Genomic DNA, 229,215 nt, shown 5'->3' with positions numbered 1-229,215 from the left:
ATTTTCCTCGCCATCGCTACGGCGGTGTTGTCTCTGCAGGGCAGCCTTTACCGCAGTGCGTATCTGGGAACGTTCGGCATCGATCCGCTCCAGTTCCCCATCGACAGCGGCGGACTTGAACTGATGATTGCCCATGGATGGGTTGGTTTCAGCGCTACCGTGCTGGAGAACATCGGCCCCGGCTTGTACTCAATGGCTCGTGAAACCTGGTGGGTGCTGCTGCTCGTTGCAGCAACGGCGTTGTCTTCGCCCTTATGGGGCCCCCTGTTCAGAAAATCACCGGTGGGTGCCGCAAGTGGGCCGGCAAGCAGGGTGGGGGCGCTGGCCGAGCAGATCCGTGCGACTCTGCGCCGTCCTCCAATGACCTGGCCCTGGTATGGCCGGCTGCTGGGCGCGGTGTTCATGTGGATCGCAGGTCCCGTGACCGTTGCGTTGGCCCTGGTGATGATTGCAGTGGTGGCATTGTTCGGTCTGATGATGGTCGCAGTGCCCTTTGAATCTGTGGGCGAGCGGAGTGCGCTGCAGTTCTGCGCGAAGGATCCCGGATCAATTGCCTGGGCGGAGTACCAATCTGTAGGCGGGGGCGAACCGATCCAGGCGCCCCTTATCGAGTGCGGCGGAACCTATTGCGCCGTCATTCCGGAGCGGCATGTAGAAGTCCTGCTTGCCAGCCGATTGATCCGGGTCATACCAGGGGCGGTGATCGACGCGACCAAGGTGGATGCAGCGAGGGCCGGGGCGAGTTTTTGTCCCGCAAGCCTGGACAAGCGATTGAAACGCGTTTCTCGTGATGAGAAACCTTGATGGCAGCATGAACGAGAATCAGCTGGTCGCTGGGTTCTGCATCAGGAAAGATGCTCGCATGTCCCCGAAGAGCCCGCCCATGCACGCCCGTCGCCGATTCCTGCAGTTCAGTGGTGCCGCCCTCGCATCTTCCCTGCTTGCGCCCGCAATGGCGCGGGCCGCTGGCCCCGCGCCCGGTGCGCCTGCCGCGATTGCCAGCGCCGCCGATTTCGCCGCGCTGGAAAAAGCCAGTGGTGGCCGCCTGGGCGTGACCGTGCTCGACACCGGCAGTGGCCGTCGCATCGGCGGGCATCGCCAGGACGAGCGCTTCCCGATGTGCAGCACGTTCAAATCGATGCTGGTGGCCCACGTGCTGAGCCTGGCCGACGCCGGCCGCGTCTCGCTGGACACCCGCGTGCCGATCGCGGAAAAAGACCTGCTGTCCTACGCCCCGGTGGCCCGCCGCCACGTCGGCAAGGACCTGAGCGTGCGCGACCTGTGCCGCGGAACGCTGACCACCAGCGACAACACCGCTGCCAACCTGCTGCTGGGCGTGAATGGTGGCCCGTCGGCGCTGACCGCCTTCCTGCGCGCGCAGGGTGACACGGTCACCCGCAACGACCGTTACGAGCCGGACATGAACCGGTTCGCCAAGGATGATCCGCGCGACACCACCAGCCCCGCGGCGATGGCGACCAGCCTGGCCCGCTTCGCAGTGGGGGATGGTCTGTCGGAAAAATCCCGGCTGCAGCTCGCCGACTGGCTGATCGACAACCAGACCGGCGATGCCTGCCTGCGTGCCGGCCTCGGCAAACGCTGGCGGGTGGGTGACAAGACCGGCAGCAATGGCGAGGACACCCGCAACGACATCGCCGTGCTGTGGCCGCGTGCCGGCGGTACGCCGTGGGTGGTGACGGCGTATCTGCAGGGGGCCTCGGTGGACGATGACCAGCGCGCGGCGGTGCTGGCGCGGGTCGGTGCGCTGGCCGACGCGATGATTGCCTGAGACCCCCGCAGCAGGGCGCTGCGGTTTGCGCCTGCCGGGCATGGCCGTTAGGGTTGGGGCATGAATGTACGTGCCCCTCTGCTTTCCGTTGCCGCGCTGTGCACCCTGGCCGCCTGTTCGCAGCAGCCGCCTGCGATCAACCACGACCTGTCCACGGCCCCGGCCGATGCGTTCATGGCGGCCATCGCCGCCCACTGCGGGCAGGCCTACGCCGGCAAAGTGGTGGAAGACACCCCCGCACCGACCGGCGAGGATCCCTTCGCCGGCAAGCGCCTGGTGATGCATGTGCGTGGCTGTGCCGACCCGGGGCACGAACTGCGCATCCCCTTCCACGTCGGCGATGACCATTCGCGGACCTGGATCGTTACCCGCACTGAGAACGGGCTGAAGCTCAAGCACGACCACCGCCATGCCGATGGCAGCCCGGATGCGATCACCCTGTATGGCGGCGACAGCAAGCCGCCGGGCACCGCCGAGCGCCAGCAGTTCCCGGCCGATGGCGAATCGGTGGCGATGTTCCGCCGCGCCGACATGCTGGCCTCGACCCACAACACCTGGGCGATGGAGATCGAGCCGGACCAGCGCTTCGTCTATGAGCTGACCCGGCCGGAGGGGCGCCGCTTCCGCGTCGAATTCGACCTCAGCAAGCCGGTGCCGCTGCCGCCGGCCCCGTGGGGCGACCAGGCCCCGGCCGCGCCCTGACCGCTCTATCCGGTAGCGCCGGGCCATGCCCGGCGGCTTTTCTGTGCTTGACCGCGCTGCTGCGCTCGCCGGGCATGGCCCGGCGCTACCGCTCAACGGGTACCGAAGCGCGCCCGGCAGCCGTTGCTCACCCACACCTGCCCACGCGAATAGCCCCAGCTGCGGCCTTCCTGGCAGGCGCTGCCGGACAGCTGCTGCTGCAGCACCGGGCGACCCTGGCGTTCATCCCAGTCGCAGTTCTGGGTGCGATTGTTGTTGCTGCTGCAGGTGACGGAGTAGTTGCTGTTGCCGCCGCCCCAGTTGCCGCCATTGCCGCCGCCCCAGCCGCCACGCGATTCGGCGAACTCGCCGCGGCAGCCGCGGTTGACCCAGATGCTGCCGCGGCGCACGCCCCAGGTCTGGCCCTCCACGCAGGCCGAGCCGGAAATCTGCCGGACCAGGGTCGCGCCGCGCCAGTTGGTCGGGCAGGTGCGCTCGCGGTTGTCCTGGCTCTCGCAGCGGATGGTGCCGCCGCTGCCGCCGCCCCAATTGCCGCCATTGCCACCGCCCCAGCCGCCGCGGCCCTCGACGAACTCGGCCCGGCAGCCATTGGTGACCCAGATGCTACCGTTGCGGCTGCCCCAGGTGCGGCCCTCCACGCAGGATGAGCCGGACAGCTGGCGCACCATCTGCGCGCTGCGCCAGCCGGTGTTGCAGACCCGCTCGCGGTTGTTCTGGCTCTCGCAGCGGACGACGCCGTTCTGCGCAGCGGCGGGGGCGACGGGCAGGGCGAAGCCGGCAAGGCCGCCCACGGACAAGGTCAGGGCCAGGCTGGCCAGGGACAGCGGTTTCATGGCGAATCCCCATACGGTGTGTGGTGCGCGACTATAAGGACGGGGCGGATAAAGCCCGTGTGACTGTCCGCATTTGCCCCGGCCGGGGCCTCGGCCGCAGAATACGGGGCTTTCCGGTCCCCGTCGGGCGCCGGCGTTCTCCAGCGGAGCTTCCCCCCATGCGTACCCACTTCTGCGGCCTGGTCGATGAGACCCTGATTGGCCAGACTGTCACCCTCGCCGGCTGGACCGACGTGGCCCGTAACCAGGGCGGCGTCTGCTTCATCGATCTCCGCGATCATGAAGGCATCGTGCAGGTGACCGTCGAGGTCGACAACGCCGAAGTGTTCGCCGTGGCCGCCTCGCTGGGCTACGAGGACGTGCTGCAGGTCGAAGGCGTGGTGCGCGCCCGCCACGCGGTGAACGACAAGATCGCCACCGGCAAGGTGGAAGTGATCGCCACCGCCATCACCGTGCTGAACAAGGCCGCCCCGCTGCCGTTCCACGCGCATGAGAACCCGGGCGAAGACACCCGCCTGAAGTACCGCTACCTGGACCTGCGCCGCCCGGAAATGCAGCGCATGCAGCGCACCCGCATCAAGCTGGTGCAGGCCCTGCGCCGCCACCTGGACGAGCGCGGCTTCCAGGACATCGAAACCCCGATCCTGACCAAGGCCACCCCGGAAGGCGCCCGCGACTTCCTGGTGCCGGCGCGCATGCACCCGGGCGAGTTCTACGCCCTGCCGCAGAGCCCGCAGCTGTTCAAGCAGATCCTGATGGTGGCCGGCTTCGACCGTTACTACCAGATCGCGCGCTGCTTCCGCGACGAGGCCCTGCGTGCCGACCGCCAGCTGGAATTCACCCAGCTGGACATGGAATTCGCCTTCGTCCGCGAGCAGGACGTGCAGGACTTCGTCGAGTCGATGATCCGCGCCATCTTCAAGGAAGTGGTCGACGTCGAGCTGGCCGCCACCTTCCCGCGCATGACCTGGGCCGAGGCGATGCGTCGCTACGGTTCGGACAAGCCGGACCTGCGCATCGCGCTGGAACTGGTGGACGTGGCCGAGCTGGTCAAGGACAGCGAGTTCGCCGTGTTCACCGGCCCGGCCAATGACGCCGAAGGCCGCGTGGCCGCGCTGCGCATCCCGGGTGGCGCCACCCTGTCGCGCAAGCAGATCGACGAGTACGCCGCGCACGCCGCCAAGTACGGCGCCAAGGGCCTGGCCTACATCAAGATCGCCGACAACGGCGAAGTCAGCTCGCCGATCCAGAAGTTCTTCAGCGAAGCATCGTTCGCCGCCCTGGTCGCCCACGTCGGCGCCGGCAACGGCGACATCGTGTTCTTCGGTGCCGGTGGCTACAACAAGGTGTCCGACTTCATGGGCGCCCTGCGCCTGAAGGCCGGCAAGGACTTCGGCCTGGTCGCCGACGGCTGGGCCCCGCTGTGGGTCACCGACTTCCCGATGTTCGAATGGGACGACGAAGACCAGCGCTACGTCGCCCTGCATCACCCCTTCACCGCGCCGGCCGTGGATGACATCGCCGACCTGCGCGCCAACGCCCGTACCGCCGTGTCGCGCGGCTACGACATGGTGCTCAACGGCAATGAAATCGGCGGCGGCTCGATCCGTATCCACCGCCCGGACATGCAGAGCGCAGTGTTCGAGCTGCTGGGCATCGGTGCCGAAGAGGCCCGTGCCAAGTTCGGCTTCCTGCTCGACGCGTTGAACTACGGCGCACCGCCGCACGGCGGCATCGCCTTCGGCATCGACCGCATCGCCGCCCTGATGGCCGGCACCGAGTCGATCCGCGACGTCATCCCGTTCCCGAAGACCACCGGTGCGCAGGACCTGATGACCGATGCGCCGTCGCCGATCGTCGATACGCAGCTGGCCGAAGTGCACATCCAGGTTCGCCCCAAGACCAACTGATCAGGAGATCCAGGCAATGACCGAGTTTGCGTTTTCGCTGGAGTGGGAAAAGCTGGGCAATGAAGGCTCCGAGGCCAACCTGGTCACCGAGCGTGCACGCGTCTTCGGTGGTTGGCTGGTCCGTGTCGGAAACAACCCGGCGGCGATGGCCCTGACCTTCGTCGCCGACGGCGAAGGCCGTTGGGACGGTGAAGACTTCGGCGTCGAGGATTACGAGGACGACGAAGAGGAAGAGTTCGACGAGGACGAGGAAGAAGAAGGCGAGGACGAGGACGAAGAGGAATACGAGGAAGAGGACGAGGAAGAAGAGGACGAAACCGAGTCGTCGGAACGGGCTTGACCCCGACCGTCGCCCTGGCGTCCACTCGACCCATGTATTCCATCCGCCGCGCCACCGTGGACGACGCGCCGACCCTGTCGGCGCTGGCTGCCCGCACGTTCACCGAGACCTTCGGCCATCTGTACCCGCCGCAGCACCTGCAGGACTTCCTCGAGGAGTCCTACACGGTGGAACGGCAGCGCACCATCCTGGGCCACCCCGATTACGCGGTGTGGCTGCTGGAGATGGACGGGGAGGCGGTCGGCCATGCCGCCGCCGGCCCCTGCGGGCTGCCGCACCCGGACGTGAAGCCCGGTGACGGTGAGCTCAAGCGCCTGTACCTGATCAAGTCCCAGCAGAGTTGTGGCTGGGGCAGCCGCCTGCTGGAAACCGCACTGGCCTGGCTGGAGCAGGACGGCCCGCGCACCCTGTGGCTGGGGGTGTGGTCGGAAAACTTCGGCGCCCAGCGCTTCTATGCCCGCTACGGCTTCGAGAAAGCCGGCGAATACCTGTTCCCGGTCGGCGAAACCAACGACCTGGAATTCATCCTGCGCCGGGTTCCGCGTCCGGCGTGAGATGTTCACCGGCGCTTGCCGGTCGATTCTGTTCAATCACCGTACGTCCCGCCCCGCCGAACGCCAGGCTGTAACGCATGACTCCCCCCGTACTGCTGCTGCACGGCATCTGGAACGCCCGCGCCTGGGTCGGGCCACTGGCCTGGCGCCTGCGCGCCCGTGGTTTCCAGGTGCATACCTTCGGTTACCCCTCCATCTTCGGTGGCCCCGATGTGGCCGTGCCGCAGCTGCTGGAGCGGCTGGCCGACGCCGGCCCGCTGTCGCTGGTCGGCCACAGCCTGGGCGGCCTGCTGGCGCTGGAGGCCCTGCGCCGCCAGCCGCAGCTGGACGTGCAGCGCGTGGTCTGCCTGGGCTCGCCGCTGCGCGGCAGCGGCACGGCGCGCTCGCTGTCCGACCATGGCTGGGGCCTGGCCCTGGGGCGCAGCAGCGAACTGCTGCTCGATGGCCTGCCCGACTGGCAGGGCAGGGCGAAGGTCGGCCTGATCGCCGGCTCGGTGCCGCACGGGCTGGGCAGCCTGCTGGGGGCGCTGGATGACGTATCCGACGGCACCGTGGCCCTGGCCGAGACCCAGCTCCCGGGCCTGGCCGACCACTGCGTGGTGCGCACCAGCCACAGCGGCCTGGTGGTATCGCCCGATGCCGCGCGGCAGACCGCGCATTTCCTGCGCCACGGCCAGTTCGACCACAGCCGCGACGCCGCGGCCGCGTAGGTTGGTGGGTGCGACCGACCTGCACTGGTGGGTGCGAACCGTTGGTTCGCACGCCTTTCGCCGGGCATGGCCCGGCGCTACCGTGGGGCATCGTTCCCGGCGGCATCTGCCCGCCCTAGACACGGTTGCCGCCGCCGATCAGGTAGAATCCGCGCCTTGATCCTGAAGCAGCCAGACGGTAACACCCATGGGAAGAGGTCCCTCGATCGAAAACCGCAAAAACGCGTCTGACGCGAAGCGCGGCAAGATTTTCACCAAGATCATCCGCGAGATCGGCGTTGCCGCGCGCGGCGGTGGAGGCGACCCCAACAACAACCCGCGCCTGCGCGTTGCCATGGACAAGGGTCTGAGCGTGAACATGTCCAAGGACGTGATCGAACGCGCCATCAAGAAGGCCACCGGTGAACTGGAAGGCGTCGATTACGAGGAAATCCGCTACGAGGGCTACGCCCCGGGCGGCGTCGCCGTCATCGTCGACTGCCTGACCGACAACCGCGTGCGTACCGTGGCCGATGTCCGCCACGCGTTCAGCAAGTGCGGCGGCAACATGGGCACCGAAGGCTCGGTCGCCTTCATGTTCAAGCGCCTGGGCGTGCTGCATTTCGCCGCCGGTGCCGATGAAGAAGCGATCACCGAAGCGGCCATCGAGGCCGGCGCCGACGACATCGTGGTCTACCCGGAAGACGGTGCGATCGACGTGGTCACCAGCCCGGACGCGTTCAACGCGGTCAAGGACGGAATGGCCGCGGCCGGCCATGTCGCCGACCACGCCGAGATCACCTTCCGCGCGGACAACGACATCAAGGTCGAGGGCGACGTCGCCCTGCAGGTCAAGAAGCTGCTGGACATGCTGGAAGATCTGGACGACGTGCAGGACGTGTACTCCAACGCCGAACTCGGCGCCGACGCCTACGCCTGAGCCGTCCCAGACGGTCTGGGCGCGGGCCGTTGAACGGTCACCGCGGACAGTCATGAGCCCATACGCCTGCCAGCGTTTCCCGTTCCACCCGGCCAGGAGTGCCGCATGACCCGCATCCTCGGCATCGACCCCGGTTCCCAGCGGACCGGGGTCGGCATCATTGATGTCGACGCCGCCGGCAAGGTCAGCCACGTGCATCACCAGCCGCTGGTGCTGCTGGGCGCCGACGATTTCCCCCAGCGCATGAAGCTGCTGGTGCTGGGCCTGGCCGATCTGTGCCAGACGTACCAGCCGGACGAAGTGGCCATTGAAAAGGTCTTCATGGCCCGCAACCCCGATTCGGCTCTGAAGCTGGGCCAGGCCCGTGGCGCGGCCATCTCGGCGGTGGTCCTGCGCGACCTGCCGGTGCACGAATACGCCGCCAGCGAGATCAAGCTGGCCGTGGTCGGCCGCGGTGGCGCCGAAAAGCAACAGGTTCAACACATGGTCGGGCTCATGCTCAACCTGAAAACCAAGCTGCAGGCCGACGCGGCCGACGCGTTGGCGGTGGCAATCACCCATGCCCACGTAAGGGCGACGGCCAACCGCCTGGGGCTCAGTGCCCGCCAGGCCTGGGGCCGCAAATGAGGAGCTGCACGCAATGATCGGTCGACTGCGCGGCATCGTCGCCTACAAGGCACCGCCGTGGCTGGTGGTGGACGTGAACGGGGTGGGCTACGAACTGGAGGCGCCGATGAGCACCTTCTACGACCTGCCCGAACTCGGCCGCGAGGTCACCCTGTACACCCATTACTCGCAGAAGGAAGACAGCGTCTCGCTGTACGGCTTCCTGCGCGAGGGCGAGCGCCGGCTGTTCCGCGACGTGCAGAAGGTCAGTGGCATCGGCGCGAAGATCGCGCTGGCCGTGCTGTCCGGCGTCACCGTCGAGGAATTCGCGCGCATGGTCCAGGCCGGTGACATCACCGCACTGACCCGCATCCCGGGCATCGGCAAGAAGACCGCCGAGCGCATGGTGCTGGAGCTGCGCGACCGCGCCGCCCAGTTCGGTGCCGGCGGCGCACTGCCCACCGGCAGCGGCCCGGCCCCGGCCGATCCGCTGTCCGACGCCACCGTGGCCCTGCAGCAGCTGGGCTACAAGCCGACCGAAGCGGCGCGCATGGCCCGCGAAGCCTTCAATGAAGGCGACGAAGTGGCCACCGTCATCCGCAAGGCCCTGCAGTCGGCGCTGCGCTGAAGCGCGCGCTGGTCTTTTCCCATTCCCCCATCGCCTGAGCTTCGCCAGGAGTCCCATGTCCAGCAGTCAAACCCCGCACGCAGCCGCCCCCGGCGGCCATGGTCACGCCCCCCCGGCCGGGGGATTGGCGCTGATCATCGGTGCGATCGGCGTGGTCTTCGGCGATATCGGTACCAGCCCGCTGTACACCCTGAAAGAGGCGTTCTCGCCGCACTACGGGCTCAACAGCGACCACGACACCGTGCTGGGCGTGCTGTCGCTGGCGTTCTGGGCGCTCAACATCGTGGTCACCCTGAAGTACGTGACCATCATCATGCGCGCCGACAATGACGGCGAGGGCGGCATCATGGCGCTGATGGCGCTGACCCAGCGCACCCTGCGCAACGGGTCGCGCTCGGCGTACGTGGTCGGCATCCTCGGTATCTTCGGTGCCTCGCTGTTCTTCGGCGATGGTGTGATCACCCCGGCGATTTCCGTGCTCGGCGCGGTGGAAGGCCTGGAGGTGGCGGCCCCGGGCCTGCATGGCTTCATCGTGCCCATCACGGTCGTGGTGCTGCTGGCTGTGTTCGCGGTGCAGCGCTTTGGTACCGAGAAGATCGGCAAGCTGTTCGGGCCGATCACCTCGATCTGGTTCATTTCGCTGGCCGCCATCGGCATCTACAACATCGTCGATTCACCGGAAGTGCTAAAGGCCTTCAACCCGTGGTGGGCCATCCGCTTCTTCATGGACCACAGCTGGCACGGCATCTTCATCCTCGGCGCGGTGGTACTGGCGGTGACCGGTGGCGAAGCGCTGTACGCCGACATGGGCCACTTCGGCGCCAAGCCCATCCGTCATGCGTGGTATTTCTTCGTGCTGCCATGCCTGGTGCTGAACTACCTGGGGCAGGGCGCGCTGGTACTCAACCATCCGGAGGCGGTGAAGAACCCGTTCTTCGAGGCCGTGCCGGACTGGGCGCTGTACCCGATGATCATCCTGGCCACCATGGCCGCGGTCATCGCCTCGCAGTCGGTCATCACCGGTGCGTTCTCGGTGTCGCGCCAGGCGATGCAGCTGGGCTACATCCCGCGCATGCGCATCAAGCACACCTCGCACGACACCATCGGCCAGATCTACATCCCCGGCATCAACTGGGGCATCGCGGTGATGGTCATCGGCCTGGTGCTGGCGTTCCGCAGCTCGTCCAACCTGGCCGTGGCCTACGGCATCTCGGTGTCGGCCACCATGCTCATCGACACCCTGCTGCTGGCCCTGGTGGCCCGCTCGCTGTGGCCGAAGGCACGCAACTGGATCCTGCCGCTGTGCGTGGTGTTCTTCATCATCGACCTGGGCTTCGTCATCGCCAACGGCGCCAAGCTGCTGCAGGGCGCGTGGTTCCCGGTGGTGCTGGGCATTTTCCTGTTCACCATGATGCGCACCTGGCGCCGTGGCCGCGAGCTGCTGCGCGATGAGATCCGCAAGGACGGCATCCGCATCGACACCTTCCTGCCGGGCCTGATGCTGGCGCCGCCGGTGCGCGTACCGGGCACCGCGGTGTTCCTCACCGCCGACCCGACCGTGGCCCCGCACGCGCTGATGCACAACCTCAAGCACAACAAGGTGCTGCACGAGCGCAACGTGTTCCTGCACGTGGAAACCCTGCCCATTCCCTATGCGATGGAAGGGCAGCGGCTGAAGATCGAATCGGTGGGCGACGAGTTCTACCGGGTCTACGTGCGCTTCGGCTTCATGGAGACCCCGGACGTGCCGCTGGCGCTGATGCGCTCGTGCGACCACGGCGGCATCTACTTCGACCCGATGGACACCACGTTCTTCGCCAGCCGCGAAACCATCGTCGCCACCGCCAACCGCGGCATGCCGATCTGGCGCGACAAGCTGTTCGCGCTGATGCATCGCAACGCCGCCCCGGCGACGGGCTTCTTCCGCATCCCGGGCAATCGCCTGGTAGAACTGGGTGCCCAGGTCGAGATCTGACCGCGCGGGGTCGGATCCTTTTTCCGCAGGAAAAAGGCTCTGACCCCATCAGCCCGGTTCCAATGCCTGAAGGGGTCAGAGCCGTTTTCCGTTGGAAAACGGATCCGACCCCGTGCCGACCAACGGTCGGCACCCACCAAAGCAGCAGGCCAGCAGTTCGCAGCAAACTGTCGAAGGCGGGGTGGGTCCGGTTGCGGGGGCGTGAGCCGCATGGATGCGGCGACCGAGCTTACATGGACGTACTTGCAGCGTCCCCCGTAACCGGACCCACCCCGCCATTCCCCAGGAAGTCCGCTCCGGCTGTTGCTCTGGATGTTGCCGTTGCCTCTGCGGGTGCCGGGCGCAGCCCGGCCGAAACCCGTACTTTTGCCGCATAATCAGCACATGACCGACGATCGCATCATCGGCGCCGGCGCCACCCGCGAGGATGACGCCGCCGACGCCAGCATCCGACCCAAGCGACTGGCCGATTACCTCGGCCAGGCGCCGGTGCGCGAGCAGCTGGAAATCTACATCGAAGCGGCCAAGGCCCGTGGCGACGCGCTCGACCACGTGCTGATCTTCGGCCCACCGGGCCTCGGCAAGACCACCCTCAGCCATGTCATCGCCAACGAACTGGGCGTGGCGCTGCGGGTGACCTCCGGCCCGGTCATCGAAAAGGCCGGCGACCTCGCCGCGCTGCTGACCAACCTGCAGCCGCACGACGTGCTCTTCATCGATGAAATCCACCGCCTGTCGCCGGTGGTCGAGGAAGTGCTGTACCCGGCAATGGAAGATTTCCAGATCGACATCATGATCGGCGAGGGCCCCGCGGCCCGCTCGATCAAGATCGACCTGCCGCCGTTCACCCTGATCGGCGCCACCACGCGTGCCGGCCTGCTGACCGCGCCGCTGCGCGACCGCTTCGGCATCGTCCAGCGCCTGGAGTTCTACAGCGTCGAGGAATTGACCCGCATCGTGCGCCGTTCGGCGGCCATCCTGGCCATCGACTGCACCGCCGACGGGGCAGGGGAGATCGCCCGTCGCGCGCGTGGCACCCCGCGTATCGCCAACCGACTGCTGCGCCGCGTGCGCGACTACGCCCAGGTCAAGGCCGGTGGCCACATCGACGAAGCCGTCGCCCAGGCCGCCATGAAGATGCTCAAGGTCGACCCGGAAGGCTTCGACGAACTCGACCGCCGCCTGCTGAAGACCATGGTCGACTACTTCGACGGCGGCCCGGTGGGCATCGAATCGCTGGCCGCGGCCCTGTCCGAAGAGCGCGGCACCCTGGAGGACGTGGTCGAACCCTACCTGATCCAGCAGGGCTTCCTGGTGCGCACCGCGCGCGGCCGCATGGCCACCCACAAGGCCTACCGGCACATGGGATTGAAGCCGAAAAACCCGCCGCAGGACCTGTTTGCGGAGGTTCCCGATGTCGGTTGAGCCCCGATTCAGTTGGCCGACACGCATTTACTGGGAAGATACGGACGCTGGCGGGGTGGTCTACCACGCCCGCTACGTGGCCTTCATGGAACGGGCCCGGACCGAATGGATGCGCGCGCTGGGCTACGGCCAGGAGCGCATGCGCAGCGAGCACGGCATGGTGTTCGCGGTGCGTTCGATGCAGATGGACTTCATCAAGCCGGCCCGGCTGGATGACGCCCTGCAGGTGAGCGCCACCCTGGTCCAGCTGAAGAAGGCCAGCATGGTCTTCGACCAGCGGGTCGAGCGCGACGGCGAGCTTCTGCTGTCGGCCCAGGTCCGCATCGCCGCACTGGACGCGGCCAGTTTCCGCCCGCGTGGCATGGACGAACCCGTCCTTGCCGCGCTGCAACCCTACCTCCACCCCGAATCCGAACTTTGAGGAACAACGGATGATCGCAACGCTCCTGGCCCTGCAGGCCACGGTCACCGAGGCACTGCCGGCCGATGTCAGCAACGCCGCGACCCAGACCCTTGCCCAGGCCACCACCGGCGGCGGCATCAACTACCTCGAACTGATGGCCAAGGCCAGCCTGCCGGTGAAGCTCATCGTGCTGCTGCTGCTGATCGGCTCGTTCGTCAGCTGGGTGATCATTTTCCGCAAGGCCCGCGTGTTCAAGCAGGCCACCCGCGAAGCCGACGAGTTCGAGAACCGCTTCTGGTCCGGCGCCGACCTGGGCAAGCTGTACAGCTCGGCCACCGACCGCAGCCGCAATGTCGGCGGCCTGGAAGCCATCTTCGAATCCGGTTTCCGCGAGTACAGCCGCCTGCGCGACAAGCGTCGCCTGGACGGCCGCGCGCAGCTGGAAGGTGCCCAGCGCGCCATGCGCACCACCTACACCCGTGAAGTGGACCAGCTCGAGCGCAACCTCGAACTGCTGGCCAACATCGGCTCCACCGCCCCGTACGTGGGCCTGGTCGGCACCGTGTTCGGCATCATGGTGACCATGCACGACATGATCAGCAGCGGTGCCCAGGCCGGTATCGCCGCCGTCGCCCCGGGTATCTCCGAAGCGCTGTTCGCCACCGCCATCGGCCTGTTCGTGGCGATCCCGGCGGTGTGGGCCTACAACCGCTTCACCACCCGCGTGGAACGCATGTCGGTGCGGTTCGAAACCTTCGCCGAAGAGTTCAGCTCCATCCTGCAGCGCCAGAGCGCTGGCGACGAGTAAGCGACTGACCCGGGAGTCCAAGCCATGTCCGCTGCCATCGGTCGCCGCAAGCGCCGCAAGCTGAAATCGGAAATCAACGTCGTTCCCTACATCGACGTCATGCTGGTGCTGTTGATCATCTTCATGGTCACCGCGCCGCTGCTTACCCTGAGCTTTGATGTTGACCTGCCGCAGTCCAACGCCAAGGCGCTGGAAAGCAAGCAGGACCCGGTGGTCGTCTCGGTCCGCCAGGACGGCCAGCTGAGCCTGAAGCTGCCCGACGCCAAGGAGCCGACCGCGGTCAGCGCCGAGGAGCTGCTGGGCCGCCTGTCCGGCATCGCCGCACAGGACAAGGACGTGCGCGTGATCGTCGCCGCCGACCGTGCCGTGGCCTATGAAAAGGTCGTCGACGCGATGGATGTCATCAAGCGCGCCAAGATCGACAAGGTAGGCCTGGCCACCGATGCACGCTGACACCCTGCCACCGCCGCACAAGCAGGAACCGGGCTGGGGCCTGCCCCTGGCGCTGGCCGTGCTGGTGCACGTGCTGGTCGCGCTGGTCTTCATCGTGGCCTGGCTGTGGTCGCCGGAGCGCAACACCGAAGCCGCCGCCGGCGACCCGTCGGTCGAGGCCAGCCTGGCGCTGTCCTCCTCCGAGGCAGCCGCCGCGCGCCAGGCCCTGCGCCAGTCGGAAAAGCTGGAAGACCTGCCCGAACCGGTCGCCGAGCCGGTGCCCGTGCCGGAAGACACCATCCCGCCGCCGCAGCCGATCGAGGAGCCGCGCCCGCAGGACGCGCCCACGCCGCAGCAGCAACAGGCGCAGGAGCGCGTGGCGCAGCCGGATACCAAGGACCAGGAAGCCGCCAATGCCCTGGCCATCTCGCAGGAGAAGGCCAAGCAGGAGCAGGAAGCCAAGCGCCGCCAGGAACAGATCGACCTGACCGAACGCAAGCGCCAGGAAGAAGCCGAGCAGAAGGCACGCCTGGCCAAGCAGCAGGAAGAGGACGCCAAGAAGAAGATCGCTGACCAGCAGAAGGTGGCGGCTGACAAGGCCGAGGCCGAGCGGCAGAAGAAGATCGCCGACATCCGGGCCAAGCGCGAGCAGGCCGAGAAGGAAGCCAAGCTGGCCGAGCAGAAGCTGCGCCAGGTGGCCGCCGCGCGCAACGCCGCAGGCACGACCCCGGCCGGCAGCACCGGCGCGGCCCAGCCGGCCAACGGCGGTGGCGGTACCAGCGATGATCTTTCGGCGAAGTACGCTGCGGCGCTGGTGAACAAGATCCGTGGCTCGTGGACGCGTCCGGACAGCGTGCCGATCGGCCAGCGCTGCCAGATCACCATCACCCAGATTCCGGGTGGCCAGGTGCTGCAGGCCAAGGTGGGCGCCAACTGCCCCTACGACGAGGCCGGCAAGCGCTCGATCGAGGCCGCGGTGCTCAATGCGCAGCCGCTGCCGTATCGCGGTTTTGAATCGGTGTTCGCGCGTACGCTCAACCTGACATTTACGCCGCAGGACTGATCGCGGCGCTTCGGACAGCCCCGTCCGCGTTACGCGGCGAGGTGCTGAAGTTAACGGTGCGTGAGAGCGCACCCTGGCACTGACCCGGAATTCACGTACCCTTGGTTCATGATTGCGAAGCGGTTCACCCGCCGTTTGCTATCCCTCGTACCGGTTTCCCCCTACTGAGCGCTCCATGAAGAAGATGCCTCGCTGGCTTGCCGTGTTTGCGGCCCTGTTGCTGCCCTTCGCTGCCTTCGCGCAGCAGAGGAGCCTTGACCTTGAAATCATCGGCGGCAATGCCTCCGCGCTGCCGATTACCATCGTGCCGATGCCCTACCAGGGTTCGGCGGGCGCCCCGCAGACCGATGTGGCCGGCGTCGTCCGCGCCGACCTGGAGCGTTCGGGCCAGTTCCGCACGCTGCCCGAAGCGCAGATCGTGGAAAAGCCGACCCGTGGCGGCGAGATCCAGTTCCCGACCTGGCGCGCACTGAAGCAGAACTACATCGTCGTCGGCCGCGTCATCGACGCCGGTGCCGGCGCCTACCGCGTCGAGTACGAACTGTTTGACGTGCCCAAGGGCGAGCGCCTGCTGGGTCTGGCCATGACCGCACGTGGCAACGCCATGCGCGACGTGGCCCACCAGATGGCCGATGCCATCTACGAGAAGATCACCGGTGTGCGCGGCGCCTTCTGGACCCGCATCGCCTATGTCACCGCCAGCGGCAAGGGCGATGCCATGCGCTACGCGCTGATGGTCGCCGACTCGGATGGCTACAACCCGCAGACCATCGTCCGCTCGGCCGAGCCGCTGCTGTCGCCGTCGTGGAGCCCGGATGGCGGCAAGCTCGCCTACGTCAGCTTCGAGCGTGGCAACTCGGCCATCTACATCCAGAACATCTCCACCGGCGCCCGTGAGCTGGTCACCAGCTTCCGCGGCATCAACAGCGCCCCGGCCTTCTCGCCGGACGGCCGCAAGCTGGCCCTTACCCTGTCGCGTTCGGGCAACCCGGAGATCTACGTGATGGACCTGGGCAGCAAGCAGCTGACCCAGCTGACCAACCACTTCGCCATCGACACCGAGCCGACCTGGGCCCCGGACGGCAGCGCGGTGTACTTCACCTCCGACCGCGGCGGCCGTCCGCAGGTCTACAAGGTGGGCGCCGGCGGCGGCAGTGCCGAGCGCGTGACCTTCCAGGGCAACTACAACGCCAAGCCCTCGGTGTCCTATGACGGCAAGAAGATCGCCGTGGCACAGGGCTCGGGCAACAGCTACAAGATCGCGGTGATGGACAGCTCGCTGGGCTCCCCGCGCTGGAACACCCTGTCGGTCGGCTCGCTGGACGAGTCGCCGAGCTTCGCCCCGAACGCGAGCATGGTGCTGTACGCCGCACGCGAAGGTGGCCGTGGTGTGCTGTATGCCGTGTCGGCCGATGGGCGCGTCCGCCAGCGCCTGGTGCTGGCCGATGGTGACGTGCGCGAACCGGCATGGTCGCCATACCGTACCCAACGCTAAAAGAGTGTTAATATTTTCCTGTATTGACCCCTCATCGGCCTAGGAGCCACAAAGGTATTGCCATGAACAAGTCCACCCGCGTTCTGCTTGTTTCCCTGCTGTCTGTGGCCGTCCTGGCCGGTTGCTCGAAGAAGGTGAAGGAAGAGCCGGCAGCCCCGGTCGACACCGGTTCGACCACCGCTCCGACCGCTCCGGCCACCTCCGGCCTGTACGGCCCGGGTGACCTGGACACCGACGCTTGCCTGCGCCAGCGCGTTGTCTACTTCGACCTGGACAAGGAAGAAGTGAAGCCGGAATTCCAGGCCATCATGGCTTGCCACGCCAAGTACCTGCGTGACCGTCCGTCCTCGCGCATCACCCTGCAGGGCCACACCGACGAGCGCGGTTCGCGCGCGTACAACCAGGCCCTGGGCGAGCGTCGTGGCAACGGCGTCAACTCGGCCCTGCAGGCCAACGGTGGCTCGGCTTCGCAGCTGACCGTCGTGTCCTACGGTGAAGAGCGTCCGGTCTGCACCGAGTCGAACGAGTCCTGCTGGTCGCAGAACCGTCGCGTCGAAATCGTCTACACCGCGCAGTAATCCATGCGCATTGGCATCAAACTGATGCTGGTCGTTGCGGCAGCCCTCGTGGCTGCCGCACCGGCGCATGCACAGCGGCAGAGCCTGGCCGACCGTGTCGGTTCCCTCGAGCAGCAGATGTACAACAACAGTGCCAACCAGGACCTGTTGAACCAGATCAATCAGCTGCGGCAGCAGGTCACCAGCCTGCAGTCGACCCTCGAGCAGATCCAGCACGAAAACGCCCAGCTCAAGCAGTCCGCCCAGGACCAGTACCTGGATCTGGACAGCCGCCTGAACCGGTTGGAAGGGGGCAATGCAGCGCCGGCCCTGCCGCCTGTTCCGGCCACCTCGTCGACGGCCCCTGCGGCCCCGGCGCAGCCCACTGCAGCGGCCACTTCCGAGCGGCCGCCTTCGGTGCATGGCGACCCGGGCAGCCTCGCGGCGACCGGTGATGAGCGCACCTCGTACAACGTCGCCTTCGATGCCCTCAAGGCTGGCAAGTACGACGATTCGGCACAGCTGTTCCTGAGCTTCCTGGAGCTGTACCCCAACGGCGTCTACACCCCCAATGCGCTGTACTGGCTGGGTGAGAGCTACTACGCCACCCGCAATTTCCCGATGGCCGAGACCCAGTTCCGCGAACTGATCTCGCGTTATCCCACCCACGACAAGGCCTCCGGCGGCCTGCTCAAGGTTGGCCTCTCGCTGTATGGCGAAGGCAAGGTCGACCAGGCCCAGCAGACCCTGGAAACCGTCGTGGCGCAGTACCCGGGCTCGGACGCCGCGCGCACCGCGCAGGACCGCCTGCAGTCGATCCGCCTGGGCAAGCAGATCCGCTGATTCGCTGACCCGGCGTACAATACGTAACCTGTAGAGCCGAGCCCATGCTCGGCTGCTTTCGTTTCCGGCGCCTGCTGATCCGGCCGCCCGCCCCATGAAGAATTGCCCGCCATGACCGCCGTTTCCCCGTCCGCCGCCGTCGCTACCCCCAGCGAAATCGTGCAGTCGCCGCTGCCCCGGCTGAAGATCACCGAGATCTTCACCTCGCTGCAGGGCGAAGCCGATACCGCCGGCTGGCCGACCGTGTTCGTGCGCCTGACCGGCTGCCCGCTGCGCTGCAACTACTGCGACACGGCCTACGCCTTCCACGGCGGCACCTGGTGGGATATCGACGACATCGTGGCCGAGGTGCTGGCCCAGGGCGTGCGCCATGTCTGCGTGACCGGCGGCGAGCCGCTGGCGCAGAAGCGCTGCCTGGTGCTGCTGCAGAAGCTCTGCGACGCCGGCATGGACGTCTCGCTGGAAACCTCCGGCGCGCTGGACGTCAGCGCGGTCGACCCGCGCGTGTCGCGCGTCGTGGACATCAAGACCCCGGGCTCGGCCGAGGCCGCGCGCAACCGTCTGGAAAACCTGCCGCTGCTGACCGCGCGCGACCAGATCAAGTTCGTCATCTGCAGCCGCGAAGATTACGACTGGGCCAAGGGCATGCTCGCCGAGCACGACCTGGTGAAGCGCTGCACCGTGTTCTTCTCGCCCAGCAAGGGCGAGATCACCGCGCGCCAGCTGGCCGACTGGATCGTCGAAGACCGGCTGCCGGTGCGCTTCCAGATGCAGCTGCACAAGATTCTGTGGAACGACGAGCCGGGCCGATGAGCCCGGGCGTGGTGCCCTGATGTAGTTCCGGCGCGGGACAGCGTGCTGGCTTTCCCCTCCCAACCGGATGTTTTACCCATGAAGAAGGCAGTCGTGCTTCTCTCCGGCGGCATGGATTCAGCCGCCGTCATCGCCATGGCCCAGGAACAGGGCTTCGCCGTGCATGCCCTGAGCGTGCGCTATGGCCAGCGCCACACCTCCGAGCTGGACGCCGCCGTTCGCGTGGCCAAGGCCCAGGGCGTGATCGCCCACAAGACCGTGGACGTGGACCTGCGCAGCATCGGCGGCTCGGCCCTGACCGATGACATCGACGTGCCCGAAGCGGGCGGCGAGGGCATCCCGGTCACCTACGTGCCGGCGCGCAACACCATCATGCTGTCGCTGGCCCTGGGCTGGGCCGAAGTGCTCGGCGCCAACGACATCTTCTGCGGCGTCAACGCCGTGGACTATTCGGGCTACCCGGATTGCCGCCCCGAGTTCATCGCCGCCTTCCAGGCGCTGGCCAACCTGGCCACCAAGTCGGGCGTGGAAGGGGCGGGCATCACCGTGCACGCACCGCTGCAGTTCCTCAGCAAGGCGCAGATCGTCAGCGAAGGCGTGCGCCTGGGCGTGGATTTCGGCCTGACCGTGTCCTGCTACAACGCCGACGCCAACGGCGCCGCCTGCGGCCACTGCGATGCCTGCCGCCTGCGCGCGCAGGGCTTCGCCGATGCCGGCGTAGCCGACCCGACGCTGTACGCGTAATGGTAGTGCCGGCCGCTGGCCGGCATTCGAACCAGCCCCCGGTGGGTGCGAACCCGCTCTTGGTGGGTGCGAACTGCTCCCCTGGTGGGTGCGAACCGTTGGTTCGCACACTTCTGCCCTCCCACCCAGCCATCAAAGTAGGTTAAAATGCCGACCCCGTCGAGAGGCAGGGCATGCATGGGCCGTTAGCTCAGTCGGTAGAGCAGAAGACTTTTAATCTTTTGGTCGATGGTTCGAATCCATCACGGCCCACCAATGCATTCAACGACTTAGGTCGTCAAAAAGGCACCGCTCTGCGGTGCCTTTTTCGTTTGGTGCCTGGATGGTGCCTACATTCCGGGTGCTTGATCAGGCCGGTGCCTGCGGGCGCCATTCGTTTCGCACCCACTGCTGCACTTCGGACTACAACCAGCGCACGCTGCGGCCGGCGCGTTTGGCAGGCTTCGGGAATTCGCCGCGCGCCATCATCCGGTAGATGCTGGCCTTGGAGAAACCGCAGTCCTCTTCGACCTTGCGCAGGGCGATCAGCGCGTCGTCGGTCGTGGTGGCGTTGTCGCTGTCGACGGTGCTGGTCATGTGTACCTCTGCTTTGCTGATTGCCACTGCGGCCAGGCCGTAGTGTGGTTGGCTGCTGTCTCTGGAAACGAGAAAGCTCCAACTGCTGCCGATAGATGTGAGCAGCGGCACGCCGAGCGCCCTCCGCGCGGCCCCCAACTCGGTTGGCGATCTGCATTAGGTCCATCGCCGGATCATTGAACAGCGCCTGGCCAATCTAGGCCGTCAACCTCTGGCTCGCAGTTGCTGCCAGCGTCACGGGCGCATCGATCGTGGCGTATGCGTGCGCACGCCACGCATCGCGTGCGGTCTGCAGATGCGCCTCACCGGCGAAGGTGAAGGTCATCGACAACCCACCCGCGGGGGTACTGGTCTGTGCGGTTTAATGTGTCGCTGACCACCGGCTCCCCTGCCTTCATGCTCGTGTCGCTGGTGCTCAAACATCCCCCTGCAGCAGCATCGATGGGTCGATCTGCCGCCTAGGAAAACTCCGACACGGGTGAGAACGTCCCGGGCTATATTCGCCGGAGGCACGGTCGAACGCCCACGCCCTTCATGCACGGTGCCTCGCTTCGAACGAATGACCGCCGACGCGGTCCGGCCGCCGGTTCAGTACAGCGACCCCAGTCCACGGTACGGACGAACACCTCGCAAGGAGAAAGTGATATGCAACGAACTTTGGTTTTCCTGGCGCTGTTGAGCGGCGCCGCCGTCTCGCTCCCGGCCGCCGTCTCGGCCGCGCCGGCTAACGAACTTGCGCAAGCGCAGTCGCACCAGCAAAAACGCATACAAGCCCTGTCCCGGCGCGATCGCCAAGGTGCGTACGAGGCCTTGGTCGCGACGGGCGACGCGCGACCGCCGGCGCCATTGCGCGACGCCACCGGCCACGTCATCGACTTGAGTGTCGAGCAGCGGCAGGCCGCGACGCGCGAGGCCGCGATCGATCTGGCGGCGCTGGGCTTCACGGCCGCTGATGTATCGGCCTATCGCAAACGCGATGTGGATCTGTTCGAGCTCGTGCGCAAATTTTTCTCGGGCACGGCCTCGCCCGGCGAGCAAATGGCGATGGCCGACACGGTCGTGATCGCCACCGCCGGGCCGGCCGTGCAAGGGCGAACCCGTTTGGACGGTTTCCTGTCGGCGATTCCGCTGACCGTCGTCGACTCGTTGAAGGGTTCGCGCACGCCGGGAGACACGGTGTACCTCGCGCGCAAATCCGGGCTCATGCCGGACGGCCTGCTGATGGAGGTGTCGTCCGAAGTCGCTCTCGTTCCCGGCAAGCGTTACCTGCTCGCGCTGTCGAAGAATCTTTACGAGCAGTGGACGGCCGAGGCGCGCAAGCAACCGGAGGCGGCGTTCAGCGCGCTGCCGTTTCTGATCTATGAAGTGTCCGACGGCGGCGCCCTGCTCGCCGGCCCGCAACCGGCGCGTTCGGGCGCGAACCCGAAGGACATCAAGACGGCCGAGCGGCAGCTCCGCACGTTCTCCCTGGACCAGCACTGAGGCAGAGCGTAGCCCAGATGCAATGCGGGCGCTGTCCTGCCTTTGCGCAGCGTGATCAAGCCTCGCTGCGAAGTTGAAGGGCAACCTATTCAGGCAAGAGTGGAAATCGAGGCTCGGTCGAACGGCATACTCTCTCCCCCCATGTCGTAGCAAGGAGCAGTAATTACATGACGTTTGTTGAATTGAAGCGCGTTGGCGCCATTCTTCTCGCCACTGTGGCTCTGGGCAGTACTTCGGTCCAGGCGGCCGAAAAAGCGGGGGCGACGCAGGGGAATGCAGGCACGCTGGCATCAGCACGAGCAGACGGGGTCAAGTCGCCAGAACGCTGGTACTACCTGGGCAGCAGTGCGTCATCCAAGACCTATATCGACAGGCAGCAGAAGCTGCGTCGTGAAGGTGACACCGTCACGCTGTCGATCCGTCAGGTGCTTGATACCGTTCCCGACGATCTCAAGGTTCATCCCCGGACCCGATATATGGATGTGCGATCGCGCTATGACTGCAAGAAGCACACCGTGGCCCATCTCTCGAGTATTGAACTCAGCGCAGACAACGAGTATCTCGGCGGCGAGCCCAAGCCGCTCGATCCTGTGCCGGTGCATGCGGCCACATTGAATGCCGCGGTGATGGACGTCGCCTGCTCGGCGGGCTGAGCCCGCGCCAGGCTTCAGCGTTGCGCGGCAATCCGCTGCGCAACGCCGCTCACAATCAGATCAGCTCCCGCCGTGATGTCCGCATGGCCACCATGGCGCGGACCACTCCGGCCCGATTGATCACCGAGGTAACGTGGCCTACTTCGCGTCGGCACCCTTGGCTCGTTCCGCCTCACGATCTGCTGCGGCCTGCGCGGCAATCGCCGCTGCATTCGCGGCAGCATTGGCAGAACGCTCTGCTGCAGCACGCTCCGCATCGATCTGTGCCCGCCGCTGGTTGCCGAACTGGCGCTCCATTTCCATTGCGGCAACGAAGCTGTCGGGGTGTTTCGCGGCGCAGGCCTGCTGCACCAGCTGCAGGGTACGATCCGTCAGGCCGGGCTGGATGTTGCCCAGCAGGCAATCGGCATAGGGCGCGGATGCGGCCGGGCCTGCGGCCAGTGCTGCGATGATCAGTGCATTCAACATGCGAACCTCCTTGTAAGTGCCACGTGACTTTACATCGGTCCGGCCCAGGGATGGGCCGGTACTCGATGACGATGCAGTTACTCCGGCCGCACTTCCCGGCATACCAGTTCGGCCAGCCCACGGCAGGCCATGAACAGGCCATCGACCACGCCTTCGTCCAGATGCCGATCGGGTGTGGCCATCAACCGGCAGCGTTCGGCGGCGTGCAGCATTTCCGCCACGGTGAGCATGCCAACGGCTGCGCGTTCTACGCGGGCCATGGCCTGTTCGCGGCCCGGCGGCAGGGTGGTTTCCGGCCAGAGCAGGCCATCCGCACCGTCGCCGTCGCGGATGCGTTTGAGGCATCCCCAGAACGTGCTCAGGTCGGGCGTGGGGTTGTCGCCATCATCGTTGCCGCTGTTGCTGGTGGGGTAGGGAGCATGGGGCGGACGTCGGTTCATCTCGATTTCCTCGGATCCAGGGCGGTAACGCCACCGCGCGGATGCGGGTGGCGGACGGTGCATGGCTGCAAGTCCGGATGACATCACGCTATTAACCGGCGGGCCCGAAGACCCCCACGCACCGCCCGCCATAAAGGCCGACGGATCACCCGTCGGCACCATTCGAGAACGGTGCCGACGGGCGAGCGTAAACAACAGCGTGAATGTCACTACGGGCTTGCAGGCCCGGTGCCATCCGTTGTCGGTGGCGCGGCATGTTGGTTACGCCCGCGCCTGGAATTCAATCGGAGTTTTCCGAAAGACCTGCGAGGTCCAGGCGCACGGAGAGAGTGTCGCAGGCAGGTGTGACGCCGCAAACGACAGCATGCGACGTATCTGCTGCAGTGTTTGGTGGATCACGGCGAGGAGTGTCGTGAATTGCACTGCGTGAGCCATCTGTTGTGAGGCGACGCTTGTAAAGCTGGCTTCACTTTTTCTTTGGATGGCGGCCGGGCGGGCGAGCTTGAGGCCTGATTTTCTGTGCGTATGCGACAGGGTCGAGGAGAGTTGTGCTTGGGCCGCCCACTCGCGCAAAGAGCAGCCGAGCGTGGGCTCGGCTCTACAGAAGTCATCGCGTCGTCAGACCGTCCACGCATGGCATGCGTCAACAGACGTCATTGCGCGGTCAGACCGTGCGCGCATGGCATGGGTCAACATAAATCATCGCGCGGTCGGTCATCCACGCATGGCGTGGATCTACTTTTTGCGGGCAATCGCGACGATCGCGGCCACGATGCCGACGGGGATCAGGACAACCGCCAGAAGGATGATCCAATGCCAGATGCTGAATGCGCCCATGTACCAACTCCTTGTAAGGGGCCATGCAGGGTAGCACCCGTGCGCGCGGTCATTCCCCGATGCAGTTCAAGCATCACGCAGCGCCAACGCACGCGACATGGCGCTATGCTCGGCATCTTTCCCAGGATGGGTCGCTCCATGCGCTTGATCGTGCTGTCGCTGTTGTTGTCCGCCGTCTCCGCTACACCGCTGATGGCTGCCGAACCGGCGCCGAACACGCAGGCTGCACCCGCCAGCCCGCTGGTGATCGGCGAGACCTTCACCATCGAATCGAAGGCATTGGGCGAAACCCGCCGCATCAACGTGTACCGCCCGCAGCCCTGGGGCCTGGACCCGAAGACGCCGCTGCCGGTGCTGTACATGCCCGACGGTGGCATCGGCGAGGATTTCCTGCACGTGGCCGGCCTGGTGCAGGTGCTGAGCGGCAACGACAGCATGCGTCCGTTCCTGTTGGTGGGCATCGAGAACACCGAGCGCCGCCGCGACATGACCGGCCCCAGCGGCGACCCGGAGGACCAGAAGATCGCACCGCGCATTGGTGGTTCGGCCGCCTACCGCGCGTTCCTGCGTGACGAACTGATGCCGCAGGTGCGCCAGCGCTACCCGACCACCGACGAGCGCGCGCTGATTGGCGAATCGCTGGCGGGCCTGTTCGTGGTCGAAACCCTGCTGCAGGAACCGACGCTGTTCAACAGCTATATCGCGCTGGACCCGAGCCTGTGGTGGAACAAGGGCGCGCTGCTGGCTGCGGCTCCCAAGCTGCTGCCGGCGGTGGCCAAGGCCAAGCCGCGCGTGTTCCTGGCCAGCAGCGGGCAGCCGGAGCTGGCGCAGACCGCGCAGCAACTGAGCGCGCTGCTGCAGGGCGCGTCGCCGTCGCTGCTGGCCGGCTATCAGCCGTTCCCGCAGGAAACCCACAGCACGGTCTACCACCCGGCGGCGCTGCAGGCGCTGCGCACGCTGTTCCCGGCGCACCCGCCGGCCCAGCCTTGATAGCGCCGATGGCCACAGGAGAAGCGCGGATGAAGCACGGACGTGGATGGAGTGCGGTGATGTGCCTGGCACTGGCCGGGTGCGCGATGTCGGTGGCACCACCGGCGGCGCAGAACACGCCGAAGCAGGGCACGGCAGCAGCCACCGCCACGCCCGGCGTGGTGCTGCCCGATACCGAGGCGCTGCGCGTGCACGATCCGGTCGGCCGCGATTACCCGATCTGGGTTGCTTTGCCGGCCGACTATGCGGCCCACCCTGAAAAGCGCTATCCGGTGCTGTACGTGACTGACGCGCTGTACAGCTTTCCGCTGGTGCGCAGCGTGCGTAACCTGGTGGGCCAGCAGGGCGTCAACATCGAGAACTTCATCCTGGTCGGGCTGCCGCCGCAGGAAGGGCTGACCTCCAAGCAGAGCCGTTCGCGCGATTACACGCCCAGCAATCCCGTGCGGAAGCCTGATGGTTACTACAGTGATGACGTCACCTACGGCGGGGCCGCGCATTACCGCGACTTCCTGGCCGCAGAGGTACTGCCGATGATTGACGCGCGTTACCGCACCGATCCGGCACGACGAGCGTTCGCAGGCCATTCCTATGGCGCACTGTTTGGCGCCTACGTGCTGACCACCCAGCCGGACCTGTTCAGCACCTACATTCTGTCCAGCCCTTCGCTGTGGTTCGACCAGCTGTTGCTGCCGCGCCTGCAGGACAGTGCCGTTATCCCGGCACAGCCGACCCGCGTGCTGTTGTCGGTGGGCAGCTACGAAACCGTCAAGCCGGGGCCGCGCTATTCAACCGGCAACGACATGCTGCGGCAGGCCGCGGACTTCACCGCGCAGCTGCAGCGCAATGGCCGCAAGCTGCAGGTGGACAACGTGGTGATCGAGGGTGAGGACCATCTGACGGTCTACCCGCGGGTGATCACCCGCGCGTTGCTTGAGGTGATGCCGGGTGAGGGGCCGTACACCGGTGGTTGATTGCAGGTTTCATCCACGCATGGCGTGGATCTACTGGGCAATGAGGTAGATCCACGCCAGGCGTGGAACAATGGGCCTTACGCCGCTTGCGCGTCCGGGCCGGTCAGCACGCCGGCATCGGCGTGGCGGAAGCACAGCCGGATGGCATCCAGCAGCTCGCTCATGTTGTACGGCTTGGGCAGGAAGTGGATGCCATCACGAAGCTGCGGCAGCACGGCGTGCTGGTCCATGCCCGAGGTCACCAGGATCGGCAGCTGCGGGTACAGGCCACGCACGTGGTTGGCGGCCTCGATGCCGCTGACCGGGCCCAGGTTGACGTCGGTGAACAGCAGGTCGAAGCGCTCACCGGCGGCGAGCAGCCCCAGCGCGGCTTCGGCCGAGCTCACGCCCACCACGTGGCAGGCCTGGCTCTCCAGCGCCATGCGGCTCAGCTCGCGGGTTTCCTCGGCGTCCTCGATCAGCAGGACGCGGGGCTCAACGTGGCGCTTGGACAGCAACATGACGCGACAACTCCGGACAGCAAAGGTGAAAAGGCGCGCAAGTATGCTCGACCGTGGGGTGATACCCGCGTGCAGGGTGGGCTAAGGCGGCGTTACAGCACGCTTTCGGCGCACATGCAGGCCTAATACGACAACAGCGAGTACCGCCGTGCCGATGCGAAGGCTGGTGGCCTGCCAGCCCAGGGCGACCGCATCGTCGAGGCTGAACACGTTCCAGGCCAGGTTCATCGACACGTGCAGGGCCAGGCCGCACCAGAGGGTGTTGCCGTCCAGATGGTCGAGCCAGGCGAAGATGAATCCGCCCAGGGCGATGACCGCGCCGACGAACAGGGCTATGCCGCCGCCCTCGAAGCCGCCGAAGCCGAGCCAGTGCACCATGCCGAACAGCAGCGCCTGCGGCAGCGCCAGCAGGGGCCAGGGGCCGCGCACGATCTTCAGCAGCAGCACGAAGCCGAGGCCACGGAACAGCACTTCCTCGGCCAGCGGGAACAGGACGGCCAGCATGCTGGCGTCCAGCGTGGTCAGTGCGGTGTTGGGCGACCCCAGCATGGCCAGGCCCAGCCAGCACGGCAGGCTGGCCAGCAGCACCCAGGCCGGTCCGCTGGCGCCGTTCCAGCGCAGGCCGAGGCTGGCCGCCAGACCCACGCCGCGGGGGCGCAGCAGGGCGGCAAGCAGCACTGCCACCAGTACGGCCAAGGCGTTATCGAGCAGGCTGCCGCCGTAGGGCATGGGCAACGCCGGGATGGGCAGGCCCACGGCGGCAGTGAGGTCACGCAGGTTCAGGCCGAGGCCGACGCTGAGCAGCACCAGCAGCACGCGGGCGGCGGTGGGTAGGCGGGAGGGCGAGGACATGTACACATTCCCTGCGGGATGAAGCCGCAGTGTGTGCGGCCGGCCTCGCGCGGGCACGCGCCGTTAGTCCCTGTGCCATCGGTCATGTTGCCGGACAGTCATCGATGGACAGGTACAGTCGAAGGCTGACCAACAGGAGCGACGCCCATGCAGTGCCCCGTGTGTACCACCCAGACCCTGCAGATGGCCGAGCGCCATGGCATCGAGATCGACTACTGCCCGGGCTGCCGCGGCGTGTGGCTGGACCGCGGTGAACTGGACAAGATCATCGAGCGCGCCGGGGCTGCCGTGCCGCCGCCGGCACCGGTGCAGGCCGCACCGCAGGTGGCACCGCCGCCGGTGATGCATCGCGATACCCGCCATCTTGGCCAGCGCCAGGATGAAAACCGTGGGCAGCACGGGCAGGGTTACAAGAAAAAGAAGAAGGAAAGCTTCCTGTCGGAGCTGTTCGACTTCTGACGCTGTTTGTAGAGTCGAGCCCATGCTCGACTGGCTGTTGCCGGCAGCAGTCGAGCATGGCTCGACTCTACAGAACAGCAAGGGCCAGTCGAGCAAGCTCGACTCTACGGGTTTACCGCCGGCGCAGGATGAACTCGCGGTCGCGCGTGCTGCCGACGATGAAATCGTACTCGCCGGCTTTTTCACAACCGTAGCGCGCATAGAAGCGCTGCGCGGCGAAGTTCTCCTCCCACACGCCCACCCACAGGGTGCGGCGCTGTGGCTGGTCCAACCAGGCGATGAACGCCTCCATCAGTCGTGCGCCATGCCCGCCGTTCTGGTGAGCAGCCAGGATGTACAGCCGCTTCAGTTCGATGTCGCCCTCGCGTGCCTCGGCATGCGGCAGGGTGTTGGCACCGGCGGCCAGGTAACCCACCACTTCCGCGCCATCCAGCAGCAGCCAGACCGCGCTGCGCTCGTCGGACAGTTCCTCGCGCTGCGGCACGATGCCGTAGTGCTCCTGCAGGAACACGTCTAGCTCCTGCGGCGGATACGAGTCGCCCCAGGTTTCGGTGTAGGTGGCAATGGCGATGGCCGAAAGCGCTTCGGCGTCGGCCAGGGTGGCGCGGCGGATCTGCAGGGACATGGCGGTGTGCGGAATGGAACGCGGCGCAGTGTAGCGGGCCCCGGCGCTTGCCGGGGCCCTGTCGTGCTTCAGAACCACATGCGCACACCGGCCACCCAGCGCGTGTCGCGCGCGTGGTCACCGGTAGCGTCGGCGGCATCGCCGAAACTGCGCTCGTGGCTGATGCCGATGTACGGCGCGAAGCGGCGGCTGAACTCGTAGCGCAGGCGCAGGCCGGTCTCGACCTTGTTCAGGCCGCGGCCGATGCCGTATTCCGGTTCGTCCTTGGCTGCGAACGTGGCCTCCACCACCGGCTGCAGGATCAGCCGATTGGTCAGCAGCACCTCGTATTCCACTTCGGCCTTGGCCAGCACCTGCCCGCCGGAGCCCAGGTAAAGCGTCGCCGAGCTTTCGAACTTGTACGGTGCCAGGCCCTGGATGCCGATGGCGGCCCAGGTGCGCGAATCGGCGGGGCGGAAATCCTGGCGCACACCCACCAGCAAGTCCCACCACGGCGACACGCTGCGGCCGTACAGCGCTTCCAGCGAAGACGACCCGGTGCGGCTGCCACTGCGCTCGCCATCGCTGCGCAGCCACAGGCGGTTGATGTTGCCGCCGATCCAGCCGGTGGCTTCCCAGGCCTGGCCATTTCCGTTCCGGCCATCCCAGTGTTCCAGCCGATCGATCAGCAGCAGGCTGTTGATCTCCGGCGCGTGCTGCATGGCGCCGTGGTCGATGGGCGGGAAGGCGGCGGCGCGGTCGGCGTCGGTGGGCACCGGGATCGGGTCGCGCGGTTCACTCGGCGCGGGCAAGGGCATCTCGTGGCCCATTGCCGAATGGTCCATCGTGGAATGGTCCATCTGTGAGTGATCCATCGCGCCGTGGTCCATGCTCGAATGATCCATCTTCGAGTGGTCCACCTTCGAATGATCCATCTTCGAATGATCGACCGGCGCCTTTGCGGGCGCGGCGATGTCATGGCCGGCATGCGCGTCATGCGACTGCGCGAACGCGGGCACGGCAGTGGCCAGGCCCAGGGCCAGCAGGCTGCGGGAGAGGTGACGGCTCATTCTTCGATCCTCACTTCGCGCATCATCCCCGCTTCCATGTGGTACAGCAGATGGCAGTGGTAGGCCCAGCGGCCGAGCGCATCGGCGCGCACGCGGTAGCTGCGGCGGGTGCCCGGCGGCATGTCCACGGTGTGCTTGCGCACCTGGAATTCGCCCTGGGCGTTTTCCACGTCGCTCCACACGCCGTGCAGGTGGATCGGGTGCTGCATCATCGTGTCGTTGACCAGCACGATGCGCATGCGCTCGCCGTAGTTCAGCCGCAGCGGTTCGGCGCTGGCGAAGGGAATGCCGTCGAACGACCAGGCGAATTTCTCCATGTGCCCGGTCAGGTGCAGCTCGATCTCGCGGCTGGGTTCGCGGCCATCGGGGTCTTCGAACAGGCTGTGCATGGCGCCGTAGGTCAGCACCTGGCGGCCGTTTTCGCGCAGGCCGATGCCGGGGTCATCCAGCTTCGGTTCGCTGGCCGAACTCTGCATGTCCACCAGCGGGTTGTTGCGTTCGCTGGCGGGGTGCTTCGGTGCCTTGCTGGCGCTGGCATCACCGTGGGCGCCGTGGCCCATGCTGGCACCGCAGCCGCCTTCCATGCTCTTCATCGATGCCATGTCGTGGCCACCGTGGCCACCCATTTCATGGCCCATGTCTGACATCGTCAGCAGCGGGCGCGGATCGCGCTGCGGAACCGGGGCCTGCAGACCATGGCGCACGGCGAGGGTGCCGGCGGCGAAGCCGGTGCGGCCCATGTCCTGGCAGAAAATGGTAAACGCATCCTGGCCGGTCGGCTCCACCAGCACGTCATAGGTCTCGGCCGGCGCGATGCGGAACTCATCGATGCTGACCGGGTGGATGTACTGGCCGTCGGCGGCGACCACGGTCATCTTCAGGCCGGGAATGCGCACATCGAAGTAGGTCATCGAGGCGCCGTTGATGAAGCGCAGCAGTACCTTCTCGCCGCTGCGGAACAGCCCGGTCCAGTTGCCGGCCGGCGCCGTGCCATTCATCAGGTAGGTGTAGGTGTGCGCGTTGACGTCGGAGATGTCGGTGGGCGTCATCCGCATCCGGCCCCACATGCCGCGGTCGGCCACGGCGGCCGACCAGCCATCGCGGCGCACGTCGCGCACGAAGTCGGGCAGGGTGCGCTTGTAGTAGTTGTCGTGCTCGGCGAGCTTCTTCATGCGCCGGAACAGCGCGCCCGGGTCCATGTCGGTCCAGTCCGAAAGCAGGATCACGTGCTCGCGGTCGTGGTGGTACGGGGCCGGTTCGGCCGGGTCGATGATGAGCGCGCCGTACAGGCCGGCCTGCTCCTGGAACATCGAATGGCTGTGGTACCAGTAGGTGCCCGACTGCTTCAGCTGGAAGTGGTAGTGGTAGGTCTCGCCGGGGCCGATGCCGTTGAAGCTGAGGCCGGGCACGCCGTCCATGTTGGCCGGCAACAGGATGCCGTGCCAGTGGATGGAGGTGGGGTGGCGCTCGAGCGTATTGCGCACGAACAGGTCCACGGTCTGGCCTTCGCGCCAGCGCAGGATGGGCGCGGGCAGCGAGCCGTTGACGGTGATCGCCGGGCGGGTGCGGCCGGTGAAGTTGGCCAGCGACTCGCCGATGGCCAGTTCGACGCGGGTATCGGTGAGCACGGCCGGTGAGCCGGCCAGGCGCGGGGTGGCGCTGGCCGCAGCGAGCGCGCGCTGCGGCACGCCGATGGCGGTGGCGCCGGCGACCACGCCGCCGGCGGCCAGGCCCTGTACGAACAGGCGGCGCGACGGCATGGGCAGGCCGCCCGGGCCGGGGGGAATGCGGGTATTCATGGGTGACTCCAGACACGGGAAGGCGCCGGCAGCTGGCCGACGGCGGTACGCGTGGAATCAGCCGATGGGAGGGCGTGAGATGGGCGGCAGCGGCGGTGCCGGGCGGCCAGCGCCGGGCATCGGCTGCGGGGCCAGCGACAGTGCCGGGCCGGCCAGGAAGGGCTGCGGCTGCACGGCCAGGAGCGGGTGCTGGGCGCAGCTGCGCACGCAGTCCTTGATCTGGCAGTGGGCGTCGTGGGCCGGGGCTTCGGCCTGCGGGGCGGGCTCGGCCTTCATGCCGGCGTGGTGGTGGCAATCGCCCTCGGCCGCCTCGGCGGTGGCCATGGCATGCGCCATCTGGCCCATCTGCTCGTGCCCGCTGGCCATGGCCGCGCTCAACCCGTTGAGCAACAGGCTGAGCATGAGCACGACGCGGAGCAGGGTCGAGGCGAGGGACATGGACGTCAATTTAGCGGCAAGCGGCGCGGGATGCACTTCTGCCTGAATGGATGGTTCAAGGTTGGACCCGCACCAAAGGCATGCACCGCATGCGGTAGCGCTGGGCCATGCCCGGCGAGCGCGCAGCGCGGCACCGCAGAACGGTCAGCCTTCCTCGCGCACGATCTCCACCAGGCGCGGGCCGTAGCGGCTCAGCTTGGTGCCACCGATGCCACCCACCCGGGCCAGTTCGTCCAGGCTGGTCGGCCGCTGTTCGGCGATGTTGCGCAGGGTGCTGTCATGGAAGATCACGAACGCCGGCACGTTCTGTTCGCGGGCCAGCTCGGCACGCAGGCCGCGCAGGGCGTTGAACAGGGCCAGGTCCTGCGGCAGCACCGACAGGCCGGTGCGCTGCGCGCTGCGCTCGCGCCCGCCGGTGGTGCTGGCGGCATCGCGGCGCATGCTGACTTGGCGGCGGCCGGTCAGCACGTCGCGGCTGGCGTCGGTCAGGCGCAGGCCGCCGTGGCCCTCGCTGTCCACTTCCAGCATGCTGGCGGCCACCAGCTGGCGGAACACGCTGCGCCAGGTGCGCGCATCGAGGTCGCGGCCGATGGCGTAGGTGCTTAGCTTGTCGTGGCCCTGCTGCTTGATCTTCTCGTTCTCGCTGCCGCGCAGGATGTCGATCAGGTGGCCGACGCCGAAGCGCTGGCCGCTGCGGTAGACGCAGCTCAGCGCCTTCTGCGCGGGGATGGTGGCATCCCAGGCGGCGGGTGGGGTCAGGCAGTTGTCGCAGTTTCCGCAGGGCTGCGGATAGGTCTCGCCGAAGCCGGCCAGCAGCACCTGGCGGCGGCACTGCATGGATTCGCAGTAGCCCAGCAGGTGGTCCAGCTTGGACCGCTCCAGCTGCTTGCGCTCCTCGCTGGCCTCGGACTGCTCGATCATCTGCTTGAGCAGCACCACGTCACCCAGGCCGTAGCACAGCCAGGCCTCGGCGGCCTCGCCATCACGGCCGGCGCGGCCGGTTTCCTGGTAGTAGCCTTCCATCGACTTGGGCAGGTCGGTATGCGCCACGAAGCGCACGTCCGGCTTGTCGATGCCCATGCCGAAGGCGATGGTCGCGCACATGACGATGCCGTCCTCGCGCAGGAAGCGGCGCTGGTTGTTGGCGCGCACTTCCGGCGGCAGGCCGGCGTGGTAGGGCAGGGCATTGAAGCCCTGGCCGCAGAGGAATTCGGCGGTTTCCTCGACCTTGCGTCGCGACATGCAGTAGACGATGCCGGCCTCGCTGCGGTGGCCGCGCAGGAAGTCGGTCAGCTGCTTGCGGGCATTGTCCTTCTGCACCACGGTGTAGCGGATGTTGGGGCGGTCGAACGAGCTGACGAAGTGGCGGGCCTCGGCCAGGTCCAGGCGCTCGGCGATCTCGCGCTGGGTGGGCGGGTCGGCGGTGGCGGTCAGCGCGATGCGCGGAATATCCGGCCAGCGCTCGTGCAGGACGGTCAGCTGGCGGTATTCGGGGCGGAAATCGTGGCCCCACTGCGACACGCAGTGCGCTTCGTCGATGGCGAACAGGGCGATGTGGCTGCGCGAGAGCAGCGACAGGAAGCGGCCGGTCAACAGGCGCTCGGGGGCGACATAGAGCATGTCCAGCTCGCCGGCCAGCAGCTCGCGCTCGACGCGGGCGGCGGTTTCGCCATCCAGGGTCGAGTTCAGGTATTCGGCGCGCACGCCGAGCTGGCGCAGGGCTTCGACCTGGTCCTGCATGAGGGCGATGAGCGGGGAGATGACGATGCCGACGCCATCGCGCAGCAGGGCCGGGACCTGGTAGCACAGCGACTTGCCGCCGCCGGTGGGCATGAGGACAAGTGCGTCATGTCCGGCAGCCACGTGCTCCACGATGTCCTGCTGGGGACCACGGAAATCGTCGTAACCAAAGACGCGTTGGAGCAGATCGTGCGCGGGACGGGAAGCCATCCAGCTAGTTTACCCCGGCGGGGGTGTCTCGGCAGGGCTGCGCCCTGCACCTGCAGAAGCCACGGCAAGGTCAAAGGCAACAGCCGGCTCTGGGGTGATCCGTGGTTTGGCGGGGCGGTGTGGGCTTGCAGGACACGCCGTAAACCCGTCCATGGGGGCTCGTAGGCGCCATCCATGGCGCCTGCGGTCCTGCAAGCCCACACCGCCCCACCCCCGACAGTTTCCCGCGGCTGTTGGTGGGTGCCGACCGTTGGTCGGCACATCTGTCAGATATCGACAAACAAAGAGAGGTCAGAGCCCGTTGCGTAGCAACGGGATCCGACCCCAGGGTTTGCCGGCAGATCGCTGGAAACTGTCGAAGGCGGGGTGGGTCCGGTTGAGGGGGTGTGAGCCGCATGGATGCGGCGACCAAGCCCCCATGGGTGAGGGCGCTTTGCTTGCGAAGCACTGCTTCGCAAGCGCCCGAACGCACAGCCGCCAGCGGCTGGGCCGGACCCCGGAGGGGGGTTCACGGCGTCCCCCTCAACCGGACCCACCCCGCCAACCCTCAGGAAACCAGCCTTTGACGTTGAAGTTGCCGGCCAGCGGCCGGCACTACCGCTTCGGCAGGTGCAGGGCTGCAAGCCCTGCCGAACCCCCCTCAATCCTTACTGGAGCAGGGAACGCAGCATCCACGCGTACTTTTCGTGGGTCTGCAGGCGCTGGGTCATCAGATCCTCGGTCGGGGCGTCGTCGGCATCGTCCGCCACATCCAGCACTTCACGCGCCGTACGGCAGACCGCTTCGTTGGCGACCACCAACTGGCGTACCATTTCCCGCCAGTCCGCACTGTCGGTCAGGCCCGGCTCCTCGGCGATCGAGGTCAGCGCAGCAAATTCCCGGTAGGAGCCCGGGGCATTGAAACCCAGCGCACGGATACGTTCGGCCACATCGTCCAGCGCCGCCCACTGCTCGGTGTACTGCGTCTCGAACATGGTGTGCAGCGAGTTGAACATCGACCCGGTCACGTTCCAGTGGAAGTTGTGGGTCTTCAGGTAGAGCGTGAACGCGTCCGCCTGGAACCGCGACAGACCGTCGGCGATCTTCTTGCGGTTGCCCTGGGTGATCCCGATATCGATGTTGGGTGCCGACGGTGCCGCCGCTGCAAGCTTCTGCTTGGCGGTCTTGGGCTTGGTCGTGCTCTTGGTCTTCGCCATGGGGTTCCTCCTTGTGGAATCGTTGGCCTTCACAGTAAATCAGTCTCGATGACTGGTCGCTTTCAAAGTTTTGAACGAACCGATTGATGAACGCTATCGATAAAAATCCGTCACCCCGCCTGCGCCAACAGCGTGCCGCCATCGACGGCGCCATGAGCCGCGACCGGGGCCGTTTGCTGGGAATGCTCTCGCGTTGCGAGGCCAAGCCGCAGGATGCGGCGCTGGCCGCCACCTTCGAGCAGGCCTTGCAGGCGTCGGTGCAGCGCCGGCAGGTGCGGGCGCAACAGCAGCCGGCCATTACTCTGGACCCGCAGCTGCCGATTGCGCGTGAAGCCGAGGCGATCATCGGCCTGATCCGCGACCACCAGGTGGTGGTGATCGCCGGTGAAACCGGCTCGGGCAAGACCACCCAGCTGCCGAAGCTGTGCCTGGCCGCGGGCCGTGGCCAGGCCGGCATGATCGGCTGCACCCAGCCGCGACGGATTGCCGCACGTGCGGTGGCCAGCCGCGTGGCGCAGGAACTGCAGAGCGAACTGGGCCAGCTGGTCGGCTACCAGGTGCGCTTCAACGACAAGGTCAGCGAAGAGAGCCGCATCAAGTTCATGACCGACGGCATCCTGCTGGCGGAGATCGCCAGTGACCGCTGGCTGTCGAACTACGACACGATCATCGTCGACGAGGCGCACGAACGCAGCCTCAACATCGACTTCCTGCTGGGCTACCTGAAGCAGCTGCTGCGCAAGCGCCCGGACCTGAAGCTGATCGTGACTTCGGCCACCATCGATACCGAACGCTTCGCCCAGCATTTCGACAATGCGCCGGTGATCAGCGTGGAAGGCCGCACCTACCCGGTGGAAGTGCGTTACCGCGCGCTGGAAGGCGAGGGCGAAGAACAGGGCGAGCGCACCGTCAACGACGCCATCGTGTCGGCCATCGACGAGATCACCCGCCTGGATTCGCGCGGCGACGTGCTGATCTTCCTGCCCGGCGAACGCGAGATCCGCGATGCGCACCAGTCGCTGGAGCGCCGCAAGTACCGCAATACCGAGGTGCTGCCGCTGTATGCGCGGCTGTCCAACCAGGACCAGGACCGGGTGTTCAATCCGGGCCCGAACCGGCGCATCGTGCTGGCCACCAACGTGGCCGAAACCTCGCTGACGGTGCCGCGCATCCGCTACGTGGTCGATCCGGGTTTCGCCCGCGTCAAGCGCTACAGCCCGCGCAACAAGCTGGACCGCCTGCATATCGAGCCGATTTCGCAGGCCAGCGCCAACCAGCGCAAGGGCCGCTGCGGCCGCATCGCCGAGGGCATCTGCTACCGGCTGTATGCCGAAGCGGATTTCCAGGCGCGGCCGGAGTTCACCGATCCGGAAATCCGCCGCTCCAGTCTTGCCGGGGTGATCCTGCGCATGCTGCAGCTGGGCCTGGGCCGCATCGAGGAGTTTCCGTTCCTGGAAGCGCCGGATGAGCGTGCCGTGGCCGATGGCTGGCAGCAGCTGACCGAGCTGGGCGCGATCGATGCCGAGCGGCGAATGACCACCATCGGCAAGCAGATGGCCCGCCTGCCGGTGGACGTGAAACTGGCGCGCATGCTGGTGGCTGCGCAGGCTGCTGGCTGTCTGCGGCCGATGCTGGTGATCGCCTCGTTCCTGGGCATCCAGGACCCGCGCGAACGCCCGCCCGAAGCGCGCGGCGCGGCCGACAGCGCGCATGCGCAGTTTGCCGATGGACGCTCCGAGTTCGTCGGCGTGCTGCGCCTGTGGGATGGCTACCGGCAGGCCCACGAAGACCTGACCCAATCCAAGCTGCGCGACTGGTGCGGTCGCCACTTCCTCGGCTTCCTGCGCATGCGCGAGTGGCGCGAGCTGCACCGCCAGCTGCGCCTGCTGTGCGAGGAACTGGGCTGGAAGGAAGAAGCCACCGAGGCCTCGATGGCACCGCTGCTGGCCGGCAGCAGTGCGCCGGCCCCGGCGCGTGATGATGCAGCGGCAGTGAAGGCCACCCGTGGCCAGCTGCACCGCGCCGCGCGCCTGGCCCGCGAAGGCAAGGCCGAAGCCGCACCGGCCCCCGTGGCCGTGCGCGCGCAGAAGGAACAAGCGCCGGCCGGTGGTGGCTTCAGCGAGCGCGTGCGCGCGGCCGCCTACCAGACCCTGCACCGTGCACTGGTGGCGGGCCTGCCGACGCAGATCGGCCATCGCACCGAGAAGGGTGATTTCCAGGCGCCGCGCCAGCGCCGCTTCCTGCCGTTCCCGGGCTCGGCGCTGTCCAAGCGTCCGCCGCCGTGGCTGCTGGTGGCCAACCTGCTGGACACGCAGAAGGTCTGGGGCATGACCCTGGCCGCGATCGAACCGGACTGGGTGATTGCCGAGCTGCCGCACCTGCTGCTGCGCAAGCACTTCGACCCGCACTGGTCGCGCGCGCAGGGCCAGGTGTTGGCCTCCGAGCAGATCAGCCTTTTCGGCCTGGTGCTGGCACCGAAGAAGCCGGTGCACTACGGCCGCATCGAGCCGGGCGAGGCGCATGACATCTTCGTGCGGCAGGCCCTGGTGACCGGCGAGATCAATACCCGCGCCAGCTTCGTCGCCGACAACCAGAAGGTGCTGGAACTGGCCCGCGAGGAAGAGGCCAAGCTGCGCCGGGCCGGCATCGTCGCCGACGAGGACTGGCAGGCGCGCTGGTACCTGGACCGCGTGCCGCCGCAGATCCATTCGGCCGCTGGCCTGGATACCTGGTGGAAGGCGCTGCCGCCGGAACAGCGCAGGACCCTGCACTGGTCGCTGGTCGACCTGCTGCCGGGCGAGGGCAGCGAGCAGGAGCGTTACCCCAAGTACCTGCCGCTGGGCCAGGCGCGGCTGCCGCTGCATTACCGCTTCGAGCCGGGTGCCGACGATGACGGCGTGACCCTGGACGTGCCGCTGCACCTGCTGAACGCATTGGACCCGGTGCAGCTGGGCTGGCTGGCGCCGGGCTTCGTGGCCGACAAGGCTTCGGCGCTGATCCGCAGCCTGCCCAAGGCGATGCGCCGCAACTACGTGCCGGCGCCGGACTTCGGCCGCGCCTTCTTCGAGGCGTTCCCGCAGCCCAGCGCCGATGCCATCACCGGTGAGCTGGCGCGCTTCCTGTCACGCGCGACCGGTGCGACGGTGACCGCGCTCGATTTCGAAACGGGTTCGATCGAGCCGCACCTGCACATGAACCTGCGCCTGCGCGACGAGCACGGCAAGGTGCTGGCCACCTCGCGTGATCTCGATGCGCTGCGTGCGAAGTTTGGTGGCCGTGCCGGCGATGCCTTCGCTGCGCGTGCCGGTCGCGAAATGGCGGCCGACGGGCTGCGTACGTTCCCGGCGACGCCGATTCCGCTGCAGGTGCCCGGCGAAGCCGGCGTGCCCGCGTACCCGGCGCTGCTGGACGAGGGTGACAGCGTGGCGCTGCGCATCTTCGCCGACCGCCAGCAGGCGCAGGAGGCCCATCCGCTGGGCGTGCGCCGCTTGCTGGAGATCGCCCTCGCGGAGAAGGTGAAGCAGGCACGCAAGCAGCTGCCGGTGGCCCCCAAGACCGGCCTGCTGTACGCGGCCATCGAATCGCAGGAACGCCTGCGTGGCGATCTGGTCGATGCGGCGATGAACGCGGTGCTGGCCGAGGGCCTGGAAGACATCCGCGATGCAGCGGCCTTCGAACAGCGTCGCGACCATGCGGCCAAGTCGCTGTTCGGCGAAGCGATGTCGCGGCTGAAGCTGGCCGAGACCATCCTGGCGCTGGTGGCCGAACTGAAGCCGCTGCTGGAAGCGCCCCTGATGGGCTGGGCGCGCGGCAACCTGGATGACATGGAAGCGCAGCTGGTCGGCCTGATCCATCCGGGGTTCCTGCGCGATACCCCGGCCGATGCGCTGGCGCAGTATCCGCGCTATCTGAAGGCGATGATCCTGCGTACCGAACGCGCCAAGCGCGATCCGCCGCGCGACCAGGCGCGCATGCTGGAACTGACGCCGTTCCTGGATGCGCTGCGCGAAGGGGATGCGCAGGGCTTGCGCGAGCGTCCGCAGTGGCAGGCGCTGCGTTGGGACCTGGAGGAACTGCGGGTCTCGCTGTTCGCACAGGAGCTGGGTGCGCGCACCGGCATCTCGGCGAAGAAACTGGCACAGCGGGTGACCGCGCTGCGCCAGCTGTAACGCGATGGCGCCGGGCGATGCCCGGCGTCATCGGGTGGGTCGAAACGTTATTTGGTGCGGCGGACCTTCGCCTGGGTGTTCACGCCTTCCACCTTCATGTACCAGACGCCCAGCAGACCGGGGTTCATGCTGACCTTCGGCGACGTCTTGCGGACGCCGGCCAGGGTGGTGGCATCGGTCTGTTCCCAGGTCTGGCCATTGTCCAGGGTATAGATGCGGCCCTTGCCGAAGCCGCGGAACTCGCCCTCCAGCACGCCGGTGATCGGCTCCTTGCTGCCGAAATCGAAGAAGCCGCGGTTCTTGACGATCACTTCCTGGCGGCCTTCCTCGCGCGCTTCTTCGCGCACGGCGGCCACGGCCTCGGTGGTGGCTGCTTCGACCTTGCCCTGCAGCCAGCGGTTGAGCGTGGCCAGTTCGGTGGCGCTGAGTTTGTCCAGTCCGGCGGCCTTGAACTCCTGCGGGCTCATCTGCTGCTGCAGATCACCATCGACAACGCGCTGGGCCAGGGCCGGCAACGCAACGGTGCACAGAACGAGGGCGACACACAGCGGGCGCAGCAGACGCAGGGGCATGGCGTTTCTCCTGGATGTGGCCCGAGTGTAGAGCAGCGCAGGCGACGCGGCACCTGCCCTAGGGCGTGCGCTGCGACCGCCAGGCGCTGACCGGCCGGGCCTGCTCATCCATGCGCACGGTCACCACCCGGTGCCGGCGCAGGGTGTGCATGACCTGCGGCGGCGCCTGCAGCCGGACCTGCACCGCGGCATCCGCCACGTCCGAGCGACGCAGGCGGCGGTCGGCATCGGCAAACCGGGCGCGGTTGTACTCGGCCCAGCCGATCAGCAGCAGCCCGCACAGCAGGGCGATGATCGGCAGCGACGCCAGGATGAAGGGGTCGACGGCGTTGCGCTGCAGGAACAGGCGTTCCCAGCCGGCGTGGATGCCGAGCACCCAGGTAACCAGGGTGACCAGCGGGACCCACAGCCAGGCGTAGGCCGACCAGGCCAGCAGGGTGGCTGCGCGCTGCAGGAAACGTTTCTGCCGTCCCAGGCGCTCGGGACGGACGATGACAGGTGGTGGCGTCATGAAACCCCTCGGTCCGGGCTGATCCAGCGTGCGCGGCGTTGTTGCCGCCAGGAAAGCAGCGTGCGCGGCAGGGCCACCACCGCGGCGGCCATGCCGATGGTCCAGAAGGCGAGCGGGTACCAGATGACCCAGTAGAACTGGCGCGCCAGGCCGCGTTCGTAGCGGCGTTCGATCAGCAGGCTGGTACCGAACTGCAGCAGGCACACCAGGGCCAGTACCACGCCATGCCAGCGCGGCAGCAGGGTATCCACGTACAGGGCGCGCGGCAGCGGCATCACTTTGCCCAGCAGCCACAGCAGCACGATGACCAGCATGGTGTAGGCCCACGCCAGGCTCAGCGCGTATTCCAGCAGTACGCCCCACATCCGCCGCCGGCGCCAGGACAGCACCTTGCGGCCATGCTGCAGCAGCACCTCCACGCCGCCGCGGGCCCAGCGCAGGCGCTGCCGCCAGAGGCCGCGCGGGGTCTCGGGCATCAGCACCCAGCTCAGCGCATTGGGTTCATAGCGGATATCCCAGCCATCCAGCTGCAGGCGCCAGGAGATGTCGATGTCTTCGGTGACCATGCGGTCGTTCCAGAAGCCGACCCGGTGCAGCGCAGTGCGGCGGAACGCGCAGATGGCGCCGGACAGGGTGAACAACCGGCCATACACGCGCTGGGCACGCTTGATCAGGCCGATGATGGCGGAGAACTCGCCCACTTGCATGCGTGCCAGCAGGGTGGTGCGGTTGCGCACGCGCGGGTTGCCGGTGACCGCGCCCACGCGCGGCCCGTCGATCAGGTGGCCGACCATCCAGCGCGTGGCATGCGGGTCCAGCAGCACATCGGCATCGACGCAGACCAGGTATTCCGAGCGCGCCGCCAGTGTGCCGATGCGCAGTGCGTTGGCCTTGCCCTGGTTTTCTTCCAGGTGCACCACGCGCAGGTTCGGGTACTGCGGCAGCAGGCCCTCCAGCACCGCACCGCTGGCGTCGCTGCTGCCATCGTTGATGGCGATGATCTCCAGCCGCGGGTACACCTGGGCGGCGATCGCGTGGATCGTGTCGGCGATGTGGGTGGCTTCGTTGAAGCAGGGCACCAGCACGCTGACCGGCGGCTGGCTGCGCAGTGGGGGCGGTGCGTCAGGGCGCGGCGCACCGCGTTCGCGGCGCAGGTAGTAGTAGATGCCGCCGACCATCCAGAAGAAGGCCATCACCACCGGATAGAAGAAGGCGAAATTGAACAGCAGCGTGACGAGTGAAACGTTTTCCATCCACGACATCGGCACTCCCCGCAGGCATGCTGCGGATCACCACCGCAGCGGCCTCGACCATGCCGCGCCGTTTGTAAACCCGATGTGGTTCCCTGAACCATCCAGTCAGGAAGCAGGTGCCGCGCCTGCCGCCACCGTCAGGTGCCGGCATGAACACATGAGCGCCGATGGTGGCCTTGGCGATTGTTCCTGAACGGGCGGAGCGTTACCGTAGAGCCCTCTGTCTTTGATGTCCGACTGCTGTGAACCGCGCGTCTGTCCCCGGCCTGGAAGCCTTGTTGAACCGCCCTGCGGCGGCGGTGCTGCCCGCGCCGCTGCGCGAAGCCCTGCTGCAGCTGTGGGAAGCTGCCGATACCTCGCACGAGATGCGCGGCAGCAGCTGGTCGGTGCTGGCCGATACGCTGGATGCGCTGGCCCTGCTGTCGGCCGACGAAGGCGCGGTGCTTGCTGCGCTGCTGTTCGACCTGCCGGGCCTGCGCGCGCACCTGGACACATTGCCGATGGGCGGCCACAAGAGGGCGGTGATCGGCCTGCTCGACGGCCAGGACGCTGCCGACCCGGTCTGGGCGCTGCATGCCGGCCGCGAGGCGGGGCGCAACAGCGAAGGCCTGCGCCGCCTGCTGCTGGCCATCATCCACGACCTGCGGGTGGTGCCGATCCTGCTGGCCCGCCAGCTGGCACGCATGCGTGCAGCCGACAAGCTCGACGAAGAGCAGCGTCGCGCACTGGCCCAGCTGACCCGTGACATCCATGCCCCGCTGGCCAACCGCCTGGGCATCTGGCAGTTGAAGTGGGAGCTGGAAGACCTGGCGTTCCGCCACCTGGAGCCGGACACCTACCGCCGCATCGCACGCGAGGTGGACGAGACGCGCATCGCCCGCGAGCGCTACGTCGAGCACGTCAAGAAGACGCTGTCGCGCGAGCTGGCCGCACAGGGCATCCATGCCGAAGTGAGCGGGCGGCCGAAGCACATCTACAGCATCTGGCGGAAGATGCAGAAGAAGCGGCTGGCCTTCGACCAGCTGTATGACATCCGCGCGGTGCGGGTGATGGTCGACGACGTGGCCGCCTGCTACGCCGCGCTGGGCGTGGTGCATGCGCTGTGGGCACCGGTGCCCAGCGAGTTCGACGATTACATCGCCCGCCCCAAGGCCAACGATTACCGTTCGCTGCACACCGCCGTGGTCGGCCCGGAAGGGCGCACCATCGAAGTGCAGATCCGTACGCACGACATGCATGCGCAGGCCGAGCTTGGCGTGGCCGCGCACTGGAAGTACAAGGAAGGCAGCAAGGGCGCCGAGAAGGCCTTCGATCGCAAGATCACCTGGATGCGCCAGCTGCTGGAACAGGCGCAGGAAGGGCAGGGCAACGAACTGGCCGGCGCGCTCGATGCCGAGCTGACCGAAGACCGGGTCTACGCACTGAGCCCGAAGGACGAGGTGCTGGACCTGCCGCAGGGCGCCACCCCGCTCGATTTCGCCTACCAGGTGCACACCATGGTCGGCCACCGCTGCCGTGGCGCCAAGGTCAACGGCCGCATCGTGCCGCTCACCTACCGGCTGCGCAGCGGCGACCGGGTGGAGATCCTGACCGGCAAGGAGGCCGACCCGCGCCGCGACTGGCTGATGCCGGCACTGGGCTTCCTGGCCAGCAACCGTTCGCGCGAAAAGGTGCGCAGCTGGTTCCACAAGCTGGACCGTGCGCGCAACGTGCAGGCCGGCCGCGAGCTGCTGGAGCGCGAACTGAAGCGGCTGGGCCTGCAGCATTCGGACCTGGCCGCGGCCGCGAAGAAATTCCATGCCGACAGCGTCGACGACCTGTACATCCAGGTGGCGCTGGGCGATACCGGGCCCAACCAGGTCAGTCGTGCGCTGCTGGAAGCCGAGCGTGCGGCGAGCCAGCCGGCGCCCGCGCCGACCCTGCCGCGGCCGACCGCGCGCCGCGAGAACCTGGGCAAATCCAAGTTCACCGTGCAGGGCGTCGGCAACCTGCTGGTGCAGCTGGCGCGCTGCTGCCAGCCGGTGGCCGGCGAGCCCATCGTCGGTTACCTGACCCGTAGCCGCGGTGTCACCGTGCATCGTGCAGACTGCGCGTCGCTGGCGCGCCTGTCCGCCGCCAGCCCGCAGCGCATCCTGCCGGTGGAATGGGGCCAGGCCGGCAACGGTTACGAAGTGGACGTGGTGGTCGACGCGGTCGACCGCCGCTGGCTGCTGAAGGACATCACCAACCTGATCGCACAGGAAGACGCGTACGTGCTCGATATCCACAGTGACAACGTGCGCAACAGCGGCCGCGCGCACCTGCGCCTGCGCCTGAAGGTGAGCGATTACGGCCAGCTGTCGAACCTGCTGGGCAAGCTGGATGCACTGCCGGGCGTGAGCGAGGCGCGTCGTCTGGGCTGAGCTTCACGCTGCCCCGGCTACCCTGCACGCATGAAACGCGAGCCCCCGCATCGCCGCCCCGGCGCCGACCACCCCGCGCTGGACCGCGTTCGCCGCGAGGGCCGCTGGTGGTGGCTGCAGGCACGCCACGCGCGCCGGGTCTGGCGCTGGGCACTGCTGGCGGCGGTGGTGGTGTTCGTGGCGCTGGTGCTGCTGCGCAAGCCGCTGGCCGACTGGTTCTGGGACGAACCGCAGATTGAACAGCTGCTGGCCGAGGGTGATCGCGCGCTGGCCGCGGGGCGGCTGACCGCGGCCGATGGCAGCGGCGCGCGCGAACGCTACCAGGCCGCGCTGGCCCTCGACAACGATCGCCTGCAGGCGCGACAGGGGCTGGCAAGCACCGGCGTGGCGGCGTTGCGGCAGGCGCATGAGCGGCTGCAGGCCGATGATCTCGACGGCAGTGCGCAGGCACTGGCGCTGGCCCGCGAACTGCAGGTGCCGCAGGGCCAGGCCGATGCCGTCGCGCGGCAGCTGCAGGCACGGCGCAGTGCGGGCGCGGGGATCGGCGCATTGCTGGCGCAGGCGCGCAATGCCTTCGCGGCCGGCCGCCTGGATGAGGGCGACAGCAGCGCCCTGCCGCTGTTCCAGCGCATCCTGGCCCTGCAGCCGGACAACCTGCCGGCGCTGGAAGGGCGCGAGGATGCCCTGAGCGACCTGCTGCAGCGCGCCCGCGCGCTGGCTGCGCGCGGCGAGCTGGCGCAGACCGCGGCCCTGCTGCAGCGTGCGCGCCAGTTCGATGCCGGTCACAGCGATCTGCCGGCCAGCAAGGAAGCGCTGGCGCGCGCGGTCGACCAGCGCCTGCGGCAGGGCCAGCGTGCACTGAAGCAGCAGACGCTGGACGCCGCGGCCAACGCCTTCGACGCCGTGCTGGCAGTGGCGCCCGATGATCCCAATGCGTTGCGTGGCCGTGAACAGACGGCGCAGGCGCTGCTGGCACGCAGCCAGCGCCAGGCCGCCGATTTCCAGTTCGAAGCGGCCGAGACCGACCGTGCGCGTGCCGCTGCACTCGGCGCATCGCAGGCGGCATTGCAGCAGGCTGCGCAACGCATCCAGCGCGCCCAGCACGCGCGGCAGGCACAGCAGCAGCCGGTATTGAGCACGGCCCAGCGCGAGCGGAAACTGCGTGATCACCTGCGCCAGATCGATCGCGCCGAACGCGAAGGACGCTGGATCAGCCCGCCCGGGCACAGCGCGTTCGACGCGCTGCGTGAGGCACAGGCGCTGGCGCCGCGCGATGCACGGGTGAGGGCGGCTGCGGCGCGCCTGCTGCCGGCCAGCCGGCAGTGTTTCGATGACAACCTGCGGCAGAACCGGGTGCAGGCCGCGGGCGCCTGCCTGCAGGCCTGGCAGACCCTGGCGCCGACCGCGGCGGGCCTGCCGTCGGCACGGGTGCGGCTGGCACAGCGCTGGCTGGCCATCGGCAGCGAGCGGTTGGGCCGCGGCGACGTGGCCTTCGCCGCGGCCGCCGTCGACCAGGTGCGCCAGCTGCAGCCGGACCTGCCGGAGCTGGCTGCGTTCGAGCAGCGCCTGCGGCAGGCCGGCGGGCGGCTGGATTAGTCGAAGAACACCCGCTGCACGGTGGCCCGCGCCGCATCCAGCGAGAAGTGCTGGGCGACGTTGGCCAGGCCCGCATCGGACAGCTGCTGCCACAGCTGCGGGTCCTGGTAGAGGCGCACGACCTCGGCCGCGAACGTGGCGGCGTCATCGGCCACCAGCACGTCCTGGCCCGGCTGCAGGTGCATGCCTTCCACCGCGCACGTGGTGCCGACCACCGGCTGGCCATGGGCCATGCTCAGGTTGATCTTGCCCTTCACCCCGGCGCCGAAGCGCAGCGGGGCAATGGCGATGCGCGCACCGTCCATGTACGGCACGATGTCCTCGACGAAGCCGTGCATCTCCACCCCGGGCTGGCCGGCGGCCAGCGCCAGCAGGCTGTCCGGCGCGGCCGCGCCGATGCAGTGCAGGCGCACCTGCGGCAGCTGCGCGCGGATGCCGGCGAAGACCTCGCCGATGAACCATTCCATCGCATCCAGGTTCGGCGGGTGGCGGAAGCCGCCGACGAATACCAGGTCGTGGCGCTGTGCATACGGTGCGCCTGCGCCGGCCACTTCATGCAGGTTGGAGATCAGTTCCACCCGTACGCGCGGTGCATCGGCCTGCAGCTGTTCGCGCTCGGCGGCACTGACCAGCACGGTGACATCGCACTGCTCCATCACCGCCAGTTCGCTGCTGCGGGTGCGTTCGGCCGCACGCAGCAGGCCGGCATCACCGGCCACTTCGGCGCCGCGGCGCTCGCGCAGGTAGTGCAGGTCCACGGTGTCGAACACGGTGCGTGCCTGCGGCGCGTAGCGCTTGAGCAGGGGCAGGCATTCGTTGGCCACGTGGTGGCGTACCAGCAGGGCCACGTCGAAGCGTGCAGCGTGGCTGCGCAGCCAGCCGGCCACGCCCTCGATGAACGGTGCGTACCAGACTTCCACGCCCATCCGCTGCAGGGCTTCGGTGGCCGCGCCGCCGTGCTCGCGCCGGGTCGGCACGAACACCACGTGGGCCCCGGCCTGCAGCAGCAGGCGGATCAGGTTGACCTGGCGCAGCGAGCCGGAATCGCGCTCCGGGCGCGGCACTTCCTCGTCCAGGATCAGCACCTGGCGGCGGCCGCGGTACAGCAGGGCGGGCGAGGGCACTTCGCCCACGGCCGGGTGGCGCGCCAGTTCGGTGGCCCACTTGGCGGCAAAGATGCCCTGGTTGCGCACCTGGTAGGCCTTCACCCCGCTGCCGGTATCGGTGCCGTTGCTGGTGCCTTCATCGTGGATGACCCGGCTCGCCGGCTGCACCAGCACGCGGCGGCCCAGCGCCCGCACGCTGAAGGCCAGGTCGGTGTCTTCGTAATAGGCCGGGCGGTAGCGGGTATCGAAGCCGCCCAGCTGCTGCCACAGCCCCCGCGGCAGCATCAGCGCCGCGCCGGAGCAGTAGTCCACGTCGCGCAGACTGGCATAGCGCGGGTCGTCGGCGGCCTCGAAGCGGCCATAGCTCCAGCCACTGCCGTCGGCGAAGATCACCCCGCCCGATTCCTGCAGGCGGCCATCGGGATAGAGCAGCTGGCTGCCGACCAGGCCGGCCTCCGGCACCGCAGTGAAGGTGTCCAGCAGGGCGTCCAGCCAGCCCGGCTGCGGCACCGTATCGTTGTTCAGCAGCACCACGTACTGGCCGCGCGCGCGCTCCACGCCGTCATTGCAGGCGTCGATGAAACCGCCGTTGCGCTCACGCACCTCGTAACGCAGGCCGGCGATCTGCGGCATCCACTGCACGGTGGCGTCGCTGCTGCCGTCGTCGACCACCAGGATCTCGCAGGCGGCCGCCGGCGGATACGCGGCCAGCGCCCGCAGGCAGGCCACGGTGTGATCGGCGTGGTTGTAGACCGGGATGATGATGCTCACCACCGGCGATTCGCTGAAAGGCACGCTGAACGGCGCAAACGCCTGTGCGGCCGGCAGGTACAGCGGGGCACGCGGGGCCGGCACGGCACGCTGGCTGTGCACCCGGATGCGCTGCCAGGTGGCCCGCCAGCCGCGGGTCCGCAGGCTGGCCAGGCTGCGCCGGGCCAGGCCCGTCAGGCGATTGATCAGGTAGCGGATTTCGGCCAAGGACATCGCCATCCGGTTGCAACTCCAGCTTAAGCGGGGGAACACAGGGGAATCCGCCAGCCACGGTGGCTGGGGTAGACTCGCCTGACCCTACATTCTCGCATTCCCGTGCCCCGACGCTACGATTCCGACGACATCGACGATTTCGACGACGACGACCAGCAGGACTCCGGTCCCCTGTGGCGCCGCCGGTTGATCACCTGGACCATGGCGGCAGTCGCGTTGGGACTGGGTTTCCTCATTCCCTATACGCTGTACCTGAACCAACAGGTCACCCAGCGTTTTGGCGAACTGCGCTGGCAGATTCCGACACGTGTCTACGCGCGCCCGCTGGTGCTGGTGCCCGGCAAGGCCATGGACGCGGCCACGCTGAAGACCGAACTGGCGGCCTCGGCCTACCGCGATGATGGCCAGGGCAAGGACCCGGCCACCTACGCGGTGCAGGGTGGGCGCTTCACCATTTCCAGCCGCGGCTACAACGATGTCGATGGCCACGTCGCTGCCAAGCGCGTGGAGCTGTCGCTGTCCGGCGGCAGCATCGCGTCGCTGCGTGATCCTGATTCGCGCAAGGCACTGAAGGCCGCCCGCCTGGATCCGGCGCGCATCGCCACGCTGTACGGGCAGAAGCAGGAAGAGCGCCGCCTGATCCGCATGAACGAAGCGCCGGACCTGCTGGTGACCGGCCTGCAGGCGGTGGAGGACAAGGACTTCAACCGCCACCACGGCATCGACCTGTCCGGCATCGCGCGTGCGGTGTGGGTGACCATCCGTTCCGGTGGCCAGAGCCGCCAGGGCGCGTCCACGCTGACCCAGCAGCTGGCCCGCAGCGGCCTGCTCGGCATCGGCAAGGAACAGACCCTCACCCGCAAGTTCAATGAAGTGCTGTACGCGCTGATCATGGAAGCGCGCTACGACAAGCGCACCATTTTCGAGGCCTACCTCAACCAGGTGTACCTGGGCCAGCGCGGCAGCCAGGCGATCCACGGCATGTCCTCCGGCGCCGAGTTCTGGTTCGGTCGCGACCTGTCCTCGCTGGATACCGAGCACATCGCGCTGCTGATCGGCCTGGTCAAGGGCCCGTCCTACTACGACCCGCGTCGCAACCCGGAGCGCGCGACCGACCGCCGCAACTTCGTGCTGGGCAAGCTGCACGAAGCAACCCTGATCGACGACGCCGAGTACCAGCGTGCGCTGAAGGCGCCGCTGGGCGTGCCCAAGAGCCCGGGCCTGGTGGCGGCCAACCGCTTCCCCGCCTATGTGGACCTGGTGCGTCGCCAGCTCGGCCATGACTACCCCGAATCGGCCCTGCAGGGCGCCGGCCTGAGCGTGATGAGCGGCATGTCGCCCTCCGCGCAGGCCTACGCCGAAGGCGCGGTCACCCGCACCATCAAGTCGCTGGAGAGCAAGCGTCGTCCCGAGCTGCAGGCGGGCATGGTGATGACCGACGTGCACAACGGCGACGTGGTGGCGGTGATCGGCAGCCGCGAAGTGTCCGAGGTCGGCTTCAACCGCGCCATCGAGGCACAGCGCCCGGTCGGTTCGCTGCTGAAGCCGTTCGTGTACCTGCTGGCCCTGGCCCAGCCGGACCGCTATTCGCTGGCCAGCTGGGTGGATGATTCACCGGTGACGGTGCAGCTCGGCCGTGGCCGCAACTGGAGCCCGGGCAACGCGGACAACCGCAGCCACGGCACGGTGCGGCTGATCGACGCGCTGGCCCATTCCTACAACCAGGCCACCGTGCGCGTGGGCATGCAGGTCGGTCCTGAGCGGGTTACCCAGCTGATCCACGTGCTGGCTGGCATCAAGGCGGACCCCAATCCGGCGGTGATCCTCGGCTCGACCGACCAGAGCCCGTACGCGATGGCCCAGCTGTACCAGTTCCTGGCCTCCGGCGGCGAGATCCAGCCGCTGCATGCGGTGCGTGGCGTGCTCGATCCGCAGGGCAAGCTGCTCAAGCGTTACGACAAGACCCCGGCCCCGGCCCAGGAAGGCGATTCGATTGCCGCCAACCTGATCAGCATCGGCCTGCAGCAGGTGGTTGCCAGCGGCACCGCGCAGCGCCTGAACGCCGATGGCCTGGGCCGCCTGCAGCCGGCCGGCAAGACCGGTACCACCAACGATGGCCGCGACAGCTGGTATGCCGGTTACACCGGCGACCACCTGGCGGTGATCTGGATGGGCAACGACCAGAACGAACAGGCTGGCCTGTACGGCGCCACCGGTGCGATGCGGGTGTGGTCGGGCATCTTCCAGCGCCTGCCGAGTGCGCCGCTGAAGGTCAGCAACAAGGGCCTGGACTGGCAGTCGGTGGCCGCCACCGGTACCAACAGCACCGATGAAGGCTGCCCGGACGCCCGTCGCTTCCCGTTCGTGGTCGGCTACGCGCCGGCCTACGCCCCCTGCGCTCCGGCCGCGTTGCCGGACGAGCAGGGCGGTGAAAGCGAAGGCGGTGGCTGGCGCAGCTGGTTCGGCCTGGACCGCAAGCAGGAACCGCCTGCCGCCGCACCTGCCGCAGCGCCCGCTGCCGCCACTCCTCCTCCCAGCCGGTGATGCCGATGACCCTTCGATCCCTGTATCCGCTGCTGGCCGTGACCGGCCTGAGCCTGGCCCTGGCCGCCTGCGTGAGCAGCCCGCCGCCGGCAGCCAAGCCGGTGGACACCACCACGCCGGCACAGCGCCTGGCCAACGTGGAAGCCGCCGCTGGCCCGGACGACAAGGAGCTGTCGGTGCAGCCGCTGCGTGATTCGCAGGTGGAAGACCTGCGCCAGACCGCGCTGGCCCAGCGCCAGGGCAATGACCTGGCCGCGGCCGCTGGCAGCCTGGACCAGGCGCTGCAGATCGTGGCGGGCGACCCGGCGGTGCTGCAGGAACGCGCGGAGATCGCGCTGCTGCAGGGGCAGTGGGCCGAGGCGGAGACGTTCGCGCGCAAGGCGGTGGACCTGGGTTCGAAGACGGGGCCACTGTGCCGCCGGCACTGGGCGACGATCGAGCAGTCGCGCCTGGCGCGGGGCGAGAAGGAGAATGCGGTGTCGGCGCATGCGCAGATTGAAGGGTGCACGGTGCCGGGGATCAAGCGGTACTGAGTTTCCAGCCAACGGCGCAGCCCCTCGTGGCTGGCCGGTCGGTAGAGTCGACTGTCAGTCGACTGGCCTTGCGAGGTGGGCCGGGCGGATGGTCTGCGCAGGGGACGCTGCAAGTACGTCCATGTAAGCTCGGTCGCCGCATCCATGCGGCTCACGCCCCTGCGCAGCCCACCCGCCCGGCCCCTGACAGTTTCCGTGTGCGTCCAGCCACGGAAAAGAAAAAATCAAAGCAAAAGCGGGTCGCGCGCTGCGCGCACTCGCCGAGGGGTCGGAGCCGTTTTCCGCAGGAAAACGGCTCCGACCCCTTCTTGTTTCCGTTCGACCAACCGCTTCTGAATCCAGTCGAGCAAACGCGACGCCACGAAGCACGTCCATCCGCCACCAGGAAACTGTCGAGGGTGGGGCGGGAGGGGCAGGCAGGACCGTTGGCGCCATGGATGGCGCCATCGAGCCCCCATGGACGGGTTTACGGCGTGTCCTGCCTGCCCCTCCCGCCCCGCCCAGCACGCAGCAACCCAGAGCCATGAACCACGCTGTTGCTGTTGCCTTTGCCTGCGCTCTGGCTTGAAACGGGTGCCGGGCAGCGCCCGGCCGGGTATCCTTCCTGTCTGATGTCCGACCTCGTTCATGCCAGCCGCGAAGCCCTCAGCGAAGGCGGCGCGCTCGCCTCGCACCTGGATGCCTTCAACCCGCGTCCCGCACAGCTGCGCCTGACCGAGGCCATCGCCGACGCGCTGCAGCAGCGCGACCTGCTGCTGGCCGAGGCCGGTACCGGCACCGGCAAGACGTTCGCGTACCTGGTGCCGGTCCTGCTGTCCGGCCTGCGCACCATCATCTCCACCGGCACCCGCGCGCTGCAGGACCAGCTCTACCACCGTGATCTGCCGCGCGTGCGCCAGGCGCTGGGCGTGGGCCTGCGCAGCGCGCTGCTGAAGGGCCGGGCCAATTACCTGTGCCGCTACCGCCTGCAGCAGGCGCGGGGCGAGCCGCGTTTTTCCAGCCCCGACCAGGCCGCGCAGTTCCAGCGCATCCTCGCCTGGTCCGGCCGCTCGCAGTTCGGTGATATCGCCGAACTGGACGGCCTGGCCGACGATTCGCCGCTGCTGCCGATGGTCACGTCCACCGTCGACAACTGCCTGGGCACCGACTGCCCGTTCTGGGACGACTGTTTCGTCGTGCACGCGCGGCAACGCGCGCAGGCGGCCGACGTGGTGGTGGTCAACCACCACCTGCTGCTGGCCGACCTGGCGCTCAAGCAGGATGGCTTCGGCGAGCTGCTGCCCGGTGCGCAGGCCTTCGTCATCGACGAGGCGCACCAGTTGCCCGAACTCGCCGCGCAGTTCTTCGGCGAGGGCTTCGGCATGCGCCCATGGCAGGAGCTGGCCCGCGACTGCCTGGCCGAGGCGCGTGGCGTCGGCGGTGCGCAGTCGGCGCTGCAGGAGCCGGTCGACCAGCTGCAGCAGGCGCTGCTGGCGCTGCGCCTGGCGATGGAAGGGCTGCCGTCACGCGGTACCCAGTGGCGCGCGTTGGCGATGCCGCAGGTGCGCGAGGGCTTCGATACGGCGATGAGCTGCCTGGTGGCGTTGGAACAGGCGCTGCAGCCGCTGCGCGAAGCCGCCGCCGGCCTCGATGCCTGCCATGCACGTGCGCGCGAAGCGGTTTCGCGGTTGTCGCGCTGGCTGGGCGACGACGAGCCGACCCTGGATTTCGATACCGACCCGGCCGACGCGGCCAGTGCCGCCGACGTGCTCTGGTACGAACTCACCCCGCGCGGGTTCCGCTGCCAGCGCACGCCGATGGATGTGTCCGGGCCGCTGCGCGAGCACCGCGAGCGCAGCCGCGCGGCGTGGATCTTCACCTCGGCCACGCTGACCGTGGGCGGTGGCTTCGACCACATCGCCACCCGCCTGGGCCTGGATGATCCGCAAACGCTGGTCCAGCCCAGCCCGTTCAACTGGCCCGAGCAGGCGCTGTGCTACCTGCCCGAAGGCCTGCCTGATCCCGCCGCGCGTGGTTTCGGTACCGCCCTCATCCAGGCCCTGCGACCGGTGCTGCAGGCCTCGCAGGGCAGGGCGTTCCTGCTGTTCGCCTCGCACCGTGCGCTGCGCGAGGCCGCCGAGGCGCTGCGCGACGGGCCGTGGCCGGTGTTCGTGCAGGGCGAGGCGCCGCGCGCCACCTTGCTGCAGCGTTTCCGCGAATCCGGCAACGGCGTGCTGCTTGGCTCGGCCAGCTTCCGCGAGGGCGTGGACGTGGTCGGCGAGGCGCTGAGCGTGGTGGTGATCGACAAGCTGCCGTTCGCCGCGCCGGACGACCCGGTGTACGAGGCGCGGCTGGAGGCGATCCGCAGCCAGGGTGGCAATCCGTTCCGCGACGAACAGCTGCCGCAGGCGGTGATCGCCCTCAAGCAGGGCGTGGGCCGGCTGATCCGCAGCGAGACCGACCGCGGCGTGCTGGTGCTGTGCGACCCGCGCCTGCTCAACCGTGGCTATGGCCGGGTGTTCCTCGATTCGCTGCCGCCGTTCCGCCGCACCCGCGCGCTGGCCGATGTTCAGGCCTTCTTTGCGCCACAATGGGCCCCCGTGGCCGACGCCGCCGCCACCGCCGCCCCGACCGTCCCGGCCCCCGCGCCGGGTCCCCAGCCGGCCCCCGGCGCCACGTTCCCCCTGTTCTGATTCCCTCCGATGAAACTGCTCGCCTTTGAAACCGCCACCGAAGCCTGTTCCGTTGCCCTGCATGTCGATGGGCAGGTATTGGAGCGCTTCGAGATCGCGCCGCGCCGCCATGCCGAGCTGAGCCTGCCGTGGGCCGAGGCGCTGCTGGCCGAGGCTGGCATCAGCCGCCGCCAGCTCGATGGCATCGCCCTCAGCCGCGGGCCGGGAGCGTTCACCGGCGTGCGCCTGGCGATCGCGATCGCACAGGGCATCGCCCTGGCGCTGGACCGGCCGCTGCTGCCGGTGTCGACGCTGCAGGTGCTGGCGCTGCGCGCGCCGGCCGAGGAAACCCAGATCCTGTCGGCGATCGATGCGCGGATGGGTGAGTTGTACGTGGCGCGCTTCGAGCGCGTGGATGGCCTGCCGGTGGCCCGCGATGCCGAGCGGGTGTGCGCACCGGCGGCGGTGGCGCTGCCGGACGGGCTGCAGGCCTACGGCATCGGCACCGGTTTCGGCGCGGCCGACGGTGCGCTGGTGACGCAGCTGGGTGCGGGCCTGCGTGGTTTCGATGCAGCGGCATTGCCGCGCGCGTCGGACGTGCTGGCCCTGGCGGTGCCGGCGTTCGCGCGTGGCGAAGGCGTGGCGGCGGAGAAAGTCGAACCGGCGTATCTGCGGGATAACGTCGCATTGACCCTGGTCGAGCAGCAGGCCGCCCGCGAGGCGAAGGCGAAAGCCAACGGCTGAGCCCCTCGTGGCGGGGGATCGGTAGAGTCGACTGTTAGTCGACTGCAACAGCCGCGCTTGGCCGGGCGGGGTGGGTTCGCGGGGGACGCCGTGAATCCGTCCATGGAGGCTTGTCCGCGGCATCCATGCCGCAGACACCCCCGCGACCCCACCCCGCCCGACCTCTGACAGTTTCCGTGCGCGTCCGCCACGGAAAATCAAAAAAAAGAAGAATCAAAATCAAAAGCCGATCGCTCCGCTCGCATCCACGCATGGCGTGGATCTACCAGGGCGGGTAGAGGCGGGCAGAGTCGCCCGACGTGGAAACAGATGCGCCGCGATCTGTCAGAGGTGGGGCGGTGTCGGGTGGCGGGGTATCCGCGGCATGGATGCCGCGGCTAAGCCTACAGGGACGTACTTGCGGCGTCCCCGCCGCCCGACACCGCCCCACCATTCTTCAGGACACCAGCCGCCGCTGTTGCTTGTCGCTGTTGCTGTTGATGTTGCTCTAGAGCTCTGCAGCGGGTCCCGGGCCGCAGGCCCGGGCAACAAACCTCACCGGTCGTCGCGCAGTTCGCCACCCGGCAGGAACACCCAGGTGCGGGTCACCTGCAGGATATCCACGCCATCATCCGTCTTCGGCAACGCCGGGAACGGCTGCGCCAGCTGGATCACCCGCAGCGCCGCCTCATCCAGCAACGGCGTGCCGCTGGTTTTCAGGATGCGGCTGCTTTCCACGCTGCCATCGCGGCGCACCCCCACGCTGATCACCACCTGGCCAGCCAGCCTGCGCTGACGCGCCTCGTCCGGGTAGTTCAGGTTGCCCACCTGCTCGGCGCGGTCGACCCACGCACGCAGGTAGTTGGCGTAGGCATATTCGCGCGTGCTGGCCGAAACGAACTTGCGGTTCGGACGCTTGGCGTACTGCGCCGAGCGCAGGTGCACCTCGGCAGCCAGGCGGGCCATTTCCGCATCGCGCTGCTCGCGCGCTGTCTGCGCCGCGTCCGGGGTCGGTTCCAGCGGGGTGGGGCGGGCCTGCGCCTGCGCCACGGTGTCCTCGCCATTGCGGCTGCTGACCACCCGCGCCTGCGGCGGCGGCACCGGCGCGGCCGACTGCTGTTGCTGCGGCACCGGGCTCAGCCCACTCTGTGCCTGCGGCACGATGCCGGTCTGGTTGTCGCGCGGACGTTGCGCGCGGTCATGCTCGCCGCCGCCTTCCTGGCTGGCCGCCGCCAGGAAATCGGCCTGCTTCGGCGTCAGCGCCGTGCGGGTCTGGCTGAAGATCACTTCCAGCGTCGGCACCAGCGGTGCCTCGCCCTTCACGGCAAAGCCCACGCCCAGGATCAGCAGGGCGTGAACGATGACCGACAGGGCAAGGGTGGCCCCCAGCCGCTGCGCTTCGCGCGGCGGCGGGGCGAGCACGGCGGACGCGGCGTCCATCAGCGCAGGCCGGCCTCGATCGCGTCGAACAGGGTGCCGGCGATGTTCAGCCCGTACTGCGCGTCCAGCTCGCGCACGCAGGTCGGGCTGGTCACGTTCACTTCGGTCAGGTAATCACCGATCACGTCCAGGCCGACGAAACGCATGCCGCGGCGCTTCATTTCCGGCCCGACCTGGGCGGCGATCCAGCGGTCACGCTCGCTCAGCGGGCGGCCTTCACCGCGGCCACCGGCGGCCAGGTTGCCGCGGAACTCGTCACCCTGCGGGATGCGCGCCAGGCAGTAGTCCACCGGTTCGCCGTCGACCAGCAGGATGCGCTTGTCGCCGGCGGTGATGTCGGGAATGAACTTCTGGGCCAGCGCCAGCTTGCGGCCGCCGTCGGTCAGGGTTTCCAGGATCACGTTCAGGTTCGGATCGCCCTGGCCGCTGCGGAAGATCGAGCGACCGCCCATGCCGTCCAGCGGCTTCAGCACGGCCTGGCCGTGTTCCAGGGCGAAGGCCTTCAGTGCCTTGGCGTCGCGGCTGACCAGGGTCGGCGGGCAGCACTGCGGGAACAGCAGGGCGGCCAGCTTCTCGTTGTAGTCGCGCAGGCCCTGCGGGTTGTTGACCACGCAGGCACCTGCGGCGGCGGCGGCGTCCAGCACCTGGGTGTCATAGACGTATTCGGCATCGACCGGCGGGTCCTTGCGCATCAGCACGATCTGGCCCGGGCCGAACGCGGTGCGGCTGAATGCGCCAAGCTCGTACCAGCCGGAGGGGTCGTCGCGGACCTGCAGCGGGGCGGTCTGGGCCACCGCCACGCCGCCTTCCAGGGCCAGGCCGCCCGGCCGCACATAGTGCAGGGCATGGCCGCGGCGCTGGGCTTCCAGCAGCATGGCGAAGGTGGTGTCCTTGGCGATCTTGATGTGGGCGATGGGGTCCATCACCACGATGACGTTCAACGGCATGGGTGCACCTGTCAGGCAAGGCGTTGATGGTAGCGGCAACGCCCCCCGCGTGCCTGCCCGGGGTGCTGCAACGCTGCGTCCGTCCAGCCGTCTGCGCAGTCATTGCCAAACCTGTCACGTTCAGCAAGCCGGCATCCCAAGCGCCGTGGGCGGCGCTTGAAGCGGGCGCGGAAAGTGCGATATAGATACGCCTTCGTAGCGGCCCCCAGCACAGAAGGGTCGCGCGCTTGGGGAAAGGCAATGACTGAAAACACGACTGCGGGCGGGGAGCTCGCAGGACTCCGGGTGATGGTCATCGATGACTCGAAGACCATCCGCCGGACTGCGGAAACGCTGCTGAAGCGCGAAGGCTGCGAAGTGGTGACCGCGACCGATGGCTTCGAGGCCTTGGCCAAGATCGCCGACCAGCAGCCACAGATCATCTTCGTGGACATCATGATGCCCCGTCTCGACGGGTATCAGACCTGCGCGCTGATCAAGGGCAACCAGCTGTTCAAGGCAACGCCGGTCATCATGCTGTCCTCCAAGGACGGCCTGTTCGACAAGGCCCGCGGACGCATCGTCGGCTCGGAACAGTACCTGACCAAGCCTTTCACGCGGGAAGAACTGCTGGGTGCCATCCGCACATACGTCAACGCCTGACCAGGGGGGAAAGGCACAATGGCTCGTATCGTCCTGATCGAGGATTCACCGACCGACCGCGCGGTGTTCACCCAGTGGCTGCGCCGTGCCGGCCACGAGGTGCTGGAAGCGGACAACGCCGAGGATGGCCTGCAGCTGGTGCGTGACCAGGTTCCGCAGCTGGTGCTGATGGACGTGGTCCTGCCCGGCATGAGCGGCTTCCAGGCCACCCGCGCGATGTCGCGCGATGCGGCGATCAAGCACATCCCGGTGATCATCGTCAGCACCAAGGCGATGGAAACCGACAAGGCATGGGGCCTGCGCCAGGGCGCGGCCGATTACATCGTCAAGCCGCCGCGCGAGGAAGACCTGATCGCGCGGATCAACGAACTGGTGGCCTGATGCGTTCGCCCTTCGACATTCTTGAAGCCTACGAACGGCGCAGCCTGTCCCATGCGGTGCAGCTGCCCGGGCGGCAGTTCGCCGAGGACCTGTGGCGTGGCGTCGGCTTCCGCGTGGGCCAGCGCCGGCTGGTGTCCGATTTCCGCGAAGTGGTGGAAATCGTGCCGATGCCGCCGGTGACCCCGGTGCCCTGCGCGCAGCCGTGGCTGCTGGGCGTGGGCAACCTGCGCGGCAACCTGTTCCCGGTGGTCGACCTGAAGTACTTCCTGGAAGGCGCGCGCACCGTGCAGCAGGAAGGCCAGCGCGTGCTGATCATGCGCCAGGCCGGCGGCGACGTCGCCCTGACCATCGACGAGCTGTTCGGCCAGCGCAGTTTCGAACTGGGCCAGCAGGTCCAGGCCGGCATCCTGGCCGAAGGCCGCTACGGTCATTTCGTCGATCGCGCCTTCCATGCCGACGGTCATGACTGGGGCGTGTTCTCGCTCTCGTTGCTGTCGCGCACCCCTGAATTCCGGCAAGCCGCGGCCTGAGGCCGGGCAACGCCCCCTGCATTGAAGATCGAGGTTGAACGATGAGTACTGCTTCGGACGCCCCCAAGACCGGCAAGCTGCGGCTGGGCGGCAGCAACCTCTGGCTGGCCCTGCTGGCCCTGTCGATGATCCTGTTCGGTGTGAACACCGGCGTCTCCACCTGGCAGGGCAGCCGCCTGGCCGATGCCGGTTCCAAGGCCGCCGACCTGCAGGTGCTCTCGCAGCAGCTGGCCAACCAGGGCCGTGATGCCGTGGGCGGCAACGCACAGGCGTTCACCGCTTTCAAGGCCACCCGCAACGCCATCGAGCAGAACGTGTCCACGCTGCAGGGCCGCTACGGCAACGAGCCGGGCGTGTCCAAGGCGATCACCACGCTGTCCGACACCTGGGCCCCGCTGGGCAAGCAGGCCGGCCAGCTGGTCGCCAGCGAGCCGGCGGTGCTGGCGCTGGCCGGCAACGCCAACAACTTCACCGGCGCGGTGCCGGGCCTGCAGGCCCAGTTGAACGAGCTGGTGCGCGCGATGTCCGCTTCCGGTGCCCCCGCATCGCAGGTGTACAGCGCCCTGCAGCAGGTCGTGGTGGCCGGTTCGATGGCCCGCCGCGTGACCGAAATGCGCGCCGGTGGCGCCGCCGCGGCTGCCTCGGGCGACGCCCTGGCCCGCGACATCACCGTGTTCTCGCAGGTGCTCGATGGCCTGCGCAACGGCAACGAAGACCTCGGCATCACCGCTGTGCGCGGTGCCGGTGCGGTCGCTGCGCTGGAACAGTCGCAGCAGAAGTGGGAGGCGATGAAGCAGGACGCCGATGCGATCCTGGCCAGCTCGCGCCAGCTGTTCGCCGCGCAGTCCGCCGCCAACGCGCTGGGCCAGGGCTCCTCGCGCATGCTGGACGACAGCCGCAAGCTGTTCGAGGCGTTCTCCTCGTTCGGCTCGGTGTCCGATACCCGCCTGTTCCCGAACTTCTGGATCGGCGTCATCTCCGGTGCGCTGTCGCTGATCGCGATCATCGGCTTCGTTTCCACCAGCGTGCGCAGCCGTTCGCGCGAGCAGGAACTGCGCTACCAGACCCAGGTGGAGTTCAACAGCCGCAACCAGCAGGCGATCATGCGGCTGCTGGACGAAATCTCCTCGCTCGGTGAGGGTGACCTGACCGTCAAGGCCTCGGTGACCGAGGACATGACCGGCGCCATCGCAGACGCCATCAACTACGCCGTGGACGAACTGCGCCACCTGGTGACCACCATCAACGACACCTCGGCCAAGGTCGCCGTGTCCACCCAGGAAACCCAGGCCACCGCCATGCAGCTGGCAGAGGCGGCGGGCCACCAGGCCAACCAGATCACCTCGGCCTCGGACCGCATCGGCGAAATCGCGGCGAGCATCGAGCAGGTGTCGCGCAACTCGGCCGAGTCCGCCGACGTGGCACAGCGCTCGGTGGTCATCGCCGCCGAGGGTGCCGGCGTGGTCCGCGAGACCATCCAGGGCATGGACCAGATCCGCGACCAGATCCAAGAAACCTCCAAGCGCATCAAGCGCCTGGGTGAGTCCTCGCAGGAAATCGGCTCGATCGTGGAACTGATCAACGACATTTCCGAGCAGACCAACATCCTGGCGTTGAACGCGGCCGTGCAGGCAGCGTCGGCCGGTGAAGCCGGTCGCGGTTTCGCGGTCGTGGCCGACGAAGTGCAGCGCCTGGCAGAACGTACCTCGGGTGCGACCCGACGCATCGAAAACCTGGTCCAGGCCATTCAGGCCGATACCAACGAAGCGGTGACCTCGATGGAGCAGACCACTGCTGAAGTGGTCTCCGGTGCGCGCCTGGCCGAGGACGCCGGTACCGCACTGACCGAGATCGAGCGCGTGTCCAACGCCCTCAACACCCTCATCAAGAACATCTCCATCGCCGCCCAGCAGCAGTCCGCTGCGGCCTCGGACATCACCCGCACGATGGGCGTGATCCGCCAGATCACCGGCCAGACCTCGCAGGGTGCCGGACAGACCGCCGAGTCGATCGGCCACCTGGCGCAGTTGGCGGCCGACCTGCGTCGTTCGGTCGCCGACTTCAAGCTGCCGGCGTGACGCGGGCAGGGCGGCGAGCAAGGAATCATTCGATGAAGCATTTCCATTTCCCACGCCAGAACACGCGCGGCCTCCGCGCGGCGGCGACCGGAGCGCGTCCATGAGCAGCCTGCGCGATGCGATGAGCCATGCAGCGCTGGGCTGGGTCAAGCCGGAGCTGGACGAGACCCTGCGCCAGGTGCGGCACGAGGTCGAGTACTTCGTCGAGGACCCGGCCGACGGCAGCCGCATGCGCATCTGCGCCGGCTACCTGCACCAGGTGCAGGGCACCCTGCGCATGGTCGAGCTGTATGCCCCGGCGATGGTGGCCGAGGAACTGGAACAGCTGGCCGTGGCCGTCGGCGAAGGCCGCGTGGCCGACCGCGATGAAGCCTGCGCCACGCTGATGCGTGGCAGCGTGCTGCTGCCCGATTACCTGGAACGCCTGCAGAACGGCCACCGCGATATTCCGATCGTGCTGATGCCGCTGCTGAACGAGATCCGCGCCGCGCGTGGCGAAGAAGGCGTCAATGACAGCGTGCTGTTCGCCTTCGCGCCGGACAGCGTCAGCGCCACCGAGGCCGAGCTGGACCACGCCCGTGGCAGCCTGAGCGGCCGCAACCGCGAGCTGCTCGATACCGTCGGCAGCGCGGTCAAGGAAGAACTGCTGCAGGTCAAGGATGCCCTGGACCTGCACCTGCGCACCGGCGCTGCGCCGCAGCAGCTGCAGGAACAGGTGACCAAGCTGGGCGCGGTCGGCGACACGCTGGGCATGATGGGCCTGGGCGCTGCCCGCGGCGTGGTCGCGCAGCAGCGCGATGCGCTGCTGGCCGTGGTTGAAGGCCGCCAGCAGATCGACGAAGACATGCTGCTGGATATCGCCGGTGCGCTGCTCTATGTCGATGCGTCGCTGGACGACCAGGTCGCCCACCTGGGCGCCGGTGGCAGTGGCGAGGACGACCCGAGCGCGGTGGAGAACCGGCGCACGGTGGAAGTGCTGGCCCACGAGGCGATCGCCAATTTCGCCGCCGCCCGCGAGCACTTCGTCGCCTTCATCGAAACCAGCTGGAACCATGCCGAACTGCAGGACGTGCCGCGCCTGCTGGGCGACGTGTCCGGTGCGCTGCGCATGCTCGACCTGGGCACCGCCGCCGATTACCTGCGCGGCGTGCAGCAGTACATCGAAGCCGAACTGATCGGCCGCCAGCGCGTGCCCAGTGGCCGGCAGCTGGACACGCTGGCCGATGCCATGGCCAGCCTGGAGTACTACCTGGAAGCGCTGCGTGACCGCCGCCCGGGTCGCGAGGACATCCTCGACATTACCCGCAGCAGCCTGGAAACCCTGCGCTACTGGCCGCTGCCCGAGCGCAGCAGCACGGTTGCCGAGACCGAGACCGAGGCCGACGCGGATCCGCTGCAGCCGATCGAGCGCGAGAGCGTGCCGCTGGCCGCTGCTGCGCTGCAGCTGGAGCCGGTGGAGATCGCCGTGCAGCCTGCCGCGCCGGCGCCGGGCGAGATCCCGCCGCCGCTGCCGGACTTCACCTTCGATCCGCTGCCGGCTGCGCCGGTGGCCGACAACAGCCTGATGTTCGGCGCGCTGGGCGGGCAGGACATCGCCGCATCCGCACCCGAGCAGGCCGAACCTGCGCCGCTGCTGTTCGCCGCTTCGACCGCGCCGGTGCCGAGCGTGCCGCAGTGGGAGCTGGGTGGCCACGACGCCGCGCCCGTCGCCGATGAGCGCGCACCGACCTTCAACAGTTTCGATCCGGTCAGCTTCGAGCACGAGGGCGCGGCCCAGCACGTGGCCCCGCAGTGGTCGTTGTCCGACGTCGAAGCGGCGCAGGCCGATGATGGTGACGCGCTGGTGCTGGAAGACAGCGTCGAGGACTTCGGCGTTGCCGCGCTGGACGACGCCGCAGGCGCTTCGCTGGAGCTGGCGGCCGTGCCCGTGTTCGACCCGGTGGCTGCCGAGCATGACGGCCCGGCCGTGCTGGCCGACGAGGTGGTGTTCCACTTCGACAACAGCGCACTGGACAACGCCGACGACGTGCTGTCGCTGCAGGCGATGGAGACGCTGTCGCTGGACGAGGAAGACGACGCGCAGCTGCCGGTGCTGGAGATCGTCGACGCGGTTGAAGCCGCGCCGGTCGAAGTGCTGGAGCTGGAGTCCACCGCGACGATTGAGCCCGTCGAGCAGATCGACATGACCGATGTGGTTGCCGAAGCGGCGCCGGTTGAAATGATCGAGGCCCTGGCCGCCGCCGAGACCGGCGCGGACGAGGTCCTGGCCACTGCCGCCGCGCCTGCCACGACCGTGTCCCTGGTCGACGTCGATACCATCGCGCCGATCGATTTCAGCGAGGCCGATGCGCAGTTCTTCGCCGAACTGAGCGCGGCTGCTGCCGAGTTCAATCCGCGGGCCGTGCCGGCCACCCCGGCACCGGAAGTCGCTGCCGTGGCTGCCGAAGCCACCGGCTTCGAGGCGGGCTTCGATGACGATGCCGAGAACATCGACCAGGATATCCGTGAGGTGTTCCTGGAAGAGTTCGATGACGAGATGGGCAATCTCGGCACGCTGCTGCCGGCCTGGCGCATGCAGCCGGACAACATGGATCGGCTGCGTCCGATCCGCCGCATCTTCCACACCCTCAAGGGCAGTGGCCGCCTGGTCGGCGCCCGCACCTTGGGCGAGTTCGCCTGGAAGATCGAGGGCATGCTCAACCGCGTGCTCGATGGCAGCCGTGCGGCCACCCCGGCCGTGCTGGCGATGGTCGACCATGCCAACACCGCGTTGCCGCAGCTGAATGCCGCGCTGCGCGATGGCCAGCGCGTCACCGTGGACCTGCAGGCGATGCAGGCCATCGCTGACCGCGTGGCCGCCGGTGAGGAAACCTTCTACGTGCCGCTGCCGGTGGCTGCCGCGCCGCAGCCGGTGGCGCCGACCGAAGCCGTGGCCGACGTGCCGGTGCTGGACGACGCCGCTGCCGTGGAAGCGGCGCTTGCCGCCGACACCGTGGCCGAGCTGGTCGGTACGCCAGCCAACATCGACAGCGTGCTGCGCGAGATCCTGGAAGCCGAGGTGGAAGTCCACCTGGCGACCCTGCAGCAGTGGCTGCAGTCGGCGCAGCAGGCCGAGCAGCCGGTGAACGATGCGCTGCTGCGCGCCGTGCACACCATGAACGGCGCCTTCGCGATGACCGAAGTGCCGGAAATCACCGCCGTTACCGGTGCCGCCGAGTCCTACATCAAGCGTGCGCTGGCCGCTGAAGTGGTGCCGGGTGCCGAGGCGCTGGGTGCGCTGGATGCCACCGCGCAGGCGATCGGCGCCACCATGGACGCGCTGCAGGCCGAACAGCCGCGCATCGCGCCGCAGGCCGAGCTGGCGCAGCGCCTGCAGGCGCTGGCCGGTGAACTGCCGGAAGCGCGCTGGCCGATGGTCGGTCTGGAAATGGACGACGAAGATTTCGACGAGGTTGAAGCCGAAGCCGAAGCCGAAGCCGAAGCCGAAGCGAATGCCGCCGACATCGATGTGGTCGATGTGCAGCGTGATGCCGAGGTTGAAGCGGATGTCGTGGCTGACATTGAAGCGCCTGCTGACGCCGCCGTGCCGGTTGCCGAAGCCGAAGCCGCGCCCGACGCCGGTCTGGAGGCTGCCGAACTGACCGGTGGCGAAGACCTGTCGCGCTACTTCGATGCCGGCTGGCCGTCGATGCCGGAGGCCGCTGCCACGCTGCCGACGGTGATCGAAGCGGACGCTGTCGTTGAAGCCATCGAAGCCGATGACGTTGCTGAAACCGCTGAAGTCGCGCCAGTTGCGATCGATGTGGACGCCGCCGGCCTGACCGCCGTCGACGATCTGTCGCCGTACCTGGATGCCAGCGCGCTGCCGGTGGATGACCGTGATCTGGAAGATGCTGTCGTTGCGGCGGAAAGTGACGCAATTGCCCTGAGCCCGCTGCCGCAGGCGCCGGTTGTCGAGGCGGTTGACCAAGACATCGAGGCATTGGCGCTCGACAGCGACGCAACCAGCCTTCAGGATGAAATGGCTGTGCCGGGCTTCGCAGAACCGGTCACGCTGGAGGCCGCGCTCGAAGCCGGCCTGCACGTGATCGAGGACGAACAGGCGCAGGACGAGGACGGCCAGTGGCCGGTGCTCGGCCTGCAGGCCAGCGAACTCGCGCCGGGCGAGGCGGAAGCCTTTGCCGAGGATGCGGACGTCGGCGGGGAGGCGGCGGTCGGTGAAGGAGAGAGCGCCGACCTGCCGTCCCCGGCGACGGTGAATGACGACGTGTTGGTTGACGACGCGTCGACCGATGAGGTGGCCGAGGTGGCCGCACCGGTGCGTCTGTTCGAGATGGAAGAGGCGCCGGGCCACAGCCAGGATGCCGCCGAAGCCGCAGTTGTCGCAGCCGAGGCCGTTGAACCGGACGCCATCGAAGCCGAGCCTGCCGAAGCCGAAGCCGAAGCCGAAGCCGAAGCCGATCAGCTCGACTTCACTGTCTACGACCGCGAGCTGGTCGATATCTTCGTCGAGGAAGGCAAGGACCTGCTCGACCACTGCGATGGCCTGATCAGCGAACTGCGCGATGCACCGCAGGACCGCGAGGTCGTGGCCGGCCTGCAGCGTGACCTGCACACGCTCAAGGGCGGTGCACGCATGGCCGGCATCAACGCCATCGGCGACCTCGGCCACAGCATCGAATCGCTGCTGGAAGCCGTGGCCGCTGGCCGCACCGAAATTGAACGTCCTGACGTGCAGCTGCTGGAGCGTGGTTTCGATCGCCTGCACCAGCTGCTGACCCGCACCGGTGACCACCGCGTGGTCGAGCCGCCGCAGGATCTGGTGGACGCCTTTGAAGCGCGCACCCGCAGCGATGCTGCCGCGACTGCCAAGGCTGCTGCAGCCAGCACCGACCCGGCTGACGAGGCACCGGTGGCGACCGTGCCGCTGCCCCTGGGCGACGCGCCGCTGTCGGCACCGCTGCCGGTGGAAGGCGCGCCGGAGGAGGATCCGCTGGCGCGTCCGCAGCAGGAACAGGTGCGCGTGCGCGCCGACCTGCTCGACCGCCTGGTCAACCACGCCGGTGAAGTGGCGATCTACCGCTCGCGCCTGGAGCAGCAGCTGGGTGCCTTCCGTGGCGCCATGGGCGAACTGGAGCGCACCAATGCGCGACTGCGCGACCAGCTGCGCCGACTCGACCTGGAAACCGAGGCGCAGATCGTCGCCCGCTACCAGCGCGAGCAGGACCAGGCCGACCAGAAGTTCGATCCGCTGGAACTGGACCGTTTCTCCACCCTGCAGCAGCTCAGCCGTGCGCTGAACGAATCGGCAGCCGACCTTGGCGGCCTGCAGGGCGTGCTGGACGATCTGTCGCGCCAGTACGATTCGCTGCTGCAGCAGCAGTCGCGCGTCAGCTCGGAACTGCAGGACGGCCTGATGCGCGCGCGCATGGTGCCGTTCGACGGCCTGGTGCCGCGCCTGCGCCGTGTCGTCCGCCAGGCCGGCATGGACACCAGCAAGCAGGTGCACCTGACCCTGGAAGGTACCCACGGCGAACTGGACCGCAACGTCCTGGACCGCATGGTCGCGCCGCTGGAGCACATGCTGCGCAACTCGGTGGCCCACGGCCTGGAAGCACCGGAACAGCGTCGCGCCGCCGGCAAGCCGGAAGAAGGCGAGATCGCCATCCGCCTGCACCGCGAAGGTTCGGAAATCGTGCTGGAAGTGGCCGATGACGGTGCCGGCCTGGACCGCGAGGGGATCCGTCGCCGCGCCATCGACCGTGGCCTGCTGGCCGCCGATGCGTCGCCGAACGAGCAGGAGCTGGACAGCCTGATCTTCGCCGCCGGCTTCTCCACCGCCGACCAGGTCAGCCAGCTGGCTGGCCGCGGCGTGGGCATGGACGTGGTGCGCAACGAAGTGCGCCAGCTCGGTGGCTCGGTCGACATCCAGTCGGTGCGTGGCCAGGGCGTGCGTTTCACTCTGCGTCTGCCGCAGACCCTGGCCGTCACCCAGGCCGTGTTCGTGCAGATCGGCGAAACCACGTTTGCCGTGCCGGTGGCGTCGGTCAGTGGTATCGGCCGCCTGTCGCGCGAGCGTTTCGAAGCCGCCGACAGCAGCTACCGCTACAGCGGCGAAGACTATCCGCTGTACGACCTGGGCAGCCTGGTCGGCCAGGCCCCGGCGCGTGCCGACGGCCAGGACCAGGTGCCGCTGCTGCTGGTCCGCGCCGGCGACCTGCGTGCCGCCGTGGCGATCGACCAGGTGCTGGGCAACCGCGAAATCGTGGTGAAGCCGGTCGGCCTGCAGATCGCTTCGGTGCCGGGTATCTACGGCGCCACCATCACCGGCGATGGCCGCGTGGTGGTCATTCTCGACGTGGCCCCGCTGGTGCGCCGTTACCTGGCCAACCCGATCGCGCCGGTGCAGGACAACGCGCCGCGCCTGGAGCGCCAGGTTCCGCTGGTGATGGTGGTCGACGATTCGCTGACCATGCGCAAGGTGACCGGCCGCATCCTGGAACGCCACAACTTCGAGGTCAGCGTCGCCCGCGACGGTGTCGAGGCCTTGGAGCAGCTGGAAGAGCGCGTGCCCGACCTGATGCTGCTGGACATCGAAATGCCGCGCATGGACGGTTACGAGCTGGCCACCGCGATGCGTGCCGACCCGCGCTACAAGGACGTGCCGATCGTGATGATCACCTCGCGCAGCGGTGACAAGCATCGCCAGCGCGCCTTCGAGATCGGCGTGCAGCGCTACCTGGGCAAGCCGTACCAGGAGCTGGACCTGATGCGTAACGTGTATGACTTGCTGGGGATCGCCCGTGTCCGTGAGTGACGTCAATCCGGTTCCGGCCGTTGCCCTGCTGGCCCGTCCGGGCGCTGCCCGTGAGCGCCTGCGCGAGGCGCTGGCGCATGCCGATGTGCAGATCGTGCTGGAAGATGATCCGACCACGCTGGAGCCGCAGGCGCTGGCCGATGCGCATCCGCAGTTCGTGGTGATCGCCCTGGAAGCGGCCATCGAGGACGCGCTGGAGCGGCTGGAGCCGGCGTTGTCGGCGCCGGGCCTGACCCTGGTGTTCGACGAGGCCGAACTGGCCGCGCGCCGCGACGGCTGGGAAGCGCAGCGCTGGGGCCGGCATCTGTCGGCCAAGCTGCACGGCCACCAGCAGGTGCTGCCGCCGGGCGCCGAAGACGAACCCAGCCTGCAGCTGGAACCGGGCCGGCCTTCGCCGCCGCCGGTACCGCCGAAGGATGAAGTCCTGCACGCGCACATGGAGCAGGCCCAGGACTGGGCCGGCGACGTGCCGGCCGACAGCCTGTACACCACACCTGCACCGCCGGCGACGTTTGCTGAACCGATGTCGCTGGAACAGCACCTGGCCGCGTTGCAGGCGCAGACGCCGGAGCCCGCTGCCGATGCAGTGGAGGCGCCGGCGGACCATGCGCCCGTGCCGCCGCCGGTGTCCTTCGATCACACCGCCTGGTCGCTGGTCGACGAGGCCGCCGACACACCGGCCGCCGCCGCGCCCACGCGCGACGAGCCGGTGGCCGCACCGTCGTTCGACACCGGCCGCCTGAGTCTGGTCGACCTGGATGCCGGCCTGCCTGCCGGTGCACGCGCCGGGGCGCTGCTGGTGCTGGCCGGCATCGGTGGACCCGATGCGCTGCGCCGCCTGCTGGGCGCGCTGCCGACCGGGCTGGCCGTGCCGGTGCTGGTGCACATGCGCCTGGACGGGGGCCGCTACGGCAACCTGGTCAAGCAGATGGCACGGGTATCGCCGCTGCCGGTGCAGTTGGCCGAGGCCGGCCGCCGCGCGGCGCCGGGCGAGGTCCACATCCTGTCCGACGACATCGGCGTGCGTGCCGCGGCCGATGGCCTGCATTTCCAGACCGACCCGCTGGGTATCTCGATTGCCGCGCTGCCGGCCGAACACAGCGCCTTGGTCCTGCTCAGCGGTGCCGACCTGGCCCATGTCGGCCCGGCCCTGGACCTGGCCGAGGCCGGTGCCTGGGTGGCAGGGCAGGTGGGTGAAGGCTGCTATGACCCCGCCGCGGCAACCGCCGTGGTCGCTGCCGGCATGGTGGCCGGTGAACCGCAGGAACTGGCGCAGGCCATCGCGGCGCGCTGGGCCGTGGACGAGGACAATGGAGAGACGCCATGAGCTACGCAAACAACGATGAGATCCGTGGCGTCCTGATCCAGTCCGGTGGCGAGCGCGTGCTGCTGCCCAATGCGACGGTGGCCGAAATGATGTCGCGCGTGGCAGTGGAACTGGTGGCCGATGCGCCGCGCTGGCTGGTCGGGCAGATCGCCTGGCACGGCTGGCAGGTGCCGCTGCTGTCCTTCGCCCGCCTGTCCGGCCTGGGCGAAGAAATGGTGGGCGGGCACAACAAGGTGGTGGTGCTGAAGGCCCTCAGCGGCAACGCGCAGCGCCCGTACTACGCGCTGCTGACGCAGAACTTCCCGCAGCTGATCTCGGTGCCGCGCGACGGCCTGCTGGCCGATGCTTCGGAAGAAACTCTGCCGGAGATCGTGCACATGCGCGTGCTGCTGGGTGAAAAGAGCGCGCTGCTGCCGAACCTGGACGCGCTGGAATCGGCGCTGGATTCGCTGGCCGCCTGACCACCGGATGGTAGTGCCGGCCGCTGGCCGGCAACCCGATATCGCGTGGAGCCGGCCAGCGGCCGGCACTACCGCGCACGCCGCAGGCGTTCGCCTTACCCCAGATCCCCCAACCGCGCCTGCAGCGCCGCGATCGCGGCCAGGCCGGCGGTTTCCGTGCGCAGGATGCGCGGCCCCAGCTGCAGGCCCTGGAAGCCCGCAGCGGCCAGCTGGTCACGGTCACGCGGCGACCAGCCACCTTCCGGACCGATCGCGATGACCACGCCCCCCGCCGGTGCGGCGTCCAGCGTCGACAGCCGATGCGCCCCCTGCGGGTCCAGCGTCAGCCGCAGCGTATCGGCCGGCAGCGTCGCCGCCGCCTGCGCCAGCGACAGCGGCGGACCCACCTGCGGAATGCGTGCGCGCCCGGACTGCCCGCAGGCCGAGCTCACCACGTTGTTCCAGTGCGCCACGCGCTTTTCGGCACGCGCCGCGTCCAGCTTCACCTCGGTCCGCTCGGCATTCACCGGCACGATGGCGCTGACGCCCAGCTCGGTAGCCTTCTGCAGGATCAGGTCCATCTTCTCGCCGCGGGCAATGCCCTGCAGCAGGGTGATCGCCAGCGGCGATTCATTGGCCACCGCCTGCACCGCGTCGATGCGCACCTGCACCTCGCGCTTGCTGGCCACGGTCAGGGTGGCGCTGTAGTCGTGGCCATCGCCATTGAACAGCACGCAGGTATCGCCCTCGCGCAGGCGCATCACCCGCACCAGGTGGTTGGCCGTCTCTTCCGGCAGGGTCACGGTCTGGCCGCTGTGCAGCGCCAGGTCGATGGGGCAGCGGGTCACGCGCATGCAATCGCCTCGTCGATGGCCGCCAGCGTGGTATGTGCCAGCAGCTCCAGTTGTTCGTCATCCACGCAGTAAGGTGGCATCCAGTACAGCACGTCGCCCAGCGGGCGCAGTACCACGCCACGCTTCAGCGCGGCCTTGTAGGCGTGCAGGCCAAGCCGCAGCGCCGGGTTGAACGGGGTCCGCCGGTTGCCGTCGCGCGACAGCTCGAAGGCCACCACCATGCCGGCCTGGCGCACGTCGGCCACGTGCGGGTGGTCGGCGAACGGCGCGGCCAGCGCGCCCATCACTGAGGCGATGCCGCGGTTGCGCGCGATCACGTCCTCGTCGCGGAAGATGTCCAGCGTGGCCAGGGCGGCCGCACATGCCAGCGGGTTGCCGGTGTAGCTGTGCGAATGCAGGAACGCGCGCTCGCGCGAATCATCGAGGAAGGCGTCGTACAGCGCCTGCGAGGCCAGCACCGCGGCCAGCGGCAGGAAGCCGCCGGTCAGGCCCTTGGACAGGCACATCAGGTCGGGCATCACCCCGGCCTGTTCGCAGGCGAACATCGTGCCGGTGCGGCCGAAGCCGGTGGCGATCTCGTCGGCGATCATGAACGCGCCGTGCGCATCGCACAGCTCGCGCACGCGCTGCAGGTAGACCGGGTCATGCATGCGCATGCCGCCGGCGCACTGCAGGCGCGGTTCCAGGATCACCGCGCAGATCTCGCCGGGGTGCTGGTCGAACAGGGTGGCCAGGCCATCGGCGGCCTGCCGTGCACGGTCGGCCGCACTCTGCCCCGGTTCGGCCAGGTAGGCATCGGGGGAGGGCGCGAACAGGCCCTCGGCCAGCAGCGGCGCGTACACGCGGCGGTACAGCGGGATGTCGCCCAGCGCCAGCGCGCCCAGGGTCTCGCCGTGGTAGCCATTTTCCAGCGCGATGAAGCGCGTGCGCCGGGTCTCGCCGCGGTTCTGGAAGTACTGGAAGGCCATCTTCAGCGCCACTTCAACGCCGGCCGAGCCGTTGTCGGCGTAGAACACCTTGGCCAGTGGCGCGCGCCCGGACTGACGCGGCGCCAGCGCCAGCAGGCGCTCGGCCAGGAGGATCGCCGGTTCATGACTGAACCCGGCCAGCATCACCTGTTCCAGCTGCCCGGCCTGGGCGGCGATGGCCGCGCCGATGCGCGGTTCGGCATGACCGAACAGATTCGTCCACCAGCTGCTGACCGCGTCCAGGTAGCGGTTGCCGTCGTGGTCAATCAGCCAGGCGCCCTGGCCACGCGCGATCGGCACCAGCGGCAGGGTGTCCGGATGCTCGCGCATCTGCGTGCACGGGTGCCACAGCACCTGCAGGTCGCGTTTCTGCCACTGCCGGGCCAGCGGGGAGGGGGTTGGGTCTGCTAGCATTTCGGGCTCATGAACATGTTGCTGCCTGCACATTCTATCGGCCCCGGCGCACGCGCCGGCCGCCGCGGAGATTCCGCATGAACGACGACCGCAGCGGCCGTCGCCTGCCGATCATCCACCGGATCACCGACGAGGAGAACGGCCCCTTCCAGCGCCAGCACCTGGACCTGGAGTTCTCCAACGGTGAACACCGGCGTTTCGAGCGCCTGGTCAGCCGTGGCCATGGCGCCGTGGTGGTGGTGCCGATGCTGGACGAGGAGACCGTGCTGCTGGTGCGTGAATACGCCGCCGGCGTGCACCGCTACGAGCTGGGCCTGGTCAAGGGCCGCATCGATGCCGGTGAAACGCCTGAACAGGCCGCCGACCGCGAACTGAAGGAAGAGGCCGGCTACGGCGCGCGCCAGGTCGACGTGCTGCGCGCGATGACCCTGGCGCCGACGTACATGAGCCACCAGTCGTGGCTGGTGGTGGCGCGCGACCTGTACCCGGAAAAGCTGGCCGGCGACGAGCCGGAAGAGCTGGAAGTGGTGCCGTGGAAGCTGGCCGAACTGGACCAGCTGATGCTGCGCGAGGACTTTTCCGAAGGGCGCTCGCTGGCCGCGCTGTTCATCGCGCGCCAGTGGCTGCAGGGACGCCGATGATCAAGCTGACCACCGAGCTGCGCGAGACCACGATCGCCATCGCCCAGGAAGCGGGGCAGGCGATCATGCAGGTCTACAGCGATGGTTTCGACGTCACCCTGAAGGCCGACGACAGTCCGGTGACCGCGGCCGATCTCGCCGCCGACCGGATCATCCAGCAGGGCCTGCGCCAGCTGACCCCCGACCTGCCGATCCTCTCCGAGGAATCGGCGATGGTGCCGTGGGAACAGCGCCAGCACTGGGGCGCCTACTGGCTGGTCGACCCGCTGGATGGCACCCGCGAATTCGTAAAGCGCAACGGCGAGTTCAGCGTCAACATCGCGCTGATCTACCAGGGCGCGCCGGCCTTCGGCGTGGTCCAGGCGCCGGTGACCGGCATCGTCTGGCACGCCATGCGTGGCGAGCTGGCCTACCGCCGCCAGGGCCTGCACGACAGCGTGCTGCGCACGCGCACGCCGGCCACCGCGCCGCTGCGGGTCGCTGCCAGCCGCTCACACCGTTCGCCGGAAACCATCGCCCTGCTCGAACGCATGGGCGACATCGAAACGGTGGCGCAGGGCTCCTCGCTGAAATTCTGCCGCATCGCCGAAGGTGGGCTGGACGTGTACCCGCGGCTGGGCCCGACCTCCGAATGGGATACCGCCGCCGGCCAGTGCGTGCTGCACGCGGCCGGTGGCGCGGTGCTCTCGGCCAGCAGTGGCAAGCCGTTCCGCTACAACCGCCGCAGCACCCTGCTGAACGGTGATTTCATCGCCCTTGGCGACACCAGCCTGCCGTGGCGGGACTGGCTGTCCGACTGACCCTGGAGCCCGCATGAGCGACACCCCCACCGCCGGCAGTGCCGCCAGCACCGAACTGGAGCGCCTGCTGGCGATCATGGCGCGCCTGCGCGATCCGCAGGGCGGCTGCCCCTGGGACCTGGAGCAGAACTTCGCCACCATTGCCCCGTACACCATCGAGGAAGCGTACGAGGTCGCCGATGCGATCGACCGCGGCGACCTGGACGATCTCTGCGATGAACTGGGCGACCTGCTGCTGCAGGTGGTGTTCCATGCGCGCATGGCCGAGGAGCAGGGCGCGTTCGCCTTCGCCGAGGTGGCGCGCGCGATCAGTGACAAGATGAAGCGCCGCCATCCGCATGTGTTTGCCGATGTCAGCGTGGACGATGCCGATGGCGTGATGCGCAACTGGGACGCGATCAAGCGTGCCGAGCGCTCAGCCAAGGGCGACCAGGACACGTCGGCGCTGGCCGGCATCTCGCGTGGGCTGCCCGAGTGGCAGCGTGCGGTGAAGCTGCAGTCGCGCGCGGCCAAGGTCGGCTTCGACTGGCCCGGCCCGCTGCCGGTGCTGGACAAGGCGGCCGAGGAGCTGCAGGAACTGCGCGAGGAATTCGAGCGCGGCGACATCGCCGGCAACAAGGCGCGGCTGCAGGAAGAACTGGGTGACCTGCTGTTCGTCTGCGCCAACCTGGCCCGCCATGCCGACATCGACCTGGGCGCGGCGCTGCGTGGTGCCAACCACAAGTTCGAACGCCGCTTCCGCGCCATGGAAGCGCAGGCGGGCGCGCAGGGCGAGCGCCTGGCCGCGCTGGACCTGGATGCGCAGGAAGCGCTGTGGCAGCACGCCAAGGCCGCGGAGAAGGCGTGAAGACCCTCGCCCTGTTCCTGCTGACCGCACTGGCCGAGATCGTCGGCTGTTACCTGCCGTGGCTGTGGCTGCGCAAGGGCGGCAGCGTGTGGCTGCTGCTGCCGGCCGCGGCCAGCCTGGCCCTGTTCGCCTGGCTGCTGACCCTGCACCCCACCGCCAGCGGCCGCGTGTATGCCGCCTACGGTGGCGTCTACATCGGCACTGCGCTGTTCTGGCTGTGGCTGGTCGATGGCATCCGCCCCAGCCGCTGGGACCTGCTGGGCGCCGCACTGTGCCTGGCCGGCATGGCCGTGATCATGTTCGGGCCGCGCCAGCCGGTGTGATGCCCGGCGGCTGTGGATCTTCTGTCGAGCCGAGCCATGCTCGGCTGTTTTTGATTTTCCGTAGAGTCGAGCTTGCTCGACTGCTTTTGGCAGAGGCAGTCGAGCAAGCTCGACTCTACGAAGCCAGGGCAGCCGAACGTGGGTCGGCTCCACAAAACCGCGTCAGCGCGGGGCCTCGCACCCCAGCATTTTCAGGTCGATCGCTTCGGCCATGCGCCGGTAGCCTTCGTCGTTCGGGTGCAGGTGGTCGCGGGTGATGTTGGCCGGCAGCGATTCCGGCTGCTTCGGGTCGCGCAGTGCCGCATCGAAATCGACCACGCCATCGAAGCCGCTGTCCTTGCCGCGCGCCCACTGGTTGATCGAGGCGCGGGTGGTGGCCGAGACCGGCTCGTAGCGCTCGGAGCCGCCGAACGGCGTCAGCGTGCCCAGGTAGGCACGGATGCCATGCGCGTGCAGGCGCGCGGCCACCTGCTGGTAGCCCAGCAGCATGTCCGGTGCGTTGCGCCCGGGCAGCGGCTGCGCACTGCCGCCGTGGCGGATGTCATTGATGCCTTCGAACAGGATCACCTGGTCGGCGTCGGCTACCGCGATCACATCGCGGTCCAGGCGTGACAGCGCACTGTGGCTGCGGCCATGGTCCAGCACCTTGTTGCCGCTGATGCCCTGGTTGAGCACCACGAAGCGGTCCGGGCAGGCCTGCTGCAGGCGCTGCGCCAGCCGCTCCGGCCACTGGTTGAACGAACCGCGCGTGGCGGTCGCGCCTTCGGTGATCGAATCACCCAATGCAACAATGACCGACGGCCGCTGCTCACGCTGCACCATCACCGCCGAAAACACATTCTGCTGGTAGCTGACGCGCACCGTGTCGGCCACCGCCTCCTGCCTGCCATCGACCACGCGCACCACGGTACGCCGCACCGCCGGCCGGGTCGGCTGCGGGAAGTACGCGGTCACGCTGATCTCCTGCAGTGCGCCCACCGGCAGTACCACCGGATCACTCAGCAGCGCGGCACCTACTGGCACGTCGATGGCGCGTCGGCCATCGACGGTGACCGGCAGCGCCGCAGCGCTGCCATCCTTCAGGCGCACGCGGATGTCCTCCACGTGCAGCGGTGCATCGCCCAGTTCGTTGCTGATGCGCAGGCGCAACGCCTCGCCACGGCTGCCGACCCGGATGTCCTGGCGCACGGTCTGCGCGGCGAACTGTACGGGTGCCTCCGGCTTCCCGTCCTTGCGGTCCGGTGCCGGTGAAGCGGTCCAGGCGGTCACCCAGACCGGAGCGGCCTGGGCGACGGGGGCGGCCACGGCAGCGCCGATGGCCAGCGAAAGCAGGGTGATCCAGCGCTGCATGGCAGGTGTCCGCTCAGGTCAGGAGAAGTAGGTGCCGCCGTTGACGTCCAGGTTCGCACCGGTGATGAACGCCGCTGCATCGGAGGCCAGGAACACCGCCGCATCGGCGGCTTCGTCCGGCACGCCCTGGCGGCGCAGCGGGGTGTTGCCGGCGACGGCGGTGCGCACTTCCGGCTTGGTGAATTCGTCATGGAAGCGGGTGGCGATCATGCCGCAGCACAGCGCGTTCACGCGGATGCCCTTCGGCCCCAGCTCCTTGGCCATGGCGCGGGTGAAGGTCATCACCGCGGCCTTGGCAGTGGCGTAGATCGACGCGCCCGGGCCACCGCCATCGCGGCCAGCCTGCGAAGCGAAATTGACGATGGCCGCGCCTTCGCCCATGTGCGGCACCACCGCGTGGGTGGTCAGGTAGGTCGAGGTCAGGTTGAGGTCCATCACCGTGTGGAAGAACGCCGGGTCGATCTCGGCCAGCGGGCGGCGCTGCACCATGCCGCCGGCCACGTTCACCAGCAGGTCGATGCGCTCGCCGAACGCGGCCTGGGTGGCAGCGACGAGGCCGGCCACGGCGGCGGCATCGGTCACGTCGGCGCGGTGCACGATGGCCTGGCCACCGGCGGCCTGGATCTGCGCCAGCGTTTCGTTGGCGCTGGCCTCATCGTTGGCGTAATTGATGCAGACGCGTGCGCCGGCAGCGGCCAGCTTGATCGAGACGGCACGGCCGATATCACGGCCACCACCGGTGACGATGGCCACCTTGTCCTGGAACGACATGCGGGAAACTCCTTGGTTTGCGGGGGAATGAAGGGAAAGAACGCGCTCAGCCGCCACGGCGGTCGAGCTTGTGGATGGGTCCGGTCCACCACCACAGCGCGGCCAGCGACAGCGGCACCAGCGCGGCGACGAGGATGAAGATCGGGGCGTAGGAATGACGGGTCAGCACCGGCACCAGCCAGGTGGTGATCAGCGTGCCGGCCACCGCAGCCAGGCCACCGAGGCCGGCGAGGGTGCCGACCGAGCGGCCATCGAACAGATCACCCGGCAGGGTCTGGATGTTGCCGATGGCCACCTGGAAGCCGAACAGCACCGCGGCAATCGCCAGCACCGCGAACAACGGCTGGTTGGCCAGCACCGCACCCAGCAGGGCGGGGGCCATGATCACGCAGCCCAGGGTGATGGACAGCTTGCGTGCGCGGTCCACGTTCTGCCCGGCACGGATCAGGCGCCCGGACAGCCAGCCGCCACTGAGGCTGCCGAGCATCGCGCCCACGAACGGCACCCAGGCGAACAGGCCGATCTGCTTGATGTCGAAGCCGAAGCTTTCGGCCAGGTAGATCGGCAGCCAGGACACGAACAGCCACCAGATCGGGTCCAGCAGGAAGCGGCAGGCGAGCATGCCCCAGCTCTGCCGGTGGGCCAGCAGCGAACGCACGCTCACCTTGGGCGCGGCGGCATCCTGCTGCCCGGCCTGGTCTTCCATGATCAGGCGGCGTTCGGCATCGCTCACCCACGGGTGCTTGTCCGGGCCGGCGCGGTAGACGAACAGCCACGGCAGCAGCCACAGGAAGCCGATGGCACCGACCAGCACGAAGGTGCCGCGCCAGCCCAGCCACAGGTACAGGCCGGCGATGGCCGGTGCCGAAACGATCGCGCCGATCGACGCACCGGCGTTGAACACACCCTGCGCCAGTGCGCGTTCGCGCGCCGGGAACCACTCGGCATTGGCCTTGACCGCGCCCGGCCAGGCACCGGCCTCGCTGATGCCGAGCATCGCCCGCACCAGGCTGAAGGACAGCATCGAATGGGTGACCGAGTGCAGAGCGATGGAGATCGACCACACGCTGATCGACAGGGCGAAGCCCAGGCGCGTGCCGATCATGTCGAACAGGCGGCCGAACAGGAACTGGCCGGCGGCGTAGAACAGCATGAACACCGTCACCAGCAGCGCGTAGTCATCCTTGGTCGCGCCCACTTCCTTGGCGATTTCCGGCCACATCACCGCCAGTGCGTTGCGGTCGATGTAGTTGATCACCGTGGCCACGGCGATCAGGCCGACGATCAGCCAGCGCACGGCCGAGCGCACCGGCACCTTGCGCAGCTGGCTCACCACCGCAGGGCCGTTCATTTCGCGTCACCCTTGCTGCGGTCCATGCGCGCGTGGCTGCCGCTCCAGCGGTAGGTATGGCCATCGACGGTCACGCTGTGCTCGCCCTTGGCGGCGCTGTCATCGGCCACGCCCAGGGCGATGCGGGCGCCGCTGGCCAGGCGCAGCTCGATCACCTCGGCATCGCTGCCGCGGGTGCGCACGATGTCCTTGATGCGGCTGTCGGCACCGTGCACGTACTCGGCGGTGCCGTTGTACTCACCATGCGGCTCCAGCACGCTGAAGAAGGTCACATCCTTCTGGCCTTCCACGCGCTGCAGCAGGGCCGGTTCGCGGCGCAGGTTGAATTCCGGATCATTGGCACCGCTTTCCACCAGCAGCGCCTGCGCGGGTGCGCTGCTGCCGAAGCGATAGGTGTAGAAGCGGCCATCCAGCAGCCAGGCCAGCGTGCGCGGCTCGCTGCCGGGCTTGCTGCGCGCGTCCAGCCACAGGTGCTGGTAGCCGTTGTCCTTGCCCAGCACCGGGCGCTGGCTGGTGAAGTGCTCGGCCTCGAAACCGGTGGTGACGATGTGGCCGTTGAAATGCAGCGGCAGGTCGTAGCGCGCGGCCTTGTCACCGTGCACCTGCAGCAGGTCCAGCACCACCGGCAGGCCCAGTTCGGGGTGGCGCAGCAGCGCCTGGGTGCGGGTGAACACCACGCCGGGGTAGGCATCGCGCATGGTCGCCGAGGCGATCTGGGTATCGGCGTCGGCCTGGAAGAAGCGCACCTGCGGTGCATGTTCCTCGCCGCGTTTCCAGTCACCCTTGAAGTGGCTCTGCTCGTCCACCACCAGGGTGTTGTGGGCCACGGTCTGCTTGGCCCAGCTGCGATTCTCGGCCAGGTAGATGCCGCCGCGCTTGGCTTCCACGTTGAGGAAGCGCGCTGCGCCGTAGTCGGTCACCACGGCCTTGCCGTTGTCGTAGAACAGCCAGTTGAGCTTGTCGAAGTGGCCGTGGCCCATGCCCTGCATGGTGTCCTTCTGCACCAGCGCCTGGCCGTCCTCGCCGTTCATGCGCAGGATCGCCAGGCCGCCGCGGTCGCCGTCGGGGCCGTCGCGCAGCAGCATCGGTTTGTAATCGAAGGGTTTGGCCTTGTTGGCCGCCAGCGCCTGCGCCACCTGCAGGCCTTCGGGCGAGAGCAGCAGGCGTTTCTGCTGCTGGGCCACCGACAGCAGGTGGTCATCGCCGGTGCGCGCATAGGCGATGCCGATGCCGGCCACCAGTTCCTCGGTATCGATGCCCTTGTCCAGGATGGCATCGTTGATCGGGAAGAACAGGCCGTCGTAGCTGGTCTGCACCAGCACATCCACGGCCTTCAGAAGCACGCCATCGCGGCGCGCGAAGATCTTCCGCTGCGGCTCGTTGCGTTCGATGGCGTTGGCGAACAGCAGGAACGGCGCCAGCGCATAGCGCTGGTAGTACGGGCCTTCCTCGTAATAACCATCGGGCGAGAACAGCAGGTCGATCTGCCGCAGGAAGCCGAATTTGTCGTCCTTCTGGCTGCCGCGCAGGGATTTCTCCACCAGCTCCTGGTCGCGCAGCACGTAGCCGGTCATGCCGGTGGCGGCCACCGCCCAGGTCGCGTGGTTGTGGATCTGGTCGTAGTTCTTCGGCTCGCTGATCAGGAATTCGGCCATCGGCCGGAACAGCTGCGACTCGATGGTCTGCCGGTCCTGCGCGGACAGCGCGTCGCGGATCGCGTCGTAGCCCTGGATGGCGTTGACCAGCCACACCGAATCGTTGAGCACCTGCCAGAACACGCGGCCGGGAATCTGCCCGCGGCCTTCCGGGTGCGGGCCCAGGGTCGGGTAGAGCTTGGCGTACTGCAGCAGCATGTCGCGCGAGTAATCGACATAGGCCTTGTCGCCGGTCAGCCGGTACAGCGTGCCGGCCGCCAGCAGCGCCTGGTAATTGCGCTTGTGCTGTTCATGCGTGCGGCCGCCGCCCTTGTCCCTGGGTACCGGCACGTCGATGCCGGCCTTCATCATCTTCTTCAGCGATGCCTCGGTGCGCGCCTGCTCCTTGGCGAACCACGGGTAGCGGCTGCCTTCGCTGGCCATCTGCTGCCACTGTGCGGCGGTCACCAGCACCGGCGCGGTGTCGGCCTGGCGCGCGGCGGCGGCCGGGGCCGCCAGCAGCGGCGCGGCCGGCAGCAGGGCAAAGGGAACGGCCAGGGCCAGGGAAACAAACAGCGGCTGCAACCTCATCGATCAACTCCGGTGCTGGTGCGGGACAGGGCAACCTCGCCCACCTTGGGATACCAGTCCACCCCCGTGGCCTCGCGTGCGGTCATCGCCAGCGCCGGATCGGCACCGGTAGCGGGCAGGGCAGGGGTGGGCGTCCACAGGCCATTGGCGGCCTGCTGCAGGGTCACGCTGCGGCTTTCGACGCCGCTGGGAAACACGGTGCTTGCCTGCGGCGACTGCACGTTGCCGCTGAAAGCGATGCCGGCCAGCGAACTGGCGGCGTTGGGTGGGTTCCTGCTGGTGCGGTTGACGATCAGGTTGGCGCTGAAGCGGCTGTTGATGGCGGCCACGTCGATGCCCTTCGCCGCGTCATGGCCGACGCCGAAGCTGATCTTCGCCACATCCACGAAGGTGTTGCGGCTGATGGTCGCGTTGGCCACCGGCGCATAGCCGGACAGCGGCGGATCGGCCTGCGCGTCCATGATCGCCAGCGCCGAGCGGTTGCTGGAACCGGCCAGACGCTCGAAGTAGTTGTTGCTGACGGTCTGGTCGGCGTTGATGATGCGCACGCCGCCGGTGCCGGCCTTGTCGTCGCCGAGGAAGACGTTGTCGAGCACCCGGTTGCCGTTGCCGTGGCGCAGGGTCAGCGCGCCGGCCGACCGATAGAAGACGTTGCCGCGGTAGGTGTTGCCACCGGACTTGTTGGAGACGATCTCGGTCTCGCCGTCGCAGCCTTCGAACCAGTTGTTTTCCACGGTGCTGTTGGAATCGCTCAGCGAGGTATCGCTGGTGCCGACGCGGATCGTTTCGCCGCCGTTGACGCCGAGCAGCGGGCGCGGCCCGAACCAGTTGTGGTCGATGCGGTGCTGGTTGTCCAGGCCCTGGGTGGCATCGCGCACCACCACCACGGTCGGCCCGGCATTGGTCTTGCCGCGCAGCTGGCTGTGGTCGAGGCGGTTGTGGCTGCCGTACAGCGATACCCAGTAGTCCTGGTCGCTGGCATCGGGGTTGGTGTAGTCATCGATGACCAGGCCGGTCACCCGGCTGTGGCTGGCCACCGCCTTGCTCGATTCGCGGAAGGCCACCACCGCATCGCCCGGCGTGTAGCCGTTGCGGAACACCAGGTTGGAGACCTGCAGGTAGCTGCCGGCCAGGCGCAGGTCCGAACGCCCGCTGAGGATCACCTTGCCCGGGGTCTGTGCGCGCAGGGTGATCGGCGCGGCCTCGGTGCCCTGGCCCTTCAGCAGCAGACGGGTGTCGGTCCAGGTGCCGTCGGCCAGCACGATTTCATCGCCGGGCTGCAGGGCGGCCGCGGCGGTGGTGAACTCGGCGGCATCGTGGACCAGCCAGCTGGCGGCCTGTGCCGACGAAGTGGTCAGGCAGATTGCCAGACCAGTTGCGAGGAATGATCCGGGAAGCCGGTTGGACGGGCGGTACGAAGTCGATTCGGTGCGCATGAAGTCCTTCCAGGGACGGTCGGGCCGTCGTTTCGGCTGGGTGTGCATACCACTTGCGGGGTCTGTTGTAAGCCAGCTTTCGCGCAAAGTCATGCTGCATCAGCACATTTAATGACGGCCAAGTGGTATGAAACAAAGGTATTAAGAAAAATCCAGTCCAGTTGGTTGACATTACGGTGTCCGCATGTCGAAGCTGCGTCCACGCCTGCCAACCAGGCGATCCTTTGGGAGGAGGAAACCATGCGGCAATCTGCCGGAGCTGTACGCACCATCACGCTGTCACCCACGCCCCTCGTCGTGGCTTTGCTTGCCGCGCTGGCCGCCGCTCCGCTGGCGCAGGCGCAGTCCACCACCGGCAGCGCCGGGCAGGACGCCACCACGCTGGACCAGGTGCAGGTCACCGGCATCCGCGAATCGATGCAGAGTTCGATCAACAAGAAGCGAGACGACACGGTCATCGCCGACGTGCTCTCGGCAGACGACATCGGCGATCTGCCGGCGCCGTCGCTGGCCGATGCGATCGAAACGCTGACCGGCGCCGCCTCGACCCGCGACAAGACCGGTGCCTCGGAAATTTCCATCCGCGGCCTCGGCGCCTTCCTCAGCAGCACCAATTTCAACGGCCGCGAGATCACCAACGGCAGCGGCGACCGCTCGGTGAACTTCAACATGTTCCCGGCCGAGCTGATCAATACGGTGGCCATCTACAAGACCCAGCGCGCCGACATCATCGAAGGCGGCGTGGCCGGCACCATCGGCCTGGAAACGGTCAAGCCGCTGGAATACGGCAAACGCTCGGTGCAGTTCGACCTGCGCGGCAGCTGGGCCGAGTATGACAAGAAGTACCGCGATGACGATGGCATCGGCTACCGCGGCACTGCCAGCTACATCGACCAGTTCGAGTTCGGCGACGGCCAGAAGCTGGGCGTCTCGCTGGGCTTCCAGCGCCTGGATGGCACCGACCCGGAAGAGAGCATCACCAGCGGTTCCACCTGGTACGCCTGCGATGGCAACCAGAACGTGACCAACGCCAACTGCTCCGAAGTGGGCGCGCAGGCCATCGCCAACGGTGCGCCGTACTACCTGGTGCCGAGCAGCCGCATCTACCGCCTGAAGCAGGAACGCAACGACCGCCAGAGCGAGTTCGCTGCGGTGCAGTGGCGGCCCAACGATGTGGTCGAAGTGAACGTCGACTTCGAGCACACCCAGCGCAACTGGTATGAAAACCGCAGCGACCTGAGCCTGTCCAACGCGCGCCGTGGCATCACCCAGCGCGAGGTGGACGAAAACGGCATCGTCCGCCACCTGCATGGCAGCACCTCGATCGATTCCACCTCCAACCGCTACTGGCGCGGCGAGGAATACACCGGTGGCGGGCTGAACCTGATCGTGCGGCCGAGCCCGGCCTGGGAACTGTCCACCGACCTGTCCTACTCGCATACCAACCGCCTGGACAGCGAGCGCATGACCCGCCTGCGGGCCAACCAGCGGGACATCAACAATGCCATCGTGCCGGGCATCAGCAGCGGCACCACCGGTTATGTCGACTACGACTGGGACTGGCATGGCGAAGTGCCGAGCGTGGCCCTGGCGCCGAACTTCGATGTGCAGAACTGGGATGCATACTCCGGTGCGGCCCGCGTCACCTCCAGCGCGACCGAGAACGACCACAAGATCAAGGCCGGCCGCTTTGATGCCAGCTTCATGCCCGAGTCGGGCTTCTTCACCCGCATCAAGGGCGGCGTGCGCGCCAGCCAGGCCGACTACCGCCTGCGCGACAACACCCTGGTGACCGACTACGACCAGCGCGTGGCCGCCGACAAGGCGAAGATCATCGCCGCCAACCAGGCCTGCCGCGCGCCGTTCCCGCAGAGCGATTTCATGGATGCCGCCAGCGGCAACACGATCTCCTCGTGGGCGTACTTCGATCCCAACTGCCTGTACCAGTCCTTCCGTGGCAGCCTCGACAGCGGCCTGGATCCGGACTTCCAGGATCCCAACAACGTCGACATCACCGAGAAGACGCGCGCGCTGTACCTGCTGGGTGAGTTCAGCAGCAGCCTGTTCGGGCTGCCGGTGACCGGCAACGTCGGCCTGCGCTGGGTCAAGACCGATGTGCGTTCGGAGGGCGTGCGCACCGACCTGCAGATCGAGGACAACGGCGATGGCACGATCCGCCTGCAGCCGACCGGCAACTACACCACCCAGGTGTTCAAGGCCGGCAATGACAAGCTGCTGCCCAGCCTGAACGCGGCGTTCGAACTGCGTCCGGACGTGCTGCTGCGCGTCGGTGCCTACCGCGCCATGTCACGCCCGGACATCGCGGCGCTCGGTGCCGGCCGCACCATCAATGTCAGCAGCGATGCCACCTACGGCAACCTGGCCGATGCGCTGGACGACATCAGTGCCAGCGGCAACCCGGCCGCGCAGCCGCTGATGTCCTGGAACGGCGACCTGTCGCTGGAGTGGTACCCGAACCCGGACACCATGCTGGCCGGCGCGGTGTACTGGAAGCAGTTCAACGGCGGCACCGCCACCGCGCTGGTGCCGGAGACCTACACCATCAACGGGCAGACCGTGACCGTGCCGGTGCGCCAGCAGGTGACCACCGACGATGACAGCACCCTGACCGGCCTGGAGCTGAGCGTCACCCATCGCCTGTCCTACCTGCCCAAGCCGTTCGATGGGCTGGGCTTCAAGGTCAGCTACAACTACGCCGACGCCGACTACGAGACACAGGATTCGCGACTGGGCGAGCAGCTGGCCGCCGATGGCACCGTCATCCCGGCCATCGTGCCGCCGGCCGGCCTCAGCGGTTTCTCGCGGCACGTGCTGTCCGGTTCGATCTACTGGGACGTGGGCCGCTTCAACATCCAGGCCATCGGCAAGTTCCGCTCGCACTACTACCAGGACTTCACCGGCAACACCGCGCAGCAGAACCGCTACTACGACGACAACACCAGCGTCGACCTGCGCATGCGCTACAAGGTCAACAAGCAGCTGTCGCTGTCGCTGGAGCTGATGAACCTGACCAACGAACCGCGCGTGGCGTACCAGCCGCTTTACGGCAATTTCCGTGAAGTGGTGACCTACGGGCGGCGTGCGTATTTCGGTGTACGATACAAGTTCTGAACAGGGCGGCGCGGCCAGTGGTCGCGCCGTCGCTCCATCCGGACCCGCACCGCGCACGGTGGCCCGGGACGGGCCCGGAGGGAACCGCCAAGGGTCAGCCGCATGTCCGCCAACCGCCTCTACCAGACCATCGCCGCCAAGCTCCGCAAGCTGATCGAGGACGGCGAATTTCCGCCGGGCTCGCGCCTGCCGGGCGAGCGTGAGCTGGCCGAACGATTCGGCGTCAGCCGGGTGACCGTGCGTGAAGCCGAGATCGCCCTGGAAGCCCAGGGCTGGATCGCCATCCGCATCGGCTCGGGCGTGTACGTCAAGCCACGCCCGACGCAGGCCTCCGGTGGCCTGCCCGATGTCAGCGCCTTCGACCTCACCGCCGCCCGTGCGGTGTTCGAGGCCGAGGCCGCGGCGCTCGCCGCCAGCAACATCGACGAGGCCGGCATCGCCGAACTGCAGGTGCTGGCCCAGGCGCTGTGCCGCCGCGACCTGACCGATGAGGAAGCCGGTGACTTCGACCGCCGCTTCCACCTGACCATCGCCCGCCTGTCCGGCAACCCGGTGGTGGAGTACTTCATCCAGCAGATCTGGCGCATGCGCAGCGATCTGCCGCGGGTGGCCGAGGTCTACGCGCGGGTCTGCCATGACGACGGTGCCAGCCGTGCCGACGAGCACATGGCGATCTTCGAGGCGCTGCGCAGCCGCGACCCGGTGGCCGCGCGCAATGCCATGCGCTACCACTTCCAGCGCCTGTTCGAGGCAATGCTGGAAGCGACCGAAAGCCAGGCGCTGGAAGAAATCCGCCGGCGCACCCAGCAGGACCGCGAGCGCTTCCTGGCCACCACGCGCATCTGAGGGTTTCCAGCCAACGGCGCAGCCCCTCGTGGGGTGGTCGCCGAAGGCGGTTCATGTGTTTGGGTCGGGCGGGTGGGCTGTGCAGGGAGCGCTGCAAGTACGTCCATGTAAGCTCGGTCGCCGCATCCATGCGGCTCACGCCCCTGCACAGCCCACCCGCCCGACCCTCGACAGTTTCCGTGCGCGTCCAGCCCACGGAAAAGAAATAAAGAGCAGAAGCAAAAGCGCTCGCCCGGGGTCGGATCCCTTTCCGCAGGAAAGGGCTCCGACCCCTCTCTATATATGTATCGACATCCACATCTGCTCTTGCTCTTGCTCTTGCTCTGCTCTGGCACTTGCCATCCGTCACCACGGAACCTGGCAGGGGCGGGGCGGTGTGGGGTGGCAGGACCGTTGGCGCCATGGATGGCGCCATCGAGCCCCCATGGACGGGTTTACGGCGTGTCCTGCCAGCCCACACCGCCCCGCCCAACCCGAAACAACCCAGAGCCTGAGTGCTCTGGCTCTGCGCTCTGGCTTGTAGAAAGCGCTGCCGGCCGCAGGCCGGCTACAACCCAACAACCCCCGCTGCGCTGCGGCACGCCTGCCGCCGACCGATCTGGGATAATGGACGCTCTTGTTTATCCTGCTGCCGGACCGGTCATGACCCAGAAGACGCTGCTCAACGATACCCACCGCGCCCTCGGCGCCAAGATGGTCGATTTCGGGGGTTGGGACATGCCCATCCACTACGGCTCGCAGCTGGACGAACACCACCTGGTGCGCCGCGAAGCCGGCGTCTTCGACGTCAGCCACATGACCGTGGTCGACCTGCGCGGCGAGCAGGTCAAGCCGTTCCTGCGCCGCCTGCTGGCCAACTCCATCGACAAGCTGAAGGTGCCGGGCAAGGCGCTGTACTCGTGCATGCTGAATCCGGCCGGCGGCGTCATCGACGACCTGATCGTCTACTACCTGGCCGATGACTTCTTCCGCATGGTCGTCAACGCCTCCACCCGCGAGAAGGACCTGGCCTGGCTGCGCGAACAGGCGGCACCGTTCGGCGTCAGCGTCGAGCAGCGCCCGGACCTGGCCATCCTCGCCGTGCAGGGCCCGCAGGCGCGCGACAGCGTCGTCGGCCTGGTCGGCGGCAGCGACCGCGACGCGCTGGCCAAGCTCGGCCGCTTCGCTGCCCTGCAGGTCAAGGCGGACGACGGTGTTGAACTGTTCGTCGCCCGCACCGGCTACACCGGCGAAGACGGCTTCGAGATCCTGCTGCCGCAGGACGCCGTGGTCGCCTTCTGGAACCGCCTGCTGGCGGCAGGCGTGAAGCCGGCCGGCCTCGGCGCGCGCGACACCCTGCGCCTGGAAGCCGGCATGAACCTGTATGGCCAGGACATGGACGAAGCGATCAGCCCGTACGAAGCGGCGCTGGCCTGGACCGTGTCGCTGGACGAAGGCCGCGACTTCATCGGCCGCGACGTGCTGGAGGCGCAGAAGGCCGCCGGCAACGCGCGCCAGATGATCGGCCTGGTGATGGACGAGAAGGGCGTGCTGCGCCATGGCCAGGCGGTGACCACCGCCGGCGGCCAGGGCGAAATCCTGTCCGGCACCTTCTCGCCGAGCCTGGCCAAGGGCATCGCATTCGCCCGCGTGCCGGCGGGCGAACTCGGCCAGGTCACCGTCGATATCCGCGGCCGGCAGGTGCCGGTGCGCGTGGTCAAGTTCCCGTTCGTCCGCGAAGGCCAGGCCCAGCCCGGCGTGCTCGCCGACGCCTGATCCGAACGTGCCGGCCGTCACTGACAGCAGTGGCGGTCGGTTGGTTACACTAGCCCCGTTTTTTCCACCCCCTGCAAAACCTGGAGCAGTTCCCATGAGCGAGATCCCCGGCGACCTCAAGTTCCTCAAGTCCCACGAGTGGGCCCGCGTCGAAGGCAATGGCCGCGTCACCGTCGGTATTTCCGACCATGCCCAGGGCCTGCTGGGTGACCTGGTCTACGTCGAGCTGCCCGAAGTCGGCGCCGAGGCCAAGGCGGGCGAGCAGATCGCCGTCGTCGAGTCGGTCAAGGCCGCCTCGGACGTCTACAGCCCGGTCAGCGGCACGATCGTCGAGGTCAACTCGGCGCTGTCGGACAAGCCGGAAACCATCAACGAAGATGCCTACGGCGAAGGCTGGATGTACGTGGTCGAGCTGACCAACGCCGACGAGCTCAACGAGCTGCTGGATCCGGACGCGTACGCCGAAGCCCTGGAAAACGAAGACCACTGAGTCCTCGCTTCCTGCTTCCAGAACGGCCACCTTCGGGTGGCCGTTTTCGTTCCAGCCTCCGTCGTCGACTCATGCCATCGGGTTCGCGGCACACCTTCGGCGTGGCATCAGGCGGCATCGAACGGCGCGATCAGGCGTGCGCAGTTTTGCGCAAATCCGCGTTTCCGTCCCGCGTTTGCGTGTTCGGATGTGAAAACTTTTACCCCCCGTTGCAGACCCGTTGTGGTGCGGCGGGCGCGCGCGTTGGCGTGTGCCGGACGACGTGGTGCATGGCCTGGCATCTGTTGTCACCTATCAACGCAGAGTGCTTATTTCAAGCGTTTTTTATTCAGCAGGTGCGATCACGTGTTGCTGCGCGTGACGTTGGCGGTGCGCGATGCAGGGCCGGGAAGGTGCCGCGTGGTGGCGGTGCCGGCGGCGTTCGGATGGACGCGGATGTGAAATTTTTTCGCGGGGGTTGTTGACAGTAAAAAAAACCGTGATTAGGTTTCGCCTCAGCAGACCTTGCCTGCCAAACCGAGTGCGCCGAATCAATCGTCCGATGCGAAGCAGCCCCCTCAAGACCACCGCGTTCCTGCCGACGGTGGACATGGCCCCGCTTCCCCCGGAGAAATGCAAGGCATCTTCCGTTCCGATGCCCGCTCCGCCGATCGAGGCGGGCATTGCCGCATCCGTAACGGCGCGCCTGACGCGCCGGCGGTCCCCGCACGCAGCAACCGCGGGTTTGATCCACCTGGGCGTTTCAACTCCCTATCACTGACGAGGAGCCATCCCATGGCAACCAAGAAAGCTGCGAAGAAAAAGCCCGCCGCCAAGAAAGCGGTGAAGAAGGTCGCTAAGAAGGCCGCTGCCAAGAAGGCAGTGAAGAAGGTCGCGAAGAAGGCGACCGCCAAGAAGGCCGTGAAGAAGGTCGCCAAGAAGACCACTGCGAAGAAGGCCGTGAAGAAGGCGGCGAAGAAGGTAGCCAAGAAGCCGGCAAAGAAGACCGCGAAGAAGGCCGTCAAGAAGGTAGCCAAGAAGGTCGCCAAGAAGACCACTGCGAAGAAGGCAGTGAAGAAGGCGGCGAAGAAGGTAGCCAAGAAGCCGGCAAAGAAGACCGCGAAGAAGGTCGCCAAGAAGGCAGTTAAGAAGACTGCCAAGAAGGCGACTGCGAAGAAGGCCACTGCGAAGAAGGCCACCAAGAAGGCTGCCCCGAAGAAGGCTGCCAAGAAGGTTGCCAAGCGCAAGCCGGCCGCCCGCAAGAAGAAGGCCGCTCCGGTCGCTCTGCCGGCAACCCCGGCGCCGCTGATCTAAGTACTTCCCGATAGCCGTACCCTGAAACCCCCTTCCCTGGCTGCCCAGCGGGGAGGGGGTTTTTTTATGGGCGACCGCGGACCGGACTGTAGAGTCGAGCCATGCTCGACTGCTTCACCGCCCCTGTAGAGTCGAGCTTGCTCGACTGATTTTCCGGCAGTCGAGCAAGCTCGACTCTACCCGTGCGGTGTTGGTGGGAACCGCTCCACCAGGAAATCCAGGAAGCTGCGCAGGCGGGTGGAGCGGTAGCGATCGTGCGCGTACACCACGTGCATCGGCCGACCGGCCTGGCCGTGCTGCGGGAACAGCTGCACCAGCCGCCCGGCGGCCACGTCCGCGGCCAGCAGCAGGGTCGACTGCAGCACGATGCCCAGCCCATGCAGCGCCGCCGCACGCAGCGCTTCGCCATTGTTGATCTGCAGGCGCGCAGCGGCGATACGCTCGAGATCGCCAGCCTCGTCCTGCAGCCACTGCGCCAGCGCGCGGGGTTCGAACGAGAGGCACTGGTGCGACGCCAGTTCGGCGAGCGTGCGCGGCGTGCCGTGGCGGGCGAGGTAGGACGGCGCGGCACACATCATCAACCGGTAGGGCGTCAGTGGGCGTGCCACCAGCGCATCGCTGTCGGCCAGGGTGCCGATGCGCAGCGCGGCTTCGAAACCTTCCTCGGCCAGGTCGACCACGCGGTCGCTCAGGCTCGCCTCCACCCGCACCTGCGGATGGCGCTGCATGTACTCGGCCAGGGCAGGCACCAGCGCATGCGTGCCGAAGATCACCGGTGCGCTGATGCGCAGCGTGCCGGCCGGCGCCATCTGCTGGTGGGCGGCCTGCGCATCGGTCTCTTCCACCAGCCGCAGGATGTCCTTGCAGCGGGCGTAGTAGTCCTCGCCGAACGGCGTCAGGTGCTGGCGGCGCGTGGTGCGGCTCAGCAGCTGCATGCCCAGGCGCGCTTCCAGTGCACGCAGGTGCTTGCCGGCCATCGTCGCCGAGATGTCCATCGCCGCGGCCGCAGCGCTGAGGCTGCCCTTGTCCACGATCAGCACGTAGACCTGCATGCTCTCCAGCAGGTTCATCTGACACTCCGGGTTCTGAATGCTGAAACCTGCGCGGAGTTTATCAATCAGGGGTGATCAAAGAGCATGCGCTGCACGGGCCGGATGTACCGGCCACGCATGACGGAGAACACCATGGATCTGAGTCTTGAAGGACGTACCGCACTGGTGACCGGCGCGGGCAGCGGCATCGGCGCGGCGGTTGCGCGGCAGCTGGCGGCGCTCGGCGTACGCATTGCGATCAACGCGCGACGGCTGGAGCCGCTGCAGTCGCTGGCAGCGGAGATCGCAGCCAGCGGTGCAGCCGCGCCGCTGATCCTGCCGGGTGACCTCACCGACGCCGCGCAGCTGGCGCGTATCGCCGCCGGGGCGCAGGACGCGCTGCAGCGCGTGGACATCCTGGTCAATGCCGCGGGTGGCTCGCGGCCGACCTCTGTCGACGCTGCTGATGACGTATGGGACGAAGCGATGGCGCTGAACTTCTCCGCGTCGCGACGGCTGACCCAGGCGCTGGTTGCCCGGCATGCAGGCGCAGGGCTGGGGGCGGGTGATCAACTTCAGCGGTTCGATGGAGCCGCGTGCGGTGAATGCCGCCACGGCGGCGAAGGCCGCGCTGCACCTGTGGAGCAAGGGCCTGTCATCGGAGGTGGCGGCGCAGGGCGTGACGGTCAACACGATCGCGCCGGGCCGGATCAACAGCGCGCAGATCCTCGGCCGGCTGCATCCCACCGAGGAAAGCCGACGCGCGTTCATCGAGCGCAACATTCCGATCGGGCGCTTCGGCGAACCGGAGGAGGTCGCACCGCTGGTGGCGTTCCTGGCGTCGCCGCTGGCCGGCTATATCACCGGCGCGGTGATCCCGGTGGATGGCGGCATGCACTACTTCGCGCACTGAGCCTGCGTCTGCTTCACCGCCGTGGGTAGAGTCGACTGCCAGTCGACTGCTTTTCGATCCGGCCCCGCGGAGTCGACTGACAGTCGACTCTACCGATCACCGGCAGGCTGCCGCGCTCAGCGCGGCGAGGCCACCGCGCGGTTGCCCGAGGCGCCCTTGCCCTTGCGCTTGTCCTGCTGCGCCGGGGTCGCGCCTTCGGCCATCAGGCTGTCGCTGCCGAAATCGGTGTCCACGTCCAGCCAGCGCTGCGCCGGCAGGCCCAGCGCCGAATCGAGCACGGTCGGCAGCAGGCCGCTGGGCAGGCCGCTTTCGCCGTTCCAGAGGATGGCGATGCCGAGGTCACGTTCGGGCACCAGTGCGACCAGGCCGCGGTAACCCTGCACCGCACCGGCATGGAAGACCACGTCGTGGCCGGCGTAATCGAACGTGCGCCAGCCCAGCGCGTAGCCGGCCGAGTGCAGGCGCTCACGGCGCCAGCCCGAGCGCATCTCGCCCGGGGTGTTGATCAGGCTCGAATGCAGGGTGGCCAGCAGCGGTGCAGGCAGCACGTCGGGGCGATGCCCGGTGTGGGCCAGCAGCCACTGCGCCATGTCGCTGGCACTGGCGTTGACGCCGGCGGCCGGAGCAACGCGGTAGTAGGTCGGCTTCGGCGTCAGCGACACCCAGCCGTTGCGGCTGCGCACGTGCGGACGCGCCCAGCGCGAGCTGGCCTGGATGCCGGCCAGGCCGAGGCTGGCATCGTTCATGCCCAGCGGCTTGAAGATGCGGCGCTCGACCGATTGTTCGTAGAAGCTGCCCGAGGCGGCATAGACCACGTCGCCGATCAGGCTGAAGGCCACGTTCTGGTAGGCGTAGCAGTCGCCCGGCAGGCACTTGAGGCTGGTGTTGGCCAGCTTCTGGGTCAGCGAGTAGTACTCGGCATTGCCTTCGATGTCGCGGTCGTAGGCGTTGTAGGGCAGGCCGACGCGGTGGCTGAGCACATCGGCCACGGTCAGGCGGTCGGTGGCTTCGGGCGAGTTGAGGCGGAAGCCCGGCACGTAGTCGGTCACCTTGCTGTCCCAGCGCAGCGTGCCGTCGTTGACCAGCAGGCCGGCCATGGTGCCGGCAAAGGCCTTGGACAGCGACGCCAGGCGGAACACGGTGTGCGCGTCGACCGGCAGCGGATTGTTGACGTCGGTGACGCCGTAGCCACGCGCGCTGAGCACGCGGCCGCCCTGCACGATGGCCACGGCCATGCCCGGCACGCGCTCGCCATAGGTGAGCTGCTGCGCCATCGATTCGATATGGGCGACGTTGAAGCCGGCGGCAGGCAGCTGCACCTGCGGCACCAGGCCGGTGCGGTAGGCCGCCGGCTGGGTGTGGGCGATGCCCGGACCCGCGGCGGTTTCGATGTTGGTCGGCATCGGCGGCAGGGCCGGCGGTGTCTGCGCGGTGGTGGACAAGGCCACGGGCATCAACATGCCCAGCAAACCGGTGGTCGCCGCCCGGACCGGGCGACGCAGGTTGTTCATTTTCATCGGTTGGACCCGTGCGCGACTGCTGTCTGTGATTCTAGCGCCGCTTTTCGCCTGTGCACAAACAAAGCGAAGATGAATGCGCATCTGATTGAAAAAGTTGGATTTTTGACGCCCGGCGAGGGGGTCTGGACGGGCCCGCAGACGCCCTCCACATGAGCCCGCCTGGCGGCATCGCGCACGGTCTGCTGGCGATGTTGCAGTGCATTGTCTAACGTACGCGCTTCACTGCCCCCGGAGCTTGCCATGCCGCCATCCAACTGCCGCGTCCCGGCCGGGGCCACCGCGTGAGCGCGGCCACTGGCAAGGGGCCGCTGCGTGGGCTTGTGGCGGCGTTGCGCGAATCGCCGGCGCTGTGGTGGTCGTTCCTGTATTTCTTCTGCCTGCTCAGCGGCTACTACGTGCTGCGCCCGGTGCGCGAGGCGATGGCCGCCTCGTCCGATCTGGAGACGGTGTTCCCGCCGCTGCTGATCGGCTGGTTCGCCAGCCACGGCATCGCCCTGAAGGACTTCGTCCTGCAGTTCCTGTTCACCTGCGTGTTCGTGATCATGCTGGTGCTGCAGCCGGTCTATGGCTGGCTGGTCAGCCGCTTCCCGCGGCGGGTGTTCCTGCCGGTGGTGTATGGCTTCTTCATCGCCACCCTGCTGGTGTTCTACGTGCTGTTCGACAGCGGCGTGCCGGGGCGGGGCATGGCCTTCTTCCTCTGGGTGATGGTCTTCAACCTGTTCGCGGTGGCTGTGTTCTGGAGCTTCATGGCCGATGTCTTCAGCAACGTGCAGGCACGCGCGTACTACGGCTACATCGGCGCGGCCGGCACGGTCGGTGCCTTCCTCGGCCCGGTCCTCACCAGCGCGCTGGTGCAGCGCGTGGGCATCGCCAACCTGATGCTGGTCTCGGCCGGCTTCCTGGTGGTCTGCCTGTTCTGCATCTGGCGGCTGCGGCACTGGGCGGTGCTGCGCGAGCGCGAGCAGCAGCTGGTGTCCGGCGAGAAGCCGATGGGCGGCAGCGTGCTCGACGGCCTCAAGCTGATCGTGCGCGAGCCGCTGCTGCGCTGGCTGGCGATCCTGGTGGTGTTCGGCGTGGGCGTGGGCACGATGCTGTACAACCAGCAGGCCAGCATCGTGCGGGCGGCCTTCAGCGATCCGGCGGCCAGCACCGCGTTCTTCTCGCGCATCGACCTGGCGGTGAACGCGCTGACCCTGCTGCTGCAGCTCAGCCTGACCCGCTGGCTGCTGTCGCGCCACGGCATCGCGCCGGCGCTGCTGATACCGGCCTTCGCCATCCTGCTCGGCTTCTCGGTGCTGGCCGCCTCGCCGCTGCCGATGATGGTGGCGGTGGTGCAGGTGCTGACCCGGGCCAGCGAGTTCTCGCTGTTCAAGCCGGCCCGCGAGACCATCTACACCCGCGTGGACCGCCAGTGGCGCTACAAGGCCGGCGCGGCCATCGACACCGTGGTCTACCGCGGCGCCGACCTGAGCTTCACCTGGGTGCACAAGGGGCTGTCGCTGTTCGGCTCGCATGTGGTGTTCGCCGGCGGCATGCTGGTGGCCGCGTGCATGACGCTGGCCGCGTTCGGCGTGCTGCGCGAAGAGAAGAAGCTGCCGCGCGACCGCTGAGCCGCGCGGGGTCGGATCCCTCTCCCATGGAGAGGGCTCTGACCCCATCACCCCATCAACCTACCCAAGGAACCCTGCATGTACTGGATCGCACTCGCCCTGACCCTGCTGGTCGCACTGCTGCACGTCTACTTCCTGGTGCTGGAGATGTTCCTGTGGACCCGCCCGCTGGGCCTGAAGACGTTCCGCAACACGCCGGAGAAGGCCGAGATCACCCGCGTGCTGGCGGCCAACCAGGGCCTGTACAACGGCTTCCTCGCTGCGGGCCTGTTCTGGGGCCTGTTCGACCACCTGCCGATGCTGGTGAACTTCTCGCTGGGCTGCGTGATCGTGGCCGGCTGCTACGGCGCGTGGAGCGTCAACAAGCGGATCTTCTTCATCCAGGCGGTGCCGGCCGTGCTGGCGGCGGTGGCGTGGTGGTTCGTGCCGGCGTGATTGCCCGTTGGCGCTGCGCGCATCCACCCATGGGGTGGCTCTACTGCGGTAGTAGTGCCACGCCATGCGTGGCTCCGCACCATGCAAACAAAAACGGCGGGCCGAGGCCCGCCGTTTCCGTGTGCGCTTGACGCAGGCGATCACGCTGCCTGCGAATGCGGGTCCTTGTGCTGGCGGTCGTAGTAGCTGGCCGCGCGCAGCTCGTGGGTGTCGAAGTCGTCCACGGTGATGGTGTCCAGCGTCAGCGTGCGCAGTTCTTCCAGCAGGCTGCGCTCGTCCTGGGTGATCACGCCTTCGGCCACGGCCTCGTCCAGCTGCGCCTTGAAGTCCAGCGCCTCGATGCCCTTGCTCTTCAGCGCCTTCAGGAACTTGCGCTCCACCGGCTCGGCCATGATCGCCTTGCTCAGGTAGCTGTTGATGCGGCCACCCGGGTTGTTCTCGCACGGGGTCAGGAACACGCCACTGGCCAGGCGGTCGCGGGCTTCGTTCGGCGCCATCAGCAGGGCAGCGACGCGGCGGCTCAGGCGGTCGCCCGGGGCTTCGGCACGACGGCCCAGCGGGAAGATCAGCGCCCACATCAGCCAGCCGATCGGACGGATCGGGAAGTTGCGCAGGGCCGCCGACAGCGACTCTTCGATCTTGTGCACGCTGTCATGGAAGGCCCACGCCAGCAGCGGCTGGTCGGCCTGCGGCGCGCCTTCGTCGTGGTAGCGCTTGAGCATGGCGCTGGTCATGTAGACATGGCTCAGCACGTCGCCCAGGCGGCCGGACAGCGATTCCTTGAACTTCAGCTTGCCGCCGAGGGTCATCATCGAGATGTCGGCCATCAGCGCCAGGTTGGCCGAGTAGCGGTCGAGCTTGCGGAAGTAGCGGCGGGTGTAGGCGTCGCCCGGGGCGGCACCGAAGCGTGCACCGGTCAGGCCGAACCAGAACGAACGCACGGCATTGGAGATGCCGAAGCGGATGTGGCCGAACAGGCTGCGGTCGAAGTCCTGCAGGCCGGCACGGGTGTCGGGATCCTGCGCGGCCTTCATTTCCTTCAGCACCCACGGGTGGCAGAGGATCGCACCCTGGCCGAAGATCAGCAGGCTGCGGGTCATGATGTTGGCGCCTTCCACGGTGATCGCGATCGGCGCGGCCTGCCAGCTGCGGCCGGCGAAGTTGCGCGGCCCGAGGATGATGCCCTTGCCGCCGATGACGTCCATCATGTCCGAGATCACTTCACGGCTCATGCTGGTGCAGTGGTACTTGGCGATGGCCGACGGCACCGACGGCACGTCGCCACGGTCGACCGCAGCGGCGGTGGCCTGCGACAGCGCGCTGATCTTGTAGGCCTTGCCGCCGATGCGGGCCAGCGCTTCTTCCACGCCCTCGAAGCGGCCGACCGACAGGCCGAACTGCTTGCGGATGCGTGCGTAGGCACCGGTGACTGCTGCGCCGGCCTTGGCACCGCCACTGGCGGTGGAGGGCAGGGTGATCGAGCGGCCCACGGCCAGGCACTCGTTGAGCATGTTCCAGCCCTTGCCGGCCATCGCAGCGCCACCGATCAGCTGGGTCAGCGGGATGAACACATCCTTGCCCTTGATCGGACCGTTCTGGAAGGTCGAGTTCAGCGGGAAGTGGCGACGGCCGATCTCCACGCCGGCGGTATCGCGCGGCAGCAGGCCCAGGGTGATGCCGATGTCGCGGGTCTCACCGATCAGGCCATCCGGGTCGTACATGCGGAAGGCCAGACCGATCAGCGAGGCGACCGGGGCCAGGGTGATGTAGCGCTTGTCGAAGGTCAGCTTGACGCCGAGCACCTGCTCGCCGTTCCACTCGCCCTTGCAGACGACGCCGTAATCGGGAATCGAGGTGGCGTCGGAACCGGCGAACGGACCGGTCAGGCCGAAGCAGGGCACTTCGCGGCCATCGGCCAAGCGCGGCAGGTACTGGTCCTTCTGTTCCTGGGTGCCGTAATGCACCAGCAGCTCACCCGGGCCCAGCGAGTTCGGTACGCCGACGGTGGAGCTGACCACCGAGGACACCGAGGCCAGCTTCTGGATGACCTTGTGGTGGGCCAGCGCAGAGAAGCCGAGGCCGCCGTATTCCTTCGGGATGATCATGCCGAAGAACTTGTTCTTCTTGATGAAGGCCCACAGCTCCGGCGGCAGGTCGGCATGGACGTGGGTGATTTCCCAGTCGTTGACCATCGTGCACAGCTCTTCGACCGGGCCATCGAGGAAGGCCTGTTCTTCAGCGGTCAGCTGCGGCTTGGGGTAGTTCAGCAGGATGTTCCAGTCCGGGTCGCCGGTGAACAGCTCGCCTTCGAAACCGACCGAGCCGGTTTCCAGCGCGATGCGTTCGGTCTGCGAGAGCGGCGGCAGCACCTTGCGGAACACCTTCATCATCGGGCCGGTCAGCAGCGGCTTGCGGATGAACGGCAGCAGCAGCGGCACGGCGATCACCGCCAGCACGGCGGCAGCAACGATCGTGGCGGTCTGGTTGACGTACGGCACGAACCAGCAGACGACCAGCAGGGCCAGGCTGATCAGCGTCCAGGTCAGCAGGCGCATGCGGTGGTAGGCGACGAACGCGCCTGCCAGCAGCAGGGCGAGGAAGGGAAGAACGATGCTCATGAGCGTGCTCCGGTGACGTGCTCGTTTGTGGCGGACGAAGCTGCAGCATCCGCTGCGGGCAACACGTCCAGATAGTCCAACACAGTAGCGGTAAAGGCGTCGTTGTCATCACCGGCGACCATGTGCGTGGCCTGCGGCAACTGTACGTGGCGCGCGTGCGGTGCCAATGCCAGGAATTCGGCGACGGTCTGCGGCGTGACCAGGTCGCTGCGGCCGCCACTGACCAGCAGCAGCGGGCACTTCACCTGGCGCGCGGCCTCGGCCAGTGCATCCTGGTGCTGTTCGCTGTCGCGGGCCAGTTCGGCCACCAGGCGCGGATCCCAGTGCCAGCGCCAGCGGCCATGGCCATCCTCGCGCAGCAGCGCACGCAGCGACTGCTCGGATTTGCGCGGGCGGTGCGGCAGGTAGGCGGAGATCACGTCCGCGGCCTGGGCCAGCGAGGCGAAGCCATCGGGATGGGCGGTCATGAAGGAGAGGATGCGCTCGACGCCGGCGGTGTCCCAGCGCGGGGTGATGTCGACCAGCACCATCGCCGAGAACAGGCCCGGCCAGCGCGATTCGGCAAGCAGGCCGAACAGCCCGCCCATCGAGGCGGCAACCAGCACCGGCGGGCGTGGCTGCTCGCCGGCCAGCACGATCAGGTCATCGGCGAACTGTTCGCCGTGGTAGGGCAGGTCGGCGGCGTTCCAGTCCGAATCGCCGTGGCCGCGCGCATCGTAGGCCAGCGTCTGCAGGCCGGCGGCAGACAGCGCCCGTGCGGTGGCATTCCACGCATGCCGGGTCTGGCCGAAGCCATGGGCGAACAGCACGCGGCCGCGGCGACCGTGGTCGCTGGCCGTGGCCGCCAGATGGGCGCCATGGGCCGCCTCCAGACGCAGGTCGTGGAACGCGGCGGGAGTAGGGGACGTAACCATACTCGCTAGTATGGATGGCTGGTGACGGAAGTCAATACCATGCAGTATGGTGCGCTGCGGAAGGCGCCATCGCCCGCCCCGCGACGGTTTCGGCCGCAACGGCGTACTGCAACGAACCCCGCCGTATGGTTAAATCACCCCCATGAATCAACCTGACGCTTCTGCCGGCGAACCGCGTGCCGGCCGCAACAGCCGCCTCAGTGCCGAAGACTGGGCACAGGCGGCCCTCGATCTGATCGCTGAACAAGGTGTGGGCGCCGTCGCGGTGGAGCCGCTGGCGCGCCGCCTGGGCGTGACCAAGGGCAGCTTCTACTGGCACTTCCCCTCGCGCGATGCACTGCTGCAGGCCGCGCTTGAACGCTGGGAGCTGTTCGAACAGGAGCAGGTCTTCGGCAGCCTCGAAGACGTGCCCGATCCGCGCGCGCGCCTGCGCCAGCTGTTCCAGATGGTGGCGCACGAAGTGCAGCCGCACATCATCTACAGCGAGCTGCTGAAGGCGCTGGACCACCCGATGGTGCGGCCGGTGATCGACCGTGTCTCGCAGCGGCGCCTGGATTACCTGGTGGCCTCGTTCCGCCAGGCCGGGCTCAGTTCGACCGATGCACGCCATCGCGCCCGGCTGGCCTACGCGGCCTATGTCGGCTTCCTGCAGCTGTCGCTGCAGCTGCAGCAGCCGAAGCAGGCACGCGAGGATTTCGAAGCCTACGTCGAGCACCTGATCGAGACGCTGATCCCGAACGGGTAACCGCAACCGCGCTTCGCGCGCGGTGAGCCGGCAATCGGGTCGGCTCCACGAGTGGAGCCGCCCCTGGATTCAGCCGGCCAGGATGTCTTCGCCGTTCAACTCGGCGATGCCGCGCACCAGCGCATCGATGGCATCGCGCTCGGCCTCATCCAGGCCGGGGTTCCACACGTCGAACAGCAGCACGACGCGGGTTGATTGGCTGCGGTTCCAGGCTTCGTGTTCCCAGGTGTCGTCAAAGCTCACGCAGCGCCCTTCCTGCCAGGCGTGTTCTTCACCGGCCACGCGCAGGGCGCAGTGCTCCGGCACGATCAGCGGCAGGTGGGTGACGATGCGGCTGTTGGTGACCCCGGTATGCGGCAGGATGTGCGAGCCGGGGCCAAGCACCGAGTACAGGGTTTCCGGTGCATGGCCTTCGATGCGTACCAGCGGCACCTGCTCCAGTGCGGCCGCGGTGTGCGGGCAGCGCTGTGCGTTTTCGCTGAAGACCTTGCCGTGGCGATGGAAGAAGAAACCATCCCAGCGCGGCTGCTCGCCATCGCCGCCGAGATAGCTGCCACCGCGCCCGGCACTGGGCTCGCCAAGGAAGGGGGCCAGCAACTGGCGTTCTTCCAGCACTGAAAGCAGTTCCCCGCGCAGCAGCGGGGTGGCGTCCTGCAGCGTCTCGTACCACGGGAACAGCGCAGGGTCGAAATAGCGCGGCGAAGGCAGGCCGGGGATGTACAGGAAGGTGGGCCGCTGCCCGGGACCGGCGGTGGCCAGGCGCAGTTCGCCCAGATAGCCGGCAACGGCCTGTTCGATGCGTTGCAGCGCGCTGCGTCCATGGCGCTGCTGCAGCGGTGCCAGCACCTGCTGCAGGGTATGGCGGCGGCCGTCACGCAGGCTGCGCATGGCATGTTCGACCAGGCGGCGCAGGCCGGGCGGGGTGGTCTGCGCGCTGGTCCAGTGGCCCTGTCGCTGCGCCTGGCTGACCGCCTGGTAGAAGTGGGTAAGGGCAGCGGCGTGTGCACCGCTCTGCTGCAGGCTCAGCGCCAGGTACAGGCGGGCAACGAAGAAGCCCGGGTCCTGCGCCAGCAGCGGTTGCAGATGGGCCAAGGCAGCCTGCCATTGGCCTTGTTCGACCAGGCTCACCGCCAGATTTTTAAGCGTGCCGGCATCATCGGGCGCTGCTGCCAGCGCGCGCTGCAGCAGCCGCTCCGCAGCCGCGTGCTCGCCGCGGGTGCTGTGGCAGCGGGCAATGAAATTCAACGCCTGCACATCTTCCGGCGCGTGCTGCAGCAGCTCACGGAAGCTCTGTTCGGCCGCCGTGGTGTCGCCGTTGCGGGCATGGGCCAGGGCGCGTTCGGTCAGCACGGCAACATCGGACATGGCAGGACTCCGGGTTGGAAGATCAGAAAAGGCAATGGCCCCGTTGCCGGGGCCATTGCTCGGGTCATGCTAGGCCCAGTCTTCTATCAGAAGCGCTGGGTGTAACGCATGTAGTAGAAGCCACCCGGGGTGTCGTACGAGTAGTCGTACGTGTTGGCGAAGGCGCGGCCGGCCAGCGGCGGATCCTTCTGGAACAGGTTCTGCGCACCGATGGCCACCGTAGCGTTCCACGGCAGGTTGTAGCGGGCTTCGGCGTCGTGGTAGACGACCGATTCGATGTGGTTACGCGGATCGCGCACGCCACCCTCACCCAGCTTGTCCGGGTCCGAGCACAGGCCGGCGGCCAGGTGCGCAGCGGTCACGCCCACGCAGCTTTCCGACAGCGAGGAACGGTAACGCATGGTCCAGGTCAGGCCGAAATCGCCGTAGGTCCAGTCGGTGGTCAGGTTCGAGCTCAGGCGCCAGCCCGGGGTGTCCTGGTAGTACTGGCCAACGGCGTTCTCCCAGGCCTCGTCCTTGTTGGCACGCGACTTGTCGGTGGAGACGTAGGCGCTGTCCCAGTTGAACGAGAAGCTGCCCCAACGGGTATCCGGCAGGCGGTAACGGATGCTCAGGTCGTAGCCTTCCACTTCACGTTCTGCCAGGTTGCGCGGCAGCAGGAACATGTTGGTGATGCGGCCGGCGGCGTCACGGACGAAGTAATCAGCCGAGCAGTAGCTGCGGTCGCCATTGGCTGCGACGTAGCACTGGTCCAGGATGAAGTCCGAGGTCGGGGTGCTGATCGCGTTCTCGATGGAGATCTTGTACCAGTCCAGCGAGATGTCGAAGCCCTGCACGAAGCTCGGGCTGTAGACGAAGCCCAGGGTGTAGTTGGTCGCCGTCTCCGGACCCAGGTTTGCGTTGCCGCCTAGGGTGAACGGGAAGATGGTCTGACCGCCGTAGCCCAGGCCAGCGTTGGTCTGCTGCAGGTAGGTCGGCGAAACGCCGCCTGCCACGCAGCGGGCCTGCACTTCTGCGCTGTAGCCGCTCCAGTCGGAGGAGCAGGGATCGCCGAAGTTGATGTAGCTGTCGCTGGCGCCGCGGTACAGGTTGGTGATCGACGGCGCACGGAAGCCCTCGGACCAGTTACCACGCACCATCAGGTCGTTGATCGGCTTCCACTTGAAGCCGAACTTGCTGTTGGTGGTCTGGCCGAAGTTGCTGTAATCCGAGAAGCGCGTTGCGGCGCTCAGTTCCAGCAGCTGTGCACCCGGCAGGTCGGACAGCAGCGGCAGTGCGACTTCCAGGAAGGCATCGTCGAGCGAGTACGAACCCGAGGTGGCCTTGCGGGCGTTACCCGAGGTGTAGCCCGCAGCGACCAGGGCGTCCGGATCGTCGTAGCCGCTTTCCTTGCGGTTTTCAAAGCCCAGCGCGAAGCCGGCCATGCCGCCCGGCAGCTGGAACAGGTCACCGGCCAGGTTGGCGGTGAAGCTCTTGCTCAGGTTCTGGTACTGGTCATGTGCGGTGAACATCACATAGTCCAGCTGCTCCTGGTTGATCGAACCGGGGCTGCTCAGCGGGTTGAGCGGCACGCAGCCTGCGATGACCGCACCCGGCGCGCCGCACTTGATCACGCCGTCGGTGTCCATGAAGGACGGACCGGTGGCCTGGTTCAGGTTGAGCGTGTTCAGATCGCCGCGCATGCGATCGTTCTGGTCGGTACGGCTGTAGCGGTAACCGGCATCCCAGTTGAACGAACGGTCGCCGAAGTTGAACACACCTTCGAAGCCGCCGTAGAAGTGGAAGGTCTTCACGTCCTGGTTGTAGACGCGCGGCTGCTCGACGAAGCGACGGCCGTAATCCAGGTCACGCGCATCGGCGGTGCCCTTGTACGGGTTGAAGTAGCTGTCCTTGTCCAGGCCACGGGTGCCGGCCAGGTAGAAACCTTCGGTCACCGGGAAGCCGGCCAGCAGCTGCTCCGATTCACGCTGGTTGTACAGCGTTTCGGCGCGGGCGGTGACCGAGTCGGTGATGTCGAAGGCACCCTGCACGAACACCGAGCGGCGCTCCGACGGGGTCAGCAGGTAGTTGTCCGAAGCGTAGTTGTAACCATCGCCAGCGGTGGTGTACGGGTGGTAGTCGGCGAGGTTGCGCGAGTCGCCACCATTGTTGATGACGCTCTGGCTGACGTCGTCCAGCGCGGCGAAGAAATCGTCGTCGCTGGCGAACTGGTCACGCCAGATCGGGTTGCCGGCGGCATCGAGCGTCTGCCAGATCACGCCCGAGGACGAGACCGAGCTGCGCTGGGTCAGGCCGAAGGTCGGGTTGCGCGAGATGGCGCGGTCGCGCGCCATGACCGGCTTGTCCTTGCTGTAGGACGCGCTGAACAGGATGTTCGAGCGATCGGTGTTGGCACCGATGGTGAAGTCGTACGAGGTGCGCTGGCCGTCACCTTCGCCCATCTGGCCGACATAGACGCGTGCTTCGGCGCCGTCGTAGTCCTTGCGGGTGATCAGGTTGACCACGCCGCCGATGGCGTCGGAGCCGTAGATCGAGGAGGCGCCATCCTTCAGCACTTCCACGCGCTCGACCGCGGCCACCGGAATGGTGTTCAGGTCGACGGTGGAGTCCAGGGCGGTGACCCAGCGGCGGCCGTTGACCAGCACCAGGGTGCGCGACGCACCGAGGCCACGCAGGTTGACGCCGGAGGAACCGTCGCCGCCGTTGTTGACCTGGGCATTCATCGAGAAGCCGTTGTTGGCGCTGATGTTCTGCAGCAGCTGGCCGACCGAGGTGACACCGGAGTGTTCGATGGTGGCGCGGGTGATGACCAGCACCGGCTGCTGGGTTTCGGTATCCACCGAGCGGATACGCGAACCGGTGACTTCGATGCGGTCGAGGTTGGTGGCGTCCTGCGCCTGGGCGCTGGTTGCCATGGCGGCGCCTGCCACCAGCGCGACGATGATGCCGTCGCGCAGCTTGTTGGACTTCAGGTTCATTGGCTCTCTCTCTCCAAGGGATCTTGGCTGGGTGTGTGCCTGCGCGCGGTGCGGAAAATGCCGCTCCAAAAACGAAGGCTGACCCGATAGTAACTGCCGTAAGCAAAGAATTAAAGCTGTGTTAACAATCCATGTGCTTGCCATATTTGAGCCATAAAAACCATGTGAAACAATTGCTTGCGCGCCTGTTTTTCAAAGTGTGTCGAAACCTGCAGGAAAGTAATCACGCGTTTTTCCGGACTTTGTTTGCCTTATCTGGTGGCTTCGCTGGATATGCAATCGGTTTCAACGTGTCCGGGGCGGCGGCGCTTGACGTATGAAAAAAGCGCCCATGGGGCGCTTTCGGGTCAGCTGGCGGTGGGATGCAACAGGCGCCTGTGCGCTGTGCAGCCGGTCTTACAGATCCTGCTCGTAGCGGACGTACGGCACGGTGCCGTCGTCGTTGCTTTCGTTGCGCGGGGAGAACGGATTCTTGCCGCGGCTGATCACGTTCTCGGCGCCGACGGTCAGCTGGCCCGACCACGGGGTACGCCAGGTGAGGCCGATGCCCAGGCCTTCCCACTTGCCCGGCTTGCCGGGAACGTCGACCACGCGGCCGATGATGCTGCCGGTGAAATTGCCGTAGCCGGCACCCAGGCTCAGGCTCTTGCTGTCCCAGCGGTCGACCAGGGCCGGCGATGCATCGGAGATCGGCACCAGGCGCGCCTTGGCGTAGGTGCCGGCGATGGACACGAAGCCTTCGCGGCCGATGTTGCGCTGGGCGAACACGGTCAGGTCGTTCTGTTCGCCGCGCAGGGCCGGGGTCTTGTTCGGGGAGGCGAGCCAGGCCGGCAGGGTCTCGCGGCTGGTACCGGCGGTGATGCCCAGGCGGTTGTTGCCGCGGTTGAGTGCGGCGGTACCGGTGAGGCGGCGGTTGTTGGCGCCGATGGCGTCATCGTCATCGCCCAGGCTGGCCAGCATGCAGTGGCTGGCCAACCCGCTGATGCTGCTGCCGCTGCTGTTGCTGCACAGCAGGCCCAGCGAATCGCCGGAGGACAGGCCGAAGGCCGCGTCCAGCGAGTTGCGGCCGAAGTGCCAGCGGGCCCCCGCGGCCTGTTCGCCGGTCGGTTCCAGGTACAGCAGGGCCTCGACCTTGCCGCTGCCCTTGTTCCAGACCGGCAACACGGTGCGGGTGTCCTTGCTCTGCGCATGCGCGCCCGTGATCGCGCCAAGGGCGATCAGCAGGGCCAGCGGTAGACGCAGGAAAGTACGCATCGGACCAGTTCAGACAGTGACGGACAACGGAAGTTCCCGCTGGGGCGGGAACTCGATCCTAGGGTGTTTATGAAATCTTAACAAGCCTTGATCCTCCCCAGAACACAAGACCTGCTCATTCATTGAAGTCGTTCAGGTGCCGGTACAGTCCCCTCGGCACCGTGGAACAGTATGCCGAACTCCGTCAACGGAAAGTGATACTCCCGTCCGCAGAATTCGCAGCGGACTTCCACCGCGCCGGTGTCTTCGGCGGCCGCGCGGGCTTCTTCCTCGCCCAGGGAGACCAGCATCGAGGCCACCCGCTCGTGCGAGCAGGAGCAGCCGAAGGCCAGCGGCTTGCTGCCCATCAGTTCCGGCTTTTCCTCATGGAACAGGCGGTGCAGCATCTGCTCGGCCGGGGTGGCCAGCAGTTCGGCCTTGCCCAGCGTGTCGAACAGGGCGCTGGCGCGGGCCCAGCCGTCGTCGTCGCCCTCGTCGCCGGGCAGCTTCTGCAGCAGCAGGCCCACGGCGCCGTTGCGGTCAGCGGCCAGCAGCAGGCGGGTCGGCAGCTGTTCGGACTGGCGGAAGTAGTCCTCGAAGGCCTCATCCAGCGCCGGCGCGGTCAGGCCGACCAGGCTCTGGTAGCGCTGCGGTTCGCGCGGGTCCAGGCCGGGGTTCTCGATGGTGATCGCCAGCAGCGCGTCGCTGCCCAGGCTGGACAGGTCGCGCGGCGCGTCGGCGCCGTCGGCCAGCTGGGCGATGCCGCGCAGGGTGCCGGCGGCGGTGCACTCGGCGAACAGGGTGCGCAGGCCGGTGTTGCTGCGCAGCTGGATGGACAGGCGGCCGTCCACCTTGGTGTGGCCGGTGAACAGGGCCGAGGCCACGCAGGCCTCGCCGAGCAGTTCGGCGGCGTTGTCCGGGTACACGGCATGGGACAGGATTTCCTGCCAGGTGGCCTGCAGTTGCACGTGCACGCCACGGACGCCGGCGTCGGGCAGCAGGAAGCGGATCAGGGAATCGGTTTGGGCGGTCATCGGCTCACATCGCGCGTAAACAGGGGCGGTTGCCGGATAATGCGCCGACAACCAGGCATGAGAAGGATGCACCAGTAATGGGGGCAGGGGGAGAGCAGGACAAGGTGGAGGCCGTGCAGGCCGTGGCGACCACGCCGGCCCGCCGACGCTGGCGCTGGAAGCGGCTGCTGTGGCTGCCGGTACTGTTCGTGGGCTTCAGCTGCCTGCAGGTACTGGTGCTGCGCTTCATCGACCCGCCGCTGTCCACGGTGATGCTGTGGCGCTACGGCGAGGCACTGGGCGAGGGCGACTGGTCCTACCGCCTGCATTACCAGTGGCGCGACCTGGACCAGATGGCGCCGAGCCTGCCGATCTCGCTGGTGGCGGCCGAGGACCAGCGCTTCCCGGAGCACAACGGGTTCGACCTGCAGGCCATCGAAAAGGCGCGTGACCACAACGCCAAGGGCGGGCGCCTGCGCGGGGCCAGCACGATCAGCCAGCAGGTGGCCAAGAACCTGTTCCTCTGGCAGGGCCGCAGCTGGATCCGCAAGGGTCTGGAGGTCTGGTACACGGTGCTGATCGAGGCGTTCTGGCCGAAGGAACGCATCCTGGAGATGTACGCCAACATCGCCGAGTTCGGTGATGGCGTGTACGGCGCGCAGGCGGCGGCGCAGAAATTCTGGGGCAAGGACGCGGCGCGGCTGGCACCGGGTGAAAGCGCCCGGTTGGCGGCGGTGCTGCCGGCGCCGCGGCGGTACAACGCGGCCAAGCCGGGGCCGTACGTGCAGCGGCGGGCGACGTGGATACAGCGGCAGGCCCGGCAGCTGGGCGGGGCGGGGTATCTGGAGGAGTAGCGGTTGATCGTTTCGCGGCGCCTCGTTTTTCCGTGCGTGGAGCCGGAGCAAGGCGACAGGCAGGACACGCCGTAAACCCCCCTCCGGGGTCCGGCCCAGCCGCTGGCGGCTGTGCGTTCGGGCGCTTGCGAAGCAGTGCTTCGCAAGCAAAGCGCCCTCACCCATGGGGGCTCGGTCGGCGCATCCATGCGCCTCACGGTCCTGCCTGCCGCCTTGCTCCGGCTCCGGACAGTTTCCCGCGCGCGCGGAACGAGAGCGGGAATTCAAAAGAAAAAAAAGCAAAAAGCAGAATCAAAAGCTGTGCCAACCAAGGTTGGCATCTACCAGAAGCGGATGATCGGCAGTCAAACGCACCGCGCTCGCGGGAATGTGTCCAGAGGCGGAGGGCATGGCCGTGCAGGACTGTAGGCGCCAAGGATGGCGCCTACGAGCTACATGGACGTATTTACCGCGTGTCCTGCACGGCCATGCCCTCCGCCTCGTGCTCGCATCAGGAAGGCGCTGCTCCCGCCGTTGCCGTTGCTTCAGGCGGGCCGGCGGGCTGCAAGCCCGCCAGCGACGTACAATCCAGGCATGAGCCGCCAACGCCTGACCTTCGTCATCGCCGCCCATAACGAGGAACTGGCGCTGCCCCAGCTGCACCCGCGCCTGTGCGCGGTGCTCGACGCGCTGGACGATGTCGACGGCCACATCCTGTATGTCGATGACGGCAGCACCGACGCCACCTGGGCGGTGATCGAACACCTCGCCCATCCCGACCCGCGTGTCTCGGCCCTGCGGCTGTCGCGCAACTTCGGCAAGGAGGCCGCGTTGACCGCCGGCCTGGACCAGGTGCGCGAAGGCGCTGCGATGATCCTCGATGCCGATGGCCAGGATCCGCCGGAACTGGTGCCGACCTTCGTCGCGCACTGGAAAGAGGGCTATGACAACGTCTACGGCACGCGCAAGGTGCGCGACGGCGAAAGCTGGAGCAAGCGGGCCACGGCGGCCATGTTCTACCGCGTGATCGGCCGCCTGTCGCGCACGCCGATTCCCGCCGACACCGGCGATTTCCGCCTGCTGTCGCCGCGGGCGCTGAGTGCGCTGCGCGAGATGCGCGAGCGCCACCGCTTCATGAAAGGCCTTTTCAGCTGGGTCGGCTTCCGCCGTGTGGCCGTGCCCTACCACCGCCATGCGCGGCTGGCCGGCAACAGCAAGTTCAGCTTCTGGAACCTGTGGAACTTCGCACTGGAAGGCATCACCGGGTTCTCGACCGTGCCGCTGCGGGCGGCCACCTACCTGGGCCTGGTGACCGCCGCGGCGGCGTTCGTGTTCGGCGTCTGGGTGATCATCAAGGCGGCGATGTATGGCGACCGGGTGGCGGGCTGGCCGACGATGATGGCGGTGATCCTGTTCCTGGGCGGCGTGCAGCTCATCGCGCTGGGGCTGATCGGCGAGTACCTGGGCCGCATGTACGAGGAGTCCAAGCAGCGGCCGCTGTACCTGGTTGACGCGTGGCTAGCACCTTCCGTGGCAGACTCGGCCCTGCAACCCACCCTGGGAGGGCAGGCAGATGACGTCGGTACGGCAACTGTTGGACGGCAAGTCCCCTGAAGTACACGCGGTCGCGCCCGGCGCGGCGGTGATCGATGCGATCCGGCTGATGGCCCAGAAGGGCATCGGCGCGGTGCTGGTGATGGAGGGGCCGCGACTGGTCGGCATCCTGTCCGAGCGCGATTACGCGCGCAAGATCGTGCTGCACGATCGTTCCTCGCGCGATACGGCGGTGTCCGAGATCATGACGGCGAAGGTGGTGACGGTGTCGCCGGGTGAGCAGGTGGAACATTGCCTGCAGCTGGTGACCGACTACCGCATCCGCCACCTGCCGGTGGTGGAAAGCGGGTCGGTGTTGGGGGTGATCTCCATCGGCGATCTGGTGAAGGCGGTGATCGACGCGCAGCGGCGGGAGTTGGATCAGCTGCAGCAGTACATCGTAGCCGGGTGAGCTTTTCGCTGGCGGGCTTGCAGCCCGCCGGCCCGCCAACAGCAACAACAACTGCAGAAGCAGAAGCAGCGCCTTCCTGATGCGTGGGGAGGCGGAGGGCATGGCCGTGCAGGACACGCCGTAAACCCATCCATGGGGGCTCGGTCGGCGCATCCATGCGCCTCACGGTCCTGCACGGCCATGCCCTCCGCCTCTGGACACGTTCCTGCGAGCGCGGTGCGTTTCAGCGCCGATCATCCGCTTCTGGTAGCTGCCAACTTGGTTGGCACCGCTTTTGATTCTGCTTTTCGCTTTTTTCTTTTGAATTTCCTCTCTCGTTCCGCGCGCGCAGGAAACTGTCAGGAGGCGGAGGGCTATCGCAGGCAGGACCGTAGGCGCCAAGGATGGCGCCTACGAGCTACATGGACGTATTTACCGCGTGTCCTGCCTGCGATAGCCCTCCGCCTCACCCCATGAACCGGAAGGGGCCGCGAACAACTGCTTTTACTTCGCGTACTGCCCACCGCAGTTGGCATCCTTGCCCGGCCCCGGTTCAATCGTGGCCAGGAGCGCTGCCGGCGGGGCGATGCTTCCCAGCGCCAACGCCACCGCGCCGCGCAGGCCGAGTGCCTTGAAATCCGGTCGGAACGACGGATCCTTGAAGGTGCCGCCGATGCGCAGTGGCGAGCGCAGCACCAGGATGCTCTTGTCCTTCGGACGCGGCTTCAGCAGCAGGTCCATCCGCTCATCGCGCAGGCTCACCGTACCTTCGCCGATGATGATGGTGTCGGTGGTGTCCACCGCCAACGCACGGCTGGTCATCAGGCCATCGCGCACGCCGAAATCGGCGAAGGCGCAGCGCAGCGGAATCTGCCGGTCACCGGTGAACAGGAATTTCAGCGACTCGGTGATGTCCAGGCCGGCCAGCTCCATCACCAGGTTGCCGACATGGCCACGGCCCATCGCCACGCCGACATCGCCGCTGCTGCCGCCGAGCATGGCGGCAATGGAGTTGCCGCGGCCGGTCAGGTCGATCTGGCCGCTGATGCCACCCTTGGCCTGCTCGGCCAGCTTCGCATCGGGGAACAGCTGGCCCAGCTGCACGCCGCGCACGCTGGCTTTCAGTGCGGTGGAAATCTGCGGTTGGCGTGCGTCCATGCGGATGGTGCTGCGGATGTCACCGCCGGCCACACCGAAGTTCAGCGGGTCCAGCCGCAGCACGCCATCGTCCAGCAACAGGTGCGCGTCCATGTCGTCCAGCGGCAGCGAGGGCGCGTTGATGCGGTGGGCCTTCCAGCGCACGTCGGCATCCATCGCGCGCAGCTTGCCCAGGTTGTACGGGGTGTCGGGCAGCACGCGCGGGCTGGCGGCGACCTGTGCGGCCTGCGCCTTCTGCTCGGCATTGGCGGTCTCGCCGCCGCCGGTCTTCGGCGGGGCACCGACGAAGCCGGCGAGGTCGTCGAAATCGAGCCGGCGCGATTCCAGCGTGGCGGTCAGGCGCGGGCGGTCGCGGCCCACTTCGAACTGCAGGTTGCCGCCCAGGTCGCTGTCGCCGACCTTGCCGGTGAACCCTTCGTAGCGCCACAGGTTGTGGTCGCGCTTGAGCCGGCCATCGAGCGCATAGGGCGGCGAGGGCGGGATGGCGATGCCCAGCAGCGGGTAGAGGTCGGCCAGATCCTGGCCACTGAGCGCGAACTGCAGGTCGAACACCTGCAGCGCGAACGGGTTGGTCAGCGTGCCGGTGGCAACAGCATGGGTACTGCCGGCACGGCCATCGAGGTGGATGCGGAACGGGTGCTCACTGTCGGTCAGCTGCAGCGGTGATTCGGTGCCGCCGCTGAGGGTGAACGGATTGCCCTGCCAACGGCCCTGGCCTTTCACAAGCAGGGGCGGAGCGGCGTCGGCCTGTTTCGGTTCGCCACTGCGCACGCCGACGCGGATGTCGGTGCGGCCCAAGGCGTCCAGGTACTGCAGGCGCCCGTCATCGATGCGCAGGCCCTTCAGCTGCAGCGAGCTTTTGCCATCGCTGGCCGGCAGGAAATCCCAGTTGCCGGCCTCGCCCTTGCGCGGGGCGGCTTCCAGCAGCACGTCGGGGCGGGTCAGGCGTACTTCCGGCAACTGGATGCTGCCACGGAGCAGGGGCCAGACGCGGACGTCGATCTCCACGCGGTCGGCATTGGCCATGGTGGCCTGCTTCGACCACGAGGCATTGGCGAAGGTGATCGCATCGGCGCGGATGGTGCTGGTGCGGCCGAGGTCGACATTCAGGTGGCCGATGTGCAGGACGCGGCCGGTGCGGGCCTGCACCGCGCGTTCCACCGGCCCCTTGAACCAGTTCCAGTCCCACAGCGCGATGAGGATGAGCAGTGCGGCCAGCAGGAACACCAGCACGGCCAGCCAGCGCTGGCCACGTGGGCCGGGGCGGCGGAGGCGCCAGCGCGAGGCGCGCGGTGCAGCAGGGACAGGGGCAGGGGCAGCATTCACGCTGCCATGGTTGCCCCATCCGGGTGGACGGGGCGCGAAGCGCTCATGCGCATGGTGTGCACATGGGCGCCCGCCGGCAGGGTTACAGGACCTGCATGGTCACCGCGACGAAGTGGCAGACGCTGCCGCCGATCACGAACAGATGCCAGATTGCGTGCGAATAGGGGATCGATTCGCGATGGTAGAAGTAGGTGCCCAGCGTGTAGGACAGGCCGCCGGCGAACAGCCAGGCCAGGGTCCCGCCGTCGATGGAGGCCCACATGGGCTTGATCGCCACGATCACCAGCCAGCCCATCGCGATGTAGATGCCGGTGGAAAGCGCCTTGAAGCGGCCGGTATAGAACAGCTTGAACACCACGCCGCCCAAGGCCAGCGCCCAGATGGCGGTAAACAGGCCCCAGCCCCAGGGGCCGCGCAGGCCGATCAGGGTGAACGGGGTGTAGGTGCCGGCAATCAGCACGTAGATCGCGCAGTGGTCGAAGACCTTCAGCCGGCCCTTGGCCAGCGGATGCTGGATGGCGTGGTACAGGGTGGAGGCCGTGTACAGCAGCAGCAGGGCGATACCGAACACGATGGCGCTGGCAAGCTGCCAGCCGTCGCCGTAGATGGCGGCCAGGGTGATCAGGACAGCGCTGGCGGCCAGCGCGAACACGGCGCCGAGCCCGTGGGTCAGGGCGCTGGCGATTTCTTCACGGATGGAGGCAGCAGTCGTGGAGGACATGGTGATGACGTGGTTCGCGGGGAGGGGGACCCGCGGCCCCCCTATCATCGCCGCGATGGCGGGCGCTTGCACCCCCGTCACCGTATGGGGGATGAATCCGCGCCCCCTCCACGCGACGGGGTCAGAGCCCTTTCCTGCGGAAAGGGATCCGACCCCGCAGTTTCAGCCCGCCGGGACGGTGTGCGCCGCTTCGCGGGTGGCCGAGAAGCGCACGTCCGGCGAGCGTTCCTGGGCCAGCTGCAGGTTCACCCGGGTCGGGGCCAGGTAGACCAGGTGGCCGGCGGCGTCCAGGGCCAGGTTCAGCGCGTTCTTCTCGCGGAACTCTTCCAGCTTCTTCTCGTTGCTGCAGTGGACCCAGCGTGCGGTGGAGACGCTGACCTGCTCGAAGGTCGCTTCCACGCCGTATTCGTCCTTCAGGCGGTAGGCGGCCACGTCGAACTGCAGCACACCCACCGCACCCAGGATCAGGTCGTTGCTGGTGAGCGGGCGGAAGAACTGGGTCGCACCTTCCTCGGACAGCTGGGCCAGGCCCTTCTGCAGCTGCTTGAGCTTGAGCGGATCGCGCAGGCGCGCGCGGCGGAACAGTTCCGGGGCGAAGTTGGGGATGCCGGTGAAGGTGACCGCTTCGCCTTCGGTGAAGGTATCGCCGATGGAGATGGTGCCGTGGTTGTGGATGCCGATGACATCGCCCGGCCACGCTTCGGCCGCGATCTCGCGGTCGCTGGCCATGAAGGTCAGTGCGTTGGCCAGCTTCATGTCCTTGCCGGTACGCACGTGGAAGGTCTTCATGCCGGCGCTGAAACGGCCCGAGCAGATGCGCATGAACGCCACGCGGTCGCGGTGCTGCGGATCCATGTTGGCCTGGATCTTGAACACGAAGCCGCTGAGCTTGTTCTCTTCCGGCGCGATGATGCGGCCGGTGGTGGTGCGCGCCTGCGGCGGCGGGGCGTGCTCGACGAAGAAGTCCAGCAGCGGCTGCACGCCGAAGTTGTTCACGCCCGAGCCGAAGAACACCGGGGTCTGCTTGCCGGCGCGGTAGGCGTCCAGGTCGAACGGGTGGCTGGCGCCCTGCACCAGTTCCAGTTCGTCGCGCAGTTCGGCCAGCATCTGTGCACCGATCTTCTCGGCCAGGCCGGGCGCATCGATGGACGGGAAGATGGTCGAATCCTGGCGGGTGAAGTTGCGGCCCGGTTCGTACAGGTGCACTTCGCCGGTGAGCAGGTGGACCACGCCCTTCAGGCGCTGGCCCATGCCGATCGGCCAGGTGACCGGGGCGCACTGGATGCCCAGCACGGTTTCCACTTCATCCAGCAGCTCGATCGGGTCCTTGCCCTCGCGGTCGAGCTTGTTGATGAAGGTCATGATCGGGGTGTCGCGCAGGCGGCAGACTTCCATCAGCTTGATGGTGCGCTCTTCCACGCCCTTGGCCACGTCGATCACCATCAGCGCCGAGTCCACCGCGGTCAGCACGCGGTAGGTGTCCTCGCCGAAATCGGCGTGGCCGGGGGTGTCGAGCAGGTTGACGATCTTGCCTTCGTACGGGAACTGCATCACCGAGGAGGTGACGGAGATGCCGCGCTCCTTTTCCAGCGCCATCCAGTCGGACGTCGCGTGGCGGGCGGCCTTGCGGCCCTTCACCGAACCGGCCATCTGGATCGCACCGCCGAACAGCAGCAGCTTTTCGGTCAGCGTGGTCTTGCCGGCGTCAGGGTGGGAAATGATGGCGAAGGTGCGGCGACGCGACGCTTCGTTGGCGACTTCGGACATGGCAGTGGCGCCCGCCCGGGGCGCTTTTCAAAGAGATAAGCGCCCGATTATACCGGCCGGGGCCGGTCAGCGCCCGATGCCACCGTCGGCGTCGCCCTGGCGGGCGAACTGCAGCTGGCCCTGCGCGGTGAAAATGCGCACCGGCACCGAGCGCAGGCCCATGCCACGGTTGACCTGGACCACGAAGTGCAGGTGCGGGGCGGTGCTGTAGCCGCTGTTGCCGGACAGGCCGATCGGCTGCCCAGCCTGCACCGCCTGGCCCGGGCGCACGCGCATGCCGCCGGCCTGCAGGTGGCCATACAGCGCCATGCTGCCGTCGCTGTGCAGGATGCGGATGAAGTTGGCGCGGCCGGCATCGCGTTCGCGGTCCTGGCCATTGGCCTTGAACCCATCCTGCACCTGCATCACCGTGCCCTCGCGCGCGGCCATCACCAGGGTGGCCTCGGGCAGGGCGAAATCCACCGCGTCGCGGTTCTCTTCGTCCTGGTGGCTGAAGCGGCCGTTCGGGGCCTGGTCCACGCGCAGCTGCGGTGCTTCGAACGGCAGCCGGTAGGCCACGTCCTCGGCCTGCGCGGCAGGATTGCCCGGCACCGACTGCAGGCGCACGTCCAGGCTGCGTCCCTCCGTGGGGGCGGGCAGGTGGCCGATCACCAGGCTGCCACCGCCCTGGACCAGTGAACGCACCGGCAGGCCTTCGATGGCGCCACCGGGCGCCGGCCGCAGTTCGATCTGCACCGGGCCGGCCAAGGGGTTGTCGATGCGCGCCTGCCATTGCCCGCCCATCGCCTGCAGGCGCAGCTGGGTGGTCGGCGCGGCCTGCGGGGCGTCGTCGCCGGCCGCAGCGGTGCCGGGCTTCGGCACCAGTCCCCAGCCCTGGCGCCAGTCGCTGGCGTGGACGGTTGCGCTGGCCAGCAGGGGCAGCAGCAGGCAGGACAGGGGCAGGCGGGGCATCGACGGATCCAGCGGAAAGGGCGCTGGGGACTGTATCGGATCCTGAACACGGGGACCGGGCGCAGTTCCCGGAATGGCGGTTCATTTATTCCATCGCTTTATCCGCATGAAGGGATTGACAGTGGCGAAAAGGGCTGGCATCGTGGTTCCACCATCGAGACCGGCAGAGGGACAGGCCCTTTGAAGCCGGGGCAGCCCGCAGACGCGAAAGCGTCCGCGTAGGTGCCAAATCCTGCGGGGACCGTGGCGTCCACCGAAAGATGGTTCGAACCATGCACCGCACGTGCATCTCGAACGCGAGCCCCGCGAAGGCTCGATGGCCGATTCCCCACACGGATCCCGCCATGAGCTTCGCCCCCAGCACCGCCGCCCGCCCCGAATCCTTTGTCCCCGTCAGCGTGCCGGTCGATGACCGCGTGCATGCCGAGCGCGGCGAGTTCGCCGCCGTGCTGTCGATGCGCCACGCCGGGGCCAGCCCGGTGCGCCTGCGCTACGAGTGGGTGGGGCCGGCCAACGCGCCGGTGGTGGTGCTGGCCGGTGGCATCTCCGCCCATCGCCACGTCGCCTCCAATGCACAGTTCAGCGAGAAAGGCTGGGCCGAAGGCCTGGTCGGCAGCGGCCGCGCGCTGGATCCGCAGCAGCTGCGCGTGCTGGCCTTCGATTTCATCGGTGCCGATGGCGCGCTGGACGTGCCGATCGATACCGCCGACCAGGCCGATGCGCTGGCGCTGCTGCTGGACCATCTCGGCATCCGCGTGCTGAAGGCCTTCGTCGGCTATTCCTATGGCGCGCTGGTCGGCCAGCAGTTCGCGATCCGCCACCGCAGCCGCGTGCGCCAGCTGGTGCTGGCCAGCGGCGCGCACCGCCCACACCCGTATGCCGCCGCCTGGCGCGCGCTGCAGCGCCGTGCCGTTGCGCTGGGCCAGCTGCAGTGCGGCGAAGACCACGGCCTGGCCCTGGCCCGGCAGTTCGCCATGCTCAGCTACCGCACCCCGGAAGAATTCGGCGAGCGTTTCGACGCGGCGCCGGAAGTGGTCAACGGCCGCGTGCGCGTGGCCGCCGAAGACTACCTCGATGCCGCCGGTGCGCAGTACGTGGCGCGTACGCCGGTGACCGCCTACCTGCGGCTGTCCGAATCGATCGACCTGCACCGCGTGGACCCCGCCGCCATCCTGCCGCCCACCGTGGTGGTGGCCGTGGAAGGTGACCGCCTGGTGCCGCTGGCCGACCTGGTCGGCCTGGTCGAAGGGCTGGGCCCGCGCGGCAGCCTGCGCGTGCTGCGCTCGCCCTACGGCCACGACGCCTTCCTCAAAGAAACCGATCGCATCGACGCGATCCTCGCTACCGCCTTCCGCACTTCTGGAGAGTCCGCATGAGCCTGTACGCCAACGAGCCGTCCTGTAGCCGCACCACTGCCGCTGTCCGCGCCGGCATCGACCGCGACACCGCCCACGGTGCGGTCACCCCGCCGATCGTGCTGTCGTCCAATTTCAGCTTCGATGGCTTCGGCAACAAGCGGCAGTACGACTACACGCGCAGCGGCAACCCGACCCGCGACCTGCTGGGCGAAGCACTGGCCGAACTGGAAGGCGGCGCTGGCGGCGTCATCACCGCCACCGGCATGGGCGCGATCAACCTGGTGCTGAACGCACTGCTGGAGCCGGGCGATACCCTGGTGGTGCCGCACGATGCGTACGGTGGCAGCTGGCGCCTGTTCAATGCACTGGCCAGGAAGGGCCACTTCACCCTGGTCACCGCCGACCTCACCGACCCGCGTGCGCTGGCCCAGGCGCTGGCCAGCCAGCCGAAGCTGGTGCTGGTGGAAACGCCGTCCAACCCGCTGCTGCGCATCACCGACCTGCGCTTCGTCATCGATGCCGCGCACAAGGCCGGTGCGCGGGTGGTGGTGGACAACACCTTCCTGTCGCCGGCCCTGCAGCAGCCGCTGTCGTTCGGTGCCGACGTGGTGCTGCATTCGACCACCAAGTACATCAACGGCCACAGTGACGTGGTCGGCGGCGCAGTGATCGCGCGCGACCCGGCGGTGCACGAGCAGCTGGTGTGGTGGGGCAACGCGCTGGGCCTGACTGGTTCGCCGTTCGATGCCTTCCTGACCCTGCGCGGCCTGCGCACCCTGGATGCACGCCTGCGCGCGCACCAGGAGAACACCGCCTCGATCGTGGCCCTGCTGGATGCGCATCCGGCCGTGGCACGCGTCTATTACCCCGGCCTGGCCGACCATCCCGGCCACGCCATCGCCGCGCGCCAGCAGAGCGGCTTCGGCGCCATGCTGTCCTTCGAACTGGCGGCCTGCGAAGGTGAGGATCCGCATGCGGCGGTGCGCGCCTTCGTCGATGGCCTGCGCTACTTCACCCTGGCCGAATCGCTGGGCGGCGTCGAAAGCCTGGTCGCGCACCCGGCCACCATGACCCATGCGGCGATGACCGCCGAAGCACGTGCTGCCGCTGGCATCAGCGAAGGCCTGCTGCGCCTGTCGGTGGGCATCGAAGCCGAGCGTGACCTGCTGGCCGACCTCGACGCCGCGCTGCAGCGCGCCGAAGCGGTGATCGGCGCTGGCGTGCGCCGCAAACAGGTGGTGGATGCATGAGCGCGCTGGCTGCTGACATTCCCGCGCTGGGCGGTGGCCGCCTGGCCCTGCTCGGCACCGGCACGGTGGGCACGGCCTTCGTGCAGCGCTACCAGGCGCTGCAGGCGCGCGGGCTGGACCTGCCCAGCGTGCAGTGGCTGGCCAATTCGCGCACGGCGCTGGCCATCGACCGCGATCTGGCGCTGCCGCTGGAACTGGCCCGACGCGCGCCGCGTGACGGGCAGAGCTCGCCACCGTGGGCCAGCACCGAAGGGCTGGAACGCGGCGACGTGGTGGTCGATGCCACCGCCAGCGAGGACGTGGCCGCACGCCACGTGCAGTGGCTGGCCCGCGGCGTGCACGTGGTGACGGCCAACAAGCTGGGCCGCGGTGCGCAGCTGGCGCGCGCGCAGGCCATCGCCGAAAGCTGCGCCGACAGCGGTGCGCGCTACGGTGACAGCGCCACCGTGGGGGCCGGCCTGCCGTTGCTGAGCAGCCTGCGTGCGCTGGTGGCTGGCGGCGACCACATCCATGCGATCGAAGGCGTGCTGTCCGGATCGCTGGCCTGGCTGTTCCATCGCTATGACGGCCGTTCACCGTTTTCGCTGGCGGTGCGCGAAGCGCTGGACGCCGGCTATACCGAGCCCGATCCGCGCGTGGACCTGTCCGGCGAGGACGTACGGCGCAAGCTGCTGATCCTGGCCCGCAGCAGCGGGCTGGCGCTGGATGCGGCGCAGGTGCAGGTGGAGTCGCTGGTGCCGGCGGCGCTGGCAGACGTGCCGCTGGCTGATGCGTTGGCCGCGCTGGAACAACTGGATGCGCCGCTGCAGGCGCGCTGGCAGCAGGCACACGCGCAAGGCCGGGTGCTGCGTTTCGTTGGCCGTGTCGATGCCGGTGGGGCACAGGTGGGACTGCGTGAGCTGCCCGCCGATCATCCGCTGGCACAGGGGGCGGGCACCGACAACCGCGTGGCCATCCACAGCGATCGCTACCGCCAGCAGCCGCTGCTGATCCAGGGCCCGGGCGCCGGTGCGGAAGTCACCGCTGCGGCGCTGCTGGATGACGTGCTGCGGATTGCGGGCTGACGGCCTGCCGCTGCGCTCGCCGGGCATGGCCCGGCGCTACCGTCCATGTCCGCCGGACCATGCCCGGCGGATCATGCCCTGCAGAGCCGGATTTCAACGCGTCTTCAACACCTTCAACAGCGCGGCGTTGAACTGCTTCGGGTCCTGCACCTGCGGCGAGTGCCCCAGCTCGGCGAACTCGACCAGGGTTGCGCCGGGAATCGCCTCCGCGGCCGCCTTGCCCAGCGCAGGGTAATTGCCCAGCGTGGCCTTCAGTTCCGGTGAGGCGCGGTCGCGGCCGATCGCGGTGCGGTCCTTCTGGCCGATGAACAATGCGGTCGGTACCTGCAGGTGTTTCAGTTCGTAGACCACCGGCTGGTTGAACACCATGTCCGAGGTCAGCGCCTGGCTCCAGGCCACCGCCTGCTTGCCCGCGCCTTCATACATGCCCGACTGCATGCGTGCCCAGTGCTCGTAAGCGGGCTTCCACTGGCCGTCGTAGTACACATCCAGCTGGTAGCGGCGGATGCTGTCATAGCTGGTCTTCAGTTCGCCGGCATACCACTCGTCGACGCTGCGCCACGGCACGCCCAGCGCCTTCCAGTCTTCCAGGCCGATTGGATTGACCAGCGACAGGCTGCGCAGATCCTGCGGGTACATCAGCGCGTAGCGGATGGCGAGCATGCCGCCCATCGAATGGCCGACCAGGTGCACCGGCTGGTCGCCGAGCTGCAGCTGCTGCAGCAGTGCGTGGGTGTTGGCGGCCAGCTGGCCGAACGAATACTGGTAGCGCTCGGGCTTGCTGGCCTTGCAGAAGCCCACCTGGTCCGGTGCGATCACCCGGTAACCGGCGGCCACCAGCGGCGCGATGGTCTGCTGCCAGGTGGCCGCGCAGAAATTCTTGCCGTGCAGCAGCACGACCACGCCGATCGCCTTCTTCTTCGGCGTGACGTCCAGGTAGGTCATTTCCAGCGGCTGGCCCTGCGACTGCAGGGCGAAGGTCTTCACCGGATAGCCGTAATCAAAGCCTTCCAGGCGCGGGCCGTAGGTCGGTGGCGGCGCGGCCAGGGCGGACAACGGCAGGCAGGCAAGCAGGGCGGCGGCGATCACGCGCATGGGAGAGTCCGGGGCAGGGGAGCCCCGAGCCTAACCGGAACACGATGACGGTGTCGTCCGACGTGGGTAGAGTCGACCGTTGGTCGACTACCGCGCGCAGCGCGGTCGGAAGAGCAGTCGACCAACGGTCGACTCTACCCACCGCGCAGCCCTCAGCACTCGATGACGTTCACCGCCAGGCCGCCACGGCTGGTTTCCTTGTACTTGTCCTGCATGTCGCGGCCGGTATCGCGCATGGTCTTGATGACCTTGTCCAGCGAGACCTTGTGCTTGCCGTCGCCACGCATGGCCATGCGCGAGGCGTTGATCGCCTTCACCGCACCCATTGCGTTGCGCTCGATGCACGGAATCTGCACCAGCCCGCCGATCGGGTCGCAGGTCAGGCCGAGGTTGTGTTCCATGCCGATTTCCGCGGCGTTCTCGATCTGGCTGGGGTTGCCGCCCAGCGCCGCCACCAGGCCACCGGCAGCCATCGAGCAGGCCACGCCCACTTCGCCCTGGCAGCCGACTTCGGCGCCGGAAATCGAGGCGTTTTCCTTGTACAGGATGCCGATCGCCGCCGAGGTCAGCAGGAAGTCGAATACGCGCTGCTCGTTCGCGCCCGGGCAGAAGCGGTCGAAGTAATGCAGCACCGCCGGCAGCACGCCGGCCGCGCCGTTGGTCGGCGCGGTGACCACGCGGCCGCCCGCAGCGTTCTCTTCGTTCACCGCCAGTGCGTACAGGTTAACCCAGTCCAGCGTGGTCAGCGGGTCGCGCATCGCGGCTTCCGGCTTGGAGGACAGCTCGCGGTACAGCGCCGGTGCGCGGCGGCCGACCTTCAGGCCGCCCGGCAGCACGCCTTCCTCGCGGATGCCACGCGCCACGCACGACTGCATCGCGCTCCAGATCTCGCGCAGCTGGGCACGGATCTCGTCCTCGCTGCGCCAGCACTTCTCGTTCTCGAACATCAGCTGGGCGATGCTCAGGCCGCTGCGCGCGGTCTGCGCCAGCAGCTCGTCGCCGCTCTTGAACGGGTAGGGCAGCGGGGTCTCATCGGGCACGATGCGGTCATCGGCTGCGTCGTCCTGGTTGACCACGAAGCCGCCGCCCACCGAGTAGTAATCGCGGGTGGCGATCACTTCGTCCTCGGCGTTGTAGGCGGTGAAGCGCATGCCATTGGTGTGGTACGGCAGCTTCTGGCGCTTGTTCATGCCGAGGTCGCGCTTCTCGTCGAAGGCGATCTCGTGCTGGCCCATCAGCTGGATGCGCTTGCTGCTGCGGATGCGCTCCAGGGTGGCCGGGATGATGTCCGGGTCGATCAGGTTCGGGCGCTGGCCTTCCAGGCCGAGCAGGATCGCCTTGTCGGTACCGTGGCCGCGGCCGGTCAGCGCCAGCGAACCGTAGACGTCGGCGCGGATGCGCGCCACTTCGTGCAACCGGCCCGGGTCGAGCAGCCAGCGGTGGATGAAGCGCTCGGCGGCCTTCATCGGCCCGACGGTGTGCGAGGAACTCGGACCAATGCCGATCTTGAAAACGTCGAACGTGCTGACAGCCATGGTTGCCGTACTGCGGGTACCGGAAGAGACCGCTATTCTAGCGGTTCATTGCCGCAAGCCATGGCTGCGGCGCAGCATTTCCAGCAAGGGGCCCGAACCGGTGTTGATCCTGTTCCAGCGTGACGACTGCCACCTGTGCGACATGGCCCTGGCCGAGCTGGCCAAGGCGCGGGCGCCGGAGTTCGAATCAGTGTTTCTGGACGACCAGCCCGGGCTGGAAGCGCGCTATGGCGCGCGGGTGCCGGTGCTGCGTGACGAGGCCGGCGGCCGCGAGCTGGACTGGCCGTTCGATGCGGCCGGTGTGCAGGCCTGGCTGGCCGTCGATCGGTAGTGCCGGCCGCTGGCCGGCAGCCCCGCCATGCCCGGTAATGCCGGCCAGCGGCCGGCACTACCCGATGCGGTTTATTTCGCGTCGAACTTCACGATCGTGCTGATCGAGGTCTCGTCCGGGATGGTCTTGGTGTCGGCCCAGTCGCCGCCGCCCACGCCGAAGTCCAGACGCTTGACCGTCGCCTTGCCGGTCAGCACCGGCTGCGTGCCCGGCTTCCAGGTGAAGGTGAGGGTGACCGGCTTGCTGACGCCGCGCAGTTCCAGCGTGCCGTCGGCGGCGTACTGGTCGTTGCCCACGGCGCGGAAGCCCTTGGCGGTGTAGTGCGCGGTGGCGAACTTGCCGACGTTGAAGAAGTCCGCGCCCTGCAGGGTCGAGTCACGGTCGCTGTTGCCGCTCTTGGCGCCGGCCAGCGGAATCACCACGTCCAGCGAACCGGCGGCCGGGTTGGCCGGGTCGAAGCTGAGCTTGGTGGCAAAGCCCGGGAAGCTGCCGGTGAACACTTCGCCGTCGTACTTGGTGGCGAACACCAGGATCGAGCCGGCGCCGGGGGCCTGCGCGTAATCGGCGGCCAGCACCGGGGCGGTGGCCAGCATGCCGGCCAGGGCGGCGGCCACGGCGGCCGGGGTGGTCAGTTTCAGGGTCATCGGTCAGTCCTTCTGGGGGGAGGCGAGCCAGCCGCGCGGCAACATCCGCGAGAGGGTGGCATCACGCTGGAACAGGTGGTGGTAGAAGGCGGCGCCGGCATGGGCCAGCACCACCGCGATCAACAGCCAGAAACCGTACTCGTGGATGGCATGGGACACCGCGACGGTCTGCGGGTCGGGGCCGCTCAGCTTGGGCACATCGACCAGGCCGAACCAGCGGAACGGACGCAGGCCGCTGGCCGAGTCGTACAGCCAGCCGGACAGCGGGATGGCGAACATCAACACGTAGAGCAGCACGTGGGTGGCGCTGGCGATGCGTTCCTGCCAGCTGGGCACGCCCGGCACCGGCTTCGGCGCGCCGGCATACAGGCGCCAGCCGAGGCGGAACAGCACCAGCGCCAGCACGGTGATGCCGATCGACTTGTGTGCGGTGTAGACCCAGAAGTATTTCGGGGTCTTCGGCAGTTCACCCATGGTCAGGCCGACGATGCCCAGGGCAAGGATGAGCAGGGCGATCAACCAGTGCAGGGTCTGGCTGACACTGCCCCAGGCGGCGGGAGTGTTCTTGGCGGTCATCGGGAATCCTTGGGGGCCGTCGTGCTGTCGGAGTGGGAATCAGGGGCGGGAGTTCCCGGGGCATCGCTGCGGTCGAACGCCGCTTCGGCCTCGATCCTCACCTGTACGGCATCACCGATCACGCCCGGCCAGGCCGTGATGCCGAAGGCACGGCGGCTGAGCGTGGTGGTGGCCGAGAAGCCGACGGTGCGGCGGAACGGCGGCAGCGGATAGCGCTTGACCGCGTTGAGGGTGACATCGAGCACCACCGGCAGGCTGACGCCGCGCAGGGTCAGGGTGCCGGCGACCTGGGCATGCTTCTCATCGACCGGCTCCACGTGGGTGGAGACGAAGCGTGCAGTGGGGAAGCGTTCGCCATCGAGCAGGCTGCGGGCGAGGGTGGCCTGGTTCCATTTGTCATCGCCCAGGTCCAATCGCGACACGGGAATCTCAACGTCCAGGGTCGCTTCCCGCCAGTTGTCGGGATCGAACCGCAGCTGCCCCGCACTGCCGGAAATCGTGCCCATCGCCTGCGAGTAACCGGCGTGGTCGATCGAGAACAGCACGCGGGTATGCACCGGATCGATGCGCCACGCATCGTTGCCGGCCCAGGCCGGGGCGGCGGCGAGCAGCAGGGGCAGCAGGGCCAGGCAGGAACGCATCGGCAGGGCTCGGCGGAAAGGTGCCTCGATCATACGCACAGGCCCTGTGCTGCGCTGTGTGCACGGCTGCAACAGTTCGTGGTGGCAATGTGGCTGGAAACAGCCTGTTGCAGCGATGACCCCGGCCCTGTGTGACAATCGGCGCAGGACAGGGGGTTCAGGATGAAGAGCGGCTGGCGCCGGTACTGGCGGTGCATCGCAGGGGCAGGTCTGTTGCTGGTGGCGTGGGCCACCTCCGCGGCGACCTTGGACATGGCAGGTGAAACACCGCGCCTGCGCCGTTTCGGTGCGGCCGAAGGCTTGCCCTCGCGCATGGTGCTGGCCCTGGCCGAAGACCGCACCGGGCACATCTGGGCGGCCACCGATGGCGGCCTGGCACGCTATGACGGCGGCACCCTGCGGGTCTGGCAGCACGATCCGGAACAGCCCGGCTCGCTGCCCGGCAACGAGATCGAAACGCTGATGGTCGATCCGCTCGACCGCGTCTGGGTCGGCATCAACGGCAAGGGCGTGGCCCGGCTGGATGCCGACCGTGAGCGCTTCAAATCCTTCGACGCACTCAACAACGAATGCCAAGGCCAGGCCTGGACCCTGGCCTATGCCCAGGATGCGCTGTGGGTCGGCAGCAGCACCCATGGCGTCTGCCGCATGGGCGAGGACGGCAGCCTGCGTTTCTTCCGGCAATCGGCGGACGGGCTGCCCAGCGACACCATCTACAGCAGCCTGGTCGACGCGCAGGGCCGCCTGTGGCTGGGCACCGAGGCGGGCGTGGCACGCTGGAACGGCACCGCCTTTGAAGCGGTGGCCGCCCGCGAACTGGGCGCGGTGAGCGTGCTGCGGCTGAGCCGTGACGCCGAGGGCGCGATCTGGATCGGCACACAGAACGATGGCCTGTACCGGATCGATGCGCAGGACCGGGTCAGCCGGCCGCGCTGGGCCGACAGTGCCCAGCTGCGTTCGGCGATCGTGCTGGCCGACCGCCAGGGCGGTTACTGGGCCGGCACCTCCGATGGCCTGCTGCGCGGTGATGCGGCCCAGCTGCGGCGCCTGGAAGGCGACCGCGGCAGCGGTTTCCTGACCAGCCACAGCGGCGTGCTGGACCTGCTGCAGGACCACGAAGGTGGCATGTGGGTGGCACTGCTGACCCAGGGCCTGGCCTACCTGCCGCCGGACTGGCGGCGCTTTTCCACCTGGTACCAGCTGGATGGCCGTCCGCTGGACAGCCAGTATCTGCTGAGCGCGGCCAGCGACGGCAGCAACTACTTCGTCGGCTCGGCCCACGGCGTCTACCAGGTCAATGCGCAGGGCACGCTGAGCCTGCTGGCCAGCGATCGCGAACTGGGCAGCGGTGCGGTGTGGTCGGTGCTGCCGCGCCCGGATGGCAGCTTGTGGTTGGGCCGCGCGGGGCGCCTGAGCGTCTACGACCCGGCGCGGCGCACGCTGCGCGACTGGCCCATTGCCGGTGGTGCCGACCTGCGCCAGCGCATCGACCTGATGCGCGAGGCGCCGGATGGCACGGTCTGGATCTCGGTGATGAACCTCGGCCTGCAGCATCGCGCCAGTGATGGCCGGGTGCTGCGTACCTTCGAGCTGGCCGCGCTGGGCGGCGAAGGCGATGTGCCGGTGGAGCAGATACGCTTCGATGCGCGCGGCCAGACCTGGCTGGTCGGTGCGATGGGCATCTGGCGCGAACAGGCGGACCGTTTCGTCGCCGTGCCCGGGGTGTCGCAGGGGCAGATCTTCGATCTGGTCTGGATCGACCCGCAGCAGGTGTGGCTGGCGCGGCAGGGAGCGTTCGAACGCTACCAGTGGGACGGCCTCGGCCTGCGCCTGATCCAGCGCGTCGATGCCACCTACGGCATGCCGCCGGTCAGCATGGGCGGGCTGGCGCTGGGCCGCGATGGACGTGTGTGGGCGACCACGCCGCGCGGGCTGCTGCGCTGGGATCCACAGACGCGGCGCGTGCAGCAGTTCAACGAACGCGATGGCCTGCCCGATGCCGAGTTCACCGGTCGGCCGCCGGCGATCGGCGCCGACGGCCGGGTGCTCGCGGTCACCCAGACCGGCCTGGTCGGTTTCGATCCAGATGCGTCCGACGTGGAGCTGCCGCCCTCGCAGCTGGTGATCGCGCAGGTGCGCGTGCGCCGCGACGATGCGCGGGGCTGGCAGCCGCTGCCGGCCACCGGCACGCTGCTGCTGGGCCCGGATGATCGCGACCTGCAGATCGACGCGCGCCTGCTGTCCTACGCCAACCCGCAGGGCAACCGCTACCGGTTCCGCGTTGAAGGCTACGACCAGAACTGGGTGGAGCAGGGCGGTGACGGCCAGCGCACGCTGTCGCGGCTGCCACCGGGGCTGTATGCGATCGAAGTGCAGGCCGCCACCGCCAGCGGGCCGTGGACGGCTTCGCAGCGGCTGCAGGTGAAGGTGCTGCCGCCGTGGTGGCGCAGCGGCATGGCCATCTTCGGCTACCTGATGCTGGGCTCGCTGTTGTTGCTGGTGATGGTGTGGTCGATCCGCCGGCGCCTGCGGCGGCGCCAGCAGTGGCAGTTGACCGTGCACAAGCAGCAGCTGGCCGAGCAGGCCTCGCAGGCCAAGAGCCGCTTCCTGGCCACGCTGGGGCACGAGGTGCGCACGCCGATGACCGGCGTGCTGGGCATGAGCGAGCTGCTGCTGGCCACCGAGCTGGACCCGGTCCAGCGCAGCTATGCCGGTTCGATCCAGCAGGCCGGCAGCCATCTGCTGCGGCTGGTGAACGACGCACTGGACCTGGCCCGCATCGAAGCAGGTCGCCTGGAACTGGATATCCGTCCGTTCGATCTGAACGGCCTGCTCGACCAGGTGCAGGCGCTGATGCAGCCGATGGCGCAGCAGCGGCAGCTCGCGTTCCGGCGCGAGGACGCGCTGCCCGGTCCGGTCTGCGTCAGCGGCGATGAAATGCGGGTGCGGCAGATCCTGCTGAACCTGCTCGGCAACGCGGTCAAGTTCACCGATCATGGCTACGTGGGGCTGGGCGCGATCCTCGACGAGGATGGCAATGGCGTGACCTTCGAGGTCAGCGACAGTGGGCCGGGCATCAACGCCGAGCAGCAGCGCCGGCTGTTCCACCGCTTCGAACAGGCCGACGGGCCGCGCACCGCCTCGCGCTACGGCGGCAGTGGGCTGGGGCTGGCGATCTGCCAGGAACTGGCGGTGGCGATGGGCGGGCGCATCGACGTGGACAGCCAGCTGGGCCGGGGCGCGCGTTTCCGCGTGTGGGTTCCGCTGCCATGGACCCGGCAGGCGGCGTCGGCGCAGAGCGAGGTGAGCACGGTGCCGGAGCTGCCGGCCCTGCGCATCCTGCTGGTGGAAGACGATGTGACCGTGGCCGAGGTCATCGCCGGCCTGCTGCGCGCACGCGGGCACCAGGTCGTGCATGTGCTGCACGGGCTGGGCGCGCTTTCGGAGATCGCCACCGACGGCTTCGATGTCGGCCTGCTCGACCTGGACCTGCCGGCGCTGGATGGCACCGCCATCGCCCGCCAGCTGCGTGCGATGGGCTACGAGCTGCCACTGGTGGCGGTGACCGCGCGTTCCGATGCGTATGCGGAAACCCAGGTGCTCGCCGCCGGTTTCGACGGGTTCCTGCGCAAGCCGGTGACCGGCGACCTGCTGGTGTCGGCGATCCAGCAGGCCCGGGCAAAACGCCGGGTGGATGTCTGATCGAGGCACTGGTTGGCGTGAATGCCCTGACTTTCGGTTTACCATGCCGACGCCGCACAACGCGGGGTCCATCAACAGGCAGCGCGAGGAGGCAATCGGTGGCGTATCTGCGGGCGGCGACGCTGCTGCTGATTCTCCTGTGCGCCCTGGCGCCCGTGGCCGCGCAGCCGGTGCCGCCGACCCCGCGGCAGGTGACCGTGTTCGACGGCCTGCCGTCCAACACCGTCAACCGCATGGCTGAGGACCGCTACGGCTACCTGTGGATCGCCACCAACGACGGCCTTGCCCGCTACGACGGGCGCAACTACCGCGTCTGGCGTTCCGAGGACGGACTGCGCGACAACCGCATCTGGACCGTGCTGGTCGATGCCCGGAACGAGCTGTGGATCGGCACCGAGAATGCCGGCCTGGTGCGCATGTCGGCCGACCGTCGGCAGCTGCGCTTCTACGACCGCAGCAGCCAGCCGCTGATGACCAGCAATACGGTGTGGAGCTTGGCCTCCACCCCGGATGGGGCCGTCTGGTTCGGTACCTACGGCGGTGGTCTGTATCGGCTGGATGACAAGGACCGCCTGCAGCGCTTCCTGCCTGAAGCGGACAACCCGCGCAGTGTGCCGGCCGCGTCGATACCGTTCTTGGCGACCCTGCCCGATGGCACGCTGTGGGTGGGGACCAAGCATGGCGTCGCGCGCTGGACCGGTACAGATTTCGAGCGCATTGCAGCAGGCGTGCTGCCCAGCCAGCCGGTCAATGGCCTGACCGCCGAGCACGACGGCAGCCTGTGGATCAGCACCATGGCTGGCGCTACCGTGCGCCGGCCGGACGGCCATTTCGAAGCGGCTCCATGGCAGCTGCCGGCCGGTGAGCAGGTACTGGGGATGATGCTGCGCGATGAGCAGGGCGGGTATTGGCTGGACACACGCAGTGGCATGGGCCGCGCGGTGAATGGCCAGTACCAGACCGTGCCGCTGTACAGCGCCGTGGCGCGGGGCCAGGTGCGGCCCAACTGGTCTGGTGCCTATGAAGACCGCGAAGGTGGCATCTGGCTGGCCAGCACCAACGCCGGGCTGTGGCACCTGCTGCCGCGCTGGTGGCAGTTCTCGGTGTTCTCGCGGTTGGAAGACAACGCATCATCGCTGCGCAATGCCTACGTGCTCGGTACCAGTCCATCGGCCAACGGTGGGGTCTGGACGGTCGGGGGCCACGGTGCGCTGGATCGCTTCGATCCGACCTCCGGGCGCATCGAACAGCATCGGACCTTCCTCAATGACATGCACTGGCTGACGTCGGTGCGCGAGGATGGCCGCGGATTCGTATGGGTCGGTTCCACCGATGCACTGCTTCGATACGATCCCCGCACCCGCGCGCTGCAACGCTGGGACCGTAGCAGCGGCGCCGACGCCACGATGGAAGGCAGCATCGATGCGATGGTGACCTGCGACGGCGACAGCCTTTGGCTGATGCTGGCATCTGGCCTGCAGCAGCGCGACCTGGATGGCCATCTGCGCCAGCAGCTTGAGAACGGCCGCGACGGCCTGCAGTCCGGCCAGCTCAACATGGATATCGAGTGCGGTCCGCAGGGCCGGATCTGGCTGGCCAGCAGCCGCGGCCTGCTGCAGTGGCAGCCGGAGGCGCAGCGCTTCCAGCCCGTGCCCGGGGCGCCGGCCACGCCGGTGTATGCGATTGATGTGGGCGCCGATGGCAAGGTCTGGCTGTCCGAGGACGGGCGCCTGTCGCGCTACCTCTGGCGCAATGGGCGCCTGGAGCGGCAGGCGGTGATTGGCAGCGAGCAGGGCTACCCGGCCATCGCCGCGACCGGCCTGGTGGTCGACGCACAGGGCGTCGCCTGGGCCAGCGGTGCGCGCGGCCTGGTACGGGTAGGTGCCGATGGCCAGAGCGTGCGCCTGTATGGCGTGCATGACGGCCTGCCCAGTCAGGAATTCCGGGAGCATACGCTGATCGCCTCGACGAGCGGGCGGTTGGTGGCCGGTACGCCGGCCGGCGTAGTCGCGTTCGATCCCGATCTGGTGCGACCTTCGACCCGGCGCGCGCCGCTGGTGATCGAGCGGGTGGAGGTGCGCCGCAACGAACAGGTGCTTGACCTGACCCACGACACGCCGCTGCAGATTGCCGATGGTGACCGTGACCTGCGCATCGTCGCGCGCCTGCTGTCCTTCGCCGATTCGGCGTCCAACAGCTACCGCTACCGGCTTACCGGTTACGACCCGGACTGGGTGGAAGTGGGGCCTGGCGGAGAGCGCCTGTTCTCGCGCCTGCCACCGGGTGCGTACCGGCTGGAAGTGCAGGCGCGCTCGGCCGACCACGTGTGGTCGCGGGTGGAAGCGCTGGAGTTCCATGTGCAGCCGCCGTGGTGGCGCAGCCTGTCCGGGTTGCTGGTGCTGGCGTCCATCGCACTGCTGCTGACCAGCTGGTTCGCCTGGCTGTACCGGCGCCGCCTGCAGCGCAAGCACGCCTACCAGCTGGCCCTGCACAAGCAGGAACTGGCCGAACAGGCATCGGCCGCGAAGACGCGGTTCCTGGCCAACCTGGGCCATGAGATCCGCACGCCGATGACCGGCGTGCTGGGCATGAGCGAACTGCTGCTGGCCTCGCCGCTGGACCCGCAGCAGCGCGGTTACACGCAGTCGATCCGCCATGCCGGCGAACATCTGCTGCACCTGGTGAACGATGCACTGGACCTGGCCCGGATCGAATCGGGGCGCCTGGAGCTGCAGTCGCGACCGTTCGCGCTGAACGGCCTGCTGCAAGACCTCGCCGCCCTGATGGGGCCGCTGGCCGCGCAGAAGGGCCTGCGCTTCGTGCTGGACAACCGGCTGCCGGCGGGCCTGCAGGCGACCGGCGATGCGATGCGGGTGCGGCAGATCCTGCTGAACCTGCTGTCCAACGCCGTGAAGTTCACCAGCCGCGGCACCATCACCCTGCTTGTTCGCTGCGAGGACGGCCCGCGTGGCCTGCATTTCGAAGTACACGACACCGGCCCGGGCATCAGCCAGGAACAGCAGCAGCGCCTGTTCCGCCGTTTCGAGCAGGCCGACGGCGCACGCACGGCGGCGCAGTACGGTGGCAGTGGCCTGGGCCTGGCGATCTGCCGCGAGCTGGCGCAGGCCATGCAGGGCCGGATCCGGGTGGAGAGCCAGCTTGGCAGTGGCACCCGCTTCGAAGTGAGCCTGCCGTTGCCGCTGCACCAAGATGGCGCGAACGAAGACGGTGAGGCGATGCGGGGCGAGGACGCCGTGGCGAACATGCCGGCGCTGCGCATCCTGCTGGTGGAAGACGATGCCACCGTGGCCGATGTGGTGATCGGCCTGTTGACCGCGCGCGGCCATGAGGTGGTGCATGCCGGCCATGCGCTGGCGGCGCTGCGCGAGATCAGCGCGGGCGATTTCGATGTCGGTCTGCTGGACCTGGACCTGCCGGGCCTGAGTGGTTTCGAGCTGGCCCAGCACCTGCGCAACCAGGGCTACATGTTGCCGCTGCTGGCGGTGACCGCGCGTACCGACGCGGACCTGCAGGAGCAGGTGGAGGCCGCGGGCATCGGCGGGTTCCTGCGCAAGCCGGTGACCGGTGAGCTGCTGGTTGAAGCGATTGCGCGGGTGCTGGGTAGGTAGGTTTTTTGCAGGGCTTGCAGCCCTGCACCTGCTTCAATCAACGGCAACGTCAACTTCAAAAGCTGGCTATCCGTGGGATGGCGGGGTGGGTCCGGTTGAGGGGGACGCCGTAAACCCGTCCATGGGGGCTTGGTCGCGCCATCCATGGCGCTCACACCCCCTCAACCGGACCCACCCCGCCTTCGACAGACTTCCGCGATCTGTCGGAACGGCGCTCTGCTCTGGTGGGTGCCGACCGTTGGTCGGCACGGGGTCGGATCCCGTTGCTGCGCAACGGGCTCTGACCCCAATCTGGAATTCGATATCTGACAGATTTCATCCACGCATGGCGTGGATCTACTGGCCGCCGGGAAACTGTCAGAGGTGGGGCGGTGTGGGCTTGCAGGACCGTTGGCGCCATGGATGGCGCCATCGAGCCCCCATGGATGGGTTTACGGCGTGTCCTGCAAGCCCACACCGCCCCGCCATCCCACGGAATGCCGCTTCGGCTTTTGACGTTGCCGTTGCATTGAGCAGGTGCAGGGCGCAGCCCTGCCGAAAAAACTACTCCGCGACCGACTCGACCTGCCGCGGTTCCGGCCTCGTATCCGGCAGCTGCCAGAAAATCATCGTCGAGGTCAGCGTGATCGCACCCACGCAGATGAACGTCGCATGCAGCGCCGCCGTCGCACCATGGCCTTCCAGATGCGTGCCGAATGCCGCCAGCAGGCTGCCGGCCGCCGCCGCGCCGAAACCGGCCGCGAGCATCATCACCATCGACAGCAGGCTGTTGCCCGAGCTGGCGTACTCGCGGTCGAGGTCACGCAGGGTCACGGTGTTCATCACGGTGAACTGCAGCGAATTGACCGCACCGAAGAACGCCAGCTGCACCAGGCGCCAGGCCAGGTGCTGGCCCGGCTCCATCAGGATGAAGCTGGCCATCGCCAGGCCCACCAGCACCGTGTTGATCATCAGCACGCGGCGGTAGCCGTACTGTTCAACCAGCTTCACCGCCAGCTTCTTCGACACCATGCCTGCCGCGGCCACCGGCACCATCATCAGGCCCGCGTGCATCGGGCCCAGGCCGAGGCCGACCTGCAGCAGCAGCGGAATCAGCATCGGCATGGCGCTGCTGCCGATGCGCGAGAACAGGTTGCCGAGGATGCCGATGCGGTAGCTGGGCACGCGGAACAGCGCCAGCGAGAACAGCGGCGCGGTGGAATTGGCGGCGTGCAGCCAGTAGCCGACCAGCGCGGCCAGGCCGGCCACGGTCATCAGCATGATCAGTGCGTGCGGCGTGCCGAGGCCGGAGATGCCATCCAGTGCCAGCGACAGCACCACCATCGCGAAGGCCAGCATGATGTAGCCGCGCAGGTCGAAGCGGGTGCGATGGCTGGCGTAGTGGTCGGGCATGATCTTCATCGCGGCGATGAAACCGATCACGCCGATCGGCAGGTTGATCAGGAATACCCAGTGCCACGAGGCGATTTCCACCAGCCAGCCGCCGAGGGTGGGGCCGATCAGCGGGCCGACCAGGGCGGGGATGGCGATGAAGCTCATCGCGCGCAGGAAATCCTCGCGCGGCACCGAGCGCATCACCGCCAGGCGGCCGACCGGCAGCAGCATCGCGCCGCCGATGCCCTGCAGCACGCGCGCGCCGACCAGCTGGTGCAGGTGCTGGGCCAGCGCGCAGGCCAGCGAGCCGAGGGTGAACAGGATGATCGCCACCAGGAAGGTGCGGCGGGTGCCGTAGCGGTCGGCGATCCAGCCGGAAGCGGGGATGAAGGTGGCGACCGCCAGCGCGTAGCTGAACACCACCGACTGCATCTGCAGCGGGCTTTCGCCCAGGCTCTTGGCCATCGCCGGCAGCGCCGTGTTGACGATGGTCGAATCGAGCATCTGCATGAAGATCGCCAGCGAAACCAGCCAGAGAAGCGGGCGGAAACGGGCGTATTCGGCGGCGGATGCGGCGGTGTCGGGTGCGGGCGCGCCTGCGGGCGACGGTTCGGACATGGCGTGGGGGCCGGTGCAGCGTGGGGCCGCCATGATCGCGCAATGCGGGTCACGGCGCGATCAATGCCGCGCCGTGGCCCGTGCCGGGGTTCAGCGCTGGCTGTGCGCGTGCACCGCGTCGACCAGCACCTGGACGTGCGCCGGGTCCATGTCCGGCGACATGCCATGGCCGAGGTTGAACACATGGCCCTCGCGCGAACCGCCGTTGCCGGCCGCATAGGTGTCGAGCACGCGTGCAGCGGCCGCAGCGATGGCGTCGGGCGAGGCGTACAGCGTGGTCGGGTCGAGGTTTCCCTGCAGGGCAACGCGGCCGCCGGTGCGGCGCAGGGCTTCGTCCAGGTCCAGCGTCCAGTCCAGGCCCAGCGCATCAGCGCCGGTCTGCGACAGTGCTTCCAGGTGCAGGCCGGTGCCCTTGCCGAACAGGATCAGCGGTGTGCGCTCGCTGCCTTCGCCGCGTTCCAGGCCTTCGGCGATGCGCTGCAGGTAGCGCAGCGAGAACTCACGGTACATCGCCGGCGACAGCACGCCGCCCCAGGTGTCGAACACCTGCAGGGCCTGCGCGCCGGCCGCGCGCTGCGCACCAAGGTAGGCAATGACCGCGTCGGTGGTCACTTCCAGCAGGCGATGCAGGGCCTGCGGGTGGTTCAGCGCCATCGCTTTGATGCGTGCGAAATCCTTGCTGCCGCCGCCTTCCACCATGTAGCAGGCCAGCGTCCAGGGGCTGCCGGAGAAGCCGATCAGCGGTACCTGGCCGTCCAGTTCGCGGCGGATCAGGCGCACCGCGTCCATCACGTAGCCCAGGTCCTGTTCCATGTCCGGCACCGCCAGCCTGGCGATGGCGGCTTCATCACGCACCGGGTGGCGGAACTTCGGGCCTTCGCCTTCGACGAAGTACAGCTCCAGGCCCATCGCATCGGGAATGGTGAGGATGTCCGAGAACAGGATGGCCGCGTCCAGCGGGAAGCGGCGCAGCGGCTGCAGGGTGACCTCGCAGGCGATCTCAGGGTTCTTGGCCATGGCCAGGAAGCTGCCGGCCTTGGCCCGGGTCGCGCGGTACTCCGGCAGGTAGCGGCCGGCCTGGCGCATCAGCCAGACGGGGGTGCAGTCCACCGGTTCGCGGCGCAGGGCGCGCAGCAGGCGATCGTTGCGGAGGGGGCTGGTCACGATGGGCATTCCTTAGGGCGAAAGTTGGCAGCGGCGTCAGTCGCCGTGCGAAAGCATCTGGAAGCCGCGATGCAGTTCGGCATCACGGGCCTTCTCGAAGGCGTGTCGGGCTTCGTCTGCCTGCAGGAACAGCTCGCGCCGCAGCTGCGAGCGCGCACCGACGCGGCCGCTCTCGCGCAGCAGCTCCCAGCCGCCGAACAGGTCCGGCTGCAGGCTCAGGCGCAGGAAGCGCGGTGCCTGCGCACCGGCATCGGGATGTTGCAGGTAGACGTGCATGGGCCGATTGTATCGCCCCGGGGGCGACACGGACCTGTAGAGCCGAGCCCATGCTCGGCTGCGCTTCATGCCGCGAAGGACCGGTAGCGCCGGGCCGTGCCCGGCGGACGCGCGCGGTGTCAGCCCGCGCCCAGCACCTTCAGCACCGCCGCTTCATCCACGTCCGGCACCACTTCGGCCCGGCCCATGCCGCGCCACAGCACCAGGCGCAGGCGGCCGGCCACGTTCTTCTTGTCCAGCCGCATGCGGCCCAGCAGGGCCTGCGGGTCGAGTCCGGCGGGGATCGCCACCGGCAGCTGCAGCTTCTCCAGCAGCGCCTGCAGGCGTACGCGGTCGGCATCCTCGGCCAGGCCCAGGTCGGTGGACAGCTTCGCCGCCAGCACCATGCCCACGGCCACGGCCTCGCCATGGTTCAGTGCATCGCGGCCCGGGGCCGAATAGCCCTGTTCGGTCTCGATGGCGTGGCCGAAGGTGTGGCCCAGGTTGAGCAGGGCGCGCTCGCCCTTCTCGAAGGGGTCGCGTTCAACAATCGCGGCCTTGTGCCGGCAGCTGCGCGCGATGGCTTCGGCCAGTGCGGCATCTTCGCCGGCCAGCAACGCCTCGGCGTGCTGCTGCAGCCATTCGAAGAACACCGCATCGCCCAGCGCGCCGTACTTCACCACTTCGGCCAGGCCGGCACGCAGTTCGCGCGGCGGCAGGGTGGCCAGCACGCGGGTATCGGCGATGACCGCGCGCGGCGGATGGAAGGCGCCGACCAGGTTCTTGCCGGCGGGGATGTCCACGGCGGTCTTGCCGCCCACCGAGGAGTCGACCATCGCCAGCAGGGTGGTCGGCAGCTGCACGCAGTCGACGCCGCGCATCCAGCAGGCTGCGGCGAACCCGGCCAGATCGCCGACCACGCCGCCGCCGAGGGCGAACACGCAGGCATCGCGGGTGGCGCCCAGCGCGGCCAGTGCTTCGATGGCGCGGCCGAACTCGGCCAGGGTCTTGGAGGCCTCGCCGGCCTGCAGCACGTGCTCGCCGACGATCAGGTCCGGGCGCGCGGCCAGCAGGGTCTGTTTCACGGCAGCCAGGTAGCGCGGGGCGACTTCGCTGTCGCTCAGCAGCAGCACGTGGCGGCCGCGCACATGCGAGGCCAGCGCAGCGCCGTCGGCCTGGGCACCGGCGCCGATGGTGATGGAATAGGGGCGGTCGCCGCCAACGGCGACCTGCAGCAGGGCGGAGGAGGTCATGCGGTCAGGTCCTGGCGCTGCCATTGCGTGGCCAGCTTGACGACAAGCTGGGCGGTGGCGTCGGCAGCGGTAAACGGGTCGGTATCGAGGGTGAGGTCGGCCAGCTCGCGATACAGCGGGTCGCGCAGCGCGGCCAGATCGTGCAGCACCTGCTCGCGGTCCGGGCGCTGCAGCAGCGGCCGGCCCTTGTCGCGGGCCAGGCGCTCCAGCTGGGCCGCCACGCTCACGCGGAGGTAGACCACGAAGCCGCGCTGGGCGATCAGTGCACGGTTGCCTGCTTCCAGCACGGCACCGCCACCGGTGGAAACCAGTTGGCCGTGGCCTTCCAGCACGCGGGCCAGGGCCTCGCGCTCATGGCTACGGAAGCCGGCTTCACCGGAGTGTTCGAAGATCGTGGGAATGCTGGCCCCCGCCGCGTCGACGATGGCCTGGTCGACATCGACGAAGTCCAGCGTGAAGCGCTCGGCCAGGCGGCGGCCGATGCAGGTTTTGCCGGCGCCCATCGGGCCGATCAGGATCAGGTTCGGAGCAGGATTCATGCCCTCTGATCCTACCACTTCCGTACCCCCGGCCTGGCACGATGGTTGCTGTTGGAAGCATCCGCCGTACCGCAGCGGGCGGCCTCAGCGCACCGCCTGCACCTGGCGCTGGCCGTCCAGCACCACCACATGGTCGGCGCGGTCGGGCAGGGCACGCAGCGCCTGCCGGCTGACCCGTTCGTAGTACTGCACGAAGCGCTCCAGCTGCGGGCGGCTCATGCCATGGCGGCCGGGCTGGGCAGCCTGCAGGTTCTGTTCCTGCTGCCAGCGCCAGCGCGGCACCACCGAGAAATCCGGCGGCTGCAGGAACCACAGGCGGTCGCAGCGCTGCCACAGCGCCGGGTAGTCACGGGCCAGCGCCTGGTTGCACCAGCGCCGCCAGCGGCCATCCCGGTCGGCCTCGCGCTCCAGCGCGTTCAAGGGGCTGTCCAGCTCGGCATCGTCCTGCGCGGGCGTGCCGAGGAACCAGCCTTCGAACACCAGCAGGTCCAGCGGGGCGTCCAGCGCGGCCCACTGCGCTTCGGGCAGGCGCTCATCGGCCAGTTTGTCGAAGCGCGGCAGTGCCAGCGGCTGGCGTGCGGCCACCGCGTCGAGCACGGCATGCGCCAGCGGCAGGTCGTGGGTGCCGGGCGGGCCGCGGGTGATCAGCAGCGGGTGGACCTGGCGGGCCAGGCGCTGGCGCTGCGCGCGGGTCAGGTAGACATCATCGATGGACAGCGCCGCCGCGTTCAGGCCGCGTGCCTGGGCGCGGGCGACCACCTGCGCGGCCAGCGTCGATTTGCCGCTGCCCTGCACGCCGCTGATCGCCAATACTGGCACCGTGGCGCCGCTGGCCAGCGCATCGTCAAGCGCCTGCTCGGCAAGCGCATCCGGGAATCCTTTCACCTGGGGCATGTACGCAGCAGCAACCATGCCGCCACAATAGCCCAATCCGTGTGAGAAGAAGCGAACCATGAGCGACCTTTACGCCGAAGCCCTGTCCACCTTTGCCACCCTGTTCGACGAGGCGAAGCAGAGCCGCGAGGTCGAGCCCAACGCGATGACCGTGGCCACCGCCGATACGCAGGGCCGCCCGTCGGCGCGTACCGTGCTGCTGAAGGCCTTCGATGAGCGCGGCTTCGTGTTCTACACCCACCTGGACAGCCACAAGGGCCGGGAACTGCAGGCCAATCCGCAGGCGGCGCTGCTGTTCCTGTGGCGCAGCCTGCGCGAGGCCGGCATCCAGGTGCGCATCGAAGGGCGCGTGGAGCAGGTGGCCGACGCCGAGGCCGATGCCTATTTCGCCAGCCGCCCGCGCATGAGCCAGATCGGCGCATGGGCGTCGCTGCAGTCGAAGACGCTGGCGACGCGCGAGGAGTTCGATGCGCGCGTGGCCGAGGTCGAAGCCCGTTTCGAGGGCAAGGACGTGCCGCGCCCGGACGGCTGGAGTGGCCTGCGCGTGGTGCCGGACCGCATCGAGTTCTGGTACGGCGCGCAGTTCCGCCTGCACGAGCGCTGGTGCTACGAGGCCGGTGCGGAAGGGCGCTGGAGCAAGCGGCTGCTGTACCCATAAGGCGGCAGGAACTGCGCAGGCAGCAGCACCAGGTGCGCTGCCTCGCCAGCCGAGCCCCTGTTCGGCCGGACGGAGCAGGGTCAGCGGTCAGCAGGCGCTGCTGTGATCCAAAACGGACGCCGCCGAAAACCAGTCGTCCATGCGATCGGCAACCGGGTTGTAGCCGTCGACGAAATCACCGCTCACGGTGGCCATCCAGGCGTTGATGACAGTACAGGCGTGGCGCGCGGTGGCGGCCGAGTGTTCCAGATCGAGCTGATGGGCGCTGTTGCGCGACGTGCCCTTGCGCAGGTGCAGGCTGAGCTCATAAGGGCATGCGGCTGCCGGCGCATAGTGCACATGCAGCGATGCCCGCACGCGCTCACCGTGGCGCAAGGCGAAATCGCCATTGGCGTAGAACACCATGCCGCTGAAGTAAAGATCGCGCAGCAGGAAGGCGACATCCGGGTCTGCCACGTCCTCGAGTACCGCCGGTGTTGCATCCAGCAGATTGTTTTTGGCAAAACACCAGCCCCACGGCGCCAGGAAGTACGGCAAGGGGTACTGCTGCCGCAGCCGTCGGTCCTGCTGGATGAACGTGTCGATGTGGCGTCTCCTGTGCCGGGGTGGGGCGGCGGGTGCATGGCACTATCTGGCCAACGCCCTGTTCCGGGCAACCTGCGGTTCCGTGGGAGAGCGGAAAATTGGCCTGCCACGGCGAACGCGTGTCGCATCCAGGCCTGTCCGCTTCATGTGCGAGCAGGGGGCTGGCGGGCACACTGCGTTGAATTCCCTCGATTTCCGGAGTCGCCATGCCCTTCTGGCGTTGCCTCTTTGCCGTACCACCGCCGCGCCGAGGCGTGGAAGCCGTCCTGCTGCTGCTCGCCCGGACCGTCGCCGGGGTGATGTTCTGCGTGTCCGGCTGGAACAAGGTGTTCACCGACGCCGGGCGCGAGCGCATGGTGCACACGCTGGTCGAGGCGGGCATCCCGTTCCCGGTGTTCAGTGCACCGGTGCTGGGCGCGATTGAATGGATTGCCGGTGGGCTGCTGGTGCTGGGCCTGCTCAGCCGGCCCTCGGCCCTGCTGCTGGCGGGCATCTGCGCGGTGGCCGCATTGACCGATGGCATCGCGCGGATTCCGGCAGGGTTGAGCGTGCCGGACTGGCTGAGCTGGTTCTTCTACCTGAGCGAAGTGCCGCTGGGGGTGTTGCTGCTGTGGATAGCGGCGGTGGGAACGGGGCGGTTCGCCATCGAGGCACGCTGGGGGCGTTGAGTGGCGAGTGAAAAGGAGGCAATGGAATGGGGGGCAATGATGTGATCGAGCGCGTGGCTCGCGCATACCCGGATCGCCGGAATGCTGATTGCGCTTTGGCGGCCGAGGTCATGCATCGCTTGGGTGTTGCTCCGCACTGCGATATGTGAATGTTCTACATTGCGATCAATGGCTCGCTGCCTCCCGTGAACGGCAGGCTTGAATTGCTACGCATGGTTGGCCCCGGAATTCCGAAGATTCCAGACCAGGCCGAGTACGTTTGGGATCGTTACGAGATCCCAGTGAATTTTCTTCCGCTGTCATCTGACGAGGGCGAGGGAATGTATTTGTACGATACGCGTACGGAGGAAGTGCATGACTATCGCCTGGCTCGCCACGATCAGTTTCTTTCCGGTGAGGCCTCTGCCCGTTGGAAGAGTTTCTTGGACTTCATTGTCTGGTACATCAACGATGATGATCGGGATGCTTAGCTGAAGCAGTCGAGCAAGCTCGACGCTACAACCCCTCCGCGCGCAACCAGCGCCACAGCGTGGTGCGTGACACGCCCAGCGCCTGCGCCATGCCCTCGCGATCATTGCGGTGTTCCTGCAGCAGCGCCTCCAGCTGCGCGCGCGGCGGGCGCTTGCCGTTGCTTTCCAGCGGCAGCGCCGTCGCACCTTCATTCACCAGCTCCGGCGCCAGCTGCAGCAGGCGCGTGGCATCGATGAGCCCTTCGCCCGGCTGCCAGTGGATGCGCAGGCGATCCACCAGGTTGCGCAGTTCGCGCACGTTGCCGGGCCATCCGGCGGCGGTCAGCACGCCCATTGCCGCCTCGTCCAATGGCGCGTCGATCCCGCGCAGCTGGCGGAAGAAGTGCTGTGCCAGCATCGGAATGTCGCCACGCCGCGCGCGCAGCGAGGGCAGGGCGATACGCAGCGCGGCGAGCCGGTAATACAGATCGCGGCGGAAGCTGCCGGCGGCCGCGCGCTGCTCCAGTGACTGCAGGGTCGCGGCAACCACGCGCAGGTCCACCGGCGTTGGCTCGGTGGCGCCCACGCGCAGCACCTCGCGTTCTTCCAGCACCCGCAGCAGGCGGGTCTGCAGCGGCAGCGGCAGTTCGCCGATCTCATCCAGGAACAAGGTGCCGCCGTCGGCGGCCTCGACCAGGCCGACGCGACCACCGCGCCGCGCGCCGGTGAAGGCGCCATCGCTGTAGCCGAACAGCTCCGCTTCCAGCAGCGATTCGCTGATCGCGCCGCAGTTCAAGGCGACGAAGCGGCCACGACGGCCGCTGGCCGCGTGCAGCTGGCGCGCGACCAGTTCCTTGCCGGTGCCGGTTTCGCCGGTGACCAGCACGGTGCTGTCATGCGGGGCATACAGCGCGATCTGCGCACGCACCTGGGCCATCGCCTCGCTGTCGCCGAGCAGGGCGTGCGCATCGCTGCGCGGGGCGGTGCGGCGGCGCGCGACCGGGCGGCTGCCGCCGGAGCGGGCCAGCGCCTGGGTCAGTTCCAGCGCATGTTCAAACGCGTGCCGTACCGAATCGGCCGAGTACAGCAGCACGCCGGGCAGGCCCATCTGTTCGGCGTGGTCGATGGCCATGCCGGTGCCGACGATCACCTCGATGCCGTTGGCGCGCAGGTCGGCGATGCAATCGCGCGCATCTTCGCGGGTGACGAAGCGGCGGTGCTCGATATCCAGGCCGAAGCTGTGCTGGAAGTTGCTGAACACCGGCACGTCGCTGGCGTGGGTGACCAGGCCGATGCGCGGGGCGATGCGGCGCGCACGGGCCAGCGCCTCCATCAGATCGAAGCCGTTGGCCAGGATCGGCACCAGCGGCAGCTCCAGCCGCCCGCGCAGCCAGGCCGCATTGGAACCGCCGGCGATGACCACATCGCAGTGCTCGCGGCGCAGGCGCTGGCCGATCACATCCACCGCTTCCTCGAAACCGAGGTTGATCTGCTCGATGCGCGCGCGGCGGTCGAACTCGGGGATGACATCGCCGAGCAGGCCGGTCAGGCGCGAGACGCTTACCGTCCAGATGACCGGGCGGCCGGGGTCGGCATCGGCGTGGCGCAGGGGCGAGCGGGGCAGGTACATGGCGGCGGCATTGGGTGACGATGTTTCATGATACATCCGTTTCAATGTTTCATTTGTTCCATAGTTGCAACATGGTCATGCCTTTGAAATCAACCGCTTGCAGCTTGGCATGGTGTTTGCGCCTCCTATCCCGTTCCCAACCTGGATTGCCGCATGACCGCTTCCGCTCCTTCTTCCGCCGGTGCCCGCTTCCGTGAGGCCCTGGCTGCCGAATCGCCGCTGCAGGTGATCGGCGCGATCAACGCCAACCACGCCCTGCTGGCCAAGCGCGCCGGCTTCCGCGCGATCTACCTGTCCGGCGGCGGTGTCGCTGCGGGTTCGCTGGGCCTGCCGGACCTGGGCATCAACACCTTGGAAGACGTGCTGATCGACGTGCGCCGCATCACCGATGTCTGCGACCTGCCGCTGATGGTCGACATCGACACCGGCTTCGGCCCGAGTGCGTTCAACATCGCCCGCACCGTGAAGTCGCTGATCAAGGCCGGCGCGGCCGCCTGCCATATCGAGGACCAGGTCGGCGCCAAGCGCTGCGGTCACCGCCCGGGCAAGGAAATCGTCTCGCAGGGTGAAATGGTCGACCGCGTGAAGTCCGCCGCCGATGCCAAGACCGATCCGGACTTCTTCCTGATCGCCCGCACCGACGCCATCCAGGTGGACGGCGTGGACAAGGCCATCGAGCGCGCCATCGCCTGTGTCGAGGCCGGTGCCGACGGCATCTTCGCCGAGGCGGCCTACGACCTGGACACCTACCGCCGCTTCGTCGATGCGGTGAAGGTGCCGGTGCTGGCCAACATCACTGAATTCGGTGCCACCCCGCTGTTCAGCCGCGACGAACTGGCTTCAGCCGGCGTGGCCATCCAGCTGTTCCCGCTGTCGGCCTTCCGCGCCGCCAACAAGGCGGCCGAGAACGTCTACCAGTCGGTGCGCCGCGACGGCCACCAGCGCAACGTGGTCGATGCCATGCAGACGCGTGAAGAACTGTATGACCGCATCGGCTACCACGCCTTCGAACAGCAGCTCGACGCCCTGTTCGCCGCCAAGAAATAAGCAGTACCCTGCACCATCAGTTTTCGGAGGGAAAACATGAACGATACGACCGCAAACCCGACCTTCAAGCCGAAGAAGTCCGTCGCCCTGTCCGGCACCGCCGCCGGCAACACCGCGCTGTGCAGCGTCGGCCGCAGCGGCAACGACCTGCATTACCGCGGCTACGACATCCTGGACCTTGCCAACACCAGTGAGTTCGAGGAAATCGCCTACCTGCTGGTGCACGGCAAGCTGCCGACCCGCGCCGAACTGGTTTCGTACAAGGCCAAGCTGAAGTCGCTGCGCGGCATCCCGGCCGCGGTGAAGGCCGCGCTGGAAGAGCTGCCGCCGTCGGCGCACCCGATGGACGTGATGCGCACCGGCGTGTCCGTGCTCGGCTGCGTGGCGCCGGAAAAGGATGACCACAACCACCCGGGCGCGCGTGACATCGCCGACAAGCTGATGGCCTGCCTCGGCTCGATGCTGCTGTACTGGTACCACTGGAGCCACAACGGCCGCGCCATCGACGTGGAAACCGACGACGACTCCATCGGTGGCCACTTCCTGCACCTGCTGCACGGCGACAAGCCGCAGGATTCGTGGGTGAAGGCGATGCACACCTCGCTGATCCTGTACGCCGAGCACGAGTTCAATGCCTCGACCTTCGCCTGCCGCGTCATCGCCGGCACCGGCAGCGACATGTACAGCGCGATCTGTGGTGGCATCGGCGCGCTGCGCGGCCCCAAGCATGGCGGCGCCAACGAAGTCGCGTTCGAAGTGCAGAAGCGCTATGACAACCCCGATGAAGCCGAGGAAGACATCAAGGCCCGCGTCGAGCGCAAGGAAGTGGTGATCGGCTTCGGCCATCCGGTCTACACCGTGTCCGATCCGCGCAACAAGGTGATCAAGGACGTGGCCCGCGAGCTGTCCGAAGAGCAGTCCAGCATGAAGATGTACGACATCGCCGAGCGCCTGGAAACGGTGATGTGGGACATCAAGAAGATGTTCCCGAACCTGGACTGGTTCAGCGCCGTCAGCTACCACATGATGGGCGTGCCGACCGCGATGTTCACTCCGCTCTTCGTGATCGCCCGCACCGCTGGCTGGAGCGCGCACATCGTCGAGCAGCGCATCGACGGCAAGATCATCCGCCCGAGCGCCAACTACACCGGCCCGGAAGATCGCGAGTTCGTCGCCATCGACAAGCGCGCCTGATCCATCTGCTGTACCCATCCGGCCGGCCGCGCGCCGGCCGGATGCCTTCGTTGCCGCTTCGACGGCACCCGGCCCGCCTCAAGTACTCCGCCAGCCCATGAATACCGATTACCGCAAGAACCTCCCCGGCAGCACGCTGGACTATTTCGATGCGCGCGCCGCCGTCGACGCGCTCCAGCCCGGCGCCTACGCCACGCTGCCGTATACCTCGCGCGTGCTGGCCGAGAACCTGGTGCGCCGCTGCGATCCGGCCACGCTCAGTGACTCGCTGGCGCAGCTGATCGAGCGTCGCCGCGACCTGGATTTCCCGTGGTTCCCCGCACGCGTGGTCTGCCATGACATCCTCGGCCAGACCGCGCTGGTGGATCTGGCCGGCCTGCGTGATGCGATCGCCGACAAGGGCGGCGACCCGGCCAAGGTCAATCCGGTGGTGCCGGTGCAGCTGATCGTCGATCACTCACTGGCGGTGGAATGCGGTGGTTTCGACCCGCAGGCATTCGAGAAGAACCGCGCGATCGAAGATCGCCGCAACGAAGACCGTTTCCACTTCATCGACTGGACCAAGCTGGCGTTCGAGAACGTCGACGTTATCCCGCCGGGCAACGGCATCATGCACCAGATCAACCTGGAGAAGATGTCGCCGGTGGTCTACGTGCAGGACGGCGTGGCCTTCCCCGATACCTGCGTGGGCACCGACAGCCACACCCCGCACGTGGATGCGCTGGGCGTGATCGCCATTGGTGTCGGCGGCCTGGAAGCGGAGAACGTGATGCTGGGCCGCGCCTCGTGGATGCGCCTGCCCGACACCGTCGGCGTCGAACTGAGCGGCCGCCCGCAGCCGGGCATCACCGCCACCGACGTGGTGCTGGCCCTGACCGAGTTCCTGCGCAAGGAGCGCGTGGTCGGCGCCTGGCTTGAATTCTTCGGCGAGGGTGCGGCGGCACTGACCATCGGTGACCGCGCCACCATCTCCAACATGTGCCCCGAATACGGTGCCACCGCCGCGATGTTCTACATCGATGCGCAGACCATCGATTACCTGCGCCTGACCGGCCGCGAGGAATCGCAGGTGGCGTTGGTGGAGAACTACGCACGCACCACCGGCCTGTGGGCCGACGACCTGGCCACCGCGCAGTACGAGCGCGTGCTGCACTTCGACCTGTCCAGCGTGGTGCGCAACATGGCCGGCCCGTCCAACCCGCACAAGCGCGTGGCCACCGCCGAGCTGGCCGAGCGCGGCATCGCCGACGAAGCCAAGCTGGCAGCGGGCAAGGCCGAGCAGGCGCAGGGCCTGATGCCCGATGGCGCGGTGATCATCGCCGCCATCACCAGCTGCACCAACACCTCCAACCCGCGCAACGTGATTGCCGCCGCACTGCTGGCACGCAACGCCAACGCACGTGGCCTGCAGCGCAAGCCGTGGGTGAAATCGTCGCTGGCACCGGGCTCGAAGGCCGTGCAGCTGTACCTGGAAGAATCTGGCCTGCTGCCGGACCTGGAACAGCTCGGTTTCGGCATCGTCGCCTTCGCCTGCACCACCTGTAATGGCATGAGCGGCGCGCTGGACCCGAAGATCCAGCAGGAAATCATCGACCGTGACCTGTACGCCACGGCCGTGCTGTCGGGCAACCGCAACTTCGATGGCCGCATCCATCCGTACGCCAAGCAGGCGTTCCTGGCCTCGCCGCCGCTGGTGATCGCCTATGCCATCGCCGGCACCGTGCGCTTCGACATCGAGAAGGACGTGCTGGGCGTGGATGCCGACGGCAATGACGTGCGCCTGAAGGACATCTGGCCGAGCGATGCCGAGATCGACGCCGTGGTGAAGGCCTCGGTGAAGCCCGAGCAGTTCCGCAAGGTCTACAACCCGATGTTCAACGTGCGCGTGGAGAACGGTGCGCCGGTCAGCCCGCTGTACGACTGGCGCCCGCAGAGTACGTACATCCGTCGTCCGCCGTATTGGGAGGGCGCACTGGCCGGTGAGCGCACGCTGTCCGGCATGCGCGCGCTGGCAGTGCTGCCGGACAACATCACCACCGACCACCTGTCGCCGTCCAACGCGATCATGGCCTCCAGCGCTGCCGGCGAATACCTGGCGAAGATGGGCCTGCCCGAAGAAGACTTCAATTCCTACGCCACCCACCGCGGTGACCACCTGACCGCGCAGCGCGCCACGTTCGCCAATCCGAAGCTGTTCAACGAGATGGTGCGCAACGACGACGGCAGCGTGAAGCAGGGCTCGCTGGCGCGCGTGGAGCCGGAAAGCAAGGTCATGCGCATGTGGGAAGCGATCGAGACCTACATGGACCGCAAGCAGCCGCTGATCATCATCGCCGGCGCGGATTACGGCCAGGGCAGCTCGCGTGACTGGGCCGCCAAGGGGGTGCGCTTGGCCGGCGTGGAAGCGATCGCGGCCGAAGGCTTCGAACGGATCCACCGGACCAACCTGATCGGCATGGGCGTGCTGCCGCTGGAGTTCAAGCCGGGCACCACGCGCCTGACCCTGGGCATCGACGGCACCGAGACCTTCGACGTGGTCGGCGAACGCACCCCGCGTGCCGAGCTGACCCTGGTCATCCACCGCCGCGACGGCCAGGACGTGGTCGTGCCGGTCACCTGCCGCCTGGACAGCGACGAGGAAGTGGCGATCTATGAAGCCGGTGGCGTGCTGCAGCGCTTCGCCCAGGATTTCCTGGAAGGGGCCAAGGTGGCGTGATAGCCGGCTGAATGCCTGCCCCCGGAGAACGGGGGCGGGCTTGTCCGACACGGGGGCGGGGCGCACACTGACTTGGCAAAAACTGCCAATGGAGAGTTTCATGGCCACCATGAACATTTCGCTGACCGACCCGCTCAAGCAGTTCGTGGACGAGGAAGTGCGCGAAGGCGGCTACTCCAGCACCTCGGACTATGTGCGCGACCTGATCCGCCAGCGCCAGCGCAGCAAGGCGGAGGAGTTGCTCAAGAAGCTGATCGCCGAGGGGCTGGCCTCGGGCCCTGCCATTCCAGTGACCGGCGAAACCTTCGAACGGATGCGTCGTGAATTGACCGAAAGGATGGGGCGTGAAGGCGATTGAGTGGAGGCCGAGTGCTGAGACCGACGCGGCCGATACCGCGCTTTGGTTCGCGCGACAGGGAGGGATGGCACTGGGCGTGCGTTTCCTGGCCGAGTTGGAGGCCACCCTGCAGCGCATCGCCCTGTTTCCTGCTTCGGGCTCCACCAGGCATGCCGATCTCGCCGCGCAGCTGCCTGGGCCGTTGCGCTTCATGCCGGTTTCTTCCTTTGATCGTTACTTGATCTATTACGTCGACCTGCCTGAGTGCGTGCACGTCATGCGTGTGTGGTGTGTTGACCGTGGGCTCGATCACTTGATGCAAGACATTTCCTGATATTCCAACGCGTGGACCCGACGATGACCTTCCTCCCGCAACTCCGTATTCCCGCCACCTACATGCGCGGTGGCACCAGCAAGGGCGTGTTCTTCCGCCTGCAGGACCTTCCCGAAGCCGCCCAGGTCCCGGGCGCCGTGCGTGATGCGCTGCTGATGCGCGTGATCGGTTCGCCCGACCCGTATGGCAAGCACACCGACGGCATGGGCGGGGCGACGTCCAGCACCAGCAAGTGCGTGATCATTTCCAGCGCCTCGGTGCCCGACCACGACGTGGATTATCTGTACGGCCAGGTGTCGATCGACACCGCCTTCGTCGATTGGAGCGGCAACTGCGGCAACCTCAGCACCGCCGTCGGTCCGTTCGCCATTGCCAACGGCCTGGTCGATCCGGCCCGGGTGCCGCGCGATGGCCTGTGCACCGTGCGCATCTGGCAGGCCAACATCGGCAAGACCATCATCGCCCACGTGCCGATGCGCGATGGCGAAGTGCAGGAGACCGGTGATTTCGAGCTGGATGGCGTGACTTTCCCGGCGGGCGAGATCCAGCTGGAATTCATCGATCCGTCCGACGACGGTAATGCCGGTGCGATGTTCCCCACCGGCAACCTGATCGACACCCTGGATGTGCCGGGCGTGGGCAGCTTCGAGGTGACGATGATCACCGCCGGCATTCCGACCATCTTCCTCAACGCTGCCGACCTGGGCTACACCGGCACCGAGCTGCAGCCGGCGATCAACGAGGACAAGGCGGCACTGCAGAAGTTCGAGACCATCCGCGCCCACGGCGCGCTGCGCATGGGCCTGATCTCGAAGCTGGAAGATGCCGCCACCCGCCAGCACACGCCGAAGGTGGCGTTCGTTGCGCCGGCGCAGGATTACGTGTCGTCCAGCGGCAAGGCCATTCCGGCCTCGGCCATCGACCTGCACGCGCGCGCGCTGTCGATGGGCAAGCTGCACCACGCGATGATGGGTACCGCAGCCGTCGCCATCGGTACCGCCGCGGCGATTCCGGGCACCCTGGTCAACCGCGCGGCCGGTGGCGGTGAACGCGAGGCGGTGACCTTCGGTCATCCGTCCGGCACGCTGCGCGTGGGTGCGCAGGCCGGGCGCGTTGACGGCCAGTGGACGGTGACCAAGGCCATCATGAGCCGCAGCGCCCGTGTGCTGATGGAAGGCAAGGTGCGCGTACCGGTCGAGTGAGGCTCTGGTAAACGCCAACCAAGCTTGGCGGCTACCGGGCTGCTCCTGCTCTGGTAGATGCCAACCTTGGTTGGCGACTACCGGGGCGCGGGCAACCGTGCACCCCAGCGAGGAGACCCACGATGTCCAGCAGCCACACCCCCTCCAACGAGCGTGCAGCGTGGGATGCGCTGCTGGTGGACATCGTCGATTACGTACGCGATGCCCGCATCGATTCGCCCGTCGCGTTCCAGACCGCGCACCACTGCCTGCTCGATACCCTCGGCTGCGGCCTGGAGGCGCTGTCCTTCCCGGCCTGCAGCAAGCTGCTGGGGCCACTGGTGCCGGGCATCCACGTGGTCAATGGCGCACGCGTGCCCGGCACGCATTACGTGCTGGACCCGGTGCAGGCCGCCTTCAACATCGGCGCGATGGTGCGCTGGCTCGATTTCAACGACACCTGGCTGGCGGCCGAGTGGGGCCATCCTTCGGACAATCTCGGTGGCATCCTCGCTGTCTGCGACTGGCTGGGGCGCAATGCGCCTGCCCTGCGCCGGCCGCCGCCGACGCTGCACGATGTGCTGCTGGCGATGATCAAGGCGCACGAGATCCAGGGTGTGCTCGCCCTGCAGAATTCCTTCAACCGGGTCGGGCTGGACCACGTGGTGCTGGTCAAGGTCGCCACCACGGCGGTGGTCGCGCACCTGCTCGGGCTGGACCGCGAGCGCATGCTCAATGCGCTGTCGCTGGCCTGGGTTGATGGCCAGGCCCTGCGCACCTACCGGCATTCGCCCAACACCGGCTCGCGCAAGAGCTGGGCGGCGGGGGATGCCACCAGCCGCGGCGTGCGCCTGGCGCTGATGGCGGCCAGTGGCGAGATGGGCTACCCCAGCGTGCTCAGCGCACCGACCTGGGGATTCGAGGCCGTGTCCATGCATGGACAACCGCTGGTCCTGGGCCGCCCGCTGGGCAGCTATGTGATGGAGAACGTGCTGTTCAAGATCAGCTACCCGGCCGAGTTCCACGGGCAGACCGCCGTGGAAGCGGCGATCACCCTGCACCAGCAGCTGCGGACGCAGGGGCGCACGGTCGAGGACATCGCGCACATCGACATCCGTACCCAGGAAGCCTGCATCCGCATCATCGACAAGCAGGGGCCACTGCATAACCCGGCCGACCGCGACCACTGCGTGCAGTACATGGTCGCCATCGCCCTGCTGCACGGGCGGCTGACCGCCGAGGATTACGAGGACGACATGGCCGCCGACCCGCGCATCGATGCACTGCGCGCGAAGATGGCCTGCCACGAAGATCCGCAGCTGAGTGCCGACTACCTGGACCCGGACAAGCGCAGCATCGCCAACGGCCTGAGCGTGCGCTTCAGCGATGGCAGCGAATTGCCCGAGGTGCTGGTGGAGTACCCGCTGGGCCATGCGCGGCGCCGGGAGGAGGGCATCCCGCTGCTGATGGACAAGTTCCGCCGGCACCTGGCCCACCGGTTCCCGACCGCCCAGCAGCAGCGCATCCTGGCCGCCTCGCTGGACCCGGGGGCGCTGGCCGCGATGCCGGTGACCGATTACATGGACCTGTACCTGCCGGGGTAGGCGACCGCCGATCCCGCCGGGCATGGCCCGGCGCTACCCTTGGTTCCGCTTTCCGACCGCCGGGGCGTCAACACCTTGACGCGGCGCGCCTATAATGGCCGCCTCGATCAAGGAGTGACGACATGAGCGGTCCGGCACGGCGGAAGCGGTGGGGTTGGGCGGCGGCTGTGCTGGCAGGAGGCCTGTTGCTGGGCCTGGCCGGTTGTCGCAATGACAGCGGGCAGCTGCCCAAGGCCAGCGGTGAAGCCATCGCCACCAAGGCCGAGCAGGTGAAGGACTTCACCCTGCTGCGCGCGTACCCGGACCAGAAGAGTGAGGGCCTGTCGCTGGCGCTGGAGTTCTCGCGCCCGCTGGTCGGCACCCAGGACTTCGACAAGCTGGTGCGCTTTGAACAGAAGGTCGGCACCGACGACAGCAGCTGGACCCTGTCCGACGACGGCCTGACCCTGCGCTATCCCTTCGTCGAAGCCGGCAAGGAATACAGCCTGGTCGTCTCCGAAGACCTGCTGGCCGCCGACGGCAGCCGCCTGGGCAAGGAACTGAAGCAGAAGGTGTTCAGCGGCGAGCTGAAGCCGGTGGCCGGTTTCGCCTCGCAGGGCAGCGTGCTGCCGGCCAAGGACAGCCGCGGCCTGCCGGTGGTGTCGGTGAACGTGCCCGAGGTCGATGTCGAATTCCTGCGCGTGCGCGAGAAGGACCTGCCGACCTTCTTCAGCCAGTACCAGCGCGGCGGCCGCCGTGGCAGCTGGGAACTGAGCAGCGACTACGAGCGCAGCCCGATCAACCAGCTGGCCGAGCCGGTCTACGTCAACCGCTTCATCCTGGGTGGCAAGCAGAACGAGCGGGTGCTGACCTACCTGCCGACCCAGGACATCAAGGAGCTGCAGGAGCCGGGCCTGTACTTCGCCCTGCTCAAGCGCACCGGTGACTACGAAGGCGAGTTCGATACCGCGTTCTTCTCGGTCAGCGACATCGGCCTGCACACCCGTGCCTACAAGGACAAGCTGTTCGTCCACACCGCCGCGCTGAAGGACGGTGCGGCGCTGAAGAACGTCGACCTGCGCGTGCTCGACGCCAAGGGCGAGGTGGTGCTCAAGGGCAGCACCGATAGCAACGGCAATGCGCTGCTGAACTACACCCTGGACGCGACCCACGTGCTGGTGGCCAGCAGCGGCAAGGACACCAGCTTCCTGCCGTTCAACCAGCCGGCGCTGGACCTGAGCGAATTCGCCGTGGCCGGCCGTGACAATGCCTGGTTCGACGTCTACGCCTGGTCCGGTCGCGACCTGTACCGCCCCGGCGAGACCGTGCGCCTGTCGGCCCTGCTGCGCGACAACGACGGCAAGCCGGTCAAGGCCCAGCCAGTGTTCCTGCGCCTGAAGCAGCCCGACGGCAAGACCTTCCGCGAGACCCGCCTGCAGCCCGGCGACCAGGGCTACATCAATTTCGAACAGACCATCCCCGCCGAAGCCCCGACCGGGCGCTGGCAGGTGGAATTCCGTACCGATCCGGCCAGCAAGGAGGCGATCCAGGGCATGACCCTGCGCATCGAGGAATTCCTGCCCGAGCGCATGAAGCTGGACCTGGACAGCGCGCAGAAGACGCTGAAGCCGGGCGAGGACCTGCGCCTGCAGGCCAATGGTGCGTACCTGTATGGCGCGCCGGCCGACGGCAACCGCTTCACCGCGCGCCTGGCCGTGGCCGCCGAACAGCAGCCGGTGGAAGGCCTGCCGGGCTATTTCTTCGGTGACCCGACCCTGCAGCTGCCGCGCGAAGCCAAGGACGTGGTCGACACCACGTTGCCGGCCAATGGCCAGCTGCGCGAAGACGTGGCCCTGCCGGAAGAGGCGGCCAAGGCCAAGGCGCCGATCGCCGTGGTGCTGTCGGGCAGCCTGTACGAAACCGGTGGCCGCACGGTCACCCGTACCCTCAAGCGCGTGATGTGGCCGGCCAATGCGCTGGTCGGCGTGCGCCCGCTGTTCAACCCCGAGGATGGCGCCGATTCCAACGGCAACGCGCGCTTCGAGCTGATACGCGTGGATGCCGCCGGCAAGCCGCAGCCGGCCAAAGGCCTGAAGGTGACCCTGGTGCGCGAACTGCGCGACTACCACTGGACCTTCAACGACAGCCGCTGGGACTACGATTTCACCCGCCGCTTCGAGAACAAGGAAACCCGCACCGTCGATGCCGGCAGCAGCGCGGTCGCCTTCGATTTCCCGGTGGAGTGGGGCGAGTACCGGGTGGACGTGTTCGATCCGTCCACCGGCCTGACCAGCCGCTATCCGTTCCGCGCCGGCTGGAGCTGGGGCGATGACAACCGCGGCCTGGATGCACGCCCTGACAAGGTCAAGCTGGGCCTGGACAAGACCGGCTACAAGGCCGGTGACACCCTGCAGGTGACGGTGACCCCGCCGCACGCCGGCAAGGGCATCCTGATGGTCGAGAGCGACCGCATGCTGTACGTGCAGGAGATCGACGCCAAGCCGGGTGCCACCTACAAGATCCCGGTCACCGCCGACTGGGAGCGCCACGACGTCTACATCACCGCGCTGGTGTTCCGTGGCGGCAGCGCGCCCAGCAAGATCACCCCGGCCCGCGCCGTGGGCGTGGTGCACGTGCCGATGGACCGCAAGGGCCGCACCGTGGCCGTGGGCCTGGTAGCGCCCAAGCAGATGCGCCCGGAACAGGACCTGCCGGTGACGGTCAGCGCGCCGCAGCTGGCCGGCAAGACCGCGCACGTCACCGTCTCGGCGGTGGACGTGGGCATCCTCAACATCACCCGCTTCCCGGTGCCTGATGCCGGCGCGCACTTTTTCGCCCAGCGTCGCCTCGGCATTGATGCCTACGACATCTACAGCCGTGTGATCGAAAGCTTCGACGGCAGCAACGGCAAGCTGAAGTTCGGCGGCGACATGGCCCTGCAGGCACTGCCGCAGGCCAAGCGGCCGACCGCGCGCGTGCAGACCGTGGACCTGTTCTCCGGCCCGGTGCAGCTCGATGCCAAGGGCAATGCGCGCATCCGTCTGAAGGTGCCGGACTTCAACGGCACCCTGCGCGTGTCGGCGCTGGTCTACAGCGATGACCAGTACGGCAAGCGCGATGTGGAAACCATCGTGCGCGCGCCGATCCTGGCCGAGGCCAGCATGCCGCGCGTGCTCGCCCCGGGTGACCGCAGCACTGTCACCCTGGACGTGCAGAACTTCACCGGCAAGCCCGGCCAGTTCAACGTGCAGGTGGACACCGAAGGCCCGCTGGGCCTGGGCGAGGGCAGCCGCAACGTGCAGCTGAACGTCGATGCCAAGACCACGCTGAGCTTCCCGCTGTCGGCGCGCGAGGGCAACAGCGTGGCCAAGGTGCGGGTGCGCGTGGATGGCAACGGCTTCAAGGCCGACCGCCGCTACGACCTGCCGGTGCGTGCGGCGTGGCCGCAGGTGATCCGTTCGCAGGTGCGCACGCTGGATCCGCTGGCCGCGGTCAGCCTGGATGGCGGCCTGGCCGATGGCCTGATGGCCGAGTCGGTCAACGCGCGCCTGCTGGTCAGCCCGCTGCCGCCGATCCCGTTCGCCAGTGCGCTGCAGGGTGCGCTGAACTATCCCTACGGCTGTGCCGAACAGACCACCAGCAAGGGCTACGCCGCGCTGATCCTGGACCAGGCGACTTCGTCGATGCTCGGCACCGACGGCCTGGATGCCAAGACCCGCCGCGAGCGCATGGAAGGCGCGTTCGGTCGCCTGGCGTCGATGCAGGTGGCCAACGGCAACTTCTCCATGTGGGGTGACGACGGCTACGTGAACCCGTGGCTGACCCCGTACATCACCGAGTTCCTGCTCGATGCCAAGGACGGCGGTTTCGCCGTGCCGGACAACGTGCTGCAGAAGGCGCTCAACCGCCTCAGCGAGGACCTGCTGTCCGGTGGCAACCAGTTCTACGGCCAGGATGACCGCGAGAAGCTGAAGTTCGCCAACCAGGCGTATTCCGGCTACGTGCTGGCCCGCGTCAACCGCGCGCCGCTGGGTACCCTGCGCACGCTGTATGACAACGAGCGCAGCAAGGCCGTCGGTGGTTTGTCGCTGGTCCACCTGGGCGTGGCGCTGTCGCTGCAGGGTGATGCCAAGCGCGGCCAGGCCGCGCTTGCCGCTGGCTTCGCCAAGTCCAGCAGCGAGCGTCCGTCGTACTTCGGCGATTACGGCAGTGCCATCCGCGATGACGCGCTGATGATCGCGCTGACCCACGAAAACAAGCTGGCCAAGCCGGCCTGGGATACACGCGCGGTCGATCTCGGCCGCGGCCTGGATGCCCGCCGCAATGCCGGCTGGATGTGGCTGAGCACGCAGGAGCAGGTGGCCATCGCCCGCCTCGGCAAGGCCTTGGCGGCCAACCAGAAGGCACTGGTGGCCGGTGAACTGGTGATCGGTGGCAACAGCGAAACCATCGGCGAGCGCAAGCTGTTCGGCCGCAACTTCACCGGCAGCGAACTGGCCAGCGGCGTGCGCTTCACCCCGCAGGGCCAGCCGCCGATGTTCGCCAGCATCGACGTGGCCGGCATCCCGCGCAGTGCACCGGCACCGGACAACAGCGTGCTGGGCGTCGAGCGGACCTACTTCGGCACCGACGGCAAACCGTGGACGCCGCGTCCGCTGAAGGAAGGCGAAGCGCTGATCGTGCGCATCACCATCAGTGCCGATACGCAGATGCCCGATGCACTGCTGACCGACCTGCTGCCGGCCGGCCTGGAAATCGAGAACTTCAACCTGGGCGACGCCAAGCAGTGGGCCGACGTGGTGGTCGATGGCATCACCATCAGCGACCGCAGCTCGGCCGCCGACACCAAGCACGAGGAGTTCCGCGACGACCGCTACGTGGCCGCGCTGAAGCTGTCGCGTGGTGGCAAGGCCAACGTGTTCTACCTGGTGCGTGCGGTGACCCCGGGCACCTACTCGGTGCCGCCGCCGCTGGTGGAAGACATGTACCGCCCGCAGCTGCGTGGCGTGGGCCGCAGCAACCCGACCACGATCACGGTGGTCCAGCCGTGACCGCGCGGACGGGCCGCGACGGCGCGGCCCGTCCCAGCGGTAACCTGCAATCCGGCACGCTGCAATGAAGAACGACGGGACGACCCGGCGGGCGGCCCTGCGCCGCCGGCTGCAGCCGCTGTGGCCCTGGCTGCGCTGGGGCACGGCGGCGCTGCTGGTCCTGCTGCTGGTCCTGGATTTCGCGTTCCCGCCGCCGCTGCCGAAGCAGCGCGATACCAGCACCCTGGTGGTGGCCGCTGATGGCAGCCCGCTGCGCGCCTTCGCCGATGCCGAAGGCGTGTGGCGCTACCCGGCCTCGGCCGACAGCGTCTCGCCGCTGTACCTGCAGGCGCTGCTGACCTACGAAGACCGCTGGTTCTGGCAACACCCCGGCATCAACCCGCTGGCGATCCTGCGTGCCAGCGGCCAGCTGCTGCGCGGCGGCCGCATCGTGTCGGGCGGTTCGACACTCACCATGCAGGTCGCGCGCATCCTCGATCCGCATTCGCGCACGCCGTGGGGCAAGCTCAAGCAGATGCTGCGCGCGGTGCAGCTGGAAGTGCACCTGTCGAAGGCGCAGATCCTGGCGCTGTATCTGGAACGCGCGCCCTACGGCGGCACGATCGAGGGCGTGGAAGCGGCGAGCTGGGCCTACCTGGGCAAACCGGCCACCCAGTTGTCGCATGCCGAAGCCGCCCTGCTTGCGGTGCTGCCGCAGGCGCCGAGCCGGCTGCGCCCGGACCGCCACCCGGAAGCCGCGCAGAAGGCGCGTGACAAGGTGCTGGCGCGCATGGCCGAGCTTGGCGTGTGGACGCCGGAAGAGGTGGAGGACGCGCGCATCGAGAACGTGGTCGCACGCTCGCTGCGCCCGCCGATGCATGCGGCACTGTTGGCGCAGCGGCTGCATTCTGCGCATCCGGGCCAGGCGCGCATCCAGAGCAGCATCGACCTGGACCTGCAGCGCACGCTGGAAGAGCGCGTGGCCAGCTATTTCTCCACGCTGCCCGAGCGCACCTCGGCCGCCCTGCTGGTGGTCGACAACCAGACCCTGCAGGCCCGTGCCTATGTCGGCACGCTGGCCTTCGGTGACCGCCAGCGCCTGGGTCACGTCGACATGGTGCAGGCCTGGCGCTCGCCCGGCTCCACGCTCAAGCCCTTCCTGTATGCGATGGCGCTGGACGATGGCCTGATCCATTCGGAAAGCCTGCTGGTGGATGCGCCGCAGAGTTTCGGCAGCTACCGGCCGGGCAACTTCGATGAGGCCTTCAACGGCCCGGTCGGTGCATCGAGCGCGCTGCGCCTGTCGCTGAACGTGCCGGCGGTGGACCTGCTGCAGCGGGTGGGCTCGGCGCGTTTCGCCGCGCGTCTCTCGCACGCGGGCATCCAGCTGCGCTTCCCGCCGGGCAGTTCGCCGAACCTGTCGCTGATCCTTGGCGGCACCGGTGCGCGGCTGGAGGATCTGGTCGGCGCCTTCGCCGCGCTCAACCGCAACGGCATCGCCGGGCGCGTGCGCTACACGGACGACGAGCCGATGATCGAGCGGCGCCTGGCCTCGCCCGGGGCCAGCTGGATCGTGCGCGAGATGCTCGAATCCAATCCGCGCCCGGGCTATGGCGTGGGCACCTTCGATGTCGGCGGCCGCCCCCGCGTGGCCTGGAAGACCGGCACCAGCTATGGCTACCGCGACGCGTGGGCGATCGGCAGCACGCGGCACTACACGGTGGGCGTGTGGGTGGGGCGTCCCGATGGCACGCCGTTGCCGGGGCAGTACGGTGCGGTCACCGCGCTGCCGCTGATGTTCGAGGTGGTCGACAGCCTGCCACGCCAGCCCGGCGATGCTGCCGCCGCGCCGATGCCGGCCAGCGTCAGCCGCGCCGACGTGTGCTGGCCCACCGGCGGACTGGCCGAATCGCTGCCGGCCGCGCTGTGCCAGCGGCGCATGCCGGCCTGGCTGCTGGATGGTGGCGTGCCGCCGACCTTCCCGGAACGCGAGGCCCGCCGTTGGCAGCCGGGCCGCCAGCGTTACATGGCCGATGCGCGTACCGGCCAGCGGCTGTCCGCCGACTGCAGCGCGCCGCACACCGAAGTCGAGCGCGAGATCGCCCGCTGGCCGGCGCTGTTGTCACCGTGGCTGCCCAAGGCCACGCGTGATGCCTCGCAGCTGCCGCCACTGGCAACGGACTGCCGCGACGATGGCCGCGAAGCGAGCGTGGCCCTGCACGTGGATGGTCTGAACGATGGCGCGGCATTGGCGCGGGCGCCCAACGCCGAGCACGGCGTGCGCCTGCAGCTGCGCGCGCTGGGCAGCGAACAGGCAGTGGACTGGTTGCTGGATGGCCGCTGGATCGCCCGCACCCAAGGCGCGCAGCGGATGCAGCGCGAGTTCGCCGATCCCGGCGCGCATACGCTGACCGCGCTGGCCACCGATGGCGCGTGGACGCAGGTGCGGTTCACCGTCATCCGTTGACGCCGGGCATGGCCCGGCGCTACCGGCGTGACCGCGTCTACCCGATCATTCTCCGATCCACCCCTCCAGCAGGTCGGCGAACTCATCGGCATGCTCCTCCTCCTGCGCCAGAATCTCCTCCAGGATGCGCTTGGTGGTGGTGTCGCGGTCGCCGATGAAGTTGATCATTTCTCGGTAGCTGTCGATGGCGATGCGCTCGGCCACCAGGTTCTCGCGCACCATGTCGCGCAGGTCGCTGCCTTCCTTGTACTCGGCATGCGAACGCGCGGTCAGCGTGTCCGGGTTGAAGTCCGGTTCGCCGCCCAGCTGCACGATGCGCTCGGCCAGTTTGCCGGCGTGGTCCTGCTCCTGATGTGCGTGCTCGAGGAACTCGGCCTTGACCGCATCGGCCAGCATGCCCTTGGCCATGTAGTAATGGCGGTAGTAGCGCAGCACGCAGACGTATTCAGTGGCAAGGGCATCGTTGAGCAGCTTGATGACCTCTTCGCGGTCCGCGCTGTAGCTCTCGGTGATGGCACCATCCTCGATGTTCCGGCGCGCGCGTTCACGCAGGGTTTCACGATCGGTGATGCCATCGGGCTTTGCGGAGTGGGGCTGGTTGGCTGGCTTTTTGGACATGGCTGGCCGGTTTCCTTTTATCTGTGGGGGGCAAACGTGGAGAGGATCAAGCGGGGGGGATCAAACGGGAAGGTGCTCCAGCACATGGTCGGCCGAAGACACCTCGAACTGGCCGGGAGCCTCGATCCAGGCGGCACGGACCACACCGTCCTCGACGTACAGAGCGAAGCGGCGCGAACGGATGCCCATGCCCGAGGCGCTAGCATCCAGCTCCAGGCCCAGTGCACGGGTCAGTTCGGCATTGCCGTCGGACAGCATCAGCAGACCCTCGGGCACGTGCTGGTCGGCGGCCCAGGCTTTCATCACGAACGGATCGTTGACCGCCATGCAGTACACGTCGATGCCGCGCTGGCGGAACGCCGCGAACTTCTCGACGAAGCCGGGCAGATGGCGGGCGGAGCAGGTAGGGGTGAAGGCGCCGGGCACGGCGAACAGAACCACTTTGCGTCCTTCGAACAGCGCACTGGTGTCCAGCGTTTCGATGCCCTCGCCAATGCGCTTGAGGGTCACTTCCGGGAGATGGTCGCCGACGTGGATGGTCATGGGAACTCCTTGCTGCGAGTAGGCTAGTGGGGCAGATGGGACGGTGGCGTCAAGACATTGGAAACCGGGTGTGCCCACCCCATCCTGGGGCAGGGCCACGGCAGCCGCATTGCGCTGGATCAGCCAGCGTCACCGGCGCCGCACAGGCAGCGGCGTAGCATGCCGGCGCGTAGAATGAACCCGGGGCGGCGCCACCGGTGCGGCCGAAGCAGAACGAGGTAGCTGGATGGAATTCAAGGATTACTACGCCACCCTGGGGGTGGAACCGAGTGCGGGCGAGGCCGAGATCAAGACCGCCTACCGGCGGCTGGCGCGCAAGTACCACCCGGATGTGAGCAAGGAGGCCGGCGCCGAGGACAAGTTCAAGGCCATCAACGAGGCCTACGAGGCGCTGCGCGATCCGGAAAAGCGCGCGGCCTATGACCAGCTGCGCGCGCAGGGCTACCGCCCGGGTGAGGAATTCAACGTGCCGCCGAACTACGGCGGTGCCGGTGGCTTCAATTTCGAGGAAGTGTTCGGCGGCGGCGGTGCCGGCGGCGGCTTCAGCGATTTCTTCGAGAGCCTGTTCGCGCGTCAGCGTGGCGGCCAGGGCGCCGGCCCCGGCCCGGGCTTCAGCAGCCACGGCCAGGCGCCCAACCGCGATACCCGGGCCAAGCTGTCGGTGCCGCTGGAAGCGGCCTACGGCGGCGACAGCCTGCGCATCACCGTCAACGGCAAGCAGCTGGACGTGCGCGTGCCCAAGGGCATCCGCCCGGGCCAGGTGATCCGCCTGTCAGGGCAGGGCACCCATGGCGGCAACCTGCTGCTGGAAGTGGAATACGCCGCCCACCCGCAGTTCGAGGTCGATGGCCGCAACATCCTCTACACGCTGCCGGTGACCCCGTGGCAGGCAGCGCTGGGCACCAGCATCAGCGTGCCGACCCTGGGCGGTGCGGTGGAACTGAAGATCCCGGCCGATTCCGATGCCGGCCGCAAGCTGCGCCTGCGCGGTCGCGGCCTGCCGGGCAACCCGGATGGCGACCAGATCGTGGAGCTGGAGATCGTGGCCCCGGCGGCGACCGACGAGGCGCAGAAGAAGGCGTACCGGAACCTGGCAAAGGCCTTTGGCGAAACCATTTGAAGGTAGTGCCGGCCGCTGGCCGGCAACTTCATTGCCCTGAACGCTGATGCGTGGTTGCCGGCCAGCGGCCGGCACTACCGGAACGTCTCAGCCCTGGCCGGCGAACACGCGCTCCAGCACCTCGGACAATTCGTCTTCCGAGAACGGCTTGGTGATGTAGGCCTTGGCGCCCTGGCGCATGCCCCACATGCGGTCGGTGTCCTGGTCCTTGGTGGTCACCAGGATCACCGGAATGTGCCGGGTCGCCTCGTCGCGGGCGAGCGTGCGGGTGGCCTGGAAACCATTGAGGTTGGGCATCACCACGTCCATCAGCACCAGGTCGGGCAGTTCGGCCTTGGCTGTTTCCACCCCGGCCGCGCCATCGGTGGCGGTCAGGATCTGGTGCCCGAGTTTCTCGACGATGCGCTGTATCCCCAACAGCTGCGACGGTGAGTCGTCGACGATCAGAATGCGTGCCATGTTGTTCCCCGTGTCATGCCCGCAGTGTAGTGCGGGCACATTGCGGGTGGGAACACGGCAGCTGCCGTCCGTCGCCTGCCTGCGACGTTCAGTCGATCCGCACCACCGTGCGGCCGAGCGAGCCACCGGCCAGCATCCGTTCGAACACGCCCGGCAGGTCCGTCAGGCCGACTTCGGCCGTGCAGATCCGGTCCAGGTGCTGCGGCTTCCACATGCCGCCCAGTCGCGCCCACACCGCTTCGCGCAGGTCGCGCGGCGCGCTGGCCGAAGAAACGCCCAGCAGCGACACGCCACGCAGGATGTACGGCATCACCGTCATGTCCAGTTTCGGACTGGCGGCCAGGCCGGCACTGACCACGCTGCCATAGGGCACGGTCTGCGCCAGCAGGCTGGCCAGCATCGATCCACCGGCATTGTCCAGGCCACCGCCGAAGCGGGCAGACTGCAGCGGCGCGGTATCGGCCAGTGCTTCGCGCGGCAGCACCTCGGCGGCGCCGATGTCGTGCAGGAAGGCGGCCTGCTCCGGCTTGCCGCTGATCGCATGCACGTCGTAACCGGCACGGCTGAAGATGTCCACGGCCAGCGCGCCGACCCCGCCGGTGGCGCCGGTCACCGCCAGCGGGCCGTGCCCCGGGGTCAACCGGTTGTCCTGCAGGCGCAGCAGGGCGAGGGCGGCGGTGAAGCCGGCCGTGCCCAGCACCATCGCTTCGCGCGGGCTCAGGCCGGCAGGCTGGGCGATGACCGCGCGCGATTCAAGCCGCACGTACTGGCTGTAGCCGCCGTCACGGGTCTCGCTGAGCCCGCAGCCGGTGGCCAGCACCGCGTCGCCCTCGCGCCAGGCCGGGTCGCTGGAGGCGACCACGGTGCCGGCCACGTCGATGCCACCGACCAGCGGGAAGCGCCGCAGGATCTTGCCCTTGCCGGTGCCGGCCAGGGCGTCCTTGTAGTTGACCGAGGACCAGTGGGCGCGGATCAGCACCTGGCCGGGGCTGAGGTCGTCCACGCCCAGCTGGACCAGGCCGCTGCGGTAGCCGGCATCGTCGTTTTCGATCCGGAAGGCGGTGAACGGGGTGGTGCGGGCCATCGGCGCTGCCTGACTTCGAGGAAAACGCCACCTTACCCGGTCATGGCCCTTTCAAACCTGCCAGTCCGCCCCATCTTGTATGATCGGTGAAGATTCACGGCTGGCGCCGCGGGAAGGGCCCGCGCCGCAGCCCACATATAGATGGAGCGTGCATGGCCTGGAATACACCCGGCGGCAACAAGGGCGGACAAGGCCCCGAGGACAATCGACGCGGGCCGTTCGGGTCGCGTGGCGGTGGCAATGGTGGTGGCTGGGGCGGTCTGCCCGGGCCGCTGAAGGATCTGTTCGATGGCGGCATCCTGCGTTGGGTGGCGGCGGCGGTGGTGTTGCTGGTGCTGTTTTCCAGCTTCCAGCTGATCGGCGAACAGCAGCGTGGCGTGGTGCTGCGCTTCGGCCAGTTCTCGCGGATCCTGACCCCGGGCCCGAACTTCAAGCTGCCGTGGCCGATCGAGTCGGTCACCAAGGTCAATGCCACCGAGATCAAGACCTTCTCGATCCAGGTGCCGGTGCTGACCCGCGACGAGAACATCGTCAACGTCTCGCTCAACGTGCAGTACCGCATCGATGACCCGCAGACCTACCTGTTCGGTACCTTCAACGCCGACCAGGTGCTGGAGCAGTCCGCGCAGAGTGCGGTGCGCGAGGAAGTCGGCCGTGCCGACCTCAATTCGGTGCTGAACAACCGCGGCCCGCTGGCCGTGGCCGCCGAGGAGCGCCTGCAGGCGCTGCTGCGCGCGTTCAAGACCGGCCTCACCGTGACCGGCCTGACCCTGCAGGACGCCCGTCCGCCGGAGGAGGTCAAGCCGGCCTTCGACGAGGTCAACGGTGCCCAGCAGGTCAAGGAACGCCTGATCAACGAAGCCCAGGCCTACGCCGCCAAGGTCGTGCCGGAAGCCCGAGGCCAGGCCTCGCGTGCCCGTACCACTGCCGAAGGCTACAAGCAGGCCGTGGTGTCCAAGGCCGAGGGTGACGCACAGCGCTTCAGCCTGCTGCAGGCCCAGTACAAGGACGCCCCGGAAGTGACCCGCAAGCGCCTGTGGCTGGAAACCGTCCAGCAGGTGCTGAGCGAGAACCGCAAGGTGATCGGTGGCGATGGTCGCCAGCTGATCTACGTGCCGATGACCGGCGACACCCGTCCGGGCGCCTCGGCCCCGGCCCCGGTGCCGAATCCGGATGTGGTGATGCCGTCGCTGCCGGGTACCGCAACCGAAGTTTCCCGTGATCCGGGCCGGCCGGTGGCCCGCCCGACCGGGCGTCCGAGCGGCCGTGAGGAGGGCAGCCGATGAGAAGTTCTATCTGGATTGCCGTCGTCGTGGCGGCCCTGCTGGCCCTGCTGGGTTCGGTGTACGTGGTCCGTGAGGACCAGACCGCCATGGTCCTGAACCTGGGCAAGGTGGTGCGTTCGGACATCAAGCCGGGCCTGCACTTCAAGGTGCCGGTGGTGGAAACCGTGCGCGTGTTCGACCGCCGCTTCCAGGTGCTGGACACGGCACCGGCGCGTTACTTCACCGCCGAGCAGAAGGACGTCAGCGTCGATTTCTTCGCCATCGGCTACATCTCCAACGTGGGCGACTACTTCCGTGCCACCGGTGGTGACCCGCGCGTGGCCAATGCCCGCCTGGCGCCGATCATCACCGACTCGCTGCGCAACCAGATCAACTCGCGCACCCTGCAGCAGCTGGTATCCGGCGACCGCAGCGAGCTGATCGCCGAGCAGCTGAAGGGCATCAACGAAGCGGTGTCCGGGCTGGGCATGCAGATGATCGACCTGCGCATCAAGCAGGTCGACCTGCCCACCGACAGCCAGGTGATCAACGACGTGTACGAGCGCATGCGCGCACAGCGCAAGCAGGAAGCCGCCAAGCTGCGCGCCGAGGGCGAGGAGCAGTCGCTGACCATCCGTGCCCAGGCCGACCGTGACAGCACCGTGCTGATCGCCGAAGCCGAGCGCGATGCCCAGCGCCTGCGCGGTGAAGGCGATGCCGATGCGGCCCGCATCTACGGCAAGGCCGGCTCGGCCGACCCGTCGTTCTACGCATTCTACCGCAGCCTGGAGGCCTACCGTGGCTCCATGACCGACGGCAACGGCGTGATCGTCCTGGACAAGAACGACCCGTTCCTGCAGTACCTCAAGAACGACCGCTGAGGTCGTTCGGCAAGATCCCACGGGGCCCGGCCAGATGCCGGGCCCCGTGTTTTTTCCGGAGTCCCCCCGCATGAAAGATCTGTTCGCGGCCGTCTGCCTGGTGGCCGTGCTCGAAGGCCTGCTGCTGTTCGTCGCCCCGCTGGCCTGGAAGCGCATGGCCGAGCGCCTGCTGGACCTGCCCAGCCCGGCCCTGCGCAGCTTCGGCGGCCTGGTGCTGCTGGCCGGCCTGAGCCTGCTGTGGTGGGCACGGCACTGAAAGGGTAGTGCCGGCCGCTGGCCGGCAACCTGGGATTGCCGGCCAGCGGCCGGCACCACCGGGCGAGGCGCCTGACCGGCCGGTAAAGCCGTCCGTCGGAAAGGTGGCACCCGACCCCGGAAACCCGGATAATGCACAAAAGCCGGACGGGCCTCCCCGTTCGGATTTTTCCGTGTCTGGGCCTTCCATCGCCGGCCGCTCCCCGTTTGGAGCCGCCATCCAGGTGCTGGCCAGCCCCGCCACGGTTTACCCGTCCGCGGCCCCGATGGCCGCAACAAATCGAGGAGCCCGTCATGGGTCAGTCTGTCGTAGTGTTGGGTGCCCAGTGGGGCGATGAAGGCAAGGGCAAGATCGTCGATCTGCTCACCGAGGAAATCGGCGCCGTGGTGCGCTTCCAGGGTGGCCACAATGCCGGCCACACCCTGGTCATCAATGGCAAGAAGACCGTCCTGCACCTGATCCCGTCGGGCATCCTGCGTGACGATGCGCTGTGCCTGATCGGCAACGGCGTGGTCATCTCGCCGGCCGCGCTGCAGAAGGAAATCGCCGAGCTGGAAGCCTCCGGCGTCGAAGTGCGTTCGCGCCTGAAGATCTCCCCGGCCGCGCCGCTGATCATGCCGTACCACATCGCCCTGGACCAGGCGCGCGAACGCGCTGCCGGCGGCAAGGCGATCGGCACCACCGGTCGCGGCATCGGCCCGGCCTACGAAGACAAGGTGGCGCGTCGCGGCATCCGCATCGCCGACCTGCATTACCCCAAGCAGCTGGAAGAGCTGCTGCGCACGGCGCTGGATTACCACAACTTCGTGCTGACCAAGTATCTGAACACCGATGCGGTCGATTTCCAGAAGACCTTCGACGAGGCCCTGGCCTTCGGCGAATACGTGCAGCCGATGAAGTCCGACGTGGCCGGCATCCTGCACGACCTGCGCAAGCAGGGTAAGCGCGTGCTGTTCGAAGGCGCGCAGGGCGCCCTGCTGGACATCGACCATGGCACCTACCCGTACGTCACCAGCTCCAACACCACCGTCGGTGGCGCGCTGGCCGGTTCCGGCGTCGGCGCCGATTCGATCGACTACGTGCTGGGCATCGCCAAGGCCTACGCGACCCGCGTCGGCGGCGGCCCGTTCCCGACCGAGCTGGACGATGAAATCGGCCAGGGCATCCGTGACCGCGGCGCCGAGTACGGTGCTTCGACCGGTCGCCCGCGTCGCTGCGGCTGGATGGACATCGTCGCGCTGAAGCGCGCCGTGGCCATCAACGGTATCAGCGGCCTGTGCATCACCAAGCTCGACGTGCTGGATGGCATGGAAAAGCTGAAGGTCTGCATCGCCTACGAGTACAACGGCAAGCGCACCGAGTACGCGCCGCTGGACGCGCAGGGCTGGGAAGACTGCACCCCGGTGTACCTGGAGTTCCCGGGCTGGAGCGAGAACACCCACGGCATCACCAACTGGGACGAGCTGCCGCCGGCCGCACGCGCCTACCTGCGTTCGCTGGAAGAGCTGGCCGGTTGCCCGATCAGCATCGTTTCCACCGGCCCGGACCGCGACCACACCATGGTCCTGCAGGATCCGTTCGCCTGAGGTAGCGCCGGGCCATGCCCGGCGTGGTGGCAAGATTGTTCAAGTGGAAAAGAGCGCCGCGACTCCAGATGGAGTCGCGGCGTTTCATTTTTTGGCAGGAACACATTCGGATGGAAGTCCAACTGCTGAATCGCTGCGAATGAATTGCAAACACTCGACGCAGTTCAATGACATCTCCTGTAGTTCATATGCCAGGCTGATCTACTTCCATCATGCGTCCAACCGAAATGGTTTCCTGACTGAAAAACTCGACCGAATCAAAGACGGCATGTGCCGCAACAACCTTCAATTCGCTATCAAGTCCAGAGAACTCAATGGCGAGTTCCGGCTCTGCAACAAGCGTGTATTTATCGCCGCTCCAGTCGTAGACGTAAAGGCCGCGACAGGCCATGTCCAGAAAGTCGTCGGGTCTAGCAACACTTACGCGTAATTTGACTTTGCCTGTCACTGGCAGATGCATCAGAAGGGTTTCGATGTCACGCAGGTCAACGTCAGGCTGCATCAACAGTGCCGTTGGAATCTCACCTTCGCCGGCCGTAACAAAGGCCGCAATTTTACCGCGTCGATCCACTCCCAGCCATGTGCAGTCAATGCCATCGGGGTAGGGCTGTTGTGCGATCATTTTGTCAATTCATCTCTCTGGAATCTGGCTTCCTTCGGGAAGGCTCCTCTGCCGTACTCTGCCTCACAGCTTACGCAGACAGGAACTTCCGCACCCGTTCTCGGTCGGATTGCCTCAGTAAACCGGATGTCGGCCTTGTTGCCACCCAATGCCTTTGCGACATGCCCTTCGGCGCATGTTCCTCCACCACAAGCGCGAGCTGCAACTTCTCCCGTTTTTACATTGTAACCAGCAGTCACCGTTGCTGGGGCCCGGCCCTTGAGGGGTGCAAGCTCTCCAGCCAAGGCATTGCGCGCTGCACGCGCCTCTGCCAGCGCTTCAGCCCCTGCACGACGACCTGAAGCTCCCGCTCCGGCCGCTCCACCAGACAGGACATCCATTGCAGTAGTCAACGCGTTGGCGGCGCCTCTGCCGATAGCGTAGTCAACATTCCCTGCGTTTCCGCCCAGTCCTCCAAATGGCTGTGGCGTCCAATCCACCTGTTGTTGTTGTGCAAGGCTCGGGATCGCAAGAAAGTTGCTTGACATGCCATCTACAAACCCGCGTGCAGCGTCCAAGGCGTCACGTCCATCTGGATCGATGAACCTGTAAGGATTCCCGTTCGCATAGCGGTATCGATTGAACTGCCCCAGAGGCTGCTCATACGCCGTAACCGGATCTACTGACAGAAACACGCCTAGTTGTGGATCCATGTAGCGCTGCTGCATGTAGCTCAGCCCTGTTGCCGAGTCGCTTACATGCCCCGCGTACCCCGGGCCATCGTCAACCTGACCGCCGACGACTGCGCCATACGGCTCGTAGTCATAGCGCTTGATCACATTGCCGTTGGCATCGCTCTCAGCCACAACTGAGCCCAAAGCATCAGTGTGGATGTACGTCACCGTGGTTTGGCCTGCAGCGGATGGTGATAGACCAAGTCCAATCAGCAGCACATAGAACAACCATGGACCAACTAGGCCGAGCTTCCGGATCCGCTTTTCATGCTCTCGGATGCGGAATGTCCGATGGTTCATGCTCTCCCAAACGTCAGCCATCTCTCCAATCCGTGGAAGACCTCAAAGCAAGGCGTTGCATTCATAGCATAGAAATTGCGGACGAGTTGGGGGCGTTGCGATCGATGAGTCAGAAACGGCGGCTCGGTTCGGAGGTGATAGGAACGTGTCGCGATCCGATCGGTCGGCGCTGCGTTGCCTCTCACATGGACACCGCCACGGACAAGTACAGTCCTGCGCTACCTTCAGGGAGGCTTGTTTTTCTGCCGGTGGCCCCGTTGAGGTCACCCCGGTGGTGCCAGCCCATGGCTGGCACCACCGAAGCCACCAACATGTCGCTTCCGGCACGCCACAGCGGCCAGCCACGTCAAATTCTCCCAACCCGCACGCCATTCACGCTCCCCGGGCGACCGCCGCCTACAACTGCTGGTAAGCGATAAACGTCACGCGCCATTCTGAAGTGCGAGTCGTTCACGACACTGCGCATTGCACGCACCCATGCACCAGCACAGTCGCGCCTTTTCCTGTCGCATCCACCATTCCCCGGACATGCAACACTTCGCCCTGCGCTCTCGATGCATCCGAAGCATTCGTATTTTTCTCATTGAAGCGAGCGTGCAGGCGTAGACAACATGGCGCGCCACCGAAAAAGGGTGGCCGGGCGTGCAAACCCGATGCATAGCTGTAAGCGCTTGCCAGCCGGCACCGTCCTGAAGCGGTGCCGGCTGGCAATCCGTCGGCCTCTATGGCGGGCGGTGCGTGGGGGTCTTCGGACCCGCCGGCATAGCTATGCACCGGTTTGCAACCCGCACCGCCCGCCACCCGCTCCCATGCGGTGGCGCTGTCACGCACAGCCACGGAAGCCGACGCCATGACCACTCGCAAGAACCCGCCGTTCCATGTTGTTGAGCCCATCAACGACGACGCCAATCCTGCTGACGATCTCAGCACGTTCCAGGGCTGCCTCACCCGCATCCGTGATGGGGAAGGCTCCGATGGCATGCTCTGGCCGGAGGAGAACCTGTCCGACGGACGACGTCAGTCCTTGGCGCGTATCGACCGTGCAGCCCTGGGCATCCTCACCGCGGTGGAGATGCTGCATGCGGCCAACCGTTGCGCAAGCATGGCAACGCCGCGCAGGGACCTGGACGAAGGCGTGGTCGAAGGGCTGTTCTTCGCCTGCCGCGAACTTGCCGAGCTGGTCTGCAGGGAAGTCAGACCGACCTGACCTCCTTCCGCAGGTGCGATGCCCCGCCTCGCCATCCAGCGAGGTGCCGGGGAGGTTAGGCGCTGCTTTGCGCCGGCACTAGGGGCACGTGCAGTTCTGCGATACGTTGTGGCCAATACCAGCAGGGATGCATCACGATGACGGAGACTTCGGCATGAAGGGCGAGACCGTGGCACGGGTGAGCCTGTGGCTGCTGTGGAGCCTGTGGACGCTGGCCTGCATCGTGCTGGTGCTGGGCGCGGTCGCCAACCACCTGGCCTCGCGCACGCAGACCCTGCCGCTGGTGCTGCAGCCCGGTGCGACGGCCGAGGTCACGGTCTACCGCTTCATCAACGACCCGTTGCGGCTGCGCCTGCGCTACGCCGATGACGGCGCCGATCCGTCGGTGGATCCCGAGCTGCGCCTGCGCGCGGAAACCCCGACCGATCACAACGAATTCCGCGCGGACACCCGCTCGGCGGCGACCGGTCCGGAGATCCGCCGCGCACTGGAATCGGTCGAGCGGGACCGGTTCGCCGCCTCGTACTTCGGCTACGGCCGCGGTGATGCACTGCCACGTGGCCGTTCCTCGCTGCGGCTGACCGTGCTGGAGGTCGACCCTGCGCTGGCCGGCCGTGCGGCCTCGGTGGACCTGCTGCCGCCGATGGACGTGCTGAAGCTGACCGACCTGGACTACCTGTGGCTGTGGCCGTTCTTCTTCTGGCAGCCGGTGGCGCTGCTGCTGCTGATTGCCGGTGGCGGACTGGCGACGGCCAGCATCGCGCTGCGGCGGTGGCAACGCCGTCCTCGGGCGCGGTAGCGCCGGGCCACTCCCGGCGGGGTGGGGCAGGTCACTTGCAAAATGCCCAATATGGGTACAATAATGCCCAATATGGGTATTCAAGCTGCCAATGCGTCTCCCACCGGCCCCATCGGGCTGGCCGACGCGCTGTTCACCCAGACCCAGCAACGGGTGCTGGCCCTGCTGTTCGGGCAGGATCGTCGTGACTTCAGTATTTCCGAGCTGATCAGCGGCAGCGGTGCCGGCTCTGGCGCCGTGCAGCGCGAAGTGGCCAAGCTGGTCGCAAGCGGCCTGGTCGAGCAACGCAAGGTCGGCAACCAGAAGCGCTATCGCGCGTTTGCCGGCTCGCCCATCCATGCCGAGCTGGTGGCGCTGGTGCACAAGACCATGGGTCTGGCGCAGCCGCTGCGCGAGGCGTTGCAACCGTTGCAGGACCAGATTGCACTGGCCTTCGTCTTCGGTTCGGTGGCCAAGCGCACGGACAGCGCGCACAGCGACATCGATCTGATGCTGGTCTCCGATACGCTGGGCTATGCTGAGTTGATGGCCGTCATCGATCCCCTTGAAGATCGCCTCGGACGGCCGGTGAACCCGACGCTGTACACGCATGACGAACTGCATGATCGCCTGCGCAAGGGCAATGCCTTTTTGCAGCGTGTTCTCGAACAACCCAAGGTGTGGGTGATTGGAGGAAAGGATGACCTCGCCATTGCAGAATCTGGTCGGGGCGGGTAAACCGCTCACCGCTGAACCGCCCGATCCGCGCGAGATCGAAGGGCTGCAGCGCTCGGGCCTTGCGCGGCTGCGTGACGCACGCAATGCCACGTTGTCGCTGGAAAGTCGTTTCGACCTTGCCTACAACGCCGCGCACGCTTTGAGCCTGGCCGCGCTTCGCGCGCAGGGGTTCCGGCCCAGCAACCGCTACATCGTGTTCCAGTCGCTCAAGCACACGCTGGGCGTTGGTCCGGAGGTATGGCGCGTGCTCGACAAATGCCACCAGCAGCGCAACATCGCCGAGTACGAGGGCGAACTCGATGTCAGTGGCCGCCTGGTGGAAGACCTGATCACGGCCTGTGATGCGGTGCGTGTTGCCTCAGGCCTCTGAGCGAAGCGCGTGCCAACGCGTCAGCGCCCCGCCTGCAGCAACGGATACGGGTTGATCGATTCGCCCTTCCACCATTGCTTCTCCGGCCCCAGCACATGTACCTCGAAATGCAGGTGCGGGGCATCGGCGCTGGCGTTGCCGGTGCTGCCGACGTAGCCGATCACTTCACCGCGCTTGATCAGCTGCTTTTCCGCCAGCCCGTCGGCATAGCGCTGCAGGTGGGCGTAGTAGTAGCACCAGCGTCCGCTGGGCTCGAACTGGTAGATCGTCAGTCCGCCGCGCTCGCTGTCGAACAGTTTTTCCACCGCGCCATCGGCCACCGCCAGCACCGGCGTGCCGGCGTCGGCCATGATGTCGATGGCATCGTGCACGCGGCCCTCGCTGCGTGCATCGGTGAAGGTGTCGCGCAGCTGCGAGGCCTGGATGCCCTGCACCGGCAGCAGCAGGCCGGCTGGCGCATCCGCAGCGCTGGCAGGCGGCGTGGGAGGCGCCGCATCCACGTGCGTTGCTGCTGACGGCTTCGCAGCCACTGCCGCAGGTTGCGTAGCCGACAGCGTGACCGCCACCGGCTCACCCGCATCGCGGCGCAGCCACCAGCCGGCACCCAGCCCCAGCAGCACGCCCAGTAAGATCAGCTGCGAAAGACGCATCGCCTCACTCCTGCATCACGACGGGTACCGAGGCATCCACCGCATCGGCCACGCGCAGCGCATCCCAGTTGGTCATGCGCACGCAGCCATGTGATTCGGTCTTGCCGACATGGCCGGGCTCGGGCGTGCCGTGCAGGCCGTAATGCGGCTTGGACAGGTCGATCCAGACCCGGCCCACGGGATTGTTCGGGCCCGGCGGCAGCGTGGCCTTTTTCTCGCCCTTGCGCGCATCCCAGAACAGCTTCGGGTTGTAGTGGAAGGGCGGGTCGCGGTACACGCCGAGGATCTTCCATTCACCGATTGGCAGCGGATCATGCTGGCTGCCCGACGACACCGGCACCTGCGCGATCACCTTGCCCGCTGCATCGAGCAGCTGCAGGGTGGAATCGGATTTGTCGACCACCACCTTCGCTGCCTTCGGCAGCGGTGCCGGCGCAATGTTCGGCACCTGGATGCGGCTGCCGGCCTTGCCCAGGTCGACGTCGGGGTTGAGCGCCTTCAACAGCTCGGGCGAGGCATGAAAGCGCTCGCCTAGCGACTCTTCCACGCTGCCGTAGCCCAGCGCCTTCAGCTTGGCCTGTGCGGCGGGCCCCTTCGGCACCGGCTGGAATGGACCGGCCACGTCCTCGGCGGTCAACGTGTAGCTGGCCAGCGGTGCGTTGGCATCGGCCTGCAATGCATTCCAGGTGGCATCGTCCAGTTCGCCGGTGACGGTCAGCCCGTGCGCGGCCTGGAAGCCGGACACGGCGCGGCGCTGGTTGCTGCCCACCTCGCCGTCGATCTGGCCGGACGAGAAATTGGCGCGATCCAGCAGGACTTGCGCGTGCAGTGGCGAGCGTGCGGCGATGTCTGGTCCCGCGCGTTCGGCGATGGGCGCGGGCAGGTTGGCGGCTGGGTTTTGGGCAAACGCCGGTGATAGGGCCAAGATCAGGACGAAGGGAACGACACACCGGAATGCCATCAATAGCTCCTGCTGAATTTTCCTCCACCTTGACAAAAAGTGCTGCGCAGCAACCGTGAAGACGCAGTCACAAGTACGCAAAGAGCCGCTTCCGCAAAGAGCCCACGGGTTTGTCGAGGCATCTAACGGCTACGGGGCTCAAGCTTTTCCGCGCTGGGCCGATGTACGGGTGTCATCTTGAATGGAGTTCCTCATGACCCACGCGGCAGTGATGGATGGATCTCGCCTACGGAGCTACTGGTCCGCAGAAGTAGCAGCTTTGCTGGACACCTATACCAATTTCGAACGCCTGATGCCTTCTGCTACAGGAATTGGGTCTGCGAATCACGGCGAGGATGGCCGCTATGTGGAAGCACTGATCACATCCTGTCTAAAGCGCCATCTCCCGAAAGGACTGGAGATTCTGAATGGATTCATTCTTCGCCCTGCCGTCATAACTGGAACCCACGATGCCAGTCGCCAAGGCCAGGACGACAAGCATTCAACGCAATTGGATATTGTGGTGTACGACTCGGAGCGGTATCCCACATTCCAGCGATTCAATGACACTGCCATCGTGCTTCCAGAGGGTGTCGTAGCCGTCGTATCGGTGAAGAAGCATTTGCGGCCTGCCGATGTTACGAAGCAATTGAAGACGCTTCGCGATGTTGCGCAGTTGTGCAGTTTGGAGGATCACGCGGGTACCGCCATTCGAGGCCCATTTCTGGCTCTGGTTGGAATGCGCGCCTGTGACTCGATGGCCGCCGATGGTGAAAAGGCCATGAGCAGAATCAAGGATGCCTACTCACCGATCAGCGATCTGAAGTTTGATGAGATGGTGGGATTCGTGGGAGCTCTGGGAAGCTGGAGTATTACAAAGCGGAGACCAGCTGGTGCGGGTGCCGGCAAAGCCCGCTTTCAGCGATTCAAGCATCCAGACAAGAAGGATGCGCACCTGGCGCTGCAGTTCCTGCTCAGTGGAATCCTGAGCGTCTACTACGAGGGAAGTCGAGGGCGAGGAAAGCGGCCTGGGTACACCGCGTTCGAATCCGGCAACCATGGCGTCGAAGAACAGATCGACTACGCCGCACTGAGGTGATGGGATATGACCTTTGAGTCCATTTATCACGGAACCGAAGAAAGTATTGCCCGGCATCTGCTTATGGGGAATATGGATTTCGCGCTCGGTGGTGGTGAGTTTGGTCGCGGATTCTATATGGGGCGTAGCCTGCGCTTGGCAAGAAGGCGTGCATTCCACAAGAGCAATCACCATCAAGGAACTGCCAGGGAGGCGATGGCGCTGTGCGGGAACGTGCTTAGAGTCCAACTGGATCCGCTCTTGTTCCGATCCGTCTATCAGGTCAGACCGCTCACTCTGGATCAAGCAAAAGCGCTCTATGCCCGGCTGAAAAAGAGCGGGCGGTGTGGACAGTATTGCGATGGTCACGATGCTCTTCTGGGGCCCATCGTGGGACGGCCGCAGTACAACACCGCCATGCAATACAAATTCCAAGGCGAACGGCTGCAGAATGATCTGAACTGGGGGGGCGGATATGTCGGAACATTCCTCAAGGCCGTTGTTTGAAAGCGGCGGTGGTGTCTGCTATCTCGAGCAATCACCCTATACCGGTCGGTTGCAGACTGCACAGGAGGAGGGCGGATTCTACAGCACTGGCGATCTCTACCTGCTGCAGCGCGGCGAACTGTTGGCATACTATCCAGTGAGATGCGCAATGGGCGGACGCATTGTGATCGATTGGCTCCGTCGCGTGTCCAGCAACCAGTACGTCGTCGATTTCACAGGAAGTGCCATGTCGCCGACGTTTGACATGCGCTTTCGTGTGGTGGAAGCAGGGGCGTACGCCTCGTTCCGGGCTCGTCGACTGGTGGAGATGGATCCAGAGTTGATGGAACTGACGTTCGACCGCTTCGGGTACATCATTCTTGGCGAGACCTTCGTGCCTGAGATCGGCTGAACGGGGATGGCAACGTGAACGGTGCCGGAAGCGTTCACGTTCGCGACGTCAAGGCGGGGGGCGGTGCGCCGATAAGGGCGCATCCCCTCCACGTTTGGATTCCCCCCATGAACTACTTGAGGAATGTCAGGGTCGCCTGGCGTCTTGGCCTTGGCTTTGGCCTTCTGCTGCTGCTGGTGGCTGCCGTGGTCACCACCGGCGCCACGGCCACGGCCGTGCAGAAGCGCGCGATGCAGCAGGTGGTCGAGGTCAGCGTGGCCAAGGTACGGCTGTTGTCGGAAATGCTCGATGCGAACAACCAGATGATGGTCGTGCGCCGCGAGATGCTGATCCGCCAGGGTGACGCGCGCGAGGCCGACGAGCAGCGCATCGCCGACCTGGTCAAGCGCTATGAAACCAGCTGGACCGCCTACCAGGCACTGCCCGGCGATGCCGACGGCAAGGCGATGGGCGAGGCCATCGCGGCCATGCGTGCGGTCGCGCGCCCGCTCAACAAGCAGACCAGCGAACTGATGGAACAGGGCGATTTCCCCGGCGCCATCGCGCTGACCCTGGGCCCGGTGCAGGAGGCCGCAAATGGCTGGAACAAGGCGCTGGCCGATGGCGTGGCCTTCGAGGAAAAGGAAAGTCGCGAGGCGGCCGCTGAAGCGATCCGTCTCGGCGAGCGCAGCCTGCTGCAGCTGCTGGTGCTGGGCGGCGTAGCGCTGCTGGTCGGCATCGCCGCCTCGGTGATGATCGGCCGCAGCCTGACCGGCCCGCTGGCGCGTGCGGTGCAGCTGGCGCAGCGGCTCTCCAAGGGTGAGCTGGACCAGTCCTTCCACCTGGGTGGCCGCGATGAACTGACCCAGCTGGGCGAGGCCATGGGCAGCGTGCGGCAGAGCGTGCAGGCCGCCATCGGCGCGCAGCTGCAGATGGCCGAGCAGCACGAGGCCGGTGCCATTGGCTACCGCATGGATGCCAGCGCCTTCCCCGGCGATTTCGGCCGCATGGTGCAGGCCACCAACAGCCTGGTGGAATCGCACGTGCAGGTGGAACTGCTGATGGCCGAAGTCATGCAGCGCTACGCGATCGGCGATCTCAGCCGCGACCTGCCGCAGTACCCTGGCGAGAAGGGCGCGTTCACCCGCACCCTGGCCGCGGTGAAGCAGAGCCTGATGGCGATCAGCGCCCAGATCGACACGCTGGCCCGGGCCGCCGGCGCGGGCGATTTCAGCGTGCGCGGCGATGCCGAGGCGTTCCAGTTCCAGTATCGCGCGATGGTCGAACACCTCAACGCGATGATGGCCAGTTCGCAGGCCAGCATCGCCGATGTCTCCGACGTGCTGCGCGCGATCTCGCACGGCAACCTGACCGCGCGCATGGACGGTGACTACGAGGGTGTGTTCGCCCGCATGCGCGACGATGCCAACACCACCACCGCGCAGCTGACCGGCATCGTCCGTGGCATCCAGGTGGCGGCCGACAGCATCAACAACGCCGCGCAGGAACTGGCCGCCGGCAACAGCGATCTCTCGCGCCGTACCGAACAGCAGGCAGCGAATCTGGAAGAAGCCGCCGCTTCGATGGAAGAGCTGACCTCCACTGTGCGCCAGAACGCCGACCTGGCCCGCCAGGCCGACAGCGAAGCGCATGCGGCCGGTGCAGCCGTGCGCGAAACCGAGCAGGCCATGGCGCAGATGGCAACGGTGATGGGCGAGATCGACCAGTCGTCGGCGCGCATCTCGGAGATCTCCACGGTGATCGACGGCATCGCGTTCCAGACCAACATCCTGGCGCTGAACGCTGCGGTGGAAGCGGCGCGTGCCGGTGAGCAGGGCCGTGGTTTTGCCGTGGTCGCCAGTGAAGTACGCACTCTGGCGCAGCGTGCGGGTGTGGCCGCCAAGGAGATCAAGGAACTGATCGAGGATGCCGCCGCCAAGGTGCAGAGCGGGCTGGCCGTGACCGTGCAGTCCGAAGCGGCGATCGCCCGTCTGGCCCACGCCAGTTCACGCACCAACCAGCTGATGAGCGATATCGCTGCGGCCAGCAAGGAACAGGCCGCGGGCATCGAACAGGTCAACCAGGTGGTGGTGCAGATGGACCAGGTGACCCAGCAGAACGCGGCTCTGGTGGAAGAGGCGACCGCGGCCAGCCGCGCGCTGGAAGAGCAGGCCAACGCGCTGACCACCTCGGTGTCGGTGTTCCAGATCGAGCAGGACGGTGCAGCCCGCGCCGTGGTGGCGCGCGCGGCCTGATCTTCGAAAAGGGCCAGCGGGGAGCTGCCACGCGTCCGCGCGCGTGGCAGCTGCTCAGTCCTGCACGCGGTGGATGTGGCCGTCCTCGATCTTCCAGATTGCATCCTCGCCCGTGGTGACGTACAGCGGCGAGCGGGCCCAGAGGCTCCAGAACACGTGCACTTCGGTGGGTGTCGGGTCGAGCATGTGGGTGACGATCATTGCCGCATTGCGCCGCGCACGCTTCAGCTGGATGCAGCTGCGGGTGAACGCGCGCTGCGAGGTGATCCGGCCCTGCGCGATGTCGAACCGATAGCTGCCGCCCAGCGGGACCGCGGCAGGGTCGGTGGTGGCCGGCAGCAGGTAGACCGTCCATGCATCGTTGGTCGCGCCGGGCGCAGGCAGCACCACGCTGTTGTAGCGCTTCGCGCAGGCATCGATGCGGCTCTGCGTCGCCAGCGCCCGGGCAGCCGCGGCACCGGCCTGGTAGGCGGTAGGGGCCGCCGGAACCGCCAGCGCCTCGGTCGCGCCGGCCAGGTTCCCCTGCGCATCGGTGGTGGCCCGGTACAGCACCACGTCACCTTCGCCGATCATGCTGACCTCGTAGCGGTTGTCCTTCGGCTCGGTGATCCAGCCCCGTACCCGGCTGTCGCCGCGCATTCCCTTCTTAAGCAGGGCATCGGTCGCGCGCTCGGCGGCCAGGTCATGCTCGAACATTTCCCTGCCCCGCGTTTCCGCCTGTGCGAGGGCCTGCGCGGTCGCCGCATCGTCCACGGGCGGGCTGGCGGCGGAAACGGCAGGTGCTGCGGTACAAGCCCACGCCAGCAGTGCCAGCATCATCATTCTTCGGGTCATGGTCGGTCTCATGCGCCGCGTCCTGCGGCAGGCTGGAGTATGCCGCAGACCAGCGGTCTACCACCCGCCAGCGATTTCGGCGATGCTCGCTGCAGACACCGGGGGAGGGAGCATGGACAGCAACGAGACCGAAGGCGCCTACGGCGACGTGCCACGGATGCAGGGCATGGCCGCGCCCGCCATGCCGCCCGCCGAGGTGCCGACCGACTGGTCGATGCTGCCGCTGACCCGTGGCGATGATGATTCGGCGGTGATGCAGGCGCTGCGCCGCATGCGCCGTGAGCCGGCCCTGCTGTTCACCGTGGCCTACCTGCTGGTCTCGCTGCTCGGGCTGTGGTGCAGCTTCTGGTTCTACCGGGGCTTCAAGCTGTCGATCCTGGATTACCTGCAGCCCAGCGATTTCCTGGTGGCCGGCATCCGCGACCCGGCGTACGTGCTGTTGCTGGCCTCTGGCGTGTTGCTGGTGCTGGTGGTGACCTGGCCGGAAACGCTGCGCATGCGCAATGCCGCCAAGCTGGAACAGCTGCGCGCGCGCAACTGGGCGTGGCGCGCGGTGCTGACACGCTCGGCACTGACCAGCTGGGAGGGCGTAGGCCTGCGCCCGCTGACCGCGATGACCCTGGCCGTGGCCGCCTTCATGGCGCTGGGCGCGGCGAACTACGTGACGGTGCGCGGGGAGCAGATCCGCAACGCCGGCAGCGGCGAAGTGATCCGCCTGCAGTTGAACGGCGACCGCGCGCCGTTGCCGGGTACTGCGCGCCTGCTCGGCTCCAGCAGCGCGTTCCTGTTCGTCTGGTGGCCGCAGCAGCGGCGTGCCGAAGCCATTCCGATCGCGGCGGTGCGCACGCTGCAGGCGGTCACCGTGGCGGCGCCTGCGCCGGCCGCCGCACCTGGGCCCGGCAGTTGAACCCGCCGGTGCGCCCCCGTGTGCTGATGCTGCCCGGCCTGGACGGTGGCGTGGGCATGTCGGGCGCGTTCCTCGAGGCCGTGCGAGCGCACGGACTGGACGCGGAGGCGCTGTCGCTGCCCGTGCAGGGCGCGCAGGATTATCCAACGCTGGTTGCATGGCTGCAGCCGCAGCTTCCGCGGCAGCCGTGGGTGCTGCTGGCCGAATCGTTTGCTGGCCCGCTGGCGGTGCAGATCGCCGCGCAGGCGCCCGCCGGGCTGCGTGGGCTGGTGCTCAGTACCACGTTCGCGCGGCGGCCGGTGCCGGTGCCTGCCGCGAGCGCGGTGGCGCTGTCCGCGGCATGGCCGTTGCCGCCGCTGCCGGTGATGGCGCGGGTGCTGCTCGGTCAGTGGCGGACGCCGCAGAACGTGCAGGCGCTGCGCCAGGCCCTGGCCGATGTGCCGAGCCGCGTGCTGCGGCAACGGGCCGCCAGCACATTGCGCGTGGACGTGCGTGCGCTGCTGCCGCGGATCGCCGTGCCCACGCTGTACCTGCAGGCGCGACAGGACCGGTTGCTGTGGCCGCCCAGTGTTGCCGAACTGCAGGCGCTGTTGCCCGAGGCGCGGCAGGTCGCGCTGCAGGGGCCGCACCTGCTGCTGCAGGCGCGACCCGAACAGGCGGCCGAAGTCGTGGCGCGCTGGGTGAACGGGCTGCCTGGCTGAGGGTCAGCTGTCGGCCGCTTTCTTCGCTGCCTTGCGGCCGCTGCCGCTGCGCTTGCCACCGCCATCCTGCTTGTTGACGGTGGCCCAGGCGATGCGTTCGGCGGTGCTTTCACTGGCGCCGCGCTCGCGTTCGCTTTCCTCGATGTGCTCGGCCTGACGCTTCTGCTTGTCGGTGTAGGCGGATTTGTCACCACGTGGCATGTCGCTTCTCCTGTGAGGGTCGGTCAGGCCAGCAGGCGCAGCTTCGGTTCGCGCGTCCACTGGCGGGTGGCCGCGGCGGCGAGGAACGCCTTGGCGTCTTCCGCTTCGACGATGCCGGCATCGTTGCCCACGCGTGCCGCCTTCAGCAGCGCCTGGCCGCCGGCATCGCTGGCGATGGCCTTCAGGTGCGCCCACGCATGGCTGACGAACTCGACCGCGGCGGCTTCCCTGGCCAGCGCCTTGGCGCCCTCTGCACTGAGCACCACGGCCACGGCGTCGAACACGGCCGAGGGCGTGCCGGCCAACTGGCCATCGGCGGCCTGCCGCTTGCCGTCGCTGAGCGTGGCCCCGCCCACTTTCGGCGCTACCAGCTTCACCTCGGCACCGGCTTTCTGCGCGGCCTTGCGCAGGCTGGCGATCAGCCCCGCATCGGAGCCCTCATCGAACAGGATGCCGATGCAGCGCCCCTGCAGCGTGCCTTTCGTGCGGCCGATGATGCGCACCTCGGGAACCGCAGGCATGTCCTGTGCTGGCGTCGCGGTCGGCGCGGCGTCGGGCAGCTCGGCGAGGGCGAGGCCATCGGCCACGCGCCTGGCCAATGATTCGTCGATGTTGCGCAGGTGGCTGACGGTACGCACGCGCACCTTCAGCGTTTCCACTTTCGACAGCTCGAACACCAGCGCCGAGGCGAGGTGCGCCTGCTCCGGCTTTTCCAGGCTGCGGAAGAACGCACGTGCCTGGCTGTAGTGGTCGGCAAAGCTCGCCGCACGCGTGCGTCCCTTGCGGCCATCATCGGCGGTTGCATGGCTGCGGAAACCGGCCGGAGTTTCGCGCGGGCTGTCGTCTTCCAGCGAGCTCGGGTCGTAGGCCACGCGCCCCTTCGGCACCTGCATCTGCATGTGGCCGTCGCGCTGGTGGTTGGCGAACGGGCACTTCGGCGCATTGACTGGAATCTGGTGGAAGTTCGGCCCGCCCAGGCGGATCAGCTGCGTGTCCAGGTACGAGAACAGCCGGCCCTGCAGCAGCGGGTCGTTGCTGAAGTCGATGCCCGGCGGCACGTTGGCGGGGCAGAACGCCACCTGCTCGGTCTCGGCGAAGAAATTGTCAGGCCAGCGATCCAACACCATCCGCCCGATCACCTTCAGCGGCACCAGCGACTCGGGAATGGTCTTGGTCGGGTCGAGGTGATCGAACGGGAACGCCTCGGCCTCTTCTTCGGTGAACAGCTGCACGGCCAGTTCCCATTCGGGGAAGTCGCCGCGCTGGATCGCTTCGAACAGGTCGCGCCGATGGAAATCGTTGTCGGCCGCCTGCAATTTCAGCGCTTCGTCCCACACGGTGGACTGGATGCCCAGCTTCGGCCGCCAGTGGAACTTGACGAAGGTGGACTCGCCGGCCTCGTTCAACAGGCGGAAGCTGTGCACGCCGAAGCCCTCGATCATGCGCAGCGAACGCGGAATGCCGCGGTCGCTCATCGCCCACATGATCATGTGCATCGATTCGGGCATCAGCGAGATGAAATCCCAGAACGTGTCATGCGCGCTGGCGGCCTGCGGGAACGCGCGGTCCGGCTCCATCTTCACCGCATGCACGAGGTCGGGAAACTTCATTGCATCCTGGATGAAGAACACCGGAATGTTGTTGCCGACCAGGTCCCAGTTGCCTTCGGGCGTGTAGAACTTGACCGCGAAGCCACGCACGTCGCGCGGGGTATCGACCGAACCGGCGCCGCCGGCCACGGTGGAAAAGCGGGTGAACACCGGCGTTTTCGTGCCGACCTCGGTCAGCACGCGCGCGCGGGTGTACTTGGCCAGCGAACGGGTCAGTTCGAAATAGCCATGGGCCGCGCTGCCGCGTGCATGCACGATGCGTTCGGGAATGCGCTCATGGTCGAAGTGGGTGATCTTCTCGCGGAGGATGAAATCCTCGAGCAGGGTGGGGCCGCGTGGGCCCTCGCGCAGCGAGTTCTGGTTGTCGGCCACCGGAATGCCCTGCGCGGTGGTCATCGGCGGATGCGTGCCGCCGGCCTGCAGGTGCAGTTCGTCACCCTCGCCGCGCTGCTGGGTGTGGGGGGGCTTGGACGGGGCGGGTGCGCGCTTGCCGGTCGGCTTGCTGGCGGCCATCGGGGGGTTCTCCGGGGTACGTGGGGGGCAGGCCATGACAGTCGCCCGCCGGCCGTTAACCCATGGTCCGGAGCGGGTGAACGTACAGGCAAAACCGGGCTCGGGTATGCTTGCCGCATGCGAGTCGAGCCCACCGACATCGAAGCCCTGTTCGACGCCATTCCGGACGTGCTGTTCTTCATGAAGGACCGCCAGGGCCGCTACACCCACGTCAACCAGACCATGCTGCGGCGGCTGGGCCTGCGTGCGCGCAAGGATGTCATCGGCCGTACCGCCGCCGAGATCTACCCGACCGGCCTCAGCGCGGACTACGTCGACCAGGACGCGCGCGTGCTGTCCGGCGAGGTGATCGAGAACCTGATGGAGCTGCACCTGTTCGCCAACCGCGAACCGGGCTGGTGCCTGACCTGCAAGCGGCCGCTGCTGGTGGATGGCAGCATCCAGGGGCTGATCGGCATCTCCCGCGACCTGGGCCAGAAGGACAGTCTGGGCAGCCAGTACGAGCAGCTGCGCCTGGCCCTGGCCCACCTCAACGCGCACTACGCCGAGAACGTGCGCATGCAGACCCTGCTGGACATCACCGGCTTCTCGCTGTCCAAGCTGGAGCGCAGCTTCCGCAAGGTGTTCCAGATGACCCCGCAGCAGGTGCTGACCCGGCTGCGCATCCAGATGGCCATGCACCTGCTGCACGGCGACGACAGCATCGCCTGCATCGGCCAGGCCTGCGGTTTCAGCGACCAGAGCGCGTTCACCCGCAAATTCAAGGCTGAAACCGGTTTCTCGCCGCGTGCCTACCGGGCGCGTATTGGAGAGAATGTCGATGCCACTGTCGGCGAAGCCATGCTGCCCTGAGCGGTCTGCTGCACTGTGCCTATCCCCGTGGGTGGGGGACAATGTAAGGTGACGCCCCTGTAGCCGCCGCCAGTCCCGCCGATGCCCGCCAGCCCCGTTACGCCTGCCTCGTCTTCCCGCCTCGGCCATTCGCTGAAGCCGCGCCAGCTGATCATGATGGGCCTGGGCAGCGCGATCGGCGCCGGCCTGTTCCTCGGTTCCGGCGTGGGCGTGCAGGCGGCCGGTCCGGCCGTGCTGGTGTCCTATCTCGTCGCCGGCGCCCTGGTGATCATCGTGATGAACGCCCTGGGCGAAATGGCGGCGGCCAAGCCGACCAGCGGCGCGTTCTCGGTGTACGCGGCCGATGCCATGGGTGCCACCGCCGGTGCCACCGTGGGCTGGCTGTGGTGGGTGCAGCTGGTCATCGTCATCGCCGCCGAGGCGGTGGGTGCGGCCGGCCTGCTGGCCACGGTCTGGCCGGTGATACCGGTGCCGATGGCGGCGCTGGCCTTCATGCTGTTCTTCACCGCGATCAACCTGCTCGGGGTGAAGAATTTCGGCGAGTTCGAATTCTGGTTCGCCATCCTCAAGGTGGCCGCCATCCTGGCCTTCATCGCGATCGGCATCGCCCTGCTGATGGGCTGGCTGCCGCAGGTGGCCTCGCCGGGGTTGAGCAATTTTACCCAGCACGGCGGCTTCGCGCCCAAGGGCCTGGCCGGCATCGGCGCGGCCCTGCTGGTGGTGGTGTTCGCCTTCGGCGGCACCGAGATCGTGGCGGTGGCGGCGGCCGAGACCGAAGACCCCGAGCGCAGCATCGCCCGTGCCATCCGCACCGTGGCCTGGCGCATCCTCGTGTTCTACATCGGCTCGCTCAGCGTGATCATCGCCGTGGTGCCGTGGACAAGCGAGTCGCTGAAGTCGCCGTTTGCCGCGGTGCTCGCGGTCGCCAATATTCCGGGCGCGGCCACGGCCATCACCCTGATCGCGGTGATCGCACTGCTGTCGGCGCTCAATGCCAACCTCTACGGTGCCTCGCGCATGATCTATTCACTGGCGCAGCGCCGTGAGGCACCGGCCGTGCTGGGCTGGACCGACCCGCGCCAGGTGCCGGTCATCGCCGTGCTGGCCAGCGTGCTGTTCGGGTTCGCCGCTACCATCATGGAACTGCTGTTCCCGGACAAGGTGCTGCCGGTGCTGCTGAACATCGTCGGTTCCACCTGCCTGCTGGTGTGGACGCTGTCGCTGGTCTCGCAGCTGGTGCTGCGCCGCCGGGCCGACCGCCTGGGCACCCGCCTGCCGTTCCGCATGGCCGGCTTCCCGTGGCTGACGGTGTGTGCGCTGGGCATTCTGGCGCTGATCTTCGGCCTGTTGCTGAGCGAAGCGCACACGCGCCTGCAGTTCCTGTCGATGGTAGCGCTGACCGCCGTCATCGCCGCCGGCAGCGCCATCGCCCGGCGCATGCGCGAAGCCTGATCGGTGCTGCCGGCCAGCGGCCGGCACTACCACGGGGGCTGCACATCCGCCGTGCCATCCTGATCGCGTGGGCCGTCACCGGCCTGTCGAACAGGAGTACCGCATGCTGCGCAGTCGCCCGTTCCTTATGTTCACCGGCCAGGCCGAGGCCGCCATGGCCCTGTACGCCGACGCCTTCGCCGATTTCCGCCTGCTGGCCCTGCAGCACCACCCCGAAGGTGCCGGCGCCGGCGTGCCCGGCCAGGTGCGCCAAGCCATCTTCCTGCTGGGGGGCACGCACTACCTGTGCTTCGACAGCCTGGACGTGCACGACTTCACCTTCAGTCCGTCGATCTCGCTGTTCGTCGAATGCGCCGGCAGCGAGCAGTTCGAGCGTGCGGCACGCGTGCTGGGCGAGGGCGGGCACTGGCTGATGCCGGTGGGCGACTACGATTTCAGCAACCGCTACGGCTGGGTGCAGGACCGCTACGGCGTGTCGTGGCAGCTCAGCCTGGGGCAGATGCCCGACCCGTGAGATCGCGGCATCCACGCATGGCGTGGATCTACTGGAGAATGCGCCACGTGTTGATGGAAACAAGAACGGCCCGCTTGCGCGGGCCGTTCCGTTTACCGGTGCATCGAGCGCTTACGCCTCGACTTCGTCGTCCTTGTAGGCATCGACCGGGATGCAGGCGCACATCACGTTCTTGTCGCCGTACACGTTGTCGACGCGGGCCACCGGCGGCCAGTACTTCTGCAGCTTCAGGCTGGGCAGCGGGAAGGCGGCCAGCTCACGCGGGTAGGCGTGGGTCCACTCGCTGGCAGTCACCGCCGTCGCGGTGTGCGGGGCGTTCTTCAGCGGGTTGTCCTCGCGGTCCAGGCGGCCGTCTTCGATCGCGCGGATTTCTTCGCGGATCTGGATCATCGCATCGATGAAGCGGTCCAGTTCGTGCAGCGATTCGCTCTCGGTCGGCTCGACCATCAGCGTGCCGGCCACCGGGAAGCTCAGGGTCGGGGCGTGGAAGCCGAAGTCGATCAGGCGCTTGGCCACGTCTTCGGCACCGATGCCGCTGGTCTTCTCCAGCGGGCGCACGTCGAGGATGCACTCGTGCGCCACCAGGCCGTTGCGGCCGGTGTACAGGGTCTTGAAGTGCGGTGCCAGGCGCTTGGCGATGTAGTTGGCGTTGAGCTGGGCCACCTGGGTGGCCTTGCGCAGGCCTTCGCTGCCCATCATGGCGATGTACATCCAGCTGATCGGCAGGATCGAGGCGCTGCCGAAGCTGGCCGCGCTGACCATGCCGACCGGGCCGTTGTCACCCAGCTTGCCCGGCAGGAACGGGGCCAGGTGTTCCTTCACCGCGCACGGGCCAACGCCCGGGCCGCCGCCGCCGTGCGGGATGCAGAAGGTCTTGTGCAGGTTCAGGTGGGAAACGTCCGAACCCCACTTGCCCGGCTTGGCCACGCCGACCAGGGCGTTCATGTTGGCGCCGTCGGTATACACCTGGCCGCCGTGCTGGTGGATGATCTCGCAGATCTCGACCACTTCCTCCTCGAACACGCCGTGCGTGGACGGGTAGGTGATCATGATCGCGGCCAGGCGGTCGCTGTACTTCTCGGCGTTGACGCGGATGTCTTCGACATCGACGTTGCCGTTGGCATCGGTCTTGGTCACCACGACCTTCATGCCGCACATCTGCGCCGAGGCCGGGTTGGTGCCGTGCGCCGAATCCGGAATCAGGCAGATGTCACGGTGGTCCTCACCGCGCGAGCGGTGGTAGGCGCGGATCGCCAGCAGGCCGGCGTACTCGCCCTGCGCACCGGAGTTCGGCTGCAGGCTGACCGCGTCGTAGCCGGTGCATTCGACCAGCATCGCTTCGAGCGTCTCGATCAGTTCCTTGTAGCCCAGCGCCTGGTCGGCCGGCACCAGCGGATGGATCTGCGAGAACTCCGGCCAGGTCACCGGGATCATCTCGGCGGTGGCGTTGAGCTTCATGGTGCACGAGCCCAGCGGGATCATCGTGCGGTCCATCGCCAGGTCCTTGTCGGCCAGCGAACGCAGGTAGCGCAGCAGCTCGTGCTCGCTGTGGTGGGTGTTGAACACCGGGTGGGTCAGGAACGCGGACTGGCGCAGCAGGGCAGCCGGCAGTGCGTCGGTGGTGCTGGCATCCAGCGCATCCACATCGGCCTGCGCACCGAACACGGCGGCCAGGGCGACGATGTCGGCGCGGGTCGCGGTCTCGTCCAGGCTGATGCCGACCGAGTCGCTGTCGATCGCACGCAGGTTGTAACCGGCGGCGCGGGCCTTGGCGTGGATCTCATCGGCATGCACACCGGTGATGTGCAGGGTGTCGAAGAAGTCGCCACCGACCTGCACGCCGGCGCTGCGCAGCGACGCGGCCAGGATCGAGGCCAGGCGGTGGGTACGGCGGGCGATGCGGGCCAAGCCTTCCGGGCCGTGGTAGACGGCGTACATCGAGGCCATCACCGCCAGCAGCACCTGCGCGGTGCAGATGTTGGAGGTGGCCTTCTCGCGGCGGATGTGCTGCTCGCGGGTCTGCAGGGTCAGGCGGTAGGCCGGCTTGCCTTCGGCATCGATGGAGACGCCGATCAGGCGGCCCGGCATCGAGCGCTTGTAGGCATCACGGCAGGCCATGAACGCAGCGTGCGGGCCGCCGAAACCGAACGGCACGCCGAAACGCTGGCTGTTGCCGACCACGATGTCCGCGCCCCATTCGCCGGGGGCGGCCAGCAGGGTCAGCGCCAGCAGGTCGGTGGCCACGGCCACCAGGCCGCCGCGCGCGTGCACGGCATCCACCAGCGCCTTGTAGTCGCCGACCTGGCCGAAGGTGTCCGGGTACTGCAGCAGCAGGCCGAAGGCCTCCGCTTCCAGTGCTTCGGCCGGGGTGCCCACGCGCAGCACGATGCCCATCGGCTCGGCGCGGGTGCGCAGCAGTTCCAGCGTCTGCGGGTGCACGGCGTCGTGCACGAAGAAGGTGTCCGACTTCGACTTGGCCGAACGCTTGGCCAGGGTCATTGCTTCGGCCGCGGCGGTGGCTTCGTCCAGCAGTGAGGCGTTGGCGATCTCCATGCCGGTCAGGTCGGCGCACAGGGTCTGGAAGTTGATCAGCGCTTCCATGCGGCCCTGCGAGATTTCCGCCTGGTACGGGGTGTAGGCGGTGTACCAGGCCGGGTTTTCCAGGATGTTGCGCAGGATCACGTTCGGCGTGTGGGTACCGTAGTAGCCCTGGCCGATGAAGCTGCGCAGCACGGTGTTCTTGTCGGCGATCGCGCGGATCTTCGCCAGCGCCTGCACTTCGGTCATCGACTCCGGCAGCGCCAGCGGTGCGGGCGACTTGATCTTTGCCGGCACAATGGCATCGGTCATCGCATCCAGCGTGGCGTGGCCGACGACGTCGAGCATCTGCGCGATCTCGGCATCGTTGGGGCCGATGTGGCGCTCGACGAACGCGGAATGATGCTCAAGCTCACGCAGGGAGGGGGTGTTCTGGGACATGGCGAAGGATCCGTCAGGAAAGGGCACACGCACGGGCACAAGCCGCCGGTTGGCGGTCTGCGGGGCGCCCCTCTGTCCTTTTGCCTGAGAGTTTAAAAGTGCGGCTGGCCGCAGCTTCGTGCCCCTTCGGCGCCGGATCGAACCGGTCTCTCCAGAGTTCTGTTACGGGTGGTATCGGGCCTGAGCGATTACGGGCGTTGCGCCTTCGGCAGCGGTGTTCCGCTTCTCCCACCATGTTGCCCGGCGATTATAGCGGGTTGCCGCGGCTGAACACGGGCCCCGGAGCGGGGGCAGGGCGCCTGCGGGCCTGAATGGCCGATGGCCCGGCCATGCGTTTTGTGCAGCGGTCGATGGCATCGGCCGCAATCCGGGCCTATCATGGCCGGACTCTCGTATTCATCTGGCGCCGTCCCTGCTGCAGGGGATCGGCGCCCGCCGTGCGTGCCACGCATGGCCCAGCCGGACGCTTTGCCGATGACCCCCGCTGTTGCCCCTTCCACCCGTCGCATGGCCCTGCTGCTCGCAGGCCTGGCCATGTTCGGCCCGTTCTCGATCGACACGATCTTCCCGGCCTTCCCGCAGCTGGCCCAGCGCCTGGCGGTGGATGAAGTGGCCGTGCAGCAGACCATCAGCGTCTACCTGCTGTTCTATGCGCTGATGAGCCTGGCGCACGGGCCGCTGTCCGATGCCTGGGGCCGCAAGCGGGTGATCCTCGGCGGCCTGGTAGTGTTCATCGGCGCCTCGGTCGGCTGCGCGCTGTCCACCGACCTGAGCACGCTGCTGGTGTTCCGCGCGCTGCAGGGCCTGTCGGCCGGCGTCGGCATGATCGTCGGCCGCGCGGTCATCCGCGATCTCTACCACGGCCACGATGCGCAGCGGCTGATGAGCCAGGTATCGATGCTGTTCGGCATCGCCCCGGCCATCGCGCCGATCATCGGTGGCTGGATCCTGCTCAGTGGCGCCGGCTGGCCGCTGATCTTCTGGTTCCTGGTGGTGTTCTCGCTGCTGCTGCTGGTCTGCACTGCACGCTTCATGCCGGAGACCCACCCGGTGGCGGCTCGCGTGCCGCTGTCGCCGCGTGGCCTGCTGCGTGACTACGTGCGCATCGGCTTCAACCCGCGTTTCCTGCGCCTGGCGCTGGCCGGCAGCATCAACTTCGGCGGCATCTTCCTGTACATCGCCTCGGCGCCGGTGTTCGTCATGCAGCACCTGCACCTGGGTGAAGGTGGCTTCGCCTGGTTGTTCATTCCCACCATCGGCGGCATGACCACCGGTTCGTTCCTGTCCGGCCGCATGGCCGGGCGCACCACGCCCACCCGCCAGATCGGCATCGGTTTCACCCTCTGCGCGCTGTCGGTGCTGCTCAACGTGGGCTACGTGAGCCTGGCGCCGCAGTTCGCCCTGCCGTGGGCGGTGCTGCCGATCTTCCTCGGCGGCATGGGCATGGCGCTGATCTTCCCGATCCTGGCGCTGGCGGTGCTGGACATGTACCCGCACCAGCGCGGCCTGGCGTCCTCGCTGCAGGCGTTCATCCAGCTGATGATCAGCACCGTGGTGGCCGGCCTGGTGTCGCCGCTGCTGAGCGGCAGCCCGCTGCACCTGGCCCTGGGCCAGGCCGCCTTCTTCGCCGGCGGCTTCGTGTTCTGGTACTGGGAACACCGCCGCGAGCGCGCAGTGCAGGCAGTGGCCACGGGCCATTGAGCAGCGCGCAGGGGCAGGGCGCTGCAGCGGCGCCCAAACTCTTGCGGCAGTGACCACGCGGACTAGGCTGGGGATTCCAGCCAGCCGCTGCACGGGTTCGTGACGGCCAGCCGATCAGAAGCCGTCGCGAGGTACCCCCATGGCTGCGCAGCAGACCTACCGCCTGTTCGAGGTGGCGCTGAAGGAGCGCCGCGTCCTTTCCCCCTCCCTGCACCGCCTGGTGTTCACCGGCGCCGACGTGGCGCGGATGAAGACCGAGGGCCCGGACCAGCGGATCAAGGTGTTCTTCCCCTTGCCCGGCCAGGATGCCCCGGAGGTGCCCAGCGGCGAGGACTGGTACGCCCGCTACCGCGAACTGGCGGACGACCAGCGCCCGCCGATGCGCACCTACACCATCCGCCAGCTGCGCGCCGCACAGGGCGAAGTCGACGTGGATTTCGTCCTGCACGGTGAAACCGGCCCGGCCTCGCGCTGGGCCGTGCATGCCCGGCCGGGCGACCGCGTGGTGCTGCTGGCGCCGGACGCCGACTGCGCCGAGAGCAGCCAGGGCTGGGAATGGAAGCCGCCGGCCGGGGTCGGCCAGGTGCTGCTGGTGGCCGACGAGACCGCGCTGCCGGCGGTGGCCGGCATCCTCGAGGAGCTGGCCGCCCAGGTCGATCCGCCGCGCGTGCTTGCGCTGCTGGAAGTGGCGGGCGAGGGCGGAGCCATCGCCTTGAAGGCACCGCCCACTGCCGAACTGGTGTGGCTGCCGCGCGGCCAGGCCGCCTACGGCCAGGCGCTGGTGGAGGCCGTGCAGGCATGGTTGGCAGCCTCGCCGGTCGTGGCGGGCGATGCGCTGGACGAGATCGACGTGGACGCGCAGATCCTGTGGGAGCAGTCCGATGCGGGCGTGGCCGGGCCGTTCTACGCGTGGGTCGCTGGCGAGGCGGGGGCGGTGATGGCGATCCGCCGGCACCTGGTCCGCGACTGCGGGCTGGACCGGCGTGCGCTGACCTTCATGGGCTACTGGCGGCAGGGCAGGGTGCTGGACTGAACCTGCACGGCTGGCGCCCGTGAAACGGCGTCGTGGCCGGGGTGCGTTATCCTTGCGCCCCCTCGTAGCGGTATCGCCCCCCATGTCCACCACCTCCAAGACCCGCCGCGACCAGCGCCGCCGCCAGGAAGAAAAGGCTGCCAACAAGGCCGCCGCGCAGGCCTCGCCGGTGGAGCCGCATGCCGAACTGCGCGATGCGCAGCGCACACTGCTGGCCGGCGTCGTGCGCCGCGATGGCGAATGGGTGCTGGGCATGGATGGCCGCATCGCCGGCCACAGCGAGAGTGCCGCGCAGGTGCTGGCGCTGATCATGCAGGCCGGTGAACTGCACGAGCGCAAGGGCACGCCGGTGCGCCTGGTGTATTCCGATGCGCTGCGCGATGCCGCGCAGGCCGAGGCCAAGGAGAAGGGCCAGACCTTCGAGGAATACAAGGCCGAGCTGGCCGCGGCGATGGCGGCGAAGAAGAACAGCTGACGCCCATCGGGTAGCGCCGGGCCATGCCCGGCGAGCGCAGCGGTGCGATGAAAAGCCGCCGGGCATGGCCCGGCGCTACCGGAAACATCAGGGGCGGATCCTCGCGGAGCCGCCCCTTCTTTCATTTCGCCGCCGGTGCTGCGCTGGCCTGCCAGCCGCACATCTGGCCCTGGTTCTGCTGCTTCAGCCAGTCGTTGACCGGGCTGAAGTACTCGATCATCGGGCCGGCATCGAGCTTGTCACTGCCGGTCAGCTCCTTCAGCGTGGCCTGCCACGGCTGGCTGGCGCCCTTGCTCAGCATCGCCCAGTACTTCTGCCCGGCCTCCTTGTTGCCGTAGAACGTGCACTCATGCAGCGGGCCCTTGAAGCCGGCCGCATCGCACAGGCCCTTGTAGAACTGGAACTGCAGGATGCGCGCCAGGAAGTAGCGGGTGTATGGCGTGTTGCCCGGCACGTGGTACTTCGCGCCCGGATCGAAGAACTCCTCGCCACGGGTGCTGGCCGGGGCCACGCCCTGGTACTTCGCCTTCAGGTCCCACCACGCCTTGTTGTAGTTGTCCGGGGTGATCGAACCATCGAACACGCCCCAGCGCCAGCGGTCGATCATCAGGCCGAACGGCAGGAACGACACGCCTGACAGGGCCATGCGCATCTGGTTGTTGATGACCGCCTCGCGGCTTTCGGTCGGCGCGTGCACCAGGCCGATCGAGCTCAGGTACTTGGGCGTCATCGCCAGCACGATGGTGTCGCCGATCGCCTCGTGGAAGCCATCGTTGGCACCGCCCTGGAACAGCGGCGGCAGCGGGTTGTAGGCCAGGTCGTAATACAGGTGGCCCAGCTCGTGGTAGATGGTGGTGAAGTTCTCTTCGTTCGGCTTGATGCACATCTTGGTGCGCACGTCGCCTTCCATGTTCATGTCCCAGGCACTGGCGTGGCAGACCACGTCGCGGTCATCGGGCTTGATGAACTGGGTACGTTCCCAGTACGACTGCGGTAGCGAGGGCATGCCCAGCGACACGTAGAAGTCCTGGGCGCGTTCGGTCATCTGCTTGGCGGTGCGCAGTTCGGCCTCGCGCTGCGCCTTGTACTGTGCAGCGACGTTGGCATCCTTGCCGGCCTTGGCCAGCGCCGCACTCAGGTTGGCCTGGTACTGCTTTTCCAGCGCCCCGGTGATGTCCAGGCTGCCGGCACCCGGGTACGGTTCCAGCTGGTCCCACAGGTTGGACCAGTCCTGCTGCCACATGTTGCCCATCAGGTGCGCGGCGATCAGGCCGTTGCCTACTTCGGCCTTGTCCTTGCCGTAGGTCTTGTCCAGCTTGCCGCGCGCATAGCAGTGCAGCTGCTCGTACATCGGCTTGACCTGTTCCCACAGGCGGTCGGTTTCCGGCCCGATCTGCTCCGGCGGCATGTCGTAGCCGCTGCGCCACATCTGCCCGGCATCGGTGAAGCCCATGCCCTTGGCGCCCTCGTTGACCAGGCTGACGAACTGCTGGTAGTCGCCGCGCATGCTCTTGGTCGTGCTGTGCCACCCCTGCCAGGCATCGAGCTGCGCGTCGTAGTCGCGGCTGCGCGCCAGCACCTGCTCCAGCTCGCCGAGCTGGCGGCAGGAGTTGGGATCGTTGGCATCAGTGCAGTACTTGCCTGCGCCGTAGCTGCCTTCCATGCGGGTGGCGATCTGGGTCAGTTGGGCCAGTTTGGCCGGATCACGCGGCGCCGGCATCGAGGACATCAGCTTCAGCAGGTGGATGGCGCGCTTGCTGTCCTCGCTCATCGGCTGGCCTTCGAACTTGCCGGCCTGCTCGATCCAGCTGTTGAGCTGGGTCAGCGAGCGCTCGTTGGCCTTGGCGGCGATGCGTTCGGAATCGCTGTTGATGTAGGTGGAGGACAGCCACTGTGCCGAGGTCATCTCCGGGTAGGCGGCCTTGAATTCGGCGTTGATGCGGGCGACGAACTGGTCGGCGGTCTCGCCGGCGGGCGCGCTGGCGGTGGCGGCCTCGGTGCCGGGCGAAGGTTCCTTCTTGCAGGCGACCAGGGCCAGCGTGGCGGCGGCGATAGCCGAGGCCAGCAGGAGATGGCGGTGAGTCACGGGCGGTCCTTGGGTGGTGAACGACGGCCGAAGGCTAGTGGGCGCGCGTGCCTACCGCAAGTGGGGAAGGTTGGTGGGGTCCGGCAGGGCTGCGCCCTGCACCTGCAGAGGCCGAAGCCGAAGCAAGATCAAAAGCCCGCATTCCGTGGGATGGCGGGGCACTGTGGGTTTGCGGGGACGCCGTGAACCCGTCCATGAAGTGACCCCCAAAAGTTGGACAGTTGGGGGATCAGGCGGCCAACGCGGCCTGCTGCCGGTACTTTACCGGGCTCAGGCCCTTTAGTTTCAATCGGATACGGTCTTCGTTGTAGTACCGGATGTACAACCGCCTTGACCGATGTGGAGGTCTTGCAGGCCTCTTTGGCCACCTGCAATTTGAAACGAACCTCATATCTATTCATATAACCCTCTGGGTTGGATCAGGTGTCCAACTCCAGGGGGTCACTTCACCATGGGGGCTTGGTCGCCGCATCCATGCGGCTCACACCCCGCAAACCCACAGTGCCCCGCCTTCGACAGTTTCACGCGGCTGTTGGAACCTGCTGCTGATGGTGGGTGCCGACCGTTGGTCGGCACATCTGTCAGATGTCGAATGAATCATCCACGCATGGCGTGGATCTACTGGGACACGCGGCTGTTGGTAGGTGCCGACCGTTGGTCGGCACATCTGTCAGATATCGAATGAGTCATCCACGCATGGCGTGGATCTACTGGGACACGCGGCTGTTGGTAGGTGTCGACCGTTGGTCGACACATCTGTCAGATATCGAATGAATCATCCACGCATGGCGTGGATCTACTGGGACACGCGGCTGTTGGTAGGTGTCGACCGTTGGTCGACACATCTGTCAGATATCGAATGAATTCATTCGTGCCGACCAACGGTCGGCACCCACCAGAGCAGAACGCCTTTCCGACAGATCGCGGAGGTCTGTCGAAGGCGGGGTGGGTCCGGTTGAGGGGGTGTGAGCGCCATGGATGGCGCGACCAAGCCCCCATGGGTGAGGGCGCTTTGCTTGCGAAGCACTGCTTCGCGAGCGCCCGAACGCACAGCCGCCAGCGGCTGGGCCGGACCCCGGAGGGGGGGTTACGGCGTCCCCCTCAACCGGACCCACCCCGCCATCCCACGGAATGCAGGCGTTTGACGTTGACGGTGATTCGGCAGGTGCAGGGCTGCAAGCCCTGCCAGAACACAACCCCTCAGCTCTCGCAGCCGGCGAAGAGGTCGCGGTCGCGTTCGTAAAGTGCCGTCTTCACCTGCATCAGCCCCAGCACCGACGGGAACAGGTTGTCGTGGTCGGTGTACGCCGCCGAACGCTTGCGCAGGCACTGCAGGTCCAGCCCGCGGCTGCGGGCGAAGCCCGGCGAGAACCACATCGTCATCGGCACGCTGGTCTGCTCGGCCGGAGCGATCGCGTACGGTACGCCGTGCAGGAACAGGCCCTTCTCACCCAGCGACTCGCCGTGGTCGGACAGGTAGATCATCGCCGTGTCGTAGTCCTGCAGGCCCTGCAGCGTGCCGATCGTCTTGCTCAGGAAGTGGTCGGTGTAGAGCACCGCGTTGTCGTAGCTGTTGACGATCTCCTCGCGCGAGCAGCGGCCGATGTCACGCGTATCGCAGGTCGGCTTGAAGCGCGCGAAAGCCGCCGGATAGCGCTCGAAGTAGGCCGGGCCATGGTTGCCCAGCTGGTGCAGCACCACCACGCGATCGCCCGGCTTGGCACGCACCTGCGTGGCCAGATCCTGCAGCAGGATCTCATCCATGCAGCGGCCATCCGCACACAGGCCGGGCGTTGTCGCGTCGGACAGTGACTGGAAATCAAGGCCTTCGCAGACGCCCTTGCAGCCGGACTGGTTGTCACGCCACAGCGGCGTGACGCCGGCGCGGTTCAGCACGTGCAGCAGCGACTGGTGCGCGCGGATCTTCTTCTCGTCGTACTCGTGCCGGCCCCAGGGCGAGTACATGCAGGGCAGCGAGACTTCGGTGCTGGTGCCGCAAGAATGCATGTCCGGGAAATTGATTACCGGCGCCTGCGCCAGTTCCGGCGTGGTGTTGCGCCCGCCGTTGAGGCCCCAGTTCTGCGCACGCACGGTTTCGCCCATCACGATCACCAGCAGCCGCGGCTTGCTGGTCGGCGCGCGCGGGGTGGCCTTGGCATCGGTGCCGATCGGCAGTTTCGGCGCGCGCTGCACCGGGTTGTCGCCGCGCAGCGCACGCGGCATGCCCAGCAGCACGTTGGCCGGCGTGGCCAGGTAGCGCACTTCGCGCTGGTTGCGCATCAGCGCCGAGACATCCTGGAACGACATCAGCGCGCCACCCACGGCGGTGACCGCCGCCACCAGCAGGAAGCCCACGCGCCACAGCAGGGTGCGGCCCCAGCTGCGGCGGCGCAGTTCCACCCGCCACAGCAGCACCATCGGCAGCACCGCCAGCAGCAGCACCGGCCAGACCAGCGAGGCCGTCATCAGCTCGCGGCTTTCCTTCGGATCGGTCGCCAGCACGTTGCGCAGCATGTCCGCATCCAGGTAGATGTGGAACTGGCTCATGTAGTGCGCGGCGAAGGCGGTCACCAGCAGCAGCACGCTGGTCACCACCTTGGCATTCCAGCGCCAGACCAGGATGCCCAGCAGCACGCCGTGCGCGCCGAGCAGCAGCAGGAACAGCGACAGCGCGTAGCGCAGGCTGCCGGGATGGCTGGCCATGGCGCTGTGCCAGAACAGGCCGTTGCCGGCCACCGCGAAGAACAGGCTCGTCAGCGCGATCAGCGCTTCGGTGGACAGCTGCGGGCGCCAGCGATGAAGGCTGGCCAGTGCCGGCAGGCGCAGCGAACGTTGGACCGATGCATTCATGCACGTGCCTCCTGGCGGGTCGGACGTTCCAGCGTGCGCCGGGCCAGCAGCCGCTCCGTGATCAGGAACAGGCCCAGCGACAGCAGCCAACACAGCAAGGCCGTGGCAACGTCATGCGAAAGAAAATGGGCGCCGCGCAGCTGCTGGCTGATGCCGAACACCAGGCCGCTGCCGAGGCCGATCCACAGCCCGGCCCAGCGCCACGCCGGGCGCCAGAGCAGGGCGAAGAAGTACAGGCACAGCCAGGCGTAGCCGGCGCTGGCATGGCCGGCCGGGAAACAGGCACGCACGGGCATGCCCTCGGGGCGGCTGGCCAGCAGGCCGATGAAGGGCTCGTGGCCGCCATAGCGCAGCAGGTCCCAGGGGCAGTCCATCGGCACCAGCGCCTTGAGCAGCGAGATCAGGCCGGTGCCCAGCGCCATCGCCACCACCACGTACAGCAACGCCCAGCGCAGGGTGCGGTCGCGGCCGCGGCGCCAGTGGTGGAAGCACAGCAGGATCGCCACCAGGGCCGCCGCCGTGCTCAGCCACTTGCCGCCCTTGTGCACGACCGCGCGGGTCAGCCAGGCATCCTGCAGTGCCCAGTGGCCGCCCTCCAGGCGGAACAAGTGGTCGGCCACCCACTGGTCACCGCCAAAGCCCATCAACAGGACGAACAGCGGAACGCCGACGGCCAACGGCAGCAGCAGGTGCGTCAGTGCGAAACGCGATGCCAGCCACGAAGGCGTGAAGGCAGAAGCCGGGACAAGGGGACGAGCGGGCATGCGGGAAGGGGCCATGGCAGGAATCCGCGGCCATGCTCGTCACCTTCATGTCGGAGAAGGGTCGTACATCTGTTCGCGCCGGGTTAATGCCGCCCCGGCGCGAGCCAGCGTTCAGTCTTCTTCTTCCGAAGCACCGGCACGTTCGGCATGGCAGCTGGCGTCCCAGGCACTGCCCGGCAGCAGCTGCCAGCGGTTCCGGTTGGCGATGCCGATGTCGATCACCTGGGCCGGATCCACGCAGGGGCTCATGGCCTTGTCCAGCACCAGCACCCAGCGCTTTTCCGGGGCCTTGGCCAGCCACGGGCCGGCATCGTGCCACTGCTCGGCCCAGGGGCGCTTGAAGCCGAACTCACGTACCGGCCGGTCGGCCTGCAGCAGGTTCTGTTCGCGCCAGGCCACCAGGGCCAACTCGGCATCCGGTCCGATCCGCTTGCCGACCCGCTGCATCAGCGCAGAGGCGGAGGCGTAGGGGTCCAGCGTGGGCATCAGCACCAGCCCGTACAGCATCCACAGCATGCCGTGGGTCAGCAGCACCAGCAGGGCCGCACGACGCACCCGCAGCCAGACCGCCAGCGTGGCCACGGCAATGGCGAAGACCAGCAGGCCATTGCCAAGCACCGGCAGCAGCGAATCGGGCATCGCCCGTCGCGCCAGCTGGGCCTGCACCCAGTGGCTGTCGGTCATCATCATCACGCCCAGCGTGCCGGTGGCCAGCATCAGCACCAGGCTGTAGCCGAACAGGTAGCGGCGCACGCACAGGCGGCGCAGCAGGCCCGGCAGCAGCGGGGCCACGGCCAGGGCCATCGCCGGCAGCATCGGCAGCACGTAGACCTCGCGCTTGCCCGGGCTGGCGCTGAAGAACAGCAGCACCAGCAGCGCCCAGCCCAGCAGCAGCCACTGCCGGCGGTCGCCACGGCGCAGGCGGCGCCACCAGGGCTTGGCCAGCAGCGGCAGCAGCAGGCTGCCGGGCAGCCACAGCGTCAGGATCACCTGCAGGTAGTACCAGACCGGCTGGCGGTGGTGCCAGGCGTTGGCGTAACGGGTGCCGGTCTGCTTGAACAGCAGCTCGTGCGCATACGACTGCAGCGATGCGCTGGGTTCGTGCAGCAGGGCCCAGCCCAGCGGCGCCAGCCACACCGCCGTGCCCAGCAGGAAGGCCGGCAGCAGCCACAGCAGGGTGGCCGGGTGCGGGCCGGACACGGCCTGCCCGCGGCGGCGCTGGTACAGCCACCAGCCGAACCAGGGCAGCACCATCAACAGCGGCAGGAAGCCCACGCCCTTGGTCACCGTGCCCAGGCCAGCGGCGAAGCCGGCCAGCCACAGCGCCGGCAGGTTGCGGCGTTCACTGAGGTGGCGCAGCAGGCCCCACAGGGCCACGGTGGTCATTGCCACCAGCACCATGTCGATCTGTGCGCGCTTGGCCATCAGCCCGAACTGCAGCGTGCAGAACAGCGCCGCCATCGCGTACAGGGAGTGCCGTGGCGACCATAGCCGTCGCGCCAGGTCCGAGACCAGCCACAGGCTGAGCAGGGCCGCCAGCAGCGAGGGCAGTAGGAACGACCACTGCCAGCTGCCGACGACCCGGTGGGCGACGGCCTGCAGCCACATGAACACTGGCGGCTTTTCCGCGTAGAGCTCGCTGCCGCGGTGCGGCAGCAGCCATTCCCCGCTGTCGACCATGGCCCGCGCGGCCAGCACGAAGCGCGGCTCGTCCGGCGGCTGCGGCTGGCGCATGCCGAGGCCGGCGCCCAGCGAGACGATCATCAGCACCCAAAGCAGGGGCAGGAACCAGCGGCGGGGCAGGGCTACGGGCACAGCGGGCTCCGGGAGCAAAACGGCCATTGTCGGAAACAGGGCGTGGGAAAGGCGTCGGAGGCGGGCGCAGGGCGACCGCATTCCGACATGGTCAGCGCTACCATGGTACGAACTTCCGTGGACATTCCGTGCATGCGCCTGTTGGTGATCGAGGACAACCGCCAGTTGGTGGCCAACCTGTTCGACTATTTCGAGTCGCGCGGGCACGTCCTCGACGTGGCCCCCGATGGCATCACCGGCCTGCACCTGGCCGCCAGCCACCCTTACGACGCGGTGATCCTGGACTGGATGCTGCCGCGCATGGAAGGGCCGGAAGTGCTGCGCCGCCTGCGTACGGACCAGGGTTCGGAAGTGCCGGTGATCATGCTGACCGCCCGCGACGAGCTGCCGGACAAGATTGCCGGCTTCCGCGCCGGTGCGGATGACTACCTGACCAAGCCCTTCGCCCTGCCCGAGCTGGAGGTGCGGCTGGAAGCCCTGCTGACGCGCGCGCAGGGGCGCAACCCGCGCAAGCGCCTGCAGGTGGCCGACCTGGTGCTGGACCTGGCGACCCTGGAAGCCCAGCGTGGCGGCCAGGCGCTGCATCTCTACCCGGCCTGCCGCAAGCTGCTGGAAGTGCTGATGCGGGCCAGCCCGGGCGCGGTCACCCGCCAGCAGCTGGAGTTCGCCCTGTGGGGCGACGAGCCGCCGGATGGCGACCTGCTGCGTTCACACGTCTACGAACTGCGCCGCAGCGTGGATGGCCCCTTCAACGACAAGCTGATCCATACCCTGCCGCGCGTCGGCTACCGGTTGGCGGCCAGTGGCAGTGCAGGCAGTGGAAGCGATGAAGAAAGCGCCTAAGCCGGGCCCGCTGTACCGGCGTGTGATCGGCTGGCTGCTGGGCTACCTGGCGCTGATTTCGCTGGCGGTGTTCAGCGTGGGCAACTACGTGCACGAGCATGCCGAGCATGCCGCCTGGCGCGCGCTGCTCAATTCCGAGCTGGACAGCATCGTCGAGCACACCGAGCACGAACCGCAGTACCACTGGCAGGATTCGGACACCCTCAGCCTGTACCGCTTCGACGAAGCGAACATGCCGGAAACCCTGCGCGACCTGCACCCGGGCCTGCATGACGGGGTGATGGTGGGTGAGCGCGAGACGGCGGTGATGGTGCGCGACACCGGCACGATGGGGCGGGTCGCGCTGGCGCTGGACATCTCCGACTTCCACGACCTCGAACAGTTCGCCACGCGCTGGGTGATGCTGGCCGGCATCATCATGGTGTTCGTCACCGTGCTGATGGCCTCGTTCGGCATGGAACGCGTGGTACGCCCGCTGAGCCTGCTGGCCCAGCACATCGGTGCGCTGCGGCCGGGCGAGCAGGGCCAGCGCGTCGACGTCGATCCGCGCGGCAGTTCGGAACTGCACACGATTGCCGACGCGCTCAACGATTACCTGGACCGCAACGAGCAGTTTGTCGAGCGCGAGCGGGTGTTCATCAGTACCGCCAGCCACGAACTGCGCACGCCGATCGCGGTGATCACCGGTGCGGCCGAGCTGGCGCTGGAGCAACCGGGGCTGCCCGAACGCGCGCGCCAGCAGATGCAGCGCGTGCTGCGTACCGCGCAAGGCGTGGAGCAGCTGATCGAGCTGCTGCTGGTGCTGGCCCGCGATCCGGCCCGGCTGGCCGCGCGCGCCGAGCGCATCGCGCTGGACCAGTTGCTGCCGGAGATCGTCGACGACCATCGCCACCTGCTGGGTGACAAGGACCTGAGCATCGGCATCCAGGCCGCACCGGTGGACATCGTCGCGCCGCTGGCCGTGGTGCAGGCCGCGATCGGCAACCTGCTGCGCAATGCCATCGAAAACAGCGGACGGGGCCACATCGAACTGCGGCTGAGCGCGCAGGCGATGCTGACCCTGCAGGACCCGGGCCATGGCATGGCACCGGAAGAGATCGCCGCCATCCACGCGCGCATGGCCCGTGGCGAACGCGCCGACCGCGGCGGCATCGGCCTGGACCTGATCGCCCGCCTGTGCGAGCACCTGCGCTGGACCCTGCACCTGCAGCCCGTCGAGCCGCGCGGCACCCTGGTCACCCTCGACTTCGGCGCATCGCGTCCCGGCTGACCTACCGCCCTGGTAGATGCCAACCTTGGTTGGCACGTCATCACCCTGGTAGGTGCCAACCTTGGTTGGCACGCTTTCCGTCGACCAAGGTCGACGCCTGCCAGAGCAATCACCGCCCCTTCGGGCGCTCCACGTGCTGGTCGATCAGGATCACGTTACCGTCGGGATCGGCCAGCTGCAGATACCCCGTGCCCTGTCCGTCCGGATCGGTGCGCGTGGTCAGCTCGATGCCCTGCGCATCCAGCGCCTCCTGCAGCTCGCGCACATCCTGGAACTCGCCCAGCTCCTGCCGGAACTGGTCCCAGCCCGGGTTGAAGGTCAGCAGATTGCCTTCGAACATGCCCTGGAACAGGCCGATGACGATGCCGCCATTGCGCAGCACCAGCCAGTTGCGTGCGGCATCACCGCCGGTCACCACGAAGCCCAGTGCTTCGTAGAACCCGCGCGAGGCCGCCAGATCCTTCACTGACAGGCTGACCGAGAAAGCACCCAGTTGCATGACCTGCGCCGATGGCGGTGTGCCGGTGGCGATGGAACGTCGGGGATGGGGCAATTCTGCGCAGGTCGTGGAGCCGCAGCAAGCAGCGCAGCATGACCCGGCGTGAAGGCGATGTTAACCTCGGGCAGCGCCGCATCCTGCGGCGTTTTTTTTCCGCTCTTTCGATCGACAGAGGATCCCATGCCGACCGAACCCGCTACTGCCCTGATCAGCAACGACATCGTGGGCCTCGGCCTGATTGCCGCCACCCTTGCCCTGATCTTCTGGGCCGCCAGTGGCCCGACCCCGCTGCTGAAGAAGATCTTCGCCTGGGTGCCGGCGCTGCTGCTGTGCTACTTCATCCCCGCCATCTACAACACCGCCGGTGTCATCGATGGCCACAACACCGCGCTGTACAACCCGGTGGCCCGCGACGTGCTGCTGCCGGCCGCGCTGGTCCTGCTGACCCTGTCGATCGACCTGAAGGGCATCGCCAAGCTCGGCCCGAAACTGCTCGTGGTGTTCTGCGCCGGTACCGCCGGCATCATGCTCGGTGCCATCGTCTCCTTCCAGGTGATGAAGCTGATCCACCCGGAAACGGTGGCCGGTGATACCTGGGCCGGCATGGCCGCGCTGGCCGGCAGCTGGATCGGTGGGGGTGCCAACATGGTGGCCATGCGCGAGGTATTTGGCGTCGATGCCACCACGTTCGGCCAGTTCGCGGTGGTCGACGTGGCCTGTGCCAGCCTGTGGATGGCCATCCTGCTGTTCCTGGCCAACCGTGCGCAGCAGATCGATACCCGCAACGGCGCCGACACCCGCGCCATCGATGAAATGAAGGCGCGCATCAGCGCCTACGACGCACAGAACGCCCGTATTCCCAGCATGACCGACCTGATGATCATCGTCGGCGTGGCGCTGGGCGGCGTCGGCTTGGCCCATGCGATCGCGGCGCCGCTGGCGGGCTGGTTCAAGGCCAACGTCAGCTGGGCCAGCCAGTTCAGCCTGGACAGCCAGTTCGTCTGGGTCATCCTGCTGTCCACCGCGATGGGCCTGGGCCTGAGCTTCACCCGCGCGCGCCGCCTGGAAGCCGCCGGTGCCTCGCGCCTGGGCACGCTCTTCCTGTATTTCCTGATCGCCTGCATCGGCATGCAGATGAATCTGCTGTCGCTTCTGGACCGGCCGTGGCTGTTCCTGCTCGGCGCGATCTGGATGGCAACGCACGTGCTGGTGCTGTGGGTGGTGGCCAAGCTGCTGCGTGCGCCGCTGTTCTTCTTCGCCATCGGCTCGCAGGGCAACATCGGTGCAGCGGCGTCGGCACCGGTGGTGGCGGCGGCGTTCCATCCTTCGCTGGCGCCAGTGGGCGTGCTGCTGGGCACGGTGGGCTACGCCACCGGTACCGGCCTGGCCTATGTCACCGGCTTGATCCTGAAGTGGATGGCCAACGCCTGATCACGCGGCGCTGCAGCGCTGAGCCCGTGTTCGGCGGCTGCACGGCCTGACGCATGTGCCTGCCGCTGCCGGAACTGTGCGGCGGATAACGGAATGTGGGGCGCGTGCCACGTAGCGTGGCGGCATGCGTCGCGTGGGGAAGCAGGGGGCTCGCGGCGCAGCCTCCGCTGGCGGCTGCCAGCTTTCCCGACAGGTATGTTCATGACGAATCAATGGATGTTTCGTGCATCGGCGCTGCTTGCGCTGATGCTGGGTAGCGCTTCGGTGCTGGCGCAGGGCCCGCTGCAGGCGGGGCCCGGCGATGTGCAGGCGATCACCGATGCCAGTGCGCGCGATGTCGCAGCGCTGATCGCGCAACCGGGCTTCGCCGACGCCGCGCGCTCAGCGCTCCGCGCGGCGCCGGAGCGCGGCGTGGCGCTGCAGCAGGTGATGACGCGGTTCGATCCGCAGGCGCGCACGCTGGCCAGCAGCAGCCTGGCCCGCCAGGACGGCCAGCTGCGGCTGCGCAAGGGCCTGCCGGAGCAGGGGCCGGCGCTGCTGCAGCTGCGTGCCTACGTGCCCGAGGGCATGTCGCTGGATGCCGTCGCGCCGCGCCAGTTGTGGGTGGCCAGCCTGCCGCGCGGCAATGACCGCGACTGGACCACGCTGACCGCCTACGATGCCCAGGGCCGTGCACATGTGCTGGATGCGAAGCAGGCCCCGGATTTCCCCGTGCTGATCGTCGATGTCGACACCCGCCGCTCGGTGGCCGAGGGCATGGCCCTGGTCAACGCCGGGCTGCGCGCACGGGGCCTGCAGTCGCCCGAGCGCATCAGCATCGCCGCCAATGGTGCCAGCGCTTCATTGGACATCACCCGGCTGGACCGCATCCGCCTGGCCGATGACCAGGAGCCGTGGGCCTTGGGCGCGGCGGAGGTTTTCGCTGTCGTTTCCGGCCTGCAGGTCGACACGGCCGAGCCGGAGATGGTCACGGTCGACATGCCGTACCTGGACTATGACAACACCGATTACACCCCGCAGCAGGCGCTGGTGATCTGGGGCAACTACCGGTTCAACGCGGCCAACGTGCAGTTGTTCGAGGATGACGGCGACACCAACTACCAGGAGCTGCTGGTGGCCCTGACCACGGGCGTGAAAACCGCGCTGGGCGCGTTCGCGCCGGAGTATGCGGTGATCGCCGACATCGCAGGTGCGATCCTCAAGGCGATGCCGACGTCCTGGTTCGCCAACGACATCGATTACCTGGACAGCTTCTACCTGCTGCAGCGTGGGCAGGCGTACACCGATCGCATGGGGGCGGCCAACAACGCCAAGGTCACCCTCACGCCCATCACCCTGGTGGAGTAGGGCAGCAGGGCTTGCAGCCCTGCACCTGCTGGTAGTGCCGGCCGCTGGCCGGCAACCTCAAGATCAAGAGCCGAAGCGGCATTCCGTGGGATGGCGGGGTGGGTCCGGTTGAGGGGGACGCCGTAAACCCGTCCATGGGGGCTTGGTCGCCGCATCCATGCGGCTCACACCCCGCAAACCCACAGTGCCCCGCCTTCGACAGGTTCACGCGGCTGTTGGCAACGGCGGCTGTTGGTGGGTGCCGACCGTTGGTCGGCACGATTTTTCTGTCAGATATCGACAAACAAAATGGGGTCAGATCCGTTTCCCTTCGGAAAACGGATCTGACCCCGCATGTGTCTCGCCGTCACCGGCAACCTGTCAGAGGTGGGGCGGTGTGGGTGGGCAGGACCGCAGGCGCCATGGATGGCGCCTACGAGCCCCCAGGGATGGGTTTACGGCGTGTCCTGCCCACCCACACCGCCCCGCCAAACAAACAGAAACCCAGAGCCGACGCTCTTGCAGTTGCAGTTGCATTTGCTGTTGAATCGGCGGGCGCCGGGCTGCAAGCCCGGCACCCACCCAAACACCTCAGCAGCAGCGACCGCCGTTGCGACCGCCGTAGCGCGCTTCCTGCCGTTCGCGGAAGAACGTCTTGTAGTCCATCGGTTCCTGATCCGGATGCTTCTCCAGCATGTGCCGGACGTAGTTGTCGTAATCAGGAATCCCACAGCACAGCCGTGCGGTCTGCACCAGGCGCCGCCAGATGCGGCGGTGCGTCTGGTACTGGCCGACGGGAACCAGTTGCGTGCTCATTACAGATCCACCATTTCGTGCGGCTTCAGCGCCACGTACGGGGTCTCGCGGTCGCTGCGCTGCGGATTGCGGCGGGCCGCCAGGATGGTCTTGATCGAGTACACCAGCACCGCACCCACCACCAGCAGGAACAGCGCGGTCAGGCTGGTGTTGACGTAGGCATTGACCACGATCTGCTGCATCTGCGCCACCGACTTGGCCGGTGCGGTGATCGTGTCGCTGGCGATTGCCGCCTGGTACTTGTGCGCCTGGGCCAGGAAGCCCTGCGCCGGGTTGCTGTCGAAGATCTTGATGAAGCCGGCGTAGGTGGTGCAGATCAGCAGCCACACGGCCGGAACCGCGGTCACCCACGCGTAGCGGTCACGCTTCATCTTGAACAGCACCACCGTGCCCAGCATCAGCGCGATACCGGCCAGCATCTGGTTGGAGATGCCGAACAGCGGCCACAGCGTCTGGATGCCGCCGAACGGATCGACCACGCCGGTGTACAGCAGGTAACCCCACAGCGCCACGCAGCCGGCAGTGCCGATGATGTTGGCCGTCCACGACTCGGTCTTCTTCAGCGCCGGAATGAAGTTGCCCAGCAGGTCCTGCAGCATGAAGCGACCGGCACGGGTACCGGCATCGACCGCGGTCAGGATGAACAGCGCTTCGAACAGGATCGCGAAGTGGTACCAGAAGGCCATCATCGCGTCGCTGCTGCTCGGGATCGCTTCGTGCAGGATCTGCGCGATACCCACCGCCAGCGTCGGTGCGCCACCGGCGCGATGCAGGATGGTCGGTTCACCGATGGCCGCCGCCGTGGCGGTCAGCTGTTCCGGGCTGATGGTGAAGCCCCAGGTGTTGGTGATGAAGTGCGCCGCCGAGGCCGCATCGGCACCGATCACCGCCGCCGGGCTGTTCATCGCGAAGTAGATGCCCGGATCGATGATCGAGGCGGCCACCAGCGCCATCACTGCCACGAACGATTCCATCAGCATGCCGCCGTAGCCGATGTAGCGCATGTGCGATTCATTGGCGAGCAGCTTGGGCGTGGTGCCCGAGGAGATCAGGGCATGGAAGCCGGACACCGCGCCGCAGGCGATGGTGATGAACAGGAACGGGAACATGCCGCCCTTCCACACCGGGCCGTCGCCGCTGGCGGCGAACTGGGTCAGCGCCGGCATCTTCAGTTCTGGCATGACCACCAGGATGCCGATGGCCAGGGCGATGATCGTGCCGATCTTCAGGAAGGTGGACAGGTAGTCGCGCGGGGCCAGCAGCAGCCACACCGGCAGCACCGAGGCGACGAAACCATAGCCGATCAGCATCCAGGTGATCTGGGTGCCGGTAAAGGTGAACGCCGGGCCCCAGGTCGGGTCTGCCGCCACCTTGCCGCCGAACCAGATCGCGGCCAGCAGCAGGATCAGGCCGACCACCGAAATCTCACCGATCTTGCCGGGGCGGATGTAGCGCATGTACACGCCCATCAGGATCGCGATGGGCATCGTCGCGATCACCGTGAACATGCCCCAGGGGCTTTCGGCCAGCGCCTTGACCACCACCATCGCCAGCACCGCCAGGATGATGATCATGATCAGGAAGGCGCCGAACAGGGCGATGGTGCCGGGCACCTGGCCCATTTCCTCTCGCACAAGGTCACCCAGCGAACGGCCGTTGCGGCGGCTGGACAGGAACAGGACCACGAAGTCCTGCACCGCGCCGGCCAGTACCACGCCCACCACCAGCCACAGCAGGCCGGGCAGGTAGCCCATCTGCGCGGCCAGCACCGGGCCGACCAGCGGGCCTGCACCGGCGATGGCGGCGAAGTGGTGGCCGAACAGCACGTGCTTGTTGGTCGGGACGTAGTCCAGGCCATCGTTGTTGATCACCGCCGGGGTGGCCCGGGTCGGATCGAGCTGCATCACCTTGTCGGCGATGAACAGGCTGTAGAAGCGGTAGGCCACCAGGTACAGCGATACCGCGGCGACCACGATCCACAATGCGTTGATGTGTTCGCCGCGGCGCAGGGCCACGGTGCCCAGACAGAATGCGCCGAGCAGGGCGAGGGCCGCCCAGCCTATTTTGGAAAACCCTTTCATGAGGTGCTCTCTCCCGGAAAGATGTTCAAAGGGTCCCGCGTGACCTGTGCACGGTCAATCGGTACGGAACCTTTCTGCGGTAGTACTTTGGTCGAACACAACGCAGGCGCCGCCGCGCGGCGGACATGACGCGCGGCGAACACCAGCGATGGAACAATCGGTTGCGGCGCCGCCCATTGGCGTTGCGGCGTGCGGCGTCCATCTTCACTGGCATCCATCCAACAGGAGTCGCCATGAGCCTTCCCGAACCGGTCCGCGTGCAGCGCACCATCCGTGGCATGCCCACCTCCGACGGTGCCGGCGTGCGGCTGACCCGTGTCATCGGCGGCCCGTCGCTGCCCGACCTCGATCCGTTCCTGCTGCTGGACGAATTCGGTACCGACCGTGCCGAGGACTACATCGCCGGCTTCCCGGAGCACCCGCACCGTGGCTTCGAGACCGTCACCTACATGCTGGACGGGCGCATGCGCCATCGCGACAACCACGGCAACGAAGGCCTGCTGACCCCGGGCAGCGTGCAGTGGATGACCGCTGGCCGCGGCCTGGTCCATTCGGAAATGCCGGAGCAGGAAAGCGGGCAGATGCGCGGTTTCCAGCTGTGGGTGAACCTGCCGGCGCGCGACAAGATGACCGACCCGAAGTACCAGGAGTTCGCGCCCGAGCGCATTCCGGTGGTGCAGCCGGCCGAGGGCGTGCAGGTGAAAGTGATCGCCGGCAGCGTCGACGGCACCGTCGGCCCGATCGCGCAGCCGGCCACCGATCCGCTGTACCTGGACATCAGCCTGGACGCGGACCGCGCCTGGACCTATACGCTGCCGGAAGGGCACAACGCCTTCGCCTACGTGTTCGAGGGCGGGGTGACGGTGGGTGAGCAGGATGCCGCGCGTGACGTGGCGCGCCAGGAACTGGCGGTGCTGGGTGGCGGCGAGCAGCTGCACCTGTCGGCCGGGCGCGAAGGCGCACGGTTGATCCTGGTGGCGGGTCGCCCGCTGCGCGAGCCGGTCATGCGCCATGGCCCGTTCGTGATGAACACCCGGCAGGAACTGATGCAGGCCTTCGTCGATTTCCAGGAAGGCCGCTTCTGAGGGGTAGCGCCGGGCCATGCCCGGCGGCTTTCCCAGCGTCGCGCGCAAGCACCCGTTCGCCGGGCATGGCCCGGCGCTACCGATCAATGTTGAAGTGCGGGAATGCTGCCAGGCAGTCATTCCCGTGCCCGCTCAGCGTCCGTCGGCCACGGCCGACGGCGTCAGGTTCATGCCCTGCGCCAGCTGCTGCAGGCTGCCCAGCTCCTGGGTGCTGCCCGGATACAGCGCGATCTGCGCGTAGCGTCCCTTGTCCAGCTTGATCACGCTGATGCGCCGCTCGGCATAGCCCGGCGGCTGCTGGCCGCCCAGGTCGGGCTGGTACCAGTACATCGATTCACCGCCGAAGCTGCCCTTTTCCTGGCGCAGCGAACGACTGAGCGGAATGCCCGGATCGCGCTGGCTGAGCATCAGGCTCAGCACTTCACGGCCATCGGCGGTGGCCGCCCGGCACACCACGAAATCAGCTTGTGCCTGCTCCTGCCACTGCAGACCGCTGCTGGCGGGCAGCGACGGACACTCGGCCGGAGCCTGCGCGGCGGCCTGGGCCGCGGCAAACAGCAGGCTCGACAACACAACAGGCGCGAACTTCATGCATCCCCCAAGGTGGCGTGTCGTAAGGCTCCACCGGCGCGCCGGTGGCGGTGGCATCCCATCCCCGGATGCCAAGCCGTCCGCAGGTGTACGGACGGTCATCCCGACCTTAACGGAACGTGAGCGATCGCACAAATTGCGGTTACAACCGTAACCATCACGGCCGAGTGTCGGCCGTGATGGAGGGGGGGGGTGTTCAGCGGTCGCTGCCGACCCACTTGTAGATCATTCCGCCGATCATGCCGCCCAGCAGCGGAGCGACCCAGAACAGCCACAGCTGCCCGGTCGCGCCACTGCCGGCGAAGAACGCGACGGCGGTGGAGCGTGCCGTGTTTACCGAGGTGTTGGTGACCGGGATGCTGATCAGGTGGATCAGGGTGAGGGCCAGGCCGATGGCCAGCGGCGCGAAACCGGCCGGGGCCTTGCCGTGGGTCGCTCCCATGATGACCACCAGGAACACCGCAGTGAGCACGACTTCGCAGAGGAAGGCGGCCGCTACGCTGTAGCCGCCCGGCGACAGCGCACCGTAGCCGTTGCTGGCGAACGCCCCGGCCTGGCTGCCGTCGATGGCAAAGCCAGGCGCACCGGAGGCGATCTGCAGCAGGATGAAGCCGGCCAGCAGGCCGCCAGCGCTACGGCACCAGGTCGCGGGCCGGGAAGCGGCCGCCGGCCCACAGGCCAACGCTGACCGCCGGATTGAAGTGCGCGCCCGAGACGTGGCCGAACGCGTACGCGCCGGTGACCACGGTCAGGCCGAAGGCCAGTGCCACGCCAAGGAAGCCGATACCCAGCGGGTTGCCATCACCGCCGAATTTCGCGGCCAGGACCGCGCTGCCACAGCCACCCAGGACCAGCCAGAACGTGCCGAGGAACTCGGCGGCAAAACGTTTGCCCATGCCCATGACCTGCACTCCAATAAGGCGCGCGGATGCGTGCGGCCGCAGTGGAGTGCACGGCAGGTGATGGCCGCGTATAAGGCGCGTGGACCGCGGCGGGCAGTGCCGAGGCCCTGCCGTAGAGTCGAGCTCGCTCGACTTCCTTCTGCCTCAGTACTGCGGCAGCGGAATGAATTCCTTGTCGTCGCCGGGGATGGTGCCGAAGCGCCCGGCTTCCCAATCGTGCTTGGCCTGTTCGATGCGCTCCTTGGAGCTGGACACGAAGTTCCACCACAGGTGGCGCGGGCCATCGAGCGGCTCGCCACCGAACAGCATCGCTTTCACCGGGGTCTTCGCGCGCAGGCGGCCAATGGCGCCGGCTTCGGGAATGACCAGGTGCTGGGCCGGGATGTCCACGCCATCCAGCTGGGCCTGGCCCTCGAGGATGTACAACGCGCGTTCGCGATGGCCGTTGTCGATATCGATCTCCGCATCCGGGTCGAGGTCGATGGCCACGTTGAGCGTATCGGCGAACACCTTCACCGGCGATTCCTCGCCATAGGCGCGGCCGGCGATCACACGCAGCCACGCGCCGTTGCGGCGCTGCTCGGGCAGGGTGGCAGCGGCATGGTGGTAGAACGCCGGCTCGATCTCCTCGTGCGACTTCGGCAGCGCGACCCAGGTCTGCATGCCGTGGATCGGGTTGTCGTGGTCGCGATCCGGCGGCGGCGTGCGCTCGGAATGGGCGATGCCACGGCCGGCGGTCATCCAGTTCACGTCACCGGGGCGGATGACCTGGTCCGAGCCCAGCGTGTCGCGGTGGCCGATGGCACCGGACCAGAGGTAGGTGACGGTGGCCAGGCCGATATGCGGGTGCGGGCGCACGTCGATGGCGGTGCCGGGGCGCATGATCGCCGGGCCCATCTGGTCGACGAACACGAACGAGCCGATGCTGCGGGCCTGCAGGGTGGGCACGGCGCGGCGTACTTCCAGGCCGCCGATGTCGTGGACGCGCGGGGCGATGATGGTGGTCATGCGGGCGTTCTCGCTGGCAGGGATCAAGGGCGCCAGCATGGCATGCGGTCGTGGTGGGCACATGCCCCATGCGGGTAACAGGTTGTTCCAGCCAACGGCGCAGCCCCTCGTGGCTGGTCGATCGGTAGAGCCGACTGTTAGTCGACTGGCGCTGTGGTTGGCCGGGCGCATCAGCCACGGAAAAGAAAAAAGAAAATCAAAATCAAACGCCGGTCGCTTCGCTCGCATCCACGCATGGCGTGGATCTACTGCGGCAGCCAAGGTCGACACCTGCCGAAATCGGAGTTCACCTACCGTCACCGGGAAACTGTCGGGGGTGGGGCGGTGTGGGCTTGCAGGACCGTAGGCGCCATGGATGGCGCCTACGAGCCCCCATGGACGGGTTTACGGCGTGTCCTGCAAGCCCACACCGCCCCGCCCAACAAACAGAAAAGCCAGAGCCGGCTGTTGCTCCGGCTCCGGCTCTGGCTTTGGCTCTGGATGTTGATCCAGCGGGTGCCGGGCCGCAGGCCCGGCCGACACACTCACACCACGGGTTCGCGCAGGACCGGGTTGTCCCAGCCCGGGCGCGGGGCGAAACGGTCGCCGTGGCGCTGCTGCAGCGCCTTCAACCGCTCGACGATCGCATCGGCACCCACCGCGCGGATGTGCTGGATCGGACCACCACGGAACGGGGCAAAGCCCGTACCGAAGATCACGCCCGCATCCAGCAGGTCCGCATCGGCCACCACACCTTCGTGCAGGCAGGCCACCGCCTCGTTCAGCAGCGGCAGGATCAGGCGGTCTTCCAGGTCCGCCGGGGCCTGGTAGTCGCGGGCCACGTCCGGCTTCTTCGCCCGGCCGTTTTCCCAGGTGTAGATGCCCTGGCCATCCTTCTTGCCGCGCTTGGCCGGGTCCACCGTCGCCAGTGCCTCGGGCACCTGCAGGCCCAGGAATGGCGCCAGCTCCTTGCCCACGCCGGCGGCCACGTCCAGGCCCACCGTGTCGATCAGTTCGATCGGGCCCATCGGCATGCCGAACTTCACCGCGGCCTTGTCGATCACCGGGCCCGGAATGCCTTCGGCATACGCGGTGGCCGCTTCCAGCATGTACGGGAACAGCACGCGGTTGACCAGGAAGCCCGGGCTGCCGGCCACCGGCACCGGGAACTTGCCCAGCGCCTTGCAGAACGCGGCCAGGCGGCGTTCGGTCTCCGGTGCCATGCCGTCGTGGTGGATGATTTCCACCAGCGGCATCTGCGCGACCGGGTTGAAGTAGTGCAGGCCGGCGAACTGGGCCGGGCGCTGGATGTGGTCGCGCAGCTCCACCAGCGGAATCGACGAGGTGTTGGTGGTCAACAGCGCATCCAGCTTCATCTTCGGTTCCAGCGTCTGGTACAGCGCACGCTTGGCCTCCGGGTTCTCGATGATGGCTTCGATGACCAGGTCGGCCTCGGCCACGCCGTTGCCTTCCAGGTCGGCACGCAGGCGCGCGGCCACCGCCGGGCGCTTGCTCTCGTCGCGCACTTTCTTGGCGAACAGCGCCTGCGCGCGCTCCATGGCCGGGTCGATGAAGCGCTGCTCACGGTCCTGCAGCGTCACTTCGAAGCCCTTGTAGGCGGCCCAGGCGGCAATGTCGCCACCCATGACGCCGGCGCCGACCACGTGCACGTGGCGGATGCCGGAATCGCCGCCGCCCAGGCCCTTCAGGCGTTCGGTCAGGAAGAAGATGCGGATCAGGTTGCGCGCGGTCGGCGTGCTGGCCAGCTTCACCACCGCGCGGCGCTCGGCGTCCAGGCGCGCCTGCACCGGCTTGCCGGCGGTGCGCTGCCAGGTGCTGATCAGCGCATACGGCGCCGGGTACTGGTCTTTCTTCGCCTTGCGTGCGACCTGCTTGACCATCTGCGGGGCCAGCAGCTTGCGCGCCAGCCAGGTGTTGGTGGCCCAGGCGGTCGCGCGCTGCTTGAACGGGCGGGTGGTGCCGGACAGGGCCAGGGCCACGGCGGTATCGAGCACCACGGCCGGGGCCACCACCTTGTCGACCAGGCCGATGCCGCGGGCGGCCGAGGCCGACAGGGTGCGGCCGGTCAGCATCATGTCCATCGCCGCGGGCGCGCCCACCAGCTGCGGCAGGCGCGCGCTGCCGCCCCAGCCCGGGAAGATGCCCAGCTGGGTCTCCGGCAGGCCGATGCGGGTGCTGCTGTCATTGGAGGCCACGCGGTAGCGGCAGGCCAGCGCCAGCTCGGTGCCGCCGCCCAGGCAGTGGCCGTGGATGGCCGCCACGGTGGGGCAGGGCAGCTCGGCCAGCTTCTGGTAGGTGGACTGGCCACGGCGGATCGCGTCGTTCACGGTGCCGCGGCGGTCGAACTCCTGGAACTCCTTCAGGTCCGCCCCGGCGATGAAGCCGGCCTTCTTCAGCGACTGGATGACCACGCCCTTGGGCGGGTCCAGGGCGATGCGCTCGAGCAGGTCGCCCAGCTCCAGCAGCACGTCCTGCGACATCGCGTTGACACTGCTGTCCTGACGATCCAAAGACAACACGACCACGCCGTCATCGCGGATCTCGGGGTGCCAGTGGCTGAAGCGGAGACCATCGAAGCCTGAGAGCATGAACGTTCCATCCGGTTGTGTATGGAGAAGCGGCTATGATCCAGAGGTTGTTTCCCCCGCGTCAAATCCCTATAGCTGGGGTGTGGCGACCCCGGATCCATGGCCCCGGACCGGGACGCTAGCGGAACGGTGGTTAAAAGCTGGTGCGGCGCCAGGTGATCGGCGACTGAACTTTTCCCGGGATTGGCAGTCTCATTGCCCGACGTCGGTTGGGCTGACAGGAGTGCGGCCCCTCATGGCCGATGTTGAAACACCACAGGAGCTGGATCTGGAACTGGTCCGGCGCGTGCAGCGCGGCGAGAGCGCGGCCTTCGATGTCCTGGTACGCAAGTACCAGCACCGGGTCGTCGGTCTGGTCGGTCGCTACATCGCCGACTGGAGCGAATGTCAGGACGTCGCCCAGGACACTTTCATCCGCGCGTACCGCGCGATCGGAAGTTTCCGTGGCGATGCCCAGTTCTCCACCTGGTTGCATCGGATCGCCGTGAACACTGCCAAAAACTACCTGGCTTCACACAACCGACGCCCGCCGACCGATGACATCGACATCGGCGACGCCGAGCAGTTCGATACCGGGACACGCCTGCGCGACACCGACACGCCCGAACGCGAGTTGATGCGCCAGGAGCTGGAACAGACGGTGATGAAGGCCGTCAACGCGCTGCCGGAAGAGCTCCGGTCGGCGATCACCCTGCGCGAGGTGGAAGGCCTGAGTTACGAGGAAATCGCGCAGAAGATGGGGTGCCCGATCGGCACCGTGCGGTCCCGGATCTTCCGGGCGCGCGAGGCGATCGACACTGAACTCCGGCCGCTGCTGGACATCGGCAGCGCCACCCGCGAGAAGAGCCGCGTATGACCCACAGTCCGTTGAACGAATCGCAGAACCACCAATCCCCCGCCGGGCAGCGCCTGGACCAGCGCCACAGCGAACAGCTGTCGGCCCTGGTCGATGGCGAGCTTGGTGCCGATGAGGCGCGCTTCCTGCTGCGCCGCATGGAACACGACCCGGAACTGTCCGGCAGCCAGGAACGCTGGCAGCTGCTCGGCGACGTGATGCGTGGCCAGGCGTCGCTGCTGGCCCCGCCGGGGTTCAGTGCCGCCGTCGCCGCCGCCATTGCTGCCGAATCGGCGCCGCAGGCCGAACCGCGCCGCCAGGTGCGCCGCACCGGTTGGCGTGCCTGGGGTGGCGGTGCCGCACTGGCCGCCTCGGTGGCCGCCGTGGCCTTGTTCATGGGAGGCGAGAAGCTGAAGGATGCCGGTCCCGGCGAGACCCTGCCGCCGCAGGTGGTGGCCAGCCAGGCCGAACTGGCGCCTGCGCCCGACCAGGCCGCGGTGACCGAAGCCTCGGCCGACTCCGCTGCGATGGCCGTGGTCGCCGCCCCGGCCGTGGCGATGGCCGCCAGCCGCCGCCAGGACGCCCGCCGCGCCAGCGCCACCCGCAGCCAGCAGGCCGCGCGCGTGGCCCAGCGGGACGACGCACCGCAGCGTGCGGTGGCCGCCGCGCAGCCGGCGCTGAGCCCCAGCGTGCCGGCCAGCAGCACCCGCCACCTGCCCTTCGGCGATGTCGGCAGCCTGCAGGCCCGGCCGTGGCCGAAGTCCAGCCTGGCCCCGGCCGGGGGCGGCGCGCTCAACGCCAACTTCCCGACCTCGTCCGGTGGCGCCGCGTTCTACCCGTTCGAACCGCGCCTGCAGGAAGAACTGCCAGCGCCGCAGCGCCCGCGCGACTGACACGTGCGGGCCCATGCCCCGCCACTGGCGGGGCCCTCCTTCCCCCTCTCCATCCGATCCGGAGGTTGCCGTCCGATGACTCACCGACTCCGCACGCAGGCCATGGGCCTGCTCGCCCTGACCCTGCCGCTGGTGGCCTGTGCCCAGCCCGCCGCGCCGACCGCACCGCAGGCGGCCCCGGCCGCCGCCGCCGCGCCGCGTGCCCCGGCGCAACCGCTGGTCAGCGGCCTGCCTGATTTCACCAACCTGGTCGAACAGGTCGGCCCCGGCGTGGTCAACGTCGACGTCACCATCGTGCGCAACAACCGCCAGGCGTCGCGCGGCCCGATGGGCGACGACGACATGCCGGAGTTCTTCCGCCGCTTCTTCGGCCCTGACTTCCCGATGCCGGGGCAGGGCCAGGGTGGCCAGGACGGCGGCCCCAGCATCAAGGGCCGGGGCATGGGCTCGGGCTTCATCATCTCGCCCGACGGCTACGTGCTGACCAACTACCACGTGGTGGCCGACGCCAGCGAGGTGAAGGTGAAGCTGGGTGACAGCCGCGAGTTCACCGCCAAGGTTGTCGGCAGCGACCAGCAGTACGACGTGGCCCTGCTGAAGATCGACGGCAAGAACCTGCCGACCGTGCGCGTGGGCGATTCCAACACCCTCAAGCCGGGCCAGTGGGTTGTCGCGATCGGCTCGCCGTTCGGCCTCGACCATTCGGTCACCGCCGGCGTGGTCAGTGCCGTCGGCCGCAGCACCGGCGGTCCGGACCAGCGCTATGTGCCCTTCATCCAGACCGACGTGGCGATCAACCAGGGCAACTCCGGTGGCCCGCTGCTGAACACCCGCGGTGAAGTGGTCGGCATCAACTCGCAGATCTTCTCCGCCTCCGGCGGCTACATGGGCATCAGCTTCGCGATCCCGATCGACCTGGCGATGAGCGCGGTCGAGCAGATCAAGAAGAGCGGCAAGGTCACCCGTGGCCAGCTGGGCGCGGTGGTCGAACCGATCGATTCGCTGAAGGCGCAGGGCCTGGGTCTGCCGGACAGCCGTGGCGCGCTGGTCAACCAGATCGTGCCCGGCAGTGCCGCGGCCAAGGCCGGCGTGCAGCTGGGCGATGTCATCCGCTCGGTCAACGGCAGCACGGTCAACACCTGGTCCGACCTGCCGCCGCTGATCGGCGCGATGGCCCCGGGCAGCAAGGTGAGCCTGGTGGTCTACCGCGATGGCAAGCCGCGTGAGCTCAGCGCCACCCTGACCGCCCTGACCGATGACGGCCAGGACAACGCCCGCGGCCCGGCTGCTGCCAATGCCGACGCCGCGCCGCAGTCCGGTGCCAATGCCCTGCTGGGCCTGGACGTGACCGAGCTCAACGCGGTGCAGCGCAAGCAGCTGGGCCTGGAATCGGGCGAGGGCGTGCGCATCACCGGGGTCAAGGGCGAGGGTGCCCGTGACGCCGGCCTGGCCCCGGGCATGGTCGTCCTGCGCGTCGGCAACACCCCGGTCGGCAGTGTCGATGCGCTCAACCGCGCGCTGTCGCCCTACAAGAAGGGCGATGTGGTCCTGCTGCTGGTCCGTGCCAGCAGCGGCAACAGCGCCTTCGTGGCGGTCAAGGCCGGCCAGTAAGGCCTTCACGGCCGCCCCCCGGGCGGCCCTGTCACTCCCCCCGAAGCCCCGCCCCGGCGGGGCTTCGGCCATTCCGGGCCCGGCCCGATCAGGCCGCTTTCGCGGCAGGGCCCCGGGCATGCGATAATCGACCGTTACCCTGACGACGCCGCGCGCCGCCGCCACCTATGTCTTCTGATTCGATGCGGAACATCCGCAACTTCTCCATCATTGCCCACGTCGACCACGGCAAGTCCACGCTGGCCGACCGCATCATCCAGCTTTGCGGCGGCCTGCAGGCCCGCGAGATGGAAGCGCAGGTGCTCGATTCGAACCCGATCGAGCGCGAGCGTGGCATCACCATCAAGGCCCAGTCGGTCTCGCTGCCGTACGTAGCGAAGGACGGCCAGACCTACCACCTGAACTTCATCGACACCCCCGGCCACGTCGACTTCTCCTATGAAGTCAGCCGTTCGCTGGCCGCCTGCGAAGGCGCGCTGCTGGTGGTCGATGCCGCCCAGGGCGTGGAAGCGCAGTCGGTGGCCAACTGCTACACCGCCGTCGAGCAGGGCCTGGAAGTGGTGCCGGTGATCAACAAGATCGACCTGCCCACCGCCGACATCGACCGCGCCAAGGCCGAGATCGAGGCCGTCATCGGCATCGATGCCGCCGACGCCGTGCCGGTCAGCGCCAAGACCGGCCTGAACGTGCAGGACGTGCTGGAAGCCATCGTGCATCGCATTCCGGCCCCGGTGCCGCGCGATACCGACAAGCTGCAGGCGCTGATCATCGACTCCTGGTTCGACAACTACCTGGGCGTGGTCTCGCTGGTGCGCGTCATGCAGGGCCAGATCAAGGCCGGCGACAAGCTGCAGGTCATGTCCACCGGCCGTACCCACCAGGTCGACAACGTCGGCGTGTTCACGCCCAAGCGCAAGGTGCTGCCGGCGCTGCGTGCCGGTGAAGTGGGCTGGGTCACCGCCAGCATCAAGGACGTCCACGGTGCGCCGGTCGGCGATACGCTGACCCTGGCCGCCGATCCGGCGCCGAAGCCGCTGCCGGGCTTCCAGGAAATGCAGCCGCGCGTGTTCGCCGGCCTGTTCCCGGTCGACGCCGAGGACTACCCGGACCTGCGCGAAGCGCTGGACAAGCTGCGCCTGAACGACGCGGCCCTGCGCTTCGAGCCGGAAAGCTCCGAGGCGATGGGCTTCGGCTTCCGCTGCGGCTTCCTCGGCATGCTGCACATGGAAATCGTGCAGGAGCGCCTGGAACGCGAATACAACCTGGATCTGATCAGCACCGCGCCGACGGTGATCTATGAAGTCCTGAAGACCGACGGCACCATCGTCAACATGGACAACCCGGCCAAGCTGCCGCCGGTCAACCATGTCGAGGAGATCCGCGAGCCGATCATCCGCGCCAACGTGCTCACCCCCGAGGAGTACATCGGCAACATCATCAAGCTGTGCGAAGAGAAGCGCGGCAGCCAGCTCGGCATCAACTACCTGGGCAGCCAGGTGCAGATCAGCTACGAGCTGCCGATGGCCGAAGTGGTGCTGGACTTCTTCGACAAGCTGAAGTCGGTCAGCCGTGGCTATGCCTCGCTGGATTACCACTTCGTGCGCTTCGACGCCGGCCCGTTCGTGCGCGTGGACGTGCTGATCAACGGTGACAAGGTCGACGCCCTGTCGCTGATCGTGCACCGCAGCCATGCCGACCGCCGCGGCCGCGAGCTGTGCGAGAAGATGAAGGACCTGATCCCGCGCCAGCAGTTCGACGTGGCCATCCAGGCCGCCGTCGGCTCGCAGATCATCGCCCGCACCACGGTCAAGGCCATGCGCAAGAACGTGCTGGCCAAGTGCTATGGTGGCGACGTCTCGCGCAAGAAGAAGCTTCTGGAAAAGCAGAAGGAAGGCAAGAAGCGCATGAAGCAGGTCGGCCGCGTGGAAATCCCGCAGGAAGCCTTCCTGGCCGTGCTGCAGATGGACAACAAGTAAACCCGCAGCGGCCCTTCGGGGCCGTTCGTCCGGTGACGTTGCAAAGGACCCTGAATGAAATTGTTTGAGATCCTCCTGGTCGTACTGACCCTGGCCTCGGGCCTGATCCTGCTGGCCGACAAGCTTTACCTGGCCAAGCGCCGCGCCCAGCGCGCCGGCCTGCTGGATACCGAGCCGGTGCTGGTGGACTACTCACGCGCCTTCTTCCCGGTGCTGGTGGTGGTGCTGATCGTGCGCAGCTTCATTGCCGAGCCGTACAAGATCCCGTCCAGCTCGATGATGCCGAACCTGCTGATCGGCGATTTCATCCTGGTCAACAAGTTCTCCTACGGCCTGCGCCTGCCGATCACCAACACCAAGTTCGTGCCGTTCGGCGAACCGTCGCGCGGCGACGTGGTGGTGTTCCACTTCCCGGGCCACAGCGACAACGATCCGGCCAAGGGCGAGAACTTCATCAAGCGCGTCATCGGCGTGCCGGGCGACACCGTGGTCTTCGAAGGCGACGGCGTCATCCTCAATGGCGAGCCGCTGAAGTACGACAACAAGGGCATCTACGCCGGCGACAAGGGCCAGGGCGAGGGCGCCAACCTGCTGGTCGAGCACCTGCCGGGCCGCACCCACACCGTGCTGGAGACCGACTATCCTCGCGGCCAGGGCCAGTGGACCGTGCCGGCTGGCAAATACCTGGTGATGGGCGACAATCGCGACAACAGCGATGACGGCCGTTTCTGGGGCCTGCTGCCGGAAGAAAACCTGCGCGGTCGTGCGTTCCTGATCTGGCTGAACTGCCAGGGCTGGTTTTGCAAGGATGGCTTCCAGCCGTCGCGGATCGGCTCGGGCATCAACTGACTTCACATCCACGCGTATCTGGGGAGAACGCAATGAAGAAGATGAACACGCAGCGCGGCATGACCCTGACCTCCTTCCTGGTGGTCCTGATCGTGGTTGGTTTCTTCCTGTACATCGGCATGAAGCTGTTCCCGATGTACCAGGAGTACTACGCCGTGCGCTCGGCGATGAAGAGCCTGGCCAAGGAGCCCAGCGTCGGCACCATGGCGCCGGCGCAGATCCAGGAACTGTTCTTCAAGCGCCTGTACATCAACTACTCGGACAACGTGAAGCCGGCCAACGTCAAGTTCAACCGTCGTGACAACGGCTGGACCCTCAACGTCAATTACGAAGTGCGTCGCCCGCTGGTGGGCAACCTCGACGTGGTTGGCAAGTTCGAATCATCCCAGGACCTCGTTCGTAGCGGTGCCCAGTAAATTCATCCAACGTGGTGACCTGATCGGTCACGTTTTCAGCGATCCAGCCCTGCTCAAGCAGGCGCTGACCCATCGCAGTGCCGGTGCGCCGCATAACGAGCGCCTGGAATTCCTCGGCGACAGCATCGTCAACATGATGGTCGCCGAGGCGCTGTACCAGCGCTGGCCCAAGGCCGACGAGGGCGCGATGACCCGCGCCCGCGCCGAGCTGGTGCGTGAAGGCGCGCTGGCGGTGATCGCCCGCACCCTGGAACTGGGTGAGCGGCTGACCCTGGGCCCGGGCGAACTGAAGTCCGGTGGCCACCGCCGCGACTCGATCCTGGCCGACGCCCTCGAGGCCGTGGTGGCCGCGATCTACCTGGATGTGGGCTTCGAGGCCTGCCGGGCGGTCGTGCTGCCCTGGTTCGCCGCCTCGATGGAGGCCCTGCCGGCCACCGGCCGGCCGGAGAAGGACCCCAAGACCCGCCTGCAGGAATGGCTGCAGGCCCGACAGAAGGCGTTGCCGCAGTACGAACTGGTGTCAGAATCCGGTGACGACCACGCCAAGCACTTCCGGGTACGCTGCAACGTCGCGGACCCTGCCGCCAGCACCGAGGGTGAAGGCCCTTCGCGCCGGCTTGCCGAACAACAAGCGGCTGCGGCCGTCCTAGAACAACTGGATTCCAAGTGAGCGAACAAACTCCCCATCATTGCGGCAGCGTGGCCGTCATCGGCCGCCCGAACGTGGGCAAGTCGACCCTGACCAACGCCCTCGTCGGCGCCAAGGTCAGCATCGTCTCCAACCGCCCGCAGACCACGCGCCATCGCCTGCTGGGCATCGCCACCTACCCGGAAGGCCAGCTGGTGCTGGTCGACACCCCCGGCCTGCACAAGGTGCAGAAGCGGGCGATGAACCGGGTGATGAACCGCGCCGCGCGCGGCTCGCTGGAAGGCGTCGACGCCGGCCTGCTGGTGATCGAAGCCGGCCGCTGGGACGAAGAAGACAGCCTGGCCTTCAACGTGCTGCGCGATGCCGGCATCCCGGTGGTGCTGGTGGTCAACAAGATCGACCGCATGAAGGACAAGGGCGCGCTGCTGCCGTTCCTGCAGCAGGTGACCGAAGGCCGCGATTTCGCGTCCGTGCACCCGATCTCCGCGCAGAAGCGCAACGGCCTGGAAGCCCTGGTCCGCGACGTGCTGGCCCTGCTGCCGGAAGCCCCGCCGATGTTCGGCGAGGACGAGATCACCGACCGCAGCCAGCGCTTCCTGGCCGGCGAGCTGGTGCGTGAACAGCTGATGCGCCAGCTCGGCGAAGAGCTGCCGTACGCCACCACCGTGGAGATCGAGCGCTTCACCGAAGACGGCAACCTGCTGCGCATCGGTGCGGTCATCTGGGTCGAGCGCGAAGGCCAGAAGGCCATCGTGATCGGCAAGGGCGGCGCCCGCCTGAAGGACATCGGTGCCAAGTCCCGCATGCAGATGGAACGTCTGTTCGGGGCCAAGGTGTTCCTGGAAACCTGGGTGCGCGTGCGTGAAGGCTGGTCCGATGACGAGGCCGCACTGAAGGCCTTCGGCTACGAATAAGCCGCGACGGTCGCTTCGATGCTGATCGAGGACGACACCGGGTTCGTGCTGCATGCACGGGCCTACCGCGAGACCAGCCTGCTGGTCGAGGTACTGAGTGCGCAGCACGGCCGCATCGGCCTGCTGGCGCGTGGTGTGTCCACCGCCAAGGGCCAGGTGCTGCGCGCGGCCCTGCAGCCGCTGCAGTGGATACGCTTCAGTGCCCTGCAGCGCGGTGAACTGGCCCAGCTGCGCGGCGCCGAGGCGCTGGACGCGGCCCCGCGCCTGGTCGGCCAGGCGATGCTGGCCGGTTTCTACCTGAGTGAACTGACCCTGCGCCTGGCCCCGCGCCAGGACCCGCTGCCGGAGCTGTACCTGGCCTACGGCGAGGCGCGCGCGCGGCTGGCGGTGGGCGCGGGCCTGGCATGGACGCTGCGCCGTTTCGAGCGTGAGCTGCTGGCGGCGCTGGGGCTGGGCTTCGAGCTGGACACGGCCAGCGACGGCCAGCCGGTGGACCCGGCGGCACGCTACGAACTGGACCCGCAGGAAGGCCCGCAGCGCCTGCTGAGCGAGCGCGGTGGCGAACGCCGGGCGGCGGCAACGGGCTCGGCGCTGCTGGCACTGGCGGCGGACGACGAGCCAGATGCGACAGACCTGGCCAGCCTGCGCCTGCCGATGCGGCGGGTGCTGTCCCATCACCTGGGGGCCAAGGGCCTCAAATCCTGGGAACTCCTCGAGCAGCTCACTCCCCGGAGGTAAGGGGGGTGTTCGGCAGGGCTTGCAGCCCTGCACCTGCCTCAAGCCAGAGCAACGTCAACGGCAGAAGCTGGCTATCCGTGGAATGGCGGGGTGGGTCCGGTTGAGGGGGACGCCGTAAACCCCCCTCCGGGGTCCGGCCCAGCCGCTGGCGGCTGTGCGTTCGGGCGCTCGCGAAGCAGTGCTTCGCAAGCAAAGCGCCCTCACCCATGGGGGCTTGGTCGCGGCATCCATGCCGCTCACACCCCCTCAACCGGACCCACCCCGCCTTCGACAGACCTCCGCGATCTGCCGGAACGGCGTTCCGCTCTGGTGGGTGTCGACCGTTGGTCGACACGGGGTCGGATCCTGTTGCGAAGCAACGGGCTCTGACCCCAGAAGAAATTCGATATCTGACAGATGTGCCGACCAACGGTCGGCACCCACCAAGAGCAGATTCCAACAGCCGCCGGCCAACTGTCGAAGGCGGGGCACTGTGGGTTTGCGGGGTGTGAGCCGCATGGATGCGGCGACCAAGCCCCCATGGATGGGTTAACGGCGTCCCCGCAAACCCACAGTGCCCCGCCATCCCACGGAATGCCGCTTCGGCTTTGGCCGTTGCTCTGGCTTGAAGCAGGTGCAGGGCTGCAAGCCCTGCCGAACCACCCCTCAGTGCAGGAGCGCTGCCACCGCCGCCCGGAACCCAGCCTGGGCCGGCACCGACTCCGGCGCGTGATGCAGCTGCCGCACCGCACGCGCCAACCGCGCCGCCCCCACGAACCCGCAACTGGCCTGCAGCCGATGCAGCTGGTTGCGCAGGCTCGACGCGTCGTGCTGGTCCACCGCCTGTTCCACTGCGTCGCGTACCCCCGGCAGCTCGGCCAGGAACAGCTCGCGCAGGGCGATCAGGTGGTTGCGCTGGCCGTTCAGGGCCGCCAGGGCTGCCGTCTCGTCCCAGTCCTCCACCACCAGCTCGATCGCCGCCGGCGGCGGGGTCGCTCCAGCGGGAGTGTTGACCAGGGCGCGGCGTACCGCCTTCAGCAGCTGGTCGCGGCCCAGTGGCTTGACCAGGGTGTCGCTGAAGCCCGCTTCGCGCAGGCGCTCATGGATGCTCACGTCGCCATCGGCGGTGTGGGCCAAGGCAGGCGTATCCGGATGCGAGCGGCGCAGTTCATGCAGCAGCTGCGCGCCATTGCCATCGGGCAGGTTGACGTCGATCAGCCACAGATCATGGGCGCCCGGCTCGGCGCGGGCCAATGCACTTGCAAGTGAGTCAGCGGTGTCCACATCCGCTGGTAACGTTTCCAACGCCGCCTTGAAAAAACCGCGGCTGATGATGTCGTCCTCGACAAGCAGGAAGCGGGGCCGGCTGGTCCGCGGGTTCATCTGCATCAGGGCTGCCTCCATGTCAGCTGTGTCCATCATCAAGCACGCGGGCGGCGGGCGCAAGCGGCCATCGGGCCCCCTCGGCCCGGATCTGCGACAATACGCACCCATTTTTGCCCGCAGCCTGTTGCCACGTGGCCCGATCCCGCTCCCGCATCGACCGTACTCCGTTCCAGACCGAGATCCTCGACCTCAGCCATGATGGTCGTGGCGTCGCCCGCCGTGAAGGCGAGGGCGGCAAGGTCACCTTCGTCAGTGGCGCCCTGCCGGGCGAAGTGGTGATGGCCGAACCGACCGCCCGCAACCGTCATTTCGACGAGGCCCGCACCGTTGAAGTGCTGCAGCCCTCGCCGCAGCGGGTGACGCCGAAGTGCCCGCACTTCGGTACCTGCGCCGGCTGCGTGCTGCAGCACCTGGACGAAGGCCAGCAGATCGTCGCCAAGCAGCGCGTGCTGATGGACAACCTGGAGCGCATCGGCCACGTGAAGCCGGGTGCCGTGCTGCCGCCGCTGGTCGGCGAGAGCTGGGGCTACCGCCGCAAGGGCCGCTTCTCGGTGCGCCGCGTCGAGAAGAAGGACAAGACCCTGGTCGGCTTCCGCGAGCAGGATCCGCGATTCGTGGCCGACCTGAGCCAGTGCCTGACCGTGATCCCGGAAATCGGCACCAAGGTCGAAGCGCTGTCGACCTTCATCGAATCGCTCGATGGCAAACGCGACATCCCGCAGATCGAATTCATCGCCGGCGACCAGGCGGTGGTCTTGACCGTGCGCCACATGCAGCCGCTCAGCGATGCCGATCGTGCCGCCTGGGCCGCGTTCGGCCAGCAGCATGAGTTCGTGATCTACCTGCAGTCCGGCGGCGTGGACACCGTGCAGCCGCTGGACGGGCAGGGCGTGCCGCTGTCGTTCCGGCTGGAGCCGTGGGATGTCGAGCTGGCGTTCCGTCCGCTGGATTTCATCCAGGTCAACGCCAAGCTCAACGAGAAGATGATCGCCCACGCCCTGGACCTGCTGGAACCGGGTGAGGACGAGCGCGTGCTCGACCTGTTCTGCGGCCTGGGCAACTTCACCCTGCCGCTGGCCCGTCGCGTGCGCGAAGTGGTCGGCGTGGAAGGCGATGCCGGCCTGGTCACGCGTGCCCGCGAGAACGCCGAGCGCAACGGCCTGGCCAATGCGCAGTTCTTCAGTGCCGACCTGACCCAGGACCAGCGCAGCACCCCGTGGATGCGCCAGGGCTTCGACAAGCTGCTGCTGGACCCGCCGCGTTCGGGCGCCATCGAAGTGCTGCAGCAGCTGCCGCTGAAGCAGTTCAAGCGCATCGTCTATGTCAGCTGCCACCCGGGCTCGCTGGCCCGCGATGCAGGCTACCTGGTCAACGAGCAGGGCTTCACCCTGGTCAGCGCCGGTGCCATGGACATGTTCCCGCACACCGCGCACGTGGAAAGCATCGCGGTGTTCGAGAAGCGCTGAATCAGTTCACCGGCAGCGGGTCCAGGCGCCACTGGTCGCCGACCCGCTGCAGGCCGACGGTCAGCTGGCCGTCGTGGCCGCTGTCGAAGGCCAGCAGCAGGGCGCACCGTAGTTGTCCGTTGGCCTGGTCCAGCTCGCAGCCGTCCAGGCCGGTCAGGCGCATGCCATCGAAGTCCGCACGCATGGCTGCACGTTCGGAAGCGTCGCTGCCTTCGGCGATGAGCTCCTCGATGCGGGCCTGCAGCTGCGGAACGAGTTCCGCCAGCGGCGGCTGCGGTGCCTGCAGCCGCGTCGACTGCAGGCGCCAGCCATTGCCCTGCGGCGCCAACCGCATCATCCGATGGCCCTGCTTGATGCCACGCTCGTAGCCGACGCTGCAGTCGACCGCGCCATCGTCGGCCGGCACGCACCAGGGCAGGGAATTCAAGCGAGGCGCGAACATTGCGGCGGCGACCTGGCTGCCCATGCTTCTGCCCTGCAGGCCGGACTCGATTTCCGAGGCCAATGCCGCCTGTACCTGTTGCAGGTCGGGGACAGACGCTGCCGGGGCGAGCGCAGGCGTACAGCAGCAGAACAGGAACAGCAGACGACGCATCGACCGGCATCCATGCAGGAGGGGGCGTCATTGTAGGTTTGCCGCATCGCCTGCGGTACCGGCATGGTCACAGCGATCCCGCATAATGGCCGCATGGGCATTGAAATCGAACGCAAATTCCTCGTCACCCACGACGGCTGGCGTGCCGCCGCGCACCGGGTGATCCCGATGGCGCAGGGCTACATCAACGATATGGGCTCGCTTGATCGCGGCACCCAGAATGCCTCGGTGCGGGTGCGCATCGAAGGCGACCACGCCGCACTCAACCTGAAATCGCGCACCATCGGCCACACCCGCCAGGAGTTCGATTACCCGATTCCGGTGGAAGACGCGCGCGAACTGCTCGCCCTCTGCGTCGGCGGGCTGATCGACAAGCGCCGGCACCTGGTCGAGCACGCCGGCCTTACCTGGGAAGTGGACGAGTTCCTCGGCGACAACGCCGGGCTGGTGGTGGCCGAAGTCGAACTGGACAGCGCCGACCAGGCCATCGACCTGCCGGACTGGGCCGGTGCCGAAGTGACCGACGACACCCGTTACTACAACGTCGCCCTGGCCAGCCACCCGTATTCACAGTGGTGAACCCAAAAGGGGACGGAGGGGATTAATTGAATTAATCCCCTCCGTCCCCTTTTTTCGCTGGCGGCGGTCCCCATGTGGTCTGGATGAAGATCGATATCTACTCCGACGTGGTCTGCCCCTGGTGCTGGATCGGCAAGCATCGATTCGAGCAGGGTGTGCAGTTGCTGGGCGCCGATGCGCCTGAACTCGATATCCAGTGGCAGCCGTTCCAGCTGGATCCGGATGCCGGCGACACCCCGGTGCCGCTGCGTCAGGCCTATGCGGCCAAGTTCGGCGGCGCCGAGCGCACCGAACAGATCCTTGGCCAGACCCAGACCACCGCGCGCGCCGAAGGCCTGCCGATGGATTTCAGCCAGGGCCAGGTGCGGGTGACCACGCTGCCTGCGCACCGCGTGCTGTGGCTGGCTGGCGAGCACGGCGTGCAGGACGCGGTGGGCGAGGCCCTGTTCCGCGCCCACTTCGAGCACGGCCAGAACCTGGCCGACACCGAGGTGCTGGTGAAGGCTGGCGTGGCCGGCGGCTTGGACGGCGCCGAGATCGCGCAGCTGCTGGCCTCCGACCGTGGCTTGGCCGAGGTGGAAGCCAAGCTGGCCCAAGCCCACGCACTGGGCATTTCCTCGGTGCCGACCTTCGTCATCGACGGCCGCTGGGCCATCTCCGGCGCGCAGCCGCCGGAAGCCTTCGCCAACGCCCTGCGCCAGATCGCCGCCGAGCAGGGCGCCCCCGCCGCCGCTGCCGGTGACGAGGCCTGCGGCCCGGACGGCTGCGCCGTCTGAGCGGGCTGGGGTCGGAGCCCTTGCGGGGATCCGACCCCGGGGTCGGATCCCCAAAGGGGCTCTGACCCGCGTCCCCTTTGCCCCGAACACTGCGCCTGCCGGCCGGTTCTGCGACAATGCGGCACTGCGCCATGCGGGCGCCCGTAGTGGAGATCGACCATGCTGCTGATCGGCGTTGCCGGCACTGAACTGACCGCCCAGGAACGCGACTGGCTGCAGCACGATGCCGTGGCCGGGGTGGTGCTGTTCAAGCGCAACTTCGCCTCGCGCCAGCAGGTGACCGATCTGAGCGCGGCCATCCGCGCCGCCGCCCCGCGCCCGCAGCTGATCTGCGTGGACCAGGAAGGCGGTCGCGTGCAGCGCTTCCGCGAGGGCTACAGCGATCTGCCGCCGCTGCAGGACATCGGCGCGCTGTACGCCAGCGACCCGCAGCAGGCGCTGGCCATGGCCGAGCAGCACGCCTGGCTGATGGCCAGCGAAGTGCGCGCCAGCGGCCTGGACCTCAGCTTCGCCCCGGTGGTCGACCTCGGCCGCGGCAACCGCGCCATCGGCAACCGTGCCTTCAGCGAAGACCCGCAGGTGGTGGCCGCGTTCACCGCGGCCTACGTGCGTGGCATGCACGCCACCGGCATGGCCGCCACCCTCAAGCATTTCCCCGGCCACGGCACCGTGCTGGAAGACACCCACGTCGACACCGCCATCGACCCGCGCGGGCTGGATGAACTGCGCGCGCAGGACCTGGTCCCGTTCAGTGCCGGCATCGCCGCCGGTGCGGATGCGGTGATGATGGCGCACGTGATCTACCCGCAGGTGGCGGCGGAACCGGCCGGCTATTCGCCGCGCTGGATCCAGGACATCCTGCGCGGCGAGCTCGGCTTCCGTGGCGTGGTGTTCTCCGATGACATCGGTATGGCCGCCTCGCACAGCGCCGGCGGCGTACCGGCCCGCGTGCACGCGCACCTGGATGCCGGCTGCGACGTCGTGCTGGTCTGCCACCCCGAACTGGTCGATGAAGCCCTGCACGCCGTGCAGGGACGCTCCCTCAATACCGCTGCGCTGCTGGGCCTGCTTGGCCGCGGCGCGCTTGGCTGGGATGGCCTGCTGGCCGATGCCCGCCATGGCGACACCCAATCCCGTTTGCTCCACACCCTTGGAAGAACCGTCTGATGCCGAACCTCACCATTTCCCAGGCCCTGGCCCAGGCCGACCTGCTGGTCGACCGTCCCACCATCGACAAGGCCATCGCCAGCATCGCCGACGCGATCGCACGCGACTACGAGGGCGAGGTCCCGCTGTTCCTGTCCATCATGCACGGTGCGCTGCCGTTCGCCGGCCAGCTGGCGCTGGAGCTGGGCGCGCGCGGCCAGGACGTGCAGTTCGATTACCTGCACGCCACCCGTTACCGCGGTGAAACCACCGGCGGCGACCTGGTGTGGAAGCACAAGCCGGCCACCGCGCTGTTCGGCCGCCGCGTGCTGCTGGTCGACGACATCCTCGACGAGGGCTACACCCTGCAGGGCGTGCGCACCTGGTGCCTGGAACAGGGCGCCACCGACGTGCGCATCGCGGCGATGACCGTGAAGAAGCACGACCGCGGCCTGCCGGACGTCACCGCTGACTACGCCGGCATCGAACTGCCTGACCGTTATGTCTTCGGCTTCGGCATGGACGTCAACGAAACCCTGCGCTGCGTGCCGGCCATCTACGCGATGAAGGAATAAAGGCGGGCCGTTCGCGGCCTGTCCTTGTCCTGTCCTGTCTCGCGCCGGCATCTTCGGGTGCCGGCGTTTGTCTTTCCTGGAGTGCATTGCATGCAACAGATTGCCCTGGCCGTGATTGGCGGCACCGGTGTCTACAACCTGGCCAAGCTCGACGACGTGCAGACGCACGAGGTCGAGACCCGTTTCGGTCGTCCGTCCGGCCCGGTGCGCGTGGGCACGCTGCTCGGCAACCGCGTGGCCTTCCTGGCGCGCCATGGCGAGGGCCATTCGCTGCCGCCGCACAAGATCAACTACCGCGCCAACCTGGCTGCGCTGCAGCAGATCGGCGCGCAGCGGGTGCTGGCGCTGAACACGGTGGGCGGCATCGGTGACGATTTCGGTCCGCGCGTGCTGGCCTGCCCGGACCAGATCATCGATTACACCTGGGGCCGGATCAGCACGATCTGCGAAGAAGAGGGCACCGACGTGGTGCACGTGGACTTCGGCCACCCCTATACGCCGATGCTGCGCAGCAAAATCCTGGCCGCGGCAAAGGTGACCGGCGTGAAGGTGCACGATGGCGGCTGCTACGGCGCCACCCAGGGCCCGCGCCTGGAAACCATCGCCGAAATCGCCCGCATGCGCCGTGACGGCTGCGACCTGGTGGGCATGACCGGCATGCCGGAAGCCGCGCTGGCACGGGAGCTGGGGCTGGATTACGCCTGCCTGGCGATCGTGGCGAACTGGGCCGCAGGCTGCGGTGACGGCGAGGAGATCACCATGGCCGAAGTGCTGGCCAACGTGCAGGCCGCCAGCAACGGACTTCCGGAACTGGTCGGCGAATTGGCGCGGGGGTGATTGTCATCCTCGGGCAAGCTTTGCATACTCAGCCGGTACGCGGGTTCAGCGTACACCACCCATTCATTGCAAAGGTCTCGCATTAACATGCCGAACGGTACCGTCAAGTGGTTCAACGACGCCAAGGGATTTGGCTTCATCTCGCCGGAGGATGGCAGCGCCGACGTGTTCGCGCACTTCTCCGCCATCAACTCCAAGGGCTTCCGCAGCCTGCAGGAAGGCCAGCGTGTCACTTATGACGTGACCCAGGGCCCGAAGGGTGCCCAGGCTTCGAACATCACGCCGGCCGAGTGATCCACTCGACAGTGCGTTGAAAACCCCGCTACGGCGGGGTTTTTTTTTGCGCACGGCATCGGCTGGCAGGCATCGCGTGTGGCTGACGGAACGGCGTGTCCCGGAGCGCCCGCCGTTCCGTCAGCCAGTAGAGCCACGCCATGCGTGGATGCCCTTCGCGGCGGCCCCCTCCATTCGCAATCCGCGTCGGGCACAATGCAGGCATGACGGAACGACTGCGCATCGCCGTGATCGGCTACGGCACCGCCGGCCAGGCATTGGCCATCCTGCTCACCCGCGATGGCCACGAGGTGGAGATCTTCGAACGGGTACCGACGCCGGGGCCGGTAGGCGCCGGCTTCCTGCTGCAGCCCAGCGGCCTGCAGGTGTTGTGGCAGATGGGCCTGCTGGACGAGGTGCGCGCGCATGCGGCACCGGTGCACCGGTTGTATGGCGATACGCCGTGCGAGCGCGCGGTGATGGACATGGGCTATGCCGGGCTGGATGCACGCCTGCATGGGCTGGGCATGCAGCGCGGGGCGCTGTTCTCGCTGCTGGACCAGGCCCGTGACGGCGCCGGCCAGCTGCATGCCGGCACCACCATCGTTTCGGTGGATGCCGAACAGGGCCGCCTGCGCGACAGCGAAGGGCGCCAGCACGGACCATTCGACCTGGTGGTGGCTGCCGATGGCGCGGCGTCCACGCTGCGCGGCGGCGTCGAGCAGGGCATCGCGCTGGACAGGGTCTACCCGTGGGGCGCGCTGTGGTGCCTGCTGCCGGCCGAAGACTGGCCGCACATGAGCGAGCTGCGCCAGCGCTACGTGGCCGCGCGCAGGATGATCGGGCTGCTGCCGGTCGGCACGCGGCCGGGCGACGGCACGCCGCGCCTGAGTTTCTTCTGGAGCCTGCCGCGCGCGGATTTCGAGCGCTGGCAGGCCGATGGCATGGCGCCGTGGCTGGACGAGCTGCACGCGTTGTGGCCACAGGCCAGTGCACGTTTCGCTCACCTGCAGGACGCCGGCCAGCTGGCCCGTGCGGTCTACCGCGATGCGGTGATGAAGCGCTGGCACCAGGGCCGCCTGGTGCTGGCCGGCGATGCCGCGCATGCGATGAGCCCGCAGCTGGGGCAGGGCGTCAACATGGCCCTGCTGGACGCGCTGGCCCTGCGCGATGCACTGCGCACGCACGGTGGCGGCGAGGCGGCGCTGCTGGCCTACCAGGCGCAGCGCCGCGCACACGTGGCGGTCTACCAGCGCTGGAGCCGCTGGCTGACCCCGTTGTTCCAGTCCGACCGCGACGTGTGGGCCAAGGCGCGCGATGTGCTGCTCGGCCCGATGGGACGCATGCCCGGCGGGCGTGGCCACATGCTGCGCGTGCTCAGTGGCACCCAGCACGGCTGGTTCGGTGCGATGGCGCTGGATCCGGCTTTCATCGACGCGCTTGCACAGGCCCCGGCAGGCCTGCCGATCAGCCCGATTCCGCTGCGTGCCTGAACCGCGTCGTCACGGCAATTAACGAACACATCACCCTGGATATGCGAGAAGAGGGGAGCACGCCATTGGCGCGTCGCCCGTTTTCCTTTCCGTGATCAGACATCGCGCGTGGCCGGGCGGCACTGCCGTCGCGGCCTGTTGCGGCCCGGATGCGCCGCAGTATTCGAGGAGGATGCCATGTTGTTCGCGGTCGATGAGCTGGAATCGGAAATCTGCAAGCTGAGGGGTCTGCTGCAGATGCTGCACGAGGACCAGCCCGACGTCCTGGAAGATGTGTTCGAGTTCCATGTGGGCAGCCTGATCAGCCATTCGGCACCAGCGCACCATGCGCGCATCCGTACCTGCGCGCGGGAAATGCTGGTCGCCATCCAGGCACTGCCACGCCACAGCGATGACAACAAAGCTGATTTCCGGATGATGCCGGAACTGCTCGCGCGCCCGGCCTGAACCCGGCGCAGGTCCGTCCGCCCGTCGTCATCGCACGGGCAGCGCGACCAGTTGGTTGTCCACGCAGGCGATCCATTGTTCGCCGCTTTGCCGCGGTGGCACCACACCGGCGGTGAATGCCGAGAACGCGGGCAGCACCGTCTGTGCCTGCCGCAGCCAGAATGCAGGAAAGCGCCGCCGCAAAGCCGGCAGGGCGACCTGTGGATGCACGTGGCCAGCGATCACATGGGTATCGTCAGCCTGTCGCGGCTCGTGGCAGAGCAGGAACGGTCCCAGCCGCAGGTCGTCGTGGATCTGTACCTGCAGCGCTGCATGCGGCAGCTGCCGGTCATGGTTGCCGCGCACCACGTGTACGTCCAGTGCGGCATGTTGCTCGCGCCAGCCGAGCCATTGCCGATGCCAGGCCGCGCGATGCGCGGGCCCGTGCAGGATGTCGCCGAGGATCCACAGTTCGCGACACTCCTGCTGCTGCACCAGCGCCTGCAGGCGTTGCAGGTCGCCGTCAGTACCGCCGCTGGGCAGGGCGATGCCGGCGCGACGGAACACATCGGCCTTGCCCAGGTGCAGGTCGGCGATCAGCAGCGCCTGGCGTGCCGGCCACCACAATGCACGCGCGCCGAGCAGGCACATCGGCTCGCCGCCCAGCTGCACCGGCAATTCAGTGGCCATGGCGGCGCTCCAGCTGCTGTGCCGCGCGCTGTACGCGGGTGCGCCAGTCTTCATTGCTGAACTGCCCGCGCAGGCGCTCGGCCCACAGCGGGAAACCCAGCGGTGTCAGCGTCGGCGGCTGCAGCAGTGACACCACCTGCGTGCCGATACGCTGCAGCGCATGCTGCAGGCCGGGCAGGTCGAGTGCATCGGTGAGGACTTCCTGTTCGGCCTGCGCCAGCAGCAGGTGGCCCGGGTCGTGTTCGCGCAGCACGTCGTACAGCAGGCCCGCCGAGGCCTGCAGCTGGCGCAGCGAGCGCGGCATGCCGCCGGGCAGGCTCGGCACCAGCAGGCCGGCGACGCGGGCGATGCCACGGAACTGCCGGCGTGCCAGCTCGCCAAGGTTCACTGCAGCGCGCAGATCGTCGAGCAGGTCGGTCGGATCGAACAGCGCCTGCCACGCCGCTGCATCGCGTTCGATCGGCTCTGCCGGCGCCAGCACCAGGCCGTGATCATTCACCGCATAGCCGATGCTGTTGCGCTGCAGGCGCGTGAGGCGCAGCGACAGCAGTGCCGCCAGCGCCTCGTGCACGTGGCGCCCCGCAAAGGGATAGACGAACAGGAACTGCCCTTCGCGACGGCGCACGTCTTCCACCAGCAGCCGCGAAGGCGCGGGTCGTTCCGACAGGTCATCCTGCAGGCCAAGCAGTGGCGCCAGCCAGCGCGCCTCGGCGCTGTTGTCGGCACCGGACAGCACCGCTTCCAGCTCGCGCCCCAGGGCCAGCGACAACGGCAGCTGGCCGCCTTGCCAACGTGGCACCACGCCGCTGCCGCTGCCACGTGCCAGCCGCACGTAGGCGGTCATGTCGCGCAGCTGCACCAGCTCCAGCAGGCGGCCGGCGAACTGGAAGCGATCGCCGCGGCGCAGGCGGCTGGCGAACTGTTCCTCCACCGCGCCGAGACCACCGCCGCGCAGGAACTGCACGCGCACGCTGCCATCGCTGCTGATGGTGCCGATCGACAGCCGGTGGCGCAGTGCCTGGCGGCGATCATGCATGCGGTAGCGGCCATCCTCGTCCAGCACGACCTTGTGGTACTCGGGGTACTGCGCCAAAGCGCGGCCACCCTGCACGATGAACGCGAGCACGTCCTGCCACTGCGTGTCCTGCAGC

193 protein-coding genes, 1 tRNA gene, 4 pseudogenes and 2 riboswitches (2 of these 200 cut by a window edge) are annotated in these 229,215 nt (G+C 67.7%); of the genes and pseudogenes, 119 read left to right on the top strand and 79 right to left on the bottom strand.

Translation table 11 applies throughout. The features are described 5' to 3' along the window. The 3 genes from C1925_RS15965 to C1925_RS15955 all read left to right on the top strand — a co-directional run. Nucleotides 1–804 carry the 3' portion of a hypothetical protein gene (locus C1925_RS15965; RefSeq protein WP_159097539.1) on the top strand. 60 nt of this gene lie to the left of the window's left edge, so only the last 804 of its 864 coding nucleotides appear in the window; the start codon falls outside the window, past its left edge; it ends in the stop codon at nt 802–804. Between the two features lie 79 nt (nt 805–883). Next, nucleotides 884–1,789 carry a L2 family extended-spectrum class A beta-lactamase gene (gene blaL2 / locus C1925_RS15960; RefSeq protein WP_108769737.1) on the top strand — a complete coding sequence of 302 codons (906 nt, stop codon included), beginning with the start codon at nt 884–886 and terminating at the stop codon, nt 1,787–1,789. 60 nt (nt 1,790–1,849) lie between these two features. After that, nucleotides 1,850–2,491 carry a hypothetical protein gene (locus C1925_RS15955; RefSeq protein ID WP_108769736.1) on the top strand — a complete coding sequence of 214 codons (642 nt, stop codon included), beginning with the start codon at nt 1,850–1,852 and terminating at the stop codon, nt 2,489–2,491. 92 nt (nt 2,492–2,583) lie between these two features. Here the strand turns inward: C1925_RS15955 and C1925_RS15950 are convergent, their stop codons facing one another. Further along, entirely contained in the window at nt 2,584–3,324 is a 741-nt protein-coding gene (locus C1925_RS15950; RefSeq protein ID WP_108769735.1) for a DUF3011 domain-containing protein, read from the bottom strand. Between the two features lie 158 nt (nt 3,325–3,482). Here C1925_RS15950 and aspS point away from each other — a divergent pair, with 158 nt between their 5' ends. From aspS to C1925_RS15855, 19 genes are all read left to right on the top strand, one after another. Further along, entirely contained in the window at nt 3,483–5,234 is a 1,752-nt protein-coding gene (aspS, locus tag C1925_RS15945; protein WP_108769734.1) for an aspartate--tRNA ligase, read from the top strand. 16 nt (nt 5,235–5,250) lie between these two features. Continuing rightward, nucleotides 5,251–5,574: a DNA primase gene (locus tag C1925_RS15940; protein WP_108769733.1), complete on the top strand. Its 324-nt coding sequence runs from the start codon at nt 5,251–5,253 to the stop codon at nt 5,572–5,574. A gap of 32 nt (nt 5,575–5,606) precedes the next feature. After that, a complete protein-coding gene (locus C1925_RS15935) occupies nt 5,607–6,128 on the top strand; it encodes a GNAT family N-acetyltransferase (protein ID WP_108769732.1) in 522 nt (173 codons plus the stop codon). A 77-nt stretch (nt 6,129–6,205) separates the two neighbouring features. Beyond that, on the top strand, nt 6,206–6,838 hold the full coding sequence (locus tag C1925_RS15930) for an alpha/beta fold hydrolase (RefSeq protein WP_108769731.1): 633 nt from the start codon (nt 6,206–6,208) through the stop codon (nt 6,836–6,838). A 187-nt stretch (nt 6,839–7,025) separates the two neighbouring features. Further along, nucleotides 7,026–7,757, top strand: a complete 732-nt coding sequence (locus C1925_RS15925) for a YebC/PmpR family DNA-binding transcriptional regulator (protein ID WP_108769730.1) — start codon at nt 7,026–7,028, stop codon at nt 7,755–7,757. 105 nt (nt 7,758–7,862) lie between these two features. Continuing rightward, entirely contained in the window at nt 7,863–8,384 is a 522-nt protein-coding gene (gene ruvC / locus C1925_RS15920) for a crossover junction endodeoxyribonuclease RuvC (RefSeq protein WP_108769729.1), read from the top strand. 13 nt (nt 8,385–8,397) lie between these two features. Continuing rightward, nucleotides 8,398–8,991 (top strand): Holliday junction branch migration protein RuvA, encoded by a 594-nt coding sequence (ruvA, locus tag C1925_RS15915; RefSeq protein ID WP_025874676.1) that lies wholly within the window; start codon nt 8,398–8,400, stop codon nt 8,989–8,991. A 55-nt stretch (nt 8,992–9,046) separates the two neighbouring features. Next, complete coding sequence (locus tag C1925_RS15910; RefSeq protein ID WP_108769728.1) at nt 9,047–10,966, top strand: potassium transporter Kup; 1,920 nt, start codon at nt 9,047–9,049, stop codon at nt 10,964–10,966. 384 nt (nt 10,967–11,350) lie between these two features. Further along, nucleotides 11,351–12,391: a Holliday junction branch migration DNA helicase RuvB gene (ruvB, locus tag C1925_RS15905; protein ID WP_075676470.1), complete on the top strand. Its 1,041-nt coding sequence runs from the start codon at nt 11,351–11,353 to the stop codon at nt 12,389–12,391. Then, nucleotides 12,381–12,812, top strand: a complete 432-nt coding sequence (gene ybgC, locus C1925_RS15900; RefSeq protein ID WP_079222897.1) for a tol-pal system-associated acyl-CoA thioesterase — start codon at nt 12,381–12,383, stop codon at nt 12,810–12,812. Before ruvB ends, ybgC begins: the two co-directional genes overlap by 11 nt. A gap of 10 nt (nt 12,813–12,822) precedes the next feature. Further along, nucleotides 12,823–13,602 (top strand): protein TolQ, encoded by a 780-nt coding sequence (tolQ, locus tag C1925_RS15895; RefSeq protein ID WP_108769727.1) that lies wholly within the window; start codon nt 12,823–12,825, stop codon nt 13,600–13,602. Nucleotides 13,603–13,626: 24 nt separating this feature from the next. Next, nucleotides 13,627–14,055, top strand: coding sequence for a protein TolR (gene tolR / locus C1925_RS15890; protein WP_108769726.1), 429 nt, complete (start codon nt 13,627–13,629; stop codon nt 14,053–14,055). Further along, complete coding sequence (gene tolA, locus C1925_RS15885) at nt 14,045–15,097, top strand: cell envelope integrity protein TolA (RefSeq protein ID WP_108769725.1); 1,053 nt, start codon at nt 14,045–14,047, stop codon at nt 15,095–15,097. Before tolR ends, tolA begins: the two co-directional genes overlap by 11 nt. A gap of 175 nt (nt 15,098–15,272) precedes the next feature. Next, nucleotides 15,273–16,592, top strand: coding sequence for a Tol-Pal system beta propeller repeat protein TolB (gene tolB, locus C1925_RS15880; protein ID WP_108769724.1), 1,320 nt, complete (start codon nt 15,273–15,275; stop codon nt 16,590–16,592). A gap of 62 nt (nt 16,593–16,654) precedes the next feature. Next, nucleotides 16,655–17,170, top strand: a complete 516-nt coding sequence (gene pal, locus C1925_RS15875; protein ID WP_108769723.1) for a peptidoglycan-associated lipoprotein Pal — start codon at nt 16,655–16,657, stop codon at nt 17,168–17,170. 3 nt (nt 17,171–17,173) lie between these two features. Continuing rightward, nucleotides 17,174–17,992 carry a tol-pal system protein YbgF gene (gene ybgF / locus C1925_RS15870; protein ID WP_108769722.1) on the top strand — a complete coding sequence of 273 codons (819 nt, stop codon included), beginning with the start codon at nt 17,174–17,176 and terminating at the stop codon, nt 17,990–17,992. A gap of 111 nt (nt 17,993–18,103) precedes the next feature. After that, nucleotides 18,104–18,805, top strand: a complete 702-nt coding sequence (gene queE, locus C1925_RS15865; protein ID WP_108760530.1) for a 7-carboxy-7-deazaguanine synthase QueE — start codon at nt 18,104–18,106, stop codon at nt 18,803–18,805. Nucleotides 18,806–18,883: 78 nt separating this feature from the next. Further along, nucleotides 18,884–19,549 carry a 7-cyano-7-deazaguanine synthase QueC gene (gene queC / locus C1925_RS15860; protein ID WP_108769721.1) on the top strand — a complete coding sequence of 222 codons (666 nt, stop codon included), beginning with the start codon at nt 18,884–18,886 and terminating at the stop codon, nt 19,547–19,549. Between the two features lie 179 nt (nt 19,550–19,728). Beyond that, nucleotides 19,729–19,804 (top strand) — tRNA-Lys (locus C1925_RS15855). Nucleotides 19,805–19,951: 147 nt separating this feature from the next. Here the strand turns inward: C1925_RS15855 and C1925_RS15850 are convergent. Together C1925_RS15850 and C1925_RS21475 are read right to left on the bottom strand one after the other, a co-directional pair. After that, complete coding sequence (locus C1925_RS15850; RefSeq protein WP_108769720.1) at nt 19,952–20,125, bottom strand: AlpA family phage regulatory protein; 174 nt, start codon at nt 20,123–20,125, stop codon at nt 19,952–19,954. Nucleotides 20,126–20,321: 196 nt separating this feature from the next. Next, complete coding sequence (locus C1925_RS21475; RefSeq protein WP_301553960.1) at nt 20,322–20,450, bottom strand: hypothetical protein; 129 nt, start codon at nt 20,448–20,450, stop codon at nt 20,322–20,324. A gap of 320 nt (nt 20,451–20,770) precedes the next feature. Here C1925_RS21475 and C1925_RS15845 point away from each other — a divergent pair, with 320 nt between their 5' ends. Next, nucleotides 20,771–21,607 carry a hypothetical protein gene (locus C1925_RS15845; protein ID WP_108769719.1) on the top strand — a complete coding sequence of 279 codons (837 nt, stop codon included), beginning with the start codon at nt 20,771–20,773 and terminating at the stop codon, nt 21,605–21,607. A gap of 167 nt (nt 21,608–21,774) precedes the next feature. Next, nucleotides 21,775–22,260, top strand: a complete 486-nt coding sequence (locus tag C1925_RS15840; protein WP_108769718.1) for a surface-adhesin E family protein — start codon at nt 21,775–21,777, stop codon at nt 22,258–22,260. Between the two features lie 138 nt (nt 22,261–22,398). On the opposite strand, the gene C1925_RS15835 is transcribed toward C1925_RS15840, so the two are convergent. Further along, entirely contained in the window at nt 22,399–22,728 is a 330-nt protein-coding gene (locus tag C1925_RS15835) for a hypothetical protein (RefSeq protein WP_108769717.1), read from the bottom strand. A gap of 77 nt (nt 22,729–22,805) precedes the next feature. Then, on the bottom strand, nt 22,806–23,378 hold the full coding sequence (locus tag C1925_RS21515; RefSeq protein WP_343125658.1) for a hypothetical protein: 573 nt from the start codon (nt 23,376–23,378) through the stop codon (nt 22,806–22,808). A gap of 765 nt (nt 23,379–24,143) precedes the next feature. Between C1925_RS21515 and C1925_RS15825 the strand changes: the two genes are divergently transcribed. Continuing rightward, the gene (locus C1925_RS15825; RefSeq protein WP_108769715.1) at nt 24,144–24,995 is read left to right on the top strand and encodes an alpha/beta hydrolase-fold protein; all 852 of its coding nucleotides are present in this window, start codon (nt 24,144–24,146) and stop codon (nt 24,993–24,995) included. Nucleotides 24,996–25,024: 29 nt separating this feature from the next. Further along, on the top strand, nt 25,025–25,969 hold the full coding sequence (locus C1925_RS15820; protein WP_108769714.1) for an alpha/beta hydrolase-fold protein: 945 nt from the start codon (nt 25,025–25,027) through the stop codon (nt 25,967–25,969). Nucleotides 25,970–26,046: 77 nt separating this feature from the next. Here the strand turns inward: C1925_RS15820 and C1925_RS15815 are convergent, their stop codons facing one another. Together C1925_RS15815 and C1925_RS15810 are read right to left on the bottom strand one after the other, a co-directional pair. Continuing rightward, a complete protein-coding gene (locus C1925_RS15815) occupies nt 26,047–26,469 on the bottom strand; it encodes a response regulator (RefSeq protein WP_108769713.1) in 423 nt (140 codons plus the stop codon). A gap of 81 nt (nt 26,470–26,550) precedes the next feature. Further along, a complete protein-coding gene (locus C1925_RS15810) occupies nt 26,551–27,321 on the bottom strand; it encodes a CPBP family glutamic-type intramembrane protease (RefSeq protein WP_108769712.1) in 771 nt (256 codons plus the stop codon). Between the two features lie 147 nt (nt 27,322–27,468). On the opposite strand from C1925_RS15810, the gene C1925_RS15805 reads away from it, so the two are divergent. After that, nucleotides 27,469–27,780: a zf-TFIIB domain-containing protein gene (locus C1925_RS15805; RefSeq protein WP_108769711.1), complete on the top strand. Its 312-nt coding sequence runs from the start codon at nt 27,469–27,471 to the stop codon at nt 27,778–27,780. A 112-nt stretch (nt 27,781–27,892) separates the two neighbouring features. Here the strand turns inward: C1925_RS15805 and C1925_RS15800 are convergent, their stop codons facing one another. The 6 genes from C1925_RS15800 to C1925_RS15775 all read right to left on the bottom strand — a co-directional run bounded on the left by C1925_RS15800 (nt 27,893) and on the right by C1925_RS15775 (nt 34,837). Continuing rightward, nucleotides 27,893–28,405 carry a GNAT family N-acetyltransferase gene (locus C1925_RS15800; protein ID WP_108769710.1) on the bottom strand — a complete coding sequence of 171 codons (513 nt, stop codon included), beginning with the start codon at nt 28,403–28,405 and terminating at the stop codon, nt 27,893–27,895. Nucleotides 28,406–28,473: 68 nt separating this feature from the next. Then, complete coding sequence (locus C1925_RS15795) at nt 28,474–29,454, bottom strand: copper resistance protein B (RefSeq protein WP_108769709.1); 981 nt, start codon at nt 29,452–29,454, stop codon at nt 28,474–28,476. Continuing rightward, a complete protein-coding gene (locus C1925_RS15790; RefSeq protein WP_108769708.1) occupies nt 29,451–31,253 on the bottom strand; it encodes a copper resistance system multicopper oxidase in 1,803 nt (600 codons plus the stop codon). Before C1925_RS15790 ends, C1925_RS15795 begins: the two co-directional genes overlap by 4 nt. Nucleotides 31,254–31,310: 57 nt before the next feature. Then, the gene (locus C1925_RS15785) at nt 31,311–31,691 is read right to left on the bottom strand and encodes a CopL family metal-binding regulatory protein (RefSeq protein WP_108769707.1); all 381 of its coding nucleotides are present in this window, start codon (nt 31,689–31,691) and stop codon (nt 31,311–31,313) included. Nucleotides 31,692–31,835: 144 nt separating this feature from the next. After that, nucleotides 31,836–33,641, bottom strand: a complete 1,806-nt coding sequence (recQ, locus tag C1925_RS15780) for a DNA helicase RecQ (RefSeq protein WP_108769706.1) — start codon at nt 33,639–33,641, stop codon at nt 31,836–31,838. 647 nt (nt 33,642–34,288) lie between these two features. Further along, the gene (locus C1925_RS15775) at nt 34,289–34,837 is read right to left on the bottom strand and encodes a Dps family protein (RefSeq protein WP_108769705.1); all 549 of its coding nucleotides are present in this window, start codon (nt 34,835–34,837) and stop codon (nt 34,289–34,291) included. Between the two features lie 86 nt (nt 34,838–34,923). Between C1925_RS15775 and hrpA the strand changes: the two genes are divergently transcribed. After that, entirely contained in the window at nt 34,924–39,006 is a 4,083-nt protein-coding gene (gene hrpA, locus C1925_RS15770) for an ATP-dependent RNA helicase HrpA (RefSeq protein WP_108769704.1), read from the top strand. Between the two features lie 47 nt (nt 39,007–39,053). Here the strand turns inward: hrpA and C1925_RS15765 are convergent, their stop codons facing one another. Genes C1925_RS15765 through pgaC form a run of 3 tightly spaced genes read right to left on the bottom strand, consistent with a single transcriptional unit; the run spans nt 39,054 to nt 41,342 of the window. After that, a complete protein-coding gene (locus C1925_RS15765) occupies nt 39,054–39,578 on the bottom strand; it encodes a hypothetical protein (RefSeq protein WP_108769703.1) in 525 nt (174 codons plus the stop codon). 58 nt (nt 39,579–39,636) lie between these two features. Further along, on the bottom strand, nt 39,637–40,089 hold the full coding sequence (pgaD, locus tag C1925_RS15760; protein ID WP_108769702.1) for a poly-beta-1,6-N-acetyl-D-glucosamine biosynthesis protein PgaD: 453 nt from the start codon (nt 40,087–40,089) through the stop codon (nt 39,637–39,639). Continuing rightward, nucleotides 40,086–41,342, bottom strand: coding sequence for a poly-beta-1,6-N-acetyl-D-glucosamine synthase (pgaC, locus tag C1925_RS15755; RefSeq protein ID WP_108770738.1), 1,257 nt, complete (start codon nt 41,340–41,342; stop codon nt 40,086–40,088). Before pgaC ends, pgaD begins: the two co-directional genes overlap by 4 nt. A 242-nt stretch (nt 41,343–41,584) precedes the next feature. Between pgaC and C1925_RS15750 the strand changes: the two genes are divergently transcribed. Next, nucleotides 41,585–43,744 (top strand): bifunctional (p)ppGpp synthetase/guanosine-3',5'-bis(diphosphate) 3'-pyrophosphohydrolase, encoded by a 2,160-nt coding sequence (locus tag C1925_RS15750; RefSeq protein WP_108769701.1) that lies wholly within the window; start codon nt 41,585–41,587, stop codon nt 43,742–43,744. A 30-nt stretch (nt 43,745–43,774) separates the two neighbouring features. Then, nucleotides 43,775–45,340: a hypothetical protein gene (locus C1925_RS15745; RefSeq protein ID WP_108769700.1), complete on the top strand. Its 1,566-nt coding sequence runs from the start codon at nt 43,775–43,777 to the stop codon at nt 45,338–45,340. On the opposite strand, the gene C1925_RS15740 is transcribed toward C1925_RS15745, so the two are convergent. Beyond that, complete coding sequence (locus C1925_RS15740; protein WP_108769699.1) at nt 45,337–47,436, bottom strand: glycosyltransferase; 2,100 nt, start codon at nt 47,434–47,436, stop codon at nt 45,337–45,339. The genes C1925_RS15745 and C1925_RS15740 overlap by 4 nt on opposite strands. A gap of 96 nt (nt 47,437–47,532) precedes the next feature. Between C1925_RS15740 and mrcB the strand changes: the two genes are divergently transcribed. The 4 genes from mrcB (at nt 47,533) to tsaB (ending at nt 53,902) form a co-directional block, all read left to right on the top strand. Then, the gene (gene mrcB / locus C1925_RS15735; RefSeq protein ID WP_108769698.1) at nt 47,533–49,974 is read left to right on the top strand and encodes a penicillin-binding protein 1B; all 2,442 of its coding nucleotides are present in this window, start codon (nt 47,533–47,535) and stop codon (nt 49,972–49,974) included. Next, nucleotides 49,974–50,507: a hypothetical protein gene (locus C1925_RS15730; RefSeq protein ID WP_108769697.1), complete on the top strand. Its 534-nt coding sequence runs from the start codon at nt 49,974–49,976 to the stop codon at nt 50,505–50,507. Before mrcB ends, C1925_RS15730 begins: the two co-directional genes overlap by 1 nt. Nucleotides 50,508–51,118: 611 nt before the next feature. After that, nucleotides 51,119–53,179, top strand: a complete 2,061-nt coding sequence (locus C1925_RS15725) for an ATP-dependent DNA helicase (RefSeq protein ID WP_108769696.1) — start codon at nt 51,119–51,121, stop codon at nt 53,177–53,179. A 9-nt stretch (nt 53,180–53,188) separates the two neighbouring features. After that, a complete protein-coding gene (gene tsaB / locus C1925_RS15720; protein ID WP_108769695.1) occupies nt 53,189–53,902 on the top strand; it encodes a tRNA (adenosine(37)-N6)-threonylcarbamoyltransferase complex dimerization subunit type 1 TsaB in 714 nt (237 codons plus the stop codon). A gap of 534 nt (nt 53,903–54,436) precedes the next feature. Here the strand turns inward: tsaB and C1925_RS15715 are convergent. Both C1925_RS15715 and gshB read right to left on the bottom strand, forming a co-directional pair. After that, nucleotides 54,437–55,321, bottom strand: a complete 885-nt coding sequence (locus C1925_RS15715) for an energy transducer TonB (protein ID WP_108769694.1) — start codon at nt 55,319–55,321, stop codon at nt 54,437–54,439. Further along, nucleotides 55,321–56,268: a glutathione synthase gene (gene gshB, locus C1925_RS15710; RefSeq protein ID WP_108769693.1), complete on the bottom strand. Its 948-nt coding sequence runs from the start codon at nt 56,266–56,268 to the stop codon at nt 55,321–55,323. Before gshB ends, C1925_RS15715 begins: the two co-directional genes overlap by 1 nt. 240 nt (nt 56,269–56,508) lie before the next feature. Between gshB and pilG the strand changes: the two genes are divergently transcribed. The 7 genes from pilG to C1925_RS15675 all read left to right on the top strand — a co-directional run bounded on the left by pilG (nt 56,509) and on the right by C1925_RS15675 (nt 68,504). Next, nucleotides 56,509–56,910, top strand: a complete 402-nt coding sequence (gene pilG / locus C1925_RS15705) for a twitching motility response regulator PilG (RefSeq protein ID WP_005418455.1) — start codon at nt 56,509–56,511, stop codon at nt 56,908–56,910. 18 nt (nt 56,911–56,928) lie between these two features. After that, the gene (locus C1925_RS15700; protein ID WP_108769692.1) at nt 56,929–57,291 is read left to right on the top strand and encodes a response regulator; all 363 of its coding nucleotides are present in this window, start codon (nt 56,929–56,931) and stop codon (nt 57,289–57,291) included. Beyond that, nucleotides 57,291–57,821, top strand: a complete 531-nt coding sequence (locus C1925_RS15695) for a chemotaxis protein CheW (RefSeq protein ID WP_108769691.1) — start codon at nt 57,291–57,293, stop codon at nt 57,819–57,821. The genes C1925_RS15700 and C1925_RS15695 overlap by 1 nt, the downstream gene beginning before the upstream one ends. Before the next feature lie 41 nt (nt 57,822–57,862). Then, entirely contained in the window at nt 57,863–59,899 is a 2,037-nt protein-coding gene (locus tag C1925_RS15690) for a methyl-accepting chemotaxis protein (protein ID WP_108769690.1), read from the top strand. A 100-nt stretch (nt 59,900–59,999) separates the two neighbouring features. After that, nucleotides 60,000–66,716 carry an Hpt domain-containing protein gene (locus tag C1925_RS15685; protein ID WP_108769689.1) on the top strand — a complete coding sequence of 2,239 codons (6,717 nt, stop codon included), beginning with the start codon at nt 60,000–60,002 and terminating at the stop codon, nt 66,714–66,716. Beyond that, complete coding sequence (locus C1925_RS15680; RefSeq protein ID WP_108769688.1) at nt 66,703–68,043, top strand: chemotaxis protein CheB; 1,341 nt, start codon at nt 66,703–66,705, stop codon at nt 68,041–68,043. The genes C1925_RS15685 and C1925_RS15680 overlap by 14 nt, the downstream gene beginning before the upstream one ends. Next, nucleotides 68,040–68,504 carry a chemotaxis protein CheW gene (locus tag C1925_RS15675; protein WP_108769687.1) on the top strand — a complete coding sequence of 155 codons (465 nt, stop codon included), beginning with the start codon at nt 68,040–68,042 and terminating at the stop codon, nt 68,502–68,504. The genes C1925_RS15680 and C1925_RS15675 overlap by 4 nt, the downstream gene beginning before the upstream one ends. A gap of 95 nt (nt 68,505–68,599) precedes the next feature. Here C1925_RS15675 and C1925_RS15670 read toward each other — a convergent pair whose 3' ends face one another. Both C1925_RS15670 and bioA read right to left on the bottom strand, forming a co-directional pair. Then, nucleotides 68,600–69,337, bottom strand: coding sequence for a 16S rRNA (uracil(1498)-N(3))-methyltransferase (locus C1925_RS15670; protein WP_108769686.1), 738 nt, complete (start codon nt 69,335–69,337; stop codon nt 68,600–68,602). After that, the gene (gene bioA, locus C1925_RS15665) at nt 69,328–70,719 is read right to left on the bottom strand and encodes an adenosylmethionine--8-amino-7-oxononanoate transaminase (RefSeq protein WP_216821976.1); all 1,392 of its coding nucleotides are present in this window, start codon (nt 70,717–70,719) and stop codon (nt 69,328–69,330) included. Before bioA ends, C1925_RS15670 begins: the two co-directional genes overlap by 10 nt. Nucleotides 70,720–70,796: 77 nt before the next feature. Between bioA and nudE the strand changes: the two genes are divergently transcribed. Genes nudE through C1925_RS15645 form a run of 4 tightly spaced genes read left to right on the top strand, consistent with a single transcriptional unit; the run spans nt 70,797 to nt 73,330 of the window. After that, complete coding sequence (gene nudE, locus C1925_RS15660) at nt 70,797–71,360, top strand: ADP compounds hydrolase NudE (RefSeq protein WP_108769684.1); 564 nt, start codon at nt 70,797–70,799, stop codon at nt 71,358–71,360. Further along, the gene (gene cysQ / locus C1925_RS15655; RefSeq protein WP_108769683.1) at nt 71,357–72,160 is read left to right on the top strand and encodes a 3'(2'),5'-bisphosphate nucleotidase CysQ; all 804 of its coding nucleotides are present in this window, start codon (nt 71,357–71,359) and stop codon (nt 72,158–72,160) included. Before nudE ends, cysQ begins: the two co-directional genes overlap by 4 nt. A gap of 13 nt (nt 72,161–72,173) precedes the next feature. Beyond that, complete coding sequence (mazG, locus tag C1925_RS15650; RefSeq protein ID WP_108769682.1) at nt 72,174–73,007, top strand: nucleoside triphosphate pyrophosphohydrolase; 834 nt, start codon at nt 72,174–72,176, stop codon at nt 73,005–73,007. After that, entirely contained in the window at nt 73,004–73,330 is a 327-nt protein-coding gene (locus C1925_RS15645) for a YnfA family protein (RefSeq protein WP_079222853.1), read from the top strand. Before mazG ends, C1925_RS15645 begins: the two co-directional genes overlap by 4 nt. Before the next feature lie 162 nt (nt 73,331–73,492). On the opposite strand, the gene C1925_RS15640 is transcribed toward C1925_RS15645, so the two are convergent. Genes C1925_RS15640 through C1925_RS15620 form a run of 5 tightly spaced genes read right to left on the bottom strand, consistent with a single transcriptional unit; the run spans nt 73,493 to nt 80,463 of the window. Further along, the gene (locus tag C1925_RS15640; RefSeq protein ID WP_108769681.1) at nt 73,493–74,680 is read right to left on the bottom strand and encodes a GDSL-type esterase/lipase family protein; all 1,188 of its coding nucleotides are present in this window, start codon (nt 74,678–74,680) and stop codon (nt 73,493–73,495) included. 18 nt (nt 74,681–74,698) lie between these two features. Then, nucleotides 74,699–75,451: a glucose 1-dehydrogenase gene (locus tag C1925_RS15635; protein ID WP_079222850.1), complete on the bottom strand. Its 753-nt coding sequence runs from the start codon at nt 75,449–75,451 to the stop codon at nt 74,699–74,701. Nucleotides 75,452–75,497: 46 nt separating this feature from the next. Next, nucleotides 75,498–76,802 (bottom strand): MFS transporter, encoded by a 1,305-nt coding sequence (locus tag C1925_RS15630; RefSeq protein ID WP_108769680.1) that lies wholly within the window; start codon nt 76,800–76,802, stop codon nt 75,498–75,500. Continuing rightward, nucleotides 76,799–79,027, bottom strand: coding sequence for an oligoalginate lyase (locus C1925_RS15625; RefSeq protein WP_108769679.1), 2,229 nt, complete (start codon nt 79,025–79,027; stop codon nt 76,799–76,801). Before C1925_RS15625 ends, C1925_RS15630 begins: the two co-directional genes overlap by 4 nt. After that, nucleotides 79,024–80,463, bottom strand: coding sequence for a polysaccharide lyase 6 family protein (locus tag C1925_RS15620; RefSeq protein ID WP_108769678.1), 1,440 nt, complete (start codon nt 80,461–80,463; stop codon nt 79,024–79,026). Before C1925_RS15620 ends, C1925_RS15625 begins: the two co-directional genes overlap by 4 nt. A 240-nt stretch (nt 80,464–80,703) precedes the next feature. On the opposite strand from C1925_RS15620, the gene C1925_RS15615 reads away from it, so the two are divergent. The 5 genes from C1925_RS15615 to C1925_RS21145 all read left to right on the top strand — a co-directional run bounded on the left by C1925_RS15615 (nt 80,704) and on the right by C1925_RS21145 (nt 87,979). Further along, the gene (locus C1925_RS15615) at nt 80,704–83,595 is read left to right on the top strand and encodes a TonB-dependent receptor (protein ID WP_108769677.1); all 2,892 of its coding nucleotides are present in this window, start codon (nt 80,704–80,706) and stop codon (nt 83,593–83,595) included. Nucleotides 83,596–83,697: 102 nt separating this feature from the next. Further along, on the top strand, nt 83,698–84,441 hold the full coding sequence (locus C1925_RS15610) for a FadR/GntR family transcriptional regulator (RefSeq protein ID WP_108769676.1): 744 nt from the start codon (nt 83,698–83,700) through the stop codon (nt 84,439–84,441). A 642-nt stretch (nt 84,442–85,083) separates the two neighbouring features. Next, entirely contained in the window at nt 85,084–86,196 is a 1,113-nt protein-coding gene (gene gcvT, locus C1925_RS15605) for a glycine cleavage system aminomethyltransferase GcvT (RefSeq protein WP_108769675.1), read from the top strand. Nucleotides 86,197–86,290: 94 nt separating this feature from the next. After that, complete coding sequence (gene gcvH / locus C1925_RS15600) at nt 86,291–86,686, top strand: glycine cleavage system protein GcvH (RefSeq protein ID WP_108769674.1); 396 nt, start codon at nt 86,291–86,293, stop codon at nt 86,684–86,686. 774 nt (nt 86,687–87,460) lie between these two features. Beyond that, complete coding sequence (locus C1925_RS21145) at nt 87,461–87,979, top strand: histone (protein WP_174213514.1); 519 nt, start codon at nt 87,461–87,463, stop codon at nt 87,977–87,979. A gap of 176 nt (nt 87,980–88,155) precedes the next feature. Here the strand turns inward: C1925_RS21145 and C1925_RS15590 are convergent, their stop codons facing one another. Continuing rightward, nucleotides 88,156–89,049, bottom strand: coding sequence for a LysR family transcriptional regulator (locus C1925_RS15590; RefSeq protein WP_108769673.1), 894 nt, complete (start codon nt 89,047–89,049; stop codon nt 88,156–88,158). Nucleotides 89,050–89,163: 114 nt separating this feature from the next. Here C1925_RS15590 and C1925_RS21510 point away from each other — a divergent pair. After that, nucleotides 89,164–89,923 (top strand): annotated as a pseudogene (locus tag C1925_RS21510) (SDR family oxidoreductase). A 116-nt stretch (nt 89,924–90,039) separates the two neighbouring features. On the opposite strand, the gene C1925_RS15580 reads toward C1925_RS21510, so the two are convergent. Next, entirely contained in the window at nt 90,040–91,440 is a 1,401-nt protein-coding gene (locus tag C1925_RS15580; RefSeq protein WP_108769672.1) for a serine hydrolase domain-containing protein, read from the bottom strand. Nucleotides 91,441–91,724: 284 nt separating this feature from the next. On the opposite strand from C1925_RS15580, the gene C1925_RS15575 reads away from it, so the two are divergent. Then, the gene (locus C1925_RS15575; protein ID WP_108769671.1) at nt 91,725–93,053 is read left to right on the top strand and encodes an MFS transporter; all 1,329 of its coding nucleotides are present in this window, start codon (nt 91,725–91,727) and stop codon (nt 93,051–93,053) included. A 78-nt stretch (nt 93,054–93,131) separates the two neighbouring features. Beyond that, nucleotides 93,132–93,488: a DUF1304 domain-containing protein gene (locus C1925_RS15570; protein ID WP_108753874.1), complete on the top strand. Its 357-nt coding sequence runs from the start codon at nt 93,132–93,134 to the stop codon at nt 93,486–93,488. A gap of 140 nt (nt 93,489–93,628) precedes the next feature. On the opposite strand, the gene C1925_RS15565 is transcribed toward C1925_RS15570, so the two are convergent. Further along, nucleotides 93,629–96,106 (bottom strand): acyl-CoA dehydrogenase, encoded by a 2,478-nt coding sequence (locus C1925_RS15565; protein WP_108769670.1) that lies wholly within the window; start codon nt 96,104–96,106, stop codon nt 93,629–93,631. Further along, nucleotides 96,103–97,020 carry an alpha/beta hydrolase gene (locus C1925_RS15560; RefSeq protein ID WP_108769669.1) on the bottom strand — a complete coding sequence of 306 codons (918 nt, stop codon included), beginning with the start codon at nt 97,018–97,020 and terminating at the stop codon, nt 96,103–96,105. The genes C1925_RS15565 and C1925_RS15560 overlap by 4 nt, the downstream gene beginning before the upstream one ends. Nucleotides 97,021–97,162: 142 nt before the next feature. On the opposite strand from C1925_RS15560, the gene C1925_RS15555 reads away from it, so the two are divergent. Beyond that, entirely contained in the window at nt 97,163–97,765 is a 603-nt protein-coding gene (locus C1925_RS15555) for a TetR/AcrR family transcriptional regulator (RefSeq protein WP_079222832.1), read from the top strand. A 69-nt stretch (nt 97,766–97,834) separates the two neighbouring features. Here the strand turns inward: C1925_RS15555 and C1925_RS15550 are convergent, their stop codons facing one another. From C1925_RS15550 to C1925_RS15535, 4 genes are all read right to left on the bottom strand, one after another. After that, the gene (locus C1925_RS15550; RefSeq protein ID WP_108769668.1) at nt 97,835–99,130 is read right to left on the bottom strand and encodes an aspartyl/asparaginyl beta-hydroxylase domain-containing protein; all 1,296 of its coding nucleotides are present in this window, start codon (nt 99,128–99,130) and stop codon (nt 97,835–97,837) included. 86 nt (nt 99,131–99,216) lie between these two features. Then, on the bottom strand, nt 99,217–102,108 hold the full coding sequence (locus C1925_RS15545; protein ID WP_108769667.1) for a TonB-dependent receptor: 2,892 nt from the start codon (nt 102,106–102,108) through the stop codon (nt 99,217–99,219). Nucleotides 102,109–102,504: 396 nt separating this feature from the next. Then, nucleotides 102,505–103,362: a hypothetical protein gene (locus C1925_RS15540; RefSeq protein WP_108769666.1), complete on the bottom strand. Its 858-nt coding sequence runs from the start codon at nt 103,360–103,362 to the stop codon at nt 102,505–102,507. Between the two features lie 119 nt (nt 103,363–103,481). After that, a complete protein-coding gene (locus C1925_RS15535; RefSeq protein WP_108769665.1) occupies nt 103,482–104,375 on the bottom strand; it encodes an Hsp33 family molecular chaperone HslO in 894 nt (297 codons plus the stop codon). 77 nt (nt 104,376–104,452) lie between these two features. On the opposite strand from C1925_RS15535, the gene mtgA reads away from it, so the two are divergent. The 3 genes from mtgA to C1925_RS15520 all read left to right on the top strand — a co-directional run bounded on the left by mtgA (nt 104,453) and on the right by C1925_RS15520 (nt 107,192). Continuing rightward, nucleotides 104,453–105,208, top strand: coding sequence for a monofunctional biosynthetic peptidoglycan transglycosylase (gene mtgA, locus C1925_RS15530; RefSeq protein WP_108769664.1), 756 nt, complete (start codon nt 104,453–104,455; stop codon nt 105,206–105,208). Nucleotides 105,209–105,781: 573 nt separating this feature from the next. Beyond that, entirely contained in the window at nt 105,782–106,801 is a 1,020-nt protein-coding gene (locus C1925_RS15525; protein WP_108769663.1) for a glycosyltransferase family 2 protein, read from the top strand. Beyond that, nucleotides 106,761–107,192, top strand: a complete 432-nt coding sequence (locus C1925_RS15520; RefSeq protein ID WP_108769662.1) for a CBS domain-containing protein — start codon at nt 106,761–106,763, stop codon at nt 107,190–107,192. The genes C1925_RS15525 and C1925_RS15520 overlap by 41 nt, the downstream gene beginning before the upstream one ends. Nucleotides 107,193–107,675: 483 nt before the next feature. Here C1925_RS15520 and C1925_RS15515 read toward each other — a convergent pair whose 3' ends face one another. The 4 genes from C1925_RS15515 to C1925_RS15500 form a co-directional block, all read right to left on the bottom strand. Next, nucleotides 107,676–109,655: an AsmA family protein gene (locus C1925_RS15515; protein ID WP_108769661.1), complete on the bottom strand. Its 1,980-nt coding sequence runs from the start codon at nt 109,653–109,655 to the stop codon at nt 107,676–107,678. An 82-nt stretch (nt 109,656–109,737) separates the two neighbouring features. Continuing rightward, a complete protein-coding gene (locus tag C1925_RS15510) occupies nt 109,738–110,376 on the bottom strand; it encodes a hemolysin III family protein (protein WP_108769660.1) in 639 nt (212 codons plus the stop codon). 162 nt (nt 110,377–110,538) lie between these two features. Then, nucleotides 110,539–112,143 (bottom strand): peptide chain release factor 3, encoded by a 1,605-nt coding sequence (locus tag C1925_RS15505; RefSeq protein ID WP_108769659.1) that lies wholly within the window; start codon nt 112,141–112,143, stop codon nt 110,539–110,541. A gap of 66 nt (nt 112,144–112,209) precedes the next feature. Beyond that, nucleotides 112,210–113,094, bottom strand: coding sequence for a M23 family metallopeptidase (locus tag C1925_RS15500; RefSeq protein WP_108769658.1), 885 nt, complete (start codon nt 113,092–113,094; stop codon nt 112,210–112,212). A 148-nt stretch (nt 113,095–113,242) separates the two neighbouring features. Further along, nucleotides 113,243–113,361, top strand: a riboswitch (SAM riboswitch). Between the two features lie 77 nt (nt 113,362–113,438). Between C1925_RS15500 and C1925_RS15495 the strand changes: the two genes are divergently transcribed. Genes C1925_RS15495 through C1925_RS15485 form a run of 3 tightly spaced genes read left to right on the top strand, consistent with a single transcriptional unit; the run spans nt 113,439 to nt 116,766 of the window. Then, on the top strand, nt 113,439–114,470 hold the full coding sequence (locus C1925_RS15495) for a homoserine O-succinyltransferase (RefSeq protein ID WP_108769657.1): 1,032 nt from the start codon (nt 113,439–113,441) through the stop codon (nt 114,468–114,470). After that, complete coding sequence (locus C1925_RS15490) at nt 114,467–115,702, top strand: O-succinylhomoserine (thiol)-lyase (protein ID WP_108769656.1); 1,236 nt, start codon at nt 114,467–114,469, stop codon at nt 115,700–115,702. The genes C1925_RS15495 and C1925_RS15490 overlap by 4 nt, the downstream gene beginning before the upstream one ends. Continuing rightward, nucleotides 115,699–116,766, top strand: coding sequence for a homoserine dehydrogenase (locus C1925_RS15485; RefSeq protein ID WP_108769655.1), 1,068 nt, complete (start codon nt 115,699–115,701; stop codon nt 116,764–116,766). The genes C1925_RS15490 and C1925_RS15485 overlap by 4 nt, the downstream gene beginning before the upstream one ends. Before the next feature lie 93 nt (nt 116,767–116,859). On the opposite strand, the gene C1925_RS15480 is transcribed toward C1925_RS15485, so the two are convergent. After that, a complete protein-coding gene (locus C1925_RS15480) occupies nt 116,860–117,861 on the bottom strand; it encodes an alpha/beta hydrolase (protein ID WP_108769654.1) in 1,002 nt (333 codons plus the stop codon). 152 nt (nt 117,862–118,013) lie between these two features. Next, nucleotides 118,014–119,396 (bottom strand): L-serine ammonia-lyase, encoded by a 1,383-nt coding sequence (locus C1925_RS15475; RefSeq protein ID WP_010482751.1) that lies wholly within the window; start codon nt 119,394–119,396, stop codon nt 118,014–118,016. A gap of 100 nt (nt 119,397–119,496) precedes the next feature. Here C1925_RS15475 and C1925_RS15470 point away from each other — a divergent pair, with 100 nt between their 5' ends. Further along, complete coding sequence (locus C1925_RS15470; RefSeq protein WP_108769653.1) at nt 119,497–119,727, top strand: glutaredoxin family protein; 231 nt, start codon at nt 119,497–119,499, stop codon at nt 119,725–119,727. A 71-nt stretch (nt 119,728–119,798) separates the two neighbouring features. Here the strand turns inward: C1925_RS15470 and C1925_RS15465 are convergent, their stop codons facing one another. Genes C1925_RS15465 through C1925_RS15455 form a run of 3 tightly spaced genes read right to left on the bottom strand, consistent with a single transcriptional unit; the run spans nt 119,799 to nt 121,588 of the window. Then, on the bottom strand, nt 119,799–120,371 hold the full coding sequence (locus C1925_RS15465; protein ID WP_079222816.1) for a YceI family protein: 573 nt from the start codon (nt 120,369–120,371) through the stop codon (nt 119,799–119,801). A 3-nt stretch (nt 120,372–120,374) separates the two neighbouring features. Continuing rightward, nucleotides 120,375–120,947, bottom strand: a complete 573-nt coding sequence (locus tag C1925_RS15460) for a cytochrome b (protein WP_079222815.1) — start codon at nt 120,945–120,947, stop codon at nt 120,375–120,377. After that, nucleotides 120,944–121,588 (bottom strand): YceI family protein, encoded by a 645-nt coding sequence (locus C1925_RS15455; protein ID WP_108770737.1) that lies wholly within the window; start codon nt 121,586–121,588, stop codon nt 120,944–120,946. The genes C1925_RS15460 and C1925_RS15455 overlap by 4 nt, the downstream gene beginning before the upstream one ends. Nucleotides 121,589–121,750: 162 nt before the next feature. Between C1925_RS15455 and C1925_RS15450 the strand changes: the two genes are divergently transcribed. Both C1925_RS15450 and C1925_RS15445 read left to right on the top strand, forming a co-directional pair. After that, entirely contained in the window at nt 121,751–125,290 is a 3,540-nt protein-coding gene (locus C1925_RS15450) for an ATP-binding protein (protein WP_108769652.1), read from the top strand. Nucleotides 125,291–125,388: 98 nt separating this feature from the next. Beyond that, entirely contained in the window at nt 125,389–128,919 is a 3,531-nt protein-coding gene (locus C1925_RS15445) for a hybrid sensor histidine kinase/response regulator (protein ID WP_108769651.1), read from the top strand. A gap of 543 nt (nt 128,920–129,462) precedes the next feature. On the opposite strand, the gene mdtD is transcribed toward C1925_RS15445, so the two are convergent. The 6 genes from mdtD to C1925_RS15410 all read right to left on the bottom strand — a co-directional run bounded on the left by mdtD (nt 129,463) and on the right by C1925_RS15410 (nt 135,034). Further along, nucleotides 129,463–130,944: a multidrug transporter subunit MdtD gene (gene mdtD, locus C1925_RS15435; RefSeq protein WP_254051334.1), complete on the bottom strand. Its 1,482-nt coding sequence runs from the start codon at nt 130,942–130,944 to the stop codon at nt 129,463–129,465. A 57-nt stretch (nt 130,945–131,001) separates the two neighbouring features. Continuing rightward, nucleotides 131,002–132,084, bottom strand: coding sequence for a uroporphyrinogen decarboxylase (gene hemE, locus C1925_RS15430; RefSeq protein WP_108765952.1), 1,083 nt, complete (start codon nt 132,082–132,084; stop codon nt 131,002–131,004). A gap of 27 nt (nt 132,085–132,111) precedes the next feature. Further along, nucleotides 132,112–132,351 (bottom strand): WGR domain-containing protein, encoded by a 240-nt coding sequence (locus C1925_RS15425; protein WP_106468857.1) that lies wholly within the window; start codon nt 132,349–132,351, stop codon nt 132,112–132,114. Between the two features lie 119 nt (nt 132,352–132,470). Further along, nucleotides 132,471–133,583, bottom strand: coding sequence for a 3-dehydroquinate synthase (gene aroB, locus C1925_RS15420; RefSeq protein WP_108769650.1), 1,113 nt, complete (start codon nt 133,581–133,583; stop codon nt 132,471–132,473). Then, on the bottom strand, nt 133,580–134,122 hold the full coding sequence (locus C1925_RS15415) for a shikimate kinase (protein ID WP_108769649.1): 543 nt from the start codon (nt 134,120–134,122) through the stop codon (nt 133,580–133,582). Before C1925_RS15415 ends, aroB begins: the two co-directional genes overlap by 4 nt. Nucleotides 134,123–134,206: 84 nt before the next feature. Next, nucleotides 134,207–135,034 carry a kinase gene (locus C1925_RS15410; RefSeq protein WP_108769648.1) on the bottom strand — a complete coding sequence of 276 codons (828 nt, stop codon included), beginning with the start codon at nt 135,032–135,034 and terminating at the stop codon, nt 134,207–134,209. A gap of 40 nt (nt 135,035–135,074) precedes the next feature. Here C1925_RS15410 and pdxH point away from each other — a divergent pair, with 40 nt between their 5' ends. Further along, a complete protein-coding gene (gene pdxH, locus C1925_RS15405) occupies nt 135,075–135,674 on the top strand; it encodes a pyridoxamine 5'-phosphate oxidase (RefSeq protein ID WP_108769647.1) in 600 nt (199 codons plus the stop codon). Between the two features lie 87 nt (nt 135,675–135,761). Here the strand turns inward: pdxH and C1925_RS15400 are convergent, their stop codons facing one another. After that, the gene (locus C1925_RS15400; RefSeq protein WP_108769646.1) at nt 135,762–136,211 is read right to left on the bottom strand and encodes a hypothetical protein; all 450 of its coding nucleotides are present in this window, start codon (nt 136,209–136,211) and stop codon (nt 135,762–135,764) included. Between the two features lie 254 nt (nt 136,212–136,465). Here C1925_RS15400 and C1925_RS15395 point away from each other — a divergent pair, with 254 nt between their 5' ends. Both C1925_RS15395 and C1925_RS15390 read left to right on the top strand, forming a co-directional pair. Further along, nucleotides 136,466–136,927, top strand: coding sequence for a DoxX family protein (locus tag C1925_RS15395; RefSeq protein WP_108769645.1), 462 nt, complete (start codon nt 136,466–136,468; stop codon nt 136,925–136,927). 149 nt (nt 136,928–137,076) lie between these two features. Continuing rightward, a complete protein-coding gene (locus C1925_RS15390; RefSeq protein ID WP_254051333.1) occupies nt 137,077–137,397 on the top strand; it encodes an SMI1/KNR4 family protein in 321 nt (106 codons plus the stop codon). 25 nt (nt 137,398–137,422) lie between these two features. Here C1925_RS15390 and prpR read toward each other — a convergent pair whose 3' ends face one another. After that, nucleotides 137,423–139,006: a propionate catabolism operon regulatory protein PrpR gene (prpR, locus tag C1925_RS15385; protein WP_108769644.1), complete on the bottom strand. Its 1,584-nt coding sequence runs from the start codon at nt 139,004–139,006 to the stop codon at nt 137,423–137,425. Nucleotides 139,007–139,159: 153 nt separating this feature from the next. On the opposite strand from prpR, the gene prpB reads away from it, so the two are divergent. The 9 genes from prpB (at nt 139,160) to pbpC (ending at nt 154,895) form a co-directional block, all read left to right on the top strand. Continuing rightward, complete coding sequence (gene prpB / locus C1925_RS15380; protein ID WP_108769643.1) at nt 139,160–140,053, top strand: methylisocitrate lyase; 894 nt, start codon at nt 139,160–139,162, stop codon at nt 140,051–140,053. Nucleotides 140,054–140,089: 36 nt separating this feature from the next. Next, nucleotides 140,090–141,247, top strand: coding sequence for a 2-methylcitrate synthase (prpC, locus tag C1925_RS15375; protein ID WP_108769642.1), 1,158 nt, complete (start codon nt 140,090–140,092; stop codon nt 141,245–141,247). A gap of 97 nt (nt 141,248–141,344) precedes the next feature. Beyond that, complete coding sequence (gene acnD / locus C1925_RS15370) at nt 141,345–143,963, top strand: Fe/S-dependent 2-methylisocitrate dehydratase AcnD (protein WP_108769641.1); 2,619 nt, start codon at nt 141,345–141,347, stop codon at nt 143,961–143,963. A gap of 100 nt (nt 143,964–144,063) precedes the next feature. Further along, the gene (locus C1925_RS15365) at nt 144,064–144,321 is read left to right on the top strand and encodes a type II toxin-antitoxin system ParD family antitoxin (protein ID WP_108769640.1); all 258 of its coding nucleotides are present in this window, start codon (nt 144,064–144,066) and stop codon (nt 144,319–144,321) included. Beyond that, complete coding sequence (locus tag C1925_RS15360) at nt 144,308–144,634, top strand: type II toxin-antitoxin system RelE/ParE family toxin (protein ID WP_108769639.1); 327 nt, start codon at nt 144,308–144,310, stop codon at nt 144,632–144,634. The genes C1925_RS15365 and C1925_RS15360 overlap by 14 nt, the downstream gene beginning before the upstream one ends. A gap of 23 nt (nt 144,635–144,657) precedes the next feature. Continuing rightward, a complete protein-coding gene (gene prpF, locus C1925_RS15355) occupies nt 144,658–145,836 on the top strand; it encodes a 2-methylaconitate cis-trans isomerase PrpF (RefSeq protein WP_108769638.1) in 1,179 nt (392 codons plus the stop codon). 122 nt (nt 145,837–145,958) lie between these two features. After that, entirely contained in the window at nt 145,959–147,419 is a 1,461-nt protein-coding gene (locus C1925_RS15350) for a bifunctional 2-methylcitrate dehydratase/aconitate hydratase (RefSeq protein WP_108769637.1), read from the top strand. A gap of 122 nt (nt 147,420–147,541) precedes the next feature. Then, entirely contained in the window at nt 147,542–152,449 is a 4,908-nt protein-coding gene (locus tag C1925_RS15345; RefSeq protein WP_108769636.1) for an alpha-2-macroglobulin, read from the top strand. A 64-nt stretch (nt 152,450–152,513) separates the two neighbouring features. Then, nucleotides 152,514–154,895: a penicillin-binding protein 1C gene (gene pbpC / locus C1925_RS15340; protein ID WP_108769635.1), complete on the top strand. Its 2,382-nt coding sequence runs from the start codon at nt 152,514–152,516 to the stop codon at nt 154,893–154,895. A gap of 45 nt (nt 154,896–154,940) precedes the next feature. Here the strand turns inward: pbpC and C1925_RS15335 are convergent, their stop codons facing one another. Further along, nucleotides 154,941–155,513: a ferritin-like domain-containing protein gene (locus C1925_RS15335; RefSeq protein ID WP_108769634.1), complete on the bottom strand. Its 573-nt coding sequence runs from the start codon at nt 155,511–155,513 to the stop codon at nt 154,941–154,943. Nucleotides 155,514–155,573: 60 nt separating this feature from the next. Next, nucleotides 155,574–156,056, bottom strand: a complete 483-nt coding sequence (locus C1925_RS15330) for a peroxiredoxin (RefSeq protein ID WP_108769633.1) — start codon at nt 156,054–156,056, stop codon at nt 155,574–155,576. Between the two features lie 226 nt (nt 156,057–156,282). Here C1925_RS15330 and C1925_RS15325 point away from each other — a divergent pair, with 226 nt between their 5' ends. Next, on the top strand, nt 156,283–157,176 hold the full coding sequence (locus C1925_RS15325; RefSeq protein WP_108769632.1) for a DnaJ C-terminal domain-containing protein: 894 nt from the start codon (nt 156,283–156,285) through the stop codon (nt 157,174–157,176). Between the two features lie 87 nt (nt 157,177–157,263). Here the strand turns inward: C1925_RS15325 and pilH are convergent, their stop codons facing one another. After that, the gene (gene pilH / locus C1925_RS15320) at nt 157,264–157,635 is read right to left on the bottom strand and encodes a twitching motility response regulator PilH (RefSeq protein ID WP_005410644.1); all 372 of its coding nucleotides are present in this window, start codon (nt 157,633–157,635) and stop codon (nt 157,264–157,266) included. An 88-nt stretch (nt 157,636–157,723) separates the two neighbouring features. Beyond that, on the bottom strand, nt 157,724–158,719 hold the full coding sequence (locus tag C1925_RS15315; RefSeq protein ID WP_108769631.1) for a YhdH/YhfP family quinone oxidoreductase: 996 nt from the start codon (nt 158,717–158,719) through the stop codon (nt 157,724–157,726). 152 nt (nt 158,720–158,871) lie between these two features. On the opposite strand from C1925_RS15315, the gene hflK reads away from it, so the two are divergent. The 4 genes from hflK (at nt 158,872) to C1925_RS15295 (ending at nt 162,707) form a co-directional block, all read left to right on the top strand. Next, nucleotides 158,872–160,005, top strand: a complete 1,134-nt coding sequence (gene hflK, locus C1925_RS15310; RefSeq protein ID WP_108769630.1) for an FtsH protease activity modulator HflK — start codon at nt 158,872–158,874, stop codon at nt 160,003–160,005. Next, nucleotides 160,002–160,865 (top strand): protease modulator HflC, encoded by an 864-nt coding sequence (locus tag C1925_RS15305; protein WP_108769629.1) that lies wholly within the window; start codon nt 160,002–160,004, stop codon nt 160,863–160,865. Before hflK ends, C1925_RS15305 begins: the two co-directional genes overlap by 4 nt. Before the next feature lie 70 nt (nt 160,866–160,935). After that, nucleotides 160,936–161,121, top strand: coding sequence for a DUF2065 family protein (locus tag C1925_RS15300; RefSeq protein ID WP_079222788.1), 186 nt, complete (start codon nt 160,936–160,938; stop codon nt 161,119–161,121). Nucleotides 161,122–161,414: 293 nt separating this feature from the next. Next, the gene (locus tag C1925_RS15295) at nt 161,415–162,707 is read left to right on the top strand and encodes an adenylosuccinate synthase (RefSeq protein ID WP_108769628.1); all 1,293 of its coding nucleotides are present in this window, start codon (nt 161,415–161,417) and stop codon (nt 162,705–162,707) included. A 184-nt stretch (nt 162,708–162,891) separates the two neighbouring features. Here C1925_RS15295 and C1925_RS15290 read toward each other — a convergent pair whose 3' ends face one another. Continuing rightward, a complete protein-coding gene (locus tag C1925_RS15290) occupies nt 162,892–163,329 on the bottom strand; it encodes a hypothetical protein (RefSeq protein ID WP_108769627.1) in 438 nt (145 codons plus the stop codon). Then, entirely contained in the window at nt 163,326–164,363 is a 1,038-nt protein-coding gene (locus tag C1925_RS21365; RefSeq protein ID WP_254051332.1) for an RHS repeat-associated core domain-containing protein, read from the bottom strand. The genes C1925_RS15290 and C1925_RS21365 overlap by 4 nt, the downstream gene beginning before the upstream one ends. Before the next feature lie 829 nt (nt 164,364–165,192). On the opposite strand from C1925_RS21365, the gene C1925_RS15280 reads away from it, so the two are divergent. The 4 genes from C1925_RS15280 (at nt 165,193) to C1925_RS15265 (ending at nt 167,435) form a co-directional block, all read left to right on the top strand. After that, nucleotides 165,193–165,549: a hypothetical protein gene (locus C1925_RS15280; RefSeq protein ID WP_108769626.1), complete on the top strand. Its 357-nt coding sequence runs from the start codon at nt 165,193–165,195 to the stop codon at nt 165,547–165,549. A gap of 154 nt (nt 165,550–165,703) precedes the next feature. Next, complete coding sequence (locus tag C1925_RS15275) at nt 165,704–166,348, top strand: hypothetical protein (RefSeq protein WP_108769625.1); 645 nt, start codon at nt 165,704–165,706, stop codon at nt 166,346–166,348. A gap of 63 nt (nt 166,349–166,411) precedes the next feature. Further along, nucleotides 166,412–167,065: a nucleotidyltransferase domain-containing protein gene (locus tag C1925_RS15270; RefSeq protein WP_216821974.1), complete on the top strand. Its 654-nt coding sequence runs from the start codon at nt 166,412–166,414 to the stop codon at nt 167,063–167,065. Beyond that, nucleotides 167,028–167,435 carry a hypothetical protein gene (locus C1925_RS15265; RefSeq protein WP_108769623.1) on the top strand — a complete coding sequence of 136 codons (408 nt, stop codon included), beginning with the start codon at nt 167,028–167,030 and terminating at the stop codon, nt 167,433–167,435. The genes C1925_RS15270 and C1925_RS15265 overlap by 38 nt, the downstream gene beginning before the upstream one ends. A gap of 20 nt (nt 167,436–167,455) precedes the next feature. On the opposite strand, the gene C1925_RS15260 is transcribed toward C1925_RS15265, so the two are convergent. Beyond that, nucleotides 167,456–168,085 (bottom strand): M23 family metallopeptidase, encoded by a 630-nt coding sequence (locus C1925_RS15260; RefSeq protein WP_108769622.1) that lies wholly within the window; start codon nt 168,083–168,085, stop codon nt 167,456–167,458. Nucleotides 168,086–168,089: 4 nt separating this feature from the next. Next, nucleotides 168,090–169,046 carry a L,D-transpeptidase gene (locus C1925_RS15255; RefSeq protein ID WP_108769621.1) on the bottom strand — a complete coding sequence of 319 codons (957 nt, stop codon included), beginning with the start codon at nt 169,044–169,046 and terminating at the stop codon, nt 168,090–168,092. A 193-nt stretch (nt 169,047–169,239) separates the two neighbouring features. On the opposite strand from C1925_RS15255, the gene C1925_RS15250 reads away from it, so the two are divergent. The 4 genes from C1925_RS15250 to C1925_RS15240 all read left to right on the top strand — a co-directional run bounded on the left by C1925_RS15250 (nt 169,240) and on the right by C1925_RS15240 (nt 173,235). Beyond that, nucleotides 169,240–170,124 carry a DUF6602 domain-containing protein gene (locus C1925_RS15250; RefSeq protein WP_216821973.1) on the top strand — a complete coding sequence of 295 codons (885 nt, stop codon included), beginning with the start codon at nt 169,240–169,242 and terminating at the stop codon, nt 170,122–170,124. A 6-nt stretch (nt 170,125–170,130) separates the two neighbouring features. Then, nucleotides 170,131–170,610 (top strand): hypothetical protein, encoded by a 480-nt coding sequence (locus C1925_RS20995; RefSeq protein WP_159097538.1) that lies wholly within the window; start codon nt 170,131–170,133, stop codon nt 170,608–170,610. After that, nucleotides 170,579–171,001 (top strand): hypothetical protein, encoded by a 423-nt coding sequence (locus C1925_RS15245; protein WP_108769620.1) that lies wholly within the window; start codon nt 170,579–170,581, stop codon nt 170,999–171,001. The genes C1925_RS20995 and C1925_RS15245 overlap by 32 nt, the downstream gene beginning before the upstream one ends. A 107-nt stretch (nt 171,002–171,108) precedes the next feature. After that, nucleotides 171,109–173,235, top strand: a complete 2,127-nt coding sequence (locus C1925_RS15240) for a methyl-accepting chemotaxis protein (RefSeq protein ID WP_108769619.1) — start codon at nt 171,109–171,111, stop codon at nt 173,233–173,235. Between the two features lie 54 nt (nt 173,236–173,289). On the opposite strand, the gene C1925_RS15235 is transcribed toward C1925_RS15240, so the two are convergent. Continuing rightward, nucleotides 173,290–174,069: a hypothetical protein gene (locus C1925_RS15235; protein ID WP_159097537.1), complete on the bottom strand. Its 780-nt coding sequence runs from the start codon at nt 174,067–174,069 to the stop codon at nt 173,290–173,292. Between the two features lie 112 nt (nt 174,070–174,181). Here C1925_RS15235 and C1925_RS15230 point away from each other — a divergent pair, with 112 nt between their 5' ends. Both C1925_RS15230 and C1925_RS15225 read left to right on the top strand, forming a co-directional pair. Then, nucleotides 174,182–174,976, top strand: coding sequence for a hypothetical protein (locus C1925_RS15230; RefSeq protein ID WP_108769617.1), 795 nt, complete (start codon nt 174,182–174,184; stop codon nt 174,974–174,976). An 8-nt stretch (nt 174,977–174,984) separates the two neighbouring features. Further along, a complete protein-coding gene (locus C1925_RS15225) occupies nt 174,985–175,677 on the top strand; it encodes an alpha/beta hydrolase (protein WP_254051331.1) in 693 nt (230 codons plus the stop codon). A 12-nt stretch (nt 175,678–175,689) separates the two neighbouring features. Here the strand turns inward: C1925_RS15225 and C1925_RS15220 are convergent. Further along, nucleotides 175,690–175,878 (bottom strand): annotated as a pseudogene (locus C1925_RS15220) (hypothetical protein); the annotation flags it as partial. 23 nt (nt 175,879–175,901) lie between these two features. Continuing rightward, nucleotides 175,902–177,884, bottom strand: a complete 1,983-nt coding sequence (locus tag C1925_RS15215) for a catalase (RefSeq protein ID WP_301553966.1) — start codon at nt 177,882–177,884, stop codon at nt 175,902–175,904. 234 nt (nt 177,885–178,118) lie between these two features. On the opposite strand from C1925_RS15215, the gene C1925_RS15210 reads away from it, so the two are divergent. The 3 genes from C1925_RS15210 (at nt 178,119) to C1925_RS15200 (ending at nt 180,819) form a co-directional block, all read left to right on the top strand. Further along, nucleotides 178,119–178,853 carry an AraC family transcriptional regulator gene (locus C1925_RS15210; RefSeq protein WP_108769614.1) on the top strand — a complete coding sequence of 245 codons (735 nt, stop codon included), beginning with the start codon at nt 178,119–178,121 and terminating at the stop codon, nt 178,851–178,853. 81 nt (nt 178,854–178,934) lie between these two features. Then, the gene (locus C1925_RS15205; protein ID WP_108769613.1) at nt 178,935–180,305 is read left to right on the top strand and encodes an amino acid permease; all 1,371 of its coding nucleotides are present in this window, start codon (nt 178,935–178,937) and stop codon (nt 180,303–180,305) included. Between the two features lie 103 nt (nt 180,306–180,408). Next, a complete protein-coding gene (locus tag C1925_RS15200) occupies nt 180,409–180,819 on the top strand; it encodes a VOC family protein (protein ID WP_079222771.1) in 411 nt (136 codons plus the stop codon). 111 nt (nt 180,820–180,930) lie between these two features. On the opposite strand, the gene gcvP is transcribed toward C1925_RS15200, so the two are convergent. Then, nucleotides 180,931–183,798, bottom strand: a complete 2,868-nt coding sequence (gene gcvP, locus C1925_RS15195; RefSeq protein WP_108769612.1) for an aminomethyl-transferring glycine dehydrogenase — start codon at nt 183,796–183,798, stop codon at nt 180,931–180,933. Between the two features lie 62 nt (nt 183,799–183,860). Beyond that, nucleotides 183,861–183,963: riboswitch (glycine riboswitch) on the bottom strand. Nucleotides 183,964–184,272: 309 nt separating this feature from the next. On the opposite strand from gcvP, the gene C1925_RS15190 reads away from it, so the two are divergent. The 3 genes from C1925_RS15190 to C1925_RS15180 all read left to right on the top strand — a co-directional run bounded on the left by C1925_RS15190 (nt 184,273) and on the right by C1925_RS15180 (nt 187,007). Next, nucleotides 184,273–185,499, top strand: a complete 1,227-nt coding sequence (locus tag C1925_RS15190) for a multidrug effflux MFS transporter (protein WP_108769611.1) — start codon at nt 184,273–184,275, stop codon at nt 185,497–185,499. Between the two features lie 139 nt (nt 185,500–185,638). Next, nucleotides 185,639–186,532 carry a siderophore-interacting protein gene (locus C1925_RS15185; protein ID WP_108769610.1) on the top strand — a complete coding sequence of 298 codons (894 nt, stop codon included), beginning with the start codon at nt 185,639–185,641 and terminating at the stop codon, nt 186,530–186,532. A gap of 82 nt (nt 186,533–186,614) precedes the next feature. Beyond that, complete coding sequence (locus C1925_RS15180; protein ID WP_108769609.1) at nt 186,615–187,007, top strand: hypothetical protein; 393 nt, start codon at nt 186,615–186,617, stop codon at nt 187,005–187,007. A 121-nt stretch (nt 187,008–187,128) separates the two neighbouring features. Here the strand turns inward: C1925_RS15180 and C1925_RS15175 are convergent, their stop codons facing one another. The 5 genes and pseudogenes from C1925_RS15175 to C1925_RS15155 all read right to left on the bottom strand — a co-directional run bounded on the left by C1925_RS15175 (nt 187,129) and on the right by C1925_RS15155 (nt 194,522). Continuing rightward, nucleotides 187,129–189,093, bottom strand: coding sequence for a M2 family metallopeptidase (locus C1925_RS15175; protein ID WP_108769608.1), 1,965 nt, complete (start codon nt 189,091–189,093; stop codon nt 187,129–187,131). A gap of 229 nt (nt 189,094–189,322) precedes the next feature. Beyond that, nucleotides 189,323–189,415, bottom strand: a pseudogene (locus C1925_RS15170) (IS3 family transposase); the annotation flags it as partial. Nucleotides 189,416–190,293: 878 nt separating this feature from the next. Further along, the gene (locus C1925_RS15165) at nt 190,294–191,943 is read right to left on the bottom strand and encodes a phosphoethanolamine--lipid A transferase (RefSeq protein WP_108769607.1); all 1,650 of its coding nucleotides are present in this window, start codon (nt 191,941–191,943) and stop codon (nt 190,294–190,296) included. Continuing rightward, nucleotides 191,940–192,707, bottom strand: a complete 768-nt coding sequence (locus C1925_RS15160) for a phosphatase PAP2 family protein (RefSeq protein ID WP_108770733.1) — start codon at nt 192,705–192,707, stop codon at nt 191,940–191,942. The genes C1925_RS15165 and C1925_RS15160 overlap by 4 nt, the downstream gene beginning before the upstream one ends. A gap of 111 nt (nt 192,708–192,818) precedes the next feature. Next, nucleotides 192,819–194,522 carry a glycosyltransferase family 39 protein gene (locus C1925_RS15155; protein ID WP_108769606.1) on the bottom strand — a complete coding sequence of 568 codons (1,704 nt, stop codon included), beginning with the start codon at nt 194,520–194,522 and terminating at the stop codon, nt 192,819–192,821. A 132-nt stretch (nt 194,523–194,654) separates the two neighbouring features. On the opposite strand from C1925_RS15155, the gene C1925_RS15150 reads away from it, so the two are divergent. Both C1925_RS15150 and C1925_RS15145 read left to right on the top strand, forming a co-directional pair. Further along, nucleotides 194,655–195,365 (top strand): response regulator transcription factor, encoded by a 711-nt coding sequence (locus C1925_RS15150; protein ID WP_108769605.1) that lies wholly within the window; start codon nt 194,655–194,657, stop codon nt 195,363–195,365. Next, nucleotides 195,349–196,635, top strand: a complete 1,287-nt coding sequence (locus tag C1925_RS15145; RefSeq protein ID WP_108769604.1) for a HAMP domain-containing sensor histidine kinase — start codon at nt 195,349–195,351, stop codon at nt 196,633–196,635. The genes C1925_RS15150 and C1925_RS15145 overlap by 17 nt, the downstream gene beginning before the upstream one ends. A gap of 109 nt (nt 196,636–196,744) precedes the next feature. On the opposite strand, the gene C1925_RS15140 is transcribed toward C1925_RS15145, so the two are convergent. Beyond that, nucleotides 196,745–197,134, bottom strand: coding sequence for a VOC family protein (locus C1925_RS15140; protein ID WP_108769603.1), 390 nt, complete (start codon nt 197,132–197,134; stop codon nt 196,745–196,747). A 180-nt stretch (nt 197,135–197,314) separates the two neighbouring features. Here C1925_RS15140 and C1925_RS15135 point away from each other — a divergent pair, with 180 nt between their 5' ends. Together C1925_RS15135 and C1925_RS15130 are read left to right on the top strand one after the other, a co-directional pair. After that, nucleotides 197,315–198,565 (top strand): DUF819 family protein, encoded by a 1,251-nt coding sequence (locus C1925_RS15135; RefSeq protein ID WP_108769602.1) that lies wholly within the window; start codon nt 197,315–197,317, stop codon nt 198,563–198,565. Between the two features lie 216 nt (nt 198,566–198,781). Beyond that, nucleotides 198,782–199,912 carry a DUF3103 family protein gene (locus C1925_RS15130; protein WP_159097536.1) on the top strand — a complete coding sequence of 377 codons (1,131 nt, stop codon included), beginning with the start codon at nt 198,782–198,784 and terminating at the stop codon, nt 199,910–199,912. A 570-nt stretch (nt 199,913–200,482) separates the two neighbouring features. On the opposite strand, the gene C1925_RS15125 is transcribed toward C1925_RS15130, so the two are convergent. Both C1925_RS15125 and C1925_RS15120 read right to left on the bottom strand, forming a co-directional pair. Next, nucleotides 200,483–200,707 carry a CstA-like transporter-associated (seleno)protein gene (locus tag C1925_RS15125; protein WP_108765908.1) on the bottom strand — a complete coding sequence of 75 codons (225 nt, stop codon included), beginning with the start codon at nt 200,705–200,707 and terminating at the stop codon, nt 200,483–200,485. Beyond that, nucleotides 200,707–202,788 carry a carbon starvation CstA family protein gene (locus tag C1925_RS15120; RefSeq protein ID WP_108769600.1) on the bottom strand — a complete coding sequence of 694 codons (2,082 nt, stop codon included), beginning with the start codon at nt 202,786–202,788 and terminating at the stop codon, nt 200,707–200,709. Before C1925_RS15120 ends, C1925_RS15125 begins: the two co-directional genes overlap by 1 nt. A 233-nt stretch (nt 202,789–203,021) precedes the next feature. Here C1925_RS15120 and C1925_RS15110 point away from each other — a divergent pair, with 233 nt between their 5' ends. Beyond that, a complete protein-coding gene (locus C1925_RS15110) occupies nt 203,022–203,873 on the top strand; it encodes a pirin family protein (RefSeq protein ID WP_108769598.1) in 852 nt (283 codons plus the stop codon). Between the two features lie 132 nt (nt 203,874–204,005). On the opposite strand, the gene C1925_RS15105 is transcribed toward C1925_RS15110, so the two are convergent. From C1925_RS15105 to C1925_RS15090, 4 genes and pseudogenes are all read right to left on the bottom strand, one after another. Next, complete coding sequence (locus C1925_RS15105) at nt 204,006–204,464, bottom strand: hypothetical protein (protein ID WP_108769597.1); 459 nt, start codon at nt 204,462–204,464, stop codon at nt 204,006–204,008. A gap of 196 nt (nt 204,465–204,660) precedes the next feature. Then, nucleotides 204,661–205,366, bottom strand: a pseudogene (gene aqpZ / locus C1925_RS15100) (aquaporin Z). Between the two features lie 144 nt (nt 205,367–205,510). Beyond that, a complete protein-coding gene (locus C1925_RS15095) occupies nt 205,511–206,374 on the bottom strand; it encodes a pirin family protein (RefSeq protein WP_108770732.1) in 864 nt (287 codons plus the stop codon). 524 nt (nt 206,375–206,898) lie between these two features. Beyond that, complete coding sequence (locus tag C1925_RS15090; RefSeq protein ID WP_108769596.1) at nt 206,899–208,962, bottom strand: 3-hydroxyacyl-CoA dehydrogenase NAD-binding domain-containing protein; 2,064 nt, start codon at nt 208,960–208,962, stop codon at nt 206,899–206,901. Between the two features lie 235 nt (nt 208,963–209,197). On the opposite strand from C1925_RS15090, the gene rpoE reads away from it, so the two are divergent. From rpoE to recO, 9 genes are all read left to right on the top strand, one after another. Beyond that, a complete protein-coding gene (rpoE, locus tag C1925_RS15085; protein ID WP_079222753.1) occupies nt 209,198–209,818 on the top strand; it encodes an RNA polymerase sigma factor RpoE in 621 nt (206 codons plus the stop codon). Continuing rightward, entirely contained in the window at nt 209,815–210,690 is an 876-nt protein-coding gene (locus C1925_RS15080; RefSeq protein ID WP_108769595.1) for a sigma-E factor negative regulatory protein, read from the top strand. The genes rpoE and C1925_RS15080 overlap by 4 nt, the downstream gene beginning before the upstream one ends. A gap of 75 nt (nt 210,691–210,765) precedes the next feature. Then, nucleotides 210,766–212,301, top strand: coding sequence for a DegQ family serine endoprotease (locus C1925_RS15075; RefSeq protein ID WP_108769594.1), 1,536 nt, complete (start codon nt 210,766–210,768; stop codon nt 212,299–212,301). Between the two features lie 182 nt (nt 212,302–212,483). Next, complete coding sequence (lepA, locus tag C1925_RS15070) at nt 212,484–214,277, top strand: translation elongation factor 4 (protein ID WP_164075431.1); 1,794 nt, start codon at nt 212,484–212,486, stop codon at nt 214,275–214,277. 54 nt (nt 214,278–214,331) lie between these two features. Further along, complete coding sequence (gene lepB / locus C1925_RS15065; protein ID WP_108769592.1) at nt 214,332–215,126, top strand: signal peptidase I; 795 nt, start codon at nt 214,332–214,334, stop codon at nt 215,124–215,126. 32 nt (nt 215,127–215,158) lie between these two features. Next, nucleotides 215,159–215,542, top strand: coding sequence for a DUF4845 domain-containing protein (locus C1925_RS15060; protein WP_108769591.1), 384 nt, complete (start codon nt 215,159–215,161; stop codon nt 215,540–215,542). Continuing rightward, nucleotides 215,532–216,212 (top strand): ribonuclease III, encoded by a 681-nt coding sequence (gene rnc, locus C1925_RS15055; RefSeq protein WP_079222748.1) that lies wholly within the window; start codon nt 215,532–215,534, stop codon nt 216,210–216,212. Before C1925_RS15060 ends, rnc begins: the two co-directional genes overlap by 11 nt. After that, on the top strand, nt 216,209–217,105 hold the full coding sequence (gene era / locus C1925_RS15050) for a GTPase Era (protein WP_108769590.1): 897 nt from the start codon (nt 216,209–216,211) through the stop codon (nt 217,103–217,105). Before rnc ends, era begins: the two co-directional genes overlap by 4 nt. A gap of 18 nt (nt 217,106–217,123) precedes the next feature. Next, entirely contained in the window at nt 217,124–217,843 is a 720-nt protein-coding gene (gene recO / locus C1925_RS15045) for a DNA repair protein RecO (protein ID WP_108769589.1), read from the top strand. Nucleotides 217,844–218,488: 645 nt separating this feature from the next. Here recO and C1925_RS15035 read toward each other — a convergent pair. Continuing rightward, on the bottom strand, nt 218,489–219,205 hold the full coding sequence (locus C1925_RS15035; protein ID WP_174213552.1) for a response regulator: 717 nt from the start codon (nt 219,203–219,205) through the stop codon (nt 218,489–218,491). Nucleotides 219,206–219,339: 134 nt separating this feature from the next. Here C1925_RS15035 and rlmD point away from each other — a divergent pair, with 134 nt between their 5' ends. Continuing rightward, nucleotides 219,340–220,674 (top strand): 23S rRNA (uracil(1939)-C(5))-methyltransferase RlmD, encoded by a 1,335-nt coding sequence (gene rlmD / locus C1925_RS15030; protein WP_108769588.1) that lies wholly within the window; start codon nt 219,340–219,342, stop codon nt 220,672–220,674. Between the two features lies 1 nt (nt 220,675). Here rlmD and C1925_RS15025 read toward each other — a convergent pair whose 3' ends face one another. Further along, on the bottom strand, nt 220,676–221,269 hold the full coding sequence (locus C1925_RS15025) for a hypothetical protein (protein WP_159097535.1): 594 nt from the start codon (nt 221,267–221,269) through the stop codon (nt 220,676–220,678). 93 nt (nt 221,270–221,362) lie between these two features. On the opposite strand from C1925_RS15025, the gene C1925_RS15020 reads away from it, so the two are divergent. The 8 genes from C1925_RS15020 to C1925_RS14985 all read left to right on the top strand — a co-directional run bounded on the left by C1925_RS15020 (nt 221,363) and on the right by C1925_RS14985 (nt 227,395). Continuing rightward, entirely contained in the window at nt 221,363–221,848 is a 486-nt protein-coding gene (locus tag C1925_RS15020) for a CYTH domain-containing protein (protein WP_108769586.1), read from the top strand. 83 nt (nt 221,849–221,931) lie between these two features. Further along, complete coding sequence (locus C1925_RS15015) at nt 221,932–222,624, top strand: DsbA family oxidoreductase (protein ID WP_108769585.1); 693 nt, start codon at nt 221,932–221,934, stop codon at nt 222,622–222,624. Between the two features lie 159 nt (nt 222,625–222,783). Next, nucleotides 222,784–223,791: a beta-N-acetylhexosaminidase gene (gene nagZ / locus C1925_RS15010; protein ID WP_108769584.1), complete on the top strand. Its 1,008-nt coding sequence runs from the start codon at nt 222,784–222,786 to the stop codon at nt 223,789–223,791. Next, complete coding sequence (locus C1925_RS15005) at nt 223,791–224,345, top strand: hypoxanthine-guanine phosphoribosyltransferase (protein ID WP_079222740.1); 555 nt, start codon at nt 223,791–223,793, stop codon at nt 224,343–224,345. Before nagZ ends, C1925_RS15005 begins: the two co-directional genes overlap by 1 nt. A gap of 90 nt (nt 224,346–224,435) precedes the next feature. After that, entirely contained in the window at nt 224,436–225,182 is a 747-nt protein-coding gene (locus C1925_RS15000) for an S-methyl-5'-thioinosine phosphorylase (RefSeq protein WP_079222739.1), read from the top strand. Nucleotides 225,183–225,269: 87 nt separating this feature from the next. Further along, nucleotides 225,270–225,476 carry a cold-shock protein gene (locus C1925_RS14995; protein ID WP_005410590.1) on the top strand — a complete coding sequence of 69 codons (207 nt, stop codon included), beginning with the start codon at nt 225,270–225,272 and terminating at the stop codon, nt 225,474–225,476. Nucleotides 225,477–225,679: 203 nt separating this feature from the next. Then, on the top strand, nt 225,680–226,948 hold the full coding sequence (locus C1925_RS14990) for an NAD(P)/FAD-dependent oxidoreductase (protein ID WP_108769583.1): 1,269 nt from the start codon (nt 225,680–225,682) through the stop codon (nt 226,946–226,948). 177 nt (nt 226,949–227,125) lie between these two features. Further along, nucleotides 227,126–227,395: a hypothetical protein gene (locus C1925_RS14985; RefSeq protein ID WP_108769582.1), complete on the top strand. Its 270-nt coding sequence runs from the start codon at nt 227,126–227,128 to the stop codon at nt 227,393–227,395. A gap of 27 nt (nt 227,396–227,422) precedes the next feature. Here C1925_RS14985 and pdeM read toward each other — a convergent pair whose 3' ends face one another. Together pdeM and C1925_RS14975 are read right to left on the bottom strand one after the other, a co-directional pair. Further along, nucleotides 227,423–228,064, bottom strand: coding sequence for a ligase-associated DNA damage response endonuclease PdeM (gene pdeM / locus C1925_RS14980; RefSeq protein ID WP_108769581.1), 642 nt, complete (start codon nt 228,062–228,064; stop codon nt 227,423–227,425). Then, on the bottom strand, nt 228,054–229,215 hold the end of the coding sequence (locus C1925_RS14975) for a ligase-associated DNA damage response DEXH box helicase (protein ID WP_108769580.1). 1,298 nt of this gene lie beyond the right edge of the window; only the last 1,162 of its 2,460 coding nucleotides appear in the window; the start codon falls outside the window, past its right edge — the gene reads right to left on this strand; its stop codon occupies nt 228,054–228,056. The genes pdeM and C1925_RS14975 overlap by 11 nt, the downstream gene beginning before the upstream one ends.

This window comes from Stenotrophomonas sp. SAU14A_NAIMI4_5 (assembly GCF_003086795.1).
Lineage (GTDB): Bacteria > Pseudomonadota > Gammaproteobacteria > Xanthomonadales > Xanthomonadaceae > Stenotrophomonas.
The sequence above is the reverse complement of the archived record's forward strand: the minus strand, read 5'-3'. Positions and strand labels throughout refer to the sequence as shown.

Coding starts and splice junctions, on each gene's coding strand:
- blaL2 (WP_108769737.1), top strand. CDS start 884: ATGCACGCCCGTCGCCGATTCCTGCAGTTCAGTGGTGCCGCCCTCGCA.
- C1925_RS15955 (WP_108769736.1), top strand. CDS start 1,850: ATGAATGTACGTGCCCCTCTGCTTTCCGTTGCCGCGCTGTGCACCCTG.
- C1925_RS15950 (WP_108769735.1), bottom strand. CDS start 3,324: ATGAAACCGCTGTCCCTGGCCAGCCTGGCCCTGACCTTGTCCGTGGGC.
- aspS (WP_108769734.1), top strand. CDS start 3,483: ATGCGTACCCACTTCTGCGGCCTGGTCGATGAGACCCTGATTGGCCAG.
- C1925_RS15940 (WP_108769733.1), top strand. CDS start 5,251: ATGACCGAGTTTGCGTTTTCGCTGGAGTGGGAAAAGCTGGGCAATGAA.
- C1925_RS15935 (WP_108769732.1), top strand. CDS start 5,607: ATGTATTCCATCCGCCGCGCCACCGTGGACGACGCGCCGACCCTGTCG.
- C1925_RS15930 (WP_108769731.1), top strand. CDS start 6,206: ATGACTCCCCCCGTACTGCTGCTGCACGGCATCTGGAACGCCCGCGCC.
- C1925_RS15925 (WP_108769730.1), top strand. CDS start 7,026: ATGGGAAGAGGTCCCTCGATCGAAAACCGCAAAAACGCGTCTGACGCG.
- ruvC (WP_108769729.1), top strand. CDS start 7,863: ATGACCCGCATCCTCGGCATCGACCCCGGTTCCCAGCGGACCGGGGTC.
- ruvA (WP_025874676.1), top strand. CDS start 8,398: ATGATCGGTCGACTGCGCGGCATCGTCGCCTACAAGGCACCGCCGTGG.
- C1925_RS15910 (WP_108769728.1), top strand. CDS start 9,047: ATGTCCAGCAGTCAAACCCCGCACGCAGCCGCCCCCGGCGGCCATGGT.
- ruvB (WP_075676470.1), top strand. CDS start 11,351: ATGACCGACGATCGCATCATCGGCGCCGGCGCCACCCGCGAGGATGAC.
- ybgC (WP_079222897.1), top strand. CDS start 12,381: ATGTCGGTTGAGCCCCGATTCAGTTGGCCGACACGCATTTACTGGGAA.
- tolQ (WP_108769727.1), top strand. CDS start 12,823: ATGATCGCAACGCTCCTGGCCCTGCAGGCCACGGTCACCGAGGCACTG.
- tolR (WP_108769726.1), top strand. CDS start 13,627: ATGTCCGCTGCCATCGGTCGCCGCAAGCGCCGCAAGCTGAAATCGGAA.
- tolA (WP_108769725.1), top strand. CDS start 14,045: ATGCACGCTGACACCCTGCCACCGCCGCACAAGCAGGAACCGGGCTGG.
- tolB (WP_108769724.1), top strand. CDS start 15,273: ATGAAGAAGATGCCTCGCTGGCTTGCCGTGTTTGCGGCCCTGTTGCTG.
- pal (WP_108769723.1), top strand. CDS start 16,655: ATGAACAAGTCCACCCGCGTTCTGCTTGTTTCCCTGCTGTCTGTGGCC.
- ybgF (WP_108769722.1), top strand. CDS start 17,174: ATGCGCATTGGCATCAAACTGATGCTGGTCGTTGCGGCAGCCCTCGTG.
- queE (WP_108760530.1), top strand. CDS start 18,104: ATGACCGCCGTTTCCCCGTCCGCCGCCGTCGCTACCCCCAGCGAAATC.
- queC (WP_108769721.1), top strand. CDS start 18,884: ATGAAGAAGGCAGTCGTGCTTCTCTCCGGCGGCATGGATTCAGCCGCC.
- C1925_RS15850 (WP_108769720.1), bottom strand. CDS start 20,125: ATGACCAGCACCGTCGACAGCGACAACGCCACCACGACCGACGACGCG.
- C1925_RS21475 (WP_301553960.1), bottom strand. CDS start 20,450: ATGACCTTCACCTTCGCCGGTGAGGCGCATCTGCAGACCGCACGCGAT.
- C1925_RS15845 (WP_108769719.1), top strand. CDS start 20,771: ATGCAACGAACTTTGGTTTTCCTGGCGCTGTTGAGCGGCGCCGCCGTC.
- C1925_RS15840 (WP_108769718.1), top strand. CDS start 21,775: ATGACGTTTGTTGAATTGAAGCGCGTTGGCGCCATTCTTCTCGCCACT.
- C1925_RS15835 (WP_108769717.1), bottom strand. CDS start 22,728: ATGTTGAATGCACTGATCATCGCAGCACTGGCCGCAGGCCCGGCCGCA.
- C1925_RS15825 (WP_108769715.1), top strand. CDS start 24,144: ATGCGCTTGATCGTGCTGTCGCTGTTGTTGTCCGCCGTCTCCGCTACA.
- C1925_RS15820 (WP_108769714.1), top strand. CDS start 25,025: ATGAAGCACGGACGTGGATGGAGTGCGGTGATGTGCCTGGCACTGGCC.
- C1925_RS15815 (WP_108769713.1), bottom strand. CDS start 26,469: ATGTTGCTGTCCAAGCGCCACGTTGAGCCCCGCGTCCTGCTGATCGAG.
- C1925_RS15810 (WP_108769712.1), bottom strand. CDS start 27,321: ATGTCCTCGCCCTCCCGCCTACCCACCGCCGCCCGCGTGCTGCTGGTG.
- C1925_RS15805 (WP_108769711.1), top strand. CDS start 27,469: ATGCAGTGCCCCGTGTGTACCACCCAGACCCTGCAGATGGCCGAGCGC.
- C1925_RS15800 (WP_108769710.1), bottom strand. CDS start 28,405: ATGTCCCTGCAGATCCGCCGCGCCACCCTGGCCGACGCCGAAGCGCTT.
- C1925_RS15795 (WP_108769709.1), bottom strand. CDS start 29,454: ATGAGCCGTCACCTCTCCCGCAGCCTGCTGGCCCTGGGCCTGGCCACT.
- C1925_RS15790 (WP_108769708.1), bottom strand. CDS start 31,253: ATGAATACCCGCATTCCCCCCGGCCCGGGCGGCCTGCCCATGCCGTCG.
- C1925_RS15785 (WP_108769707.1), bottom strand. CDS start 31,691: ATGTCCCTCGCCTCGACCCTGCTCCGCGTCGTGCTCATGCTCAGCCTG.
- recQ (WP_108769706.1), bottom strand. CDS start 33,641: ATGGCTTCCCGTCCCGCGCACGATCTGCTCCAACGCGTCTTTGGTTAC.
- C1925_RS15775 (WP_108769705.1), bottom strand. CDS start 34,837: ATGGCGAAGACCAAGAGCACGACCAAGCCCAAGACCGCCAAGCAGAAG.
- hrpA (WP_108769704.1), top strand. CDS start 34,924: ATGAACGCTATCGATAAAAATCCGTCACCCCGCCTGCGCCAACAGCGT.
- C1925_RS15765 (WP_108769703.1), bottom strand. CDS start 39,578: ATGCCCCTGCGTCTGCTGCGCCCGCTGTGTGTCGCCCTCGTTCTGTGC.
- pgaD (WP_108769702.1), bottom strand. CDS start 40,089: ATGACGCCACCACCTGTCATCGTCCGTCCCGAGCGCCTGGGACGGCAG.
- pgaC (WP_108770738.1), bottom strand. CDS start 41,342: ATGGAAAACGTTTCACTCGTCACGCTGCTGTTCAATTTCGCCTTCTTC.
- C1925_RS15745 (WP_108769700.1), top strand. CDS start 43,775: ATGAAACGCGAGCCCCCGCATCGCCGCCCCGGCGCCGACCACCCCGCG.
- C1925_RS15740 (WP_108769699.1), bottom strand. CDS start 47,436: ATGGCGATGTCCTTGGCCGAAATCCGCTACCTGATCAATCGCCTGACG.
- C1925_RS15730 (WP_108769697.1), top strand. CDS start 49,974: ATGCCGATGACCCTTCGATCCCTGTATCCGCTGCTGGCCGTGACCGGC.
- C1925_RS15725 (WP_108769696.1), top strand. CDS start 51,119: ATGTCCGACCTCGTTCATGCCAGCCGCGAAGCCCTCAGCGAAGGCGGC.
- tsaB (WP_108769695.1), top strand. CDS start 53,189: ATGAAACTGCTCGCCTTTGAAACCGCCACCGAAGCCTGTTCCGTTGCC.
- C1925_RS15715 (WP_108769694.1), bottom strand. CDS start 55,321: ATGGACGCCGCGTCCGCCGTGCTCGCCCCGCCGCCGCGCGAAGCGCAG.
- gshB (WP_108769693.1), bottom strand. CDS start 56,268: ATGCCGTTGAACGTCATCGTGGTGATGGACCCCATCGCCCACATCAAG.
- pilG (WP_005418455.1), top strand. CDS start 56,509: ATGACTGAAAACACGACTGCGGGCGGGGAGCTCGCAGGACTCCGGGTG.
- C1925_RS15700 (WP_108769692.1), top strand. CDS start 56,929: ATGGCTCGTATCGTCCTGATCGAGGATTCACCGACCGACCGCGCGGTG.
- C1925_RS15695 (WP_108769691.1), top strand. CDS start 57,291: ATGCGTTCGCCCTTCGACATTCTTGAAGCCTACGAACGGCGCAGCCTG.
- C1925_RS15690 (WP_108769690.1), top strand. CDS start 57,863: ATGAGTACTGCTTCGGACGCCCCCAAGACCGGCAAGCTGCGGCTGGGC.
- C1925_RS15685 (WP_108769689.1), top strand. CDS start 60,000: ATGAGCAGCCTGCGCGATGCGATGAGCCATGCAGCGCTGGGCTGGGTC.
- C1925_RS15675 (WP_108769687.1), top strand. CDS start 68,040: ATGAGCTACGCAAACAACGATGAGATCCGTGGCGTCCTGATCCAGTCC.
- C1925_RS15670 (WP_108769686.1), bottom strand. CDS start 69,337: ATGCGCGTGACCCGCTGCCCCATCGACCTGGCGCTGCACAGCGGCCAG.
- bioA (WP_216821976.1), bottom strand. CDS start 70,719: ATGCTAGCAGACCCAACCCCCTCCCCGCTGGCCCGGCAGTGGCAGAAA.
- nudE (WP_108769684.1), top strand. CDS start 70,797: ATGAACGACGACCGCAGCGGCCGTCGCCTGCCGATCATCCACCGGATC.
- cysQ (WP_108769683.1), top strand. CDS start 71,357: ATGATCAAGCTGACCACCGAGCTGCGCGAGACCACGATCGCCATCGCC.
- mazG (WP_108769682.1), top strand. CDS start 72,174: ATGAGCGACACCCCCACCGCCGGCAGTGCCGCCAGCACCGAACTGGAG.
- C1925_RS15640 (WP_108769681.1), bottom strand. CDS start 74,680: ATGCAGCGCTGGATCACCCTGCTTTCGCTGGCCATCGGCGCTGCCGTG.
- C1925_RS15635 (WP_079222850.1), bottom strand. CDS start 75,451: ATGTCGTTCCAGGACAAGGTGGCCATCGTCACCGGTGGTGGCCGTGAT.
- C1925_RS15630 (WP_108769680.1), bottom strand. CDS start 76,802: ATGAACGGCCCTGCGGTGGTGAGCCAGCTGCGCAAGGTGCCGGTGCGC.
- C1925_RS15625 (WP_108769679.1), bottom strand. CDS start 79,027: ATGAGGTTGCAGCCGCTGTTTGTTTCCCTGGCCCTGGCCGTTCCCTTT.
- C1925_RS15620 (WP_108769678.1), bottom strand. CDS start 80,463: ATGCGCACCGAATCGACTTCGTACCGCCCGTCCAACCGGCTTCCCGGA.
- C1925_RS15615 (WP_108769677.1), top strand. CDS start 80,704: ATGCGGCAATCTGCCGGAGCTGTACGCACCATCACGCTGTCACCCACG.
- C1925_RS15610 (WP_108769676.1), top strand. CDS start 83,698: ATGTCCGCCAACCGCCTCTACCAGACCATCGCCGCCAAGCTCCGCAAG.
- gcvT (WP_108769675.1), top strand. CDS start 85,084: ATGACCCAGAAGACGCTGCTCAACGATACCCACCGCGCCCTCGGCGCC.
- gcvH (WP_108769674.1), top strand. CDS start 86,291: ATGAGCGAGATCCCCGGCGACCTCAAGTTCCTCAAGTCCCACGAGTGG.
- C1925_RS21145 (WP_174213514.1), top strand. CDS start 87,461: ATGGCAACCAAGAAAGCTGCGAAGAAAAAGCCCGCCGCCAAGAAAGCG.
- C1925_RS15590 (WP_108769673.1), bottom strand. CDS start 89,049: ATGAACCTGCTGGAGAGCATGCAGGTCTACGTGCTGATCGTGGACAAG.
- C1925_RS15580 (WP_108769672.1), bottom strand. CDS start 91,440: ATGAAAATGAACAACCTGCGTCGCCCGGTCCGGGCGGCGACCACCGGT.
- C1925_RS15570 (WP_108753874.1), top strand. CDS start 93,132: ATGTACTGGATCGCACTCGCCCTGACCCTGCTGGTCGCACTGCTGCAC.
- C1925_RS15565 (WP_108769670.1), bottom strand. CDS start 96,106: ATGAGCATCGTTCTTCCCTTCCTCGCCCTGCTGCTGGCAGGCGCGTTC.
- C1925_RS15560 (WP_108769669.1), bottom strand. CDS start 97,020: ATGGTTACGTCCCCTACTCCCGCCGCGTTCCACGACCTGCGTCTGGAG.
- C1925_RS15555 (WP_079222832.1), top strand. CDS start 97,163: ATGAATCAACCTGACGCTTCTGCCGGCGAACCGCGTGCCGGCCGCAAC.
- C1925_RS15550 (WP_108769668.1), bottom strand. CDS start 99,130: ATGTCCGATGTTGCCGTGCTGACCGAACGCGCCCTGGCCCATGCCCGC.
- C1925_RS15545 (WP_108769667.1), bottom strand. CDS start 102,108: ATGAACCTGAAGTCCAACAAGCTGCGCGACGGCATCATCGTCGCGCTG.
- C1925_RS15540 (WP_108769666.1), bottom strand. CDS start 103,362: ATGCGTACTTTCCTGCGTCTACCGCTGGCCCTGCTGATCGCCCTTGGC.
- C1925_RS15535 (WP_108769665.1), bottom strand. CDS start 104,375: ATGACCGCCCAAACCGATTCCCTGATCCGCTTCCTGCTGCCCGACGCC.
- mtgA (WP_108769664.1), top strand. CDS start 104,453: ATGGGGGCAGGGGGAGAGCAGGACAAGGTGGAGGCCGTGCAGGCCGTG.
- C1925_RS15525 (WP_108769663.1), top strand. CDS start 105,782: ATGAGCCGCCAACGCCTGACCTTCGTCATCGCCGCCCATAACGAGGAA.
- C1925_RS15520 (WP_108769662.1), top strand. CDS start 106,761: ATGACGTCGGTACGGCAACTGTTGGACGGCAAGTCCCCTGAAGTACAC.
- C1925_RS15510 (WP_108769660.1), bottom strand. CDS start 110,376: ATGTCCTCCACGACTGCTGCCTCCATCCGTGAAGAAATCGCCAGCGCC.
- C1925_RS15505 (WP_108769659.1), bottom strand. CDS start 112,143: ATGTCCGAAGTCGCCAACGAAGCGTCGCGTCGCCGCACCTTCGCCATC.
- C1925_RS15500 (WP_108769658.1), bottom strand. CDS start 113,094: ATGCCCCGCCTGCCCCTGTCCTGCCTGCTGCTGCCCCTGCTGGCCAGC.
- C1925_RS15495 (WP_108769657.1), top strand. CDS start 113,439: ATGAGCTTCGCCCCCAGCACCGCCGCCCGCCCCGAATCCTTTGTCCCC.
- C1925_RS15490 (WP_108769656.1), top strand. CDS start 114,467: ATGAGCCTGTACGCCAACGAGCCGTCCTGTAGCCGCACCACTGCCGCT.
- C1925_RS15485 (WP_108769655.1), top strand. CDS start 115,699: ATGAGCGCGCTGGCTGCTGACATTCCCGCGCTGGGCGGTGGCCGCCTG.
- C1925_RS15480 (WP_108769654.1), bottom strand. CDS start 117,861: ATGCGCGTGATCGCCGCCGCCCTGCTTGCCTGCCTGCCGTTGTCCGCC.
- C1925_RS15475 (WP_010482751.1), bottom strand. CDS start 119,396: ATGGCTGTCAGCACGTTCGACGTTTTCAAGATCGGCATTGGTCCGAGT.
- C1925_RS15465 (WP_079222816.1), bottom strand. CDS start 120,371: ATGACCCTGAAACTGACCACCCCGGCCGCCGTGGCCGCCGCCCTGGCC.
- C1925_RS15460 (WP_079222815.1), bottom strand. CDS start 120,947: ATGACCGCCAAGAACACTCCCGCCGCCTGGGGCAGTGTCAGCCAGACC.
- C1925_RS15455 (WP_108770737.1), bottom strand. CDS start 121,588: ATGCGTTCCTGCCTGGCCCTGCTGCCCCTGCTGCTCGCCGCCGCCCCG.
- C1925_RS15450 (WP_108769652.1), top strand. CDS start 121,751: ATGAAGAGCGGCTGGCGCCGGTACTGGCGGTGCATCGCAGGGGCAGGT.
- mdtD (WP_254051334.1), bottom strand. CDS start 130,944: ATGGCGGCCCCACGCTGCACCGGCCCCCACGCCATGTCCGAACCGTCG.
- hemE (WP_108765952.1), bottom strand. CDS start 132,084: ATGCCCATCGTGACCAGCCCCCTCCGCAACGATCGCCTGCTGCGCGCC.
- C1925_RS15425 (WP_106468857.1), bottom strand. CDS start 132,351: ATGCACGTCTACCTGCAACATCCCGATGCCGGTGCGCAGGCACCGCGC.
- aroB (WP_108769650.1), bottom strand. CDS start 133,583: ATGACCTCCTCCGCCCTGCTGCAGGTCGCCGTTGGCGGCGACCGCCCC.
- C1925_RS15415 (WP_108769649.1), bottom strand. CDS start 134,122: ATGAATCCTGCTCCGAACCTGATCCTGATCGGCCCGATGGGCGCCGGC.
- C1925_RS15410 (WP_108769648.1), bottom strand. CDS start 135,034: ATGGTTGCTGCTGCGTACATGCCCCAGGTGAAAGGATTCCCGGATGCG.
- pdxH (WP_108769647.1), top strand. CDS start 135,075: ATGAGCGACCTTTACGCCGAAGCCCTGTCCACCTTTGCCACCCTGTTC.
- C1925_RS15395 (WP_108769645.1), top strand. CDS start 136,466: ATGCCCTTCTGGCGTTGCCTCTTTGCCGTACCACCGCCGCGCCGAGGC.
- C1925_RS15390 (WP_254051333.1), top strand. CDS start 137,077: ATGTTCTACATTGCGATCAATGGCTCGCTGCCTCCCGTGAACGGCAGG.
- prpR (WP_108769644.1), bottom strand. CDS start 139,006: ATGTACCTGCCCCGCTCGCCCCTGCGCCACGCCGATGCCGACCCCGGC.
- prpB (WP_108769643.1), top strand. CDS start 139,160: ATGACCGCTTCCGCTCCTTCTTCCGCCGGTGCCCGCTTCCGTGAGGCC.
- prpC (WP_108769642.1), top strand. CDS start 140,090: ATGAACGATACGACCGCAAACCCGACCTTCAAGCCGAAGAAGTCCGTC.
- acnD (WP_108769641.1), top strand. CDS start 141,345: ATGAATACCGATTACCGCAAGAACCTCCCCGGCAGCACGCTGGACTAT.
- C1925_RS15365 (WP_108769640.1), top strand. CDS start 144,064: ATGGCCACCATGAACATTTCGCTGACCGACCCGCTCAAGCAGTTCGTG.
- prpF (WP_108769638.1), top strand. CDS start 144,658: ATGACCTTCCTCCCGCAACTCCGTATTCCCGCCACCTACATGCGCGGT.
- C1925_RS15350 (WP_108769637.1), top strand. CDS start 145,959: ATGTCCAGCAGCCACACCCCCTCCAACGAGCGTGCAGCGTGGGATGCG.
- C1925_RS15345 (WP_108769636.1), top strand. CDS start 147,542: ATGAGCGGTCCGGCACGGCGGAAGCGGTGGGGTTGGGCGGCGGCTGTG.
- pbpC (WP_108769635.1), top strand. CDS start 152,514: ATGAAGAACGACGGGACGACCCGGCGGGCGGCCCTGCGCCGCCGGCTG.
- C1925_RS15335 (WP_108769634.1), bottom strand. CDS start 155,513: ATGTCCAAAAAGCCAGCCAACCAGCCCCACTCCGCAAAGCCCGATGGC.
- C1925_RS15330 (WP_108769633.1), bottom strand. CDS start 156,056: ATGACCATCCACGTCGGCGACCATCTCCCGGAAGTGACCCTCAAGCGC.
- C1925_RS15325 (WP_108769632.1), top strand. CDS start 156,283: ATGGAATTCAAGGATTACTACGCCACCCTGGGGGTGGAACCGAGTGCG.
- pilH (WP_005410644.1), bottom strand. CDS start 157,635: ATGGCACGCATTCTGATCGTCGACGACTCACCGTCGCAGCTGTTGGGG.
- C1925_RS15315 (WP_108769631.1), bottom strand. CDS start 158,719: ATGGCCCGCACCACCCCGTTCACCGCCTTCCGGATCGAAAACGACGAT.
- hflK (WP_108769630.1), top strand. CDS start 158,872: ATGGCCTGGAATACACCCGGCGGCAACAAGGGCGGACAAGGCCCCGAG.
- C1925_RS15305 (WP_108769629.1), top strand. CDS start 160,002: ATGAGAAGTTCTATCTGGATTGCCGTCGTCGTGGCGGCCCTGCTGGCC.
- C1925_RS15300 (WP_079222788.1), top strand. CDS start 160,936: ATGAAAGATCTGTTCGCGGCCGTCTGCCTGGTGGCCGTGCTCGAAGGC.
- C1925_RS15295 (WP_108769628.1), top strand. CDS start 161,415: ATGGGTCAGTCTGTCGTAGTGTTGGGTGCCCAGTGGGGCGATGAAGGC.
- C1925_RS15290 (WP_108769627.1), bottom strand. CDS start 163,329: ATGATCGCACAACAGCCCTACCCCGATGGCATTGACTGCACATGGCTG.
- C1925_RS21365 (WP_254051332.1), bottom strand. CDS start 164,363: ATGGCTGACGTTTGGGAGAGCATGAACCATCGGACATTCCGCATCCGA.
- C1925_RS15280 (WP_108769626.1), top strand. CDS start 165,193: ATGACCACTCGCAAGAACCCGCCGTTCCATGTTGTTGAGCCCATCAAC.
- C1925_RS15275 (WP_108769625.1), top strand. CDS start 165,704: ATGAAGGGCGAGACCGTGGCACGGGTGAGCCTGTGGCTGCTGTGGAGC.
- C1925_RS15270 (WP_216821974.1), top strand. CDS start 166,412: ATGCCCAATATGGGTATTCAAGCTGCCAATGCGTCTCCCACCGGCCCC.
- C1925_RS15265 (WP_108769623.1), top strand. CDS start 167,028: ATGACCTCGCCATTGCAGAATCTGGTCGGGGCGGGTAAACCGCTCACC.
- C1925_RS15260 (WP_108769622.1), bottom strand. CDS start 168,085: ATGCGTCTTTCGCAGCTGATCTTACTGGGCGTGCTGCTGGGGCTGGGT.
- C1925_RS15255 (WP_108769621.1), bottom strand. CDS start 169,046: ATGGCATTCCGGTGTGTCGTTCCCTTCGTCCTGATCTTGGCCCTATCA.
- C1925_RS15250 (WP_216821973.1), top strand. CDS start 169,240: ATGACCCACGCGGCAGTGATGGATGGATCTCGCCTACGGAGCTACTGG.
- C1925_RS20995 (WP_159097538.1), top strand. CDS start 170,131: ATGACCTTTGAGTCCATTTATCACGGAACCGAAGAAAGTATTGCCCGG.
- C1925_RS15245 (WP_108769620.1), top strand. CDS start 170,579: ATGTCGGAACATTCCTCAAGGCCGTTGTTTGAAAGCGGCGGTGGTGTC.
- C1925_RS15240 (WP_108769619.1), top strand. CDS start 171,109: ATGAACTACTTGAGGAATGTCAGGGTCGCCTGGCGTCTTGGCCTTGGC.
- C1925_RS15235 (WP_159097537.1), bottom strand. CDS start 174,069: ATGACCCGAAGAATGATGATGCTGGCACTGCTGGCGTGGGCTTGTACC.
- C1925_RS15230 (WP_108769617.1), top strand. CDS start 174,182: ATGGACAGCAACGAGACCGAAGGCGCCTACGGCGACGTGCCACGGATG.
- C1925_RS15215 (WP_301553966.1), bottom strand. CDS start 177,884: ATGACCACCGCGCAGGGCATTCCGGTGGCCGACAACCAGAACTCGCTG.
- C1925_RS15210 (WP_108769614.1), top strand. CDS start 178,119: ATGCGAGTCGAGCCCACCGACATCGAAGCCCTGTTCGACGCCATTCCG.
- C1925_RS15205 (WP_108769613.1), top strand. CDS start 178,935: ATGCCCGCCAGCCCCGTTACGCCTGCCTCGTCTTCCCGCCTCGGCCAT.
- C1925_RS15200 (WP_079222771.1), top strand. CDS start 180,409: ATGCTGCGCAGTCGCCCGTTCCTTATGTTCACCGGCCAGGCCGAGGCC.
- gcvP (WP_108769612.1), bottom strand. CDS start 183,798: ATGTCCCAGAACACCCCCTCCCTGCGTGAGCTTGAGCATCATTCCGCG.
- C1925_RS15190 (WP_108769611.1), top strand. CDS start 184,273: ATGACCCCCGCTGTTGCCCCTTCCACCCGTCGCATGGCCCTGCTGCTC.
- C1925_RS15185 (WP_108769610.1), top strand. CDS start 185,639: ATGGCTGCGCAGCAGACCTACCGCCTGTTCGAGGTGGCGCTGAAGGAG.
- C1925_RS15180 (WP_108769609.1), top strand. CDS start 186,615: ATGTCCACCACCTCCAAGACCCGCCGCGACCAGCGCCGCCGCCAGGAA.
- C1925_RS15165 (WP_108769607.1), bottom strand. CDS start 191,943: ATGAATGCATCGGTCCAACGTTCGCTGCGCCTGCCGGCACTGGCCAGC.
- C1925_RS15160 (WP_108770733.1), bottom strand. CDS start 192,707: ATGCCCGCTCGTCCCCTTGTCCCGGCTTCTGCCTTCACGCCTTCGTGG.
- C1925_RS15150 (WP_108769605.1), top strand. CDS start 194,655: ATGCGCCTGTTGGTGATCGAGGACAACCGCCAGTTGGTGGCCAACCTG.
- C1925_RS15145 (WP_108769604.1), top strand. CDS start 195,349: ATGAAGAAAGCGCCTAAGCCGGGCCCGCTGTACCGGCGTGTGATCGGC.
- C1925_RS15140 (WP_108769603.1), bottom strand. CDS start 197,134: ATGCAACTGGGTGCTTTCTCGGTCAGCCTGTCAGTGAAGGATCTGGCG.
- C1925_RS15135 (WP_108769602.1), top strand. CDS start 197,315: ATGCCGACCGAACCCGCTACTGCCCTGATCAGCAACGACATCGTGGGC.
- C1925_RS15130 (WP_159097536.1), top strand. CDS start 198,782: ATGTTTCGTGCATCGGCGCTGCTTGCGCTGATGCTGGGTAGCGCTTCG.
- C1925_RS15125 (WP_108765908.1), bottom strand. CDS start 200,707: ATGAGCACGCAACTGGTTCCCGTCGGCCAGTACCAGACGCACCGCCGC.
- C1925_RS15120 (WP_108769600.1), bottom strand. CDS start 202,788: ATGAAAGGGTTTTCCAAAATAGGCTGGGCGGCCCTCGCCCTGCTCGGC.
- C1925_RS15110 (WP_108769598.1), top strand. CDS start 203,022: ATGAGCCTTCCCGAACCGGTCCGCGTGCAGCGCACCATCCGTGGCATG.
- C1925_RS15105 (WP_108769597.1), bottom strand. CDS start 204,464: ATGAAGTTCGCGCCTGTTGTGTTGTCGAGCCTGCTGTTTGCCGCGGCC.
- C1925_RS15095 (WP_108770732.1), bottom strand. CDS start 206,374: ATGACCACCATCATCGCCCCGCGCGTCCACGACATCGGCGGCCTGGAA.
- C1925_RS15090 (WP_108769596.1), bottom strand. CDS start 208,962: ATGCTCTCAGGCTTCGATGGTCTCCGCTTCAGCCACTGGCACCCCGAG.
- rpoE (WP_079222753.1), top strand. CDS start 209,198: ATGGCCGATGTTGAAACACCACAGGAGCTGGATCTGGAACTGGTCCGG.
- C1925_RS15080 (WP_108769595.1), top strand. CDS start 209,815: ATGACCCACAGTCCGTTGAACGAATCGCAGAACCACCAATCCCCCGCC.
- C1925_RS15075 (WP_108769594.1), top strand. CDS start 210,766: ATGACTCACCGACTCCGCACGCAGGCCATGGGCCTGCTCGCCCTGACC.
- lepA (WP_164075431.1), top strand. CDS start 212,484: ATGCGGAACATCCGCAACTTCTCCATCATTGCCCACGTCGACCACGGC.
- lepB (WP_108769592.1), top strand. CDS start 214,332: ATGAAATTGTTTGAGATCCTCCTGGTCGTACTGACCCTGGCCTCGGGC.
- C1925_RS15060 (WP_108769591.1), top strand. CDS start 215,159: ATGAAGAAGATGAACACGCAGCGCGGCATGACCCTGACCTCCTTCCTG.
- recO (WP_108769589.1), top strand. CDS start 217,124: ATGCTGATCGAGGACGACACCGGGTTCGTGCTGCATGCACGGGCCTAC.
- C1925_RS15035 (WP_174213552.1), bottom strand. CDS start 219,205: ATGAACCCGCGGACCAGCCGGCCCCGCTTCCTGCTTGTCGAGGACGAC.
- C1925_RS15025 (WP_159097535.1), bottom strand. CDS start 221,269: ATGCGTCGTCTGCTGTTCCTGTTCTGCTGCTGTACGCCTGCGCTCGCC.
- C1925_RS15020 (WP_108769586.1), top strand. CDS start 221,363: ATGGGCATTGAAATCGAACGCAAATTCCTCGTCACCCACGACGGCTGG.
- C1925_RS15015 (WP_108769585.1), top strand. CDS start 221,932: ATGAAGATCGATATCTACTCCGACGTGGTCTGCCCCTGGTGCTGGATC.
- nagZ (WP_108769584.1), top strand. CDS start 222,784: ATGCTGCTGATCGGCGTTGCCGGCACTGAACTGACCGCCCAGGAACGC.
- C1925_RS15005 (WP_079222740.1), top strand. CDS start 223,791: ATGCCGAACCTCACCATTTCCCAGGCCCTGGCCCAGGCCGACCTGCTG.
- C1925_RS15000 (WP_079222739.1), top strand. CDS start 224,436: ATGCAACAGATTGCCCTGGCCGTGATTGGCGGCACCGGTGTCTACAAC.
- C1925_RS14995 (WP_005410590.1), top strand. CDS start 225,270: ATGCCGAACGGTACCGTCAAGTGGTTCAACGACGCCAAGGGATTTGGC.
- C1925_RS14990 (WP_108769583.1), top strand. CDS start 225,680: ATGACGGAACGACTGCGCATCGCCGTGATCGGCTACGGCACCGCCGGC.
- C1925_RS14985 (WP_108769582.1), top strand. CDS start 227,126: ATGTTGTTCGCGGTCGATGAGCTGGAATCGGAAATCTGCAAGCTGAGG.
- pdeM (WP_108769581.1), bottom strand. CDS start 228,064: ATGGCCACTGAATTGCCGGTGCAGCTGGGCGGCGAGCCGATGTGCCTG.